The organism is Streptomyces sp. NPDC002911 (assembly GCF_053591835.1).
Genome location: NZ_JBSFUO010000004.1, coordinates 54,911 through 281,844, shown reverse-complemented (window position 1 = coordinate 281,844; position 226,934 = coordinate 54,911). Strand labels below are relative to the sequence as shown.

Annotated in this window: 210 protein-coding genes and 6 pseudogenes (2 of these 216 running past the window's edge); 122 read left to right on the top strand and 94 right to left on the bottom strand. The window is 71.3% G+C overall.

Features of this window, described 5'->3' with window-relative positions; genetic code table 11:
• From groL to ACWD04_RS09130, 4 genes are all read left to right on the top strand, one after another.
• Positions 1-1,075, top strand: partial view of a chaperonin GroEL gene (gene groL, locus ACWD04_RS09145; RefSeq protein ID WP_359465595.1) — the 3' portion only. It extends 548 nt beyond the left edge of the window; only the last 1,075 of its 1,623 coding nucleotides appear in the window; its start codon lies off the left edge, out of view; the stop codon is at positions 1,073-1,075.
• Positions 1,076-1,595: 520 nt separating this feature from the next.
• Positions 1,596-4,382, top strand: a complete 2,787-nt coding sequence (locus tag ACWD04_RS09140) for a glycosyl hydrolase (RefSeq protein ID WP_451129704.1) — start codon at positions 1,596-1,598, stop codon at positions 4,380-4,382.
• A 236-nt stretch (positions 4,383-4,618) separates the two neighbouring features.
• The gene (locus ACWD04_RS09135; protein ID WP_451130005.1) at positions 4,619-7,210 is read left to right on the top strand and encodes a glycoside hydrolase family 9 protein; all 2,592 of its coding nucleotides are present in this window, start codon (positions 4,619-4,621) and stop codon (positions 7,208-7,210) included.
• Positions 7,211-7,800: 590 nt separating this feature from the next.
• Positions 7,801-8,376: a hypothetical protein gene (locus tag ACWD04_RS09130; RefSeq protein ID WP_451129702.1), complete on the top strand. Its 576-nt coding sequence runs from the start codon at positions 7,801-7,803 to the stop codon at positions 8,374-8,376.
• Between the two features lie 22 nt (positions 8,377-8,398).
• On the opposite strand, the gene ACWD04_RS09125 is transcribed toward ACWD04_RS09130, so the two are convergent.
• Complete coding sequence (locus ACWD04_RS09125) at positions 8,399-9,046, bottom strand: TetR/AcrR family transcriptional regulator (RefSeq protein WP_451129700.1); 648 nt, start codon at positions 9,044-9,046, stop codon at positions 8,399-8,401.
• 59 nt (positions 9,047-9,105) lie between these two features.
• On the opposite strand from ACWD04_RS09125, the gene ACWD04_RS09120 reads away from it, so the two are divergent.
• Positions 9,106-10,059, top strand: coding sequence for an NAD(P)-dependent alcohol dehydrogenase (locus tag ACWD04_RS09120; protein WP_451129698.1), 954 nt, complete (start codon positions 9,106-9,108; stop codon positions 10,057-10,059).
• 12 nt (positions 10,060-10,071) lie between these two features.
• Here the strand turns inward: ACWD04_RS09120 and ACWD04_RS09115 are convergent, their stop codons facing one another.
• From ACWD04_RS09115 to ACWD04_RS09105, 3 genes and pseudogenes are all read right to left on the bottom strand, one after another.
• Positions 10,072-10,725, bottom strand: a complete 654-nt coding sequence (locus ACWD04_RS09115) for a response regulator transcription factor (protein WP_451129696.1) — start codon at positions 10,723-10,725, stop codon at positions 10,072-10,074.
• A 93-nt stretch (positions 10,726-10,818) separates the two neighbouring features.
• Positions 10,819-12,483, bottom strand: coding sequence for a sensor histidine kinase (locus tag ACWD04_RS09110; protein WP_451130003.1), 1,665 nt, complete (start codon positions 12,481-12,483; stop codon positions 10,819-10,821).
• A gap of 247 nt (positions 12,484-12,730) precedes the next feature.
• A pseudogene (locus ACWD04_RS09105) lies at positions 12,731-12,914 on the bottom strand (helix-turn-helix domain-containing protein); the annotation flags it as partial.
• Positions 12,915-13,017: 103 nt separating this feature from the next.
• Between ACWD04_RS09105 and ACWD04_RS09100 the strand changes: the two are divergent.
• The 3 genes from ACWD04_RS09100 (at position 13,018) to ACWD04_RS09090 (ending at position 14,424) form a co-directional block, all read left to right on the top strand.
• On the top strand, positions 13,018-13,272 hold the full coding sequence (locus tag ACWD04_RS09100) for a hypothetical protein (protein ID WP_451129694.1): 255 nt from the start codon (positions 13,018-13,020) through the stop codon (positions 13,270-13,272).
• Positions 13,262-13,498 (top strand): hypothetical protein, encoded by a 237-nt coding sequence (locus tag ACWD04_RS09095; RefSeq protein ID WP_451129692.1) that lies wholly within the window; start codon positions 13,262-13,264, stop codon positions 13,496-13,498. The genes ACWD04_RS09100 and ACWD04_RS09095 overlap by 11 nt, the downstream gene beginning before the upstream one ends.
• Before the next feature lie 320 nt (positions 13,499-13,818).
• Positions 13,819-14,424 (top strand): Uma2 family endonuclease, encoded by a 606-nt coding sequence (locus tag ACWD04_RS09090; RefSeq protein WP_451129690.1) that lies wholly within the window; start codon positions 13,819-13,821, stop codon positions 14,422-14,424.
• A gap of 144 nt (positions 14,425-14,568) precedes the next feature.
• Here the strand turns inward: ACWD04_RS09090 and ACWD04_RS09085 are convergent, their stop codons facing one another.
• From ACWD04_RS09085 to ACWD04_RS09075, 3 genes are all read right to left on the bottom strand, one after another.
• Positions 14,569-14,919: a PRC-barrel domain-containing protein gene (locus ACWD04_RS09085; RefSeq protein ID WP_451129688.1), complete on the bottom strand. Its 351-nt coding sequence runs from the start codon at positions 14,917-14,919 to the stop codon at positions 14,569-14,571.
• A gap of 189 nt (positions 14,920-15,108) precedes the next feature.
• Positions 15,109-15,279 carry a hypothetical protein gene (locus ACWD04_RS09080; RefSeq protein ID WP_031093367.1) on the bottom strand — a complete coding sequence of 57 codons (171 nt, stop codon included), beginning with the start codon at positions 15,277-15,279 and terminating at the stop codon, positions 15,109-15,111.
• Positions 15,280-15,426: 147 nt separating this feature from the next.
• A complete protein-coding gene (locus ACWD04_RS09075; RefSeq protein ID WP_451129685.1) occupies positions 15,427-16,884 on the bottom strand; it encodes a serine hydrolase domain-containing protein in 1,458 nt (485 codons plus the stop codon).
• 133 nt (positions 16,885-17,017) lie between these two features.
• Between ACWD04_RS09075 and ACWD04_RS09070 the strand changes: the two genes are divergently transcribed.
• Positions 17,018-17,797: a TetR/AcrR family transcriptional regulator gene (locus tag ACWD04_RS09070; RefSeq protein ID WP_451129683.1), complete on the top strand. Its 780-nt coding sequence runs from the start codon at positions 17,018-17,020 to the stop codon at positions 17,795-17,797.
• Positions 17,798-17,880: 83 nt separating this feature from the next.
• On the opposite strand, the gene ACWD04_RS09065 is transcribed toward ACWD04_RS09070, so the two are convergent.
• From ACWD04_RS09065 to ACWD04_RS09055, 3 genes are read right to left on the bottom strand one after another with little or no spacing between them, the layout of a single operon-like run.
• Entirely contained in the window at positions 17,881-19,392 is a 1,512-nt protein-coding gene (locus ACWD04_RS09065; protein WP_451129681.1) for a PTS transporter subunit EIIC, read from the bottom strand.
• A gap of 34 nt (positions 19,393-19,426) precedes the next feature.
• The gene (gene murQ / locus ACWD04_RS09060) at positions 19,427-20,395 is read right to left on the bottom strand and encodes an N-acetylmuramic acid 6-phosphate etherase (RefSeq protein ID WP_451129679.1); all 969 of its coding nucleotides are present in this window, start codon (positions 20,393-20,395) and stop codon (positions 19,427-19,429) included.
• Positions 20,396-20,447: 52 nt separating this feature from the next.
• A complete protein-coding gene (locus tag ACWD04_RS09055) occupies positions 20,448-21,368 on the bottom strand; it encodes a MurR/RpiR family transcriptional regulator (RefSeq protein WP_451129677.1) in 921 nt (306 codons plus the stop codon).
• A 110-nt stretch (positions 21,369-21,478) separates the two neighbouring features.
• Between ACWD04_RS09055 and ACWD04_RS09050 the strand changes: the two genes are divergently transcribed.
• The gene (locus ACWD04_RS09050; RefSeq protein ID WP_451129675.1) at positions 21,479-21,847 is read left to right on the top strand and encodes a hypothetical protein; all 369 of its coding nucleotides are present in this window, start codon (positions 21,479-21,481) and stop codon (positions 21,845-21,847) included.
• The gene (locus ACWD04_RS09045; RefSeq protein WP_451129673.1) at positions 21,844-22,116 is read left to right on the top strand and encodes a DUF4031 domain-containing protein; all 273 of its coding nucleotides are present in this window, start codon (positions 21,844-21,846) and stop codon (positions 22,114-22,116) included. Before ACWD04_RS09050 ends, ACWD04_RS09045 begins: the two co-directional genes overlap by 4 nt.
• Here ACWD04_RS09045 and ACWD04_RS09040 read toward each other — a convergent pair.
• From ACWD04_RS09040 to ACWD04_RS09015, 6 genes are all read right to left on the bottom strand, one after another.
• A complete protein-coding gene (locus tag ACWD04_RS09040) occupies positions 22,067-23,302 on the bottom strand; it encodes a Cmx/CmrA family chloramphenicol efflux MFS transporter (protein WP_451130001.1) in 1,236 nt (411 codons plus the stop codon). The two genes, ACWD04_RS09045 and ACWD04_RS09040, sit on opposite strands and share 50 nt — an antisense overlap.
• A gap of 88 nt (positions 23,303-23,390) precedes the next feature.
• Positions 23,391-24,068 (bottom strand): HD domain-containing protein, encoded by a 678-nt coding sequence (locus ACWD04_RS09035; RefSeq protein WP_451129671.1) that lies wholly within the window; start codon positions 24,066-24,068, stop codon positions 23,391-23,393.
• 86 nt (positions 24,069-24,154) lie between these two features.
• Positions 24,155-25,195: a DUF2891 domain-containing protein gene (locus tag ACWD04_RS09030; protein WP_451129669.1), complete on the bottom strand. Its 1,041-nt coding sequence runs from the start codon at positions 25,193-25,195 to the stop codon at positions 24,155-24,157.
• Positions 25,196-25,287: 92 nt separating this feature from the next.
• Positions 25,288-26,256: a DUF979 domain-containing protein gene (locus tag ACWD04_RS09025; protein WP_451129667.1), complete on the bottom strand. Its 969-nt coding sequence runs from the start codon at positions 26,254-26,256 to the stop codon at positions 25,288-25,290.
• Positions 26,253-26,984 (bottom strand): DUF969 domain-containing protein, encoded by a 732-nt coding sequence (locus ACWD04_RS09020; protein ID WP_451129665.1) that lies wholly within the window; start codon positions 26,982-26,984, stop codon positions 26,253-26,255. Before ACWD04_RS09020 ends, ACWD04_RS09025 begins: the two co-directional genes overlap by 4 nt.
• Before the next feature lie 241 nt (positions 26,985-27,225).
• Positions 27,226-27,951, bottom strand: a complete 726-nt coding sequence (locus ACWD04_RS09015) for a GntR family transcriptional regulator (protein WP_451129663.1) — start codon at positions 27,949-27,951, stop codon at positions 27,226-27,228.
• Positions 27,952-28,191: 240 nt separating this feature from the next.
• Between ACWD04_RS09015 and ACWD04_RS09010 the strand changes: the two genes are divergently transcribed.
• The 5 genes from ACWD04_RS09010 (at position 28,192) to ACWD04_RS08990 (ending at position 32,863) form a co-directional block, all read left to right on the top strand.
• Entirely contained in the window at positions 28,192-28,941 is a 750-nt protein-coding gene (locus ACWD04_RS09010; protein WP_451129999.1) for a LamB/YcsF family protein, read from the top strand.
• Entirely contained in the window at positions 28,938-29,573 is a 636-nt protein-coding gene (locus ACWD04_RS09005; protein WP_451129661.1) for a 5-oxoprolinase subunit B family protein, read from the top strand. The genes ACWD04_RS09010 and ACWD04_RS09005 overlap by 4 nt, the downstream gene beginning before the upstream one ends.
• Entirely contained in the window at positions 29,570-30,430 is an 861-nt protein-coding gene (locus tag ACWD04_RS09000) for a 5-oxoprolinase subunit C family protein (protein WP_451129659.1), read from the top strand. The genes ACWD04_RS09005 and ACWD04_RS09000 overlap by 4 nt, the downstream gene beginning before the upstream one ends.
• Positions 30,431-30,585: 155 nt before the next feature.
• Positions 30,586-31,995: a lipase family protein gene (locus tag ACWD04_RS08995; protein WP_451129657.1), complete on the top strand. Its 1,410-nt coding sequence runs from the start codon at positions 30,586-30,588 to the stop codon at positions 31,993-31,995.
• A 178-nt stretch (positions 31,996-32,173) separates the two neighbouring features.
• Positions 32,174-32,863 (top strand): copper homeostasis protein CutC, encoded by a 690-nt coding sequence (locus ACWD04_RS08990; RefSeq protein ID WP_451129655.1) that lies wholly within the window; start codon positions 32,174-32,176, stop codon positions 32,861-32,863.
• A gap of 216 nt (positions 32,864-33,079) precedes the next feature.
• Here ACWD04_RS08990 and ACWD04_RS08985 read toward each other — a convergent pair whose 3' ends face one another.
• The gene (locus ACWD04_RS08985; RefSeq protein WP_451129653.1) at positions 33,080-33,994 is read right to left on the bottom strand and encodes a lytic polysaccharide monooxygenase auxiliary activity family 9 protein; all 915 of its coding nucleotides are present in this window, start codon (positions 33,992-33,994) and stop codon (positions 33,080-33,082) included.
• A gap of 486 nt (positions 33,995-34,480) precedes the next feature.
• Between ACWD04_RS08985 and ACWD04_RS08980 the strand changes: the two genes are divergently transcribed.
• A complete protein-coding gene (locus ACWD04_RS08980) occupies positions 34,481-35,146 on the top strand; it encodes a GOLPH3/VPS74 family protein (protein ID WP_451129651.1) in 666 nt (221 codons plus the stop codon).
• 41 nt (positions 35,147-35,187) lie between these two features.
• On the opposite strand, the gene ACWD04_RS08975 is transcribed toward ACWD04_RS08980, so the two are convergent.
• Positions 35,188-37,245 (bottom strand): HelD family protein, encoded by a 2,058-nt coding sequence (locus ACWD04_RS08975; RefSeq protein WP_451129649.1) that lies wholly within the window; start codon positions 37,243-37,245, stop codon positions 35,188-35,190.
• Between the two features lie 354 nt (positions 37,246-37,599).
• Here ACWD04_RS08975 and ACWD04_RS08970 point away from each other — a divergent pair, with 354 nt between their 5' ends.
• Positions 37,600-37,791: a hypothetical protein gene (locus tag ACWD04_RS08970; protein WP_451129647.1), complete on the top strand. Its 192-nt coding sequence runs from the start codon at positions 37,600-37,602 to the stop codon at positions 37,789-37,791.
• A 30-nt stretch (positions 37,792-37,821) separates the two neighbouring features.
• Here ACWD04_RS08970 and ACWD04_RS08965 read toward each other — a convergent pair whose 3' ends face one another.
• A complete protein-coding gene (locus ACWD04_RS08965; protein ID WP_451129645.1) occupies positions 37,822-39,465 on the bottom strand; it encodes a DNA repair helicase XPB in 1,644 nt (547 codons plus the stop codon).
• Between the two features lie 200 nt (positions 39,466-39,665).
• Between ACWD04_RS08965 and ACWD04_RS08960 the strand changes: the two genes are divergently transcribed.
• The 6 genes from ACWD04_RS08960 to ACWD04_RS08935 all read left to right on the top strand — a co-directional run bounded on the left by ACWD04_RS08960 (position 39,666) and on the right by ACWD04_RS08935 (position 45,803).
• Positions 39,666-40,022: a hypothetical protein gene (locus ACWD04_RS08960; RefSeq protein WP_451129643.1), complete on the top strand. Its 357-nt coding sequence runs from the start codon at positions 39,666-39,668 to the stop codon at positions 40,020-40,022.
• On the top strand, positions 39,964-41,481 hold the full coding sequence (locus tag ACWD04_RS08955) for a sensor histidine kinase (protein WP_451129641.1): 1,518 nt from the start codon (positions 39,964-39,966) through the stop codon (positions 41,479-41,481). The genes ACWD04_RS08960 and ACWD04_RS08955 overlap by 59 nt, the downstream gene beginning before the upstream one ends.
• Positions 41,478-42,137 (top strand): response regulator transcription factor, encoded by a 660-nt coding sequence (locus ACWD04_RS08950; RefSeq protein WP_451129639.1) that lies wholly within the window; start codon positions 41,478-41,480, stop codon positions 42,135-42,137. The genes ACWD04_RS08955 and ACWD04_RS08950 overlap by 4 nt, the downstream gene beginning before the upstream one ends.
• Positions 42,138-42,259: 122 nt before the next feature.
• Positions 42,260-43,675 carry an SLC13 family permease gene (locus ACWD04_RS08945; protein ID WP_451129637.1) on the top strand — a complete coding sequence of 472 codons (1,416 nt, stop codon included), beginning with the start codon at positions 42,260-42,262 and terminating at the stop codon, positions 43,673-43,675.
• Positions 43,676-43,735: 60 nt separating this feature from the next.
• On the top strand, positions 43,736-44,995 hold the full coding sequence (locus ACWD04_RS08940; RefSeq protein ID WP_451129635.1) for a glycerate kinase family protein: 1,260 nt from the start codon (positions 43,736-43,738) through the stop codon (positions 44,993-44,995).
• A 22-nt stretch (positions 44,996-45,017) separates the two neighbouring features.
• Complete coding sequence (locus tag ACWD04_RS08935) at positions 45,018-45,803, top strand: uracil-DNA glycosylase (RefSeq protein ID WP_451129633.1); 786 nt, start codon at positions 45,018-45,020, stop codon at positions 45,801-45,803.
• A gap of 42 nt (positions 45,804-45,845) precedes the next feature.
• Here ACWD04_RS08935 and ACWD04_RS08930 read toward each other — a convergent pair whose 3' ends face one another.
• The gene (locus ACWD04_RS08930; RefSeq protein ID WP_451129631.1) at positions 45,846-48,311 is read right to left on the bottom strand and encodes a helicase C-terminal domain-containing protein; all 2,466 of its coding nucleotides are present in this window, start codon (positions 48,309-48,311) and stop codon (positions 45,846-45,848) included.
• 64 nt (positions 48,312-48,375) lie between these two features.
• On the opposite strand from ACWD04_RS08930, the gene ACWD04_RS08925 reads away from it, so the two are divergent.
• From ACWD04_RS08925 to ACWD04_RS08915, 3 genes are all read left to right on the top strand, one after another.
• Entirely contained in the window at positions 48,376-49,566 is a 1,191-nt protein-coding gene (locus tag ACWD04_RS08925) for a hypothetical protein (RefSeq protein WP_451129629.1), read from the top strand.
• Between the two features lie 88 nt (positions 49,567-49,654).
• A complete protein-coding gene (locus ACWD04_RS08920; protein WP_451129627.1) occupies positions 49,655-50,236 on the top strand; it encodes a sugar O-acetyltransferase in 582 nt (193 codons plus the stop codon).
• Between the two features lie 12 nt (positions 50,237-50,248).
• Complete coding sequence (locus ACWD04_RS08915; protein ID WP_451129625.1) at positions 50,249-50,794, top strand: TetR/AcrR family transcriptional regulator; 546 nt, start codon at positions 50,249-50,251, stop codon at positions 50,792-50,794.
• 68 nt (positions 50,795-50,862) lie between these two features.
• On the opposite strand, the gene ACWD04_RS08910 is transcribed toward ACWD04_RS08915, so the two are convergent.
• Genes ACWD04_RS08910 through ACWD04_RS08895 form a run of 4 tightly spaced genes read right to left on the bottom strand, consistent with a single transcriptional unit; the run spans position 50,863 to position 54,818 of the window.
• Entirely contained in the window at positions 50,863-51,837 is a 975-nt protein-coding gene (locus ACWD04_RS08910; RefSeq protein WP_451129623.1) for an ABC transporter substrate-binding protein, read from the bottom strand.
• A 1-nt stretch (position 51,838) separates the two neighbouring features.
• Entirely contained in the window at positions 51,839-52,729 is an 891-nt protein-coding gene (locus ACWD04_RS08905; RefSeq protein ID WP_451129621.1) for an ABC transporter ATP-binding protein, read from the bottom strand.
• Positions 52,726-53,811: a FecCD family ABC transporter permease gene (locus ACWD04_RS08900; protein ID WP_451129619.1), complete on the bottom strand. Its 1,086-nt coding sequence runs from the start codon at positions 53,809-53,811 to the stop codon at positions 52,726-52,728. Before ACWD04_RS08900 ends, ACWD04_RS08905 begins: the two co-directional genes overlap by 4 nt.
• A complete protein-coding gene (locus ACWD04_RS08895; protein WP_451129617.1) occupies positions 53,808-54,818 on the bottom strand; it encodes a FecCD family ABC transporter permease in 1,011 nt (336 codons plus the stop codon). Before ACWD04_RS08895 ends, ACWD04_RS08900 begins: the two co-directional genes overlap by 4 nt.
• Positions 54,819-55,004: 186 nt before the next feature.
• On the opposite strand from ACWD04_RS08895, the gene ACWD04_RS08890 reads away from it, so the two are divergent.
• The gene (locus tag ACWD04_RS08890; RefSeq protein ID WP_451129615.1) at positions 55,005-55,622 is read left to right on the top strand and encodes an HAD family hydrolase; all 618 of its coding nucleotides are present in this window, start codon (positions 55,005-55,007) and stop codon (positions 55,620-55,622) included.
• A 6-nt stretch (positions 55,623-55,628) separates the two neighbouring features.
• Here ACWD04_RS08890 and ACWD04_RS08885 read toward each other — a convergent pair whose 3' ends face one another.
• Complete coding sequence (locus ACWD04_RS08885; RefSeq protein WP_451129613.1) at positions 55,629-55,865, bottom strand: hypothetical protein; 237 nt, start codon at positions 55,863-55,865, stop codon at positions 55,629-55,631.
• Positions 55,866-56,029: 164 nt separating this feature from the next.
• Between ACWD04_RS08885 and ACWD04_RS08880 the strand changes: the two genes are divergently transcribed.
• On the top strand, positions 56,030-56,413 hold the full coding sequence (locus tag ACWD04_RS08880) for a cold-shock protein (protein WP_451129611.1): 384 nt from the start codon (positions 56,030-56,032) through the stop codon (positions 56,411-56,413).
• Positions 56,414-56,448: 35 nt separating this feature from the next.
• On the opposite strand, the gene ACWD04_RS08875 is transcribed toward ACWD04_RS08880, so the two are convergent.
• Genes ACWD04_RS08875 through ACWD04_RS08860 form a run of 4 tightly spaced genes read right to left on the bottom strand, consistent with a single transcriptional unit; the run spans position 56,449 to position 60,054 of the window.
• The gene (locus ACWD04_RS08875) at positions 56,449-57,354 is read right to left on the bottom strand and encodes a 1,4-dihydroxy-6-naphthoate synthase (protein WP_451129609.1); all 906 of its coding nucleotides are present in this window, start codon (positions 57,352-57,354) and stop codon (positions 56,449-56,451) included.
• Positions 57,326-58,045 (bottom strand): futalosine hydrolase, encoded by a 720-nt coding sequence (locus ACWD04_RS08870; protein ID WP_451129607.1) that lies wholly within the window; start codon positions 58,043-58,045, stop codon positions 57,326-57,328. Before ACWD04_RS08870 ends, ACWD04_RS08875 begins: the two co-directional genes overlap by 29 nt.
• Before the next feature lie 47 nt (positions 58,046-58,092).
• Positions 58,093-58,575, bottom strand: coding sequence for a DUF2771 domain-containing protein (locus ACWD04_RS08865; protein ID WP_451129605.1), 483 nt, complete (start codon positions 58,573-58,575; stop codon positions 58,093-58,095).
• 27 nt (positions 58,576-58,602) lie between these two features.
• The gene (locus ACWD04_RS08860) at positions 58,603-60,054 is read right to left on the bottom strand and encodes an MFS transporter (RefSeq protein WP_451129603.1); all 1,452 of its coding nucleotides are present in this window, start codon (positions 60,052-60,054) and stop codon (positions 58,603-58,605) included.
• Positions 60,055-60,493: 439 nt separating this feature from the next.
• Here ACWD04_RS08860 and ACWD04_RS08855 point away from each other — a divergent pair, with 439 nt between their 5' ends.
• The 3 genes from ACWD04_RS08855 (at position 60,494) to ACWD04_RS08845 (ending at position 65,754) form a co-directional block, all read left to right on the top strand.
• Positions 60,494-61,429, top strand: coding sequence for a DUF3027 domain-containing protein (locus ACWD04_RS08855; RefSeq protein WP_451129601.1), 936 nt, complete (start codon positions 60,494-60,496; stop codon positions 61,427-61,429).
• A 106-nt stretch (positions 61,430-61,535) separates the two neighbouring features.
• A complete protein-coding gene (locus tag ACWD04_RS08850) occupies positions 61,536-64,712 on the top strand; it encodes a sacsin N-terminal ATP-binding-like domain-containing protein (protein WP_451129599.1) in 3,177 nt (1,058 codons plus the stop codon).
• Positions 64,713-64,893: 181 nt separating this feature from the next.
• A complete protein-coding gene (locus tag ACWD04_RS08845) occupies positions 64,894-65,754 on the top strand; it encodes a DUF5707 domain-containing protein (protein ID WP_451129598.1) in 861 nt (286 codons plus the stop codon).
• Between the two features lie 12 nt (positions 65,755-65,766).
• Here the strand turns inward: ACWD04_RS08845 and ACWD04_RS08840 are convergent, their stop codons facing one another.
• Entirely contained in the window at positions 65,767-68,175 is a 2,409-nt protein-coding gene (locus ACWD04_RS08840; RefSeq protein ID WP_451129596.1) for an HAD-IC family P-type ATPase, read from the bottom strand.
• Positions 68,176-68,267: 92 nt separating this feature from the next.
• Positions 68,268-68,570 (bottom strand): DUF2530 domain-containing protein, encoded by a 303-nt coding sequence (locus ACWD04_RS08835; RefSeq protein ID WP_451129594.1) that lies wholly within the window; start codon positions 68,568-68,570, stop codon positions 68,268-68,270.
• Between the two features lie 173 nt (positions 68,571-68,743).
• Between ACWD04_RS08835 and ACWD04_RS08830 the strand changes: the two genes are divergently transcribed.
• The gene (locus ACWD04_RS08830) at positions 68,744-70,195 is read left to right on the top strand and encodes an NCS2 family permease (protein WP_451129592.1); all 1,452 of its coding nucleotides are present in this window, start codon (positions 68,744-68,746) and stop codon (positions 70,193-70,195) included.
• 45 nt (positions 70,196-70,240) lie between these two features.
• On the opposite strand, the gene ACWD04_RS08825 is transcribed toward ACWD04_RS08830, so the two are convergent.
• Positions 70,241-70,456: a hypothetical protein gene (locus ACWD04_RS08825; RefSeq protein ID WP_451129590.1), complete on the bottom strand. Its 216-nt coding sequence runs from the start codon at positions 70,454-70,456 to the stop codon at positions 70,241-70,243.
• A 134-nt stretch (positions 70,457-70,590) separates the two neighbouring features.
• On the opposite strand from ACWD04_RS08825, the gene ACWD04_RS08820 reads away from it, so the two are divergent.
• Positions 70,591-71,031 carry a MarR family winged helix-turn-helix transcriptional regulator gene (locus tag ACWD04_RS08820; RefSeq protein ID WP_451129588.1) on the top strand — a complete coding sequence of 147 codons (441 nt, stop codon included), beginning with the start codon at positions 70,591-70,593 and terminating at the stop codon, positions 71,029-71,031.
• Between the two features lie 93 nt (positions 71,032-71,124).
• Positions 71,125-72,459, top strand: a complete 1,335-nt coding sequence (locus ACWD04_RS08815) for an MFS transporter (RefSeq protein WP_451129586.1) — start codon at positions 71,125-71,127, stop codon at positions 72,457-72,459.
• Positions 72,460-72,513: 54 nt separating this feature from the next.
• Here ACWD04_RS08815 and ACWD04_RS08810 read toward each other — a convergent pair whose 3' ends face one another.
• Positions 72,514-73,095: a Uma2 family endonuclease gene (locus tag ACWD04_RS08810; protein WP_451129584.1), complete on the bottom strand. Its 582-nt coding sequence runs from the start codon at positions 73,093-73,095 to the stop codon at positions 72,514-72,516.
• Between the two features lie 99 nt (positions 73,096-73,194).
• Between ACWD04_RS08810 and thpR the strand changes: the two genes are divergently transcribed.
• On the top strand, positions 73,195-73,767 hold the full coding sequence (gene thpR, locus ACWD04_RS08805; RefSeq protein ID WP_451129582.1) for an RNA 2',3'-cyclic phosphodiesterase: 573 nt from the start codon (positions 73,195-73,197) through the stop codon (positions 73,765-73,767).
• A gap of 148 nt (positions 73,768-73,915) precedes the next feature.
• Here the strand turns inward: thpR and ACWD04_RS08800 are convergent, their stop codons facing one another.
• From ACWD04_RS08800 to nadE, 3 genes and pseudogenes are all read right to left on the bottom strand, one after another.
• On the bottom strand, positions 73,916-74,911 hold the full coding sequence (locus ACWD04_RS08800; RefSeq protein ID WP_451129580.1) for an aldo/keto reductase: 996 nt from the start codon (positions 74,909-74,911) through the stop codon (positions 73,916-73,918).
• Positions 74,912-75,059: 148 nt separating this feature from the next.
• Positions 75,060-75,178 (bottom strand): annotated as a pseudogene (locus ACWD04_RS08795) (prolyl aminopeptidase); the annotation flags it as partial.
• A 50-nt stretch (positions 75,179-75,228) separates the two neighbouring features.
• Positions 75,229-76,074: an ammonia-dependent NAD(+) synthetase gene (gene nadE / locus ACWD04_RS08790; RefSeq protein ID WP_451129578.1), complete on the bottom strand. Its 846-nt coding sequence runs from the start codon at positions 76,072-76,074 to the stop codon at positions 75,229-75,231.
• Between the two features lie 330 nt (positions 76,075-76,404).
• On the opposite strand from nadE, the gene ACWD04_RS08785 reads away from it, so the two are divergent.
• The 5 genes and pseudogenes from ACWD04_RS08785 to ACWD04_RS08765 form a co-directional block, all read left to right on the top strand.
• Positions 76,405-76,899 carry a hypothetical protein gene (locus tag ACWD04_RS08785; RefSeq protein ID WP_451129576.1) on the top strand — a complete coding sequence of 165 codons (495 nt, stop codon included), beginning with the start codon at positions 76,405-76,407 and terminating at the stop codon, positions 76,897-76,899.
• Positions 76,900-77,183: 284 nt separating this feature from the next.
• Positions 77,184-77,987 (top strand): ABC transporter ATP-binding protein, encoded by an 804-nt coding sequence (locus tag ACWD04_RS08780; RefSeq protein WP_451129997.1) that lies wholly within the window; start codon positions 77,184-77,186, stop codon positions 77,985-77,987.
• Positions 77,988-77,990: 3 nt separating this feature from the next.
• The gene (locus ACWD04_RS08775; protein WP_451129574.1) at positions 77,991-79,331 is read left to right on the top strand and encodes an FtsX-like permease family protein; all 1,341 of its coding nucleotides are present in this window, start codon (positions 77,991-77,993) and stop codon (positions 79,329-79,331) included.
• Positions 79,332-79,522: 191 nt separating this feature from the next.
• A complete protein-coding gene (locus ACWD04_RS08770) occupies positions 79,523-80,140 on the top strand; it encodes a DUF1707 SHOCT-like domain-containing protein (RefSeq protein WP_451129572.1) in 618 nt (205 codons plus the stop codon).
• Positions 80,141-80,155: 15 nt separating this feature from the next.
• Positions 80,156-80,267 (top strand): annotated as a pseudogene (locus ACWD04_RS08765) (AraC family transcriptional regulator); the annotation flags it as partial.
• 239 nt (positions 80,268-80,506) lie between these two features.
• Here ACWD04_RS08765 and ACWD04_RS08760 read toward each other — a convergent pair.
• Positions 80,507-80,878 (bottom strand): cupin domain-containing protein, encoded by a 372-nt coding sequence (locus tag ACWD04_RS08760; protein WP_451129570.1) that lies wholly within the window; start codon positions 80,876-80,878, stop codon positions 80,507-80,509.
• 317 nt (positions 80,879-81,195) lie between these two features.
• Between ACWD04_RS08760 and ACWD04_RS08755 the strand changes: the two genes are divergently transcribed.
• Positions 81,196-81,837, top strand: coding sequence for a TetR/AcrR family transcriptional regulator (locus tag ACWD04_RS08755; protein WP_451129568.1), 642 nt, complete (start codon positions 81,196-81,198; stop codon positions 81,835-81,837).
• A 45-nt stretch (positions 81,838-81,882) separates the two neighbouring features.
• Here ACWD04_RS08755 and ACWD04_RS08750 read toward each other — a convergent pair whose 3' ends face one another.
• On the bottom strand, positions 81,883-82,836 hold the full coding sequence (locus ACWD04_RS08750) for an endonuclease/exonuclease/phosphatase family protein (RefSeq protein WP_451129566.1): 954 nt from the start codon (positions 82,834-82,836) through the stop codon (positions 81,883-81,885).
• Positions 82,837-83,042: 206 nt separating this feature from the next.
• Positions 83,043-83,801 carry a GDSL-type esterase/lipase family protein gene (locus ACWD04_RS08745; protein WP_451129564.1) on the bottom strand — a complete coding sequence of 253 codons (759 nt, stop codon included), beginning with the start codon at positions 83,799-83,801 and terminating at the stop codon, positions 83,043-83,045.
• Between ACWD04_RS08745 and ACWD04_RS08740 the strand changes: the two genes are divergently transcribed.
• The gene (locus ACWD04_RS08740; protein ID WP_451129562.1) at positions 83,800-84,783 is read left to right on the top strand and encodes a WD40 repeat domain-containing protein; all 984 of its coding nucleotides are present in this window, start codon (positions 83,800-83,802) and stop codon (positions 84,781-84,783) included. The genes ACWD04_RS08745 and ACWD04_RS08740 overlap by 2 nt on opposite strands.
• Positions 84,784-84,814: 31 nt before the next feature.
• Here the strand turns inward: ACWD04_RS08740 and ACWD04_RS08735 are convergent, their stop codons facing one another.
• The gene (locus ACWD04_RS08735) at positions 84,815-85,216 is read right to left on the bottom strand and encodes a PPOX class F420-dependent oxidoreductase (RefSeq protein ID WP_451129560.1); all 402 of its coding nucleotides are present in this window, start codon (positions 85,214-85,216) and stop codon (positions 84,815-84,817) included.
• A 43-nt stretch (positions 85,217-85,259) separates the two neighbouring features.
• A complete protein-coding gene (locus ACWD04_RS08730; protein WP_451129558.1) occupies positions 85,260-86,033 on the bottom strand; it encodes a TetR/AcrR family transcriptional regulator in 774 nt (257 codons plus the stop codon).
• Between the two features lie 100 nt (positions 86,034-86,133).
• On the opposite strand from ACWD04_RS08730, the gene ACWD04_RS08725 reads away from it, so the two are divergent.
• The 3 genes from ACWD04_RS08725 to ACWD04_RS08715 are packed head-to-tail and all read left to right on the top strand — an operon-like array spanning position 86,134 to position 88,531.
• A complete protein-coding gene (locus ACWD04_RS08725) occupies positions 86,134-87,129 on the top strand; it encodes an ATP-binding cassette domain-containing protein (protein WP_451129556.1) in 996 nt (331 codons plus the stop codon).
• Positions 87,126-87,956 carry an ABC transporter permease gene (locus ACWD04_RS08720; RefSeq protein WP_451129554.1) on the top strand — a complete coding sequence of 277 codons (831 nt, stop codon included), beginning with the start codon at positions 87,126-87,128 and terminating at the stop codon, positions 87,954-87,956. Before ACWD04_RS08725 ends, ACWD04_RS08720 begins: the two co-directional genes overlap by 4 nt.
• A gap of 20 nt (positions 87,957-87,976) precedes the next feature.
• A complete protein-coding gene (locus ACWD04_RS08715) occupies positions 87,977-88,531 on the top strand; it encodes a GNAT family N-acetyltransferase (protein ID WP_451129552.1) in 555 nt (184 codons plus the stop codon).
• Between the two features lie 131 nt (positions 88,532-88,662).
• Here ACWD04_RS08715 and serC read toward each other — a convergent pair whose 3' ends face one another.
• From serC to ACWD04_RS08680, 7 genes are all read right to left on the bottom strand, one after another.
• The gene (serC, locus tag ACWD04_RS08710; RefSeq protein WP_451129550.1) at positions 88,663-89,781 is read right to left on the bottom strand and encodes a phosphoserine transaminase; all 1,119 of its coding nucleotides are present in this window, start codon (positions 89,779-89,781) and stop codon (positions 88,663-88,665) included.
• A 94-nt stretch (positions 89,782-89,875) separates the two neighbouring features.
• Positions 89,876-91,084: a cytochrome P450 family protein gene (locus ACWD04_RS08705; protein ID WP_451129548.1), complete on the bottom strand. Its 1,209-nt coding sequence runs from the start codon at positions 91,082-91,084 to the stop codon at positions 89,876-89,878.
• Positions 91,081-92,316: a cytochrome P450 gene (locus ACWD04_RS08700; protein WP_451129546.1), complete on the bottom strand. Its 1,236-nt coding sequence runs from the start codon at positions 92,314-92,316 to the stop codon at positions 91,081-91,083. The genes ACWD04_RS08705 and ACWD04_RS08700 overlap by 4 nt, the downstream gene beginning before the upstream one ends.
• Positions 92,313-92,972 (bottom strand): GTP-binding protein, encoded by a 660-nt coding sequence (locus ACWD04_RS08695; protein ID WP_451129544.1) that lies wholly within the window; start codon positions 92,970-92,972, stop codon positions 92,313-92,315. The genes ACWD04_RS08700 and ACWD04_RS08695 overlap by 4 nt, the downstream gene beginning before the upstream one ends.
• The gene (locus ACWD04_RS08690) at positions 92,953-93,324 is read right to left on the bottom strand and encodes a DUF742 domain-containing protein (RefSeq protein ID WP_451129542.1); all 372 of its coding nucleotides are present in this window, start codon (positions 93,322-93,324) and stop codon (positions 92,953-92,955) included. Before ACWD04_RS08690 ends, ACWD04_RS08695 begins: the two co-directional genes overlap by 20 nt.
• Complete coding sequence (locus tag ACWD04_RS08685; protein WP_451129540.1) at positions 93,321-93,770, bottom strand: roadblock/LC7 domain-containing protein; 450 nt, start codon at positions 93,768-93,770, stop codon at positions 93,321-93,323. The genes ACWD04_RS08690 and ACWD04_RS08685 overlap by 4 nt, the downstream gene beginning before the upstream one ends.
• Complete coding sequence (locus tag ACWD04_RS08680) at positions 93,767-95,275, bottom strand: ATP-binding protein (RefSeq protein WP_451129538.1); 1,509 nt, start codon at positions 95,273-95,275, stop codon at positions 93,767-93,769. The genes ACWD04_RS08685 and ACWD04_RS08680 overlap by 4 nt, the downstream gene beginning before the upstream one ends.
• A 449-nt stretch (positions 95,276-95,724) precedes the next feature.
• Here ACWD04_RS08680 and ACWD04_RS08675 point away from each other — a divergent pair, with 449 nt between their 5' ends.
• The 10 genes and pseudogenes from ACWD04_RS08675 to ACWD04_RS08630 all read left to right on the top strand — a co-directional run bounded on the left by ACWD04_RS08675 (position 95,725) and on the right by ACWD04_RS08630 (position 111,128).
• Positions 95,725-97,485: an LCP family protein gene (locus tag ACWD04_RS08675; protein WP_451129536.1), complete on the top strand. Its 1,761-nt coding sequence runs from the start codon at positions 95,725-95,727 to the stop codon at positions 97,483-97,485.
• 60 nt (positions 97,486-97,545) lie between these two features.
• Positions 97,546-100,329: an FAD-binding and (Fe-S)-binding domain-containing protein gene (locus ACWD04_RS08670; RefSeq protein ID WP_451129534.1), complete on the top strand. Its 2,784-nt coding sequence runs from the start codon at positions 97,546-97,548 to the stop codon at positions 100,327-100,329.
• 193 nt (positions 100,330-100,522) lie between these two features.
• Positions 100,523-101,464 (top strand): annotated as a pseudogene (locus ACWD04_RS08665) (EamA family transporter); the annotation flags it as partial.
• A gap of 258 nt (positions 101,465-101,722) precedes the next feature.
• On the top strand, positions 101,723-102,085 hold the full coding sequence (locus tag ACWD04_RS08660) for a signal peptidase I (RefSeq protein WP_451129532.1): 363 nt from the start codon (positions 101,723-101,725) through the stop codon (positions 102,083-102,085).
• 121 nt (positions 102,086-102,206) lie between these two features.
• Entirely contained in the window at positions 102,207-103,013 is an 807-nt protein-coding gene (locus tag ACWD04_RS08655; RefSeq protein WP_451129530.1) for a TIGR03084 family metal-binding protein, read from the top strand.
• Entirely contained in the window at positions 103,010-104,713 is a 1,704-nt protein-coding gene (locus ACWD04_RS08650; RefSeq protein ID WP_451129528.1) for an acyclic terpene utilization AtuA family protein, read from the top strand. The genes ACWD04_RS08655 and ACWD04_RS08650 overlap by 4 nt, the downstream gene beginning before the upstream one ends.
• The gene (locus ACWD04_RS08645) at positions 104,710-106,305 is read left to right on the top strand and encodes an acyl-CoA carboxylase subunit beta (RefSeq protein WP_451129526.1); all 1,596 of its coding nucleotides are present in this window, start codon (positions 104,710-104,712) and stop codon (positions 106,303-106,305) included. The genes ACWD04_RS08650 and ACWD04_RS08645 overlap by 4 nt, the downstream gene beginning before the upstream one ends.
• Positions 106,306-106,313: 8 nt before the next feature.
• On the top strand, positions 106,314-108,308 hold the full coding sequence (locus tag ACWD04_RS08640) for an acetyl/propionyl/methylcrotonyl-CoA carboxylase subunit alpha (RefSeq protein ID WP_451129524.1): 1,995 nt from the start codon (positions 106,314-106,316) through the stop codon (positions 108,306-108,308).
• Positions 108,305-109,471 (top strand): acyl-CoA dehydrogenase family protein, encoded by a 1,167-nt coding sequence (locus ACWD04_RS08635; protein WP_451129522.1) that lies wholly within the window; start codon positions 108,305-108,307, stop codon positions 109,469-109,471. Before ACWD04_RS08640 ends, ACWD04_RS08635 begins: the two co-directional genes overlap by 4 nt.
• Positions 109,472-109,550: 79 nt before the next feature.
• Positions 109,551-111,128 carry a 4-coumarate--CoA ligase family protein gene (locus tag ACWD04_RS08630; protein WP_451129520.1) on the top strand — a complete coding sequence of 526 codons (1,578 nt, stop codon included), beginning with the start codon at positions 109,551-109,553 and terminating at the stop codon, positions 111,126-111,128.
• Between the two features lie 70 nt (positions 111,129-111,198).
• Here the strand turns inward: ACWD04_RS08630 and ACWD04_RS08625 are convergent, their stop codons facing one another.
• Entirely contained in the window at positions 111,199-111,465 is a 267-nt protein-coding gene (locus ACWD04_RS08625; RefSeq protein WP_451129518.1) for a helix-turn-helix domain-containing protein, read from the bottom strand.
• Between the two features lie 94 nt (positions 111,466-111,559).
• Here ACWD04_RS08625 and map point away from each other — a divergent pair, with 94 nt between their 5' ends.
• The 3 genes from map to ACWD04_RS08610 all read left to right on the top strand — a co-directional run bounded on the left by map (position 111,560) and on the right by ACWD04_RS08610 (position 113,966).
• Entirely contained in the window at positions 111,560-112,378 is an 819-nt protein-coding gene (map, locus tag ACWD04_RS08620) for a type I methionyl aminopeptidase (protein ID WP_451129516.1), read from the top strand.
• Positions 112,379-112,662: 284 nt separating this feature from the next.
• The gene (locus tag ACWD04_RS08615; protein ID WP_451129514.1) at positions 112,663-113,400 is read left to right on the top strand and encodes an enoyl-CoA hydratase family protein; all 738 of its coding nucleotides are present in this window, start codon (positions 112,663-112,665) and stop codon (positions 113,398-113,400) included.
• Positions 113,388-113,966, top strand: a complete 579-nt coding sequence (locus ACWD04_RS08610) for a TetR/AcrR family transcriptional regulator (protein WP_451129512.1) — start codon at positions 113,388-113,390, stop codon at positions 113,964-113,966. The genes ACWD04_RS08615 and ACWD04_RS08610 overlap by 13 nt, the downstream gene beginning before the upstream one ends.
• Before the next feature lie 101 nt (positions 113,967-114,067).
• On the opposite strand, the gene ACWD04_RS08605 is transcribed toward ACWD04_RS08610, so the two are convergent.
• The gene (locus tag ACWD04_RS08605; protein ID WP_451129510.1) at positions 114,068-114,436 is read right to left on the bottom strand and encodes a YybH family protein; all 369 of its coding nucleotides are present in this window, start codon (positions 114,434-114,436) and stop codon (positions 114,068-114,070) included.
• A gap of 101 nt (positions 114,437-114,537) precedes the next feature.
• On the opposite strand from ACWD04_RS08605, the gene ACWD04_RS08600 reads away from it, so the two are divergent.
• The 3 genes from ACWD04_RS08600 (at position 114,538) to ACWD04_RS08590 (ending at position 116,865) form a co-directional block, all read left to right on the top strand.
• Positions 114,538-115,455: a LysR family transcriptional regulator gene (locus tag ACWD04_RS08600; RefSeq protein ID WP_451129508.1), complete on the top strand. Its 918-nt coding sequence runs from the start codon at positions 114,538-114,540 to the stop codon at positions 115,453-115,455.
• 71 nt (positions 115,456-115,526) lie between these two features.
• Positions 115,527-116,459 (top strand): STM4015 family protein, encoded by a 933-nt coding sequence (locus ACWD04_RS08595; protein WP_451129995.1) that lies wholly within the window; start codon positions 115,527-115,529, stop codon positions 116,457-116,459.
• A gap of 37 nt (positions 116,460-116,496) precedes the next feature.
• Complete coding sequence (locus ACWD04_RS08590) at positions 116,497-116,865, top strand: wHTH domain-containing protein (RefSeq protein WP_451129506.1); 369 nt, start codon at positions 116,497-116,499, stop codon at positions 116,863-116,865.
• Here the strand turns inward: ACWD04_RS08590 and ACWD04_RS08585 are convergent.
• Positions 116,813-117,466: a DUF6461 domain-containing protein gene (locus ACWD04_RS08585; RefSeq protein ID WP_451129504.1), complete on the bottom strand. Its 654-nt coding sequence runs from the start codon at positions 117,464-117,466 to the stop codon at positions 116,813-116,815. The two genes, ACWD04_RS08590 and ACWD04_RS08585, sit on opposite strands and share 53 nt — an antisense overlap.
• Positions 117,467-118,034: 568 nt before the next feature.
• Positions 118,035-119,063 (bottom strand): MarR family transcriptional regulator, encoded by a 1,029-nt coding sequence (locus ACWD04_RS08580; RefSeq protein ID WP_451129502.1) that lies wholly within the window; start codon positions 119,061-119,063, stop codon positions 118,035-118,037.
• Positions 119,064-119,254: 191 nt separating this feature from the next.
• Here ACWD04_RS08580 and ACWD04_RS08575 point away from each other — a divergent pair, with 191 nt between their 5' ends.
• Positions 119,255-121,012, top strand: a complete 1,758-nt coding sequence (locus ACWD04_RS08575) for an AAA family ATPase (RefSeq protein ID WP_451129500.1) — start codon at positions 119,255-119,257, stop codon at positions 121,010-121,012.
• A gap of 7 nt (positions 121,013-121,019) precedes the next feature.
• On the opposite strand, the gene ACWD04_RS08570 is transcribed toward ACWD04_RS08575, so the two are convergent.
• Positions 121,020-121,244 (bottom strand): DUF397 domain-containing protein, encoded by a 225-nt coding sequence (locus tag ACWD04_RS08570; RefSeq protein WP_451129498.1) that lies wholly within the window; start codon positions 121,242-121,244, stop codon positions 121,020-121,022.
• Positions 121,231-122,055, bottom strand: a complete 825-nt coding sequence (locus ACWD04_RS08565; protein WP_451129496.1) for a helix-turn-helix domain-containing protein — start codon at positions 122,053-122,055, stop codon at positions 121,231-121,233. Before ACWD04_RS08565 ends, ACWD04_RS08570 begins: the two co-directional genes overlap by 14 nt.
• A gap of 155 nt (positions 122,056-122,210) precedes the next feature.
• On the opposite strand from ACWD04_RS08565, the gene ACWD04_RS08560 reads away from it, so the two are divergent.
• From ACWD04_RS08560 to ACWD04_RS08545, 4 genes and pseudogenes are all read left to right on the top strand, one after another.
• Positions 122,211-122,444 (top strand): hypothetical protein, encoded by a 234-nt coding sequence (locus ACWD04_RS08560; protein ID WP_451129494.1) that lies wholly within the window; start codon positions 122,211-122,213, stop codon positions 122,442-122,444.
• Positions 122,441-122,755: a hypothetical protein gene (locus ACWD04_RS08555; RefSeq protein ID WP_451129492.1), complete on the top strand. Its 315-nt coding sequence runs from the start codon at positions 122,441-122,443 to the stop codon at positions 122,753-122,755. Before ACWD04_RS08560 ends, ACWD04_RS08555 begins: the two co-directional genes overlap by 4 nt.
• 319 nt (positions 122,756-123,074) lie before the next feature.
• A pseudogene (locus tag ACWD04_RS08550) lies at positions 123,075-123,434 on the top strand (SMI1/KNR4 family protein); the annotation flags it as partial.
• A gap of 143 nt (positions 123,435-123,577) precedes the next feature.
• Entirely contained in the window at positions 123,578-123,964 is a 387-nt protein-coding gene (locus ACWD04_RS08545; RefSeq protein ID WP_451129490.1) for a hypothetical protein, read from the top strand.
• A 118-nt stretch (positions 123,965-124,082) separates the two neighbouring features.
• Here the strand turns inward: ACWD04_RS08545 and ACWD04_RS08540 are convergent, their stop codons facing one another.
• Positions 124,083-125,192 carry a citrate synthase 2 gene (locus tag ACWD04_RS08540; protein ID WP_451129488.1) on the bottom strand — a complete coding sequence of 370 codons (1,110 nt, stop codon included), beginning with the start codon at positions 125,190-125,192 and terminating at the stop codon, positions 124,083-124,085.
• A 258-nt stretch (positions 125,193-125,450) separates the two neighbouring features.
• Between ACWD04_RS08540 and pdxH the strand changes: the two genes are divergently transcribed.
• Positions 125,451-126,083 carry a pyridoxamine 5'-phosphate oxidase gene (pdxH, locus tag ACWD04_RS08535; protein ID WP_451129486.1) on the top strand — a complete coding sequence of 211 codons (633 nt, stop codon included), beginning with the start codon at positions 125,451-125,453 and terminating at the stop codon, positions 126,081-126,083.
• Positions 126,084-126,087: 4 nt separating this feature from the next.
• On the opposite strand, the gene ACWD04_RS08530 is transcribed toward pdxH, so the two are convergent.
• A complete protein-coding gene (locus ACWD04_RS08530; protein ID WP_451129484.1) occupies positions 126,088-126,696 on the bottom strand; it encodes a TetR/AcrR family transcriptional regulator in 609 nt (202 codons plus the stop codon).
• 103 nt (positions 126,697-126,799) lie between these two features.
• Here ACWD04_RS08530 and ACWD04_RS08525 point away from each other — a divergent pair, with 103 nt between their 5' ends.
• Together ACWD04_RS08525 and ACWD04_RS08520 are read left to right on the top strand one after the other, a co-directional pair.
• Positions 126,800-127,585, top strand: coding sequence for an SDR family oxidoreductase (locus ACWD04_RS08525; protein ID WP_451129482.1), 786 nt, complete (start codon positions 126,800-126,802; stop codon positions 127,583-127,585).
• Between the two features lie 418 nt (positions 127,586-128,003).
• Entirely contained in the window at positions 128,004-129,392 is a 1,389-nt protein-coding gene (locus tag ACWD04_RS08520; protein WP_451129480.1) for a PAS domain-containing protein, read from the top strand.
• Positions 129,393-129,426: 34 nt separating this feature from the next.
• Here ACWD04_RS08520 and ACWD04_RS08515 read toward each other — a convergent pair whose 3' ends face one another.
• Complete coding sequence (locus tag ACWD04_RS08515; protein WP_451129478.1) at positions 129,427-130,182, bottom strand: SIS domain-containing protein; 756 nt, start codon at positions 130,180-130,182, stop codon at positions 129,427-129,429.
• 210 nt (positions 130,183-130,392) lie between these two features.
• Between ACWD04_RS08515 and ACWD04_RS08510 the strand changes: the two genes are divergently transcribed.
• Positions 130,393-131,085, top strand: coding sequence for a metal-dependent transcriptional regulator (locus tag ACWD04_RS08510; RefSeq protein WP_451129476.1), 693 nt, complete (start codon positions 130,393-130,395; stop codon positions 131,083-131,085).
• A gap of 716 nt (positions 131,086-131,801) precedes the next feature.
• The gene (locus tag ACWD04_RS08505) at positions 131,802-132,695 is read left to right on the top strand and encodes an alpha/beta fold hydrolase (protein ID WP_451129993.1); all 894 of its coding nucleotides are present in this window, start codon (positions 131,802-131,804) and stop codon (positions 132,693-132,695) included.
• Between the two features lie 105 nt (positions 132,696-132,800).
• Here ACWD04_RS08505 and ACWD04_RS08500 read toward each other — a convergent pair whose 3' ends face one another.
• From ACWD04_RS08500 to ACWD04_RS08490, 3 genes are read right to left on the bottom strand one after another with little or no spacing between them, the layout of a single operon-like run.
• Positions 132,801-134,444, bottom strand: a complete 1,644-nt coding sequence (locus tag ACWD04_RS08500) for a transporter (protein ID WP_451129474.1) — start codon at positions 134,442-134,444, stop codon at positions 132,801-132,803.
• Entirely contained in the window at positions 134,441-135,265 is an 825-nt protein-coding gene (locus ACWD04_RS08495; RefSeq protein WP_451129472.1) for an ABC transporter ATP-binding protein, read from the bottom strand. Before ACWD04_RS08495 ends, ACWD04_RS08500 begins: the two co-directional genes overlap by 4 nt.
• Positions 135,266-135,303: 38 nt before the next feature.
• Complete coding sequence (locus ACWD04_RS08490; RefSeq protein ID WP_451129470.1) at positions 135,304-135,981, bottom strand: bifunctional DNA primase/polymerase; 678 nt, start codon at positions 135,979-135,981, stop codon at positions 135,304-135,306.
• Positions 135,982-136,237: 256 nt separating this feature from the next.
• Here ACWD04_RS08490 and ACWD04_RS08485 point away from each other — a divergent pair, with 256 nt between their 5' ends.
• The gene (locus ACWD04_RS08485; protein WP_451129468.1) at positions 136,238-137,620 is read left to right on the top strand and encodes a transcriptional regulator; all 1,383 of its coding nucleotides are present in this window, start codon (positions 136,238-136,240) and stop codon (positions 137,618-137,620) included.
• 188 nt (positions 137,621-137,808) lie between these two features.
• Positions 137,809-139,293 (top strand): hypothetical protein, encoded by a 1,485-nt coding sequence (locus tag ACWD04_RS08480; protein ID WP_451129466.1) that lies wholly within the window; start codon positions 137,809-137,811, stop codon positions 139,291-139,293.
• A 57-nt stretch (positions 139,294-139,350) separates the two neighbouring features.
• Here the strand turns inward: ACWD04_RS08480 and ACWD04_RS08475 are convergent, their stop codons facing one another.
• Entirely contained in the window at positions 139,351-140,619 is a 1,269-nt protein-coding gene (locus ACWD04_RS08475) for an ABC transporter substrate-binding protein (RefSeq protein WP_451129464.1), read from the bottom strand.
• A gap of 174 nt (positions 140,620-140,793) precedes the next feature.
• On the opposite strand from ACWD04_RS08475, the gene ACWD04_RS08470 reads away from it, so the two are divergent.
• Together ACWD04_RS08470 and purU are read left to right on the top strand one after the other, a co-directional pair.
• Positions 140,794-141,240, top strand: coding sequence for an SCO4402 family protein (locus ACWD04_RS08470; protein ID WP_451129991.1), 447 nt, complete (start codon positions 140,794-140,796; stop codon positions 141,238-141,240).
• A gap of 28 nt (positions 141,241-141,268) precedes the next feature.
• The gene (gene purU, locus ACWD04_RS08465) at positions 141,269-142,168 is read left to right on the top strand and encodes a formyltetrahydrofolate deformylase (RefSeq protein ID WP_451129462.1); all 900 of its coding nucleotides are present in this window, start codon (positions 141,269-141,271) and stop codon (positions 142,166-142,168) included.
• 9 nt (positions 142,169-142,177) lie between these two features.
• On the opposite strand, the gene ACWD04_RS08460 is transcribed toward purU, so the two are convergent.
• Positions 142,178-143,422 (bottom strand): zf-HC2 domain-containing protein, encoded by a 1,245-nt coding sequence (locus ACWD04_RS08460; protein WP_451129460.1) that lies wholly within the window; start codon positions 143,420-143,422, stop codon positions 142,178-142,180.
• Complete coding sequence (locus ACWD04_RS08455) at positions 143,419-144,000, bottom strand: RNA polymerase sigma factor (RefSeq protein ID WP_451129458.1); 582 nt, start codon at positions 143,998-144,000, stop codon at positions 143,419-143,421. Before ACWD04_RS08455 ends, ACWD04_RS08460 begins: the two co-directional genes overlap by 4 nt.
• Positions 144,001-144,288: 288 nt before the next feature.
• Here ACWD04_RS08455 and ACWD04_RS08450 point away from each other — a divergent pair, with 288 nt between their 5' ends.
• The 3 genes from ACWD04_RS08450 to ACWD04_RS08440 all read left to right on the top strand — a co-directional run bounded on the left by ACWD04_RS08450 (position 144,289) and on the right by ACWD04_RS08440 (position 146,349).
• Positions 144,289-144,663, top strand: a complete 375-nt coding sequence (locus ACWD04_RS08450) for an STAS domain-containing protein (protein WP_451129456.1) — start codon at positions 144,289-144,291, stop codon at positions 144,661-144,663.
• An 82-nt stretch (positions 144,664-144,745) separates the two neighbouring features.
• Positions 144,746-145,282 carry an EF-hand domain-containing protein gene (locus tag ACWD04_RS08445; RefSeq protein WP_451129454.1) on the top strand — a complete coding sequence of 179 codons (537 nt, stop codon included), beginning with the start codon at positions 144,746-144,748 and terminating at the stop codon, positions 145,280-145,282.
• A gap of 557 nt (positions 145,283-145,839) precedes the next feature.
• On the top strand, positions 145,840-146,349 hold the full coding sequence (locus ACWD04_RS08440) for an ATP-binding protein (protein ID WP_451129452.1): 510 nt from the start codon (positions 145,840-145,842) through the stop codon (positions 146,347-146,349).
• Here ACWD04_RS08440 and ACWD04_RS08435 read toward each other — a convergent pair.
• A pseudogene (locus ACWD04_RS08435) lies at positions 146,310-146,520 on the bottom strand (helix-turn-helix domain-containing protein); the annotation flags it as partial. The gene ACWD04_RS08440 and the pseudogene ACWD04_RS08435 overlap by 40 nt on opposite strands.
• 64 nt (positions 146,521-146,584) lie before the next feature.
• Between ACWD04_RS08435 and ACWD04_RS08430 the strand changes: the two are divergent.
• Positions 146,585-147,031 (top strand): ribosomal maturation YjgA family protein, encoded by a 447-nt coding sequence (locus tag ACWD04_RS08430; RefSeq protein ID WP_451129989.1) that lies wholly within the window; start codon positions 146,585-146,587, stop codon positions 147,029-147,031.
• Positions 147,032-147,212: 181 nt separating this feature from the next.
• On the opposite strand, the gene ACWD04_RS08425 is transcribed toward ACWD04_RS08430, so the two are convergent.
• The 5 genes from ACWD04_RS08425 to ACWD04_RS08405 form a co-directional block, all read right to left on the bottom strand.
• Positions 147,213-148,403, bottom strand: coding sequence for a flavin-containing monooxygenase (locus tag ACWD04_RS08425; protein ID WP_451129450.1), 1,191 nt, complete (start codon positions 148,401-148,403; stop codon positions 147,213-147,215).
• Positions 148,404-148,493: 90 nt separating this feature from the next.
• Entirely contained in the window at positions 148,494-149,084 is a 591-nt protein-coding gene (gene pspAB / locus ACWD04_RS08420) for a PspA-associated protein PspAB (RefSeq protein ID WP_451129448.1), read from the bottom strand.
• A 9-nt stretch (positions 149,085-149,093) separates the two neighbouring features.
• Complete coding sequence (gene htpX, locus ACWD04_RS08415) at positions 149,094-150,005, bottom strand: zinc metalloprotease HtpX (RefSeq protein WP_451129446.1); 912 nt, start codon at positions 150,003-150,005, stop codon at positions 149,094-149,096.
• A gap of 69 nt (positions 150,006-150,074) precedes the next feature.
• Complete coding sequence (locus tag ACWD04_RS08410; RefSeq protein ID WP_451129444.1) at positions 150,075-150,740, bottom strand: pyridoxine/pyridoxamine 5'-phosphate oxidase; 666 nt, start codon at positions 150,738-150,740, stop codon at positions 150,075-150,077.
• A 143-nt stretch (positions 150,741-150,883) separates the two neighbouring features.
• Positions 150,884-151,531: a TetR family transcriptional regulator gene (locus ACWD04_RS08405; protein ID WP_451129442.1), complete on the bottom strand. Its 648-nt coding sequence runs from the start codon at positions 151,529-151,531 to the stop codon at positions 150,884-150,886.
• Positions 151,532-151,957: 426 nt separating this feature from the next.
• Between ACWD04_RS08405 and ACWD04_RS08400 the strand changes: the two genes are divergently transcribed.
• Together ACWD04_RS08400 and ACWD04_RS08395 are read left to right on the top strand one after the other, a co-directional pair.
• On the top strand, positions 151,958-152,770 hold the full coding sequence (locus tag ACWD04_RS08400; RefSeq protein ID WP_451129440.1) for a VOC family protein: 813 nt from the start codon (positions 151,958-151,960) through the stop codon (positions 152,768-152,770).
• Between the two features lie 195 nt (positions 152,771-152,965).
• On the top strand, positions 152,966-155,356 hold the full coding sequence (locus ACWD04_RS08395) for an outer membrane protein assembly factor BamB family protein (RefSeq protein WP_451129438.1): 2,391 nt from the start codon (positions 152,966-152,968) through the stop codon (positions 155,354-155,356).
• A gap of 8 nt (positions 155,357-155,364) precedes the next feature.
• Here the strand turns inward: ACWD04_RS08395 and ACWD04_RS08390 are convergent, their stop codons facing one another.
• Positions 155,365-156,042 (bottom strand): hypothetical protein, encoded by a 678-nt coding sequence (locus ACWD04_RS08390; protein WP_451129436.1) that lies wholly within the window; start codon positions 156,040-156,042, stop codon positions 155,365-155,367.
• 224 nt (positions 156,043-156,266) lie between these two features.
• Between ACWD04_RS08390 and ACWD04_RS08385 the strand changes: the two genes are divergently transcribed.
• Both ACWD04_RS08385 and ACWD04_RS08380 read left to right on the top strand, forming a co-directional pair.
• A complete protein-coding gene (locus tag ACWD04_RS08385) occupies positions 156,267-156,797 on the top strand; it encodes a hypothetical protein (protein WP_451129434.1) in 531 nt (176 codons plus the stop codon).
• Positions 156,797-156,925, top strand: coding sequence for a hypothetical protein (locus tag ACWD04_RS08380; RefSeq protein ID WP_451129432.1), 129 nt, complete (start codon positions 156,797-156,799; stop codon positions 156,923-156,925). The genes ACWD04_RS08385 and ACWD04_RS08380 overlap by 1 nt, the downstream gene beginning before the upstream one ends.
• 180 nt (positions 156,926-157,105) lie before the next feature.
• Here ACWD04_RS08380 and ACWD04_RS08375 read toward each other — a convergent pair whose 3' ends face one another.
• From ACWD04_RS08375 to ACWD04_RS08365, 3 genes are all read right to left on the bottom strand, one after another.
• Positions 157,106-157,252: a hypothetical protein gene (locus ACWD04_RS08375; protein WP_451129430.1), complete on the bottom strand. Its 147-nt coding sequence runs from the start codon at positions 157,250-157,252 to the stop codon at positions 157,106-157,108.
• Positions 157,253-157,454: 202 nt separating this feature from the next.
• A complete protein-coding gene (locus tag ACWD04_RS08370) occupies positions 157,455-160,412 on the bottom strand; it encodes an AfsR/SARP family transcriptional regulator (protein WP_451129428.1) in 2,958 nt (985 codons plus the stop codon).
• A 481-nt stretch (positions 160,413-160,893) separates the two neighbouring features.
• Positions 160,894-161,097 carry a cold-shock protein gene (locus tag ACWD04_RS08365; RefSeq protein WP_003967102.1) on the bottom strand — a complete coding sequence of 68 codons (204 nt, stop codon included), beginning with the start codon at positions 161,095-161,097 and terminating at the stop codon, positions 160,894-160,896.
• Between the two features lie 284 nt (positions 161,098-161,381).
• Between ACWD04_RS08365 and ACWD04_RS08360 the strand changes: the two genes are divergently transcribed.
• The 4 genes from ACWD04_RS08360 to ACWD04_RS08345 all read left to right on the top strand — a co-directional run bounded on the left by ACWD04_RS08360 (position 161,382) and on the right by ACWD04_RS08345 (position 166,235).
• Complete coding sequence (locus ACWD04_RS08360) at positions 161,382-162,260, top strand: menaquinone biosynthetic enzyme MqnA/MqnD family protein (RefSeq protein ID WP_451129426.1); 879 nt, start codon at positions 161,382-161,384, stop codon at positions 162,258-162,260.
• A 383-nt stretch (positions 162,261-162,643) separates the two neighbouring features.
• Complete coding sequence (locus tag ACWD04_RS08355; RefSeq protein WP_451129424.1) at positions 162,644-164,311, top strand: serine/threonine-protein kinase; 1,668 nt, start codon at positions 162,644-162,646, stop codon at positions 164,309-164,311.
• A 72-nt stretch (positions 164,312-164,383) separates the two neighbouring features.
• The gene (gene mqnC, locus ACWD04_RS08350; RefSeq protein ID WP_451129422.1) at positions 164,384-165,583 is read left to right on the top strand and encodes a cyclic dehypoxanthinyl futalosine synthase; all 1,200 of its coding nucleotides are present in this window, start codon (positions 164,384-164,386) and stop codon (positions 165,581-165,583) included.
• 7 nt (positions 165,584-165,590) lie between these two features.
• Positions 165,591-166,235: an imidazolonepropionase-like domain-containing protein gene (locus tag ACWD04_RS08345; protein ID WP_451129420.1), complete on the top strand. Its 645-nt coding sequence runs from the start codon at positions 165,591-165,593 to the stop codon at positions 166,233-166,235.
• 38 nt (positions 166,236-166,273) lie between these two features.
• Here ACWD04_RS08345 and ACWD04_RS08340 read toward each other — a convergent pair whose 3' ends face one another.
• Both ACWD04_RS08340 and ACWD04_RS08335 read right to left on the bottom strand, forming a co-directional pair.
• A complete protein-coding gene (locus ACWD04_RS08340) occupies positions 166,274-167,191 on the bottom strand; it encodes a DUF3152 domain-containing protein (protein WP_451129418.1) in 918 nt (305 codons plus the stop codon).
• 48 nt (positions 167,192-167,239) lie between these two features.
• Positions 167,240-167,527: a hypothetical protein gene (locus tag ACWD04_RS08335; protein WP_451129416.1), complete on the bottom strand. Its 288-nt coding sequence runs from the start codon at positions 167,525-167,527 to the stop codon at positions 167,240-167,242.
• 42 nt (positions 167,528-167,569) lie between these two features.
• Between ACWD04_RS08335 and ACWD04_RS08330 the strand changes: the two genes are divergently transcribed.
• On the top strand, positions 167,570-168,262 hold the full coding sequence (locus ACWD04_RS08330) for a demethylmenaquinone methyltransferase (RefSeq protein ID WP_451129414.1): 693 nt from the start codon (positions 167,570-167,572) through the stop codon (positions 168,260-168,262).
• A 15-nt stretch (positions 168,263-168,277) separates the two neighbouring features.
• Here ACWD04_RS08330 and ACWD04_RS08325 read toward each other — a convergent pair whose 3' ends face one another.
• Positions 168,278-168,796: a GNAT family N-acetyltransferase gene (locus tag ACWD04_RS08325; protein WP_451129412.1), complete on the bottom strand. Its 519-nt coding sequence runs from the start codon at positions 168,794-168,796 to the stop codon at positions 168,278-168,280.
• Between the two features lie 96 nt (positions 168,797-168,892).
• On the opposite strand from ACWD04_RS08325, the gene ACWD04_RS08320 reads away from it, so the two are divergent.
• Complete coding sequence (locus ACWD04_RS08320; RefSeq protein WP_451129410.1) at positions 168,893-170,176, top strand: geranylgeranyl reductase family protein; 1,284 nt, start codon at positions 168,893-168,895, stop codon at positions 170,174-170,176.
• A 30-nt stretch (positions 170,177-170,206) separates the two neighbouring features.
• Positions 170,207-171,718, top strand: a complete 1,512-nt coding sequence (mptB, locus tag ACWD04_RS08315; protein WP_451129408.1) for a polyprenol phosphomannose-dependent alpha 1,6 mannosyltransferase MptB — start codon at positions 170,207-170,209, stop codon at positions 171,716-171,718.
• A 67-nt stretch (positions 171,719-171,785) separates the two neighbouring features.
• Here the strand turns inward: mptB and ACWD04_RS08310 are convergent, their stop codons facing one another.
• A complete protein-coding gene (locus tag ACWD04_RS08310; protein WP_451129406.1) occupies positions 171,786-172,622 on the bottom strand; it encodes a C40 family peptidase in 837 nt (278 codons plus the stop codon).
• A gap of 890 nt (positions 172,623-173,512) precedes the next feature.
• On the opposite strand from ACWD04_RS08310, the gene ACWD04_RS08305 reads away from it, so the two are divergent.
• The 15 genes from ACWD04_RS08305 to recQ all read left to right on the top strand — a co-directional run bounded on the left by ACWD04_RS08305 (position 173,513) and on the right by recQ (position 191,636).
• The gene (locus ACWD04_RS08305; RefSeq protein WP_003992243.1) at positions 173,513-173,872 is read left to right on the top strand and encodes an NADH-quinone oxidoreductase subunit A; all 360 of its coding nucleotides are present in this window, start codon (positions 173,513-173,515) and stop codon (positions 173,870-173,872) included.
• 18 nt (positions 173,873-173,890) lie between these two features.
• Positions 173,891-174,445: a NuoB/complex I 20 kDa subunit family protein gene (locus tag ACWD04_RS08300; protein ID WP_014154689.1), complete on the top strand. Its 555-nt coding sequence runs from the start codon at positions 173,891-173,893 to the stop codon at positions 174,443-174,445.
• A complete protein-coding gene (locus ACWD04_RS08295) occupies positions 174,442-175,152 on the top strand; it encodes an NADH-quinone oxidoreductase subunit C (RefSeq protein ID WP_451129403.1) in 711 nt (236 codons plus the stop codon). The genes ACWD04_RS08300 and ACWD04_RS08295 overlap by 4 nt, the downstream gene beginning before the upstream one ends.
• Entirely contained in the window at positions 175,152-176,528 is a 1,377-nt protein-coding gene (locus tag ACWD04_RS08290) for an NADH-quinone oxidoreductase subunit D (protein ID WP_451129401.1), read from the top strand. Before ACWD04_RS08295 ends, ACWD04_RS08290 begins: the two co-directional genes overlap by 1 nt.
• 29 nt (positions 176,529-176,557) lie before the next feature.
• Positions 176,558-177,376 (top strand): NADH-quinone oxidoreductase subunit NuoE, encoded by an 819-nt coding sequence (gene nuoE, locus ACWD04_RS08285; protein ID WP_451129987.1) that lies wholly within the window; start codon positions 176,558-176,560, stop codon positions 177,374-177,376.
• Positions 177,376-178,749, top strand: a complete 1,374-nt coding sequence (gene nuoF / locus ACWD04_RS08280; RefSeq protein ID WP_451129399.1) for an NADH-quinone oxidoreductase subunit NuoF — start codon at positions 177,376-177,378, stop codon at positions 178,747-178,749. The genes nuoE and nuoF overlap by 1 nt, the downstream gene beginning before the upstream one ends.
• Entirely contained in the window at positions 178,746-181,253 is a 2,508-nt protein-coding gene (locus tag ACWD04_RS08275) for an NADH-quinone oxidoreductase subunit G (protein ID WP_451129397.1), read from the top strand. The genes nuoF and ACWD04_RS08275 overlap by 4 nt, the downstream gene beginning before the upstream one ends.
• Complete coding sequence (gene nuoH / locus ACWD04_RS08270; RefSeq protein WP_451129395.1) at positions 181,250-182,668, top strand: NADH-quinone oxidoreductase subunit NuoH; 1,419 nt, start codon at positions 181,250-181,252, stop codon at positions 182,666-182,668. Before ACWD04_RS08275 ends, nuoH begins: the two co-directional genes overlap by 4 nt.
• Entirely contained in the window at positions 182,661-183,257 is a 597-nt protein-coding gene (gene nuoI / locus ACWD04_RS08265) for an NADH-quinone oxidoreductase subunit NuoI (RefSeq protein ID WP_451129393.1), read from the top strand. The genes nuoH and nuoI overlap by 8 nt, the downstream gene beginning before the upstream one ends.
• The gene (locus ACWD04_RS08260) at positions 183,254-184,108 is read left to right on the top strand and encodes an NADH-quinone oxidoreductase subunit J (RefSeq protein WP_451129391.1); all 855 of its coding nucleotides are present in this window, start codon (positions 183,254-183,256) and stop codon (positions 184,106-184,108) included. The genes nuoI and ACWD04_RS08260 overlap by 4 nt, the downstream gene beginning before the upstream one ends.
• The gene (gene nuoK, locus ACWD04_RS08255) at positions 184,105-184,404 is read left to right on the top strand and encodes an NADH-quinone oxidoreductase subunit NuoK (RefSeq protein ID WP_033297526.1); all 300 of its coding nucleotides are present in this window, start codon (positions 184,105-184,107) and stop codon (positions 184,402-184,404) included. The genes ACWD04_RS08260 and nuoK (ACWD04_RS08255) overlap by 4 nt, the downstream gene beginning before the upstream one ends.
• Positions 184,405-184,416: 12 nt before the next feature.
• Entirely contained in the window at positions 184,417-186,312 is a 1,896-nt protein-coding gene (gene nuoL, locus ACWD04_RS08250) for an NADH-quinone oxidoreductase subunit L (RefSeq protein ID WP_451129389.1), read from the top strand.
• A 4-nt stretch (positions 186,313-186,316) separates the two neighbouring features.
• On the top strand, positions 186,317-187,888 hold the full coding sequence (locus ACWD04_RS08245; RefSeq protein ID WP_451129387.1) for an NADH-quinone oxidoreductase subunit M: 1,572 nt from the start codon (positions 186,317-186,319) through the stop codon (positions 187,886-187,888).
• Positions 187,885-189,549 (top strand): NADH-quinone oxidoreductase subunit NuoN, encoded by a 1,665-nt coding sequence (nuoN, locus tag ACWD04_RS08240; RefSeq protein WP_451129385.1) that lies wholly within the window; start codon positions 187,885-187,887, stop codon positions 189,547-189,549. Before ACWD04_RS08245 ends, nuoN begins: the two co-directional genes overlap by 4 nt.
• Positions 189,550-189,665: 116 nt before the next feature.
• Positions 189,666-191,636 carry a DNA helicase RecQ gene (gene recQ, locus ACWD04_RS08235; RefSeq protein WP_451129383.1) on the top strand — a complete coding sequence of 657 codons (1,971 nt, stop codon included), beginning with the start codon at positions 189,666-189,668 and terminating at the stop codon, positions 191,634-191,636.
• 18 nt (positions 191,637-191,654) lie between these two features.
• Here the strand turns inward: recQ and ACWD04_RS08230 are convergent, their stop codons facing one another.
• From ACWD04_RS08230 to ACWD04_RS08210, 5 genes are all read right to left on the bottom strand, one after another.
• Positions 191,655-192,263: a Uma2 family endonuclease gene (locus ACWD04_RS08230; RefSeq protein ID WP_451129985.1), complete on the bottom strand. Its 609-nt coding sequence runs from the start codon at positions 192,261-192,263 to the stop codon at positions 191,655-191,657.
• 366 nt (positions 192,264-192,629) lie between these two features.
• Positions 192,630-193,304: a GOLPH3/VPS74 family protein gene (locus tag ACWD04_RS08225; protein ID WP_451129381.1), complete on the bottom strand. Its 675-nt coding sequence runs from the start codon at positions 193,302-193,304 to the stop codon at positions 192,630-192,632.
• Positions 193,301-194,530, bottom strand: a complete 1,230-nt coding sequence (fahA, locus tag ACWD04_RS08220; protein WP_451129379.1) for a fumarylacetoacetase — start codon at positions 194,528-194,530, stop codon at positions 193,301-193,303. Before fahA ends, ACWD04_RS08225 begins: the two co-directional genes overlap by 4 nt.
• A gap of 107 nt (positions 194,531-194,637) precedes the next feature.
• Positions 194,638-196,632 (bottom strand): CocE/NonD family hydrolase, encoded by a 1,995-nt coding sequence (locus ACWD04_RS08215; RefSeq protein ID WP_451129377.1) that lies wholly within the window; start codon positions 196,630-196,632, stop codon positions 194,638-194,640.
• A 9-nt stretch (positions 196,633-196,641) separates the two neighbouring features.
• Positions 196,642-198,141, bottom strand: a complete 1,500-nt coding sequence (locus ACWD04_RS08210) for a peptide MFS transporter (protein ID WP_451129375.1) — start codon at positions 198,139-198,141, stop codon at positions 196,642-196,644.
• 156 nt (positions 198,142-198,297) lie between these two features.
• Between ACWD04_RS08210 and ACWD04_RS08205 the strand changes: the two genes are divergently transcribed.
• The 5 genes from ACWD04_RS08205 to ACWD04_RS08185 all read left to right on the top strand — a co-directional run bounded on the left by ACWD04_RS08205 (position 198,298) and on the right by ACWD04_RS08185 (position 203,482).
• Positions 198,298-199,308, top strand: a complete 1,011-nt coding sequence (locus ACWD04_RS08205) for a polyprenyl synthetase family protein (protein ID WP_451129373.1) — start codon at positions 198,298-198,300, stop codon at positions 199,306-199,308.
• A gap of 202 nt (positions 199,309-199,510) precedes the next feature.
• Positions 199,511-200,749: a LolA family protein gene (locus ACWD04_RS08200; RefSeq protein WP_451129371.1), complete on the top strand. Its 1,239-nt coding sequence runs from the start codon at positions 199,511-199,513 to the stop codon at positions 200,747-200,749.
• A gap of 85 nt (positions 200,750-200,834) precedes the next feature.
• The gene (locus ACWD04_RS08195) at positions 200,835-201,821 is read left to right on the top strand and encodes an ABC transporter ATP-binding protein (protein WP_451129369.1); all 987 of its coding nucleotides are present in this window, start codon (positions 200,835-200,837) and stop codon (positions 201,819-201,821) included.
• A complete protein-coding gene (locus ACWD04_RS08190; protein WP_451129367.1) occupies positions 201,808-202,692 on the top strand; it encodes an ABC transporter permease in 885 nt (294 codons plus the stop codon). Before ACWD04_RS08195 ends, ACWD04_RS08190 begins: the two co-directional genes overlap by 14 nt.
• Positions 202,693-202,888: 196 nt before the next feature.
• Positions 202,889-203,482 carry a TetR/AcrR family transcriptional regulator gene (locus ACWD04_RS08185; RefSeq protein WP_451129365.1) on the top strand — a complete coding sequence of 198 codons (594 nt, stop codon included), beginning with the start codon at positions 202,889-202,891 and terminating at the stop codon, positions 203,480-203,482.
• Here ACWD04_RS08185 and ACWD04_RS08180 read toward each other — a convergent pair.
• The 7 genes from ACWD04_RS08180 to ACWD04_RS08150 form a co-directional block, all read right to left on the bottom strand.
• Entirely contained in the window at positions 203,475-204,020 is a 546-nt protein-coding gene (locus ACWD04_RS08180) for a flavodoxin family protein (RefSeq protein ID WP_451129363.1), read from the bottom strand. The genes ACWD04_RS08185 and ACWD04_RS08180 overlap by 8 nt on opposite strands.
• A gap of 111 nt (positions 204,021-204,131) precedes the next feature.
• Positions 204,132-204,941 carry an HAD-IIB family hydrolase gene (locus tag ACWD04_RS08175; protein ID WP_451129361.1) on the bottom strand — a complete coding sequence of 270 codons (810 nt, stop codon included), beginning with the start codon at positions 204,939-204,941 and terminating at the stop codon, positions 204,132-204,134.
• A gap of 65 nt (positions 204,942-205,006) precedes the next feature.
• Positions 205,007-205,456, bottom strand: a complete 450-nt coding sequence (locus tag ACWD04_RS08170; protein ID WP_451129983.1) for a VOC family protein — start codon at positions 205,454-205,456, stop codon at positions 205,007-205,009.
• Positions 205,457-205,700: 244 nt separating this feature from the next.
• On the bottom strand, positions 205,701-206,150 hold the full coding sequence (locus ACWD04_RS08165; protein WP_451129359.1) for a hypothetical protein: 450 nt from the start codon (positions 206,148-206,150) through the stop codon (positions 205,701-205,703).
• 12 nt (positions 206,151-206,162) lie between these two features.
• Positions 206,163-207,779 carry an FAD-dependent monooxygenase gene (locus ACWD04_RS08160; RefSeq protein WP_451129357.1) on the bottom strand — a complete coding sequence of 539 codons (1,617 nt, stop codon included), beginning with the start codon at positions 207,777-207,779 and terminating at the stop codon, positions 206,163-206,165.
• 70 nt (positions 207,780-207,849) lie between these two features.
• The gene (rarD, locus tag ACWD04_RS08155; protein ID WP_451129355.1) at positions 207,850-208,839 is read right to left on the bottom strand and encodes an EamA family transporter RarD; all 990 of its coding nucleotides are present in this window, start codon (positions 208,837-208,839) and stop codon (positions 207,850-207,852) included.
• A 127-nt stretch (positions 208,840-208,966) separates the two neighbouring features.
• Positions 208,967-209,827 carry an SDR family oxidoreductase gene (locus ACWD04_RS08150; RefSeq protein ID WP_451129353.1) on the bottom strand — a complete coding sequence of 287 codons (861 nt, stop codon included), beginning with the start codon at positions 209,825-209,827 and terminating at the stop codon, positions 208,967-208,969.
• A 105-nt stretch (positions 209,828-209,932) separates the two neighbouring features.
• Between ACWD04_RS08150 and ACWD04_RS08145 the strand changes: the two genes are divergently transcribed.
• Entirely contained in the window at positions 209,933-210,340 is a 408-nt protein-coding gene (locus tag ACWD04_RS08145; RefSeq protein WP_451129351.1) for a winged helix-turn-helix transcriptional regulator, read from the top strand.
• 7 nt (positions 210,341-210,347) lie between these two features.
• Here the strand turns inward: ACWD04_RS08145 and ACWD04_RS08140 are convergent, their stop codons facing one another.
• The 5 genes from ACWD04_RS08140 to ACWD04_RS08120 form a co-directional block, all read right to left on the bottom strand.
• A complete protein-coding gene (locus tag ACWD04_RS08140) occupies positions 210,348-211,349 on the bottom strand; it encodes a 2-oxoacid:ferredoxin oxidoreductase subunit beta (protein WP_451129981.1) in 1,002 nt (333 codons plus the stop codon).
• A 55-nt stretch (positions 211,350-211,404) separates the two neighbouring features.
• Positions 211,405-213,360: a 2-oxoacid:acceptor oxidoreductase subunit alpha gene (locus ACWD04_RS08135; protein WP_451129349.1), complete on the bottom strand. Its 1,956-nt coding sequence runs from the start codon at positions 213,358-213,360 to the stop codon at positions 211,405-211,407.
• Positions 213,361-213,631: 271 nt separating this feature from the next.
• Positions 213,632-214,291, bottom strand: coding sequence for a LuxR C-terminal-related transcriptional regulator (locus ACWD04_RS08130; protein WP_451129979.1), 660 nt, complete (start codon positions 214,289-214,291; stop codon positions 213,632-213,634).
• Between the two features lie 213 nt (positions 214,292-214,504).
• Positions 214,505-215,857, bottom strand: a complete 1,353-nt coding sequence (locus ACWD04_RS08125) for a sensor histidine kinase (RefSeq protein ID WP_451129347.1) — start codon at positions 215,855-215,857, stop codon at positions 214,505-214,507.
• A 225-nt stretch (positions 215,858-216,082) separates the two neighbouring features.
• Positions 216,083-217,282, bottom strand: a complete 1,200-nt coding sequence (locus ACWD04_RS08120) for a sensor histidine kinase (protein ID WP_451129345.1) — start codon at positions 217,280-217,282, stop codon at positions 216,083-216,085.
• A 203-nt stretch (positions 217,283-217,485) separates the two neighbouring features.
• Between ACWD04_RS08120 and ACWD04_RS08115 the strand changes: the two genes are divergently transcribed.
• The 10 genes in view from ACWD04_RS08115 to ACWD04_RS08070 are tightly spaced (at most 27 nt apart) and all read left to right on the top strand, a layout consistent with a single transcriptional unit that may run on beyond the window.
• Positions 217,486-217,887, top strand: coding sequence for an NADH-quinone oxidoreductase subunit A (locus tag ACWD04_RS08115; RefSeq protein ID WP_451129343.1), 402 nt, complete (start codon positions 217,486-217,488; stop codon positions 217,885-217,887).
• Positions 217,878-218,513: an NADH-quinone oxidoreductase subunit B gene (locus tag ACWD04_RS08110; protein WP_451129341.1), complete on the top strand. Its 636-nt coding sequence runs from the start codon at positions 217,878-217,880 to the stop codon at positions 218,511-218,513. Before ACWD04_RS08115 ends, ACWD04_RS08110 begins: the two co-directional genes overlap by 10 nt.
• On the top strand, positions 218,510-219,754 hold the full coding sequence (locus tag ACWD04_RS08105; protein ID WP_451129339.1) for an NADH-quinone oxidoreductase subunit C: 1,245 nt from the start codon (positions 218,510-218,512) through the stop codon (positions 219,752-219,754). Before ACWD04_RS08110 ends, ACWD04_RS08105 begins: the two co-directional genes overlap by 4 nt.
• Positions 219,751-220,719: a complex I subunit 1/NuoH family protein gene (locus tag ACWD04_RS08100; RefSeq protein ID WP_451129337.1), complete on the top strand. Its 969-nt coding sequence runs from the start codon at positions 219,751-219,753 to the stop codon at positions 220,717-220,719. The genes ACWD04_RS08105 and ACWD04_RS08100 overlap by 4 nt, the downstream gene beginning before the upstream one ends.
• Positions 220,719-221,303 carry a NuoI/complex I 23 kDa subunit family protein gene (locus tag ACWD04_RS08095; protein ID WP_451129335.1) on the top strand — a complete coding sequence of 195 codons (585 nt, stop codon included), beginning with the start codon at positions 220,719-220,721 and terminating at the stop codon, positions 221,301-221,303. The genes ACWD04_RS08100 and ACWD04_RS08095 overlap by 1 nt, the downstream gene beginning before the upstream one ends.
• Positions 221,300-221,923, top strand: coding sequence for an NADH-quinone oxidoreductase subunit J family protein (locus ACWD04_RS08090; RefSeq protein WP_451129333.1), 624 nt, complete (start codon positions 221,300-221,302; stop codon positions 221,921-221,923). The genes ACWD04_RS08095 and ACWD04_RS08090 overlap by 4 nt, the downstream gene beginning before the upstream one ends.
• Positions 221,923-222,336, top strand: coding sequence for an NADH-quinone oxidoreductase subunit NuoK (gene nuoK / locus ACWD04_RS08085; RefSeq protein WP_451129331.1), 414 nt, complete (start codon positions 221,923-221,925; stop codon positions 222,334-222,336). The genes ACWD04_RS08090 and nuoK (ACWD04_RS08085) overlap by 1 nt, the downstream gene beginning before the upstream one ends.
• Positions 222,333-224,333 carry an NADH-quinone oxidoreductase subunit 5 family protein gene (locus ACWD04_RS08080; protein ID WP_451129329.1) on the top strand — a complete coding sequence of 667 codons (2,001 nt, stop codon included), beginning with the start codon at positions 222,333-222,335 and terminating at the stop codon, positions 224,331-224,333. The genes nuoK (ACWD04_RS08085) and ACWD04_RS08080 overlap by 4 nt, the downstream gene beginning before the upstream one ends.
• A 27-nt stretch (positions 224,334-224,360) precedes the next feature.
• Positions 224,361-225,911, top strand: a complete 1,551-nt coding sequence (locus ACWD04_RS08075; RefSeq protein WP_451129977.1) for a complex I subunit 4 family protein — start codon at positions 224,361-224,363, stop codon at positions 225,909-225,911.
• A protein-coding gene (locus ACWD04_RS08070; protein ID WP_451129327.1) for an NADH-quinone oxidoreductase subunit N crosses the window boundary here: on the top strand, positions 225,908-226,934 show its 5' portion. The gene runs 509 nt beyond the window's last position; the window shows 1,027 of its 1,536 coding nt (coding positions 1-1,027); the start codon lies at positions 225,908-225,910; the stop codon falls past the right edge of the window. Before ACWD04_RS08075 ends, ACWD04_RS08070 begins: the two co-directional genes overlap by 4 nt.

The window sequence follows — 226,934 nt, the reverse complement described above, 5'->3', positions numbered from 1 at the left end:
GGAGCTCGAGCTCACCGAGGGTATGCGCTTCGACAAGGGCTACATCTCGGCGTACTTCGCCACCGACATGGAGCGTATGGAGTCGTCGTTCGACGACCCGTACATCCTGATCGTCAACTCCAAGATCAGCAACGTGAAGGACCTCCTTCCGCTGCTCGAGAAGGTCATGCAGTCGGGTAAGCCGCTGCTGATCATCGCGGAGGACGTCGAGGGCGAGGCCCTGTCGACGCTGGTCGTCAACAAGATCCGTGGCACCTTCAAGTCCGTCGCCGTCAAGGCTCCGGGCTTCGGTGACCGCCGCAAGGCCATGCTCGGCGACATCGCCATCCTCACCGGTGGCACCGTCATCTCCGAGGAGGTCGGTCTCAAGCTGGAGAACGCCGGCCTGGACCTGCTCGGCACCGCCCGCAAGGTCGTCATCACCAAGGACGAGACGACGATCGTCGACGGTGGCGGTGACAGCGACCAGGTCCAGGGCCGCGTCAAGCAGATCCGTGCCGAGATCGAGAACTCCGACTCGGACTACGACCGCGAGAAGCTCCAGGAGCGCCTCGCGAAGCTGGCCGGCGGCGTGGCCGTCATCAAGGCCGGCGCCGCCACCGAGGTGGAGCTCAAGGAGCGCAAGCACCGCATCGAGGACGCGGTGCGCAACGCCAAGGCCGCCGTCGAGGAGGGCATCGTCGCCGGTGGTGGCGTGGCTCTGCTCCAGGCCTCGGCCGTCTTCGAGAAGCTCGACCTGACCGGTGACGAGGCCACGGGCGCCAACGCCGTGAAGCTCGCGCTGGAGGCCCCGCTCAAGCAGATCGCCGTCAACGGTGGTCTCGAGGGCGGCGTCATCGTCGAGAAGGTGCGCAACCTGCCGATCGGTCACGGCCTCAACGCCGCGACCGGCGAGTACGTCGACATGATCGCCGAGGGCATCATCGACCCGGCGAAGGTCACGCGCTCCGCTCTGCAGAACGCCGCGTCCATCGCCGCGCTCTTCCTCACCACCGAGGCCGTCATCGCCGACAAGCCGGAGAAGGCCTCTGCGGCTGCTCCGGGCGGCATGCCGGGCGGTGACATGGACTTCTGATCCTCGGATCAGCAGCTCCACGCAGCATCAGCTGCACCCGTAGTACCTGTACGACGCCGGCCCCCGGGATTCTTCCCGGGGGCCGGCGTCGTTCCGTGCGGCCGGTTCAGGACCGGTCTCCGCCCGACGGGCCGAACCAGGCCCGGGGAAGTCCCGCAATCCCTGGTGGAGCAGCGCATGTGCATCGCAAGGCGGGAGGGACGTGCGCATACGGGATGGATCCGGGCGTATGAGCAAGACGGCGAGGTGCCGTAGCTGTCGCTGTGCGCCCGCCATGGGCTACGGGACAGCCCCTGCCCGCGCCCAGGCCGTCCGTCCCGCACCCGCCCTCTCACAACCTGAGCCCGGAGCACCTCACCCGGAGCCTTTCCCGTCAAGACCTGAACGCATGCGCCCTTGCACTACGCCCAACTGCCTTCTGTGTCAGCTCTCTTGACACTTACGTTTCAAAAGTTTTACTTTCCTTGGCACCTGAGAGCGCTCTCAAGAGCTCTCCGCCCCCCATGACGAGGTGCTGCCCATGCAAGCCTCCTTCTCCAGACCAGCAGCGGCGACGGTTCTGGCCATCGCCCTGGCCGCCGTGGGCCTGGGCCCTGCCGCCTCCCCGGCGGCAGCCGCCACCATCCCCGCAGGGTCCGGCAGCTACACCGACAGTCGCCCCGCCGGTACTTCCGGCCCCACCACCGACACCGGCGCCCCCGTCACGCCCAAGCTCACGGCTGCGGCGAAGGACAAGCCGGTCCCCACCAACGACTGGTGGTCCTCGCTCGCCTACCAGCGCTACGGTGGCAACCCGTACTCCACCCCGATGTACGGGCACCCGCTGACCTATCAGGCGACCTCCGGCGGACTGGAGGTCGGCTATCCGACGACGCCCGCGGTCGTCGGCGACGGCCGCCAGTACGAGTACGCCCACAAGGCCGACCTCACCGTCGGCCTCAACGGCTTGAACAGCCCGGACACCAAGGCCGACGCCTGGTCCGACTGGACGGTCACCCCCTACTGGTCGGACGGCACCCGCACCCTGCGCACGACCATCGGGCACGGTATGCCCTTCGTGTACGCCAAGGGCTCCGGTGGTGACGCCCGCATCACCACGGCCGGCACACCCACCGTCTTCGCGGACAACGGCAACGTCCTCGGCATCACGGTCGCCGGCCACCACTACGCGCTCTTCGCCCCGACCGGCAGCGACTGGAACGTCTCCGGCACGGCGATCACCGCGGGCCTCGGCGGCAAGGACTACTTCTCGCTCGCCGTGCTGCCGTCCACGGACGCGCTCGCGACCTACCGGAAGTACGCCTTCAGCTTCGTCACCGGATCCAAGGTGGCCTGGGAGTCCACCGGCGGCACGGTCAAGGCGACCTACAGCCTGACCACGGAGGCCGAGGAGGGCACCGAACGCGGCACGCTCCAGGCCCTGTACCGCCACCAGTGGCTGCACACCACGGACGCGCTCACGCCGTACACCTACGTCTCCCCGCGCGGCACGATGAAGGTCCGGGAGTCCGCGTCCTTCACCACCAGCCAGAAGAACCAGGGCGTGCTGCCCGCCCTGCCCGCGTCGAGCGGGGTCGACAAGGCGCGGCTGACCGGCTATCTGAACGAGGTGGCGAACGCCTCCGACCCGTTCTCCGGGGCCAGTGACACGTACTGGACCGGCAAGGCGCTCGGCCGCCTCGCCCAGCTCGTGCCCGTCGCCGACCAGATCGGCCAGACCGGCATCAGGGACAAGCTGCTCGGCCTGATGAAGGGCCGCCTGCAGGAGTGGTTCACGGCGGGCGGCGCGGCTGAGTTCAGCTATGACAAGGACTGGAAGACGCTGACCGGCTACCCGGCCTCGTACGGCAGCGACACCGAGCTCAACGACCACCACTTCCACTACAGCTACTACGTCTACGCGGCGGCGATCGTCGCCCAGTACGACCAGGCGTGGGCCGCCGACTCCGCCTGGGGCACCATGGTCAAGACCCTGGTGCGGGACACCGCCAACCCCAGTCGCACGGACACCGCGTACCCGTTCCTGCGCGGCTTCGACGTGTACGCGGGCCACAGCTGGGCCTCCGGCCACCAGGGCTTCGCGGCGGGCAACAACCAGGAGTCCTCGTCGGAGTCCATCAACCTCAGCGCGGGACTCGTCCTGTGGGGCGCCGCGACGGGTGACACCACGCTGCGCGACCTCGGCAGCTACCTGCTGACCACCGAGTCGGAAGCGATCACGCAGTACTGGTTCGACGCCGACCAGCAGGTCTTCCCGGGCTCGTTCGGGCACGACACGGTCGGCATGGTGTGGGGCAGCGGCGGCGCGTACTCCACCTGGTGGACCGCGAACCCCGAGGAGATCCACGGCATCAACGTCCTTCCCGTCACCGGCGGGTCCCTGCACCTGGCCCGCGAGAAGGCCGCCATCAAGCGGAACATCGCCGAGATGGAGCGGGAGAACGGCGGACCGGCCGTCGAATGGCGCGACCTCCTGTGGGAGTTCGAGTCGCTGGCCGATCCGGCGGCGGCCAAGGCCAAGTGGGACGCGGGCAACGCGGGCTACACCCCGGAGCAGGGTGAGTCCAAGGCGCACACGTATCACTGGGTCAGCACGCTCGACAGCCTGGGCGCGCCCGACCTGACCATCAGCGGGAACATCCCGACGTCGGCGGTCTTCACCAAGAACGGCGTCCGGACGTACAGCGCCCACAACCACGGCTCCACCGCCCGCACCGTCACCTTCTCCGACGGCGCGACCCTCTCGGTGCCGGCCCGTTCCACGGCCACCGGCACGGGTACCGGCGGCGGAGACCCCGACCCGGACCCCGAGGAGCCGGGTCCGTCCACCGGCAACACCTTCCGGCTGAAGTCCGGCGGCACCCTCACCACCGCCACGGACGGCGCGGCGGGAGCCGACACGCTGGCCTCGGCCGACGGCGTCAACCGGGACGGTACGCCGTACAAGGCGACGGTCTACGAGATCAAGAAGGTCGACGGGACGCTCGCGGCGGGCGCGTCCACCGCCTTCCGCCTGCGGGTCGACGCGGGTACGAAGGTGGGTCTCGCCCCGCAGGTCAGGGTCAGCTACGACCTCACCGGCGACGGCACCTTCGACCGGACCGAGACCTTCCGTTACTTCGCGACCGACCCGGTCACGGGGTGGGAGGAGTACACCCAGGCCGTGGGCACGACTGCGGTGACCGGAAGCCTGGGCCATCTCAAGGGCGGCACGGTCCGTCTGGAGGTCTGGAACGCGCTGGGCAACGGCACCTCCCAGGTGCAGACCGGCACGGACGCTGCGGTCGTGAAGATCCCGTACGTCTAGACGTCTCCGTCGTGGCGGGCTCCGGGCCTCACGGTCCGGGGCCCGCCATATCTGTCATGACCCTGGCGGAATGCGGAAGCAACCTCCACCATGTGAGTGGGAGCGCTCCCATGCGCCGTGGTGTCCGCTCCCCGTGCTTACCGCATCTGTCGACGAAAGGTCTACCGGTGAATGCCTCACCACTCTCCGCACGGCCCGTGCGCGCCCGCCCCCGGCACGGTAGACGCGTGTCCGGGATGACAACCGCAGCCTTACTGTTCGCGGCGGCGCTGGCGGTGCCCGGCACGGCCGGTGCCCAGGAAGCCGAACCCGGCCCCGAGCAGATCTCCAACGGCGACTTCGCCGCCGGTACCGCCCCCTGGTGGTGGACGGCGAACGCGCCGGCGGCCGTGTCGGACGGCCGGCTGTGCGCCGAGGTGCCCGCCGGTACAGCCAACGCCTGGGACGTCATCGTCGGCCAGAACGACGTCCCGATCGCCGCGGGCGAGAGCTACGAGCTGTCCTACACGGCGAGTTCGTCTGTGCCCCTGACCGTCCAGACCCGGGTCCAGGAGGCGGTCGAGCCGTACACGACGGTGCTCGCCACCGCGGACCCGGTGGGTACGGAGGTCACACAGGTGACGCGTACGTTCACCGCCTCGGTGGACCTGCCGGCCGCGTCGGTGCAGTTGCAGATCGGCGGCGGTGAGCGGGCGACGACCTTCTGTCTGGACGACGTGTCGCTGCGAGGCGGGGCCGAACCGCCCGTGTACGTACCGGACACCGGGTCGCCCGTCCGCGTCAATCAGGTCGGCTACCTGCCCCGCGGCCCCAAGAACGGCACCGTGGTCACCGACGCCGACGCGCCGCTGACATGGACGGTGAAGGCCGAGGACGGCTCGACGGCCGCCACCGGCAGGACCGTGCCTCAGGGCGAGGACCCCAGCTCGCTCCAGCGGGTCCACACCTTCGACTTCGGCGGCCTCACCACGGCGGGCGACGGCTACACCGTCGAGGTCGACGGCGAGGTGAGCGAGCCGTTCTCGATACGCGGCGACCTGTACGACGGGCTGCGCTCCGACGCGCTGGCGTACTTCTACCACAACCGCAGCGGCACCCCGATCGACGCGGACCTCGTCGGTGAGGAGTACGCGCGCCCGGCCGGCCACATCGGTGTCGCGCCCAACAAGGGCGACAAGGACGTCCCCTGCCAGCCCGGGGTCTGCGACTACCGGCTGGACGTGTCGGGCGGCTGGTACGACGCGGGTGACCACGGCAAGTACGTGGTCAACGGCGGTATCTCCGTGGCCCAGCTGATGTCCACGTACGAGCGCACCCTGACCGCCCCGAACGCCGAGTCGGCAGAGCTCGGCGACGGTGAGCTGCGGGTGCCCGAACGCGACAACGGGGTGCCGGACATCCTGGACGAGGCGCGCTGGGAGATGGACTTCCTGATCAGGATGCAGGTCCCGGCCGGCGAGCCGCTGGCGGGGATGGCGCATCACAAGATGCACGACGCCGAGTGGACCGGGCTGCCGATGAAGCCGCATCTCGACCCGCAGCAGCGCGAGTTGCATCCCCCGTCGACGGCCGCCACGCTGAACCTCGCCGCCTCGGCCGCCCAGTGCGCCCGGCTCTACGCCCCCTTCGACGAGGCCTTCGCGGACCGCTGCCTGCGGGCCGCCGAGACGGCGTGGGGCGCGGCGAAGCAGCACCCGGACGTGCTCGCCGACCCGAACGACGGCACCGGCGGCGGCGCGTACAGCGACAACGACGTCTCGGACGAGTTCTACTGGGCCGCCGCCGAGCTGTTCACCACGACGGGCAAGGACGCCTACCGGCAGGCGGTGCTCTCCTCGCGCCTGCACGGTGACGCGGACGCGGTCTTCCCGGCGGGCGGAGGCATCTCCTGGGGTTCGACCGCCGGACTCGGGGTGCTCACCCTGGCCACCGTGCCCAGCGCCCTGACCGCCGACCAGCTGACCGGAGTGCGCGCCGTGGTGACCACGGGCGCCGACCGCTACGCCGCGCAGTCCCGCGAGCAGGCGTACGGGCTGCCGTACGCGCCGAACGGCGAGGACTACGTCTGGGGTTCGAACAGCCAGGTGCTCAACAACATGGTGGTCCTGGCCACGGCCCACGACCTGACCGGTGAGGCCGCCTACCAGGACGCCGTGCTGCGGGGCGCCGACTACCTGCTCGGCCGCAACCCCCTGAACCAGTCGTACGTCACCGGCTACGGCGAGCGGGACTCCCGCAACCAGCACCACCGCTTCTGGGCGCACCAGAACGATTCCGCCCTGCCGAACCCGGCCCCCGGTTCGATCGCGGGCGGACCCAACCTCACCGCGATCGCCTCCGGCGACCCGGTGGCGGTGGAGAAGCTGACCGGTTGCGCCCCGGCCATGTGCTACATCGACGACATCGGCTCCTGGGCGACCAACGAGATCACCGTCAACTGGAACGCGCCGCTGGTCTTCATCACCTCCTACCTGGACGACGCGGGCGAGGGCGGGCAGGCCGCACCGGCCCGCACGTGCGAGGTCGCGTACTCCTCGCACCCGTGGAACAGCGGCTCGACGGTGACGGTCCGCGTCGAGAACACCGGCTCGGAACCGGTCTCGCCGTGGTCGCTGACCTGGCTGATGCCCGGTGAGCAGCGGCTGAGTCACACATGGAGTGCGGAGTTCGCCCAGTACGGGCGCACGGTCAGTGCCGGGCCGCTGTCGTGGAACCGGACCCTCGCGCCGGGTGCGGCGGTCGACTTCGGCTTCAACAGCTCGGCCACGGGCCCGTCGGCAAAACCGGGTGCGTTCAAGCTGAACGGCCGGGCCTGCGCCTCGGGCTGACCCGGCGTACGCGTCCTACGGGCCCGGGCGCGGTCGTCCTTCGCGGGATGCCGCACCCGGGCCCGTGCCGTGCGCGCGGCACCGGTGTGCGCCTCAGCGCCGACGCCGTACGCCCCGGGCGTGTTCGGTCCGCTCCGACCGGGGGACGAGCCCGGCCCGGACCGCTGCCACTCGCTGCCGTACGTCCTCGGTGGGTACGGCGCCGGGAGGGCCCGCAGCGGCGTACTCGGCCTCGCCCCGGCAGTGTGCGCAGGTGTTCCCGCACCGACGGGGATTGTCCGGTGTGCGGCACGCTGGAGCGTCACCGCGTTCCGTGGTGAGTCGGCCACAAGCGGTCGATCAGGCAGGTGGGAGAGGGGGTGGGTGGGATGAGACCCGCCATACCATTCCCTGGAAGGAGCGCCCGGAGCCCGCGGCTCGAGCCCCGGGGTCAACTCGTGGGGGGCGTGTCCCCGATCGGATGGTGTCCGCCGTGCGGTCGGGCGTGGCGCGGCACGACATCGCCACGATGGCCGGTGACGGCGCCCTGACCAGCACGTCCAGAGGCAGGGGCACTCGCATGCCGTCGACCGATCCGAGCGGGAGCGACCATGGCGAACGAGCTGAAGTACGGCGACAAGATCCACCTGCAGAACGGCTACAACAGCTGGGCGGGCGGCTACCTGGACACCAACGGCCACAGCAGTGACTCCGGCGGCAAGTACGCCGTCTCGACCGCCGAGTCCCCCACCCGCGGGGAGGGGACCGGCACCTGGGAGATCCTCTCGCCGACCGGCAAGGCCACCGGTGCCCCGATCGTCAGCGGTGACGTCATCCAGCTGCGCAACCTCTACGGCGGTGACGGCGGGTACCTCGACACCAACGGCCACGCCTCCGCGGACCAGCGCAACGCGGGCGCCAAGTACAACGTCTCCACGTCCAAGGACCGGGACCGCTCGCCCGGCTCCGGCACAGGCCGCTGGCGCATCACCGCACGCCGGTCCACGCCCGCCGACGGGAGCATCCGCCCCGGCGACGTCATCCACCTGTGGAACCTCTACGCCGACAACGGCGGCTTCCTGGAGACCAACGGCCAAGGCCCCGGCGGCGGCAAGTACGACGTCTGCACCAACGCCTACTCCAACCGCGCGCAGGACGTGGCCGACTGGAAGGCCCAGCGTCCGTAACCCGTGCGGCAGCTCGCCCGGCTCATTCTCCGGCCTCGTGGATTCGCCGGAGGTCCAGCCGGGCGGGCGGCGGCAGCGCGGCAGCCGGCTCGGCTCGGAAGGCCTGGAGCAGATAGGCGGCCAGGCGCCGGGACGCGGCAGCCGCCTCCCCGCCCGAGCCGACCATCACGCCGCAGTTGGCGAGCAGCAGCAGGGTGATGTCGCTCATGTCGAAGTCCTGGCGCAACCCGCCCGCGTCCTTGGCCCGTCGGACCAGCAGCGCAAGGCGTTCCTCGGCACGGGTGCGTTCCAGCGCGAAGTCCGTCTGGTCGGGGAACGCCGTGAGGAACGCCTGCGTGAATCCTCGGTCCACCGCCTGCATCTGGCAGACCTTCTCGATCACGGTGCAGAAGCCGCGCCAGGGGTCCGGGTCGGTCAGCCCTTCGTCCAGCACGGAGACGCAGTGGCTGAGCTCCTCCGCGAACGCCTCCGTCACGAGTGAGGCACGGGTGGGGAACCGCCGGTAGAGCGTGGCGACCCCGACCTTCGCCCGGCGGGCGATCGCCGCGATGGGCACGTCGATTCCGTGGAGGGCGTACGCCTCGCGGGCCGCGGTGAGGATGCGCTCGCGATTCTCCCGGGCGTCGGCGCGGAGGGCCTGGGGGGGTTTCCGATAGGACTGAGCAGGCATGTTTCTCACTTCGTTCCAAATGGAGGGTGCCGTCCACTTACCCGGTTAGCGTGGGACGTATGGACGATATGCGCGCAGCGCTCTACGACCGTTACGGCCCTCCCGAGGTGCTGTACGAGGGCAGGGTTCCCGTGCCGGAGCTCCAGCGGGGCGAGGTGCTTGTCCGCGTTCACGCGGCGAGTGTCAACGGCGGTGAGCTGTACGGACGAGCCGGACGCGTCCGGCTCGTGACGGGCCGCCGCTTCCCCCTGCGTACAGGGATGGACTTCGCGGGCGAGATCGCCCGGGTCGACGGTTCGGTGAAGGGGCTGCACGAGGGTGACCGGGTGTGGGGGCTCCTGGGGCGGAGGTTCGGCAGTGCCGCCGAGTACGTCGCGGTCCGGCCGCGCCAGCTCTCGTACGCCCCCGAGAACATCGGGCTCGTCGAGGCCGCGTCCCTGCCGGCCGGGACGACCGCCATCACCGCGCTGGAGACCACGGCGCGGCTGAAGGCGGGGGAGCGGCTGCTGGTGCGGGGCGGTGCGGGCGGGATCGGCAGCATCGCCGTACAGCTCGGCAAGGCGCTGGGCGCGCAGGTGACCGCGCTGGCCGGCGGGAAGAACCTCGACTTCGTCCGGGAGCTGGGGGCGGACGAGGCCTACAGCTATACGACGACGGGCCCGGGCGACCTGGGTTCCTTCGACGTCGTCCTGGACACGGTCGGCACCGAACACCGGTCCTTCCGGCGGCTGCTGGCCCCCGGAGGACGTATGGTCTCCATCGCCTTCGACATCGACCACCCGGCCGCGAGCCTCTCCTATCTGCTCGCTTCCACGGTCCACGGCTCCCGCCGGGTCCGCTTCTTCAGCGGCAACCCCAAGCATGACCTTCTCGCCCAGCTGGCCCGCTATGTGGAGAGCGGCGCGATACGCCCCGTGGTGGACACCGTCCACCCGCTCTCCGGCATCGCCGTGGCGCACCGGGCGCTGGAGGCGGGAGGCGTACGCGGGAAGCACGTGATCCAGGTGGTCTGAGACGCCCCCGCGTCACACACCCAGGCCGGCGTCCCGTGCCAGCAGGGCGGCCTGCACCCTGTTATCGCACTCCAGCTTGGCGAGGATGCGGCTCACGTACGTCTTGACCGTGGCCTCGCTCATGTGGATCCGCTGACCGGCGTCCGCGTTGGACAGGCCCTCGCCCAGGAGCGCCAGGACGTCCCGTTCGCGGGCGGTCAGCTTCTCCAGCCGACGACGGGCGTCCTCCGCGCGCCGCGTGGTCCCGCCGGAGGCCAGCGAGTCCACGACATGCCGGGTCGCACCCGGCGACAGGTACGCCTCTCCGGCCGCCGCCGCCCGCACGGCACGCATGAGCTCCGCGGGCGCCGAGTCCTTCAGCAGGAAGCCGGCGCTGCCCTCGGCCAGGGCGCGCAGCACGTTGTGCCGTTCCCCGAACGTCGTCAGTATCAGCACCCGCACCTGGGGAGCGGTCCGGCGCAGCTCCGCCAGGGCCGTCAGCCCGTCCATGACCGGCATCTGGATGTCGAGCAGGGCGACGTCGATCCGCTGGGCGCGGGCGAGTTCGACCGCCTCACGGCCGTCCGCCGCCTCGGCGACGACGTCGATGTCGTCGGCCGAGGACAGGATCATCCTGATGCCCGCCCGGATGAGCGGCTCGTCATCCGTCACAAGAACCCTGATCACGACTCTCCTGAGCGGTGCTGAGCGGTCATCTCTGCGGGCATCCGGCCATCATGCCCGATCGCCCGGACTGCCGTGCCGCGGAGGCGCGTTGGCTCAGAGCGCCGTCTCGAAGGACTTCTTCTCGATCAGCTTGCCGTCCTTGAAGCAGAACCGGAAGACCGGCTCCGCATCCCAACTGCTGCCGAGGTCGGAGGAGAGGAGGGTGAGGCACTTCGCGCCGTCGGGTACCGGCGGGGCGCCGTCCCCCGGGCCGGTGTTCAGGAACGAGTCGCCCTGCGGCAACAGCTCGCGGACGGACTTCTCGGACTGCCCGATCGTCACCGCGTCGTACTGCGCGGGGTCGATCATCGTCTTGTCCGCCTCCCGTACGAGGAAGACCCCTGCGATGACCACCACGATCACGAGCACGACGGCGACCAGAGCCACCACTCCGCACCCGATGGCTATGCCGTTGCCCCTCTTGGTCCTGTTCACTGCCTTGGCCAACTCCTTAGGGAGACCGTTCCAGTCGATGACCGGATCACTCTCACCTGCGGAGTCCGCCGAATTCTGCGCCCGAAAGTCGTCCGGCGGAGCGACGAACGTCGTCCTCGCGTCACCGGGCGACGTGTACGGCAGGACGCCGGCCAGCCGGAACCCACCGTCCGGCGTGGGACCCGCGTGCACCATGCCGCCGACGAGCCGGGCCCGCTCCTCGAGGCCGGTCAGCCCCTGGCCTCCGCTCGCCACACCGCTGTTCACCGGTGCCGCGACCGGGCCGTTGGCGACCTCCACGACGAGCGAGTCCGGCTCGTACCGCAGGCCGATGGTGATCGATGCACTCGGAGCGTGTTTGTGGGCGTTGGTCAGGCCCTCCTGGACGACGCGGTACGCCGCATGGTCGGCGGTCGGCGCGAGCGGGCGCACCTCGCCCGAGCGCCGGATCTCCACGGGCGTGCCTGCTTTCCGGGACGTCTCCGCGAGGCTGTCCATGCCGGCGACCCCACGTGCCGGAGCCCCGGGGTCCTCGCCGCTCGCCCCCTGGGACGTCCCCCCGGCGCGGGCGGCGTCCGCGCCCTCCCTCAGCACGCCGACCACGTCGCGCAGTTCGTGCATCGCGGCCACCGACGCCTCCCGCAGCACACCGACGGCCTCGCGCTGCTGCCCGGTCAGCTCACGGTCCACCTCCAGCGCGCCGGTGTGCACCGCGATCAGCGCGAGCTGATGGCCGAGGCTGTCGTGCATGTCCTGCGCGATGCGCTGACGCTCCAGCATCCTCGCTTGTCCGACGATCATCAACCGCTCGCGCAGGAGCTGGGCGTTGTACTCGTGGAGGGTGTCGGTCAGCGTCCGGCGCTGCGACCAGTAACGTCCCGCGAGACCCGGTACGAGGATCGGGACCAGAAGCAACACCCCGGCGAATGCCAGGAGCGACAACGACGTGTGCGGCTCCGACAGGAGGCTCAGGCCCAGGGTGAGAGCGTAGGTGAGTCCGAAGACCGCGCACGCCCTGCCGAGGCCGTCGATCCGTCGCCCGGCGGACCAGGCGACGACGAGGAGCAGCGGCGCGAAACCGATGAACGGCGCGGAGCCGGCCCCGGTGGCCAGCAGCACGGAGGCGGGCAGCCCACGCCGCAGGAGCGACAGCAGCCCGGCTGCCAGGCCGATACCGACGGCCTGCACGACGCTCTTGTCGTCCGTGAGCCCGGCGCCCGTCGCCAGCAGCGCGAGGGCCAGGCTCAGGAGCGATTCGCCCACGATGCGCCCGGTCGGCCACATCCCGGGCGCGAAGAGAGCGCGCCCCGGTACGGCCGACCAGGACGCCGGACGCGCCCTCACCGCCGAGGGCTGCGGGGCGGGAGTTGCGGGGGCCATGGAATCCACACGAGTCACGCGCCCACGGTAGAGAACCCCGGCAGGACACCGCTGTCACCGTTCGTCGCGACGGCGGACGACGAAAGTCGTTGCCTGCGCGGGGGTTACGCGTGCTTGAGGTCGTCGAGGAAGGCCGCCCAGGCGCCGGTCCGGCTCGGTCCGCCTGCATGCGTCGCGTACCGGCCTCCAACTGTCCGATGAAGGAGCCGCTGACGAACAGAAGGGGTCCCGAGGTCCTCCTGCGAGAGGCCTGCCGCCTCCTGCCGGTGGCGTAGTTCGGCGCCCAGGAGGGCCCGGGGCGAGGCGGAGGGGTCGAGCTTCTTGGGTCCGGGCAAGGCGACTCCCCGTGGAACACGTGCGGGTGTTGGAACTGCGTGTCTTCCACGGTAGCGACGAATTGGCCACGCTGTGTAGGCATACCCACTACTCAGCGTGGAAATGGGGAAGATCATGATGACGGCTACGGAACGGCGCAAAGAGGCAGCGGGCAGAGTGCGGGCTGCGGAGGACGCGGTGGCGCGGCTGCGGGCCGGGCTCGCGGGGGTCGGCGTGAAGCTGCCGTCGCTGCGGATCGACCCGGTGTCGTCTGCGGGCGACGAGCCGTCGCCCCTCGTCGACCTCGGCCGGTGCTCGATCGAGACGGCGCTGCGGCTGAGCGCACAGCTCGAAGCGAAGGCCGCTCATGACAGTTGAAGGACTGGAGCCGTGCAAGCCGGAGCCCGGCACGTTCGCGGTGGACGGCCGGGACGGCCGGGTGGGCCGGGTGATGGGCCGGGTCGGGCCGTACGTACAGCTGCGCCCGCCGGGCGGCGGCGCGGAATGGGACTGCCCGCCGGAAGCCGTCCGGCCGGCCCCGCCGGGGCTGGTGCTGCGTGCGCGGGTGAAAGAGATCAACTGGGAGGGGCGGCTGCCGTCATGAGCGGGAGGCACCTGCCCTGAGGTCGCTCCGCGGTCACGTCCGGGTGACCGCCGTGCCGGCCGCCGGTGGAGTACCGCGAGGACGGTGTGCGCCGGCGGCAGGGCCAGGGCGCCGGCGAGCAGCAGGAAGACAAGCGTCCGGGGAGTGGGATGTGGGAGGGACGGCGGTCTCCCTCTGCCTGCTCCACGACGCGCTCGGGGACACCTGCGGAGAGGTCACTGCGAGCGTCACACGATCGTGGGACGCTGGTGGGAGCGGCGGTGTGCCGCGAGGAAGTCGATCTACGCTCCCACGTACGGCCACAGGAGGAGGGACCTGCGATGACCGCCGCGATGGTCGAAAGCGATCAGGGCTCTGAAGGCCGCCCGTGGGACTACCTGCTGCGCACCTGGCAGGAACTGGACGTGCCCGAGGGGTGGCGCGCCGAGATCGACGAAGGGCAGATCGTCTTGGTACCGCCGCCTCATGCGCACCACAACAGCATCGCCGAAACGGTGCAGCGTCTGCTGTACCGGGGCCTCCCCGATGAACTGGGGATCTATCAGACGCTCGGTGTGCACGTTGCGCCTCTCGACAAGCTCTACGTTCCGGACCTCGTCGTGCTGCCGAGAGAGCTCGTCACCGCCGCCGATCCGGAGATCAGTGATCCTATGGACGCGTCGGAAGCACTGCTGATCGTCGAGATCACCTCCAAGGGGAACGCCCGGGAGGACAGGACGAAGAAGTACCGCGCCTACGCGCGGGCAGGGGTCGCGATGTATCTGCTGATCGACCGGTTCGGCACACGCGGGGCGATGGCCACGTTGTTCACGGAGCCGAACGAGGACGGAACGTACAAGCGCTCCGACCCCGTGCCCTTCGGGAAGCCGCTTCGGCTGCCCGAACCTTTCGACGTCACCCTGCCCACAGCCGACTTTCCCGTCTGAGGGGAGCGCAGCCTTCCCCCGGATGTGTCAGAGAATCGGCCGAAGACGGCCATGCCGGGCACGGACCGCGGCCTGGGCGTACCTGACAGCGGGGCCGGCTCCAACAGGAAGCCGGCCCCGCCTCTGCGCATGGTGCGTCAGGTTCTATATGCGGTAGCTGTCGTAGTAGGTGCCGACCTGGGCGTGATAACCCGGGTCACCCGCATGCTTGTGCTTGTCGAACTCCGGGGAGTCCTTGATCTGGTCCTTGGTCAGGTCGACGAAGACCGTCTTGTGCTCCGTGTCGATCCCCTTGACCGTCCCTGCCGGAAGCAGGACGCTCTTGCCGAAGATCCAGACGCCGGTGTCGACGACGATGTAGGCCGAGCCCACCTCGTCGGAGTGCTTGTCGACCTTGCCGATGCTTCCGTCCGTCGCCTCGACCGAGAATCCGGTCAGGTCGGCGCCCGCGGTGTGGCCGCTCGTAGGCTGGTAGCCCCACAGGTTGTTGCTCATATTTGGCTCCTTCCTCGACGGTTCATTCGGCGCGGCGAATCCCTTGTGAGGGGAGAAGTGCCGCTCACTTGTCGGCTTCCCGCGCTTTTCCGGTCCACACATGGTGAATTCGGTGAACACAGCGATAAACGCGGGTGGCTCAGGACCCGAAAGTCCTGAGCCACCCGCGTTCTTACTGGTCGGAGCCGTCTACCAGCGGTACCATCGGCCGCGCTTGCCGCCGCCGGCCGCCGGACGCACGAAGAATCCGATGAGCCAGACCACAAGTACGATCACCGCGATCCACCACAGTGCCTTGAGTGCGAAACCGGCACCGAAAAGGATCAGGGCGAGCAGAAGAACGAGAAGCAGGGGAACCATTTTTATCAACCTCCGAGGCATCTGGTGCCCGGCAATCCTTTTCCTACACACACGTGTTCCCGGGGAAAATCTCGCGACCTTCTCGTGACCACTCACGGCCGGGCCGGCGCCCCGTTCGCGCTCCCTTGTTCGCGTGGCCCCGCCGGGTCACGCGACCTTGGGCCCGCACCGCATGCCGATGTAGACGCAGCCCGTGCCGTCCTCCAGCGTGGAGAAGACCACGGGCATGTAGTCCTCGCTGAACGCCGCGCCCACCCCCGTGCCGGCGAAGACCGTCCCGGTCACCGGTGTCAGATCGATCTCCAGGGGTTCGGAGAAGTCCTTCATGCCGTCGACGAACTCGTACACCACGTGCCCCGCACCGTCCCGCTCGGTGACGGTGATGACCACACCTTCGCGCCGGTACGTGCCGATGAGCGGCGCGAGGTCGACCGAGGGCGGCTCGGCCGGAGGGGCGAAAGGGTCAGGCATCGTCACCCCGGCCAGCTCGGCGAGCAGTTCCCGGTAGAGCGCCGCGTACAGCTCGCGCGCGCCGCCGCCGTTGGTGAGCAGGGCGACCGCGACACCCGCCGAGGGCACCGCGCGCAGGTAGCCGTACTGCCCGATGGACGCGCCGTCGTGGCCGTAGCCCTGGACGCCGTCCCAGTCGTACAGGGTCCAGCCCAGCCCCCAGCCGTCCGCGCTGACCGTCCACTTGTCGGGTGAGTCGGCCACGCGCTGCTGCATCAGGGCGACGGTCTCCTCGGACAGCACGCGCGTGCCGTCCGGCGCTAGGCCGCCGCTGAGGTGCATCCCCGCGAGCCGCACGACGTCCCCGGCCGTGGCGATGACCCTGCCGTACGGTCCTGCCGAGCGTGGCATCAGGTCCCAGGAGGGTGCCGGGTCAGGATCCTGACCCGCCTCGCCCAGATGTCCCATCGCCGCGCGGAACCGCAGCGCCTCCTCGGGCAGCGTCATGGTGTGCGTGACGCCGAGCGGTGTGAGGAGCAGGTCCTTCAGGGCCTCGTCCCAGACCTTGCCGGTCACGACCTCGATGATCCGGCCGAGGACGTTGTAGCCGACGCTGCTGTAGGAGAGCGCCGTGCCGGGCGGGCAGTCGAGCGTCACGTTCCGCGCGGCCTCGACGTACTTGGCGAGGCAGTCGTCGCCACGCCCGCTGTCGTGAGTGAAGTCGCAGGTGAGGCCGCTGGTGTGACTGAGCAGCCGACGCGTGGTGATCGTCCTCGTCGCGTGGGGGTCGGCGACGGAGAACTCCGGCAGTACGTCCACTACCGGTGCGTCCAGGTCGAGTTGCCCTGACTCGGCGAGTCGCATGATCAGAGTGGCTGTGTAGATCTTGGCGATCGAGCCCATCTGGAAGACCGAGTCGGTCGTGGCCTCCACGCCCGTGCCGCGGTGCAGGACGCCAGAGGCCAGCTCGTGGACGGTTCCGTCGACGAGGATCGCCAGTGACGCGGCGGGGACGTGGTGCTCGGCGCGCAAGGTGTCGAGGCGGGCCTGCCAGTAGGCGAGGTCCAGCTTGCGGCCCGCAGAGTTCCGTGCCCCCCAGGCGCCCTCGGCGTCCCAGCTGCCCTGCTCGTCCCACGTCACGACGTTCTTCGGCATGTCGGCCCCCACTCGATGCGTACAACGTTACTTGATGCGAACACCGTACGCAGAAAATAACACTGTACGCAAGATGCGTACAGTGTCCGCTAGGGTGGGGTGAGGAAGCGGGACGAGCAGGGACGAGGGGCCTATGCCAGCTGACAAGAAGCCGAACGCATCGGTGTGGACCCGTCCGCGCCCCCGGCAGCGGGAGCAGCTGACCCGTGAACAGATCGTGGCGGCAGCCATCGAGCTGCTGGACGCGGAGGGCATCGAGGCGCTCAGCATGCGCAAGCTCGGCACCCGTCTGAACGCCGCGGCCACATCTCTCTACCGGCACGTGGCCAACAAGGACGAGCTGATCGAACTGGTCGTGGACGATGTCTACGGCGAGCTGGAGGTGCCGCCCGCCTCCGACCGCACCCGGTGGCGCGCCGGCGTCACCGGCACCGCCACCGAACTGCGGGACATGACCCTGCGCCACCCCTGGATCGCCTCCGAGATCGGCCAGGTCGGTCTCGTCCACGTCGGCCCCAACGCCATGCGGTTGGCGGCGGGGCTGCTCGCGCAGTTCGAGGCGGCGGGTTTCCCCGCGCACGAGAAGGACCAGGCGATGGGGACGCTCACGGCCTACGTCATCGGGATCGCGACCTCCGAGGCCGCTTACCTCTCGCTGATCGCCCGCCACGGCAAGACCGAGCAGGAGTGGGTGGAGAGCCTGCGTCCCACCTTCGACGAGGCCTTCGACGAGGCGTCGAGGGAACACCGGGAACACCTGCGGCTGCGGGAGGGGAACGCGAGCCGGCGGGACGTGCACCCGCAGCAGATCCGCGATGCCGACTTCGCGTACGGACTCGACCGCGTCCTCGACGGCCTGGAGGCGCGACTCCAAGGCCCGAGCGACTCCAGGCCTGAGCGACTTCAGGCCTGAGCGACTCCCCGCCTGAGCGGAAACGCCGACGACGATACCCCCGCATGATGCGTGCCTGGATACCGTCGCCGGAGGGTTTCCGGTCAGACGCCCGCGGGCTCCTTCGCCGGGCTGCCGCCCGACGCGGCGGCGGGGCCGGTGGCCGCGACCGTGGAGTGGGCCGGTTCCTGGGAGACGTTGAACTCCGTCATCAGCGCCTTGCTGAAGCCGAAGAAGTACGTGGCGACGAAGCCCGCCACGTAGCCGACGACGAGACCGCCCGCGTAGATCGCGATCGTCGAGCCGAGGCCGTGGTTGCCGTCCAGGAGGGGGAACAGGGCCCAGCCGGAAGGGCCGATGGCGGTCGAGCCGACCGAGTCGCCGAGCTGGTTGAACAGGCCCACGAAGCCGCCGCCGAAGGCGCCGCCCACACAGGCCGTGATGAACGGGCGGCCCAGAGGGAGCGAGACGCCGTAGATCAGGGGTTCGCCGACGCCCAGCAGGCCGGCGGGCATGGCGGACCTGATGGTCCTGCGGATCGACTCGTTCCGGGGAAGGCGGAGGTAGACCGCGGCGGCCGCGCCGACCTGGCCGGCTCCGGCCATCGCGAGGATCGGGAGCAGGACCGTGAAGCCCTGCTGCTCGATCAGCGTCGTGTGGATCGGGATCAGTGCCTGGTGCAGGCCGAGCATCACCAGGGGCAGGAAGAAGCCGCCGAGCAGGAAGCCGGCGCCCGCGCCGCCCGTGGAGAGCAGCCAGTCGGCGAACGTGCCGACGGCGGAGGAGACCTCACCGGCCACGTACATCAGGCCGAAGATCGTGACGAGGCCGGAGATCAGGACCGTGAGCGTCGGGGTGACCAGGACGTCCAGCGCCTCGGGCACCCAGCGACGGCACCACTTCTCGACGTACACCGCGAGGACCGCCGCACCGAGGGCGCCGAGGACGCCGCCCTGGCCGGGGGAGAGGGGCTGGCCGAAGGCGTCGATGTTCGCGACGCCGGGGAAGACGATGATCGCCGCGACGGCGCCGCCGAGGATCGGCGTACCGCCGAACTCCTTCGCCGTGTTGTAGCCGACGAAGACCGCGATCAGAGCCATGAAGCCGGAGGCCATCGCCGCCAGGGCGGGGGTGACCGAGGTCAGCCAGCCGAGGTTCACCAGCAGGCCGTTGAGGCCTGCGATGACGCCGCAGCCGATCAGGGCGGGGATCAGCGGGACGAAGATGTTCGCGATCCTGCGCAGGAACAGCTTGATGGGGGTGGAGTTCCTCGTCTTCTGCTGTGCCTTGATGGCCGCGCCCTTGTCGGCCAGCTTCTCGGCCGTGGGGACGGGTCCGGGGGTCTCGGACGCCCGGCCCTCCTCGACCAGCTGCTCGAACTCGGGGGTGACCCGGGCGACGGTGCCGGGGCCGAGGACGATCTGGTAGGTGTCGTCCTCGACCACGCCCATCACGGCGGGGACCGCCTTGAGGGCCTCGTCGTCGACGAGGGTGCGGTCGTGCAGGCCCAGCCGGAGCCGGGTCATGCAATGGGCGATCGAGCTGACGTTCGCGGCGCCACCGACAAGCGGCAGGATCGCGGCGGCAGTGGCGCGGTTCTTGTCTTCAGTAGCCATGTGCGTGCTGCCTTGCTGTGCGGGGAGTGGTGCGTCAGGTGGTGCGGACAGCCGTGAGGGCGGTGCGGAGGTGGCCTCGGGAATCGGCCAGGAGCGTGGCGGCGGTGGGGCCGTCGACCCCGCCGAGGATGGTGAGGACGGCGTTCTTCACCTCGCCGTCGGTAGCGGTGAGCGCCGCCTCGATCTCCTGGTCGGAGGCGCCGGTGGCGAGGGAGACGATCCGGCGGGAGCGGGCGCGGAGCTTCTCGTTCGACGCGCGTACGTCGACCATGAGGTTCCCGTACGTCTTGCCGAGCCGGATCATCGTGATCGTCGAGAGCATGTTCAGGACGAGCTTCTGCGCCGTGCCCGCCTTGAGACGGGTGGAGCCGGTGAGCAGCTCGGGGCCGACGACGATTTCCAGGCCGTGCTCGGCCGCAGCGGCGAGCGCGGAGTCGGCGTTGCAGGAGAGGCCGATGGTGAGCGCGCCCTTGGTACGGGCGTGTTCGACGGCCCCGATGGCGTACGGGGTGCGGCCGGAGGCCGAGATCCCGACCACCGTGTCGTCGGCGGTGAGGCTCAGGCCGTCGAGGTCGGCGGCGGCCAGCTCCTTGCTGTCCTCGGCCCCTTCGACGGCCTTGACCATGGCGGAGGGGCCGCCCGCGATCAGTCCGATGACCTCGGACGGGTCGGTGTTGAAGGTGGGCGGGCACTCGCTGGCGTCCAGCACACCGAGACGGCCGGCGGTGCCGGCGCCCGCGTAGATCAGCCGTCCGCCGCGTGCCATGCGCTCGGCGGTGGCATCGATCGCGGCCGCGATCCGAGGCAGCTTCTCGGCCACGGCGGCGGGGACGGTGGCGTCATCGCCGTTCATGATGCGGGCTATCTCCTGCGTCGGCAGCCGGTCGATCTCGGCGAGCTCCGGCCGGAACGCCTCCGTGGTGAGGGTGGCGAGCTGGGCGCGCAGGTCGCCGTATCCGCCCTGGGCGTTTGCGTCGGCGTTTGCGTCGGTGGTGGGGGTCACGGGGCTCTGCTTTCTCGTTCTCGTACGGTGCTCGGTGCGGGTGCGGCCGGGGTCAGCGGCGGTTGCGCGGGGTGTGACGGTGGGCGAGCGCCTCGTACGAGGCGGACAGCGCGGGTGCGGCCGTCTCGTACGTCCGCTGGGCGACCCCTATGAAGAGGCAGTCGACGACGAGGAGCTGGCTCGTGCGGCTCGACATGGCGGCGGGCCGCAGCTCGCTCTCCCGGGCGGTCGACGTCGTCAGCACGTGGTCGGCGTACTGCGAGACCGGTCCGTCCGGGCGGCCGGTGATCGCGATCGTCGTCGCTCCGCGGTCGAAGGCGACCCGGAGCGGCTCGATGACGTCACCCGTGGAGCCTGAGTGGGTGATCGCGATGGCCACGTCGCCGGAGCGGAGCTGCACCGCGTTGGTCACGGCGAGGTGCGGGTCCATGTGGGCGTGGGCTATCAGGCCGATGCGCAGCAGCTTCTGTGCCAGGTCCTGGCCGACCAGGGAGGACGCGCCGACGCCGTAGACATCGATGCGGCGCGCGGTCGCGGCGGCGGCCACGGCGGCCCCGAGCTGCACGGTGTCGAGACCGGCGGCCGTGTCGGCGAGGGTCTGCTGCTCGTCGTGGGCGAGCTTTGCGACCACGTCCGCGATGGGGTCGTCGACCGCGATGTCGGCGGTGACGGCGGGCGCCCGGCCGGACTGCTGATGAGCGGCGAGGCCGGCGAGCGCGAGGCGCAGGTCCCGGTAGCCCGGGTAGCCCAGGAGGCGGGCGGTGCGGACGACGGTCGCCTCGCTGGTACCGGTGAGCTCGGCGAGACCGGTGACGGTGAGGGCGGCGCACCCGGCGGGGTCCCCCGCGACCGCTTCGGCGACCCGCTGCATGGAACGGGTCATGGACGGAGCGAGGGTCCGCACCTTGGCTGCGAGGGCTGCGGGGGCGGGCGGCGAGTCCGGGTTGAAACTTTCCTTCACGTCATTGGTCACGTCTGAAAGATATTTTCACGGGTTGATCCCGTCAACCCCCCCTTTGATCCCGTGGTCCCTGCCTCTGGAGGGCGAGCTCGGGCGTGTCGGCAGCAGGGGACAATGGGCCCATGGAGTTGAACAGCCTGGAACAGGAGCTGCACACCGCGCGTGCGCTGGTGATGGCCGACCTCGTGGCGGGCGACGTCGCAGAGGCCGGAATCGTCTCGATGGTCGAGGACGCGGTCGCCCACCGGCGATGGTGGGTCGAGCAGTGGCCCGAGGGCGTGGCCTTCGTCCTGGGGCTCGTGGCCCAGGACGTCCAGGACGCTCTCCTGGAGCGGCACGGACGCTGGCCGCTGTGCCCGGTGTGCACGGAGGAAGGGCCGCACGCCCTGGAGGTCGAGCCGGAGCTCGGCCTCGATCCGCACTGGGTCTGCACGAAGGCGACGGTGTCCGTCGCACGGGTGGGTTCGCTCGCCGAGGTGCTCGGCCGGTGACCGTCTACATCGACCCGCCGACCTGGCCGGGGCACGGCCGCATGTGGTCGCACCTGGTCAGCGACGAGTCGTTCGCCGAGCTGCACGCCTTCGCCGCCACGATCGGCTGCCCGCCCCGCGCCTTCGAACGCGACCACTACGACATCCCCGAGGCGCGTTACGCGGATGCGGTGCGTGCCGGGGCGCGGGAGGTCGGGTCGAAGGAGATCGTGCGCCGGCTCACCGACGCGGGATTGCGGCGCCCGAAGGGGCGGCCCGCTCCTCGCTGACGGGCGCCGGTGTGCTCGCCGCGATCCGGCGGGACGGCGTACCGTCGCCGCGCAGCCGCATCGAGACCGTCACGGCCACCAGACCGAGTACCAGCATCGCGGCGCCCGCCCAGGCCGTGGCCCGGAAGCCGAAGCCCGCGTCGATCACCGCGCCGCCCAGCCACGGGCCGCTGGTGTTGCCCAGGTTGAAAGCGGCCGTGGTCGTCGCCCCCGCCAGTGTCGGGGCCACCCCCGCGACGTTGAACATACGGGCGTTGAGCGCCGGTGCCGTGTAGAACGCGGACAGCCCCAGCAGGAACGCCAGGACGACCACCGCTGCCTGGTTCGACGCGAACAGGGCCAGGGCCACCAGGAAGACCGTCGAGGCGCTGATGCCGCTCAGCAGCACACCGAAGAGGTGCGCGTCCGCGACCCGGCCGCCGATCGTCGTACCGATCACCGCGCCGACGCCGAACAGCCCGAGCACCCACGGCACCCAGCCCTGATCCAGTCCGGCCACATCCGTCAGCAGCGGCGCGAGATAGCTGAACGCGCAGAACACGCCGCCCGCCGCGAGCGCCGTGATCACGATCGACAGCCACACCTGACGGTCCCGGTAGATCGCGACCTCCCGCTTGAGCTGCGGCTTCTCATCCGGCAGCGGAATGCGCGGGATGCGTGTGACGACGCCGACCAGTGCCACGGCGGACGCCGCGCCCACCGCCCAGAACGCCGAACGCCATCCGAAGCTCTCGCCGAGGAAGGCGCCCAGCGGCACGCCCAGGACGTTGGCGATCGACAGGCCGCCGATCATCACGGCCATCGCCCTGGCCCGCGCGTTCACCGGCACCATCGCGATGGCGACCGCGGCGCCGACCGCCCAGAAGCCGGCGCACGCCAGCGCACTCACCACCCGGGAGGCGAACAGCACCTCGTACGTCGGTGCCAGCGCGCCCGCGACCTGGCCCAGCCCGAAGACGGTGATGAGCGCGACGAGGGTCGTACGGCGAGGCAGCCGCAGGGTGGCGACGGCCAGCAGGGGGGCGCCGACCACCATGCCGATCGCGAAAGCGGATATGAGGAGGCCTGCCTGCGGGAGCGACACGTCCATGTCGTCAGCTATGGGCGGCAGCAGCCCCGACAGCATGAACTCACTGGTACCGAGGGCGAAGACCGCGAGGCCGAGAATGTAGACGGCCATCGGCATACGGGGACGGCTGGAAGCGGAATCGGGCATGACAGTTGCCAACAGTGCTGTCGTCCCTGTCATTCCCCCGTCTCGAGGGGTGAGCGGCTCAGCGGGTGAGCAGCTCCAGCTCGGTGGTGAGGTTCTGCCGCGCCCTCGGCTCCCACTCCGCCGCGCCATGGGGCGTACGGAACAGCCTGGGCAGCTCCAGCAGCTGCCGCAGGACGGCGGCCCGCCCCTCGCGGAACGCGTCGTCCGGGACGAAGCCGTACTCCTCCCGTACCTGAGCCGCGTACGCGGCGTACTCCTTGGGGGCCGCCGCCAGGATCGCGAGGTCCGCGTCGCACAGCACCTCACCGTTGGTGTCGCCGTCCGCAGGGTCGTGCGTGACGGTGAGCCGGACCAGCCGGGCGACCTCGGCCGCCGCCGCGTCGGGGACACCGGCCTCGGGCAGGGCACGTTCGGCGAGCGCCGCGCTGCGTTCCTCGTTCTCGGAGCGGTCGGGGCGGTAGACCGCGTCGTGGAACCAGACGGCGAGGCGCACCAGGTCCGGGTCGGAGGCGTGGCCGGCCAGGGTGTCGACGCGGTCCAGGGCCTGGGCCAGGTGGGCGGTGGTGTGGTACCGCCGCTGAGGTTCGGCCCAGCGCGCGAGGAGGGCATCGGCGTACGGGTCAGGATCGGGCCCGTGGCCCGTCCCGCCGCGTGCGGCGAGCAGGGTCTCGCGCCAGCGGCCACGGAGTGCGCCGCCGGTGGCGTTTGGGCTTGCGGAGGTGCCGCTGTCGCTCATACCCCGAGGGTAGGACGTACGCCCCGCCCGCACGGCCGTCACCCGGTCCCGCCCCCGGTCGGCGGGCCGGGTGAGGGACCCGCCGCTCAGTGACCGGGCGCCGTGTCCAGGGCCAGTGCCGCGTACGTCGCCAGCCAGTGGTCCGAGGAGAAGTCCCCGGAGGACACCGTCGGCAGACCGAAGGCGAGATGGGCCTCGGCCGACGCCAGGAGCGCGGTACGGGCCGGGCCGTCCGGGAGTGCGCCGGCGATCGAACGGAGGGCGGCCGCCCGGCTCAGGGTGAGACCGAGGAGGTGGCCGATCTGGGGATCGGCGTGATCGGAGACCACCGGCGGGTCGAGCAGCGTGGAGTCGGGCGTGGCGGAGACCAGAGCCGGCAGGAACGCGGCGATCCAGGTACGGAACTCCTCCACCGGCAGCACACGCCGCATCGCGTCCGCCTCGGCCAGGGCGGGGGAGAGGAAGTCCTGGCCGGAGGGTTCCCAGTGGGCGGGGGCGTCGTGGTCGTCGGTGAACCAGACCCGCAGCCGGTCCGTCGCCGCGTCGAGGACCGGTGCGGGCAGCCCGGCTGTCCCGCCCGCGTCGAGGATCAGGCCCAGGCCGAACGCGCTGTTGTTGTGGACGCCGTGCCGGACCGGGTACGTGGCCTTGGGCAGCCAGGCGCCGAGCAGGTCACCGACCGCTGCCACGCCGGGGGCCAGGGAGTCGGCCCAGCGGTCGCCGTCGGCCGTGGCGAGGGCCCGGCACTCCGCGGCGAGCGCGATCAGCCAGGCCCAGCCGTAGGGACGCTCGAAGTGCGGCCGGCCGCGCAGGTAGGACGCCTCGACGGCGATGTTCTCGGGGGTCAGGTGGGTGTCGAGCACCTCGCGGATACGGGTGATGAGGGTGGCCGGAAGATCACCGGTGGTGGAGAAGCGGCGCGTGAGGCGGACGAGCAGCCAGTGCATGTGCACCGTGGAGTGCCAGTCGTAGCCCCCGTAGAACGCGGGGTGCAGCGTACGGGGCGCGACGAGTTCCTCGGGCCCGGTGTAGAGGTGGGCGGGCGCGTTGGGGTATTCGCGTACGACGTTGGCGAGGGCCAGTTCCGCGAAGGGGACGGCGTACGCGGCAGGGAGCGCGGGGGACATCCGGGGACTCCAGAGGGGTCGGCGAGCGGCTCGGGTCAGGGGGCGGCTCGGGCCAGGGGTGATTTCGGGCAGGGGGTGAGGGGAGGTTCGGGTCAGAAGGCGAAGAGGGCCATGAGGGCGACGTTGCAGACCAGCAGGGCCGCTGCCGTGGGGAGCTGGGCCTTGATCGGGCCGTACTGGTCCTTGAGTTCGAGGAGCGCCGCCGGGACGAGGTTGAAGTTGGCGGCCATCGGCGTGACGAGCGTGCCGCAGAAACCGCACAGCATGCCGATCGCGAGGACCGCGGGCGCGTTGCCGTTCATCTGCTCGATGAGGACGGGCCAGCCGATCGCGGCGGTCATGACCGGGAACGCGGCGAAGGCATTGCCCATGACGATGGTGAACAGCGCCATGCCGCAGCAGTAGACGGCCACGGCCACGAACTTCTGACCGTCCGGCAGCACCGCCTCGCTGATCCTCCTGACCTGCTCCCCGACGCCGGCGGTCTGGAAGATCGAGCCGAGGACGGAGAGCAGCTGAGGCAGGATCAGCGCCCAGCCCATCGATTCGAGCATGTTGCGGCCGGAGTGCAGCGGTACGGAGACCTTCCGCTCGCGCAGGAGCACCATGCCCACGGCCAACGCGGCGACAGCGCCGACGCCCAGGCCGAGAATGGTCTCGTACCCCGGCTCCAGGACCGGTTCGCCACCGATCTCCCAGTTCTTCACCAGCGTCGCGCAGACCATCGCGACGACGGGGATGGTGAGGGCCGGGAGGAACAGCTTGTTGCCGAGACGGGCGGCCGAGGCCGCGCGCTTCTCGCGGGACGGAGTGTGTGACTCGCCCTTGCCGGTGAGACCGCAGCCGCCCAGGACGATCAGGATCAGGACGGCGACGCCCAGGGGTTCGGCGGGGAGGGACTCGTCGACGACTCCGGTGGAGTAGAAGAACGCGGCGCCCAGCAGACCCCAGAAGCCGGCGGAGCCGAAGCGCTTGGGGTTGGTGCGGTCCATGGCCATCTGCACGGCCATGACGAGGAACACCGCGCCGACCAGCCAGAAGAAGTGCTCGGACTTGATCACTTGGCGTCCTCCGTCCGGAGCCCGGCGTGTGCCGTCAGGTCGTTCTCGGCTGCGGCGACGGCGAGTTCGCGCTCCAGCTGCCGGTCCAGGTTGAGCAGGCGGGCCCCGTGGATCAGGAAGGCGCAGATCGCTGAGGGGATCGCCCACAGGGCCAGGTGCAGGGGCTCGAGGTGCTGGCCGTACGTGGAGTTCACGAAGCCGGTGATCAGCAGGATCGACCCGATGGCGATGAAGCAGTCCTCGCCGAAGAACACTCCGATGGTGTCGGCGCCGGACGCGTGCGAGCGGACCTTCTCGCGCAGCTTCTGCGGCAGCGGACGGCCGGCCTTGGCCTCGGCGGCCGCCTCGGCCATCGGGGCGATCAGGGGCCGCACACTCTGCGCGGGGCCACCGATGCTGGTGAGGCCGACCGAGGCGGTGAGCTGCCGTATCAGCAGGTAGAGCGTAAGGAAACGGCCGGTGGTCAGCTTGCCCAGCTTGCCGATGAGGGTACGGGCCTGCTCCTGCAGGCCGTAGCGCTCCAGGAGCCCGATGACGGGCAGAGTGATGACGAAGACGGTCACCGAGCGGGAAGAGGCGAAGCTGCTGCCGAACGTGGCCAGCACCTCCTGCGGCGAGAGCTTGCCGAGCAGCCCCGTGACGATGCCGGCGGCACCCACCACGAGCAGAGGATTGCGGCGGGTGGCGAATCCGAGGATCACCACGAGCACGCCGAGGAGAACGATCACGCGTCGGCCTTCTTCCGCGCAGGGACGTGGCGGTGCACGAGCCTGCTCAGACGGGGGTATTAACGCGAGACCTTAAGGTCTTGTTCAACAATCCCACAAGGGTGCGAGTTACATCGATCGGAATCGGCGGTGCGGGAGGCCAGGGTGGCGGGTGGCTTGTCTGAATACGCCCGTGTCCGGGACGGAATGGGGGCACTCCGGGAGTGCAGCAGCGGAGTGTGGATCAGGGGACGATCCGGGGCTATCGCTCCATGAGTCGTTGCGCGTACGCCTCCGCCAGCTGGCGCCGGGAATCCTCCAGGTAGAAGGCGAGCATCCGCTCGGCGCCGGCCGCGTCGCCCTTGGCCAGTCTGTCCGTGATCTCACGGTTGCGGGTGAGGTAGGGCTCGTGGAAGCGACGGGGGTCGGCCATCACGTGGAAGGCGAGCCGCAGTTCGGCGAGGACGTTGCACATCAGTTCGTCGGTGCGGGGGCTGTTCGCCAGGCCGGCCAGCGCCTGGTGGAAGCGGATGTTGGCGGTGGAGCAGGCCGGCCAGTCGTCATGGAGTGCGGCCTGCTCGCCCGTCGACACCGCGGCCTCCACCGCCGTCAGGTCGAACGGGGGCTCGCCCAGGGTCCGTAGGGCCGCGCACTCGACCAGGAGCCGCACCCGGTAGATGTCGACCAGGTCGTCCACGGCCAGGACGCGGACGAAGACGCCCCGGTTGAGGCGGTGCTCCAGAAGGCGTTCGTGCGACAGCAGGCGGAACGCCTCGCGCAGCGTGTTGCGGGACACGGCCAGGGCGCCGCTGATGCTCTCCTCGGACAGGCGGCTGCCCGGCGGGAAGTAGCCCTCGGTGATCCGGTCCCGCAGGATGGCGGCGACCCGCTCGGCCGTACCGGACCGCTCCAGGGAGGCGCTGTGCGTCGCCAGTTCCGGGAGGTCCGGTGTGCCGCCGGCCCTTCCGCGGTTCGTCGTCCCCGCCATGCCCCGTCCCCTGCCTGTCTCGCCTGTCGTGCCTGTCGTGCCTGTCGTGCGGTCGTGCCTGCCGCGTCTCCCGTGCCTGCTCCTCGCGAACAGGGCCTGCCTGGTGTTCCGTCAGCTGCGCGGTGTTCAGTGAACCGTACGAGTGTCTCAGGCGGCGGGCGGACTCTTGTCAGATTGTTGAACAATCGCTAGCGTGCGCCCGTGACGGATCTGACGAGTGTGACGCGCCCCGCGCGGCCGATGGACCTCAACGCGGACCTGGGTGAAGGGTTCGGACGCTGGACCCTCACCGAGGACGAGGCCCTGCTGACCTGTGTCACCAGCGCCAATGTGGCCTGCGGCTTCCACGCGGGCGACGCCTCCGTGATGCGTCGGGTCTGCGACACGGCGGCGGAGCGGGGCGTACGCATCGGGGCGCAGGTCTCCTACCGGGACCTCGCCGGGTTCGGGCGGCGCGCCATGGACGTGCCGGCCGCCGAGCTGACCGCCGAGATCGCGTACCAGATCGGCGCCCTGCGGGTCTTCGCGGAGGCGGCCGGCTCCACGGTCTCGTACGTGAAACCGCACGGCGCCCTCTACAACCGCGTCGTCCGGGACGAGGCGCAGGCCGCTGCCGTCGTCGCGGGCGTGCTGCTCGCCGGTGGCCGCCCGGCCGTCCTCGGGCTGCCCGGTTCCCGGCTGCTCGCGCACGCGGAGGCGGCGGGTCTGACCGCCGTCGAGGAGGCCTTCGCCGATCGCGCGTACACCCCGCAGGGCACGCTCGTGCCACGGGGCGAGGCGGGCGCCGTGGTGCACGACGCCGACGCGGTCGTACGCCGCAGTGTCGGCATGGCCGTCGACGGCGCCGTGACCGGGGTGGACGGCAGCCGGATAGCGGTCGCGGCCCGGTCGCTGTGCGTCCACGGGGACACCCCTGGGGCCGCGGCCCTCGCCCTGCGGGTCCGGACGGCGCTTGAGGAAGCGGGCGTCAGCGTGCGGGCGTTCGCGTGAGCGGCATCCGGGTGCTGGAGGCCGGACCGCGCGCCCTCCTCGTGGAACTGGCCTCCGGCGACGAGGCGGAGGCCTTCCACGCGGAGCTGCTCCGCCGCCGGGCCGCCGGGGAGCTCCCCGCCGTACGCGAGATCGTCCCCGGCGCGCGGACGGTCCTGCTGGACGGGGTGGAGGACCGCACGCTCGCGGGGCGGCTGCGGTCGTGGAGCGTGCCGCCGCTGCGCAGGGGTGCGGGGGAGGCCGTCGAGATACCCGTCGTCTACGACGGCCCCGACCTCGCCGATGTGGCCGAGGCCTGGGGCGTCGCCGTCGACGAGGTGCCCCGCATCCACGCCGATACGGAATTCCGGGTGGCTTTCTGCGGCTTCGCGCCTGGCTTCGGATACCTCACGGGCCTGCCCGGACACCTGCGCGTGCCACGCCGGGCCACGCCCCGGACCCGGGTGCCTGCCGGGGCGCTGGCCCTGGCCGGCCCGTACACCGGGGTCTACCCGCGCCCGTCGCCCGGCGGCTGGCAGCTCATCGGCCGGACGCCGGAGCCCGGCGCCCTCTGGGACCCGGCACGCGAACCCGCCGCGCTGCTCGGTCCCGGGGCCCGCGTGCGTTTCGTGCCGGCGGGGGTGCGCGCATGAGCCCGGGGCTCGAAGTCGTCCGGGCGGGCGCCCTGACCACGGTGCAGGACGAGGGGCGTGTGGGCTGGGCCCATCTCGGCGTGCCCCGCGCCGGGGCGCTGGACGGGCCCGCCCGGCGGCTGGCCAACCGGCTCGTCGGCAACGCGCCGGACGCGGCGGTGCTGGAGACCACGCTCACCGGGTGCGCGGTCCGGGTGACCGGCACCCGGCCGGTGCTCGCCGTCGTCGGCGGGGCGGGGTGCCCGGTCACGGTGGACGGCCGCCCTGTCGCGTGGGGCGCGCCCGTTCGTGTACCCGGGGGCTCGGTGCTGGAGGCCGGGCCCGCCGTGCACGGGCTGCGCGGCTATCTGGCGTTCGCGGGCGGCCTGGTGCCCGAGCCGGTACTCGGCAGCAGATCCGCCGACCTGCTCTCGGGGCTCGGCCCGCCGGTCCTGCGCGACGGCGACCTCCTGCCGCTGGGGCAGCCGGGCGGCGCCCCGCGCGCCGACACCGTGCCCTGGCCGGGTGCCCCCGCCGAGCTGGTGCTGCCCCTGCACCCGGGGCCGCGCGAGGACTGGTTCACGGAGGCGGCTCTGCGCACGCTCACCACCGCGGCGTACCGGGTCTCCGAGCGGAGCAACCGCATCGGGCTGCGCATGGAGGGCCCCTCCCTGACACGCGCCAGGGATGGCGAACTGCCCAGCGAGGGCATGGTGCTGGGAGCGGTCCAGGTGCCGCCGGACGGGCTTCCCGTGGTGTTCCTCAACGACCATCCGACGACGGGGGGTTACCCGGTCGTGGGTGTGGTCGCGGAGACCGCGCTGGCGGGGGCGGCGCAGGCGGCCCCGGGAACGCCGGTGCGGTTCGTACGGGCGTGACAGGGGCCCTGGTGCGGGGGGTGAGGGTGATCGAGCCCCCTGTCCGCGCCCTCCCCTTGACGTTACCGAAGCGTAACTTACCGACGAGTTACTTCAGGTAACGCCTGGGTGCTAGCTTGCGCTCACCTTCATCTGAGCAGAGCGAGGAGTGAGCCGTGAGTCCGCGCAAGACCACCCGTTCGAGCTCGACCGTGAACACCCCCCACATCCTGGGCCCCCGTCGGCAGGGACGCCGCACGGGACGCCTGCTGGCCGCTTCGGTGGCCGCCGCCGCCTGCCTCGGCGCAGCGGCCGTGCCGGCCTCCGCCAACGGTTCGGCCGGGTCGGAGCCGGTGGTCTCCCGGGGTGTGACCATCCCCGCCTTCTACGACCCGCCGGCGCAACTGCCCGCCGACGACGGGTCCCTCGTCCGTACGGAGCCGCTGCCGCTGGGCCTCAGCCTTCCCGGCCTGGACGGCCGCCGGCTGCCCGGCACCGCGACGCGGCTGATGTACAAGTCCACCGACGCGGGCGGCGGGCCCGTCGCCGTCACCGGCGCCTACATCGAGCCGTCCGCCGCGTGGAGGGGTGCCGGCCCCCGCCCCCTGGTGGCGCTGGCCTCCGGGACCATGGGCCAGGGCGACCAGTGCGCCCCCTCGCTGTCGCTCCAGCACCCGCTGGTCATCGGCGAGGGCACGGTGTCCATCGGTTACGACAATCTCGCGGTCTACCGCTTCCTCGCCGCCGGTGCGGCCGTCGTCGTCACCGACTACGTGGGCCTCGGTGCCACCGACCGGCTCCACACCTACGTCAACCGGGTCGACGAGGGCCACGCCCTCCTGGACGCGGCCCGCGCGGCGCGATCCGTCGCCGGCACGTCGCTCACCCCCGAGTCGCGGGTCGGCCTCTACGGCTACAGCCAGGGCGGCGGAGCCAGCGCCTCGGCGGCCGAACTGCAGCCCTCGTACGCCCCCGACGTCAACCTGGCGGGCACCTACGCCGGAGCCCCGCCCGCCGACCTCACCGAGGTCATGAAGGGCATCGACAAAAGCGCCCTGGCCGGCGCGCTGGGCTGGTCGATCAACGGCTTCGTCCAGACCGACCCGTCCCTGAAGGCGGTGGTCGACGCGAACACGAACGACCTCGGCAAGGCCGCGCTGAAGGACACCTCGACCATGTGTGTGGGCGACGCGATCCTCGGTCACGCCTTCACCGACAGCAGGAAGTGGACCGCCAACGGCAAGCCCCTCGCCGACATCATCGCGGCCGAGCCGAAGTTGCAGGCGGTCCTCGCCCAGCAGCGCATCGGCAACCTGAAGCCGGCCGCCCCGGTGCGGCTGGCGACCGGGGTGCACGACGACATCGTCGGACACGCGCAGGCCAGGCAGCTCGCGGTGGACTGGTGCCGCAAGGGTGCCGACGTGACGTACGAGGCCGTCCTGCTGCCCAACCTCGGCGACAAGATCCTCACCAACCACCTCGCGCCCTACCTCACCGACCAGGGCAGCGCCATCTCCTGGATGACCGACCGCCTCTCCGGCAGGAAGGCCGCCTCCAACTGCTGGTCGATGCCGGTCCAGCCCTGACGTCCCTCCACCTCCGTGACCCTCGGGGCCGCGGCGTGTCCGCCCGGCGGACGGCGCCGCGGCCCCGCGTATCTGCACGCATGCGCGCGCATGGGGAGCTGCGCCCCGGGTGGCTGACCCGTAGTCTGGTTATTGGACTAGACCTGTAGTCACAGCCGCTCCGAAGGAATGGAACACCATGAGCAACCGTGCAGTCCTGGAGGTGATCGCTCTCGACGCCGAGGACGCGGTCGCGGCGCAGGCGGGCGGTGCGGACCGCCTCGAACTGGTCACCGACATGGCGGCCGACGGTCTGACCCCGTCCCCGGAGACCTTCACGGAGATCAAGGCCGCCGTCAGCATCCCGCTGCGGGTCATGCTGCGGGTCGCCGACGGGTTCGCCGCCGGTGACATCGGCGTCCTCGTGGAGAAGGCCCGCGCGATGCGCGCCGCGGGGGCGGAGGAATTCGTCCTGGGCTTCCTCGACCAGTACGGCCACGTCGACCTGGTGGCCGTCGAGCGGCTCGTCGCCGAGCTGAACGGGTGCCCGTGGACCTTCCACCGCGCGATCGACCGCGCGGCCGACCGCGACGTGCTGCGCAAGCACCTCGCCGACCTGCCGGGGCTGGACACCTACCTCACCGCGGGCTCGCCGAACGGCGTCGACGCGGGCATGGACACGCTGCTGGCCGAAGCGGGGCACTGGGACCTGCCCGGCTACGAGCCGCAGATCATGGTCGGCGGCGGCCTGCGCCTGGACCACCTGCCGAGGCTGCGCGCCGCGGGCATCGAGGCCTTCCACATCGGAGGGGCGGCGCGGCCGGGCGGCTGGAGCGGCCCGGTGGACGCGACAGCGGTACGGGAGTGGCGCGAGGTGCTCGACAGCTGAGGGGAACCGGGGCCGGGACGGGCGCTGCGGTGTCACCCGCCCCCCGCTCCGGTGTGCCACGGCGGCGGAACCGGCTTTGCGCGCCGAGTGTCCCGGGTGTCCGGTCCGGTTCCCGAGTACATGTCGCATCCGCGGCCCGCTCCCTGCCCCGGGGGGCCGGAGCACGGCCCCGGGCCGGTGATCACCGGCCCGGAGCCATGGACGGGCTCCCCGCGGTCAGTGGTTCTGCTCGGCCTCGCGACGGCGGCGTCGGCCCTGGGCCACCGCACCCGCGGCGAACATCAGGGCGGCTCCCGTCAGGGAGACCGCGGTCGCGGCGGGCAGATAACCGGCCGAGGAGTCGGCGGTGGCTGACACGAGGCCGGCTTCGGCCGCGTGCCCGGAGTGCTCCGCATGGACGGGTACAGCCGGTGTCCCGGCCTTCTCCGCGGCCTCCGCCAGCTCGTCCGCCGACATCCGGCTGCCCTTCATGCCGGTGACCTCGCCGCTGCCACCGTCGAAGACGACGTCGGAGCAGGAGTAGAAGTTCTCCTGGCTGTCGGAGCGGATCCAGTGGATGAACAGCATGTGCTTGCCGGTCTTGCCCTGAGGGAGCTGGAGGTTCCAGTAGTAGTTCCCTCCGTCCGAGCCCGCTCCACCTGCCTGCGGCGGATTGTTCACGCTCTGGGTGAGCGTCAGGTCGTCCCATTTCAGAGCCTGGTTCGGCGTCCAGCCGTTCTTTGTGATGTAGACGTCGAACCTGCCCGGGTGGGCGGCCCAGTTGCTGTACTTCACCTTGGTGGTGGTGCCTGCGGTGAGGTGAGTCGTGGGCCAGTCGTTGCGGGCGGCGTTGTACGCCGAGAAGTTGTACGGGCCGTTGTGACCACCGCTGCACAGCTCGCCGTCGGGGATGTACCCCTTGGTCCGCCCGCCACCGTTGGAGTCCAGGACGCCGAACCAGTTGTACAGCGGAGTGGTGCCGGTCGCCGCGACCGCGGCGGCACAGGCCGGGTTGGACGGGGTCTGGTTCCCGCTCGCGATCATGTCCTTGTAACACAGGTAGCTGCGTGAGCCCGGGTCCATGGCGACGCCGTGGGCGGACGCGGGAGTGGGCAGACCGGCCAGGGCGAGGGCCAGGAGGCCGGCCCCCATGAGGCTCAGCGTGCGGGGAGCGCGCCGCCGGGCGTTTGTCCGAGTGGTGTGTCGCATGGCCATGAGGTTGATCTCCTTCGGGATTCTCTGGGTGGGGCAGATGACCCTGGTGACCCGGTCGTGCGCATGGAAGTTCCGTCCTGGACCGTCCCGGGTCCAGTCGCCGACCTGTAGGCATTGCTGTGCGGGTGGGGGGAGGGGACTCGTGGGAGCGCTCCCAAAAACGTAGCGCGCACCGGATGGTCTGTAAACGCCTCGCGCATCGACTGCCGCAACAACTTCCCTCCGAGTGACGGGACTTGCGGCCTGTGAGTTCGGCGGCCGGGGGAGGGGGCCTGGTTGCGGATGCGGCGGGGCGCCGGCCCCGCATCCACCCGACCCGGAGAGGGGCTGGGGGTGGAGGCCGAGGGGATGGCGAGGTGACCGGGAACCGATCGCCGGCTTCGTTCGTCACTGAGGGTAAGCGAACGAGCGAGGAGTGGAATCATGCCGGTCACGCTGGGTGAAGAGATCATGCTGCTTTCTCTGGACGACGAGTCCGGAGCTGCCAAGGAGCAGCAGACCGCCGGATGGGCGGTCGCGGGCGGCATCCTGCTCGAACTCGTCCTGGCGGGGCGGCTCTCGGTGGACGGCGGTCGGCTTTCGGTGGCCGACAGGACGCCCACCGGTGTAGCTCTTCTCGACGAGCGGCTCGCGCTGATGGACACCTGGGCGGCGAAGAAGAGCAAGCCGCCCAAGGTGACGGACTGGCTGGCGAGGGACCACGGCAAGGCGGTGGGCGCCACGATCGAGAGCCTGCGTTCGCGCGGCCTCGTGATAGAGGAGCGGCGCAAGGTGCTGGGCCTCTTCCCGGTGCGCCGTTACCCAGAGGCCGGCGGGGCGACCGAGGTGGAGCTGCGCGAACGCCTGGCCGCGGTGGTGCTGCGGGGCGCGGATCCGGACGACCGGTCGGCCGGCCTCGTGGCTCTGATCCACGCCGCAGGCCTGCACCGTCTGGCTTTCCCAGAGGTGCCGCCGCGCGAGGTGAAGCCTCGTATGGCGGAGATCGCGCAGGGTCAGTGGGCGGGCGACGACGTCCGCACGGCGATACGCACCATGCAGGCGGCGATGGTTGTGGTCAACACCGCCGTCGTGGTCACCGCGGTGACGTGATCGCCTGATCCGCCCGGCCTGACCCCGCGCGTGACGGCCCGCTAGCCGAGTTGCTCCGGCAGTGGCGCCGCGTGCAGGACCACGAGGCCCGAGACCGCGCGGGTCAGGGCCACGTACAGGCGGCGCAGGCCCGTGCGTTCGTCGGGTTCGCCGTCGACCAGGGCCGCCGGTTCGTCCAGGACGACGTAGTCGTACTCCAGGCCCTTGGCCAGTGAGGCCGGGACCAGGGTCAGCCGGGAGTCCGCCGTGGTCTCCTCGCCGGGGGAGAGGCAGCTGTGGCCCGCCGCTGCGAGGGCCGCCGACAGAGACGGGATGCGGGCGTCGGCGGCGATCAGGCCGATCGAGCCCTCGTGGCGCAGCGACTCCTCGCATGCCGCGACCACCGCGGCGTCCAGTTCCTCCACCGCCACCTCACGTACCGCGAGGGAGCCGGGCGCCTCACGCACCGACTCGACCGGGGCGAGGCCCGGCGCGATCGAGGGGAGCAGCCGGGAGGAGTACGCGATCACCTCGCGCGGCACACGGAAGCCCGCGGTCAGCTCCTCCACCACCGCGTCCGTCTTGCCCAGATGGAACAGCGCCTGCTCCCAGCTCCGCGTCGACCACGGCGTCGTCCCCTGCGCCAGGTCGCCGAGCACCGTCGCCGAGCCGGTCGAGCAGCGGCGGCCCACCGCGCGGTACTGCATCGGCGACAGGTCCTGGGCCTCGTCGATCACTACGTGCCCCAGTGAGTGCGTCCGGGCCACGAGGTCGGCCGCCTCGTCGATCAGGACCGCGTCCGCCGTCGTCCACTTCGCCGACTTCACGCTGCGGGCGGGCCGGGTCATCAGGATCTGCTTCTGCTCGTCGCCGGTGAGGATGCCCTCCGCGTGTGCGGCCAGGAACTCCGCGTCCGTCAGGATCCGCAGCACGAGCTTCGCCGGGTCCACCGCGGGCCAGACCGCCTTCACGGCCGCCTTCACCGCCGGATTGCGCGCCACCGCGTTCTGCACACGGTCGTCCGGGGCCTCGCCGGCCTCCTCCATGCGTACGAGGACGGCGTGCGCGATGCGCTGCGGAAGGGCCTCGTGGGCGGCGCCGTACCGCATGTCCCGGGCCAGCAACTCGCCGACCATCTCCTCGACCTCGTAGGCGGGAACCCGCCAGCGGCGTGAGCCGCGCACCACCACGACCGGCTCCGCCGGGGGCGTCACATGCGAGCGGATCGCCCGCCGCAGGACCTCCGCCATCCGTGCGTCGCCCTTGATCACCGCTGCGGCGGACTCGTCCGTGCCGCGCACCTCGACGCGCGCCGCCACCAGATCCTCGACGGTGGCCTGCTGCACCTCCAGCTCGCCGAGCGCCGGCAGCACCTGCTCGATGTAGTGCAGGAACGACCGGTTCGGGCCGACGACGAGGGTGCCGGTGCGGGCGAGGCGCTCGCGGTGCGCGTACAGGAGGTAGGCGACACGGTGCAGGCCGACCGCCGTCTTCCCGGTGCCGGGGCCTCCCTGGACGCAGACCGTTCCGCCGAGGTCGCTGCGGACGATCTCGTCCTGCTCCGGCTGGATCGTCGCCACGATGTCGCGCATCGGGCCCACACGGGGCCGCTCGATCTCCGCCTGGAGGAGCTTGCTGGTCTGCCCGGTCTCCGCCGGGTCGGTGAGGTGCTCGTCCTCGTACGCGGTCAGCTCGCCGCCGGTGTAGCCGAAGCGGCGGCGGCGGTCGACGTCCAGCGGCTTGTTCCTGGAGGCCTGGTAGAACGGCTGCGAGACAGGGGCGCGCCAGTCGATGACCATGGGGTCGCCGTGGGCGTCGTGGACGTGACGGCGCCCGATGTAGAACCGCTCTCCCTCCGTGCCTTCCGCCTTGTCGGCGCCGACCACGTGCAGGTAGTCGAGACGGCCGAAGAACAGCGGGGTGTGGGAGAGGTCGGCGAGCGCCTTGATGCGGTCGTCGATCTGCGACTGCAGGACCGCGGCGTTGACCCAGTTCGCGGTGACGTCGCGGATGTCGAGTGCCTGCACGTCCTCGCGCATGGCGCGCAGCGCGGCGCGGGACGCGGCGAGATGCGCCCGCTCCCTGACCAGTGGATTGCTTGACTCTTCGTGCGCGGGCACGGTGTTGCCTCCGGCTTTTCGACGCAGGACGGCGGACAGGGCACACCGCCCGGCCCGCTCGGGGACGTTCACACAGAGATGTGCACGCGCTGGGCGCGTGCGGCTGTTGTCGGCCGGTTTCCGTCCGGTCGGCGGCGCTCCCCCGGCTGCCGGCCGCTCAGGGAGGCGGGCCGGTACCACGGTGCGGGAGGCGGGCAGACCGGCGATTGTATCGACCGCGGCCCCCGGGGGCGAACGAATAGGGGAGTCCGTCCCGTAGGGGAGAGTGTGCGACCTCCGGCCTACCCGGGCCTGTACGCGCTTCCGCCCGCAGGCCGATGCCGGGGCGCGGGCGGGCGGAGCACCATGGAATGCATGAGCACTGTTCATCTGAACCCACGCAGGACCGGGCCCGCACACGGCGCGACCGCGGTCACCGGTCAGCCCCGCAGCCACCGCATGGGGAACGCGGTGCGCGCCGTGTCCGTCTTCGCACGCACCGCGTTCGGTGTGGCCGTCCTCGGGGAGTACGCGGAGGAGGCGGGCGTCGTCCGCCGCCACCGCTGAGCCGCGACGGGACCGGCGGCCCGGCCCCTGTCAGCTGTCCGTCAGCAGCTCGTCCGCGTCGACGATCCGGTAGGCGTAGCCCTGCTCGGCCAGGAAACGCTGGCGGTGCGCCGCGAAGTCCTGGTCGATCGTGTCGCGGGCGACCACCGAGTAGAACCGGGCCTCGTGCCCGTCCGCTTTCGGCCGCAGCACCCGGCCGAGCCGCTGTGCTTCCTCCTGGCGTGAGCCGAACGTCCCGGACACCTGGATGGCGACCGTCGCCTCCGGCAGGTCGATCGAGAAGTTGGCGACCTTCGACACGACCAGCACGCTGATCTCGCCCTGACGAAACGCCTCGAACAGCTTTTCGCGCTGCGCGTTGCTCGTCTCGCCCTTGATCACCGGGGCGTCCAGGTGCTCACCGAGCTCGTCGAGCTGGTCGATGTACTGCCCGATGACGAGGGTCTGCTCGCCCCGGTGCTTGCGTACGAGCGCCTCGGTGACCTTCCGCTTCGTCGCGGTCGTCGCGCAGAACCGGTACTTCTCCTCGGCCTCGGCCGTCGCGTACGCGAGGCGCTCCGAGTCCGTGAGGTTCACGCGGACCTCGACGCAGTCGGCGGGCGCGATGTAGCCCTGCGCCTCGATCTCCTTCCACGGCGCGTCGAACCGTTTGGGCCCGATGAGCGAGAAGACGTCCGACTCACGTCCGTCCTCGCGTACCAGCGTCGCGGTGAGCCCGAGGCGGCGGCGGGCCTGAAGGTCGGCGGTGAACTTGAAGACGGGCGCGGGCAGCAGGTGCACCTCGTCGTAGATCACGAGCCCCCAGTCGCGGGAGTCGAACAGCTCCAGGTGCGGGTAGATCCCCTTACGGCGGGTGGTCAGCACCTGGTACGTGGCGATGGTGACCGGCCGGATCTCCTTGCGCGTACCGCTGTACTCGCCGATCTCGTCCTCGGTCAGCGAGGTCCGCTTCACCAGCTCGTGCTTCCACTGCCGGGCGGAGACGGTGTTGGTGACCAGGATCAGCGTGGTCGCCTTGGCCTCGGCCATGGCACCGGCGCCGACCAGCGTCTTGCCCGCCCCGCAGGGGAGGACGACGACGCCTGAGCCGCCGTGCCAGAAGCCCTCGACGGCCTGCTTCTGGTACGGGCGCAGTGCCCAGCCGTCCTGGTCGAGTTCGATCGGGTGCGCCTCGCCGTCGACGTACCCGGCGAGGTCCTCGGCGGGCCAGCCCAGCTTCAGCAGCGTCTGCTTGATCTGCCCGCGCTCGGAGGGGTGCACGGCCACGGTGTCCGGGTCGAGGCGTGCCCCGACCAGCGGCTGGACCTTCTTCGAGCGGAGGATCTCCTCCAGCACCGGCCGGTCGTTGGACGTCAGCACCAGCCCGTGGACCGGGTGCTTGGACAGGGTGAGACGGCCGTACCGCGCCATCGTCTCGGCGATGTCGACGAGGAGCGCGTGCGGCACGGGGTAGCGCGAGTACTCCACGAGCGCGTCGACGACCTGCTCGGCGTCGTGCCCCGCTGCCCGGGCGTTCCACAGGCCGAGCGGGGTCACGCGGTAGGTGTGGATGTGCTCGGGGGCACGCTCCAGCTCGGCGAAGGGCGCGATGACACGACGGCAGGCCTCGGCCTGTTCGTGGTCGACTTCGAGGAGCAGCGTCTTGTCGCTCTGGACGATGAGGGGTCCGGTCACGCGCGTCGGCCCTTTCCTGCGGGGGGTGGCCGCCCGGGTGCGAACGGCCAAACGTCCAGTGTGCCGCATCGGGGCGGCGACCGGGCGGCTACGTTGAGGGCATGAGCCAGAAGCACCGGCCGGGACGGCGGAACCCGAGATGAAGGTTTCCTCATCTTGGCTTCATGCCGGCCGTCGGTCGGAGGCGGCAGGCTCTGCGTATGGCCTTCTCGCACCGTATCGCCACCCTGGCAGCCGTCGTCGCGATCCCGCTGGGCATAGCCGCGACCAGCTATGCGCTGGCCGACAGTCCCGCCCGGCCGGAAGTGCCCGCCCGGGTCGAGCTGGACCGCGGCTCGCCGTCGGGCAGCCCGGATCCCGGCACCACCGTCAGCCCGGGGCCGGACAGCAGCGCCGACCCGAACCCGGGCAGCGCGGACCCGACGGCGCCGCCGAGCGACGTCGTCGTCCCGCAGCCGCCCGCCACCGACACCAACGACGATGATGCCGACGACGCCGATGACGACAGCACCTCCGGGACCCCCGACGGCAACGACGACGGCAACGACGACGGCTGAGCCGCTCCCGGCCCGGCACCGGATATCGGCCCGGGTCCGCATCCTGCTCTGGCTGCTGGTGGTGATGACCGTGGCACTCGCCGCGGTCGCCACCACCACGCGCTCCATCCTGCTGGGCGACCTGGACCACCGGATCAGCATGCTGCTCGCCCAGGAGACCCAGGAGTTCGCGAACTTCGTCGAGCACGGCAAGGACCCCGACACCGGAACCCCCTTCGCCGGGCCCAGGCGGCTGCTGGAGGTACATCTCCAGCGGCAGTACGCCGACACCGGTGAGGAACTGCTCGCCGTCGTCACCGAGGGGGCCGGCCCCTCGACGCTCCGGCAGAACCGTGAGATAGCCACCCCGCTGCCCCTCCACAAGGACCGCGGGTCACTGAGGACGATCACCGGTTCGTCGGAGAGCACGGGGACCCTGCAGCGGCCCGAGGGAGAGATCCGCTGGGCGAAGGTCGATGTCGGCACCGGCGACGGCACTCCGCAGGGGACCTTCGTGGTCGCCTTCCACGCGGACGGCGAACAGGCGGTGGTGAACGGCGTCTTCCGCGTCCTGCTCGCCATCTCGGGCGTCGCCCTGCTGATGACCACCGGCATCGCCTGGGTCGTCGCGGGGCGGATACTGGCGCCGGTCCGGCTCGTGCGCACCACCGCCGCGCAGCTCACCGAGCAGGACCTCACCCGCCGTATACCCGTTCACGGCCGGGACGACATCTCGGCGCTCGCCGAGACATTCAACGCGATGCTGGACCGGCTGGAGCGCGCCTTCGGAACCCAGCGGCAGTTCATCGACGACGCCGGGCACGAGCTGCGCACTCCGATCACCATCGTGCGTGGCCATCTGGAGCTGATGGGCGACGACCCGGCCGAGCGCGAGGAGACCGTACGGCTGGTCACCGACGAGCTCGACCGGATGAGCCGGATCGTCGAGGACCTGCTGCTGCTCGCCAAGGCCGAACGCTCCGACTTCACCCACCCCGAACCGGTCCAGCTCGCCGAGCTGACCGCGGACGTCTATGTGAAGGTACGGGCGCTGGGGCGCCGGGACTGGCAGCTGGACGGCGGCGCCGACGGCTGGGCGACGCTCGACCCGCAGCGCATCACCCAGGCGATGGTGCAGCTCGCGCAGAACGCGGTCCAGCACACGGCTCCCGGTGCGGTGGTCCGCATCGGTTCGCGGCTGACGGACACCGGTGAGGTGGAGCTGTACGTCGCGGACAGCGGTTCCGGCGTACGGCCGCAGGACGCCGAAGTGATCTTCCAGCGGTTCCGCCGCGGCGCCGCCCGGCGTGGCTCCCGTGGCAGCGGCGCGGGGCTGGGGCTGTCGATCGTCAAGGCCATCGCGGAAGGCCACCGGGGGCGCGTCGAGCTGCGTGCCACCCCTGGCGGCGGGGCGACCTTCGTCCTGCTGCTGCCCTGCTCGCCCGTTGCGGAACCTGATGTGGAGGCTGTCGGACTGTGAGCAGGATTCTCATCGTCGAGGACGAGGAGCGGATCGCCGCCTTCGTGGAGAAGGGCCTGCGGGCCAACGGCTTCACCACGACGGTCGCCGGCGACGGGCGTACGGCGGTGGACTACGCCTGCACGGGCAACTTCGACCTGATCGTCCTGGACATCGGCCTGCCGGACCGCGACGGTTTCTCGGTTCTGCGGGAGGTACGGGAGGCCCAGGTCACGTCCCCGGTGATCGTGCTGACCGCGCGGGACTCGGTGCGGGACACGGTCGCCGGTCTGGAGGGCGGCGCGGACGACTGGATGACCAAGCCGTTCCGCTTCGAGGAACTGCTGGCACGCGTACGGCTCCGGCTGCGTACCGCGGCCCGTGTGCCGGAGGTGACCGTACTGCGCAGTGGCGATCTCACGCTGGACCTGCGCACCCGGCGGGCCCGGGCCGCTGAACGCACCGTGGACCTGACGGCGCGGGAGTTCGTCCTGCTCGAACTCTTCCTGCGCCACCCGGACCAGGTGCTGTCGCGCGAGCAGATCCTGTCGCACGTGTGGGGCTACGACTTCGACCCCGGCTCCAACATCGTGGACGTCTACGTGCGGGCGCTGCGCAAGAAGCTCGGCGCCGAACGGCTGGAGACCGTACGGGGCATGGGTTACCGGATGCGGTGAGAGGGCAGGCGCGCGCATGAACTTTTCCTCATGGACGGCTCATGAGGGGCTCACCGCGGCTTCGGAGACTGGGTGACACGGGCCGGGACCGGCCCGGACGCACCCCGCTGAGGAGCCCCAAGGTGAACCTGACCATCCGGCAGGCAGTGACGGCGTGCGCCGCGTTGAGCGTGTGCGCGGTCCTGCTCGTGCCCGGCGTCGTCGAGGGCCTCGGCGTCGACGGCCGGATCACGCTGCTCGTGTTCGCCGTCGCCACCTGCGCGTGGATCGGGACCGCGGTGGACGACACGTACATCGCGCTGGGCGCCGGACTCGTGCTCGCCGCGGCGGGTGTGATCAGCAGCGACACCCTGTTCGCGACCCTCGGCGACTCGACCGTCTGGCTGCTCATCTGCGCCTTCGTGATCGCCGCCGCGGTGTCGCGCAGCGGACTCGCGGGCCGGGCGGCGGCCTTCCTGGTCGGCGGGGCCCGCACCGTACGGCAGCTGGTGCATCTGACGACCACGGCCCTGGTGCTGACCGCGTTCGCGGTTCCGGCGACCTCGGGCCGGGCGGCGCTCGCGCTGCCCGTCTTCCTGGCCCTGGCCAGGGCGCTGGCCGGCCGTAAGCGGCTGGTGGTCATGCTGGCGCTGCTCTTCCCCACGGTCATCCTCCTGTCAGCGGTGGCCACGCTCATCGGGGCGGGCGCGCACCTCATCACGGTGTCCGTGCTGTGGGAGGCCACCGGACAGCGCATCGGCTTCACCCAGTGGCTTCTGCTGGGTCTGCCGCTTGCCGTGGTCTCCTCCCATCTCGCGGCGGAGCTGGTGCTGCTCACCACGACGCGGCGGGCGGACCGGCGCGGTCCCGTCCGCATCAGCGTGGAGGAGATCCAGGAGCACAGCGAGAAGCCGGTGACCGGCCCGCTGGAGCCGGGTGAGGCGCGGTGCGCGATGCTGCTCGGCACGGTGGTCGTGCTGTGGTGCAGCGAGCCGCTGCACGGCGTGCCGCCCGCCCTGGTCGCGCTGATCGGCGCGGTGGTCGCCGCGTCGCCGGCGCTGGGCACGGTCCGGCTGAAGGACGCCCTGTCGACGGTGCCGTGGTCGCTGCTGCTGTTCATGGCGGCGACGATGGCGATGGGCGCCGCGCTCTCGCAGTCGGGGGCCGCGGAGTGGCTCGTCTCGGGACTGCCCACCGGCACCGGCGTGCCCACCTGGGCCTTCCTGGCGGTGGTCGTCGTCCTCAGCACCGCGGCGCATCTGGTCCTGCAGTCGCGATCCGCCCGCTCCAGCGTGCTCGTGCCGCTGGTCGTGGCGGCGGCGGCGGGGCTCGGGATCAACCCGGTGGCCGCCGCACTGGCCTCCACCGCCGCCGCCGGGTTCTGCCACACCCTGCCCGCCTCGGCCAAGCCCGTGGCCCTCTTCGCCGACGTCCCGGGCGTCCCGACGTACACCCCGCGCGATCTGCTGCGCCTGTCGGCCGTGCTGGCACCGCTGAGCGCGGTGGTCGTCCTGCTCTTCGCGCTCGGGGTCTGGCCGCTGCTCGGCGTCGAGCCCTGACCGCTTCCCCTCCTCGCGAGCCGTTCACCTCTCACTTCGCCTGCCATCTCAGGAGCAGCCATGTCCGCTACATACCGGTTCGCCGTCGCACCCAGCGGTTTCAAGGAGTCCCTGTCCGCGCAGGACGCCGCGCAGGCCATCGCGGAGGGGCTGCTGCGTGTGGTCCCCGACGCCGAGATCGACCTCATCCCGCTCGTCGACGGAGGCGAGGGCACCGCGGAGGCGCTGGCCGCCGCCACGGGAGGCCGGCTGGTGCGCCGTACGGCGACGGGGCCGGTCGGCGAGCCGGTCGCCACCCACTTCGCCCTGCTCGGCGGCTCCGCCGACGAGCCGCGCACCGCAGTGGTGGAGATGGCCGCGGTGGCGGGTCTCGGCCTGGTACCGCCGGACCGCCGCGACCCGGTGTCCACGACGACGTACGGAGTCGGCGAGCTCATCCGCGCCGCGCTGGACGCAGGAGCGCACCGCATCCTCGTCGGCTGCGGGGACTCGGGGACGTCCGACGGCGGCGCGGGAGCGCTCCAGGCGCTGGGAGCGCGGCTGCTCGACGCCGACGGAGGTGAACTTCCGCCGGGCGGAGGGGCCTTGCGTCGCCTCTCGCGCATCGACACCTCGGGACTTGACCCCCGGCTGTCCGAGGCGGAGATGCTCGTCGCCTGCAATCCGTACAACGTGCTGTGCGGGCCGCAGGGGGTGGCCCGGGTCTTCGGCCCGCAGAAGGGGGCGACCGCGCAGCAGGTCGAGGAGCTGTCCGAGGCTCTCGACCACTGGGCGGACGTGCTCGCCCGCGACGTACGCCCGCGCCTGTGCGGCGCGCCGGACACGGCCCCGCCGGACGCTCTGCGCCACGGGCCCGGCACCGGTGCCTCGGGCGGACTCGGCGCGGGGCTCGCCGCGCTCGGTGCGCGCCTGCTCCCGCGCTTCGAGGTGCTGCTCGACCACCTCGACCTGGACGCGCGGCTGGCCCGCGCCGACCTCGTGATCACCGCCGAGGGCGCCCTGGACCGGCAGACCCCGCGCGGCAAGGTACCCGCCGAGGTGGCACGCCGGGCCAAGCTGTTCGGCCGTCCGGTGCTCGTCCTGGCCGGGACGATCGGCGAGGGCGCCCACCAAATACGGGAGTCGGGTGTCGACGCGTACAGCGGCATACTGCCCGCACCGGTGGGCCTGGCGGAGGCGCTCGACCGTGGCGGGGAGTTCCTCGCCGACGCTTCGGAGCGTGCGCTGCGCATGGTGCTGATCGGCATCGGCCTGACGTCCACCGGCACACCGGACCACCCCACGGCGGCTCCCGGCGAGGCGCTGGCCCAGGCCGGGTGAGCCCGGGTCGTAGCGTGGAGGAATGGATGCGACGGAGGCGGCAGGTCCGGCGCCGGGAGCCGATGACCCGGGCTTCCCGGCGCACCACGCGCCGCGGTGTGCCGGGCTGGGGGAGCTGGACGCGCTCGTCACCGGGTGCCGGGCCTGTCCCCGGCTGGTGGCCTGGCGGGAGGAGGTCGCCGAGGTCAAGCGGGCGGCCTTCCAGGGCTGGGAGTACTGGGGGCGGCCGGTGCCCGGCTTCGGGCCGGCGGACGCGGCGGTGGCGGTGGTCGGGCTCGCTCCGGCCGCGCACGGCGGGAACCGGACCGGCCGGATGTTCACGGGCGACGCGGCGGGCGACTTCCTCTTCGCCGCCCTGCACACCGTGGGCCTGGCCTCGCAGCCCACTTCGGCGCACACCGGGGACGGGCTCGAACTACGCGGTGTACGGCTCACCTCGCCCGTGCACTGCGCGCCCCCGGCCAACAAGCCCACCCCGGCGGAACGGGACACCTGCCGACCCTGGCTGGCCGCCGAACTGGATCTGCTGAGCCCCGGGTTGCGGGCGGTGGTGGTCCTCGGCGGCTTCGGCTGGCAGGCGCTGCTGCCGGTGCTCGCCGATGCGGGCTGGCGACTGCCGCACCCGCGCCCCGCCTTCGGCCACGGCGCGCACGTCGTGCTGCCCGCCACGGAGCGGCGGCAGGAGCTGCGCCTGCTGGGCAGTTACCACCCGAGCCAGCGCAACACCTTCACCGGGAGGCTCACCATGCCCATGCTCGTCGACGTACTCCGCGAGGCCGCGACCGTCGGCGGGCTCCCGGTTCGCTGACCGCCTTCCCTTCGGCCGGCCGGCGGTGAGGAAAGCCCACGGTCAGGTCGACTGCTCGTCGGCGAGCTCCGCGACGCCCGTGATCCGGTGCAGCGGATACGTCCGGACCTCGTCGGCCGTGTGGTCGTACGCCGTCACGAAGCCGCCCTCGACCTTGACCGGGGCGATCACCCGCTGGCTGGCGGCGCCGTCCGCGTTGACGTAGCCGATCCAGACCGCGGAGCCGGTCATCGCGGCGGCCTGCACCGTGGCCAGGGTCTCGGCGGGGGTGGTGCGGGGAAGAGAGCCCGCGGTCGCCGTGTCCGGAGCGTCGTGAGGGACGGCTCGGGCGGCCGTGTCGCCGGCCCGGATGGCCCGGACCGCCGCGGTCAGCAGGGTGGCGTCCGGGACCGGCGGCCCCTCGGGGACGGGGGCGGGCGGTGTACGGGGCGGGGTTCGGCGGGCGCCGGCGCGGGTGATCAGGACGTCGCCCTCGGCGGATTCGGCGGCCGGGGCGTACCCCATCTCGCGCAGCCCTTCGAGGAGCGATCCGGGGTCGGCCTGCGCGGCCAGGACGGTCGGAGCGAGCCGGCGCAGCCGCAGGGTGGCCGAACGCTTGTCGGCCAGGATCTCGTTGAGCACGGCTTCGTCGTCGCAGCGTACGTACGCCGATGCCGCGCCGATCCGGAGATGGCCGTGGCGGCGCGCCACGTCGTCGATGAGGTAGCTCAGCGGCTGCGGCACCGGCGTACGGCTGTGCGTGGACAGGAAGGCGTGCAGGTCGGTCGCGGCCTGCCCGGCGTCGAGCGCGCGGCGTACGGAGCCGGGGGTGAAGCGGTAGACCGTCGCGCCACCCTTGGACTCGACGTCGGCGAGCACCGACAGCACCTCGGCGAGGGGGCGTTCCAGCGGGCCGGGGGCGACCGCCGTGAGGTCGGCCTGGAGCAGCACGTGGTCCAGGGGCTCGGGAATCAGCGGGGCGAGGCGGGCGGCGGCCTCCTCGGGGCCCTCGTCGAGCAGCGCGCGGGCCTGGGAGGAGAGGGCGCCGCGTCCGGTGATGCCGAGCATCTCCGCCTCGTTGACCGTCCACAGGGCGATCCGGGAGCGGAGGTCTGAGGCGTCGCCCGGGGCCGCCGGTCCGCCCGGTCCCGAGGTGCGCAGCGGCCGTTCCCAGCGGAGCCGGGCGAGCAGGGTCTGCGGGTCGGGGGCGGTGCCCGGCGGGAGCGAGGCGAACAGGGCCAGGACCCGGTGGCGTACCTCGGGCGCGGCCGATCGGTCCAGGTCGGGGCCGAGCGTGGACAGGGCCCGGCCCTTGGAGTCCTGACCGCCGATCAGGCCCGCGGTGCGGGTGGCGGCGAGCCAGGCGGTGGCGAGGTGCGTCCAGCGGTCCTGGGCGGGGAGGTCCAGCCACTCGTCGGACGCGGGCGTCGGAGCGTACCGCTCGTCGGTCTCGCCGTCGGGGGCCAGCAGGCCGGCCGCGTAGGCGAGTTCGATCCAGAAGGCGACGACGGGCTCCGGGACGTCCAGCGCGCCGGCGGTGCGCTTCAGCTCGCGCACGCTCAGGCCGCCCGCACGGAGGATGGGCGGGCCGCCGTTGTTCCAGAGTTTCACCAGCTCCTCGACGGTGGACAGCGCCATGAAGCCCTGGCCCGCCGCCGCCCTGTCCACAGCCTGGGGATCCCGCTCGGCCACGGCCACGAGCGCCGGCGGCACGGGCTCGGGCACGCGGTGGGCACGGCCGGCCCGCAGATGCAGCGCCGCCTCGCGCGGCAGGACGACGGTGCGCGTCGAAACGGGCAGCAACAGCCCGCGGTCGCGCAGCCATTGCACGGGCGGGGCGGGATTCGGGGTGACCTCCCCGTACGGCGGCCCCCAGACCAGCCGGTCGAGGACGGACAGCGCCTCGGCCGGGGCGGTGTCCAGCAGCTCCGCCATCCTGGTCCGGTCCGTGAAGAGCGCGGCCAGCGCGGCGACGGCGGACACCGGGTCATGGGTGGCCGGCAGCCCGGCGGCCGCCAGGATCTCCTGCAGCCGGCCGGGCGACATCCCGGCGGTGGCTTCGGCGACGGTCGGGCCGAGGCCCGTGGGGGAGGGGCGCTGCGGGGACGGGGCGAGCAGCTCGCGCGCGGTGCGCACGAGGTGCAGCCCGGCGTCCTCGCCCCAGACCAGGGCCTGTTCGCGCAGGGTCGTGAGGGCGGCGGGCAGCGCGGCGGTGATCGCCGCGCCCGCGTCGTCCCGCCCGTCGCCGTCGTCCTGGCCGTCACCCGTGAGGAGCGCGAGCAGCGTGGCGTACGGAGCCGGGTCCGGCGCCACGGCCAGCGCCTCCGCGGTCTGCAGGGCGAAGCGGTCGAGGTGCTCCAGCGCACGGACGACGGAGGCCCGTGTGCCGGCCCGCGTCGCCAGCTGGGTGATGTCGTTCGGCACGGGGCTGAGCAGGTCGGGGCGGGCGCGCAGCAGCCCTGCCAGCGATTCGTCGCCCCGGGCGCGCAGAGCTTCGGCGAGCGTACGCGGTGGTGTGGTCGTCCCCATCCGTCCCACGGTAGCCCCTGGAACGCTACGGTCGAGGCAGGGCGGGTGGAGGGAGAACGATCGCGTGGGCATCGAGAGCGACCAGCTGGTCTACGACTATCTCAGCCGGGTCGGTGACCTGGCGCAGCAGCAACAGCTGTCCTCGGGCGCCCGGATGAGACTCGTCGCGACGCTGCGGGGCGAGATCGACCGGCAGCGCGGCACGGACGGCTCGGACTCTGCGGCGGTGGTCCGGCGCATCATCGGCAGGCTCGGCGCACCCGGCGAACTCGTGGCCGCTGCCGCCGAGTCGGGCGATGGTGCGGTGCCGCTGCCGTCGCCCCGGCCGGATACGTCCACGGGCGAAGCAGGCTCGCGCGGGGCGCCCCGGGCGCGGCGGGGAGTGCTGCGGAAAGACGTGTCGCGCAAGGGCGCGTCGCCGGAGGCCAAGGAGGCCAAGGAGGCCAAAAAAGCCAGGAAGACCCGCCGCGCGGAGACCCGGAGCCCGGAGGTCGCAAGCGCCGAGCCCGGCCCCGGAGAACCGGTGCCCCTGGAACCGGCCCCCGACTGGCCGTCGGCGTCCGCGCCGCACATGGCGGGCCTGGACCAGGCCCCGTCCGGAGACGAGCCCGAGTGGTGGCGGATCGATCCGGGGCCCTTCGGCGAAGGCGGACAGGGCGAGCCGGGCGGGCCGGGAGCCCTGGGCTTCGGCACGGCCGTGCCGGGGTTCACGGGCGGACTGGAGAGCCCGGAGCTGTTCGGGAGGCCGAGCGCCCCGAAGGCCCCGGCGCCGCGCGCCCCGGTGGAGGCGGAGGAGCCCGGGCCGGCGGGGGGCGAGCAGGAGGCCGTACCGCCGCCGGTGCGCCGGCCCCGGCGGAAGCTGCGGCTGCCCCGCCCCAGGCGGGCCGCCGAGGGCGACGGGGCGGCCGTGCGGCCCCGGCTCTCGAACCCGCTGTTGCTGCTGGCCGCCGCGCTGCTGGTGGCCGGCGCCGTGCTCGGGTCGTGGCTGGCGCTCGCGGGAGGCTGGCTGCTGGCGTACAGCTCGCGCAAGTTCTCCCGGGCGGAGGCGAAGTGGGTCGCGCTGGGACTGCCGGGCGTGGTCGTGGCCGGGGCCTTCGTCTGGCTGTGGGGGCGCATGGAGGGCCGCTGGGGCGAACCCCTCGCCGCGGATGCGATGGGCGACGCGATGACGGACGTCTGGCCCGTGGTCGTGCGGGTGGCGGCGGTGGCGTCGGCGCTGTATCTGGTGTGGCGGGCGCGCAGACTGACGGGGTAGGAGGCGGCGGCACGCGGGCCGGCGGGGTGAGGGGCGGCGCCGAACGGGAATGTACGTTCGTACATTCTGAGGGGGTACGATCGTACGCATGCCGACGGACTACTTCGCCAACGATCCGCGCACCAACCTCGAGCGCATGCTCGCGGGCGACCTCTACGTCGCCGACGATCCGGAGATCGCCCGCCGCCAGCAGCGGGCGATGCGCCTCGCGGCCCGCTTCCAGGCCGCCTACACCGAGGATGCCGACGCGGCCCGGGCACTCCTGACCGAGCTGCTGGACTCCGTGGGCGAAGGCGTCGAGCTGAGGCCGCCGCTGTTCGTCGACTACGGCAGCAACATCACCATCGGCGCCCGCACCTTCGTCAACTACCACCTGACCGCGCTGGACGTCGCGCGCATCACCATCGGCGAGGACTGCCAGATCGGCCCCGGCGTCCAGCTCCTCACCCCGACCCACCCCGTGGAGCCGGGCCCCCGCCGGGAGAAGCTGGAAGCCGCGCTCCCCATCACCATCGGTGACAACGTCTGGCTCGGTGGCGGAGTCATCGTGTGCCCCGGGGTGACCATCGGCGACAACTCCGTGATCGGCGCGGGCGCCGTGGTCACGAAGGACATCCCCGCCGACGTCGTCGCCGTGGGCAACCCCGCCCGCGTAGTCCGCAGCGTCTGACCGCCCCGCCCCATGGCCACCGGACGCACGGATCCGCAGCGGCGCGAGCGCATCCTCGCCGCCACGCTCGACCACATCGCGGAGGAGGGTGTCGCCGGTGTCTCCCACCGCAAGATCGCCGGCCGCGCCGATGTCCCGCTGGGCTCGATGACGTATCACTTCGGTGGCATCGACGACCTGCTGCGGGAGGCCTTCACCCGCTTCGCCGACCACATCGTGGCCGTCTTCGAGCTGTACCTGGGCCGGGCCGACACCCCTGAGCAGGCCCGTGAGGCCGTCACCGACCTCATCCATGTGCTCTCGGAGGGGCCCCGCCGGGATCTCGTCCTCACCCAGGAGCTCTACACGCTGGCGGCCCGGCGCGACGAGTACCGCGAGCTCACGCACGCGTGGATGAACCGCAGCCGGCGGCTGCTGGAGCAGCACTTCGACCCGGACACCGCCCGTCAGCTGGACGCGCTGATCGAAGGGCTCGCCCTGCACCGGTCCCTCGACACCGAGCCGCAGGGCCGCGAGCTGACGCGGCTGGCGGTGCTACGGATGACCTCCGGCGCCTAGCCCGGAGGGCCTCCCCCGAACCGCCTGTGGGGTGCGGACCTGACACCGCACCCCACAGGCTTCAGCCCCTACTTCGTGAGGTCCGCCTCGAGCTCGTCCAGGATCTTGTCCGCCGCCGTGTAGCCGATGCCCTGGATCCACAACTCGTCCTCGACCGGGAACACCTTGCCGTTCTTCACCGCGGCCATGTTCTTCCACAGTCCGCTGCCCACGGTCTGCGTCTCCTTGGACTTCTTCGCGTCCCCGTACGTCGAGTGGAAGATGACGTCGGCGTCCGCCTGGTCGATCTCCTCCGGGCTGACGTCGTACGAGAAGCCGTCCTCGGCCTTGTCCACGATCGCGGGCCGGCCGAGGCCGACGTCGGCGAGGATCGTCGCGATGTAGTTCCGGCGGCCGTAGACGCGGATGTCCGCGCCCTCGACGAACCGCACCATGTTGACCTCGGTGGCCGCCGCCTTCTCCTTGCCGCCCAGCGCCTCGGTGACCTCACCGACGTGCGTGTCGTAGTCGGCGATGACCTTCTCGGCCGCCGGGACCTTGCCGAGCGCGTTGGCGTGGACCTGGAAGTTCTCCTTCCAGGGGTAGCCCGTGTTCTCCGTCATGACCGTCGGTGCGATCTTCGCCAGCTCGTCGTACGCGCCGCCGTGCCGGATCTTGCTGGTGAGGATCAGGTCGGGCCGGAGCGCCGCGATGGCCTCCAGATTCGGCGTCATCATCTCGCCGACGTCCTCGATGCCCGCGACCTCGCCCTTCGGCAGGTAGCTCAGGTAACCCGACTCCGTGCCGGTGTGCGTGGCACCGACCGGCTTCACGCCCAGAGTGAGCGCGGAGTCCAGCTCGGAGGTGTCCAGGACGACGACCCGCTTCGGCGCGACGGGGACCTTGATGTCGCCCATGGCCGTGGCGACCGTGTGCGTCCTGGCATCCGAGGAGGAGGCGGAGCCGTCGGTGCCGGAGCCGGACGACGAGCCGCAGGAGGTGACGGCCAGTGCGGCGGTCACGGCCAGCGAACCGGCGACGAGTACACGGGACGAGGAGGGCATGTCAGAGAGCCTTTCCGGAGGAGGACGGGGAGGACGGGGAGGACGGACACGGACTCCAGGGCGCGCCGGGTACGACGAGCGGCGAACCCGTGACCGGGTCCGGGACGACGACGGCGTCCAGGCCGAAGACCTCGCGGACGAGTCCGGCGGTGACGACGTCCCCGGGCCGCCCCTCGGCGACGATCCGGCCCGCCTTCATGGCGACGAGGTGGTCGGCGTACCGGGCGGCCTGGTTGAGGTCGTGCAGGACGGTGACGACGGTCCGCCCGCGGGTGCCGTCCGCCGCCGGAGCGGCGAGCCTGCGCACCAGGTCCAGGACCTCGACCTGGTGCGCGATGTCGAGATACGTCGTCGGCTCGTCCAGCAGCAGCAGATCTGTGTCCTGCGCGAGCGCCATCGCGATCCACACGCGCTGGCGCTGGCCCCCGGACAGTTCGTCCACCGGCCGGTCGCCGAGCGCGATGATGTCCGTACGCTCCATGGCGTCCGTCACCGCGCGCTCGTCCGCGTCCGACCACTGCTGCCACCAGCGCTGGTGCGGCTGGCGGCCCCGGGCGACCAGGTCGGACACGGTGATCGCCTCGGGTGCCACGGGCGTCTGCGGGAGCAGCCCGACGGACTGGGCGATCGTGCGGGTGGGGATGCGGGAGAGCTCCGTGCCGTCCAGGAGCACCGACCCGCCGGCCGGCTTCAGCAGCCGGCCGAGCGCCCGCAGGGTCGTCGACTTGCCGCAGGCGTTGGGGCCGACGATGACCGTCACGCACCCGTCGGGAACGGCCAGGTCCAGCTCGTGCACGACGGTGCGGTCCTCGTAGGCGAGGGTCAGGGCGCGTGCCGAGAGCCTCGTCGCCCTCGGGGTGGTCCTGCTGTCCGTGGAACGGGTCGTCGTCATGCGGTGCCTCCAGTGCGGCCGCCGTGGCCACGGATGATCAGCCAGATCAGATACGGGGCGCCGACCGCCGCCGTGAGCACACCCACCGGAAGCTCGGTGGGGGAGAAGAGCCTGCGGGCCAGCAGATCCGCGAAGACGACGGTCACGGCGCCGAGCAGCGCGGAACACAGCAGCGGGATCTGCGCCGTACGCGTCATCCGTCGGGCGATCTGCGGGGCGAGCAGCGCCACGAAGTCGACCGGCCCGGCCGTCCCCGTCGCCACCGACGCCAAAACCACGCCGAGGGCGACGAGCCCCAGCCGTACGCGCCCGAGGCGTACGCCCAGTGCCGTGGCGGTGTCGTCGTCCATCGAGACGGTGCGCTGCGCCCGGGCCGCCCACAGCACGGCGGGCAGCAGGACCAGGAGGGCCCAGCCGATCGGGGCGGCCTCGTCCCAGCCGCGGCCGTTGAGCGAACCCGTCATCCAGATCTGCGCCTGCTGGGCGACCAGGTGGTCGCCCTTCGTCAGGAACAGCGTCGTCACCGACCGCAGGGCGATCGCGAAGCCGATCCCGATGAGGACGAACCGGGTCGCGTGGAGCCCGCCGCGCCAGGCGAAGAGGTACACGAGCGCCGCGGCGGCGATGCCGCCGACGACGGAGAGGTAGGGCAGGACGGTGTACGAGGTGAGGCCGAAGGTCATCGCGCCGACCGTGAGCGCGCTCGCGCCCTGGCTGATGCCGATGATGTCGGGGCTGGCGAGCGGGTTGCGGGCGACGGACTGGATCAGCGCCCCGGCGACCCCGAACGCGGCGCCGACGAGCAGCCCCACGACCATGCGGGGCAGCCGCAGTGTGCCCACCACCAGTTCGTCCGGGGACGGCTGCCCGAATACGACCCGCAGGACATCCGCGGGCGCCACGAAGCTCTCGCCGACGCAGAGGTACGCGACACAGACCGCCGCCAGCAGGACGACGAGCGCCACCGCGACGAGCCCGGCCCGCCGGTGGAGCAGGAAGCGGCCCCGCTTCCCGACCCGCACGACACGGTAACCGGCGGGCCGGACCGGGGTCCGTGCGGGCACTGCCGTGTCCGCGCTCATGCGGGCACCGCCTTCCGGCGTACGAGGGTGACCAGGAACGGGACGCCGATCAGCGCCGTCATCACGCCCGCAGGGACCTCGCCGGGCGGGAACAGGACCCGGCCGACGACATCGGAGACCAGGAGCATCACGGGCCCGACGAGGGCCGCCATCGGCAGCACCCAGCGGTGGTCGCCGCCCACGATGGCGCGGGCGATGTGCGGGACCGCGAGACCGACGAAGGCGATCGGTCCGGCCGCCGCGACGCCCGCGCCGGTGAGCACGGTGGCGCCGATGCCGCCGACGATGCGGACGGCCGCCACGTTCTGCCCCAGGCCCTTCGCGACGTCCTCGCCCAGCGCCAGGGCGTCGAGCCCGCGCGCCACCGACAGCACGAGGACGGTGCCGATCAGCAGGAACGGCCAGATCTGCTGGGCGACCTGCGCCTCGCGGCCGGCGATCGAGCCCACCTGCCAGAAGCGGAACTCGTCGAGCGCCGACGCCTCGGTGGTGAGCACCGCCATGGTCACCGACACCAGCAGCGCGTTGATCGCGGCGCCGCCCAGCGCGAGTTTCACCGGCGTCGCACCGCCGCGGCCCCGGGAGGCGATGGCGTACACGGCGACGGACGCGACGGCGGCCCCCACGAACGCGAACCCCACATAGCCGGTGAGGGTGTGGACCCCGGCGTACGCGATGGCCAGGACGACGGCCACCGAGGCGCCCTGACTGATCCCGAGGATCCCCGGATCCGCGATGGGGTTACGGGTGATGCCCTGCAGCACCGTGCCCGCGAGGGCGAGCGCCGCACCGACCATCAGCCCGATCACGGTGCGCGGCACCCGCATCTGCCGGATCACCTCGGCGGCGTCGGAGTTCCCGCCGTGCAGCAGGGCGTCCAGGACCACGGTCGGCGCGATGGTCCGCGCACCCACGGCGAGGCTGAGCAGGACGGCGAGCAGCAGCGCGAAGAGGGCGGCGGCCGTCGCGAGCGCGCGTCTGGACAGGCGTGGAGCGGCTGCTGCCATCGGGACCAATCGGGTGAGCGCGGGCCGGGACGTGCACGGTTCAGGACATAAGGAGGTAAGGGTCGGCTAAGTCTACGTGTGCCCTGTGCGGCCGGGCAGGGACCTGCCTTGTCCGTACGCCGGTGGGTCCCCGCGCTGTGGGGCGGACCGGCCACCCGGTCCGGGGAGGTCGGCACAATGGGAACCATGCCTTCACCCACCCTGACGGTCGGTTTCGACCTCGACATGACCCTCATCGACTCCCGGCCCGGAATCAAGGCCGCCTACGAGACACTGGCCGCCGAGACGGGTGTGTACATAGACACCGGCCTGGTCGTCAGCCGGCTCGGCCCGCCGCTCCAGGACGAGATGCGGAACTGGTTCCCGGCCGACGCGGTCGCCGGGGCGTGCGACCGGTACCGCGCGATCTACCCGGACACGGCGATCACACCGACGACCGCGCTCCCCGGCGCCCGGGAGGCCGTCGAGGCCGTCCAGGAGCTCGGCGGGCGGGCGATGGTCGTCACCGCGAAGTACGAGCCGAACGCCAAGCTGCACCTCGCACACCTCGGTATCGCCGCGGACGTGCTGGTCGGCGGGCTCTGGGCCGAGGGCAAGGCGGAGGCGCTCCTGGAGCACGGCGCGCGGGTCTACGTCGGCGACCACACCGGAGACGTCCGGGGAGCGCGCGCGGCGGGCGCCCTGTCGGTCGGTGTCACCACCGGCCCGTGCGACGAGGAGGAGCTGCGGGCGGCCGGAGCCGACGTGATCCTGCCGGACCTCACGGCGTTCCCCGCGTGGCTGCGGACCTTCGCGGCGGCGTGAGCGCCGCTACCTCGCGGCGGCGCGCTTCGGGGAGTTCTGCCACACCGACCGCACCACCCCCGCGGCCGCGATGAGGAAGCCCAGACCCATCAGCATGCACACCGCGTAGGCGATGGACGGGAACGGGTCGGTGCCCAGGAACAGTGGGGCCACGGTGACCAGAGTGGCCAGTGCGCCGATGAAGAAGACGATCGCGCCGACCTGTACGAGCCGGTCGCCTGCGCCGGAAGGAGTAGTACTCACCCGGTCAGGGTAGTTCCCAGCTCGGCGGAACCATTCGGCGACGTCTTGTGTCCGGCCCCTGGGCCATTAGCCTGGGGGATGGCGGGTCGGAGGACCCGCTGTACTGCTATCAGGAGCCGCATCGCGGCTCTCCCGCACCGACGAGTACGAGGACGAGGACAGACGTGCCCACGGGTAAGGTCAAATGGTTCAATTCGGAGAAGGGCTTCGGCTTTCTTTCGCGCGACGACGGCGCCGACGTCTTCGTCCATTCCTCCGTACTCCCGGCCGGCGTCGACGCGCTCAAGCCCGGCCAGCGCGTCGAGTTCGGTGTGGTCGCGGGCCAGCGCGGTGACCAGGCCCTTTCCGTTGTGGTCCTCGACCCCACACCGTCGCTCGCCGCCGCACAGCGGCGCAAGCCGGACGAGCTGGCCTCGATCGTGCAGGACCTGACGACGGTGCTGGAGAACATCACGCCGATGCTGGAGCGGGGCCGCTACCCCGACAAGGCCGCGGGCGCCAAGGTGGCCGGCCTGCTGAGGGCGGTCGCCGACCAGCTCGACGTCTGACGGGCGGCCGGGCCCGCGCGGCCCGGCCCTCGCGGTCAGCGCCCGGCGACGGAGAGGGCGTCCGGGGCCAGCGCCGGTACGAGGCCCTCGGCCGCCGCCCGGGTCAGCAGGCCGCGGATCGCCGCGTAGCCGTTCTCGCCGAGGTCGGCGGTGAATTCGTTCACGTAGAGCCCGATGTGCTGGTCGGCCACGGCCGGGTCCATCTCCTGGGCGTGTTCCAGGACGTACGGACGCGAACGCTCCGGGTCGTCCCAGGCCATCCGCACCGACGTACGGATCGACTCCGACAGCCGGTTCAGCGTCTCCTCGCCCAGCGAGCGCTTGGCGATGATCGCGCCGAGCGGGATCGGCAGGCCGGTGGTCGACTCCCAGTGCTCGCCCATGTCGGCGAGGCTGTGCAGGCCGTAGTTCCGGTACGTGAAACGGGCCTCGTGGATCACCAGCCCGGCGTCCACCCGGCCGTCCCGCACCGCGGGCATGATCTCGTCGAACGGCATGACGGCGATCTCGCCCACGCCGTCCGGGACGACCTCGGCCGCCCACAGCCGGAACAGCAGATAGGCCGTGGAGCGCTCGCTCGGCACGGCGACGGTCTTCCCCGTCAGGTCCGCGCCCGGCTCCCGAGTGAGGACGAGCGGCCCGCAGCCGCGCCCGAGCGCCCCGCCGCACGGCAGCAGGGCGTACTCGTCGAGCACCCATGGCAGGACGGCGTACGACACCTTCAGCACGTCGAGCTCGCCGCGCTCGGCCATGCCGTTGGTGAGGTCGATGTCGGCGAAGGTGACGTCGAGGGCGGGCGCGCCGGGGACCCTTCCGTGCGCCCAGGCGTCGAAGACGAAGGTGTCGTTCGGGCACGGCGAGAAGGCGATCCGCAGCGCGGGAAGCGGTGCGCCGGCGGAGCCGGGCGCGGTGTCAGTCACGGTGTCGGTCGAGTCGGTCATGCCGGTTCCAACTTTCCACTACGGGTGCGGTCTTCCCGAACGCCTCGGTGAGTGCTGCCAGGGCCTCGCCGATGCGCCAGGCCTCGCGGTCGCGCGGCCCCACGGTGTTCGAGACGGCCCGGAGCTCCAGCGCCGGCACGCCGAACCTGTCGGCGGCCTCCGCGACGCCGAAGCCCTCCATGGCCTCGGCGACGGCTCCGGGATGCGCGGCCAGCAGAGCGGCGGTGCGGGCCGCGCTGCCGGTCACGGTGGAGACGGTGAGGACGGGGCCCGGCACGGCGCCGGTGGCCCGGACCACGTCCCGTACGAGGGTTTCGGGCGGCAGGAAGGTGTCCCTGCCGAATCCGAGACCGGTGACGGGCACGAAGCCGTCCGGGGTCTCCGCGCCCAGGTCCGCGGCGACGATGCCGGTCGCCACGACGAGGGAGCCGACGCCGGCGGCGGGTGCGAACCCGCCGCCGATGCCGGCCGAGACGACGGCCGTGTACGGCGACGAGGCGGGCGCGGCGGCGAGGGCGAAGGCCGTGGCGGCCGCCGCGGCGGCCGGACCCGCGCCGCCCGCGAGGACGTCGAACGGGCCGGCCCGGTGCAGCTCGGCGCCCCGCACCTCGTGGACCTCCGGATCACCTCCGAAAGCACGCGTGACCGCGTCCCTTTCGGCAGGGACAGCGGTCACGACAAGCACCCGCACAGCGGTGGTCCTCGGGGTCAGAGGGTCAGTCAGGGGTCAGACGCAGGTCACGACGTCTTGGTGAGCTGGAAGTGCCAGATGCCCGTGAGCTTCTGCCCCTCGGTCTCGACGATGCTGACCTGCGTCTTGTCCGCCGTGCTCTCGCCCGTCTGGCTGGCGAAGAAGGCGCTGCCGGGAATCGACCGGTAGGTCCCCTTGTAGGGTTCCTGCTCGGCCTGCTGGCCGTTGATGAACAGGGTCCAGCCCTTTTCGGCGACCTCGGGGTCGACGCCGAAGCGGACCTTGTCGTCCATCGCGACCTTGACGGACTTCTCCGCCTTCTTGTTCAGGCAGCCCTGGATCTCGGACTCCTTGAGGGCCTTGCCGTCGTTGTAGCAGGACGCCTCGGTGTTCACCGAGTCCCCGCCGACCGTCACGGTGGCGAGCGGCGTCGGCTTGTCGCAGGCGGACAGGACAAGGAGTCCCGCGGACACGGCACCAAGAGCGACGCCGATTCGACGGCCCTTACCGGAGAAGAACGCAACGGTCATGCGCCGAAGGTTATCGGTCGCCGCCGCTCACGCCGCGCGGGGGTGGGGCGAGCCGCGCCGCGCGGCCCCCAGGAGACCCCGTACGGAGGCAGCGGCGCCGAGGGCGAGGAGCCCGGCGGCGACGGACATACCGAGTGCTCCGCTGAGGGGGAGCGCGATGCCGATCGCACCGCCGACGACCCAGGACATCTGGAGCAGCGTCTCCGAGCGGGCGAAGGCCGACGTACGCACCTCCTCCGGCACATCGCGCTGGATCATCGCGTCCAGCGACAGCTTCGACAGGGCCTGCGTGAAACCGGCGACCGCGGCGAGAGCGGCGACCATGACGGTGCTGAAGAACGCCGCCGCGAGCACGGCGGCCCCCAGGGCGAGCCCCAGCACCGTCGCGACGATCACCTCGGGGCCGCGTGCCCTGAGCCAGGAGCCCACCGCCGTACCGCAGGCGTTTCCGGTACCGGCCGCGACGCCGACGATGCCGAGGGAGACGGCGGCGCTCTGCCCGGCCAGGGGGTGCTCGCGCAGCAGGAACGCCAGGAAGAAGATGAGGAAGCCGGAGAGCGCGCGGTGCGCTGCGTTCGCCTGGAGGCCGTGCAGGACGGAGGGCCCCACGGACCGCAGCCCCGGTGGCTTCTCCCGCCCGTTCCGCCTGCCGGTTCTCGTGCTGCCGCTCCGGCCGTCCCTGGCCTTGCCGCCGGGGGCGGCCGGGTGGGCCGGGTGGGCCGGGTGGGCCGCCTGCTCGTGCGGGACGACGAGACGGGCCTTGCGCTCGCCCTTCGCGGAGTCGACCTTGTGGGGCAGCGTGAAGGCGAGGAAGGTCCCGCCGAGGAAGATCGCGCAGGCGCCGTAGAGCGGCCAGGGGGACCCGATGCTCTGGAGCCCCGCCCCGATCGGCGCCGCGACACCGGTGGCCAGCAGCCCGGCCAGGGTCACCCGCGAATTCGCCTTCACCAGGGAGAAGCGGGGTGGCAGGAGGCGGGGCACGACGGCACTGCGCACCACCCCGTACGCCTTCGAGCTGACCAGGACACCCAGGGCCGCCGGATAGAGCTCGAGGCCGCCCGTGGCCACCGCGCCCGACATCGTGATCGCGAGCACCGCCCGGGCGAACATCGCGCCGGCCATCGCGGCGCGGCGGCCGTGCGGCAGACGGTCCAGGAGGGGGCCGATCACCGGGGCGAGCAGGGTGAAGGGGGCCATCGTCACAGCGAGGTAGAGAGCGACGCGCCCGCGTGCCTCGTCCGTCGGCACGGAGAAGAACACCGTGGAGGCGAGCGCCACGGTGATCATGACGTCACCGGCGCCGTTGACCGCGTGCAGCTCGATCAGCTTGCCGAGACCGGACTCGCCCGCCCCATGGGCGTGGGTCGCTTTCCGGATTCCCCGCGCGGTGCCCGTGAACGGGGCCCGCAGGGCACGGCCCATCGCCCGGCCCACCCTGCGGAGCGGACCGGATCCGTCGGACGACCTGGCGGCAACCACGTGGTCATAGTGCCCCACCCCCTGCCCGTACGAACCCATGATCGGGCCGGGGCGCGGCGGCGACCGCTCCGTCGGGTGAGTCGTCACGGCCGGGAAACGGCCGGCACACACCACCGATCCCGGGCGAATCGGCCCTCTCCGGCGGCGGGTCCACCATCTGTCCGGAGGCGGTTCCCGCCTGTTTGGGACGGGCAGGTGGGCGTGGGGCGGCGAAGAGGGTAGCGTGCACTCACGCGCCACCGGCGGTTGTTCTTGGCCGCGCGCCTCTCCGCGATCCCGCAGAATGGGTGGCAGAAGGCGCGCCCGAGGCAGGCACAACGGGTGTGGACGTCGACGCGGCCCCCAGGTCCGCTCCGCTCACAACTGTCATGGCCGAAATCGGACATCGATGGAGCTGCTGGCGCGCTCGTGAGACGGCGTATGGAGAGAAGCGAGACCTGTGAGTGCTGCGACGACGACGCGAAGCCGTACGGCCCGTACCCCCGCCCCTGACCGTCTGTGCGCCGAGGCGGTAGACCTCGCACGCGCGGCGGCGGAGGAAGCCGCCGCGCCAGGAGTGGTGGGTGAACATGTGGCCCTGGTCTCCGAAGGGGACCGGGTCGTCACCCACTACTTCGAGTCCAAGGAGCCCGGCTACCGGGGCTGGCGCTGGGCGGTGACGGTCGCCAGGGCCTCCCGCGCCAAGAACGTCACCCTTGACGAAACGGTGCTGCTGCCCGGATCCGACGCGCTCCTCGCCCCCGAGTGGGTGCCCTGGAGCGAGCGGCTGCGCCCCGGAGACATGGGCCCCGGCGACCTCCTGCCCACCGAGGCGGAGGACCCGCGCCTGGAGCCCGGCTGGACGGGCGAGGACGAGCCCCTGCCGAACAGTGCCGTCTCCGAGGTGTCACAGGAGCTGGCCGCCCTCGCCGACGTGGAGGACGCGGAGCTCACGGCACCGCCCGCGACGAGCCGCGGCTCGATCGCCGCGGTCGCCGACGAGCTCGGCACGCGGCGTGCGCGGGTGCTGTCCCGGTACGGGCTGCGGCTGGCGGCGGACCGGTGGGACGAGGAGTTCGGCGCGAAGACGCCCATGGCGCAGGCGGCGCCGGCGTCCTGCGTCACCTGTGCGTTCCTGGTGCCGATGGCGGGCTCGCTGAAGCAGGCCTTCGGAGTCTGCGCGAACGAGTTCGCCCCGGCGGACGGCCGGGTGGTCTCCCTGTCGTACGGCTGCGGGGGGCACTCCGAGGCGGCGGTCATGCCGAAGCCGCCGAAGCCGACCCCGCATGCGATGGACACGATGCGGGTGGACGACTATTCGCTGCGTCCGGCGGGCGACTCAGGCTCGGTCCCGGCCCAGCCGGACGGCTCGACGGAGGACCTGGGCCACTCCTGACTCCGCAGGCCAGGGCGGGGGGTGATCACCGTCCCCCCGGTCGCGGTACCTTCGGGCGCACACTGGGCGTCACGGGTCACCGGAAGAGCGGAGTACGAGCGTGGGCATGAATGCGACCGAGGGGGCCGATCCGTTCGGGACGGCGCGACTGCGGCGCGGCGTGCTCGACGCCTGGGGCGCCGGCCCCGCCCGCTTCCGGGAGGACGCCAACGCCGAGGAGGACCTCGCCCTGGGCGGCTACCGCGACCGCCTGGTCGTCGAGCTGGCCCAGAACGCCGCGGACGCCGCCGCCCGCGCCGGTGTCCCCGGCCGGCTGCGCCTCACCCTGCACGAGGCGGGTGGCGAAGGCCCCACGGTCCTCGCCGCCGCCAACACCGGCGCGCCCCTCGACGCGACGGGCGTCGAGTCGCTGAGCACGCTGCGGGCCTCCGCCAAACGTGAGGGCCACGAGTCGGCCGTCGGCCGCTTCGGCGTCGGCTTCGCCGCCGTGCTGGCCGTCAGTGACGAACCCGCCGTCGTCGGCCGCCACGGCGGTGTCCGCTGGTCCCTCGCGGAGGCCCGCGACCTCGCGCGGCAGGCGGCCGTCGGCAGCCCCGGCCTCGGTGACGAGCTGCGCCGCCGCGACGGACACGTACCGCTGCTCAGGCTTCCGCTGCCCGCCGAGGGCACCGCTCCCGACGGTTACGACACCGTCGTCGTCCTGCCGCTCCGCGACGGCGTCGCCGAGGACCTCGTGGGCAGGCTCCTCGACGGCGTGGACGACGCGCTGCTCCTGACGCTGTCCGGCCTCGACGAGGTCGTGATCGAGACCTCCGGCGGCGTACGCACGCTGCGCCGCTCGCAGCACGGCCCGTACACGCACATCGACGACTCGGCGCACGGCCTGCACCGCTGGCGCAGCGTCGCGGGCAGCGGCGCCCTGGAGCCCGCTCTGCTGGCCGACCGGCCCGTCGAGGAACGGCTGCGTCCGTACTGGTCGGTGACGTGGGCCGTGCCCGTCGACGAGGACGGGGCGCCCCAGCACCCCCGTACGGCGCCCGTCGTGCACGCGCCGACCCCCACCGACGAACCTCTCGGCGTCCCCGCGCTGCTCATCGCCTCGCTGCCGCTCGACACCACCCGTCGGCACCCCGCGCCGGGACCGCTGACCGACTTCCTCGTGGAGCGCGCGGCCGACGCGTACGCCGAGCTGCTGGCCGGCTGGGAACCCCTCTCCGTGGCCACCATCGCCCTGGTACCGGGTGTGCTCGGCAAGGGGCAGCTCGACGGCGCGCTGCGCGCCGCGATCCTGGAACGGCTGCCCCGGGTCGCCTTCCTGGAGCCCGCCGCTCCCCGGGACCCGGCCGAGGCGGCGGCCCCGTGGGACGACTGGGACGGAGCCGGGGCCCCGCGCCCCGGGACGACCGCGCTGCGGCCGGTCGAGGCCGAAGTGGTCGAGGGCGTGGGTGACGCGACCGTACAGGTCCTCGCCGAGGTTCTGCCCTGTCTGCTGCCCGCCGGTCTGGAGCGCCGCGTCGAGCTGCGCGCGCTGGGCGTCGCCCGTGTCCCGCTGACCGAGGCCATCGACCGGCTGGCCGGGCTGGAGCGCGACCCGGACTGGTGGAGGCGGCTGTACGACAGCCTGGCCGGCGTCGACCCCGACCGGCTCTCCGGGCTGCCCGTGCCCCTCGCGGGCTCCGGGGACACGCCCCGCACCACCATCGGCCCCCGCCAGGTCCTCCTGCCGCTGCCGGACGCGCTGACCTCCCCCGTTCTCGGCCGCCTGGCACGGCTCGGGCTGAAGGTGGCCCACCCGGACGCCGCTCATCCCCTCCTGGAGAAGCTGGGCGCCCTGCCCGCCACCCCCCGCGCCGTCCTGACGACCCCGCAGGTCCGGGCCGCCGTCGCCGGTTCGCTGGAGGCGGGCGAGGTGTGGGACGAGGACGCGCTGGACGCCGACGAGCTCGCCGAGACCGTCCTCACGCTCGTGCGCGACGCCGACCTCGCGCCCGGCGACGAGCCCTGGCTGGGCGCGCTCGCCCTGCCCGACGAGGACGGCGAACCCGCGCCTGCCGGTGAACTCGTGCTGCCGGAAAGCCCGTTCGCCCAGGTGATGCGTGAGGGTGAACTCGCTCTGTGCGACGCGGAGCTGGCCGAGCGCTGGGGCGAACAGCCGCTGACCGCCTGCGGGGTGCTGGCCACCTTCGCTCTCGTACGGGCCACCGACGTGGTCCTGGACCCGGATGAACTGGAGCCCCGCGACACCGACTTCGCCGAGCCGGACGACGCCGGTCTGCTCGACGCCGTCGACGTGTGGTGCGAGGACGTCCTGGACCAGCTCCCGGACACCCCGGTGCCGCCGGTCGCCACCGAGATCGTCGCCGTACGCGACCTCGACCTCGTCGACGACGACGCCTGGCCGCAGGCACTGGCGATGCTCGCCCGCCCACCGCTGCGCGACGCGCTGACCCAGCCGGTACGGGTGCTGCTCCCGGACGGTACGACGCAGTCCGTGCGGCCCTACACCGCATGGTGGCTGCGCGATCACCCCGTGCTCGACGGCCGCCGACCGGCCGGGCTGCGCGCGGCGGGTGGCGACCCACGGCTGGCAGGCCTGTACGACTCCGCCGACGCGACGGGTTTCGACGACGCACAGGTGCTGCGCGCCCTCGGCGTACGGACATCGGTGGCCGCGCTCCTGGACGAGCCGGGCGGGGCGGCCGAGCTGCTGGGCCGGCTCGCCGACGAGGAGCGTCCCGTCGGTCCCGTACAGCTGCATTCGCTGTACACGGCGCTCGCCGAGCTGGATCCGGAACAGGTCACGCTGCCTGATGAGTTGCGGGCCGTCGTGGACGACGAGGTGCGGGTCGCCGACGCGGCGGACGTCGTGATCGCCGACGCCCCCGACCTGCTGCCGCTGGCCGGCGGCCTCCCGCTGCTGCCGGTGGCCCCCGCGCGGGCGGCCGAGCTGGCGGATCTGCTCCAGGTGCGGCGGCTCGGCGAGAGCGTCGAGGCCGTGGTGACGTCGGAGGGCGAGGAGCACCAGGTGCCGGAGTCCGTACGGATCCTGCTCGGTGCCGGGACCCCCGACACCTACGTCGAGCACGGCGAACTGCGCGCCGGTGGGGTGGAGCTGGACTGGCGCCGCACCCCGGACGGGGTGGTCCACGCGTCCACGGTGGAGGGCGTGGCAGCCGGCCTCGCCTGGGCGGCCGGCCAGTGGCCGCGCCGCTTCGAAGTGGCGGCCCTGCTGGAGGACCCGTCCCGTACGGAGGAGCTGGCCAGGGACCGCTGGTTCGACTGAACGGCCCGCCGCCCGGGCTCACAGCTTTCATGTAGGTGATCTTCACGAAAAAGTCACCCAGCGAGCACAACCTTTCACACCTGTTCGCTGTCTGTTCGTGCGAGTCACCAGACTCATCGACCAGATGGGACCTGCCGGGAGAGCACCACCCCGGCGGGTCCCCTGCTCCACAGGGGACCACATGCGTATTCGTGCCACCGTCGCCGCTGTTTCCGGCGCCCTGGCTCTGTCCGCTCTCGCCGTTCCGGCGGCGCAGGCGAGTGACCAGGCGGTTCCGAGCCTGGACAAGCCGACCGCCGCCGAGGTCTTCGGCTCCGGCGCCAAGGCCCCTCGCGCGGCGGCCCGCGCCGCTGCGACGACCCCGGTGATCTCGAAGGTCGTCATCAACGGCGGCAAGGACATCGTCGTCGGCACCACGGCCGCGAAGAAGATCACCGTCTCCGTCACCGCCTCCCACCCGTCGGGCATAGCCGACGGCCACATCGACCTGTGGCACGGGACGTCTTCCGAACTCGACGGGCTGCTGGTCCCGAACGAGGACGCTGCCACCTGCACGAACTCCAGTGCCACGACCGCCACCTGCAAGCTGACGATCACGATCCTCCCCGGCTACGACCTGTACAAGAACGCGCTGGCCGGTACCTGGAACGTGACCGCGGGCGCCCTCGCGGGTGATCAGAGCGACTTCGCGTGGAACGACTACCAGACCAAGGCCCGTGTCCAGCGCCTCTCGAAGCTGACCGTCAACGCCGCGCCGGAGCCGGTCAAGAAGGGCAAGACCATCACGGTCACCGGCAAGCTCTCGCGCGCCAACTGGGAGACCGGCACCTACAAGGGCTACACCGTGCAGCCCGTCAAGCTGCAGTTCCGCAAGAAGACCAGCAGCACCTACACCACCCTCAAGACCGTCAAGTCGAACAGCACCGGTGCGCTGAAGACCACGGCCAAGGCCTCGGTGGACGGCTACTGGCGCTACAGCTTCGCCGGCACGTCGACCACCCCGGCCGTCACGACCGCGGGTGACTTCGTCGACGTGAAGTAGACAGCTGACCGGTTAGGAGCGGAAGCGGCGGCCGACCACACGCCAGGCCAGTTCCAGGAAGGCCGCCGCTGCCGCCGCGATCCCCACCGCGGCCCAGGGCATCGTCGTGCCCACCAGCTTGAGCGCGAAGAAGTCCTGGAGCCGGGGCACCGCGAGCACGATGAGGAAGCACAGGCCCATCGTCGCCACCAGAGCGACCCGCCACCACGTGTACGGGCGGGCGATGATCGCCAGGACCCACATGGAGACCAGGAACAGCGTGAGGGTCGCCGCGCTCGTCTCCGCGTCCAGCGCACCCGTGCCGGCGTAGTGGTGGCGGGCGAGCAGATACGTGGTGAAGGTGGCCGCCGCCGCGATGATCCCGGACGGGATCGCGTACCGCATGACACGGCGTACGAAGTGCGGCTGGGCCCGCTCCTTGTTGGGGGCGAGCGCCAGGAAGAACGCCGGGACGCCGATCGTCAGCGTGGACAACAGCGTCAGATGCCGCGGCAGGAACGGGTAGTCCACCTGGGAGCAGACCACCAGGATCGCCAGCAGCACCGAGTAGACCGTCTTGGTCAGGAACAGGGTGGCGACCCGGGTGATGTTGCCGATGACCCGGCGGCCCTCCGCCACGACCGACGGCAGTGTCGCGAAGCTGTTGTTCAGCAGCACGATCTGGGCCACCGCGCGGGTCGCCTCGGAGCCCGAGCCCATCGAGACCCCGATGTCGGCGTCCTTCAGCGCGAGCACGTCGTTGACCCCGTCTCCGGTCATCGCGACCGTGTGCCCGCGTGACCGGAGGGCTTTGACCATGTCCCGCTTCTGCTGCGGGGTGACCCGGCCGAAGACGGTGTTGCGCTCGATCTCCGTCGCCATGGCGTCACGGCCCTCGGGAAGCCGGCGGGCGTCCACGGCGTGCTCGGCACCCGGCATGCCCAGCTTCTGTGCCACCGCGCCGACCGAGACGGCGTTGTCGCCGGAGATGACCTTCGCGGCGACGTTCTGGTCGTCGAAGTAGGCAAGGGTCTCCCCGGCGTCGGGCCGCAGCCGCTGCTCCAGGACGACGAGCGCGGTGGGTACGGCGCCGGAGGCGGCGTCCGGGGCGTCCAGCTCGCCCGGCACCCGGGCGAGCAGCAGGACCCGCAGCCCCTGTTCGTTGAGGTGGCCGGTCTCGGCGAGGGCCGGGTCGTCGGTGGACAGCAGTACGTCGGGGGCGCCGAGCAGCCAGGCGGACGCGGCGCCGTCGCCCTCGGTGAAGGCGGCGCCGCTGTACTTGCGGGCCGAGGAGAAGGGCACGGCCTGGGTGACGCCCCAGCGCTCGCCGTCCGGGCAGGCGTCGACGATGGCCTGGAGACTGGCGTTGGGCCGTGGGTCGGAGGCACCGAGGGCGCCCAGGACGCGGCGGACGTAGTTCTCGTCGGAGCCGTTCAGCGGGCGGACCTCGGTGACGTCCATGCCGCCCTCGGTGAGGGTGCCGGTCTTGTCCAGGCAGACGATGTCGACCCGGGCCAGGCCCTCGATGGCGGGCAGCTCCTGCACGAGGCACTGCTTGCGGCCGAGCCGGATGACCCCGATCGCGAAGGCGACCGAGGTGAGCAGGACGAGGCCCTCGGGGATCATCGGGACGATACCGCCGACCGTGCGGGCGACCGAGTCCTTGACGTTGTCGTCCTTGACGACCAGCTGGCTGATGATGAGCCCGATCGCCGTCGGCACCATCATCCACGTCACGTACTTGAGGATCGTGCTGATGCCGCTGCGGAGCTCGGACTGGACGAGGGTGAAGCGGGACGCCTCCTCGGCGAGCTGCGCGGCGTACGCCTCGCGGCCGACCTTGGTGGCGGTGAACGCTCCGCCGCCCGCGACGACGAAACTGCCGGACATCACCGGGTCGCCGGGCCGCTTGATCACGGGGTCGGCCTCGCCGGTCAGCAGCGACTCGTCGATCTCCAGGCTGTCGGCCTCGGCGACCGTGCCGTCCACGACGGCCTTGTCCCCCGGGCCGAGCTCGACCAGGTCGCCGAGGACGATCTCGGATACGGAGACCTCGGCGGAGGTCCCGTCGCGCCGCACGGTCGGTTTCGCCTCGCCGATGACCGCGAGGCTGTCCAGAGTCTTCTTCGCACGCCATTCCTGGACGATGCCGATCCCGGTGTTCGCGACGATCACGAAGCCGAAGAGGCTGTCCTGGATCGGCGCGACGGACAGCATGATCGCCCAGAGCACACCGATGAGCAGGTTGAACCGGGTGAGGACGTTCGCGCGGACGATCTCGGAGACCGAGCGGGACGAGCGGACCGGTACGTCGTTGACCTCGCCCCGCGCGACCCGTTCCGCGACCTCGGCGGTGGTCAGCCCCCCCGGCGGCGCGGTCGCGGAACGGGTCTGTGTGGGTTCCGGCTGCTCACCGAAGGAGTCGAGTGCCCGCTGCGTCATGATTCCGACCGTACGGGCGCAGGGCGTGATTCACCCGCCGGGCGCCGGAAGTTCCGACCAGGGGAGGACCGGAGCGGTCCCACGGTCGTACGTCAGGAACGCGCGGTGCCGGACGTCGTGGGCCCGGCGTCGGTGACAGCCGCCTCGGCCCGCGTCGCGGCCCGCTTGAGCGCGGCGTCCCGTCCCCGGACGTACCAGATGCCGATGAGGCCGAGTCCGGCTCCGGCCAGGCAGACCCAGATCCACCAGGCGTGCCCGCGGTCGTCGAACCAGCCGTAGAAGGGCACCTGCACGAGGAAGAGGACGAACCAGAGGACCGTGCCGCCGGTGATGGTGGCGACGACGGGGCCCTCCAGGGGCTCGGGTGCCTCGTGCTTCGGTGTCCACTTCTCCATGCGAACCAGTCTAGCCGGGGTGCGGCAGGCCGGTCGGCCCAAGGATCTACGCGCGGAGATAGCGATCTTCCACTTATGTATTCATACTGAATCTGCTTATGGGTGACTCGATTTATTCGTGTGAACATCCAAGAATGCCCCTCTTCATCCCCTCGCACGACTGAAGGTCACACATGTCCTCCTCGGCCACCGACCCGGTCGATCAGCCTCCGACGCCGCAGCAGCCTCGCGGCGTGCTCGACCGCTACTTCAAGATCTCCGAGCGGGGGTCCACGGTCGCCCGCGAGGTCCGAGGCGGTCTGGCCACGTTCTTCGCGATGGCGTACATCATCGTGCTCAACCCGATCATCCTCGGCAGCGCGAAGGACATGTACGGGCACCAGCTGGACGGGGGCCAGCTCGTCACGGCCACCGTGCTGGCGGCCGCGTTCTCCACGCTCCTGATGGGTGTCATCGGTAATGTGCCGATCGCGCTCGCCGCCGGTCTCGGCGTCAACACCGTCGTCGCCCTCCAGCTCGCCCCCCGGATGAGCTGGCCGGACGCGATGGGCATGGTCGTCCTGGCGGGCATCGTCGTGATGCTGCTGGTCGCGACCGGACTGCGTGAGCGCGTGATGAACGCCGTACCGCGCTCACTCCGCAAGGGCATCGCGATGGGCATCGGCCTCTTCGTGCTGCTGGTCGGGCTGGTCGACTCGGGCTTCGTCTCCCGCGTCCCGGACGCCGCGCACACCACGGTGCCGCTGCAGCTCGGCAGCGACGGCCACCTGAACGGCTGGCCGGTCCTGGTCTTCGTCCTCGGCACACTGCTGACCCTCGCGCTGATCGTCCGCAAGGTGCCGGGCGCCATCCTGCTCTCCATCGTCGCCATGACGGTTGTCGCGCTGGTCATCGAGACGGTCGCCGACCTGCCGGACGGTGCCTGGGGGCTGACCGTCCCGGAGTGGCCGGGGAATCCCGTCTCCTCCCCGGACTTCGGCCTGATCGGTGAGGTCAGCCTGTTCGGCGGCTTCGAGAAGGTCGGCCTCCTGACCGGCATCCTCTTCGTCTTCACCGTGCTGCTGTCCTGCTTCTTCGACGCGATGGGCACCATCCTCGGCGTCGGCGACGAGGCGAAGCTGATGGACAAGGACGGTAACTTCCCGGGGATCAACAAGGTCCTGCTCGTCGACGGTGTCGCCGTCGCCGCGGGGGGTGTGAGCTCCTCCTCCGCGTCGACCTGCTTCGTGGAGTCCACGGCGGGCGTCGGCGAGGGGGCCCGTACCGGGCTCGCGAGCGTGGTGAGCGGGCTGCTCTTCTCGGTGGCGCTGCTCCTGACGCCCCTGGCGACGATGGTCCCCTCGCAGGCGGCCACACCGGCGCTGATCGCGGTCGGATTCATGATCCTCGCGGGCAATGTGCGCGACGTGGACTGGGGCGACTACACGCTCGCCATCCCGGCCTTCCTGGCCATGCTGATGATGCCGCTCACGTACTCGATCACCAACGGTATCGGGATCGGCTGCATCGCCTTCAGCGTGATGCGCCTGGCGGCGGGCCGCGGCCGGGAGGTCCCGGCGGCCATGTACGTGGTGTCGGCGGTCTTCGTCTTCTACTACGCGATGCCGGCGCTCGGCCTCACGTAGGCACGGACGTCTTCACCGCCTCCACTCCTACGGGGCGGATCTCCGTCATGTGACCCGGTCCACCGGGTCCGGGTGACGGGGCTCCGCCCCGTAGAACTTCTCCGTCTCGTCGACGGACGCGTGGAAGCGCTCGTCGAAATCGTCGCGGACGAGCGTCCGGACCACGTAGTCCTGGACGCTCATGCCGCGTCTGGCGGCGTGCCGGCGGAGCCGGTCGAGCAGCTCACCGTCTATGCGCAGGCTGAGCACTGTCGATCCCATGCCAAGCAGGGTCGCGGCACCCACGGCCTTTTCGCGGCTCTTTCCGCCCCATACTCACTCGTTCGGGTGATCAGTTTCTCGCGCGTGTACCAGTGGCTGGTATTTAGCATAGCTAATGAGTTACGCTAAGGAACATGCCTGACCTGATCCACGACGGCGACAGTGCCGCCGCCGTGAGCTCCCTTCGCTCCGCCGTGATGCTGCTGGGCCGGCGCCTGAAACACCAGCGCGTCGACGAGTCGCTGAGCCCCACCGAGATGTCGGTGCTCGGCACACTGGCCCGCTGCGGTTCCGCCACCCCCGGTGAGCTGGCCCGCAGGGAGCACGTGCAGCCGCCCTCGATGACGCGCATCGTCGCGCTGCTGGAGGCCAAGGGTCTGGTCAGACTGGAAGCGCACCCCGATGACCGTCGACAGAAGATGGTCAGCCGGACCGAGCAGGCGGAAGCCATGCTCGCCGAGAGCCGCTCCAAGCGGAACGCCTGGCTGGCCAACCTCGCCGAGGGCCTGGACGAGGACGAGTGGGAGAAGCTGCGGGCCGCCGCGCCCGTGCTGGAGAAGCTCGCCCACCTGTGACCCGGCGGGGCGCGCGGGCGCACAGCCCGTGGCGCCCCGCAGTCACGTCCTCGTCAGCAAGAACGCCGTATACGCCCGAGGAGGCGAATCCTTTTGAGTACGGGATCCGGAGCAGACTCCGCCCCCGCACCGACTTCCACCCACGAGAGCAAGACCGGCGGGACCTTCTCGTCGCTGAAGATCCGTAACTACCGCCTGTTCGCCACAGGCGCCGTGATCTCCAACACCGGTACCTGGATGTCCCGCATCACACAGGACTGGCTCGTCCTGAGCCTCACCGGGTCCGCCGCCGCCGTCGGCATCACCACGGCCCTCCAGTTCCTTCCGATGCTGCTCTTCGGCCTGTACGGCGGCGTCATCGCCGACCGGCTCCCGAAGCGGCGTCTGCTCCTCATCAGCCAGGCCGCGCTCGGCCTGTGCGGCATCGCGCTCGCCGTCCTGACGCTCTCCGGCGTCGTGGAGGTCTGGCACGTCTACCTGGTCGCCTTCTCCCTCGGCATGGTGACCGTCGTCGACAACCCGGCGCGCCAGTCGTTCGTCTCCGAGATGGTCGGCCCCGCGCAGCTGCGCAACGCGGTCAGCCTGAACTCGGCGAACTTCCAGTCCGCCCGGCTCATCGGCCCCGCCGTCGCGGGTGTCCTGATCACGACGGTCGGCAGCGGCTGGGCGTTCATGCTCAACGGGCTGTCCTTCATCGCCCCGCTCATCGGCCTGGCGATGATGCGTACCAGCGAGCTCCACGCGTCCGTGACCGTCAAGCGCGCCAAGGGCCAGCTGCGTGAGGGCCTGCGCTACGTGTCCGGCAGACCGGACCTGATCTGGCCGATCGTCCTGGTCGGTTTCGTCGGTACGTTCGGATTCAACTTCCCGATCTTCCTGACGGCCTTCGCGGACGAGATCTTCCACGGCGACGCCGGGATGTACTCCTTCTTCAACATCCTGATGGCGGCCGGCTCCCTCGCCGGGGCGCTGCTGGCCGCCCGTCGCCGCTCCTCGCGGCTGCGGATGCTGGTGGCCGCGGGCACGCTGTTCGGTCTGCTGGAGATCGTCGCGTCGCTGTCGCCGTCCGTCTGGCTGTTCTCGCTGCTGCTCGTGCCGATCGGCATGATCGGCCTGACGACCAACATCAGCGCGAACACCAGTGTCCAGATGGCGTCGGATCCGGAGATGCGGGGCCGCGTGATGAGCCTCTACATGATGGTCTTCGCCGGGGGCACGCCGGTGGGCGCCCCGATCGTCGGCTGGATCAGTGACGTCTACGGTGCGCGCGTCGGAATGGCGTTCGGCGGCGCGGTCTCGATGGTCGCGGCGCTCGGCGTCGGCTTCATGCTGACGCGTGTCGGCGGCCTGCGCGTGAAGGTCGACCTGCGCCCAGGTCGCCCCCACGTGCGAATAGTTCCGCGCGAGCAGCTGGCCACGGCTGCCTGAGCGCTGCCCGCCTACGCCGCCCCCTCCTCGCCGGAGGGGGCGGCGTTCCCGTTTTCAGTCGCGGGGGAACCTGTCCGTCCGGAGAGCGAGACCGACGGGGGTGTCGGTCAGGTCGACCGGGGTTCCGAAGTCGAGGCTCAGCACGCTGCGGTACTCGGCGTCCTTGGGAATCGTGTGGAGATGCCACGTCCTCTTGTAGGGGTCGATGATCAGATACACGGGTACGCCTGCGGTGGCGTACGTGGCCCTTTTCGGACCGTAGCCGTTCGCGGCGGTGTCCTTGGAGATCACCTCGGCGACGAACTCGGTGTCCTGGTAGCGCCAGTGGCCCTTGGCATCTGCCGAGGCGCCCTCGCACAGAGCCACGACGTCGGACGCGAAGCCGTGGAGGCGGCCGGGAAAGTCGATACGCACGTCGGACAGCAGCTGCTCCTCCTGGTACGTGGCGAACAGCTGCCTGACGATCGAGAGGATGATCTGCCAGTGAGTGCCCCTTGGCGGCGACACGTAGACGTTCCCTTCGACGATCTCGACCTTGAGTCCCTCGGGGGCGGGCTCAAGCCACTCGAACATCATGTCCAAGGTGCGCTCGTCGCTGGTGTCGGCCGTCTCGATCCTGTCGTCGATGACGGTCATCGTGCCGCTCCTCCCCGCTGTCGCACGGCGCGGGCAGCCGCGTAGTGCAACGGCAGGCCCGGCCCCCCGGTCACGTCGGGACGCTGGGACACTCGCCGCATGAGCAGCCAGAGACTCTTCGCCGCCGTCCTGCCGCCGGAGCCCGCCGCCGACGAGTTGGCGAGGGCAGTCGCCCCGCTGCACCGGCTGCCCGGAGCCGTGAACCTCCGCTGGACCGCCCGGGCGGGCCGGCACTACACGCTGGCCTTCCTCGGGAACGTCGACGAGGAGCTGTTGCCCGAGCTGTACACCCGGCTGGAGCGGGCCGCGCGCCGGACCGAGCCCTTTCCGCTGCGGATCCATGGCGGCGGCAGGTTCGACGGGCGGGCGTTCTGGGCGGGGGCCGAGGGGGACATCGACACGCTGCGGCTGCTGGCGCAGCGGGCGCACGCCGCCGCGCGCAAGGCCGGGATCCCGATGGAGGAGCACCGCCACTACACCCCGCACCTCACCCTCGCCCGCAGCCGGGTCCCGGCGGACCTGACCCCGTACACGGCGGCACTGGAAGGCTTCGAGGGCATGCGCTGGGAGGCCGCCGAGCTCACTCTCGTACGCAGCAACCTTCCGGTCGACGGGGTGCCGGGGGAGCAGCCCAGGTACGAGGTGGTGCAGGCCTGGCCGCTGGGCCGGTGAGCGGGGCGGTTACGCTCGTCGGGTGGATCCGAAGACCAGAAACCGCATCATGGCCTCCGTGCTCGTACTGATGTTCATCGTCGTCGCGGCGGCCTCCGCCCTCGGAGGCTGACCCCCGGGGGGCGAAGGCCGCACGCGCGCCGCGTGGCTACCAGGCGAAGTTCTCCGGCGACGGGCCCGGGCCGGGGAAGATCTCGTCCAGCGCCGACAGCACCTCGTCCGACAGCTCCAGCTCCACCGCGCGCAGCGCCGAGTCGAGCTGCTCGCGCGTGCGCGGGCCGGAGATCGGGCCCGTGACGCCGGGCCGGGTGAGCAGCCATGCCAGGCCGGCCTCGCCGGGCTCCAGACCGTGCTTCTCCAGCAGGTCCTCGTACGCCTGGATCTGCGCCCGCACCTTCGGGTCGGCCAGCGCGTCGCCGGAGCGGCCGGAGATGGACCGGGCGCCTCCGCCGTCGCGCTCCTTGCGGATCGCGCCGCCGAGCAGCCCGCCGTGCAGCGGCGACCACGGGATGACGCCGAGGCCGTACTCCTGGGCGGCCGGGATGACCTCCATCTCGGCGCCGCGTTCCATCAGGTTGTAGATGCACTGCTCGCTGACCAGGCCGTAACTGCCCCGCTGCCGGGCCCGCTCGTTGGCCTGCGCGATCTTGTAGCCCGAGAAGTTGGACGAGCCCGCGTAGAGGATCTTGCCCTGCTGGATCAGGACGTCGATGGCCTGCCAGATCTCGTCGATGGGGGTGTCCCGGTCGACGTGGTGGAACTGGTACAGGTCGATGTGGTCCGTCTGCAGCCGCTTGAGACTGGCGTCGACCGCGCGGCGGATGTTGAGGGCGGACAGCTTGTCGTGGTTGGGCCACGCCTCGCCGTCGGCCCCCATGTTGCCGTAGACCTTGGTGGCGAGGACGACCTTGTCACGGCGGTCGCCGCCCTGCGCGAACCAGGTGCCGAGGATCTCCTCGGTGCGGCCCTTGTTCTCGCCCCAGCCGTAGACGTTCGCCGTGTCGAAGAAGTTGACGCCGCCCTCCAGGGCGGCGTCCATGAGTGCGTGGCTGTCGCTCTCGTTGGTCTGGGGGCCGAAGTTCATCGTCCCCAGCACGAGGCGGCTGACCTTGAGTCCGGTGCGTCCGAGCTGCGTGTACTTCATGGTTCCCAAGCCAACTCCTTCGAGCGCGCTCTAAGCAAGGGCGGACTCAGGCGCGCCGCGCGAAGCGGTCCAGCGCGGCCGGCACCGCCCGGGACGTCGCCGGGCCGCCCGTGTGGCCCGCGTCGTCGATGACCGTCACCTCGGCGTGCCGCCGGGCCCCGGGCCCGCACCCCGAGCCCGGTCCGCCGTGCACGACGAGGGCGGGTTTGCCGGCCGGGTTGCCGCAGACCTCCCAGTACGAGAGTTGCCGTCCCCCACATCCAGCATTCGCCGGTCGTAGGGCTCGATCGGCGGGTACTTCTCGTCGGGCTCCCGGTTCACCGCTCCTGCTGGGGAGGGCCGACGGGCAGCCGGCGCTTGTGGTCGGTGAGGCGGTAGCGGCTGACGATCGTGTCGAAGGTCTGCTCGTCCACCGGCTCGCCCTCCAGGAAGTCGTCGATGGCGTCGTAGGTGACTCCGAGCGCCTGCTCGTCCGCCTTGCCCGGGTCCAGCGTTTCCAGGTCGGCCGTCGGCACCTTTCCCACCAGCTCTGCCGGGGCGCCCAGCGCCTCCGCCACGGCACGCACCCGGCGCTTGGTCAGGCCGGTCAGCGGGACCAGGTCGGCGGCGCCGTCCCCGAACTTGGTGAAGAAGCCGGAGACCGCCTCGGCCGCGTGATCCGTGCCGACGACGAGGCCGTTGTGCGCACCGGCCACCGCGTACTGGGCGATCATGCGCTGCCGGGCCTTGACGTTGCCGAGCACGAAGTCCTGGTGACGGGGGTCGCGGAAGGCCACGTCGCCGGTGAGCAGGGACTCCTGCGTGGCGTCCGTCGCGGGCTTGATGTCCACGGTCAGTACGTGGTCGGCCTGGATGAAGGACAGCGCGAGCTGGGCGTCGTGCTCGTCGGCCTGGACCCCGTAGGGGAGGCGCATCGCGTAGAACCGGGCCTCGTGGCCTGCGGCCCGGGCACGCTCGACGGCGAGCTGGCACAGCCGGCCGGCGGTGGTGGAGTCGACACCTCCGCTGATGCCGAGCACCAGGGAGCGCAGACCCGTCGAGGTCAGCCGCTCGGCGAGGAAGGCCGCGCGGCGCTCGATCTCCTGGTGGGCGTCGAAGGTCTCCGCGACTTCCAGTTCCCGGGCTATCTCCCGCTGCAGGGTGATGTTCGCCGGCTCGCTCACGTCTGCTCCTCGGTCCGGTTCCACGATGCCTGTCGCGCCCACCCTACCCAGGGCCGTTGCGTGTGCGGCCGTGGCGGTCAGCCCTGACGGCCACGTGGTACGCGGACTCCCACAGGGTTTCGCCGAGGCCAGGCCCACCACGGCGCGCACACTCCCGTCGGACAGGCGTCATCAGGCCTCGGCTTACGGAGGCCTACCGTCCGGCCGCAGAGCCTGTCCCTGAGCGCCGCAGCGTGCCCGAGGTCGTGGAAGGCCGTGGAAAACTGGGGCGGAGACCCACTTCGACCAGGTCCAAGAGGCCGGCGAGCGAGACGACGAGGAGGCCGAGCTGTGAATGCCGACCCGCAGGTCCTGACGGTGCTGGACGAGCTTCTCGCCTCCGCCGCTCCCGGTGAGCGCGGCGCCCTGTGGCATCTTGCCGAGCAGGGGCGGGAGTTGGACGCCAACCTCGTCCGTCTGCCGCCGGGCGCCGGGGTGGGTGAGCATCAGGAGGACGTCCTGGACGTGCTCCTCGTCGTCCTTGCCGGCGCCGGCAGCCTGCGTACGGGCGCCGGAGACACCCTGGAGCTCACCCCGACGACCGTCATCTGGCTGCCCCGCACCTCGCGCCGCGCACTGGAGGCGGGGCCGGAGGGGCTGACGTACTTCACCGTGCACCGCCGCCGCCCCGGTCTGGCGATCAAGCCGGCCGTGCGCGCTCCCGCGTACGAGGGTGGCGAGGCCCCCTGCATGCTGGACCTGGTGTGCCCGCAGTGCGGGCGGCTGTCCGCGGACCGGGCGCCGAAGTTCTGCAGCGCGTGCGGGGAGCCGTTCCCGGAGCGGTGACGGGGCGTGGCCACCGAGGCCGGTTAAGGAGGGACTTCACCTCGTCGGCCGGCCTGTCGAGTCGTATGGGTGCTCCCGCGTCGGGCGCATACCGCTCGTGGGCGCCGGCTCGACCGTGAGGTGATACCCCGGGGGCGTATCGCCCTTCGGGGGCTTCCCCCCGTACGGGGTGTACTCAGCGACACCCGGCACTCGGGGGCGTACGCCCAATGTGCTCGCCCGCTGCCGTCCGTAGCGTCGTTGACGTGGCGCAGGGTGCGTCCGACGAGCAGAGGGTGATGACCATGTTCGATCGCGAACGGCAGCCCACGAGCCGGGCCGCCGAGGCTCTGCGGCTGGTCTCGGTGACCAAGGTGTACGGAACCGGGGACAGTGCGGTGACCGCCCTCGACGGGGTGACCCTGAGCCTGCCGGCCGGAAGCTTCACCGCGGTCATGGGCCCCTCCGGTTCCGGGAAGTCCACGCTGCTCCAGTGCGCGGCGGGCCTGGACCGCCCCGACCGGGGGCAGATCCTCGTCGACGGCGAGGAGATGAGCGGCGGCAGCGAGGCGGCACGCACGAAATTCCGGCGGCACCGGATCGGCTTCGTCTTCCAGCAGTACAACCTGCTGCCCACCCTGACCGTCGAGGAGAACACCTCCCTGCCGCTCCGGCTGGCCGGCCGGAAGGCCGACCGGGGGAGCATCCGCGCGGTCCTCACACAGGTGGGACTCGGTGAGCGTCTCGGCCATCTTCCCGACGAACTCTCCGGCGGTCAGCGCCAGCGCGTCGCCATCGCGCGCGCCCTGGTCACCCGGCCGGGCGTGATCTTCGCCGACGAACCGACCGGCGCCCTGGACACGCGCAGCGCACGCGATGTGCTGACCCTGCTGAAGGAGACCGTCCGCCTGCACGGCGGCACCGTCGTGCTCGTCACCCACGACCCGGTCGCCGCCTCCTACGCCGACTCGGTGCTCTTCCTCGCGGACGGGCGGCTGGCGGGCCGTCTCCCCGCTCCCACCGCCGAGGCCGTCGCCGAACGCATGACGCACCTCGGGGACCGCGCAGCCGAACGGCGCGCGAACAACGGCCCCTTGATGGAGGTGTGAGCGATGCTGTTCCTGGCCATGCGCTCGGTCCGCAAGCGCCCGGGGCGCTTCCTCGCCACCCTGCTCTCGGCGTTCCTCGGTGCGGTGATCGTCATGACGTTCAGCTCTCTGCACGACACGGCGGCGGCTCCCGGAGTCGACGAGGTCAGCTCGGAGTCCATGACCGTCTCCGCGAGCGTCGTCGGCGGATACGGCTCCCTCCTCGTCTTCTTCGCCATCGCCTCCACCCTCACCGTCAGCGTCCGCCAGCGCGCCGAGGAGATCCATCTGCTGCGCTGCACCGGGGCCACTCCCGCCCAGATCACGCGCATGGTCGTCGGGGAGTCCGCCGTGGTGGCCCTGGCCGGCGCGGTGCTCGCCATCGGGCCCGCCGTGCTCGGCGGGCGGTTGCTGCTCGACCTGTTCCAGGACAGCGGCCAGGTCGCTCCGGACGTCGATCCGGCCTTCGGTGCTACGGCCCTGGGCTCGGGCTTCGGCATCGCGGTCCTCGCCTCCGTCGGCGCCGCGTTCCTCGCCGTACGCCGCGCCACCGAGGCCGCCGCCGGAACCCGCGGCCCGTCCGGCGGCCGGGGCCGCACGCGGGCGGGCTACGCCGCACTGGTGGCCGGGACCGGGGGGATCCTGACCACGTACGCCGTCGACAGCACGGAGGAGATGCTGATGGCGTTCCCCGTCTACGGGGCCGTTCTGCTCTCCGTCGGTTTCGCGGTCCTCGCCCCGTCCCTGCTGGACCGGCTCCTGGCGCTGCTGCAGGGCCCGTTCGCCACGATGGGCGGGGCGGGCGGCTACCTGAGCGCCCGCAATCTGCGGCGACGCGGTGCGGAACTGGCCGGAGTGCTGATGCCGGTGATCATCTTCACCGCCATGGCCACCGCCACCCTCTACATCCAGGCGGTGGAGAGCGACTGGGTCGCGGCGTCCGGCCTGGACAAGACCGTCGAGGACAAGAACGTGGAGACCCTGAACCTGGTCGTCGTCGGCATCATCGTCGTCTTCTCCTGCATCATGCTCGTCAACAGCCTTTACGCCGCCACCTCTTACCGCAGCCGCGAGTTCGGCCAGCAGCGCCTGGCAGGGGCTACCCCCGGCCAGGTCCTGGGCGTGGTCGGCTGGGAGGCGGCGATCCTCACACTGACCGGTCTGGTCCTGGGCACCGTCGCGGGGATCGCGGGGATCATCCCCTTCACGATGGTCCGCACCGACCAGGTCCTGCCCGACCAGGGACCTGCCACCTGGCTGGTCATCATGGCCGTCTCCACCGTGGGCACCCTCGGCACGAGCCTCGGGACGGCGCACAGATCACTCCGCACGCCGGCCATCGACGCCGTCACCGTGGCCGCGTGATCCCGTACGGAAGAGCAAGGGCGCCTCCGCTGCCATCGACGAAGGCGGCGACGTCGAGCGGGGTAGTTGCCGGAGCCGGTACGAACTGGCAGCCCGCCGGGGACCAGTGGTGGCCGTTGCTCGGAGCCCGGCCGATCCGGCACGGGGCGGACACCTGCCCAACAGCCCGTCGTCTGGCTATCCTTGGCTTCATGACTGCCCAGCCTCCGGAGTCCTCCGTGCGCCCTCTGCCCCCAGGCGAACTCCGCGCCTCACATGACGACCGGGACGCGGTGGTGGAGCAGCTGCGCGACGCGGCAGCCGAGGGGCGGATCGATTTCGAGGAGTTGGACACCCGTCTGGAGCAGGCGCTGACCGCCAGAACCCACGCCGAGCTGGCCGTCCTGACCGCCGACCTGCCGAGGCTGATTCCCGCCGAGAGTCAGCCCGCGTTGGTGCTCAAGGGCGGCATGCACGGTGCGTCCCGTGGCCCCGGGCGCTGGGATGTTCCCGGGCAGCTGGTCGCGCACGGTGGCGTGGGTGGCGTGCGGCTCGACTTCACCCGGGCTCAGTGCCGCCTCACCGAGGTCGCACTGGAGGCGTACGGGGAAATGGCCGGTGTCACGATCGTCATCCCTGACGCCTGGGCCGTGGACACCGGTGGCATGGACCCCGGCATCGGTGGCCTGAAGGACAAGACCACCCCCGACCGCCTCCCGGGGACGCCGCTGATCCGGCTCACCGGGGCCGGCGGCATGGCGGGAGTGATCATTCGCCACCCGAACCGTTGGGAACGGCGCAAGCTGCGCAGCAACCCGGCGCACGACTGAGTTGCAGGCGTTCGCGCCTCTCCGCATGCTTTCAGCCGTGCCTTCCGACGTACCCGAGGCCACCCGGGCGAATACCGTCCTCGACTTCGCAGGTGATCGCAGGCAGGCGGACACCGGCAAAACGTGAGCACAAGTACGGCCAGGGTGGGTGGGTAAGGGCGAAGCGCCTCATCATCGCTGAGCAGGCCGTTGATCTCGTCCTCGGGTGAGCTGAACGTCCTGCCCGCCGACGCCGGACGAGCCGTGCTGGAGCGCCTCTGACGGTCGGGCCAGGGGCGGACCGGGCATCGGTCGTCGGTGGTCACGGACAGGCGGAGTGGCGCACATCAGGCGGCTTGCCGTTCAGGGTCTCCGCAGGACCGCCGCTCAGTCGAGGGCCTCGGCCTGCCGGGTCATCGGCCCGCCGGCGTCGCCGGTGTTGACCGTCCCGGCCGGTTCGAGAAGCAGGATGGCGGCCTCCTCCTCGGCCACGGGGCAGTGCTCGACGCCCCGGGGGACGACGAAGAGCTCACCGGGGCCGAGCGTGACGTCACCGTCGCGAAGCTGGATGGTCAGCCGATCGGAGACGACCAGGATCAACTCGTCGGTCGCCTCGTGGGTGTGCCGGACGAACTCGCCTTTCACCGTGGTGAGTTGGACCAGGTAGTCATTGACGCCGGCCACGATCTTCGGCGACCACAGTTCGCTGAACTGCGCGAGCTTGTCGGCGAGGCTGACGGGAACGGGGGGTGTGGGCACGGCGAGTCCTTCCGTGCGGGGATCGGTCCGGGTCGGCTGCCGGGCACTGCCCCCAGCCTGCCGTGCCCGAACTCCCGCTGTTCGGTATGGGTCATGGGCCGTGACGGTGTACGTGGGGCCCGTCATGCCGATGTGGAGGGTGACGCAGTCCGCTGATCAGGTCGATTTTGTACAACCGTGCGAGCGCTCACCGGTACTGGGGGACTGTGCGCTCAGCGGCGCGGCGTGGGGCGCGCACTGCGTCACGGACCAGGACAATGGCGCACGCGCCGTCCAGGGGCGCCCGAGCCCTGTCCGGGGCAGACCAAGGAGGACCCATGGTGGATGTCCCGGTGGACCAACTGACCGGTGCTGTCGACGGCGTGCGTACGCGGGCCCGTGAGCAGCTCTTCGAGGCCGGCCTGGAGCTGTTCGGGGTGTACGGGTACGCGAATGCGTCGGAGCAGGCCCTGTGCGAGACGGCCGGGGTGCCGGAGGAGGTGCTCTGGGAGGAGTTCGGCTCCCGGGAGGGCCTGCTGATGGCCCTGCACAACGAGATCACGACCAGCGGACTGCGGGCGTCGGAAGCGGCCCTGCTCTCCGAGGGGATGGACGACTGTCCGGTGGGGAAGCGCTTCCGGCGGCTCTTCGACGCGTACGTGTCGGCGGTGACCCGGGACCTGCGTGCGGCGCGGGTGACGTTCGTCGAGGTGCTGGGCGTCAGTCCGGCGGTGGACGCGCACTGCAAACGGTGGCGTGACCTGTGGACCGACTTCCTGACCGGTGAGGCCGAGCGCGCGGCGGTGCGCGGGGAGGTGGAGGAACGGGACCACCGGGTCGTGGTGATGGTGATGGTCGGTACGGTCCACGAACTCATGGCCCACCATGCCCGCCGTCCGCGCAGGGCCCGGCCGGACGAGGTGTCGGAGGAGCTGACCCAGCTGGGGCTCGCGATGCTCGGGGTGGAGCCGACGGCCTGAGCGGGGCCGGCCGCTTCCGGAGCGCGGGGCCGGCTCCTGGTGCGTTCAGAGTCTGATGTCCGCCGCTATGGGCAGATGGTCGCTTCCGGTGGCGGGCAGCGAGCGGAGGCGGGTGACCGTCGCCGAACGGGTGAGGACCTGGTCGATCCTGGCCACCGGGAGCTTCGCGGGCCAGCTGAACGCGAAGCCGGGCTCCGGCGGGGTCATCAGCGAACTGACCGGTTCAAGACCGCGGTCGTCCAGCGTGCTGTTGAGGTCCCCGAGGAGGATCACCTGGTCCAGAGGCTCGGCGGCGATCGCCTCGCCCAGAAGGGCGGCGCTCTCGTCCCGCCGTCCGGAGGTGAGCCCGGTCGCGCCGATCCGTACCGAGGGCAGGTGCGCGACGTACACGGCGACTTCGCCGTGTGGTGTACGGGCCGTCGCCCGCAGCCCCCGGTTCCAGCCCTCCCCGACGTCCTTCGGCCTGATGTCCACCAGCCGTACGCCGGTGAGCGGGTACTTCGACCAGAGGCCGACCGTGCCCCGCGTCGCATGGTGGGGGTAGCCGGAGGCCAGCGCCGCTTCGAAGGCGGGCAGGGCCGGGGCCGTCAGTTCCTCCAGGGCGATGAGGCCGGCGTCCGTCCCGGCCAAGGCCCGTGCGGTGGCGGCGGGGTCGGGGTTCACATCGCTGACGTTGTGCTGGACCACGGTGAACGGACCGTCCGGTGCCTGGCTTCCGGCGGGCAGCATGGGCCCGAAGAGGGTGAACCAGGCGGCCACGGGCACCAGCAGCACGGCCGACGCCAGGAACGAGCGGCGCAGGAGTGCCAGGACCAGCAGGACGGGGACGGCGAGGCCGAGCCAGGGGAGGAAGGTCTCCAGCAGACTGCCCATGTGGCCGGGGGTGTTGGGGACCAGGCCGGGGAAGACGAGCAGGGCCGCCACCAGGAGGCAGAACAGGGCGACCACGCGGCCCCGCTTCCAGCTCCAGCCCGGTGCTCGGCCGCCCCGCTTCTTCATCTCTTCCTCACGCGCTCATGCTCCGTGCCGGACGCCTCCCTGCGAGGACCGGCTGGTGACGATGACGCGGGATCCCTCGATCCGGTTCCGCCCCGGGCCGCCGTTCCGAGCGAGGACCGGCGCCGGTTGTCAGCGGTGGTCCTCACCGTGGATGTCATCGGCGTGGCCGGGGCGGACGACCCCGTGACTGCGAGGTCCGCAGAGGATCAGGCCGCTACCAGCGCTCCCGCGTACGGGCCGCCTACGCCCCAGGCCTGGTGCATCGCATCGGCGAAGGCACCGGCCAGTTTGTGCTCACCGGTGGGGCCGGGGTGGGTGCCGTCGTAGGTGTCCGTGTGGATGTCGTAGCCCGTGGGGTGCGAGGCCAGCAGGACCGGGGACGAGGGGGCGTCGAGGTCGGCGACCACCGTCGCGAGCAGCGTGTTGAAGCGGTCGCACTCGGCGGCGAAGGGGGCGTCGGACTCCGCCCGGATGTTCGGTATGACGGGGAGCAGCACCAGCTTGATCCCGGGGTTCGCGGTGCGGGCGGCAGCGATGAACGCCCGTACGTTCGCGGCTGTCCGAGTGCTGTCCGTGTAGAAGCCGAGGTCTATCAGGCCGAGGGAGACCAGCAGGACGTCGGCGCGGGCCGCCGTGACCGTGTCCGCGATGACGGGGGCCATGTGGAGCCAGCCCTCGCCCCAGCCGGCCAGGTGCCGGCGCGCGGGCGCGGGGAAGGTGGCATCGCCGTAGGTGTGGGAGCACGGGGTGTCCGCCTCGGTGTCGTACAGCGCGGTGCGCGGGCCCGTGATCGCGTACCCGCCGTCGCCGAGGGTCGCTTCGAGGTGCTGCCACATGCGATAACGCCAGGTGAAGTCGCCGGAACGCCCGATGGTCATGGAGTCACCGACGAAGAGAAAGCGCATGGCGACATCATGGCCGATCACGGCTCCGGCCTGCGACGTGACGGTGGACACTTGTGCCATGAGATCGCTGCTGACCGTCTCCGCTGCCGCCGCCCTCCTGTTTGTGACGTGGACGGTGCCCGCCGTCGCGGACGACGGGGGCGAGGCGGATCAGACCTTCACGATCGAGGACACCCGCATCACCGAGTCCAGCGGTCTCGCCGCCAGCCGGATCCACCCCGGGGTCTACTGGACGCACAACGACAGCGAGGACGGGCCGTACGTCTACGCCGTCGACTCCCGGACCGGGAAGACCATCGCGACGATCACCATGGAGGGCGTGGGGGAGCCCCGCGACGTGGAGGCGATCTCGCTGGGACCCGACGGGAATCTGTACGTCGGTGACATCGGCGACAACCTCGACGGCTCCTGGGACCACGTCTGGATCTACCGCTTCCCCGAGCCGAAGCGGCTCGCGGACGCCACGGTGCGGGCGACGCAGTTCGACGTGACGTACGCGGACGGGGCGCGCAACGCCGAGGCGATGATGGTGCACCCCAAGACCGGGCGGGTGTACATCGCCTCGAAGAACGAGGACGGCGGCGGTCTCTACGAGGGCCCGGAGAGGCTGACGGCCGGCGGGGCCAATGTCTTCCGGCGTGTGGGCGAGGTCCCGTGGGTGACGGACGGGGCGTTCTCCCCGGACGGCAGGGACCTGGTGCTGCGCTCCTACTTCAGTACCCGGGGCTATGCCTTCGAGGACGGACGGCTCGGTGCCGACCGTGCGGTGAGCGTGCCGCTCCAGGGCCAGGCCGAGTCGGTGACGTACACGGTGGACGGCTCGGCGATGATGTTCGGCTCCGAGGGGGAGCGCAGCGAAGTGGTGCGTGTGGAGGTGGAGGGCGGCGACGAGGCACCCTCGCCGAACGGCGGGGGCGGCGGGACGTCGTCCGGGGCGGACGGCGAGGACGGGGATGCGAGGACGGGCACGGCGACGGGGGGCGCCGTGGCGGTCGTCGTCATCGTGCTGGCCCTGATCGCGGCCAGACGCCGCCGCGGGTAGAGCGGCCGTCCGGTGCGCACGACCGGCTCGCTCAGATGTCGTCGGTGATCGGCCGCAGTTCGTAGTGGAGTGTGCGGTCACGCTTCAGCCGGTGTGTGAGCGGGACGGCCACGCCCTGGAGCGCCGGGTACTTCCGGGAGAGTGTCCGGGCGGCATGGGTGTTCTCCTTCGTGTTCTGCTGCAGGAGCCGTGCCCAGGCCTTCACCGGTGGTCCGGTCGGCGCGCCCCGCACGGTGGACGGGGCGATCTCCACCACCGGGTGGTTGCGCATCCGGTCGACCTTCCAGGCCGAGGAGAACGTACGGATGTAGGCGTGGTCGCCCTCGACGGCGATGCTGACGGGGGTGCGGGCAGCTGATCCGTCCGGCCTGCGGCTGCTGAGCAGGACGGTGTACTGCTTCACGAAAGGCTCCAGTTCGGGGATCGTCTCCATGTATCCATGGTGCATGAAAACGGGGTGATCCGGGCCTTTCGGTTTACTCTTCCGCGCGCTGCCGGACCAGCGTCTCGAAGCCTTCGAGGAGGCGGCCGAGGCCGAACGCGAAGTGGTCGAAGTCGGATCCGAACGCGTCCTCCGACAGGGCGGCCATCTGCGGATAGTCCCCGCTCAGCATGGCCCGCTCCAGGTAGGGGTGCTGCCCGTTCCAGAAATCGGCGTCGCTCAGGCCCGTCTCCCGGGCTGCCTCCACCGCGTGGTTCTCGGTGCGGGCGAGACCCTCGACGAAGCTGTTCACCGTGATGATCACGCTGATCAGCTCGGGACCGGTGAGGCCCATGCCCCGGAGGCCGGTCAGTGCGAGTTCGAGGCTGCGCAGAGCGCTCGGGCCGAGGACCGTGCGCGCCTGGTTGATCTTGAGGAGCCATGGGTGGGCGTGGAGGGTGGCCCGGTAGGTGTGGGCCATGACGTCGACGGCTGTCCGCCAGTCCTCCGGCACCTCCGAGGCGTCCGTGGCGAGCGGTTCGCCCTGGACGCGGTCGAGCATCAGGTCGAGCAGTTCGGCCTTGCCGGGGACGTAGCGGTAGAGCGTCATCGTGCCGGTGCCGAGTTCGGTGGAGAGCCGGCGCATCGACAGCGAGTCGAGGCCCTCCGTGTCTGCGATCCCGACGGCCGTGGCGACGATCCGGTCGAGCGTGAGGCCGGGCTTGGGGCCGCGGCTGGGGCGTTCGCCGGTGCCCCAGAGGAGCTCCAGGCTGCGGGCGATGTCGCCGCTCCCCGTGGTGGTGCCGCCTGCCGGTTCGCTCTTCGTCATGGCCACAGGGTAAGCCTCTGTCGTAAAACTGAGTACGGCGTACTCGAATTCGGGTACGGTGTACCCAGTTGTAGGGGAGACGCGAAGGGGAGTGAACGTCATGTCCGCATCCGGACATGCGGTGCTGGCCGAGAGGGTCGTGAAGCGGTACGGGGCGAGGAAGGGGGCCGCGGAGAGACGCGCGCTCGACGGCTTCGACCTCGCGGTCCGCCCCGGGACCGTGCACGGGCTGCTCGGTCCGAACGGTGCCGGCAAGACCACCGCCGTGCGGGTCCTCGCGACCCTGCTGCGGTTCGACGGGGGCCGGGCCGAGGTCGCCGGGCTGGACGTGGCGCGCGAGCCGCAGCGCGTCAGGAGCCGGATCGGGCTCGCCGGGCAGTACGCGGCCGTGGACGAGGTCCTCACGGGCCGGCAGAACCTGGAGATGTTCGGCCGCCTCTTCCACCTGGGCGGCGGGGCCCGGCGGCGGGCCGGTGAGCTGTTGGAGCAGTTCGACCTGGTGGAGGCCGGGGGCAAGGGTGTCGCGGAGTACAGCGGAGGGATGCGGCGGCGACTCGACCTGGCCGCCTCGATGATCCTCGCACCCACTGTGCTGTTCCTGGACGAGCCGACCACCGGGCTCGACCCCCGGGGCCGGGGCGAGGTCTGGGGCGCCGTACAGGCACTCGTGGCCGGCGGTACGACGGTGCTGCTGACCACGCAGTACCTCGACGAGGCGGACAAGCTCGCCTCGCACATCACCGTCATCGACCGCGGGCGGGCCATCGCCGACGACAGTCCGGACGGGCTCAAGGACCGAATCGGGGGCGACCGGATCGAGGTCGTCGCCGTGGAGCCGGCCGACCTCCCGGCGGTGGCGAAGGCCGTGGACCGGGTGGCGGGCGGCGGGCTGGTGGTGACGGAAGTGGCGGATCGTCGCGTGCACGCCCAGGTCGCCGACCGCGTGGCCGCGCTGACCGAGATCGCACGGGCACTCCAGGACGGAGGGATCGCAGTGGAGGACATCGGACTGCGCAGGCCGAGCCTGGACGACGTGTTCCTGCGGCTGACGGGACACGGGGCGAAGGCCCCCACAGGAACGGAGGACGCGGCATGACCGCGCTCGGACTGCATGCCACCACCGGCCGCGAGCGGGGCCGTGCGTACTGGGCACTCGCCGACTGCTGGAACGTCACCCGCCGCAGCCTCACCCACTACCAGCGGCAGCCTCTCGCGATCATCTGGCAGCTCGGCTTCCCGATCATTTCCGTGCTGCTGTACGGCTATGTGTTCGGCAGTGCGATGAAGGTGCCCGGGGGCGGCGACTACCGGGAGTTCCTGATGCCCGGCATGTTCGCCACGACCATGGCGATGGGCTTCATGAGCACCGCGATGGCCGTGGTCACCGACGCGGGCAAGGGGGTCATCGACCGCTTCCGGTCGATGCCGATGGCCCCGTCCGCCGTCGCCGCCGGCCGCGGGGTCGCGGACCTCGTGGTGGCCTGCGCCGAGCTGGTGATCCTGGCGGCCACGGCGCTGGCGATCGGCTGGCGGGCGGGAGGCGGCCCGGTGGAGGCCGTAGGAGCGTTCGGGCTGCTCCTGCTGCTGCGGTTCAGCCTGATCTGGGTGGGGGTCTGGCTGGGGCTGCTCGTCCCGAACGCGGAATCGGCGGGCGGTCTGTACGCCGTGGCCTTCCCCGTCACGATGATCTCCAGCGCGCTGGTCGCCCCCTCGCTGATGCCGGGCTGGCTGGGCACGGTCGCCGCCTGGAACCCGGTCTCCTCCACCGTCACCGCCGCCCGGCAGCTGTTCGGCAACCCGGTGGCGAGTGGTGGCACCTGGGTCGAGGAACACGCGCTGCTGATGTCGCTGGTGTGGCCGCTGGTGATCACACTGGTGTTCCTGCCGCTCGCGGTGCGCAGATTCCAGCGGCTCAGCCGCTGACGCCGCATAGGCTCCGGCCCATGCAGGTCAACAAGGCTCCCGAGCCCTTCTCCACCGCCCGTCTCGACGCGCTCCCGCTCGACGTCGCGTACGCGGAAGAGATGGCCGCGGTCCTCTTCGACCCCGCCCTCCACGCCTACACGGGAGGCGCCCCGGAGGACGCCGGTGCCCTGCGCGCCCGCTACGAGCGCCAGGGTGCCGGCTCGCCCGACCCCGCAGAGCTCTGGTGGAACTGGGTGCTCCGGGTGCGTGGCGACGGTGGCCTGGCCGGTTATGTCCAGGCCACCGTGCGCGGGGAGCGGGCGGAGGTGGCCTGGGTGGTCGGGACCCGGTGGCAGGGCAGGGGATACGCGAAGGAGGCGGCGGTGGCCCTGGTCCGGCACCTGCTGGACCAGGGCTCCGTCCGGACCGTCGTGGCCCACATCCACCCGGACCACGCGGCCTCCGCCGCCGTGGCCGCCGCCGCGGGACTGCGGCCGACAGCCGAGCGGGAGGACGGCGAGGTGCGATGGCGGCGGGACGGGCCCCGGGAGACCGGGCCGGGGCGGGCGGCAGGCTCCGGGCGCGGTCTCTGACCGTCGCGGATCACGAGGGGGCGGGTGTTACGGGCCTTCGGCGAGCCCGGCCTGCTTCTCCTCGGCCCCCCTCAGGCAGGGAAACGGCCCCGCACACCGAGGTGTACGAGGCCGTCCCGGAGGCGTGAGCGTCAGAGCTTGTCGATCACGTAGTCGATGCAGGCGGTGAGTGCCTGGACGTCCGCCGGGTCGATCGCCGGGAACATCGCGACGCGCAGCTGGTTGCGGCCCAGCTTGCGGTACGGCTCCGTGTCGACGATGCCGTTGGCGCGGAGCACCTTGGCGACGGCCGCCGCGTCGATGCCGTCCTCGAAGTCGATGGTGCCGATGACCTGCGAGCGCTTCGCCGGGTCGGTGACGAACGGGGTGGCGTACTTGGACTCCTCGGCCCAGCCGTACAGGTGCTGCGAGGACGCGGCCGTGCGGCCGGTCGTGAAGTCCAGACCGCCCTGGGTGTTCATCCACTTCAGCTGCTCGTTCAGCAGGAAGAGGGTGGCCAGTGCCGGGGTGTTGTACGTCTGGTTCTTCAGGGAGTTGTCGATCGCCGTGGGCAGCGAGAAGAACTCCGGGACGTGGCGGCCCGAGGCGTGGACGCGCGCGGCGCGGTCCAGGGCGGCGGGGGAGAACACGCCGATCCACAGGCCGCCGTCGGAGGCGAAGGACTTCTGCGGGGCGAAGTAGTAGACGTCCGTCTCGGTGATGTCGACCGGCAGGCCGCCCGCGCCGGAGGTGGCGTCCACCAGGACGAGGGAGCCCTCGTCGGCGCCCGCGACTCGCTTGACCGGGGCTGCGACACCCGTCGAGGTCTCGTTGTGGGTGAAGGCGTAGACGTCGACGCCCGCCTCGGCCCGCGGGTCCGGGTGGGTACCCGGGTCCGCGGCGATGACGGTCGGGTCGGCCAGCCACGGGGCCAGCTTGGCGGCCTTCGCGAACTTCGACGAGAACTCGCCGAAGTTCAGGTGCTGGGACTTGTTCTCGATCAGACCGTGCGTCGCGACGTCCCAGAAGGCGGTGGAGCCGCCGTTGCCCAGGACGACCTCGTATCCCTCGGGGAGGGAGAAGAGGCTGCGCACGCCGTCGCGTACCTCGCCGACCAGGTTCTTGACCGGGGCCTGGCGGTGGGAGGTACCGAGAAGAGAGGTGCCGGTCGCGGCCAGCGCGTCGACCGCCTCCGTCCGCACCTTGGAGGGACCGGCGCCGAAACGTCCGTCGGCGGGCTTGAGGTCTGCGGGAATCTGGATGTCAGCCACGATCCGGAGCGTAGTCCCTCCGGAAGCGGCCGGGGACCGTGTCCGTCGGATGAGACGCGAGCTCCGGATCGTGGATGACCGGTGCGGGCCCGGATCAGCCCAGGTCGACCGGGAGCTCGTACAGGTCGTTCTGAGTCAGAATCGGCTTGTTCCGCAGTGCGGAGGCCGGTACCGCGAGGTCGAGCTCGGGGAAGCGCTCGTACAGCGCGGGCAGTGCGACCCCCGCCTCCAGCCGGGACAGCGCGGCGCCCGGACAGATGTGCGGACCGTGGCCGAAGGCGATGTGACGGTTCGGGGAGCGGGTGATGTCGAACTCACCGGCGGTCGGCCCGTACTGCGCCTCGTCGCGGCCCAGCGCGCCGAAGGAGACGATCAGGGCCTCACCCTTCGGCAGGACCTTGTCGCCGACCTCGATGTCCTCGGTCGCGAAACGGATCATCACGTGCGAGGTCGGGGTGTTCCAGCGCAGGGTCTCCTCGATGACGTTCTCCCACGGCACCTCACCGCTCAGCACGCGCTCGCGCTGCTCGGGGTGGGTCTGGAGCGCCTCGACGACATTGACGACCAGGCTGATCGTGGTCTCGTGACCGGCCGCGATGATCAGCTGCAGCGTGTTGACGATCTCCTCGTTGCTGAGGTGGTCGTCGTCCTCGGCGGCCGCGATCAGGGCGCTGGTCAGGTCGTCGCCCGGGTTCGCCCGCTTGTCGTCGACGAACTTCGTGAAGAGCGTGCCGAGGTCCGCCAGGATCTGCGGGACCTCCTCCGGTGGGGTCTGCGTCGAGAAGAACTTCTCGAACAGCTCCTTGAGCCGGGGGTGGTCGGCCGCGCCCACGCCCATCAGCTCGCTGATGACGTTCATCGGCAGCGGATAGGCGAACTCCGCCTTCAGATCGACCGTCTCGCCCCTGGGCATCGCGGCGAGCCGGTCCAGGGAGGCGTTCGTCAGGGCCTCGATGCCGGTCCGCAGCCGCTCCACCCGCTTCACGGTCAGCGCCTGTGCGACCAGACTGCGCAGTCTGCGGTGCTCGGCGCCGTCCACCGTCAGCATGGAGCGGCCCGGGTTGACGAGACCGATCAGCGGCCAGTCCATCGGGATCTCGCCGCGCTGCCAGGCGTTCCAGACGTTGATGTCCTTGACCACACGGCTGTCGGTGAGCAGCTGGCGGGCCTCGGCGTGATGCGTCACCGCGTAGCAGTGCACCCCGCCGGGGAGCTCCACCTCGGCCAGCGGGCCCGCGGCGCGCAGCGCGGCGCTCTCGGCGTCGAGGTCGGCGACTAAGGGATCGAGGGCGATTCGGGTCATTTCTGGCCTCCGAGTGCGGGTGCGGGCGTGAAGTGCACAGGCAGGTTCCTCAGGCCGCTGCGCCACGGGCTCGGGAACCGGCCGAGCTGGTTCTCGGGGACGGAGAGGTCCACGTCGGGCAGCCGGTCCAGGAGGACCTCGATCCCCGTGCGGGCGATGACTTCGGCGGTCTCCTGTGCCGGGAACGGGCAGCGGTGCTCGCCGTGGCCGAAGGAGAGGAAGGCGTTGTTGCCACCGGTCAGGGCGGAGCCGTCGGTGCGTACCTGCGGGTCGCTGTTCGCGGCGGCGATGCCGAGGATCAGCAGATCGCCGGCGCGGATGTGCTGTCCGCCGAGGCGCGTGTCGCGGGAGGCCCAGCGGCCGGCCGCGTTCTGGGCGGGGGTGTCCTCCCAGAGCACTTCGTTCATCGCCTCGGCGACGCTGTGCCGGCCGCCGGAGAGCGAGGCGGCGAAGCGGTCGTCGGTGAGCATCAGCCGCAGCGAGTTGCCCATCCAGTCGGCTGTCGGCTGGTGGCCCGCTGTGATGATCACCATGAGGTCCTCAGTGACCTCCTCGCTGCTGAAGCCGTCCAGGTTCTGGAGCATCCGGGTCGCGACGTCGTCGCCGGGCTCGGCGTGCTTGTCGGCGACCAGTTGCACCATGGACGAGCCCAGGTGCTGCTGTCCGGCCAGCGCGCGCTCGCCGCCGTCGATCATGTCGTTGATCGATACGACGAGCGCGGCCCCGACCTCGTCGCTGAAGCCGAAGAGCTTCGCGAGGACGCGGGCCGGGAGCAGCATCGCGTACTCGGCGATGATGTCGGCGCGGCCGATGGCGCAGAACCGGTCGATGAGATCGTCGGCGAACTCCTCGGCGTACCCCTTCAGAGCGAACGGGTCGACGGCCTCCAGCGCGTTGCTGATCATGGTCGCGCGGACGCTGTGCCGTTCACCGACCGTGTAGAGGATCGACGGCTGCTTGCGGCCGATCATCGGCAGCAGCGGCCAGCCCTCCGGGATGTTGTCCCACTGGTTCCACAGCTCCGAGTCCCGGCTGAAGAGCACCGGGTCGTTGGTGACCTGGTGCAGTTCGCGGTAGCCGATGATCAGCCAGGCGGGTATGTCGCCGTCGAGCACGACAGGGGCCACGGTGCCGTGGTCGCGGCGCATGGTCCGGTACGTCTGTGCGGGGTCGGTGTGGAACCGTGGCCCGGAGAGGGGTACGGAACCGTGGGGTACGGGGCACTGGGTCACAGCGTTGGCTCCGGGGTCTTTGCGGCCGCCGGGGCAGGGCTTCCTGCCAGGGCCGCGGTGGCGGCCTTCGTACGGGCGACGGAGAGTGCGTGGAGGTGCTCGACCAGCGTGATCAGGACGTACTTGCTGGAGGAACGGTCCCGGGCGTCGCACTCGACGAGCGGGACGTCGGGGGAGAGGTCGAGGGCCTCGCGGATCTGCTGCTCGCTGTGGAGCGGTCCGCCGAAGTCGTTGCACGCGACGATGAACGGCGTGCCGTGGTGCTCCAGCCGGTCGATCGCGTACCAGGAGTCGGCGAGCCGGCGGGTGTCGACGAGGACCACGGCGCCCAGGGTGCCTGAGAAGAGGCGGTCCCACAGGAACCAGAAGCGTTCCTGTCCGGGCGCGCCGAAGAGATACAGGACCGAACGCGCGTCGAGCGTGATGCGGCCGAAGTCGAAGGCGACCGTGGTGGACGTCTTGGAGTGCACACCGTCGAGGTCGTCGACGGCCTCGCCCGCGCGGGTCATGGTCTCTTCCGTGTTGAGCGGACGGATCTCGCTCACGGATCGGACCATGGTGGTCTTGCCGACCCCGAAGCCGCCGACAACGACGATCTTCAGTCCGTTGTCGGCCGTCGCCTGCAGGGCGGCACGGTCAGAGGTTGCGGAGTCCAACGAGCACCTGTTCCAGGGTGGCGGTGTCGGGGAGCCGGTCCTCGACACGGGCGTTACGGGGGTGGCGGGCGCTGATCCGGCCGGTGTCGAGCAGGTCGCACAGCATGATGCGGACGATGCTGACGGGCAGTCGCAGGGTGGCCGAGATCTCGACGACCGCGGTGGGGCTGTGGCACATCCGCAGGATCGCGACGTGTTCCGACTGCATCCCGGGGCTCGGTTCGCACTCGGTGACGATGAGTGTGACGAGGTCGAACGCGGCCGAGTCGGACCGGCTGCGGCCACCCGTGAGGGTGTACAGCCGGTCCGGGTCGTCGTCGCGTCCCGGGCGGGGGCGCGGGAGGGACGTCATACGGCCGCGGTTCCCGCGGCCGGGCCCGCCGCGTCTCCGGGCCCGGCGGGGTCGCGCGGCGGGGCGACGAGGTATTCGCCGAGCTGCTCGACGAGTTCGCTCATGTTGTGGCCGACGAGGCCGACGTCGGAGTCCTCCGCCGCCACGACCGCCAGGTGGGCGCCCGCGCCCGCCTCGACGATGAACAGCACGCCGCCGTAGAACTCGGTCATCGCGGACCGTACGCCGCCGGTGCCGTCGCCGAACTCGATGGACGCGCCGTGCGACAGACTCTGGATGCCGGCGGAGATCGCGGCCAGCTGGTCCGCCTGGTCGACGGAGAGTTCGGGCGTCCGGCACAGTTTCAGGCCGTCCCGGGACAGGACCAGGGCGTGCCGGGCGCCGGGCGTGCGTTCCAGCAGCCCCTCCAGCAGCCAGTTGAGCTTCTCGTCCGTGGTCGCGGTCATCGGGTGTTGCCTTCCGGGTGCGGGGAATTGGCTCGTACCGCCTGGCTGAAGGTGCTGAAGCGGGCAGCCTGCACCTTCGCGTCGGTGGTACGGGGCCGGGGGGACTCGGCTCCGCCGGGGGCGGCATTGCCGGTACGGGCTTCGGCGGCGGCCAGGGTACGGCCTCGGCGGCGCTTGGGGAGGCCGCTGTCACCGAACTGGGGGACGGAACCGGTGGATTCGGACGCGGAGTCCTGGTTCTCCGGGGCGGCGTCCGTGCGTGACACGGGCCCGGGGGAGTCCGCCGCCGCGGTGGCCGGGGCCCGGTTCTCCGTGTCCGGCGTCGCGTGGTCCGGCTCGGGCTCGGGGTGCCGGGTGGGCTCCGGGCGGGGAGCGGGCGTGGACGTACGGGAGATGAGCTCCTGCGGCAGCATCATCAGCGCGCCCGTGCCGCCGCGCGCCGACGGACGGAAGGAGACGGTGAGGCCGTGCTTCCTGGCCAGCCGGCCGACGACGGCGAGGCCGAGCCGGGTGCCGGAGATACCGGTGAGGTCCTGGTTGGCGGCGGACACGGCCCGCTCGGCGCGGCGCAGCTGCACATCGCTCATCACCAGGCCGCTGTCCTCGACGGTGACGACGATGCCCGCCGGGACCTCCTCGACGTACACATGTACCTCGGCGGTGGGCGGCGAGAAGTTGGCGGCGTTGTCGAGGAGCTCGGCCAGGGCGTGCATGACGCCCTCGGCGGCGTGGCCCGCTATCGCCACATCACTGGTCGAATGGAGGCGGACGCGCTGGTAGCCGCCGATGCGGCCCATCGCGCCGCGCAGGATCGACTCCATCACGATCGGCTTGGCCCAGCGGCGCCCGGAGCGCGCACCGGTCAGCACGGCGATGGAGTCGGCGAGACGGCCGGCCTGGGCCGTGCGGTGGTCCAGGTGCAGCAGATCGCCGAGTACGTCCTCGGCGGTGTGCCGGTGCTCCATCTCGCGCAGGTCGGCCAGCATGCTCGTGGCCAGGGCCTGCATCCGGCCCGCGGCGTTGGCGGAGGCGGCGATCGCCGCGGAGCGCTCGTTCTCGGCGCGCCGGGCGCGGGCGGTGAGCCGGGCGGCCTCGGCGGTGAGCCGCTCGGCCTGCTCGGCGGCCTCGACGGTGACCCGGGCGACCCGGTCGTCCGCCTCGGCGGTGACCCGGGCCGCCTCGGCGGAGGCGGCCGCTCTGATCCGGGCGGTATCCGCGGTGAAGCGCTGGGCCTCGGCGGCGGAGGTCGAGACGAGGCGGGAGGTCTCGGCGGTGAAGCGGTCGGAGTCGGCGGCCCGCAGGGCGCGGAGGTTGCGGGCGGTGGCGAGCGTGCGGACCGTGACGGTCACCGCGACACACAGCAGCACGGCGGCGGATCCCGCCCCCCACGCGAGCGGGATCCGTACCGAGGCGGGTGCGGCGGCGACGGCCCACAAGCACAGAGAACCGGTGACGGCTGCCGAGATCAGCAGGGCGAGTGCGGTCGGCCGGAGTGAAGGGCGCAATCGGAGTCCTCGGGGCGGACGGTGCGGAGGGCAGGGCAGGTAGGGCGAGAGGGGTAATCGGGATATTCCGGTGTGATGAGGGTGAAAGAACCACAAGTGGAACTGATCGTCCCTGATCAAGTCATCGCAACTATAAGAGAACTGACGACTTGTTTGGGAGGTCCTTGTGGCTACTTCTGCATGAGATTCGGCTGGAACTGACTCCAGTCGCGTGGTGCGGCGGGTGTTCCCCGGGGTGAGCGGCGGGTTGCGTGGATGGTTGGCGGCGTATGTGGCGCTATGCCCCCTGTGTGCTGCTTGATTTATCACCATCGTCGCCCGTGGGCCGGTGGCCAGCTAGTGTGAGCGCTTCGGTGCAGTCGGCCTGCCAGGTCGACAAGGCCGTACGACACACCGCGCGCCTTGAAGGGGGAGGCGCCGCGTGGCCCCGACGGAGGACGCAGGCAACCGTGGACGCGCAAGGCCGTGGGCGGGACGAGGGTATCGACCCCGCAGACCAGTGGGTACTCAACCCCGACACCGGTGATTACGAACTGCGACTGACCGCCTCCCCAGGGCGATCATCCGCGCCGACCGGTACGTCCGACGTCAGACCGCCCGCACCGCGCCGCAGGTCGAAACCGGAGACGACGCCGCCCGGCCGGGCCACCGTGCCCGGTCAGCGTGGTGGGCGCCGGGGTGCCGGTGGCGGACGGGACCGGGGCGAGTCGCGCAAGCAGGGGAGCCGGGCCGCCGCACCGGCGGCCACCGGGCGCCGCAAGGCGAAGCCCCAGAAGTCCGGCAAGAAGAAGGCCCTGGTGTGGACCGGCGGCGTGCTCGCTTTCCTGATGGTGGGCGTCGGCACCACGGGGTACCTCGTGTATCAGCACTTCAACGGCAACATCACCGCCATCTCCACCGACGGGGCGGGCACCGGTGGCTTCAGCAAGGACCGGGCCATCAACGTCCTCGTCATCGGGACCGACAAGCGGACCGGCGAGGGCAACGAGGGATACGGCGACGCGGGGAGCGTCGGCCACGCCGACACCAACATCCTCTTCCACGTCTCCAAGGACCGTACGAACGCGACCGCGCTGAGCATCCCGCGTGACCTGATAGCGGACATCCCCAAATGCCCGACGGAACTGGAGAACGGGGAGAAGAAGGACATCCCCGCGACCCCCGGAGGGCGCTTCAACACCAGTCTGGGACAGTCCGACCGCACCCCCAGTTGCACCATGCGCACCGTCACCGAGCTCACCGGCATCGAGGTCGACCACTTCATGGTTGCCGACTTCAACGCGGTCAAGTCCCTGACGACCGCCGTCGGAGGCGTGGACGTCTGCCTCGCCAAGGACATCAACGACAAGGACTCCCACCTCAAGCTGTCGCAGGGGGAGCACACCCTCAAGGGCGAGCAGGCCCTGGCCTTCCTGCGTACACGGCACTCCGTCGGATTCGGCAGCGACCTGAGCCGCATCGAGATCCAGCAGCAGTTCCTCGGCTCGCTGATGCGCAAGCTGAAGTCCAGCGAAACCCTGACCAGCCCCACCAAGATGTGGTCACTCGCGGAGGCAGCCACCAAGGCGCTGACCGTCGACGAGAAGATCGACGACATAAACCAGCTCCGCAAGCTGGGCATGGAGCTGGCGTCGGTCGACCCCAAGAACATCACCTTCACCACGGTCCCGGTACTGGACAACCCGAACGACGAGGCCACCGTCATCCTCGACGAGTCCAAGGCCCCGCAGGTCTTCTCGATGATGCGCGAGGACGTCTCGTTCACCGCGGTGGAGAAGCAGGAGAAGGCCGAGGCCAAGGCCAAGGAGCAGGCCAAGCTGAAGGGCGAGATGGCCGAGGCGGCGGACGTGCGGGTCGACGTCTTCAACGGCGGCGCCCCCGCCGGCTCCGCGCAGAACGCCCTGGACTGGCTGCAGAACGACCAGGGCGTCCTGAAGTCCACGAACCAGGCGAACGCGCCGGAGGACGTGAAGAAGACCCAGCTCGTCTACGCCCCCAACCAGGCGGATCAGGCCCGCCGGCTGGCGGACATGATGGGCCTGTCGGCCTCGGCCCTCAAGCCGACGACGACGGACGCGGGCGAGATGGACCCGATGAAGCTGACCCTGGGCCCGGACTACAAGACGGCGGGCAGCCCGCTCTCGGCCCCGGAGAAGGCGCCGGACGACATCCAGCGCGTGGAAGCGGACAAGGCGGTCTGCGCCAAGTAGGACCGACCGGCCCCGCACCATGTGCGGGGCCGCCGCCCCCAGGACCGGCATGCTGGGTCCATGCCCGCCCCGCATCCGCACCCCGACCTCACCCGAGCCCTCGCCCAGGCCGTCCGCGGTGACGTGGACTCCGGCGCGATCGTTCGCGCGCTGACGACCATGGACGCGTCCAACTACCGCCGCGTCCCCGGCGCAGTCGTCGCCCCCCGCGACGCGGCGGACGTCGCGGAGGCCCTCCGCGTCTGCCGGGAGCACGCCGCCCCCGTCGTGCCCCGCGGCGGCGGCACCTCCATCGCCGGGCAGGCCACCGGCACCGGAGTCGTCCTGGACTTCACCCGCCACATGCGGCGGATCACCGAGCTGGACCCCGGCTCCCGTACCGCCGTCGTCCAGCCCGGTGTGGTCCTGGACGACCTGCGGGCCGCCGCTGCCCCGCACGGGCTGACGTTCGGCCCCGACCCGTCCACCCACAGCCGCTGCACGCTCGGCGGGATGATCGGCAACAACTCCTGCGGCTCGCACTCCGTCGCCTGGGGCACCACCGCCGACAACGTCCGGAGCCTGCGCGTCGTCCGGTACGGCGGCGGCGAGAGCCTGCACCTCGGCCGGGGCCTGCCCGACGCCCCGCCCGGCCTCCACGAGTTCGCCGCCGCCCACCTCGCCCTCCTGCGCACCGGCTTCCCCGAACTCCCGCGCCGCATCTCCGGCTACGCCCTCGACGCGCTGCTCCCCGAGCGCGGCCCCGACCCCGCCCGCGCCCTCTGCGGCAGCGAGGGAACCCTGGCCGTCGTCACCGAGGCGACCGTCCGCCTGGTCGAGACACCGGGCGCCCGCGCGCTCGCCGTCCTCGGGTACGCCGACGAGTCGGCCGCCGCCGAAGCCGCCCCCGGGCTCCTCCCGTACGGCCCGCTCACCGTCGAGGGCATGGCCGCCGACCTCGTACGCGAACCGGCCGGACTGCCCCGCGGCGCCGCCTGGCTGTTCGTGGAGACGGGCGGCGCCACCCCCGCCGAGGCCCGCGCCCACGCGGCCCGGATCCTGCGCGCCGCCGACGCCCTGGACGGCATCGTGGTCACGGACCCCGCCGGCATGCGGACCCTGTGGCGCATCCGCGAGGACGCCGCCGGGACCGCGACCCGGATGCCGGACGGCACGGAGGCGTGGCCGGGCTGGGAGGACTGCGCCGTGCCGCCCGCACGCCTCGGCGCGTATCTGCGCGACTTCCGCTCCCTGCTCGCCGAACACGGCCTGCGCGGCACCCCGTACGGGCACTTCGGCGACGGCTGCATCCACGTACGCATCGACTTCGACCTGCTGACCGAGCAGGGCGTGGCCGGCTTCCGCCGCTTCTCCGAGGACCAGGCCCGCCTGGTCGTCGCGCACGGCGGCTCACTGAGCGGTGAACACGGTGACGGGCAGGCGCGGGCCGAGCTGCTGCCCCGGATGTACGGGGACGAGATGGTCGGCCTGTTCACGCGGTTCAAGGACCTCTGGGACCCGGACGGCGGCCTGAACCCGGGCATCCTCGCCCGCCCCGCACGCCTCGACGAGAACCTTCGCTTCGCCGTGCTCCCCGGCCGCCCCGTGGACGTGGCCTTCGGCTACCCGCACGACGGCGGCGACTTCTCCGCCGCCGTACGCCGCTGTGTCGGCGTCGCCAAATGCCGTACGGCGACGCCGGGGCCGGACGTGATGTGCCCCTCCTTCCGGGCGACCGGCGAAGAGGCCCACTCCACCCGGGGCCGCGCCCGGCTGCTCCACGAGATGCTCGCGGGCGAGGTGATCACGGACGGCTGGCGGTCCACCGAGGTACGCGACGCCCTCGACCTGTGCCTGTCCTGCAAGGGCTGCCGCACCGACTGCCCGGTGGGCGTCGACATGGCCACGTACAAGGCGGAGTTCCTCCACCAGCACTACCGGGGCCGGCCGCGTCCGGCCGCGCACTACGCGATGGGCGGGCTCCCTCGGTGGCTGCGGATGGCCGCCCCCTTCGCGGGCGTGCTCAACGCCCTGGCCCGGGTCGGTCCGCTCGCCGCCCTCGCCAAGCGGCTCGGCGGCGTCGACCCGCGACGCGGGCTCCCGGTCCTGGCGCGGCAGACGTTCAGGGCCTGGTTCCGCACCCGGCGGACACAGGCGGACGGGCCGTCCGTCCTGCTCTGGCCGGACACCTTCACCGACCATCTCGCACCCGAGGCCGGCCGGGCGGCGGTACGGGTCCTGGAGTCGGCGGGCCGGACGCCCGTTCTGCCCGGCCGGGGTGTGTGCTGCGGCCTCACCTACGTGTCGACGGGCCGGCTCGACGCGGCCCGCGCCGTCATGCGCCGCACCCTGGACCGGATGGGCGCGGGGCTGGGCGACCCGCTCGTCGTACTGGAGCCGAGCTGCGCCGCCGCCCTGCGCACGGACCTTCCCGAGCTGCTGCCCGACGACCCGCGTGCCGCCCGGCTCGCCGCGTCGGTACGGACCCTGGCCCAGTATCTGGAGGAGTACGCGCCGGACTGGACGCCGCCCCGGCTGGACCGCCGGGTCGCCGGCCAGACCCACTGCCACCAGCACGCGGTGCTCGGCGACGCGGCCGAGCGCAGGCTCCGTGAAAGGGCGGGACTGAGCGGTGAGCTGAGCGGCGGCTGCTGCGGGCTGGCCGGCAACTTCGGCTTCGAGAAGGGGCACTGGGACGTCTCGGCGGCCTGCGCGGAGGACCAGCTCCTGCCCGCTGTGCGGGCGGCGGAGCCCGGTGCGGAGCTGCTGGCCGACGGCTTCTCCTGCCGCACCCAGCTGGACCAGCTGGCCGGGCGGCGGGCCCGGCACCTCGCCGAGGTACTGGCGGAAGGGCTCGACGGCTAGGGGGTCCGAATTCTCCGACGGCTTCGCCCACCACTGCGGAGAGCCGCGCGCTCTCCGGGGCCCGCGCCGCCGTCACGGCGGGGCGCGGCTCTACGGTGAGGACGTGAACAGGTACCGTTCGGTGTCCTATCGTGAACTCCGCGGTGCAATCCAATAGACTGCACATCTGACGTGACTGGATGAAAGGCTCCTGGTGAACGACCCGCGTGCTGTCGCAGAGCCGGCCGCTGCCGTTGCCGTACCCGAGGCGGTGTCCGCCCTCGACGAGCCCGGTCACGGCCGCCGCGGCGGTCGCGGAGTCGCACTCGGGCCGGTCGCGCTGGTGGTGGCGGGCGGGCTCTCCGTCCAGTTCGGCGCGGCGGTCGCCGTCCTGCTGATGCCGAGGGCGGGCGCACTCGGCGTCGTCACCCTGCGTCTCGCCGCGGCCGCGCTCGTCCTGCTGGTCGTCTGCCGGCCGAAGCTGCGGGGGCACTCGCGCGCCGACTGGGGCACCGTGGTGGCGTTCGGCGTCGCGATGGGCTGCATGAACACGCTCTTCTACCAGGCCGTCGACCGCATCCCGCTGGGCGCCGCCGTCACTCTGGAGGTCCTGGGCCCGCTGACCCTCTCCGTCGTCGCCTCCCGCCGCCTGGTCAACCTCGTCTGGGCCCTACTGGCGCTCGGCGGTGTCGTCCTGCTCAGCGGCGGAGGCTTCGACCGCCTGGATCCGGTCGGGGCGGCGTACGCCCTGGGCGCGGGCGCCATGTGGGCGGCGTACATCATCTTCAGCGCCCGCACCGGCCGCCGCTTCCCGCAGGCGGACGGCCTGGCCCTGGCCATGGTGGTGGCGGCGGTCCTCTCGCTGCCGCTGGGCATCATGGAGGCGGGCTCGAAGCTCGTGGTCCCCTCCACGCTGGGCCTGGGCATCGCCGTGGCGCTGCTGAGCTCAGTCCTCCCCTACACCCTGGAACTCATCGCCCTGCGCCGGCTGCCCGCGCCCACCTTCGCGATCCTGATGAGCCTCGAACCGGCCATCGCCGCCACGGCGGGCTTCTTCATCCTCGACCAGGCCCTCTCCTCGACGGACGCCCTGGCCATCGCCCTGGTCATCGGGGCGAGCATGGGCGCGGTGCGCAGCCAGACGGCCCGCGCGGCCACACCGAGCCGGGAGCGGGCGCGGGAGGCACGATGGAAGGGAGCGAAGGAAGGAGGCACGCGCATGCAATCCGCAAAGGAAACCGATGAATATGCCGGGCTGTACTCGCACACCCCCTCGCAGGCCGAGGGCGAACGCGACGAGCCGGCCGTGCGCGGCCGGGAGTCCGAGACGCACCCCGATGTCCCCCGCACCGAACCCTCACAGGCGGAGGGGGAGCGCGGGGAGTAGGGCGGGCGGCTGCCGGGTTCCCGCGTCGTGAACGACGGTGTGTACGTGGGCCACGCGGAGAAGGACGCGGCGCTGGACCGCGGGTGGCTGCTCGGGCACTTCAAGGACCCCTCCGACCCGCGCCACAGTGAGGCCCTGGAGATCAAGTGGGGCGTTCACCCCCAGGGTGACGAACGGGTGCAGTGGGTGCGGGGCGAGGAGCGCACGGCGCTGCTCGTGCTCATCAGCGGACGCTTCCGGATGCGGTTCCCCGGGCGTGACGTCGTGCTGGAACGTCAGGGCGACTACGTCGTGTGGGGCCGTGGTGTCGACCACTCCTGGCACGCGGAGGAGGAGTCCGTGGTGCTGACCGTGCGCTGGCCCTCCGTCCCGGGCTACCGCGCCGACTGAGATCCGCTCTGTAGGGAAGCGTCGCGCGGGTCGCCCAATAAATCATGCAAGCATGCTTGCTTGTTTTATTGGGCGCTGGCATGCTCCGGGGCACACCGCCACGCCCCGAGGGGAGCGCACCGTGCCCGACGCATCGGCCGTGACCGCCGCCGTGCTCGACGACATGCGGGAGGAGAGCGACGAGCTCGACCTGCTGGTAGCGGGGTTGAGCGCGCCCGAGTGGGCCGCGCCGACTCCCGCCGAGGGGTGGACCGTCGCCCACCAGATCGCCCACCTCAACTGGACCGACGAGGTGGCCCTGGTCGCCGCCACCGAGCCCGATGCCTTCGCCGTGGAGGTCGAGAGGGCGCTGGCCGCCCCCGATACCTTCGTCGGCGACGCGGCCCAGGAAGCCGTCACCGCCCTGACCCCCGAAGCCCTGCTCGTGGAGTGGCGGGAAGGACGGACCCGGCTCCAGGAATCCCTCCGCGCGGCGCCCGCGGGGACGAAGCTGCCCTGGTACGGCCCGCCCATGAGCGTCGCCTCGATGGCGACCGCGCGGCTCATGGAGACCTGGGCCCACGGCCAGGACATCGCCGACGCGCTCGGCGTGACCAGGAAGCCGACCGCCCGGCTGCGGCACGTCGCCCGGATCGGCGTACGGGCCAGGGACTACGCCTACTTCGTACGCGGGCTGCGACCGCCCGCCGAGCAGTTCCGGGTCGAACTGCGCGCGGACGACGGTGCGCTGACCGTGTACGGGCCCGAAGACGCCGCCCAGCGCGTCACCGGGCCGCTCCTCGACTTCTGCCTGCTCGTCACCCAGCGCGCCCACCGGGACGACCTCGCCGTCGAGGCGGTCGGCCCGGACGCGGGGCAGTGGCTGGACATCGCGCAGGCCTTCGCAGGACCCGCCGGGCCCGGGCGTCCCCGGAAGGCGGACCGGTGACCCGGCCGCTGCGCATCGGCAACGCGTCCGGCTTCTACGGCGACCGCTTCGAGGCCGTGCGCGACATGCTCACCGACGGCCCGCTGGACGTCCTGACCGGCGACTACCTCGCCGAGCTCACCATGCTGATCCTGGGCCGCAGCCGCCTCAAGGACCCGAAGCGCGGATACGCGTCGACCTTCCTGCGGCAGCTGGAGGAGAATCTCGGGCTCGCCCACGAGCGCGGCGTGAAGATCGTCGCCAACGCCGGCGGGCTGAATGCGGCGGGACTCGCCGACGCCGTGAGGGAGCTGGCGGACCGGACCGGCGTACCCGTCCGCGTAGCCCACGTCGAGGGCGACAGCCGCCCCGTGCCCGACGGCTGCCTCACCGCCAACGCCTACCTGGGCGGCGGAGGCATCGCCGCCTGCCTGCGCGCCGGGGCCGACATCGTCGTCACCGGCCGGGTCACCGACGCCGCCCTCGTCACCGGGCCCGCCGCCGCCCACTTCGGCTGGGGGCCGGACGCCCACGACGCCCTCGCCGGGGCCGTCGTCGCCGGACACGTCCTGGAGTGCGGCACCCAGGCGACCGGGGGCAACTACGCCTTCTTCGGTGAGCACGACGTCCGCCGCCCCGGGTTCCCGCTCGCCGAGATCCACGAGGACGGAAGCAGCGTCATCACCAAGCACGACGGCACGGGCGGTGTCGTCGACATCGGCACCGTCACCGCGCAGCTGCTGTACGAGACGGGTGGCGCCCGCTACGCCGGGCCCGACGTCACGGCCCGGCTCGACACCGTGACACTGACGCGGGACGGTCCCGACCGGGTACGGATCAGCGGCGTACGCGGCGAGGCCCCGCCGCCCACGCTCAAGGTCGGGCTCAACCGGCTCGGCGGGTGGCGCAACGAAGTCGTCTTCGTGCTGACCGGGCTCGACATCGAGGCGAAAGCCCGACTCGTGCGCCGGCAGTTCGCCGACGCCCTGGATCGCGCGGGTTCGAAGCCGGCCGAGGTGCGGTGGGAGCTCGCCCGCACCGACCGGGCCGACGCGGCGAGCGAGGAGACGGCCAGCGCCCTGCTGCGGCTCGTCGTCCGCGACCAGGACGCCGAGGTGGTCGGCCGCGCCGTGTCCGGGGCGGCCGTCGAGCTGGCACTCGGCAGCTACCCGGGCTTCCACGTGACGGCCCCGCCCGGGAAGGGCGCGCCCTACGGGGTGTTCGAGGCCGCGTGCGTACCGGCCGGGGAGGTCGAGCATGTCGCTGTGCTGCCCGACGGGACCCGGGAGACCGTCCCGGCAGCCGGCCCGTACCGGGAACTCGAAGAGGCGGCGGAGCCGGGCCTGCCCGACCCGCTGCCCGCCGGACCCACCCGCAGCGCGCCCCTCGGATACGTGGCGGGCGCCCGCAGCGGCGACAAGGGAGGCGACGCCAACGTCGGGGTGTGGGTACGGAGCGACGACGCCTGGCGGTGGCTGGCCCACGAGCTGACCGTGGCCCGCTTCCAGGAGCTGCTGCCGGAGACCGCCGGGCTCACCGTCGTACGCCATGTCCTGCCCCGGCTGCGCGCCCTCAACTTCGTCGTCCACGGCCTCCTCGGCGAAGGTGTCGCCGCGCAAACGCGATTCGATCCGCAGGCCAAGGCGGTGGGGGAGTGGCTGCGGTCCCGGCACGTGCCCGTCCCCCTGCAGCTGCTGGACCGACCGGAGGTGAACGCATGACCGTCCTGCCCACCGCACTCGACACCACGGGGCCCGAGTACGCAGCCCACCGCGAGGCCATGCTCGCGAAGCTCGCCGAGCTGGACACCGAGCACGCCAAGGCCCTGGCGGGCGGCGGCGAGAAGTACGTGGCGCGTCACCGGAAGCGCGGCAAGCTCCTCGCCCGTGAGCGGATCGAGCTGCTGGTCGACCCGGACACGCCGTTCCTGGAGCTGTCCCCGCTCGCCGCCTGGGGCAGCGATCACGCGGTCGGCGCCTCGCTCGTCACCGGGATCGGGGTCGTGTCCGGGGTGGAGTGCCTGATCACCGCGAACGACCCCACGGTGCGTGGCGGCGCATCCAACCCCTGGACCCTGAAGAAGGCGCTGCGCGCCAACGAGATCGCCTTCGCCAACCGGCTGCCCTGCATCTCCCTGGTGGAGTCCGGTGGCGCCGATCTGCCCTCGCAGAAGGAGATCTTCATCCCCGGCGGAGCGCTGTTCCGCGACCTCACCCGGCTGTCGGCCGCCGGAATCCCCACCGTGGCCGTGGTCTTCGGAAACTCGACGGCCGGCGGGGCGTACGTCCCCGGCATGTCCGACCACACCGTGATGATCAGTGAACAGTCCAAGGTGTTCCTCGGCGGACCGCCCTTGGTGAAGATGGCCACCGGCGAGGAGGCCGACGACGAATCGCTCGGCGGCGCCGAGATGCACGCCCGCACCTCCGGCCTCGCGGACCACTACGCCGTCGACGAGCACGACGCGCTGCGCCAGGCCCGTCGGATCGTCGCCCGGTTCAACTGGCGCAAGGCGCACCCGGACCCGGGACCCGCCGAGCCACCGAAGTACGACGAGGACGAGCTCATCGGGATCGTCCCCGGCGACCTCAAGACCCCCTTCGATCCGCGCGAGGTCATCGCCCGGCTCGTCGACGGCTCCGACTTCGACGCCTTCAAGCCGCTCTACGGGACGAGCCTGGTCACCGGCTGGGCACGCCTCCACGGATACCCCGTCGGCATTCTCGCCAACGCGCAAGGCGTGCTGTTCAGCGAGGAGTCGCAGAAGGCCGCCCAGTTCATCCAGCTCGCCAACCAGCGCGACATCCCGCTCCTCTTCCTGCACAACACGACGGGCTACATGGTCGGCAAGGAGTACGAGCAGGGCGGCATCATCAAGCACGGCGCGATGATGATCAACGCGGTGTCGAACTCCCGGGTCCCGCACCTGTCCGTGCTGATGGGCGCCTCCTACGGAGCCGGGCACTACGGCATGTGCGGCCGGGCCTACGACCCCCGCTTCCTCTTCGCCTGGCCCAGCAGCAAGTCCGCCGTCATGGGCCCCCAGCAGCTCGCGGGCGTGCTCTCCCTCGTCGCGCGCGCCTCCTCCGCCGCGAAGGGGCTGCCCTACGACGACGAGGCCGACGCCGGTCTGCGCGCCATGGTGGAACAGCAGATCGAGTCCGAGTCGCTGCCGGTGTTCCTCTCGGGGCGGTTGTACGACGACGGCGTCATCGACCCACGCGACACCAGGACCGTCCTCGGGATGTGCCTGTCCGCGATCCACACGGCACCGGTCGAAGGCGCGCGCGGCTTCGGCGTCTTCCGGATGTGAGGCAACCGATGATCACCACACTGCTTGTCGCCAACCGGGGCGAGATCGCCTGCCGGATCTTCCGCACCTGCCGTGAGCTGGGCATCGCCACCGTCGCGGTGTACTCCGACGCGGATGCCGGTGCCCTGCACGTACGGGAGGCCGACACCGCCGTACGCCTGCCGGGGGCCGCACCGGCCGACACGTATCTGCGCGGCGACCTCGTCGTCGCCGCCGCGCTCGCCGCAGGCGCCGACGCAGTCCACCCGGGGTACGGCTTCCTCTCGGAGAACGCCGGGTTCGCCCGGGCCGTGCAGGACGCGGGACTCGTCTGGGTGGGGCCGCCGGTCAAGGCCATCGAGCTGATGGCGTCCAAGACCCGGGCCAAGGAGCTGATGGCCGCCGCCGATGTGCCTCTGCTGGCCCCCGTCGATCCCGGGAGCGCCACCACCGCCGATCTGCCGCTGCTGCTGAAGGCGGCGGCGGGCGGCGGCGGACGCGGGATGCGGATCGTACGCGAACTCGCGGCGCTGCCGGATGAGTTGACCGCCGCAGCCGCCGAGGCAGCCTCCGCCTTCGGGGACGGTGAGGTCTTCGCCGAGCCGTACGTCGAGCGGGGCCGGCACGTCGAGGTGCAGGTCATGGCGGACGGGCAGGGCACGGTGTGGGCGCTCGGCACCCGCGACTGCTCGCTCCAGCGCCGCCACCAGAAGGTCATCGAGGAGGCCCCGGCCCCGGGCCTCGACGACGCCCTGCGGCAGAGGCTGCGCGACGCGGCGGTCGCCGCCGCGCAGGCGGTGGGCTACCGGGGGGCGGGGACCGTCGAGTTCCTCGTATCGGCCGAAGGCCGCCCGTACTTCCTGGAGATGAACACCCGGCTCCAGGTCGAACACCCCGTCACGGAAGCGGTGTTCGGCCTCGACCTCGTCGCTCTGCAACTGCGTGTCGCGGAGGGTGAGCCACTGCCGGCAGCAGCGCCCCCACCGCCCGGCGGACACGCCGTCGAGGCCCGGCTGTACGCCGAGGACCCGGCCCGGGACTGGCAGCCGCAGACCGGGGCGCTGTCCACGCTGGAGGTGCCCGACGAAGCCGGCATCCGTCTCGACACCGGGTACACCGGCGGCGACACCATCGGAATCCACTACGACCCGATGCTCGCCAAGGTCATCGCCCACGCCCCCACCCGCACCGAAGCCGTCCGGCTCCTGGCGCGTGCCCTGGAGCGCGCCCGCATCCACGGCCCGGTCACCAACCGTGAGCTCCTCGTACGCTCCCTGCGCCACCCGGACTTCGTCGCGGGGCGCCTCGACACCGGTTTCTACGACCGGCACCTGGCCGCTCTGACGGCGGCCGGCACGCCCGGCGAGGGCTCCGCCCGGCGGCTCGCCGTCACCGCCGCCGCGCTCGCCGCGGCCTCGGGCGCGGCCGTCGGCAGCGGTCCGGGTCCTGTCCGCTTCGGCGCCTGGCGCAACCTCGCCTCACAGCCGCAGACCAGGCGCTACCGCGGCGAGCCCGGCGGCACCGAGCACGAGATCGCGTACCGAACCGGCCGGGACGGCACCCCGGTCCCTGACACCCGCGAGCGGGTCCTCGCCGTCAGCCCCGGCGCGGTCACCCTGGAAACCGGCGGTGTGACCCGGCACTTCACGGTCAGCACCCACGGCGACCGGGTCCACGTCGACACGGCCGCCGGCTCGTACACCTTCACCGCCCTCCCGCGCTTCACCGACCCCGCCGAACGCACCGACCCAGGCTCCCTGCTGGCCCCCATGCCCGGCACCGTCGTCCGCCTCGCCGACGGCCTCGCCCCGGGTACGGCCGTCGAGGCCGGGCAGCCCCTGATCTGGCTGGAGGCGATGAAGATGGAGCACCGCATCCTCGCCCCGGCCTCCGGCACCCTCACCGCGCTCCACGCCGCCCCCGGACTCCAGGTCGAGGTCGGCGCGCTGCTCGCCGTCGTACAGGACGCATCCGCGGACGCTCCCGCAGCAGTCCCCGCGCACCAGGAGGAGACGACCCCATGAGCACCGTCCTCGAAACCCAGGAGCACCAGGCCCTCCGCGCCGCCGTCGCCGCCCTCGGCAAGCGCTTCGGCCGTGACTACAGCACCGGCCTGGCCCGCAGGGGCGAGCACCCCCGCGAACTGTGGGAAGAGGCGGGCAGGCTCGGCTACCTCGGCGTCAATCTCCCCGAGGAGTACGGCGGCGGGGGCGCCGGCATGGCCGAGCTCTCCATCGTCCTGGAGGAGCTGGGCGCCGCCGGCAGCCCCCTCCTCATGCTGGTCGTCTCCCCGGCGATCTGCGGCACCGTCATCGCCCGCTTCGGCACCGAGGCCCAGAAGCGGACCTGGCTCCCCGGCCTCTCCGACGGCTCCCTGACCATGTCGTTCGGCATCACCGAGCCCGACGCCGGCTCCAACTCGCACCGCATCACGACCACCGCCCGCCGCGACGGTGAGGCCGGCTGGATCCTCAGCGGCCGCAAGGTCTTCATCTCCGGCGTCGACATCTCCGACGCCACGCTGATCGTCGGCCGCACCGAGGACGCGAAAACCGGCAGCCTCAAGCCCTGCCTCTTCATCGTCCCCCGCGAGGCCCCCGGCTTCTCCCGCACCCGGATCGACATGGAACTGCAAGCCGCCGAGAAGCAGTTCGAGCTGGTCCTCGACGACGTACGGCTGCCGGCCGACGCGCTCGTCGGCGACGAGGACGCGGGTCTGCTCCAGCTCTTCGCCGGACTGAACCCGGAACGCATCATGGGCGCCGCCTTCTCCATCGGCATGGGCCGCTACGCCCTCGACCGGGCCGTGGACTACGCGAAGACCCGCACCGTCTGGAAGGGCGCACCCATCGGCGCCCACCAGGCCATCGCGCACCCGCTCGCCCAGGCGCACATCGAGCTGGAACTCTCCCGGCTGATGATGCAGAAGGCCGCGAAGCTCTACGACGACGGCGACGACACAGGTGCGGGCGAGGCCGCCAACATGGCGAAGTACGCCGCCGCCGAAGCCTGTGTCAGGGCCGTCGACCAGGCCGTCCACACCCTCGGCGGTAACGGGCTCACCCGCGAATACGGGCTCGCCTCCCTGATCACGGCAGCGCGTGTCTCCCGTATCGCACCCGTCAGCCGGGAAATGATCCTGAACTACGTCTCCCACCAGACCCTGGGCCTGCCGAAGTCGTACTGACGCCGGTCGTGTCACGGGTCTCCCCATCCGCCCCGGCAGGGGCGATTCTGGCTCTCCACCCGCGTCGAAGGGGACCGAAATGGTGTTCCACAGCGAGTACGCAGACGTCCCGCCCCTCGAAACACCCATCCACGAAGCCGTCCTCAAAAACGCGGCGGACTTCGGTGACACCCCCGCCCTGATCGACGGGACCAACGGGATGAGCGTCACGTACCGCCAGCTCGACACCTTCCACCGGCGCATCGCCGCCCACCTCGCCGCGGCGGGCCTGCGCAAGGGCGACGTCCTCGCCCTGCACAGCCCCAACACGATCGCCTACCCGCCCGTCTTCTACGGGGCCACCCGGGCCGGCGCCACCGTCACCACCATCCACCCCCTCGCCACCCCCGAGGAGTTCGCCAAGCAGCTGCGGGACTCCTCCGCCCGCTGGATCGTCACCGTCTCCCCGCTCCTCGACACCGCCCGCCGGGCCGCCGGACTCGCGGGCGGCATCCAGGAGATCTACGTCTGTGACCAGGCCGAGGGCCACACCTCCGTACTGGACATGCTGGGCTCAACGGCCCCCGAACCCGACATCGCCTTCGACCCGGCCCAGGACATCGCCGTACTCCCGTACTCCTCGGGGACCACCGGCACCCCCAAGGGCGTCATGCTCACCCACCGATCCATCGCCACCAACCTGGAGCAGCTGCGGCCCTTCGTCCCCCTCGGCGAACACGACCGCATCCTGGCCGTGCTGCCCTTCTTCCACATCTACGGCCTGACCGCGCTCATGAACGGGCCGCTGCGCTACGGCGCCACGGTCGTCGTCCTGCCCCGTTTCGACCTCGCCCAGTTCCTCGAAACGATTCAGACCCACCGCATCACCGGCCTGTACGTGGCCCCGCCCATCGTGCTGGCCCTCGCGAAGCACCCGCTCGTGGGTGACTACGACCTCTCGTCGCTGAAGTACATCGTCAGCGCCGCCGCCCCTCTCGACGCCGGGCTCGCCGCCGCCTGCTCCACCCGGCTCGGCGTCCCCGCCGTCCGGCAGGCTTACGGCATGACGGAACTCTCGCCCGGCACCCATGTCGTCCCCCTCGCGGCGGAGAACCCGCCACCCGGCACGGTCGGCAAGCTGCTGCCCGGCACGGAGATGCGGATCGTCTCGCTCACCGACCCCGGCATCGACGTCACCACCGGCACCGCCGGCGAGATCCTCATCCGCGGCCCCCAGGTCATGAAGGGCTACCTCGGCCGCCCCGACGCCACCGCCGCCATGATCGACGAGGACGGCTGGCTGCACACCGGGGACGTCGGCAGGGTCGACGACGACGGCTGGCTGTACGTCGTCGACCGGGTCAAGGAGCTCATCAAGTACAAGGGCTACCAGGTCGCCCCCGCCGACCTGGAGGCCCTCCTCCTCACCCACCCCGAGATCGCCGACGCCGCCGTCATCGGGGTCTACGACGCCGACGGCAACGAGGTCCCCAAGGCCTACCTGGTCCGCGGCCCCGGAGCCGGGGACCTCACGGAGGAGGACGTCATCACGTACGTCTCCGAGCGGGTCTCCCCGTACAAGAAGGTCAGACGGGCCGAATTCATCGAGGCCGTACCGCGCGCCGTGTCCGGCAAGATCCTGCGGCGCGAACTGCGCGACCGGGAGAAGCGGGCCTGACACGTCGGCGGGCCGCTCCTCGCGCGCCCGCCGTACGCCGGTCTCACCGTCCGCAGCCCCCCGGCCGTGGCTAGGAGGCCCTGCTCAGGGCAGGATCGGTGCGCCAGACGAAGGCGAGTTCGGACAGGGGTACGCCGAGCACCTCGCTGAGCCGGACGATCGTGCCGAACGCGGGCGTCGGCAGCCGGCCGGTCTCGATCTTGCGGAGGGTCTCCGGTGAGATCCCCGCTTCCAGGGCCACTTCGACGGGGCTGCGTCCTGCCCGGGCGGAGCGCAACGCGGCCCCGAGGCGTCGGCCCGCCTCGATCTGTTCGGGGGCGAGCGGATGACGAACCATGCGCACATGCTAGAGCCGCACATGTTCGGGCGGCAACCACTCCACCCCCTGGTATAAATATACCTGTCAGCGCCCAGGAGGATCGAGGAACGCAGTGATCGAGCACAAAACTCCCCAAGACATCGAGCGTATGCGCGTCACCGGGCAGTTCGTCGGCCAGGTGCTGGCTGAGCTCGGTGACCTCGCCGCAGTAGGGGTCAATCTGCTGGACCTTGAGCATCATGCCCGCCGTCGGATCAAAAAGCGCGGCGCGGAGTCCTGTTACTGGGACTACGAGCCCTCCTTCGGCAAGGGCCCGTTCCGTAACGTGGTGTGCCTCTCGGTCAATGACGCCGTGCTGCACGGATTGCCGCACAGCTACAAGCTGCGCGACGGGGACCTGCTGACCATGGATATGGCGGTGAGCATCGACGGCTGGGCCGCCGACTCCGCTCACTCCGTCATCGTCGGCACCCCGGCCGAGGAGGACCTGCGGCTGATCGAGGCCACCGAGGTCGCCCTGGAAGCCGCGATCGAGGTCGCCCGGCCGGGCAACAGGCTCGGGGACATCTCGGCGGCCATCGGCGCGGTCGCCGCCCGGTACGGCTACCCGGTCAACCTGGAGTTCGGCGGTCACGGTATCGGCCGCACGATGCACGAGGACCTGCACATCCCCAACGACGGCCGTCCTGGGCGCGGTTGGAAGCTGCGCCCCGGCCTGACGATAGCGATCGAGCCCTGGTTCGCCGCCGGCACCAACAAGATCGTCCATGACCCGGACGGCTGGACGATCCGCTCGGCCGACGGCTCGCGCACCGCTCATTCCGAGCACACGGTTGCCATCACCGAGACCGGCCCGCTCGTGCTCACCCGGCGCCCTCAGAGCGACAAGGGGCTGGAAGGCCGACGGGAGTCATCGGTGACCGGACGCTGACGAGGGCCGATCGCCGACCACATGCGCACCGGGCTCGTCGCCCGTGTGGGCGTCCGGCCCGGCTGAGGGGATGGTGTGCGCGGCGGCGCCGGGGCCTCCGACGCCGGTCGCCCGGAGGGGATGCGCCAGGTCGTCAGGGCACCGTCATGTCACCGCCTCGACGGATCGTGGGTCCTGGGTGCCGGACGGCATGCCGTGTCCTCCAAATCATGCAAGCGTGCTTGATTGTTCTGGCGCCTGCTGCCACGCTCGACGCGACGGCTCGGCAGAAGGAGAGCTACCGGATGAGCCAGCTCGCCCCACCCGCCCACGAGCGGGGCATCACCACGCTCGCCCTCGACAACCCGGCCAAGCGCAACGCGCTCTCGGCCCGCCTCGTCGGCGAGCTCTCCGAAGCGCTGGCCGGCTGTGCGGCCGACGACGCCGTACGGGCCGTGGTCCTCACCCACACCGGCACCACGTTCTGCGCGGGCGCCGACCTCACCGCACCGCCCGATCCGCATGACCTCGTCGCCCTCATGCGGCGCATCGTCGCCATGCCCAAGCCCGTCGTCGCCAGGGTCACCGGGCACGTCCGGGCCGGCGGGCTGGGGCTGCTCGGGGCGTGCGACATCTCCGTCGCCGGCCCCGACTCCTCCTTCGCCCTCACCGAGTCCCGCCTGGGTCTCGCCCCCGCCGTGATCTCCCTGCCGCTGCTGCCCCGCCTCGACCCACGCGCCGCAGCCCGCTACTACCTCACCGGGGAACGCTTCGACGCCGCGGAAGCGGCCCGCATCGGCCTCGTGAGCGTCGCCGCCGAGGACGTGGACAAGGCGCTCGTACCGGTACTGGACGGACTGCGCAGAGCGTCACCGCAGGGGCTGGCGGCATCGAAGGAGCTGGTCACGGCTAGTGTGCTGCGGAGTTTCGACAGTCACGCCGAAGACCTCATCGCCCGCTCCGCAGCGCTCTTCGCCTCCGACGACGCACGGGAGGGGATGACGGCCTTCCTGGAACGACGGGATCCCGCATGGGTGCTGTGACGCCCCCGAAGCAGGACAGGAGCCGCGCCACGCGGCAGCGGCTCCTGGCCTCGGCGGTCGCCTGCCTCGCCGAACGCGGCTGGGCGGGCTCCACCGTCTCCGTCGTCGCCGAACACGCGGGGGTCTCGCGGGGCGCCGCCCAGCACCACTTCCCGACCCGGGAGGACCTGTTCACCGGTGCCGTGGAGTACGTAGCCGAGGAGCGCTCCGCCGCCCTGCGCGCCCTCCCCGTCCAGGGCCGCACCGAGGTCGTCGCCGCGCTCGTCGACCTGTACACCGGGCCCCTCTTCCGCGCCGCCCTCCAGCTCTGGGTCGCGGCCTCGAACGAGGCCCAGCTGAGGCCCCGGGTCACCGAGCTCGAAGCGCGCGTGGGCCGCGAGACCCACCGCATCGCCGTCGAGCTCCTCGGCGCGGACGAGACCCGGCCCGGGGTGCGCGAGACGGTGCAGGGGCTCCTCGACATGGCCCGGGGCCTGGGTCTCGCCAACCTGTTGACCGACGACACCGCCCGCCGGGGCAGGGTCGTGGCGCAGTGGGCGGCTCTGCTGGACGAGGCGCTGGGCTGAGGGCGCCGGGACTCGCTGGGCAGTCATTGGGGGGTTTACGGGCAGATAGCGGCCCCATACATCCCATATGGATGTCCGTAACTCCCCAACGACTGGGCGGATCACGGGGCTCCGGGCGGGGTGAACTCCGGCTGGTCGAGCACCCGCAGCCAGCTTCCGTCGGGCTGTCGCCGGACGACCTGGGCGCGGGCTCCGGCCCCGTCCTTCGGCGGGGTCGACGTCAGGGCGATGCCGCCGCTGACCAGGGTCGGCAGCGGCGGCTCCTGCTCGAAGCGCGGGCGGTCGGCCAGTACCTTCTCCCACAGCGCGCGGATCGCCTCCCGCCCCACCGTCACCTCGCCGGGCGGGAAGGCCAGCACAGCCTCCTCCTCGTAGAGCGCGGCGACCCCGGCCGCGTCGCCGGCGTTGGACCGCTCGACGAACAGGCGGGTGATGTCCTCGGGGCGCAGAGCCTTCTCTTGCTCGGGCATGGGTTCCTCCTGGTCCGATTCCGATTCCTGTCCTTCCAGCGTGGTCGGCCACTTTCCAGAAGTCCAACAGATGGTTCTGATGGAAACTAGAATCTGTGGTCATGGACCTGAGGCAGCTGGAGTACTTCGTCGCCGTCGCCGAGGAGCGCAACTTCACCAGGGCGGCCGAGCGGGTGCACATCAGTCAGTCCGGTGTGAGCGCCCAGATCCGCCGGCTGGAACGGGAGCTGGGGGCCGAGCTGTTCGACCGGTCGTCGCGCACCGCCGCCCTCACCGTCGCCGGCAAGGCCGCGCTCGAACACGCCCGCGCCGCGCTGGCCGCAGCCGAGGCGGTGGGGCAGGCGGTGGGAGAGGTGGCCGAGCTGATCCGCGGCCGGCTCACCGTCGGGATGGTCATCGGCTGCACCGTCACCCCGCTGTTCGACGCCCTCGCCGCGTTCCACCGTGCCCATCCCGGGGTCGGGATCGCGCTGCTGGAGGACAACTCCGACCGGCTCGTCGAGGGGGTACGCACCGGCGCCGTCGATCTGGCCCTGATCGGGACCGCTGCTCCCGTCCCCGAAGGGCTGGGATCCCTGACGGTCATCAGCGAGCGGCTCGTCGCCGCCGTCCGGGACGGGGACCCCCTCGCGCGACAACAGCGGGTCACGCTGCGCGACCTGACGGCCCGCCCCCTCATCTGCATGCCACCCGGCACCGGCCTCCGTACGCTCCTCGACCGTGCCTGCGCCGCCCAGGGCCTCCAGCCCGTTATCGCGCTGCAGGCCAGTGCGGCGGACGCCGTCGCGGACCTCGCCGCGCGTGGGCTGGGGGTCGCCGTCCTCAGCGCGTCGATGGCCGCGAGCTACGATGACCGGCTCACCGCCCGCCTCATCGACGACGTCGAGACACCGGCGCTCCTCGCGCTGGTGTGGAGGGGCACGAACAGCCCGGCGCTGCGCGAGCTGCTCGTACACAGCCGACGGGCGTTCGGCGCCTCCCCAGGCGGCGGGGACAGCCGTGGCGATGACGATGTGTGAGCGGGCGTTGTCGTCACCGGCTGGTAGAACAACGGGAGTTGTTGACGCAAGCCCACCGAAGGACGACTGTGATCGATCATGTGGAGCACTTCCACGGCCTGCCCGCCCTCACCTTCCCGCCGTGCACCCACAGCGCGGGCCTGCCCGCCGCCGGGGCCGCGGCCTGGCGTCTCGAGCTTGACGACACGGACGGCGACGAAGCGTCGGACGACTACTGGGAGCGCTTCCTCACGACCATGCCGGCCCAGGACGTACGCGCGCTGATCATCGGCTACCCCTGGTACACCGAGTGGGGCCTGGGCAGCATGACCGAGGAGGTCGCGGAGGCGAACTCCCGGCTCGTCAACCTGGAAGCGGTGTTCCTCGGCGACGTCATATCCGAACAGTCCGAGCTCTCCTGGATGGAGCAGTCCGACGTCACCCCTGTCCTGAAGGCCTACCCCCGGCTCCGGGAGCTCGCGGTGCGGGGCAGCTCCGGCCTGGCGTTCCCGCCCGTGCGCCACGAGGCACTGCGCACCCTGCGCTTCGAGTGCGGCGGACTGCCCGCCGAGGTGGTGCGCGGCGTCCTGGCCTCCGACCTGCCGGCCCTGGAACACCTGGAGCTGTGGCTGGGCGACGAGTACTACGGCTGTGACACGACCCTGGAAGACCTCGCGCCGCTGCTGGAGGGCACACGGTTCCCCGCGCTGCGGCATCTGGGGCTGCAGAACAGCCAGTTCCAGGACGAGATCGCCGCCGCCGTGGCTCACGCACCCGTCGTCGCCCGCCTCGAATCGCTCAGCCTGTCGTTGGGGACGCTCGGTGACGTAGGGGCACAGGCGCTGCTGAACGGGCAGCCGCTCACCCACCTGCGCTCGCTCGACCTGCACCACCACTTCGTGAGCGACGCCATGATGCTGCGGATCCGGGAGACTCTCGAACCCGCAGGCGTACGGGTCGACCTGTCCGAGCGGGAGGACGACGAGGACGACGACGGCGCGCGCTACGTCGCCGCCGCCGAATAACTCCCTCCCCGGACACCGCTCCCGCGAAAGGCCTTCCGTGTCGCACACCTCCGACGGCTTCGACCCCGATGCCCAGCTCCTCACCAGCGCCCACCTGGACCGCCGTGGCCCCTGGCTGGACCCCACCGGACCCGTGCCGCCGTACCACCTCCTGCAAGCGGCGCTCACCACCGGCCGCAGCCCCGCCGAGGCCAGGGACCGGTTCGCTGAGCTGGGCTACCAGGTGCCCACGCCCGAGGAACTGGCCGCGCTCCCGGCCGATGCCGTGAAGCTGGTCAGCTTCAACCTCGACGGCGCTTTCCCCTGGGTCCGGCGCCCCCGGACCCCGGTACCGCGCGTCCTTCCCCGAATCGTCAGCCGAACGGCACGATCAGCAGCGGGATTCGGCGTACGTCGCTCAGGGTGAGCGCGAGGCCCGCCAGGGCGCAGGCGGCACGCATGGTGATCAGCCCGTCGGCCTCGCCGGGCTCGAAGTCCTCCGTCCCGACGGTGCCGGCGGCCTCGAACGCCGTGCGCAGTTCGGCGGGCATGGCGGGGATGTCCTTCTCCGTATCGAGGTCGTCCACGTTGACCCACTCGATCTGCTCGCCGTCGACGGCATAGGTGAGGCTGGCGTCCCCGTTGATGGTGTACACGCTCATGGCCGCTGTCCGCCCATCGGCGGACAGCGCCTTCGTCATCGTGTCGTCGTCGCAGGTGAACCCGGAGTCGTCGTAGACGAAGGTCCACTCACCGACGCGTCCCGCCAGCAGTGCGGCAGAGGTCCCCGGTCGGATACCGAGAGCCGCACAGGGCAGCGAGGTCCACTCGTCCGGCCTGCTGTCGGGCAGCTCGCAGGACCGGATCAACCCGGGCTTGGCGCCCAGCACCTGCAGCGCTTCCGCCGGTTCGACGCCGCGCACGACGTGCAGGATGTGGTTCGGGTCGTCGTTGGCCAGCTCGCTGATCCATATCGGCGTTCCCTCGGAGTCGAGCGTGCTCGGCGGAAAACCAGGGGTGGGCATCATCGGCCTCTTTCGTCATGGGCGCGTGCGGCACCCCCGGCAGCGGTGCCGCGGGTGAGGGGGCGCCGGTGGGAGTGCTGTCACCGGCGAACGCGGGTGACATGTCCGGCGACGTGCGGCGGGACCGCGTTCGGTGACGTGTCGGACGAGGGTGCCGACGCCGGCACGGGCGGATGTGTGGCGGGGGCGTGCCGGGAACACCGGGGTGGACGTACCGTCCTCGGCGTCGCGTGTCAGGGCCCTGTGGCGCAGGCGGTGGAGCGTCCGCCCGCACCGCCTCCGGCGCCGGTTCGATCGCCACGCCGGCCCCGCCCTTCCGTCGCTGCCGCAGGTCGCGATGATCACGATAAGGGCTCCGACGCGCCAACTACGGTGCTCACCATATGCTTGACGGCTCATCAGATGATGAAGGCCGGATCGGCCGGCCACGGAGCGCGATCGCCACCACCTCTGTCCGTCGTACCACCGGCCCTCACGGGTGCTGCGGCCCCGAGCGTGTCGCGGCGCCACGAGTCCGTTCGCCGTGGCCGGTGCGAGTACGGCGCCTTCCGGTTCGGGAGTCGCCGTCGGCTCAGCGCGACCTCAGCAGTTCGCGGACGTGACCCGCACGGGCGCGGACGTCGGACTCGGTGAGCCCCCCGGCCGGGAGGTCCACCGGCTCCGGGGGGCCAGGCCGGTGGCAGGGGCGGCAGAGTCCGTCGGGGAGGGCTTCCGGGCGTCCGGGCACACCGCACTTGGTGCACTCCGGCATCGTGCGGTGGACGGGCCCGCCGGGCGCGGGCGGTGCGACGGCGGGGGCCACGCGCGGCGGGATCTTGTTGTCGAGGCGCCGTCGGACGAACCCCACGGGTGAGCCGACCTGCGGGGGGAGCCCGGAGGCGAGGGCCTGGGTCAGGTACTCGGTGCTCACGCCCCGGGCCAGCCACTCGGCGGCCCGCGCCTCCAGGACCGCGCAGTCGGCGGCGGAGAGCGCCAGGCGGGGGTCGACGCGGCCGAGCTGCGCCAGGGCCAGATAGGCGGGCGAGGGGGCATCCGGCGCCGGGGCCCGTTGCCGCGGTACGGCCGGTGCGGCCGGTGCGGCCGGTGCGGCCGGTACGGGTTCCGGGGCTGCGGGCGAGGTGTCCGCGGGAGCGGGTTCCTCCACGGGGACCCAGGGAGGCGGCGGCGGGGGCGTGGTGTCGTCCGGCGCCGCCTCGCGGCCCTCGGCGACGAGGTGGGAGGCCCACCACTCGTTGTCACGGGCGGTCCGGGACCAGAACGTCCGGAAGACCCAGCGCACTTGGTCACCCTCGCCGACCAGGCACCGTGCGCGCCGCAGATGACCGGCGACGGACAGGGCCCGCAGGGCGGAGCCGACCGCCTGCTGGCCGTGGAGCGGCAGCTGCTTGGCCAGGCTCTTCACGTCCATGGCCGCACCGTCGGGGAGATGGTCGACGAACCCGGCGACGTACCGCTCGCGCTCGGGCAGGAATGCGAAGTCGTGAGCACTCGGCTGGGGTTGGCCCGGCATGGACCGCTTGCCGTAACCGGGATTGGCCATCGGGTACGGGCGGGAGAGCGCGGGCGCGCCGGGGGCGGGACTAGGGTGCTGGGTAACCACGGGATCGCTGCTTTCGATCTTGAGGTGAGACCCCGGCCGGTGCGTCAACACCGCGTCGGGGTCGTTCGTTCTGTCGCACCGTAAGCAGCCGTGACGCTTCGCGGCAAGTCGGTCACGAATAGTCATACTTGCTGGCCGTGACGGGTAAGGGGGGTGGGGGAGGTTTTCCCCAACCTTCTTTTCCCTACCGGTTGAAAGAAGGCGCTCGGGTCTCGGAACTCGCATCCCGACGCCCGGATCCCGAAGCTCAAGCTTCGGGCGCGGCCTTCTCCACGTACACCCGGAAGAGTGAACCGAACCTTCCCGACGCTCGGGTCCCGAGATCCGAGCGCCGAGCTTCGGACGCATCCCGCACCGGCAAGCACTTCACGCTCAGGAAGCGTCCGCTGACCCGCGCGGACCTCGACGAGTTCATCGAGGCGTACGGCCCGGACCGCCCCCGCTCCGAGCGGGTGGCGCCCGAGGACCCCAACGGCCACTTCAAGGTCAACCTCGACATCACCTGGATGAAGGACCCGGCCCTGGACGACACGGACAGTCTCCTGGCACCGGAGGTCATCGCCCTGGAGGTCGTCCAGGACCTCCAGGCGGCACTCAGTGAGTTCGCGGCCATCGCCGAGTCCCGCGGAGGGGAAATCCCGGCCGACCCGAGGTGGAATAGGAGACTTCTCCCAGCACCGCCCGCCACCACCGACCGAACGGACACCGCCCCCATGTACGTCAGCCGGGTTTCCGTCCAGGACATCAAGTCGTTCAACGGCCCGCGTCAGGTCGACCTGCGCCTGACCCGCCCGGACGGTACGCACGCCGGATGGACGGTCCTGGCAGGGCGAAATGGTGCTGGGAAGACGACCCTGTTGCGGGCGATCGTGTTCGCACTCAGCGGTCCGGTGGCCGCCCGTGGCCTGGTCCTCGGGTTCGGCAACTGGGTGGCGCACGGAGCCACCGAGGGGCGCATCGAGCTGGAGATCACCCGGGATACCGAGTACGACCGGTTCACGCACGGCCGTCCGCCTGCCGGCTCGTTCAAGGCCGGGCTCCGGTGGAGTGTCCCCCGTGAGGGTGGACCGGACGGCAGGCCGACCGGACGGCGCGGGGTACAGCCCTCACTCGAAGAGATCACCTACACCGGAGCGCTCAGCAGCAACGCCCGGCGGGGTCCCTGGGCGGACAACCCTGTCGGCTGGTTCTGCGCCGCGTACGGGCCGTTCCGCAGGATGGCGGGCGGGTCGGGCGAGGTCCAGCGGCTGATGCTCGCCTCCGGTCCGGCGGCGCGGCAGGCGAGCCTCTTCCATGAGGACGCCTCGCTCGCCGAGGGAGTCGCCTGGCTCATCGAACAGCACCTCCGGGCGTTGGAGGGCAGAGCCGGAGCAGCCGTCCTGAAGAACACCGCTCTCGCGATCCTTCAGGACGGGCTCCTGCCCGACGGGTACCGCATCATCGACGTCGACTCGGAGGGACTCTGGGTGGAACGGGACGGCATCCGCTTCCCCCTGCGCGAGATGGGCGACGGATTCCGGACGGTGGCCGCGCTCGTCGTCGACATCCTCAAGCAGATCCACGCCACCTTCGGTGACGCACTCGTGGCGGACGCCGACGAGGGGCTGCTCTTCCACCGGGTTCCGGGCATCGTCATCATCGATGAGATCGACGCCCACCTCCACGTCTCCTGGCAACGCCGCATCGGTTCGTGGCTGACCACGCACTTCCCGAACATCCAGTTCATCGTCACGACGCACAGCCCGTATGTCTGCCAGTCCGCAGACCCGAGCGGGCTCATCCGGTTGCCCGGGGTCGGCGAAGAGGAGCGCCCCGAGGTTGTCGGAGGAGACCTGTACGAACGCGTGGCGGAAGTTCACCCGGCCGCCGAGCTGTCGTTCGGTGGTGGGGGCGACGTGTCGGGACCGCTCCGCGATCCGGCCCTGCTGAGTGCTGGGTTTCTCGGCTGAGTTGCTGTCAGGCGTCGAGCGAGCCGTTCCTGACGGCGGTGACGAAGGCCGACCAGCTTCCCGCGGACATCACCACGGCCGGTCCGTGGGCGACCTTGCTGTCCCGTACGGGTACGGCGTCGTAGCCACGAGCCACTTCAAGGCATTCGCCCTGACTGCCGCCGCTGTAGCTGGACTTGTGCCATCCGACGAGAGTGGATGAGTCGGAGACGGTGTGCTCAGTGCTGCCCATGTGCGTGTTCCTCCGCTGCCGCCCGGACGGCGATCAATGATTCTCGGCGCGACATCGCGTCACTCAGCGCAAGAGCGTAAGCGGTTTGACTGGTGCTCACCAGTGAGGGATCGTCCAGAAGGTTTCCCGAGAGGAAGCCTTCGACATACGCCACGGGCGCGGAGTCCTGGAAGCTCATGAGCGTAAGCAATCCCTCCTGGAGTGCGTACGCACCGGCTCCGAACGGCAATACGTGTAGCCGAATGCGGCCGGAGGCGGCCATATCCGCGATCTTTTCGAGTTGCTCCGCCATGACCTGAGGCCCTCCCACCTCACGGCGGAGCACGGCTTCGTCGAGGATCGTCCAGACGACTGGCTTGAACGGTCCGTCAAGGATCTGGGAGCGCTCTGTTCGAATGACGACGTCTCTGTCAAGTTCTGCAGGCTGGTGGTTCGGCCTGTATGCGGAGAACAGCGCACGGGCGTAACCCTCGGTCTGGAGGAGCCCGGGAACGAGAGCGGGGGCGAACTGCCGGATCTCGATCGCCTGCCGTTCCAGTTCGGCCACCGCCGCGAAGTGGTCGACGAACTTCGTGTCCAGATCTTCGAGCCACCGGGCGAAGAACCCGTCCGTGGCCAGGGCCCGGTCGATCCGCTGGGCGTCATCCGGGTTGGGCAGCCGACGGCCGGCTTCGAAGTGGCTGATGAGCGTCGGCGAGCACACGATCTGCTCGCTCAGCGCCTCCTGGGTCAGCCCGGCCGTCGTGCGCCTGAGCCGCAACTCCTCGCCGTACTTCGCTCGTGCCGTGCGCGGCCTGTGGTGCGACGCCATGCGGCCAACTCCCCGGGATGACAGGCGCGCTGTCATGCGCGAACCCCTGGCAGCGTAGCGAAAAGCGACCTCATGCTGTGGATGATTCGTCACGGAGTGCAGTCATTCGCTCCTTCGTGTGGCGTGTCCACGAAACGCGAGGAAGGCAGGAAGACATGAGGGACCGCATCGTCGGGCTTTTCGGGCTGCTGGTGAGAAGGCCGGTGCCGGAAACGGAGCATCGCCCCGGCGGGATCACGGCACGCCGCACCGGTGAGCGTCCGCCGCGCGGCGAGGACAGCCCGCTGGTGCGTCCGTACTACGTGGCCCACGAGAGGGAACGGCTCGCAGAGCTGAGGCTGCGGCGTGTGCTCGTGGTCGCCCGGTGCGGATGGGGGGCGGCGGCGTGAGGGCGGACTCCGGGGAAGCGCGGCTGCTCCCGTGGACGACGGCGGACGGCAAGCCCTGCTATCTCCTCGGGGACGGCGCGGGCACGGTGTCGCGGATCGCGGACCGGGTGGAGAGGGCCCAACTGTCCATGGCCGGGGACCTGCTCGGCCACGCTGCGGACCTTCTGGCCGACCGCCGGTCGACCGGCGTCCAGGTGCACTACCTCGCCTGCCGCCTGGCCGAGTCGCTGGGCGACGTACGGCGTGTGGCCGAGAGCCGGGGTCGAAGGCTGGGCGAGGGCTCGAACGCCGACGGACCGGATGAGAGGTGATCGGCCGTCAATCTCCTTGACCACCTGTTGCGGCATGCACATGCTGATCGAACCGATCACGCCGTACGTCACAGCACGAGGCCCCCGTGGCCATTCGCAGGCTGAACACCCACCAGCTCGAAGCCTCCACTGCCAACCTCGCCTACGCCAGGAAGACGGTGAACGCCGGCAAGTACCTGACCCCCTTCCGCTCACCGGAGATCGATGTCGACGACTTCTACTGTGCTGCCTGGGTGCAGGCGGTCGCCGCCATCGATCACCGGTTCCGCGAGGAGCTGTTTCACCGGGTGGGCCTGTCGGCGGAGAAGGCCTGCGGACCATCGAGGCCGCCGCCCACCCGGCCCTGGAAGTCATGTCCCTCCGCCCCGGGGACGGTTCGCCGTACAGCCTGCGCCCCCTCGCCGGGCTGCCCCGTCTGCGCACCCTCGTCGCCGGCCCGGGCACACTCGCCGACCCGCTGGAGATCGCCCGGCTCACCGGCCTGGAGTTCCTGGAGCTCGGACCACGGGAGTGGAGAGTGCTCCTGGACGCCGGAGCGGTCCCGCGCACCCTCTCGGCGGCCGCCATCGGGGGGCGAAGCGAGCAGGGCGCCCCGAACATCGCTCTCGCCAACGAGCTCCTGGCCCTGTGGGACCGGCCGCTGATCTCCCGAGCCGTTCTCGAAGGAGACCTCGGCCCGTGGTGCAGGGCGAGGATCACCTGGGCCTGCGTGCTCCCAACCTCCGCGCCCGGCACGGCGGATGGGGCCCCTTGCATGAGCCCGGCGGCCGTTGCGGTTAACTGTCTCCCTCCGTTCACGCTCAGACCTCGGAAGGACCTTTTGTGAAGTCATGGATCACGCGCGCCGCGGTGGCCGGCGCCGCGGCGGTGGCCCTGGTGGTGGGCACGTCCGGTACGGCCAGTGCGGCCGACACCACGCTGTTCCTGTCCGACATCGACGGCCGTTCGCTCGGCACGATGACCCACCTGGACCCGGACCCGGACACCTTCCGGGTCTGCGACACCCGCGCCGACGGGCACGGCGTCACCGGGAAGCTGTACATCTACATCGGGGGCTGGCAGCTCAAGGAGACGCAGGCGGACGGCGGCGACGCCGGGTGCGACTACTTCGACTACGACGTCGTCTCGTACACCGCCAAGTACCTGATGAAGATCTGCTGGAACGGCCCCGGTGAGATCTGCGCCAAGAAGGAATTCACCGAGGACTGACGAGTCGCCCCCGCTCCGGTCCGGTGACCACGCCGACGGGTCCCGGGCCGTGCACGGCGGCAGGCGCCCGCAGGCCGGGTGGCCGTGGGGAGCGGTCCCCACGGCCACCCCGCGCCGTTCAGTTCGCCAGGTCCGCCAGCTGTTCGTAGCCCGCGATCGAGCGCGGGTCGCGGGTGCCCGGTCCGACGTACGTCGCCGAGGGGCGCACCAGGCGGCCGGTCCGCTTCTGCTCCAGAATGTGCGCCGACCAGCCCGCCGTGCGGGCGCAGCTGAACATCGACGTGAACATGTGCGCCGGGACCTCCGCGAAGTCCAGCACGATCGCCGCCCAGAACTCGACGTTCGTCGCCAGGACACGGTCCGGCCGGCGGGCGTGGAGCTCCTCCAGGGCCGCCTTCTCCAGGGCCTCCGCCACCTCGAAGCGCGGGGCGGCCAGCTCGCGGGCCGTGCGGCGCAGGACGCGGGCGCGGGGGTCCTCGGCACGGTAGACGCGGTGGCCGAAGCCCATCAGGCGCTCGCCCTTGTCCAGCGCCTGCTGCACATAGGCCCTGGCGTCGCCCGTCCGCTCGATCTCCTCGATCATGCCGAGTACCCGGGACGGTGCCCCGCCGTGCAGGGGGCCGGACATCGCGCCCACCGCCCCGGACAGCGCCGCCGAGACGTCCGCGCCGGTCGACGCGATGACGCGGGCGGTGAACGTCGAGGCGTTCATGCCGTGTTCGGCGGCCGAGGTCCAGTAGGCGTCGACCGCCTTGACGTGCTTCGGGTCGGGTTCGCCGCGCCAGCGGATCATGAACCGCTCCACCACGGACCCGGCCTTGTCGATCTCGCTCTGCGGCACCATCGGCAGCCCCTGGCCACGGGCCGACTGGGCGACGTACGACAGGGCCATCACGGCGGCCCGCGCCAGGTCGTCGCGCGCGGTCTCCTCGTCGATGTCGAGCAGCGGCTTCAGGCCCCACACCGGAGCCAGCATGGCGAGCGCGGACTGCACGTCGACGCGGATGTCGCCGGAGTGAACGGGGATCGGGAACGGTTCGGCGGGCGGCAGGCCGGGGTTGAACGCCCCGTCCACCAGCAGGCCCCAGACGTTGCCGAACGACACATGGCCGACGAGGTCCTCGATGTCCACGCCACGGTAACGGAGCGCGCCGCCTTCCTTGTCGGGTTCGGCGATCTCCGTCTCGAACGCGACGACTCCTTCAAGTCCGGGTACGAAGTCGGACATCGGGCGGCTCCCTCGACTCGGCGGCTGTATGACGGCCACGAAGGCCTGGCCACGATACTGGCGGGTTACCACGACGCGGGGAAGGGTGACGTCCGGCACAGCCTCACGGCTCGCGGACCGGCGGTCGCTCCCCCTCCCCCCGGGGAAACCGGCCCGCTGCGGCAGGATGGCCCCGTGCCCACAGCTGATGCCACTCCGTCTTCCGCTTCCGCCTCCTCTCGCGTCCCGTCATCCGATTGCACCACCGATCCGGCCGCGATGCGCGAGCAGTACCGCTCCGAGGACTTCGTCGAGAAGGATCTCGCCGCAGACCCCATGGACCAGTTCGCCCACTGGTTCCGCCAGGTCGCCGGGGGCGGCGCGCTCCACGAGCCGAACGCGATGGTGGTCTCCACCGCCGACTCCCGAGGCCGTCCGTCCTCCCGGACGGTGCTGCTGAAGCACTACGACGACCGCGGCTTCGTCTTCTTCACCAACTACGGCTCGCGGAAGGGCCGCGAGCTGACGGCCAACCCGTACGTCTCGCTGCTCTTCCCCTGGCACCCGCTCGCCCGCCAGGTCGTCGTCACCGGCACCGCGGCCCGCGTCGGACGGGAGGAGACGGTCGCCTACTTCCGCACCCGCCCCCACGGCTCCCAGCTGGGCGCCTGGGCGAGCGACCAGTCAACGGTGGTCGGCTCCCGCCAGGAGCTGACCGCCCGCTACGAGGAGCTCGCCGCCCGCTACCCGGAGGGCGAGAAGGTCCCCGCCCCGCCGCAGTGGGGCGGCTTCCGCGTCGTGCCGGACGCGATCGAGTTCTGGCAGGGCCGGGAGAACCGGCTGCACGACCGGCTGCGGTACGTCCGGGACAGCCCGGCCGACGGCTGGCGGGTGGAGCGGCTCTGCCCCTGACCTGTCAGGGCGCCTCCCCGCCGGACGGCATGGGAGGCGACGGCAGGAGACGTACGAGGTCCAGGAGGCCGGCCTCGGCCGTCTCCTGGCCGAGGAACACCGTCCGGTAGACGAGGTAACCGACCCAGCTGTCCACGACCGCTTCCAGTGGCATGCCCTGGGGCAGCTGGCCCCGCGCCACGCCGGCCCGCAGGAGCTGCGCGGCCGGTCCGGCGTGGGCCTGGAGGAGGTCCCGCAGCTCGGCCCGCCCGGGCTCCCCGCGCTCGGTCAGCGCACCCGTCACCACACTGGGGTCGCCGAGCAGGGTCAGGGTCCGCACCAGGCCGCGCAGCCAGAGCAGGGCGTCCTCGCGTACGTCACCGGTGTCGGGGGCCGGGCCCGGGGCGAGCCGGTCCGCGACCGCCTCGGTGATCACCGCCGCCTTGTTCGGCCACCAGCGGTAGACCGTCATCCGGGCCACTCCGGCCCGCGAGGCGATGCGCTCCATCGTCACGCCCTTGTATCCGAGCTCGGCCACCAGCTCGCGCGCGGCCGCCAGAACGGCCTCGTGGGCCTCCGGGTCGCGGCGGGGGCCACGACGGGGGCGTGAGGCGGCGGCAGGGCGGTCGTCCATGGGACCTCCGGTCCGGGGCGGTGGGCACAAAGCCGGAATATCTAGACTGTACGTACTGTCTAGTCTAATGCCATCCGGCACATCTCAGCGTGGAGGTTCAGTCATGGAAGACCGGTTCAGCGGCAAGGTCGTCCTCATCACCGGCGGCGGCTCCGGTCTCGGCCGTTCGGCGGCCGTACGGGTCGCGTCCGAAGGCGCCAGGCTGGCGCTCGTCGACGTCAGCGAGCAGGGCCTCGCGGACACCGCGGCAGCGGTGGAGAAGGCCGCGCCCGGCGCGGAGGTCCTGCGGATCACCGCCGACGTCAGCTCCGAGACGGATGTGCGGCGGTACGTCTCCGCCACGGTCGAGGCCTACGGACGTATCGACGGCTTCTTCAACAACGCCGGCATCGAGGGCAAGCAGAACCTCACCGAGGACTACGGCACCGAGGAATTCGACCGTGTCGTGTCGATCAACCTCCGCGGCGTGTTCCTCGGCCTCAAGTACGTGCTCCCGGTCATGAAGGGCCAGGGCGCCGGCTCCGTCGTGAACACGGCCTCCGTCGGCGGCATCCGCGGCGTGGGCAACCAGTCCGGTTACGCGGCCGCCAAGCACGGCGTCGTCGGCCTCACCCGGAACTCCGGTGTGGAGTACGGCCAGTTCGGCGTATCCGTGAAGGCGATAGCACCCGGCGCCATCATGACCCCGATGGTCGAGGCCTCGCTCAAGCAGATCGACGCCGAGAACTGGGAGGAGGCCGGCGAGGCCTTCGTCAGCGTCAACCCGATGAAGCGCTTCGGCAGGCCGGAGGAGGTCGGCAACCTGGTCGCGTTCCTGCTCTCCGGGGAGTCCGGCTTCATCAACGCCACGGTCATCCCGATCGACGGCGGCCAGTCCGAGCAGTACTGACGGCGAGGGGCTCCCGGCCGCGAACGCCCCAGGCCGCCGAGGATCGCCCCGGAACGCAGGAACCCGCAGGCTCTGGTCCCCCTTGCGGAGGAGCCGGCCGGACTTACCGGCGAGCCTGCGGGTCGGTGACTGCTCGGGTTTCGGCAGGCAGCCTGCCGAGGTGCACGGTGTGCGACGACGGGCTGTCAGCCCGCAGCCACCTCACGAATCCGATAAGACTGCACTTTTCGGATCACCTCCTTTCAGCGTGTGCCCACAGCCTAGGAACCGCCCCGCGGCCGCACAAGCGAATTAACGGAGCGCAGGTGGACACCGGATTTCCGGGAAGTGGCTGTGTGGTGGCTCACGTTCGAGTTCAATGGTCTGACGTGCGGCAATGCGGAACGCGAAGCGGAACACGCCCTGCGGGAGGTACGGAGTGAGTGCGTCCAGGAGCACCGGCACCACCGACGCGCTCGGTCCCGACGAGGACCCCGAGCGGGAGCCGTCGGCGGCGGCGATTCCGGGGTCGCGGCTCCTCGCCGCGCTGCTCGACGGGATGGACGCCGCGCTCTGCGCGTTCGACGCGCACGGCACCATCACCCACTGGAACCGTGAGGCCGAACGCATCCTCGGCTGGACCGCCGCGGAGGCCGTCGGGCGACGCGGTTTCGCGGGATGGGCCGTGCGGAGTGCGGACGCGGAGGACGTGCAGGGGCGGCTGCTCGCCGCGATGGACGCACCAGGCAGGCAGGTTCACGAGTTCGCGCTGCTGCGCAAGGACGGCGGGCGGGTCCTCGTACGGACCCAGTCGTCGGGGGTGCGTGGCGAGGACGGGAAGCCCGCCGGGGTGTATTGCGCGTTCAGCGAGGTTCACGCGCAGATCGATCTGGAGCGGTCCATCGCGCTCAGCGAGGCCCTGTTCGAGGACGCGTCCTGGGGCGTGGTCCTCGTCGACGTCGACCTGCGCCCGACCATGGTCAACGCCTACGCGGCCCGGGCGCTCGGCGGCGGGCGCACCGCGCTGCTGGGGCGTCCGCTGGGTGAGCTGATCGTGCTCGGTGTGGAGGATCTCGAGGGCGCGCTGCAGCATGTCCTCGCCGAGGGCGCGCCGCTCGCTCCGGCCGAGTTGTGGGTGACGCTGCGGACCTCCGAGGGTGAACGGCGGCGCTGCTGGCGCAGTGGATTTCTGCGGCTGGCCTCGCCGTTGGCGGAGGAACCTGTTCCGCTCGGGGTCGGCTGGCTGTTCAGGGATGTCACGGCGGCGAAGCTCGCGGAGCAGGACGCGGACCGGGTGCGTTTCCGTGCGAACCAGCTGCACCGGGCGGCCCGCCAGGCGTCGGAGTGCGAGGACCCGATGGAGGCGGCGACCACATCGCTGGACTATGCCCTGGCGGGGTTCGCGGACCATGTGGTCGTCGATCTGCTGGCGGATCTGGCGGCGGGGGAGCGGCTCGTACGGGCCGCGGCCACGCCGTACGACGCGCCGGGCCCCTGCCTGCCGGTCTCCGGTGGCTCGCTCCCGGTGCGGTACGCGCCGGGGCACCCGGCCCTCCAGGCCGTGGAGCGTACGGGTTCCGTCCGGGCCGCCGCGCCGGCGGGCGCGGGCGAGGGGTGGGCCGTTGAACAGCAGTGGCCGGGGGACTCGGTGCACGCCCTGTGCGCGGTGCTGCGGAGCCGGGGGCGGACGCTGGGTGTGGTGACGTTCCTGCGCGTGGCGAACCGTAGTGCGTTCGAACGCCCCGACGTGATGTACGCGGAGAGCGTGGCGGTCCGGGTCGCCTCGGCGGTCGACCTGGCCCGGCTGACGGCCGGGCCGGGAGCCTGAAACCGAAGGGGCCCCAGCGCGGCCGGGGAGATGCTCAGTGCCGGTAGAAGATGCGGTCGCCGTACTCCCGCATCACGCGCCCGTTCCACTCGTGCCCGCCGTCGACGTTGCCCGAGCGCAGCAGCGGCGGTTCGATCCCCCGGGCGACGAGTTCCTCCGCCGCGGTGGCCATCATGGCCTGCATCAGAGCGCTGGTGACGACCGTGGACGCGGGCGCGAACGGTGCCTCGACGCCCTCCGCCGTCAGCTCCGCGTCGCCGATCGAGATCTTGCTGTCGAGCACGATGTCGCAGTGGTCCCGGAGGAAACCGCCCGAGGCGTGCCGGGACTTGGTGCCCGTCGTGTACGCGACCGAGGTGACCCCGACGACCGTCAGCCCGAGCGCCCGCGCGTTCTGCGCCATCTCCACGGGCAGCGCGTTCCGCCCGGACAGGGAGATGATCACGAGGAGGTCGCCGGAACGGGCCGGGCCGGCGTCGAGCACGGCACTCGCGAGACCGTCCACCCGCTCCAGCGCGGAGCCGAGGGTGGCCGGCATGACGTCGACGCCGAGGGTGCCGGGCACGGCGAGCAGGTTCATCAGGGCGAGTCCGCCCGCCCGGTAGACGACGTCCTGCGCGGCGAGCGAGGAGTGCCCGGCGCCGAAGGCGAAGAGCCGGCCGCCCCCGGCGACGGTGTCGGCGATCGCGGCACCCGCGGCGGCGATCGCTCCGGACTCCTCGTCGCGCACCCGCTCCAGCAGGCCGATCGCTGCGTCGAAGTACTGACCGGCGAGCTTGCTGTCGCTCATCGAGGAGGCCTTTCCTGCGGGGTGAGGGCCCGTGCGGTGCCCGTGTCGCGGATCACGTTGCGGTCTGGACCAGTGGGCTGTCAATAGCGTTCGGAGGCCGGCCGTCGGGCACGGACTCGTGACGGCGTGGCACGGTTGCCGGTGCTATGCGTCAGAATTGGTGGAGGGCCATCGCACGACGACTTCAGGTCACTGCATCGAGGGGCACGAATGTCCGGACTGATCGATACGACGGAGATGTATCTCCGCACCATCCTCGAGCTCGAAGAGGAAGGCGTGGTCCCCATGCGCGCCCGGATCGCGGAACGGCTGGACCAGAGCGGTCCGACGGTCAGCCAGACGGTGGCGCGCATGGAGCGGGACGGGCTGGTCCAGGTCGCGGGCGACCGTCATCTGGAGCTGACCGAAGAGGGGCGGCGCCTCGCGACGCGGGTCATGCGCAAGCACCGGCTCGCGGAGTGCTTGCTGGTCGACGTCATCGGCCTGGAGTGGGAGCAGGTCCACGCCGAGGCGTGTCGCTGGGAACACGTGATGAGTGAGGCCGTGGAGCGCCGCGTGCTGGAGCTGCTGCGGCACCCGACGGAGTCGCCGTACGGGAATCCGATCCCGGGCCTGGAGGAGCTGGGCGAGAAGTCCGAGGCCGATCCGTTCCTGAACGAGGGCATGGTGAGCCTGGCCGACCTCGACCCGGGCGCGGAGGGCAAGACCGTGGTGGTGCGCCGGATCGGTGAGCCCATCCAGACCGACGCACAGCTGATGTATTCGCTGCGGCGGGCGGGCGTGCAGCCCGGCTCGGTCGTCAGCGTGACGGAGTCGGCCGGCGGGGTGCTGGTCGGCTCCAGCGGGGAGGCGGCCGAGCTGAACGCCGAGGTCGCCTCGCACGTCTTCGTCGCGAAGCGCTGAACCGCGCTCGATCCGTGCTGGGCAGGGCCTGAGCAATGCCTGCGCGCAGCGCTGAGCGGTACTTGCGTGCGCACCGACACCGTGGTCGCACGTGCAGTCGTTGGTGCGGATGCACATGCAGATCTGAGCGGGTAAGCCCGCTTTCTGTTTTCCGCCCGGAATCGCAGCGCCCGGGCGAAACGCGTGCCAGGCTATGGCCAGGCATGTGACCTGAGGGTGCCGGCGGAATCTGCCGTGCGGTCGGGAGGGAGCAGGAAATGCGCCCGTCGTACTGGCACGCGCACCGTGAGGTGGTTGCCGGGCTCTCCGAGGTCCTCAGGCTGTCCGGGGGCCTCGCGCTCTCCGACGCTTTCGTGGCCGTACGGAGTGTTCGCATCGCCCCGGTGGGCCTTCGTGGCGCGCCGGTGGTCCGCCATGGGTGCGGACCCGTGTGTTCCGGAACAGGGGACGGCCCCGGCGCCCGAAGGTGCCGGGGCCGGTCCTCCCCTGCGCTGACCCGGAGCCCCGAGCTCTCGAGGTCAGTCCCCGCGGACCCCTGTCCCCGAGTGGTCCGCTTCCCGGAGAAGATCTCCCCCGGGAGGCCGTCGTCAATCCTGAACCGTTGTCACTCAAACGTGGGATGTTGCGAGCCAGAAGCAGGTGTTCGAATAAAGGTTCGATAGTCTGGCGTGCGCGAACACACGGTGATCGAGGACCAGAAGGGGGTGCCAGAACCTATGGTGCGGCGCATCGATGTGACCGGATCGGACGGCGTACGCCTCGCGGCCTGGGAGTTCGCCGATCCGCCCAAAGGGCGTGCGGAGGACGCGCAGGCCCCCGGGATCTTAATGCTCCACGGACTGATGGGCCGGGCAGCTCATTGGGCCTCCACCGCCCGCTGGCTCTCCGAGCGCCACCGGCCGATCGGCCTCGACCAGCGCGGTCACGGGCGGAGCGGGAAGCCGGCCGACGGCCCGTACACCCGCGACGCCTACGTCGCGGACGTCGAGTCCGCGATCGAACAGCTCGGCCTCGCCCCCGTCACCCTCATCGGGCACTCGATGGGTGCGCTCACCGCATGGCAGCTCGCCGCGAAGCGCCCCGATCTCGTCAAGGCGCTGATCATCTGCGACATGCGGGCCTCCGCGCCCGGGGCGGCCTCGCAGCGTGAATGGGAGGACTGGTTCAAGGCCTGGCCGCTCCCCTTCGCGACCCTCGCCGAGGTGCGGAAGTGGTTCGGCGAGGACGACCCCTGGGTGGAGAGGCCCAACCCCTCCCGCGGCGAGTTCTTCGCGGAGGTGATGGCCGAGAGCTCCGACGGCTGGCGGCCCGTCTTCTCCCAGGAACAGATGCTGACGTCCCGGGCCACCTGGGTCTACGACGCCCACTGGGAGGAGCTGGCGCAGGTGCGCTGCCCCACCCTGGTCCTGCGCGGGATCGACGGGGAGCTGGGCAGGGCCGAGGCCCAGGAGATGGTCCGCGTTCTGCCGCGCGGGCAGTACGCGGAGGTGGAGGACGCCGGCCATCTCGTCCACTACGACCGGCCGGAGGGCTGGCGCAGAGCGGTGGAGCCCTTCCTGGAGCAGCTCGCCGAGGGCTTCCGGGACGACCGGGAAACCGTCAGCCCCTGAAGCCCGTCAGTCGTGAAGCCCGTCAGCCTCTGAAGTCCGGAGGCCCACGGACCAGGAAGCCCCGCTCCCGGAGGTCCGGACGCCGGAGCCTCGCGGCCCGTCCGCTCAGCCCTTGCTGACCGCGGCGAGGATCTCCGGGAGCCGGTCCGCCGTGCGCGGCGCGGCCAGCCGTACGCCCAGCCACCCGATGAACGCCCCGTACACCGCTCCCACCGGAAGCAGCAGCCACAACTGGCCCTCATGGTCCGCCACGTGCAGCCAGACCGTCAGCCCGATCACGGGCCCGCTGAGCACCGCGGCCGCCACCATGCCGCCGAGGATGGAGATCCAGGCCAGCCCGGCCTGCCCCGGCACGACGTTCTTGAACGCCCCGTCCTGCGGGATCGAGTACGGGAACAGCGCCGAAGCCAGGGCGCCGGTCGCCAGCATGGCGCCGAGCAGGGCGAACGACAGCCCCATGACCCCCGGCAGCGCCGCCCAGTCCCCGAGCACCGCCGCGGTCACCACCGTCACCAGGACCGTGTACGGCAGGGTGATCAGAAGCAGGGCCAGTGCCCGCGCCCGCAGTTCGAGAAAAGCGTCCCGGGTCGTGGAGACCGACAGCGCCACCATCCAGAAGGCCGAGGTGTCCTGCCCGAACTGGTTGTACATCTGCATGCCGAGCACCCCGGCCGCGAAGCACGCGACGTAGACCGACCCCGACCCCTGCACCGCGTTGAGCACCGGCACGATCAGGCCGATCGCCAGCGCCGACACCCAGGCCGCCTTGGTCTTCGGATCCCGTACGACGTACCGAAGACTCCGCTGCATCACCGCCGTCGTATGCCCGTCGGGGAGCAGCGAGAAGAGCCCGGAGCGGTCCGCGCCGGACCGGCCCGCCGACGGTTCGGCGGCGGCGACCGTGGAGCCGTCCGGCGACGTCATCAGCTTCACCAGGCTCCGCTGCCACAGCCACAACAGGCCGACCAGGGCGAGCACCGACATCAGCAGCTGCCCGAGCGCCGCACCGTACGCCCCGTCGGAGGCGGAACCCACGGCCCCGAGAGCCGAGGCCGGCGGCAGCCAGCGCACCACGTCCGCGACCGGTTCCAGGGACGACAGCCCGCCCGCCCGGCCCAGGCGCTGCGCACCGAAGCTGACGAACTGGATGCCGACCGCGATCACCAGCCCGCTGAGCACCGCGAGGTCGCGGCCCTTGCGCGAGGTCAGCAGCCGGATGTTGGCCGTGGCGACGGACCGTGCCAGCGCAGCACAGACGAGCAGCGTCAGCGGCACGGCGATCACCGCGAACACCACGGCGGCGGCGCCGTGCGCCACCGCGATCACCGAGCCGAGGGCCAGAGCGAGCGTGAAGAGCGGGCCGATGCCGATCAGCGAGGCCACGAGCAGTGCCCCGATCAGCGGGCGGGGCCGCAGCGGCAGCATCACCAGCCGGCTCGGGTCCAGGGTCTCGTCACCGCTCGGGAAGAACAGCGGCATGACAGCCCAGCCCAGCGCCACCACCGCGGTCAGCAGCACCACCAGGGTGCCCGCCTGCGCGTGGCCGCGTAGGGCGACCAGGCCGATCACCTGACCCGCCGCGAGCAGCAGGGTGACCACGAGGGACGCGACATAGGCGGCCCGCCGCCCCGACGACTGACGCAGCCCGTTACGCAGCAGCGTCAGCTTGAGCCGTACGAAGACGGGGACGAGGCTCTGACCGCGCACGACCGGAACGGCGGACCCCGCGGGGGCGTCCAGCACCGTCATCGGGCACCGCCCAGCCAGTCCAGGGTCTCCCCGGTGTCCCGGGCGCCCGCGCCGACGAGTTCGAGGAAGGCGTCCTGCAGGGAGGCCGCCTCGCCGCGTACCTCCGTCAGCGTGCCCCGGGCCCGGATCCGTCCGGCCGCCATGACGGCCACCCAGTCGCAGAGGGACTCCACGAGCTCCATGACATGGCTGGAGAAGACCACGGTCGCGCCGGAGCGGGTGTAGCGCTCCAGCACCCCGCGGATGATCTGCGCGGACACCGGGTCAACGCCCTCGAACGGCTCGTCGAGGAACAGGACTTCGGGGTTGTGCAGCAGCGCGGACGCCAGCCCGATCTTCTTGCGCATCCCGGTCGAGTAGTCCACGACCAGTTTGTGCTGGGCCCCCGCGAGATCCAGGACGTCGAGGAGCTGGGTGGCCCGCTTGTCCACCTCGGCGCCCGGCAGCCCGCGCAACCGGCCGGTGTAGCCGAGGAGTTCACGCCCGGAGAGCCGCTCGAAGAGCCGCAGCCCCTCCGGGAGCACCCCGATCCGGGACTTCACCTCGACCGGGTCCCGCCACACGTCGTGGCCGCCGACCTCGATCCGGCCCATGTCGGGCCTGAGCAGCCCGGTCACCATCGACAGCGTGGTGGTCTTCCCCGCGCCGTTGGGGCCCACCAGGCCGATGAACTTGCCTGCGGGCAGCTCCAGATCGATACCGGCGACCGCCACCTGTTCCCCGAACCGCTTCCAGAGCCCCTCCACCCGCACGGCGGGCGGTGGCGTCGGAGCCGCACCCGCCGTGTCCGTCCCGCCCGAACTGTCCGCCTGGTCCGGCATGGCACTGCCTTTCGATATCCCCGCGTGTGGGGACCACCCTACGAAAGACGTGTCCGGGCGTCGGCCGCTTCCCTGGCGCAGGCGTACGCGAGCGGGGTGATCAGCTCGTCCGCTTCGGGCAGCCACAGGTTGGTGCGGGACGGCCGGCGGGCCCACTGCACGGCGCCGCGCCCGCCGACCCGGGTCGGCGGCGCGGCCACGTAATCGCCCTCGCCGCGTCCCACCAAGCCGATCGCTTCGGTGTCCCAGCCCAGTTGGCGTACGAGCCCGGGGGCCTTGGCGGCGGCGCCCGGCAAGGAGAGGAACAGCATGCGGCGGTCCGGAGTGCGGGTCACCGGGCCGAGCGTGAGGCCCATCCGCTCCATCCGGGCCAGGGCCAGGAAGCCGGCGGACTCCGGTACGTCCAGGGCGTCGAACGTCCGGCCGGCGGGCATGAGGACCGATGACCCGGGCTGCCCGGACCACATCCGGCGGGCCGCGGCAGCGCTGCCGGTCGCCTGGCCCGCCCAGTTGGGCCGGGTGGGGTGGGCTCCGGGAGCGGCGCAGCCGGCGTCGCCGCACGAGCAGCGCTCCGTCCCGCCGACGGCCTCGAGCCAGGTGCCCGGGAACACGTCCCAGTGCCGTTCCTGGGCGTACCAGGCCGCGGCCTCGAGCAGCTGTTCACCTCGCTGTTGGGGGACCTGGGGGGCTTTCGTCACTCCGATGGTCTCTTCCACGCCCCACTCAACTGCCGGCGTCACCTGGGGTTACGGGCGCGCAGGCGCCCTTCGCGGCGGATCGATCCTGCATGCGGGGCGCACGGATGCATGGGCGGGGGCGCGTGGGAGGAAGCGCATCGATGTACGGGTAACGACTTGCAGGACTGCATCAACTCACCACCGCCCATACCAGATACAGATGAATATGCGCATTTCTTGTGCCGTGCCGGGCAGTGATGCCTTCTCCGAATCACTGCGGTCCCAGGGGGAAAATATGGCAGCCAGACCTCTCGTCGCCCGCCAGCCGAACGAACGGCTCCAGACGCTCATCCAGGAGGCGGCGTGTTCCAACGCCGGCCTCGCACGACGGGTCAACATGGTCGGGGCGGAGCGGGGGCTCGATCTCCGCTACGACAAGACCTCCGTGGCCCGCTGGCTGCGCGGACAGCAGCCACGCGGCAGGGCACCGGGAATCATCGCCGAGGCCATCGGGCGCAAACTCGGCCGCACGGTCACGATCGACGAGATCGGCATGGCCAACGGCAAGAGCCTGGCCTCCGGCGTCGGTCTGCAGTTCGCACCCACGGTGCTCGGCGCCATCGAGCAGGTCTGCGAGCTGTGGCGCAGCGACGTCGGCCGCCGCGACCTGTTGTCCGGATCGGCGGTGGCCGCCTCCGCCCTGGTCGAACCCAGCCGCGACTGGCTGATCACGGGCGCCGACCCGCAGGTGGCACGGACGGCCGGGAGCCGGGTCGGCATGCCGGACGTGGCGGCGGTGCGGGCGATGACGGCCGCGCTCGTCGACCTGGACCACCGCTTCGGCAGCGGACACGTGCGGCCCGTCCTGGTGCACTACCTCAACAGCGTGGTGTCCGGGCTCCTTTCGGGGTCGTACCGCGAATCAGTCGGCCGCGAGCTGTTCGGTGCGGCCGCCAGACTCACCGAGCTCGCCGGGTACATGGCCGTCGACACCGGTCAGCCGGGGCTCGCCCAGCGGTATTACATCCAGGCGCTGCGTCTGGCCCAGGCTGCGGGAGACCGGGCGTACGGGGGCTATGTGCTGGCCGCGTCGATGAGCCATCTCGCGGCCCAGCTCGGCAATCCGCGCGAGATCGCCCAGCTGGCGCGGGCCGCCCAGGAGGGTGCGCGGGGGCGGGCCACCCCGCGGGCGGAGGCGATGTTCCACGCGGCGGAGGCCCGGGGCCATGCCCTGATGGGCGATGCCCGCACCTGCCAGACCGTGGCGGGCAGGGCGGTGGCAGCGCTGGAGCAGGCCGACCCGGAGAAGGGCGACGACCCCGTCTGGATCGCCCACTTCGACGCGGGTTATCTCGCCGACGAGCTGGCCCACTGCCACCGGGACCTGGGCCAGGCCGAGCCGACCGCACGCCGGGCGAAGGAGGCCCTGGCGGCCCTCCCGGAGTCCCGGACCCGGCGCCGGGGCATCGGCCTGGTGTTGCTGGCCACGGCGCAGGTGCAGCAGCGTGAGGTGGAGCGGGCGTGCCACACGGGGCTGCGGGCGATGGAACTGCTGGGGACGGTGCGCTCCAGCCGGGGTGCCGAATATCTCGACGACCTCCAGCAGCGGTTCGAGCCGTACGCGAACGAGCCGGCGGTCCGGGAGTTCGGTGCCAGGCTGGAGCTCCAGGCCGCCTGACCGGCCCCGGATTCGACGCGGTCCCTGGGCGAGCCGCCCATGTACAGCGCCGTGGGCGCCCCACGTGTTACCACCGTCCTCACCGGCGGTGTGAAGGGGTGGTGCGCGCTTCCGGGCGCTTGGCGCCGGGCTCCGGGCACCCGGTAGCGTGAGCCGACGATTCCATAGGTTCACACGTAGGAGTCCCGGTGACGCAGAGCGGACAGGGTGACGAGCCGCAGCTTCCCGCTGTACGGCCCGCACACGAGGGTGTCGTGCTGCCCGCGGAGGGTGGTGCCCCCTGGAACGCGGGGGAACCGGCGGGCGGGCAGCCGGACCAGGCCGCCCCCGCGGGCGGGCAGCCGTGGGGCCGGCCCTGGGGGCCGCAGGCCACGGGCCAGGACGGCCCGCCGCCGGGACACCTGCCACCGGAGCAGCCCCGGCAGGGGGCTTACCAGCAGCCGCAGCACGGGCAGTACCAGCCCTCGCAGCAGCAGTACGCGCCTCCCCAGGGCGGTTCGTACCAGCAGGACCCGTACCAGCAGCACCAGCAGCCCTATGCCCAGCCCCTGCCGTCCGAGGCCGGTCCCATGGGCCAGGGCCAGGGCCAGGGCACGGGGCAGGGCGGGGACGCCGACGCCACGCAGTACATCGCGCCCGTCCCCGGCGGGCCTCTCCCTGGAGGGCTGCCGCCCGAGCACCCGGCGGAGTCCGCCCGGTACCCGGGGCAGTCCGCCGCCCCGGCGCAGCCGTCCGACGCGGACGCGACCCAGTACATACCTCCGGTGCCCGGCGGTGCTCCGTACGGGATCCGGCCGGGTGCCCCGGGGGACCGGCAGCCGCCCGCGGAGTTCGACAGCCTCTTCCGCAGCGAGGAGCCGGCGGCCGGCACCCAGCAGATGCCGCGCTTCGACGGGCCTCAGCAGCCGCGGCCCCACCAGCCGCGCCAGCCGCGCCAGGCCGCTCAGCCGCCGCCGCAGGGCGCCCAGCCCTACCCGCCGGGCCCGCAGGGCCTCCACGGCGGACAGGAGCCGGACCAGGACCATGCCGCGCCGCCGCGCAGACGGTCCGCGGCTGTCCCGCTGATCGCGGCCGTCGTCGTCGGCTGTGCCGTCATCGGGCTCGGCGCCGGGGCCCTGATGAGCGGGGGCGGCGAGGACGCCTCGGACGACAAGCAGTCGGTGGCCGCGCAGAGTTCACCCGCGGGCGACGCGGCCGGGCAAGAGCCGGACGACCCCGCGAAGCTGCAGGCCGAGGCGCTCGACAAGCTGCTCGCCGACAGCAACGACAGCCGCTCGGCGGTGATCAGCGCGGTGGAGAAGATCAAGAGCTGCCGGGCCCTCGAACAGGCGGCCACCGACCTGACGGGCGCGGCGGAGCAACGCCGAGGGCTGGTGACCCGGCTCGAGGCGCTGAGTGTCGACCAGCTGCCCGGCAACGCCGAGCTGAAAGCCTCCCTGACCAAGGCCTGGCAGGCGTCGGCGGAGGCCGACGACCACTACGCCACGTGGGCCGGCCAGGCCAAGAACGACAAGAAGATCTGCAAGGGCGGCACGGCCCGCTCGACCGGAGCGACCGCTCAGGCCGGTGTGTCGAGTAACGACGCCACCATCCAGAAGCGCAAGGCCTCGGGGCTGTGGAACAACATCGCGCGGAAGTACGAGCTGAGCGAGCGCGCCGCCACGCAGCTCTGACGCAGTGGTTTCCGGCTCCCGGCGTCCGCCCATGGCCCGGGGGCCGTTGCGCGTGTGTCAGCCGCCCGCGCGGGCGTTCACGAGGGTCTCCGTGACATCCACGAAGCCCTTCTTCTCGGCGGTGAGACGCCCGTCGCGGACCACCTGGAACGTCACCCGCCCATTGACGATGCGTCCGTAGGCGGCCGTGCCGACCATGTCCTGGAAGCGCCAGCGCAGGACCGGGGTGAGGCCACCGGTGTCCACCTCGACGCCTCGGTTGAGGCTGACGGAGACCCCGCCCGACGTGATGTCCGGCCGGTCCATCGCCTCGACGACCGCCTTGAGCGCGGTGTACGCGATCCAGGTCGTCTGCACGCCCGTGTCCGACGGATCGATCCGGTCGTCCCCGAAGGCGTACTCCCTGATCACCTCGCGCATCTCGTTCCAGCGGGCGTCGCCGGCCTCCGGGTACCAGCCGGTGACGAGGGCCCCCTCGAAGGGGCTGGCGGGCCCGCCCGTACGGTCGATGAGGTTCTGGCTGACGCTGCCGAGCACCGACGAGATCCGTACCTCGCTGCCCTCGGGTTCGAGGCGGCGGAAGGAGTCGAAGAACGTCTCCGTGCTTTTGCCGAGCACCGCGGTCACACAGCCGTCGCCCGCCCGGGCGAGGGCCTTCGCCGCGTCCGCGTCGTACGAGGTGGCCTTCTCGGCGGTGCTGATGTCGTAGGACGCGGGGCGCTTGCTCCGGCTGAGGCTCGAGTCGAGGAGCCCGGGCATGGAGTCGCCGACCAGGGTGTCGGGGCGCACGAGCGACACCCGCTCGCAGTTGCCCGCCAGCTGCTCGCCGTTGCCCGCGACGAGGGCCGGCTGGCCGCCGTTGACCGGGTAGGAGAGGTAGCTGGTGAATTCGTCGGCGGAGGCACCGTACCCGCCGATGTACGGGATCCCGGCCGCCTCCAGCGGAGCCAGGAACGCCCGGCCGTACCTGCTGTACGAGCCGACGACCGCGGCCACGTCCTCGTCCGCCGCCCGCCGGGCGCACTTCGAGGCCCCGGCCGCGGTGTCCTGCTCGTTGCAGGTGAGCACCCGGAGCTCATGGCCGTCGACCCCGCCCTTCTCGTTGATCCAGCGGGCGTAGGTCCTCGCCATGGCCGGCATGCCCGCCATGTTCACCGCGTCGGCTGCGGTGGTGTCGGGCGCCCAGGTCATCACGGTGACGGGCTCCCTGGAGTCCCCCGAGGCTCCGGGGAGGACCCCGCAGCCCGAGATCAGCAGTGCCCCGGCCGCCACCGCTGTGAGGAGCCTGCAGGGGCGGGGGGAGGTGAGGCGTCGCCATCCGGTCATGGGTAGGAACTCTCGCGGTTCACGGGTAACGCCACAGCGTGCTCCGGTCAACGCGTGGTGGCCTGAGGGTGAATTGCGGGGGGCCGCGCACGGGCGTCCGGAAGGAACGTACGATCGGCAACCGTGCAGCAAGGTTCCGAGAACACTTCCCGTCGCGGCCGTCGCTCCTCCACCATGGGCGGCATGCCGCTCAATGACATGCCGTGGTGGCGCTGGCGCAGCAACGTGCGCTCGGCGCTGCACATGCTCTCCGACCCCGTCTTCCATCACGAGTGCTGGCTGGCCGGCCGGGAAGGGTACGGGGACGTCACCGACGCCGTGTACCGCCTGGTCGAGGACACCTGGCTGGACAACTGGTCCGCCGAGAAATACGTGGGGACGATCTTCCGCGACTCCGCCGAGGCCGCCCTCGTGGACGTCGCCGCCCTGCGGGTGCTGCGCATCATGCACCAGATAGGCGCGGACGCCCCCGTATCCGCCTACCTGGAGCATTCGGGCTGGCAGGAGGCGGTCGTGGCGGCCCGCGAGGCCCATGTGATGCTCGCCACCAATGACGCCGAGGATCCCGACACTCCGCCGCGGTCCCTGGACGTGCTCCGCATCATGACCAGATCGGCGTGAACGGCGGGCGGTGTGGCACCCTACGGGAATGACCGCGCCGCAGCCCGCCGAACCCGCATCCGCTGCCTCGGACACCGTCGCCGAGCAGTACGTCCTCACGCTTTCCTGCCCCGACAAACAGGGCATCGTGCACGCCGTGTCGAGCTATCTCTTCATGACCGGCTGCAACATCGAGGACAGTCAACAGTTCGGTGACCGCGACACCGGTCTCTTCTTCATGCGCGTCCACTTCTCCGCGGACGCCACGGTCACCGTGGACAAGCTGCGGGCGAGCTTCGCCGCGATCGGGGACTCCTTCCGGATGGAGTGGCAGATCCACCGGGCGAGCGACCGGATGCGGATCGTGCTGATGGTCAGCAAGTTCGGGCACTGCCTCAACGACCTGCTGTTCCGCTCCCGCACCGGGGCCCTGCCGGTCGAGATCGTGGCGGTGGTGTCCAACCACACGGACTTCGCCGAGCTCGTCGCCTCGTACGGCGTTCCCTTCCGGCACATCCCCGTGAACAGGGAGAACAAGGCGGAGGCCGAGGCCCAGCTGCTGGAGCTGGTCCGTGGCGAGAACGTCGAGCTCGTCGTCCTGGCGCGTTACATGCAGGTGCTCTCGGACGATCTCTGCAAGCAGCTGAGCGGCCGGATCATCAACATCCACCACTCCTTCCTGCCGAGCTTCAAGGGCGCGAAGCCGTACCACCAGGCCCATGCGCGCGGTGTGAAGCTGATCGGCGCGACGGCGCACTATGTGACCGCCGACCTCGACGAGGGGCCGATCATCGAGCAGGAGGTCGAGCGTGTCGGGCACGGCGTCACGCCGGACCAGCTCGTCGCCATCGGACGCGACGTGGAGTGCAGGGCGCTGGCCCGCGCCGTCAAGTGGCACGCGGAGCAGCGCATCCTGCTCAACGGCCGCCGTACGGTCGTCTTCGCCTGAGGGCCGTGCTCACAGCCGGCTGAGGGAGGCCGCGGCGGACAGGACGTCGCGGATCGCCTCACGGTCGCCCTGCTGGCCGGCTGCGGCTTCGGCCGGCGGCACGTGGCCGGCGACCAGTCTGCAGAACTCCATCCCGTCCAGCGCGACCTGCGCGACCGTGTGGGCGGGGGAGCCGAGGGCGGCCGGCGAGTCCAGCGCGATGTACCAGTCGCCGCCACCGCGCCCCTCGACCTGCAGATGGAGGGAGCGGCCCGGGGACCCCGCGGTGACCAGGTGACGGGCCGGTGCGGCCAGCCCCGTGCGGCGGCGTCCGGCGAGGGCGGCGGGCAGCAGCCGGGCCGCCAGATCGATCATCCGGTGGAGATGGGCGGCGGCGGGCGGCTCGTAGGGGTAGTCCACCGCGTCCGCGATGTCACCGCCGTGCACCCAGCACTCGAAGGACCGCTCCAGGAGCGAGTCCTGCAGAGGAAGGGCGAAGTCCCCGTACCGGACGGAGCGCTCCGCGAGGCCGCGACCGGCGAACGACACCGTACGGATGAGGGAGTGGCTCTGATCACGCCAGGGCTCCCGCACGGCCCGGGTGAGCGGCCGGGCGGCGGCCGACCAGTACGTCGCGGTGCGCTCGGTCGGCGCCACGGGCCGGTCGCCCTCGCCGAGCGGGTCGTCCAGCTCGAGCGCCCTGGACACCAGGCCGTCGACGGCCATCAGATGGCCGATCACCCCGGCGACCGTCGTCCTGCGGTTCACCTGCCGGTCGACCTCGAACCACTTCAGACGTACCGGCGCGTGCCACTCCGCATCGCCGATGTCCCGCAGCAGGGCGTCGAGCCGTGCGGTCTCCGCGTCGTACGGCGCGGCCCAGGACGGGACGGGGATGCGTGCCGGGCGACGGCCCAGACAGCCCTCCAGGACCCGGGACCGGAGCATCGGGTCCAGGTCCAGGGTGCCGTCGGTGTGCAGCAGCCCCACGGCGTCGCGCAGCCGCAGCGCCTCCGCGGCGCAGGGCGCGCACGAGGTGAGGTGCTCCTCGACGGCGGCCGTCTCCTCGGCGGAGCAGGCGGCCAGGGCCCAGGCGCCGAGCAGGGACGTGAGCACCTTGTGGGGGAGCGGAGGGGCGGGCGGATCGGGCGGCTCCGTGCCCCTGGACAGGACCGGAGGCAGCTTCTCCCGGTCGTCCGCGGCCGCCCGGGGCCCGGGTATGCGGCGCTCGACCGGCGGTTCCCCGTCCTGGCCGTCGCCGCCGCCCCCGCTCATGGTGTCGGCCCGAATCCGGGAGGTGCCGGGTCCGCCGACGGCCGGGTGTTCGCGGTGGAGAGCAGTTGCAGGCCGAGCCGCAGCCGGCGCCTGGCCTCGTCCCCGGTGACGCCGAGGCCTGCCGCGGTCTGCCGGTAGTCCCGGCGCTGGACGTACGCGAGCTCCAGGGCGGCGCGCAGCGGTGCGGGCATGGAGGCGACGATGTAGCCGGCGCGTGCCGCGGCGGTTGCCTTGAGCACCCGGTGGTCCAGTTCCTCGGCCCGCGCGCCGGCGTCGGGCCCGTGGGCCTTCCCGTGGATCCTGCGGAGCCGCTGCACGGACCGGCGGTGGGTGAGCCGTGCCACCCAGGAGCGCATGGAGCCGTGCCGGGGGTCGTACGCGTCGGGGTTCTCCCAGACGTAGCCGAAGACCTCGCGCGTCACCTGGTCCGCATCGTCCTCGTCCTCGAGCATGCGGTGGGCCTGGCTGTGCACGAGGGCGGCGAACCGGTCGTAGAGTTCGCCGAGCGCCGCCGCCTCGCCGCGTGCCAGCCGCTGCTGCATCCGGCGGTCCCAGCGCGGTGGTGCGTCCTTCGCCATCCAGCCCCCAGCCCTGTGCCTCTCGTCCCCCCGAATGTAGTCGGCCCCTAAATTCGAGCACGTACCTTTGCGGCAAGTACGTCCCTGGAGTGGCGCCGAATGATAAAGAGTGCTTCACCCCTTGCATTTTCCTGATCGCATAAACGATCCTGACGTGATCGTTTCTGGGGCAATCCTGTGCCAGGCCGATGGGCAGAAGGGTGTTTCACGGGCTGGTGCGCGGGAAGCCGCGAGGAGGAACGGAAACTTCCGGATTTTCCGGAGCCCCGGGACGAGAGGCCGAGTCGCGTGACGCTGAAGGTGTACGAGACCGAGCAGGACGCGTGGACCGTGCTGCGGGTCCATGGCGAGCTCGACCTCGTGAGCTCCCCCGTCGTGCGCCAGTCCGTCCACGGGGCGGTGGCCGCGGGACAGCACGACGTCGTCCTCGACCTCTCCGGCGTTCTTTTCTGTGACTCCAGCGGCGTCGGAGTCCTGATCGCCGCCCGCCGCCTCATGAAGTCCTGCGGCGGCCGGCTGCGGCTGATCCTCCCCGCCCGCGGCGCGGTCGACGGCTCGCACGTCAACAAGGTGCTCGGCGCCCTGGGTGTACGACGTCTGTTCGACGTCTACCCCGACGCGGACGCGGCCACCGATGACGCGTCCCGGCCGCTCACCGCCTGACCCGCCGGATCGACGCGAAGTTGTCACACTGCGGAAGACCCGTAGTGACACGTGAAGCCGCCCGGCGTCGTACGCTCCCCGCATGGACAGCGCAGAGTACGAGCGCAAGATCGCCCACCGCTTCGCCGCCTTCGACCAGGACGGCAACGGCTATATCGATCGCGCCGATTTCAATGCCGCCGCAGCCCGTCTGCTCACCGAGTTCGGTACGACGGCCCGCTGCGACCGGGGCCAGTCGCTCTACACGGGTGCCGAAGCCTTCTGGCAGGGCATGGCGGGCATCGCCGACGTGGACGGGGACCAGCGTGTCACGCGGGAGGAGTTCGTCGGCGGGGCCGTGAAAAGGCTGCGTGACAACCCCGAACGCTTCGCGGAGATCGCGCGCCCCTTCCTGCGCGCGGCGATCGCCGTCGCCGCCGGCACGGGTCCCGAGGGCACCGCACCCGCCTCGGCCCCGGTCGCCGCCGTGGAGCGCGCCCTGCGGGTGCTGGGCGCCCCGGGCGACATCGCGAGCGTCGCCGCCCGGAGTCTGGACACCGACCAGGACGGCCGGATCGCCGAGTCGGAGGCGGTCGCCGCCCTCTCCGCGTACTTCACCGTGATCGAACCCGACGCGTAGTCACCGCCGTCGCGCGTCAACACGCCGGTCGGCATGAGCGGTTCACGCCTTCCCGCGGCCCGGCCCCGGCGGTTCTCGGGCCGGGCCGCGGTGCCGTGTCCTGGGTGGCCGCGGCCGGCTGGGGGGCGTGCGGCCGTACGCCGCGGGTCACGGAACGCATCCGGAGCTCGGGTGCGCCCCTGGAGAGCCCGTCACCGGGCGGAGTCGGCGGCCCCTGCTCGGGTACGCTCCGTTGGATGCGAGCGGTACGGGAACCGGAGGATCCGGGGGCGGCCCCTGTGGCCACCCCAGCCGGTCTGCGGTGCCCCGCTCATAACCCACGGAGCTGCGACGGGCCTGACGGGGCAGCGGTCCCCCAGGCGTCGGCGGGCTTCTGTTCGACTCTCCGCAGCGCGCGTCGCACAGTATGGACCACGCGTACTCCTTCGCGATGGAATATGCCCGAAGCGCTTGTTGCGGTGACTGTACGTCAACCATGCTCTCCCGCAGAGGAGTCACGTTCCGTGATCCCGAGGAGGCGCTAGGCGATGTGTCCGCCGGTTCGGATGGTGTGAGCGGTGCAGGTGCTTCAGGTTCAGATGGAGGTCGGGCCGGATCCCGCGGAGGTGGGAAGGGCCCGCAGATGGGCGCGGTCGCGGCTGGCCGGGTCCGGGCTGGGGGACGACGAGCCGCTCGCCGAGACGCTCATCCTGCTGATCTCGGAGCTCGTCACCAACGCGGTGGTCCACACGGGCTGCCCGGCCGTGCTGCGGATGCTGTTCGGTGCGGCGGACCCGGCCGGTTCGGCGGGGACGGTGCGCGTCGAGGTGGCCGACGCCAGCTGCCGCCAGCCGCAGCCGCGTCACGCGGGAGGCGAGGACACGGGCGGCCGTGGTCTGGAGCTGGTGGACGGCCTGGCGGACCGCTGGGGCTGGCAGCCGGAGGGTGCCGGAAAGCGAATCTGGTGCGAGGTCGACCGCGGCGGACCGGTGATGGTCCCGGTGATCCAGGAGCAGCCGGGCGAGCGGCCCGCCTCTGAGGGTGCCCCTCAGCGCCCCGCGACCTTCGAGCGCAACGTCCGCCGGTAGACCGTGGGCGAGACCCCCGGTGCTGCCTCAACATGCTGTCGATCGACGGGTCGGTGGATTCCAGCAGGTGCCGCGCCCGTTCCACCTCTGCTGGGCGAGCCACTGCCCGGGGCGGATGCCCACCTCCTCGCGGAAGCGGCGGGTGAAGGTGCGCACGCTCATCGACTCCTGGCCCGTGGCGAGCGGATTGGGCGGGACCGGGGGCGGCCTGATAAACGTACCGGCCATGAAGGAAATGCAGACCGTCCGCTCGCCCGATCCGCACGCCGCCGTTCCCGGCGCATCCGCTCCCCGCACCGCCGTCGTCAGGGCGACGGCCGTGGTGGCGGCTCTCGTGACCGTGGCGGCGGGTCTCGGCGTCCGCGCGGCGGCGGGCGGGGACGTGACGAAGTACGCGGGCGACGCCCTCTACACCGTGCTGATCCACACGTTGGTGGTCGTCCTCGTGCCCCGGGTGCGGCCGCTGACGGCCGCGGGTGCCGCACTTGCCTTCAGCTGGGCGGTGGAACTGGCTCAGCTCACGGGCGTACCGGCCGACCTGGCGCGGCAGAGCACGGTGGCGCGGCTGGTGCTCGGTTCGACGTTCAACGCCCCGGACCTGCCCTGGTACGGGGTGGGGGCGGCCCTGGCCTGGGCCGTCCACACCCGCCTGCGGTCCCGGCGCCCCCTCGCGCGCCCCTGACCGTCCTGGGAAGGGTGTCCGTCCAGCCGCTCGTCCGGGATCGGCTGCGGGCCGGATGCTGGGCGGCGTGACCCGGACGACCGACAGCGCGACCACGGGCAGCGCGACCAGCGGGCGCATCCCTCGCCGCTGTGGCCCCGGGCGAGGCGGCGCCGGTGGCCGCCCCCTGAAGGGGCCGGGGTCAGTGCTTCGCCCTGGCCAGGCGGGCGGCTATCTTCCGGGCGTCCAGGGCCATTTCGCGGAGCATGCCGCTGATCGGGTTGGTGAAGCCGGTGAAGTAGAGGCCCGGTGCCCCGTCCGGGGTGCGTGCGCCGTGCACCACCGGGCGGCCCCTCGGATCCAGTACGCCGAGGTGGCCCACCAGGCCCTCCAGGGCACGCTCGTATCCGGTCGCCGCGACCACGGCGTCCGGGGTGAGCCGCGTTCCGTCGGCCAGCAGCACGGCGTTCCCGTCGAACGACTCGACGGCCGCCACGGGTATCACCCGGCCGCTCTTCACCGCGTCGATCAGCCCGACGTCCTGGACGGGGATAGCGCCTTCCCGGACCCGGGAGTACAGGCCAGTGTCCGGGCGCGGGAGGCCCTGTTCCGCCAGGTCGGGGACGGAGATGCGGCACATCAGACGCCCTGCCCGGTCGACGAGCCGGACCGGCAGTCTGCGGACCAGGACGGCGGTCAACTGGGCGGGCCAGCCGGCCGTGGAGCGGCGCACGATGTGCGGAGCCGTGCGGACCGCGATCCGCACCCCGGACGCGCCGCCCTCGACCAGGTCCACGGCGATCTCCGCCCCGGTGTTGCCGATCCCGACGACGAGGACGTCCTTGCCGGCGTACGGGGCGGGGCCGCGGTACTCCGCGGCGTGCACCAGTTCGCCGGTGAAACCCTCACGGCCGGGCCACGGGGGGATCCGCGGGGTGTGGTTGAAGCCGGTGGCCACCACCAACGCCCGCCCGGTGAGCACCCGGCCCCCGGTCGCGCTCAGCTGCCAGCCGGAGCCGTCGGCGGTCCGGTCGATCCGGGACACCTCGACGCCCGTCACCACTTCCAGCTCGTGGTGCTCGGCGTATTTCTCCAGGTAGCGCACCATGTCGTCACGCGACACCCAGCGCCCGAACCGGCGGGGCATCGCCAGCCCCGGCAGCGCGGACCAGCGGCGGATCGTGTGCAGGTGCAGCCGGTCGTAATGGCGGCGCCAGGACGCTCCGACGCGGTCGGACTTCTCCAGCACCACCGCCCGCACGCCTTGTTCCCGCAGTGCCGCCGCTGCGGCGAGACCGCCCGGGCCGCCGCCGATCACATAGACCGGCCGGCCGTCGGTGCGGTCGATGGAGGCGGGAAGGGCGTCGCCGGAGGCGGGGGTGGATTCGGGCATGCTTCGGAGCGTAATAGGACATGGACATGATGGGTCCCGGTCCGGGCGGGAATCGGTTGCGAAATGATCACGGAAGGCATCCGGGCCCGCTCAGAGACCGGGCGCGCCCCACACCGGGAACCAGCGGGCGAGGTCGGCCTCCACCCGGAGGTCGTCGCCGAGCACCGCCCGCACCTGGAGCTCCAGCTGGTTGTCGCGTTTCTCCCCGCCGCCCGGAGCCGGGGCGAACGGATAGAACGTGCCCCGCTTGTAGAGGTAGACCAGGGCCAGCGAGCGCACCTCCGGATTCCGGAAACCGATCAGTGAACACAGCAGATGCGGGCCGAAGCCGCCGTCCTGGAGGAGGGTATTGACCGCGTGCAGGTCATTGACCAGGGCGGCCACGCCATCGGCACCGGTCTCATGGCGGGCGAGCAGCCAGGTGTATCCGTAGGTGTCCCGGCTGAATTCGACCGGGATCCCGCCCCGCCCCGTGTCCGCGTCGAGCAACTCCCGTACGTCCTGCTGGATACGGGCGAACGTGCCGCCCTCCACCCCCGCGAAGCACACCGAACCGAGCCCGGTCGGTGTGAAACCGGTGCCGGCCTGGAGGGTGAGCGCGGCGGACGGCACAGTGAAGAGCTGGTCGAGATCGGGGCGGACCGGCTTGCTGCGCCCCAGGATGCTGTCGAGCAGGCCCACAGGAGCTCCTTACGGGTGGGACAGGCCGGCGGAGATGCGGGCCAGCTGGTCCAGACGCTGTTCCAGGGCCGGGTGGGAGGAGAGCAGCCGGCCCAGACTCTCCTTGGCGGCGAAGGCGGGCACGAAGTAGAAGGCGTTGTACGGCTCCGCCTTCCGCAGGTCCTCCGTCGGGATCCTGGCCATCTGTCCGCTCACCTTGGTGAGGGCGGAGGCGAGCGCCGAGGGGCGGCCGGTGAGCAACGCGGCCGTGCGGTCGGCGGAGAGTTCGCGGTAGCGGGAAAGGAGCCTGGTCAGCAGGAAGCTCAGGGCGTACACGACCGCGCTGATCAGCGGGATGAGCATGATGATGATGCCGGCGGGGTCGTTGCCCCGGCTGCTGCGGGCGAAGCCGCCCCACAGGGCGACGCGGGTGATGATGCCGGCGAGGACCCCGAGGAACGACGCGATCGTCATCACGGCCACATCGCGGTGCGCGACGTGTGACATCTCGTGGGCCAGGACCCCTTCGAGTTCCTCGGGCTCCAGTCTGCGCAGCAGTCCGGTCGTGGCGCAGACCAGCGCGGTCTTCTCGCTGCGGCCGGTGGCGAAGGCGTTCGGCACGTCGCTGTGCGCGATGGCCACCCGGGGCTTGGGCATGTCGGCGAGGGCGCAGATCCGGTCGATCGCGCCGTGCAGCTCCGGCGCCTGTCGGCGAGTGACCTCCCGGGCGCCCATGCCGTACGCCGCGATGCGGTCGCTGAACCAGAACTGGGCGATGAACATGCCGCCCACCACGACCAGGATGACGGGCCAGGCGCCGCGCAGGACAGCCAGCAGTACGCCGACGAGGACCACGTACAGGAGTCCGATGAAGAACATCGTGCTCACCATGCGAGTGGTCAGGCCGCGGTCCGGGGCGTAGCGGGAACGGGTTCGTGCCATGGATGCCTCCAGCAGCTCACCTGACTCCCATAATGCCCCTTTCCTTCAGAAAGGGGGTAAAGCGCGGGTTCAGGGCCAGAGGAGCTCGCGGGCCCAGCCCGCACCGTCCCGGCGGTAGCGCAGCCGCACGTGCCGGCGCCGGTCGTCGCCCTGGAAGAACTCCACTTCTTTTGGCTCGACCACATACCGCGTCCAGGTCCCCACCTCGGCGTCCGGCTCCGCCCCGGCCCGCTCCCAGGCCGCCTCCGAGGCCCGTACGAGGTCCGCGCGGGCCGGCAGCACCTCGCTCTGCGACCCGGTCAGTGCGGCGGCCAGTGCACCGGTGGACCTGGCTCGCAGATCGGCGCGGCTCTCCTCGCGGCTCGCGGGGCCGGCGGTGCCCCGTACGCGCACCTGGCGGCCCTGCGCGGGCCAGTAGAAGCCGAGCGCCGCGTACGGGCGGGCAGCGAGCTGGCGGCCCTTCGCGCTGGTGGCGTGCGTGGCGAAGTGCCAGCCGCGCTCGTCCGCGTCGTGCAGCATCAGCGTGCGCACATCGGGCCTGCCCTCCGCGTCCGCCGTCGCCAGGGTCATGGTGTGCGGTTCGGCCTGCCCGGCCGCCACTGCCTCGGCGAACCAGGTGTGGAAGAGCGGGAGGGGTGCGGCGGGTGCGGCGGACGGGTCGAAGCGGGGGAGGGGTACGTCCCAGACGCGCTGGGCGTGGAGCAGGTCGCGGAAGTTCGTCTGTGCATCGCTCATGGGTCCATTCCACAGCGTCCTGCCCCGGTGCGTGAACGCCGACGGCGGACCACAGGGGTGGTCCGCCGTCGGTGAGACAGGACGTGGAGCGCCGTGGGAGGGCGCGGCACCCGGCGCGTGCGGGGGAGGCGGGGCTGCCCGGGCTACCTGGCCGGCTTCTTGCCAGTGATGCCCAGATGGACCAACAGGGCGAGGGTCGGCCGGAGTTCGGCCTGCTTCACGCCCCAGGTGGTGAAGCCCTTCTGGTGCGAGGCGACCCCTGACAGCATGACCACCAGGGAGCCCGCCACCGCTGCGGGGCTGACATTTTCGTCCACCTTGCCCTTGGTCTGGAGCTCCTTGACCGCGTCCGTCAGGGAGTTGGTGACCGAGTTCAGGACCTTCATGCGGATCTTGTAGAACCGCTTGTCGCCCTCGGCCGCGCCGAGATCCACGACACGGAGGATCGCGTCGTGACGGCGCCAGAAGTCGAGGAATCCCTCGACGAGTTCTTCGGATGCGTGCCAGCCGGCTTTGCCGACCCAGGAGCGGCCGCCGACCAGTTCGGTCAGTCCGGCACCTTCCTTGGCCATTTCCTCGGCGAGTTCGAGAACGGCGCCCTCGACGTCGGGGAAATACTGGTAGAAAGTCGCGGGTGAAGTCCCCGCCTTCCGAGCCACGTCGATGACTTTGACGTCCCGGTACGGCGAGGAGCTGAGCATCTCGCTGAGGCAGTCGAGCAGCTTCTGCCGCGTCGCCTGACCTCGCCGACCAGCCACGCGGCCGTCGACGGTGCGCACTTGTCCTGTCATGCCGTCAGCTTACCGAGGGGTGATCCGAGCGCGATCTGACCGACTGCAAATGGGGAACGTCCCAGCGTGGGCGGGGTGAACAGCGCAATTCCCGGTGATGGGTGCGTGCTTTTCGCGCGGGGCGTGAGTGTAGGGGGAAATTGCTCTTCTGTCCGTGCCGGGTGCGCTCCGGGGTGAAGTTGTTATCAACAGCCTGTGGATAACTTCGGTGGACAACCCGCGTCCACCCGGGTCGCGAGGGATTCACGATTCGGGCAAAGGTTTCATTCGGCCCCTCGGGGCGCGCCGGGAGGCACCCGACGTTACGTTGAGTGTGACGGGCGTCACGGCTGCCCCGGCGCTGGGATCCGCAGTCATCCACAGCGCCACCGCCGCAGGGCTGTCGAAACGCCATCGCGACCTCGCAGCGACGGAAGGACCCGGGCCATGGCCGTATTCGCGCAGTCCGCGCCGTGCTGGGTCGATGTGCGGCTCTCCGATCTGGATGCCGGCAAGCGCTTCTACGGCGGGCTCTTCGGCTGGACCTTCCGCGCGGGTGACGGCATGCCCTTCGCCGACGCGTACAGCGAAGGCGCACTCGTCGCCGCCCTCGCCGCGAAACAGGACGGCCGTATGCCCACGACCTGGGGGGTCTACTTCTCCACCGACGACATCCGCGCCTCCGTCGCCCTGGTCCGCAAGGCGGGCGGCCAGGTGATCACCGATCCGGTGCGGGCCGGCGCCGCCGGGGTCCTCGCCCAGGCCGCCGACCCCGGCGGCGCGGTCTTCGGCCTCTGGCAGGCGGGTGAACGCGCGGGCTTCGAGAAGCAGAACGCGCCGGGAGCCTTCTGCTGGACCGAGGTCCACACCCGGCAGCCGGAGCGGGTGGACGCCTTCTACGAGGAGGTCTTCGGCTTCCAGGGGATGGACGTCGAAGTGCAAGCACTGCCGGGCGCTCCGCGCGACGACGGGACCGCCGTGCCGTTCCGGACCTGGTCCCCCGCCGGGACCGAACCGGGCGAGGACACGGCGGTCGGCGGGAGGGCGGTCATCACGGACGCCTTTCCCGCGATGCTGCCCAGCTACTTCCTCAGCTACTTCGCCGTCGCCGACTGCGACCGCGCCGCCGGGACCGCCGCACGCCTCGGTGGCCGGATCACGGCCCCGCCCCTGGACATCCCGTACGGGCGGATGGCGGTCCTCCAGGACGACCAGGGCGCGGCTTTCGCCGTGCTCCAGCCGGCCGGGCGGCTGCCGTAGCCGTCGTCCCGGGGCGTCCTGAAAGGGATGGAGTGACACACAACACCCCGATCCGCCCCCGGGTTCGCAACCAGGCCCCCGGACAGGAAGAATCAGGGTGCGCACCGCCAAGTGGTGCCCAGTGGTGAGACGCTGCACAGGGCGGGATTTCGCGGGCTTCTGTTCCTGAGGTCCGTACGGGGAGGTGGCAGGCAAGTGGAGCAGCTGACGCAGCATGACCCGAGGCGGATCGGCCCGTTCGAGGTGCTGGGACGGCTCGGGGCCGGCGGCATGGGACTGGTCTATCTGGCGAGATCGGCATCGGGCCGACGGGTGGCGATCAAGACGGTCCGTACGGAACTGGCCGAGGACCAGCTGTTCCGGGTCCGCTTCACGCGTGAGGTGGAGGCCGCCCGCGCGGTCAGTGGTTTCTACACCGCGGCGGTGGTCGACGCCGATCCGAGGGCGGCTGTGCCCTGGCTGGCCACCGCCTATGTTCCCGCCCCCTCGCTCGAGGAGATAGTGAGTGAGTGCGGGCCGATGCCGACGCAGGCCGTGCGCTGGCTGGCCGCGGGGATCGCCGAGGCCCTGCAGTCGATCCACGGGGCCGGCCTCGTCCACCGTGACATGAAGCCGTCCAACGTCCTCGTGGTCGAGGACGGGCCGCGGGTGATCGACTTCGGTATCGCGTCGGGCGTCTCCAACACCCGGCTGACGATGACGAACGTGGCGGTGGGCACGCCCGCGTACATGTCGCCGGAGCAGGCCCGCGACTCGCGCAGCGTCACCGGCGCCAGCGATGTGTTCTCGCTCGGCTCGACCCTCGTCTTCGCGGCGACGGGCCACGCGCCCTTCCACGGGGCGAATCCGGTCGAGACCGTGTTCATGCTGCTGCGGGAGGGCCCCGACACCGAAGGGCTGCCCGACGATCTGCGGCCGCTCATCGAGTCCTGCATGCAGATGGACCCGACCCGGCGTCCCAGCCCGGCGGATCTCCAGTCCCAGCTGGCCCCGCACCTGTTCGCCTCCGGCGGTGACGACAGCGGCACGGCGTCGGCCTGGCTGCCGACGGTGGCGACCGCGATGATCGAGCACCGCCGCGGCGGTGGCCGTACCGTCGCCGTCGCGCCCGCGCCCGTGGTCGTACCGCCGCCCCCGCAGCAGCCCCCGCAGCAGCCCCCGCCCGGGACCGACTGGGCCCGGGCCTGGCGCAGCGGCGGCGATCTGAGGACCGCGCCGGCCCCCGCGCCGGTGTCGGCACCCGCCCCCGACGGCGGCCCCGTGCGGCTGCCCGGCACCCAGGTGCCGATCGGCCCCGGGCCACGCCCCGTGGACGTACGGGGCCCCGCCGCAGCGCACGCCGACCCGGCGACCGGCTGGGTGCGCGCGCCCGGCGGACACACCTCTGCCGTGCCGACCGCTCCGGTGCCGGCCCCCACGCAGGCCCCGGACGCGGCGCCCGCCGCGCCGGACCGCTGGCGGCCGTGGCGGTTCCGTATGTCGAACGACGTGTGGGGCACGCCCGTCGTGGTGGGCGATCTGCTGTACGTGACGTCCTTCGAGGTCCACGCCTTGGACGTGGGTAACGGGCGCCGCCAGTTCAAGACCCGCGACGTGGCCTGGTCGATGGCCGTCGACGGAGGCCGCATCCACGCCTCGGACGGGCCGTCCCTGTACGCGTTGGACGCGGCGACCGGTGCCGAACAGTGGCGGCTCCAGACCGAATCCTGGGTGTACTCCCTCAAGGCCGAACGGGGCACCGTCCTGACCGGGACGCGAGGCGGCGGCGTACAGGCGTGGGAGGCGTCCAGCGGCGAGAAGCTGTGGGAGACCGGCGGTGTCCAGACGGACTTCGAGACGCCCGAGGCCGGCCCCGTCATCCACGACGGGACGGTGTATCTGTGGCAGGACGCCCGGCTGCGTGCCGTCGACGCGCGCACCGGCACGGAACGCTGGTCGTACCCCATCGGCGACGCCGCCTCCTGCGGCGGGGTGCCGGTCCGGGTGACCCCCGCGTCCGACGGCTTCGTGTACGTCGCGGCGGGGACCCGGGTGCTGGCCGTGGACACGGTCTCCGGCCGGGTGCGCTGGCACTTCGAGTCACCGGCCGTCTTCCTCTCCCCGCCCGCCTTCGCGCCGGGACCGGCGGTCACGGGCGGCGGGGTGTACCTCGCGGACTACCTCGGCACCGTGTACGCCCTGGACGCCTCGACGGGCAAGGACCGCTGGAGGATCGCGACGGAGGCCCGGCAGTCCATCGAGCCGGTGCTGGTGGCGGCGGGCAACGTGCACGTCGGCAGCGGCAGCGCGCTGTACACCCTGGACTCGGTGACCGGCACCCCGAAGTGGCGTTTCGCGGCGGGCGGCGAGGTGGTCGGCGCACCGGTGGTCGCGGACGGCCGGGTCCACTTCGGTTCGGCGGACCACGTGCTCTACACCCTGGACGCTGCGGGCGGCCAGCTCCGCTGGAAGCTGGCCACGGGTGGCGAGATCACCGGCTCCCCGGTGGTGCAGGCGGGCGTCGTCTACGCGTGCAGCAAGGACCGCTGCGTGTACGCCCTGGACGCACTGAAGGGCACGGGCACGGGGAACAGGGCCCGGGCCTGACGCCCGCCTCACGGGTGGGGCGGGTGATACCGGTCCCGGTCCTGCTGCTCCTCCCGCGGGGGACGGGCGTCCTGGTCCTGGACGGGGTACTGGGCGGTGTCCTCGTCGCGGGGGGCTGCCCGGTGCCGGCCGGGCCCGGTGTACGGATCCGCCTCGGGTTCCGGCCAGGGGGAGGTCTGCGCGGCAGGACCCGGCTCCTGCGTCGGCGGCCAGGTGTCCGGGCGGTCGTCCGGCGGCACGGGGTACGGCTCGGCGGTACGCCGCGCCCGTGCGCTGCGCCGCCCCGACATCAGCAGCGCGCCCAGGAGGAGCAGGACCCCGCCCCCCAGCGCCTGCGCCACGCCCCACCGGAGCCCGCCCCCGTCACCGTCGACTGTGAGGCTCCCGGCGTCCTGCCCTTGCCGGACCATCCACAACACGGTGAAGCCGAGCACGATCAGACCGGCGACGGCCACCACCCAGCGCGAGCGGACCACGATGCCCACGAGGGTCACCAGCGCGGCGAACATGAACGGCAGCAGGATCGACCCCATCACGGACGACGAGGCACCGCTGATGCCGTTGAACAGGTCCTGGATGCGGTAGTCCCGCCCGAGGCGGTCGTCGAACCAGCTGTGGAAGGGGCTCTGCACGGCCGCCGCCGCTCCTGCGAGTGCGACGACGGAGCCGAGGACATTGCGGATCATCGACAGCCTCCTGGGCCATGGCGCGCCGCTGTGCGCACCGCTCCCCGCGCCCGACGCTACGCCCGGCCGATCTTCCCTGCCATTCGGAGACCATGACCAGACTGTGACAGGGTCATGACGGGCCTACGGGCAAGGGCCCGTCATGCTGTGCGTTACGGTGTCGCGCGGCCGTGCGGGCCGTGCGGGGCCGGCCTGGCCCGATTACGACAAGGGGGGCTGCATCGATGGTGCGGCGACAGATGAGGTTCGCGGCGGTACTGGTCGTGGTGGTGCTCGCGCTCACCGGATTCTCGACGTCCAGCCATGGCGGCAAGAGCGGGAAGAGCCGCAGCAGCAGTGGGTCCGGCGGCGGGGGATGCTCCAACTCCGAGAAGAGCAACGGCGGCTACCGCGACTACGACGACGATGACCACGGCGACACGTCGGACTCGTCCGCCGGCGGCTCCACGTATGCGACGCCGACGCCCACGGCCTCGGACGCCCCCGACATCCGCGTCATCCGGTGCGCCCAGCCCAAGAAAGGCAAGCGCAAGGCGGTGACGTCCTCGACGATCGAGATCCGCTCGACGGCTCCCCTGACGCACACGTACGAGGTGGACGTGACGTTCATGGACGCCCAGGGCCGCGCCGTGGACACGGGCGAGGCCACGGTCGACCTCGAGTACGGCGAGACCAGGACCCTGACGGTGCGGATGGACAGCCCGCGCTCGGTCTCCCGGGTGAAGCGCTGCCTGGTGACGGCGGACATGCGCTGATGACCCCGGCCGGCACGGCCGGCGCCTACGCCACGCACGCCCCGCAGCGTCGGCGTGAGCAGGGCCGGCTGGGCGAGCCCCTGGCGTGGATGCAGGAGAAGGACGGGCCGTCGGCAGAAGCCGGGTGAGCGCCGGCGGAAGCTGCGCCGTCGAACCAGGGGTTCGAGGGCCGCGAGTGCGGGGCTCGCGAAGGCGACGACGGCTGTGTGACGCCTGAACCGTTGCCCAGGACGCGGACATGCAGCGGCCGCGACGGCTCCCCCTCCGCGCCGCCGCGGCCACTCCCCCCGTCCCCGCAGAGTGAAGGTCTACTTGGCCGGCTTCAGCGGCTCGGACGTGGCGTGCTGGTCGCCCGTCGCGTGCTGGTCCTGCGTGGTGATCGGAGTCTCCGGCTCACCAGTGGCGTGCTGGTCGGCCGGCTTGAAGATCGGGTCCTGCTTGCTGGCGTCGGCCACGATGGTCAACTCCCTCTCTGCGTCGCTGCGTGATGGGTCCGCGAGGCCCGTCCGGCTGTTCCCCCGTGGACTGCCGGACGGGCCTCGCGGGGCCGCTCACCCTAGTGGTACGGCCACTGTCGCCCCGCCTGCCCCCCGACGCGACGGATCGACAGGCATGAGCATGCAGGGGGGCGATAAACGAACGATGAACGCCCCGTTCTCAGACGGCTGCCGCAGGTGACAGCAAGGACCGGACCGCTTCCGCTTCCGGGGAGGCGAGTTCCTCGTAGAGAGCGAGTGCCTCCGCCCAGCAGACCTGGGCGCGGCCGGTCTGCCCGATTCCGGAAAGCGCCCGGCCCAGGACGGTCAGCACATTGCCCCGGCGCCAGTCGCCACCGATGCCTCGGAGGACCGTGAGTGCCAGCTCGGCGAACTGGGCGGCCTGGGCAGGACGGCCCGAGCCGAGGTCGACCTCGGCGAGGCGGAACAGCGCCATGCCCTCCCACAGCCGCTGCCTGCTGTCGCGGAAGATCGCGAGGGCCTCGTTCAGCTGATCCGCGGCCGCTTCCGGCTTCCCACTCTGGGTGAGCGCCATGCCGAGGGCGTACCGGCCGTTGGCGCCGCGCAACGCGTGGCCGAGGGAGTCGTAGATCTCTATACCCGCCGTCGCCAGGGTGATGGCGCTGTTCGTCCGCCCCGTCGCGAGGTGGATGCGCGACAGATTGCACAAGGCGCTGGCTTCGCCGGGGCGGTTGTCGTCGCTCCGGAATGCCTCGATCGCCTGGTTCAGGAACATCTCACCGTCCGCGTGACGGTTCTGGTACAGCGCGATGATGCCCCGGGCGTTGGACGCCCAGCACGCGGGGAGCCGGTCATCGACGGTGCCGGCGAGTCGCAAGGCTTCCTGCGCCTCACGATCCGCGTGGTCGAACCGTCCGGCCAGCTGGTGCACGTTGGCCAGTGACATGACGGCACGCCCCTCGGCCCGTGGGTCACCGCATGCCCTGGAGGCCTCTCTGACGGTCACCGCCACTGCCTCGTACTGTTTCGAGTTGGCACCCGACTCGCCCAGGTCGAGGGCGGCGTAGAGAAGGTCGACAGCGCGGGCCAGGGTGGCGGGGCGCACCGACTGACGCACGCAGGCCAGCAAGTTGGTCGCCTCGGCATACAGCCAGTCCAGGGCGGAGTGCCGGTCCTCGAACGACAGGCCAGGGTGCTCCGTCGGTTGGAGGTGGTCCACCAGCCGGTCTCCCGGCCGCTCCAGCGCGTACACCCCCGCCGCCGTCGCCAGGTAGAAGTCCAGCAGCCGCGACAGCGCCAGTTCCCTTTCCGCCGACGGCTGTTCGTCACGTTCGGCGCATGCACGCGCGTAGAGGCGCACCAGGTCGTGGTAGCGGTAACGGCCCGGAGCCGCGGATTCCAGGAGGCTGGTGTCGACCAGGATCTCCAGGAGGTCCTCCGTGGTGTGGTGGTCCAGGTTCAGGAGGGCGGCTGCCGCGGCGAGGGATATGTCCGGTCCGTCCGCCAGGCCCAGGAGGCGGAAGGCGCGGGCCTGGGCCGGTTCCAGCTGGCCGTAGCCGAGCTCGAAGGTGGCCTTCACGGCGAGGTCGCCGGCCTGGAGTTCGTCGAGGCGGCGGCGTTCGTCGGCCAGCTTCGCGGCCAGAACCGAGACCGTCCAGGTGCGGCGGGCGGCCAGCCGGGAAGCGGCGATGCGGATGGCCAGCGGGAGGAAGCCGCACGCGGCCACCACGTCCAGGGCTGCCTCGCGCTCCGCGCGGACGCGTTCGTCGCCGACGATGCGGGTGAAGAGCTGCAGGGCCTCATCGGGGGACATCACGTCCAGGTCCACGAGGTGCGCCCCGGACAGGTCGACCATGCGGACGCGGCTGGTGACCAGCACCGCGCAGCCCGCCGTACCGGGGAGCAGGGGCCGGATCTGGGCCGCGTCATGGGCGTTGTCGAGCAGGATCAGGACGCGGCGGCCGTCGAGGGCGGAGCGGTAGAGCGCGGCCCGCTCGTCCAGGGAGCCCGGGATCGCGGAGTCGGCGGTGCCCAGGGCGCGCAGGAACGCGCCGAGGACGGTCTCGGGTTCGGCGACCCTGGCGCCCGCGCCCTGGAGGTCGACGTACAGCTGACCGTCCGGGAAGTGCGGGCGCGCCTGGTGGGCGACGTGCACGGCGAGGGTCGTCTTGCCGACGCCGCCGATGCCGGCGAGCGCGGAGACCGCCATCACGGAGCCCTCGGCGGACACGAGCCGGTCGCTGAGCTCGCGTACGAACGCGGCGCGGCCCGTGAAGTCCGGGACGGTGGCCGGGAGCTGGGCCGGAAGGACCGTCGCGGAGGCCGGGGCCGACCCGTCGGCCGGGCGGGACAGTTCCTCGTCGGCCCGGAGTATCCGCTGCTGGAGCTGGGCGAGCTCGGGGCGCGGGTCGACGCCCAGTTCCTCCGCGAGCAGGCGACGGGTGTCGGCGTACACCGCGAGGGCCTCGGCCTGGCGGCCGCTGCGGTACAGGGCGACCATCAGCAGCTCGCGCAGCCGTTCGCGCAGGGGGTGCGCCGCGGTGAGGGCGGTGAGTTCGGAGACCGCCTCGGCGTGGCAGCCGAGCTCCAGATCCAGGTCCAGGCGGGTCTCGCTGAGCTGGAGACGCCACTCCTCCAGGCTGGTGCGCCGGTTCTCCGCGTACGGGCCGGGGAGGGAGGCGAGCGCCTCGCCGTCCCACAGGCCGAGCAGCTTGTTGATCAGGGCGCGGGCCTGGTGACGGTTCCCGGTCCAGCGGGCCTTCTCCGCCTCCAAGGCCAGGTCCTGAGCCAGCGTCAGGTCGAGGTTCGCGCGCGGGATCCGGACGGCGTAGCCTCCGGCCTCGCTGACCAGGGTGTCCTGGCCGAGAATCTTGCGGAGCCGGGACGCGTACGTCCGTACTGTCGCCAGTGCCTGGGACGGGGGGTCGTCGCCCCAGAGGGCGTCGATGAGTTCGGCGGCCGTGGCCGTGCGGCCCTCGCGCAGGAGCAGCGCGGCCAGGAGGGCGCGTTGCTGTGGGGACCCTGACGGCAGGGCTTCGCCGCCCCGCCAGGCGCGTACGGGGCCGAGCACGGTGAAGCGCAGTTCGGCGCCGGGCGCCCGTTCCAGTGGAGCGCGTTGCTCCGGAACGCGCACACCGGGCCCGTTGTCGCGGTCCATGATGCCCCCTGTCCTGCTTGCCCCGCTGGTGCTGCTGATCCCGCTCTGCGACGTACCGTTGGTATCGCGGTCAACAGTCTGCCTTGTTATCGGCGGGCTCGTCAGCATCGAGTGAGGCTCTGCACAGGCCTTCGACATGATTCCGGGGCATGGGCCTGTGCGGAGGGTGACGTCAGGTCACCCGTCGAGGGGCAGCTGAAGCCCTGTGACCTATTTGCCGTGATTCTCCGGGCGCTCCGGAGGGACCTCCCGGGCGTGATGGGTGGGTCGTAGCCCGTGGTCGTCGATCCGGCGGGCGAGGATGTGCTCCGTCGCCGGCACATGGTTCACGGAGCCCCGGTGGGCCATGGTCGCCGCCGGCCCGCAGGGCCCCTGTACCGAACCGCTGCCGAAAAGGCAGGAGCCCCGCTCCTCCGCAGAAGCGGGGGAGCGGGGCTCCTTGGGTACTGCTCACTCGGCCGCGATCGGCCGACCCGGGCAACTAGGCCGGGGTGACGTTCTCAGCCTGCGGACCCTTGGGTCCCTGAGTGACGTCGAAGTTCACGACCTGGTTCTCCTCGAGGGAGCGGAACCCGGACGCGTTGATCGCGGAGTAGTGGACGAAGACATCCGGGCCGCCGCCGTCCTGGGCGATGAAGCCGAAGCCCTTTTCAGCGTTGAACCACTTGACGGTTCCGGTAGCCATAAGCCCTCCTTGGGCCAAAGGGTTGCCCTGCTCCAGAACCTGCAAACAAGTCTGAAAACTACAAAAGCCTGCGGGTTACATGCTCCGCAGGCTCTGTACTGCAAGGGAAACCAAACTGCAACTTGCGGCGAGCCTAGCACGCAGTCTGTGGAGAGCGGTAGAGGGAAAGATCACTTCACCCGGATGTTTGATCGGGTCGTCGGAGAGGTGACGGAGAAGGCCCCGCAGAGCAGTCCGGACGCCCCGCTGACGCAGGCCGGCAGGGGCGGGTCTAGCCTCACGATGTGGACAATTCAACCGTCTCTCCCGTAGAAGGCGACGACCGTCGCAGTAGGCCGCGCGTCGGCCACATCCAGTTCCTGAACTGCCTCCCCCTCTACTGGGGTCTGGCACGGACCGGGGCCCTGCTCGACCTGGAGCTCTCGAAGGACACCCCGGAAAGGCTCAGTGAGCAGCTGGTCAGGGGGGATCTGGACATCGGTCCCGTCACCCTGGTCGAGTTCCTGCGCAACGCCGACGAACTGGTCGCCCTCCCCGACATCGCCGTCGGCTGCGACGGCCCCGTCATGTCGTGCGTGATCGTGTCCCAGCTGCCCCTGGAGCAGCTGGACGGTGCCCGGGTGGCCCTCGGCTCGACCTCGCGCACCTCCGTACGGCTGGCCCAGCTGCTGCTCTCCGAGCGGTACGGAGTCGCACCCGACTACTACACCTGTCCGCCGGACCTCGGCCTGATGATGCAGGAGGCCGACGCGGCCGTGCTCATCGGCGACGCCGCGCTGCGCGCGAATCTGCACGACGCCCCCAGGCTCGGACTGCAGGTCCACGACCTGGGCGAGATGTGGAAGGAATGGACGGGGCTGCCGTTCGTCTTCGCGGTCTGGGCGGCACGCAAGGACTATCTGGCCTCGCATCCCGACTACGTGGAGAAGGTGCACGAGGCGTTCCTCGCCTCCCGGGACCTCTCGCTGGAGGAGGTCACCAAGGTCGCCGAGCAGGCGGCGCGTTGGGAGTCCTTCGACGCAGAGGTGCTGGAGCGCTATTTCACCACCCTGGACTTCCGCTTCGGCCCGGACCAGCTGGCCGGCGTGCGCGAGTTCGCCCGGCGGACCGGCCCGACGACCGGCTTCCCGGCGGACGTGAAGGTCGAACTGCTCGGCGGCTGACACCTCGGGCACACGGGAATGGCGCGGGATAGAAGATGAATCCCGTACCTTCCCCGGCCTTCCCGCCCCGGCCCGCCCTTTACGTCTGACGCGTGGCTGCGGCATTCCGTTCCCGTGAATGGACGTGAATGTCCGGAGTTCCGTCGCGGGTCTCTCCTGTGGGGCCGCACGGGCGAATAGCAGATGTCTCCCCGAACGCCTTCCGGTTTCCCTCCGGTGCAGCCCGATCGGCGCGGATGAACGACGTATTCACGCCTTTCCGTGTGGCGAAAACCCTGCTTCGTGCCCATAGGGGCGAAATCGGCGGAAGGGGTTTCCGTGACCGTGTGACCCGGGCGCCCTAGGCTGCCGTGCGAGTCCCGGGGATCACAGGGGGAGACCGTATGCAGCCGCTGGAAGCCGGCGAACCGCACACCATCGGCGCCTACCGGCTGCTCGGCAGGCTCGGTGCCGGCGGGATGGGCCGGGTCTATCTCGGCCGCAGCGCCGGCGGACGGACCGTCGCGGTCAAGGTCGTGCACCCCCACTTCGCGCTCGACGAGCAGTTCCGCGCGAGATTCCGGCGCGAGGTGGAGGCCGGGCGGCGCCTCGGCGCGCAGTGGACGGCCCCGGTCCTGGACGCCGACCCCGACGCGGCCGTGCCCTGGGTGGCGACCGGCTACGTGGCCGGTCCGCCCCTCTCCGACGCGGTCACCCGCCACGGCCCGCTGCCCGAGTACGCCGTACGGACCCTGGGGGCCGGGCTCGGCGAGGCGCTCGACGCCGTACACGCGCACGGCCTCATCCACCGGGACGTGAAGCCGTCCAACGTCCTGCTCGCCCTCGACGGCCCCCGGCTGATCGACTTCGGCATCGCCCGGGCTCTCGGCGCCACGGTGTCCCTCACCTCGACCGGCGTCTCCGTCGGCTCGCCCGGGTACATGGCGCCGGAACAGATCCGCGGCCAGGACATCTCCGGTGCGGCCGACGTCTTCTCGCTCGGCGCCGTCCTCGCCTACGCGGCGACCGGCACCGCGCCCTTCCTCGGCGACTCCTCCGCCGTCCTCCTCTACAAGGTGGTGCACGAGGAACCCGAACTCGGGGACCTGGAGGGCGAACTGCGGGAGCTGGTGGCCCGGTGCCTCGCCAAGGAACCTGCCGACCGGCCCGCCCCCGCCGCGCTCGCCCGGCGGCTCGCGCCCGGTGGGGCCGCGGCGCTGGTGGCGCCGGGCTGGCTGCCGGGCCCGCTGGAGCGTGAGGTCAGCAGGTCGGCGGTGGCCCTGCTGGACCTGGAACCGCAGGACGCGCCCGTGCGGTCCGGGCCCGTGCCGTTCAGCAACGCGTCCCTGGGGAGCGCGGCCCTCGGCACCTTCGGCCCACTGCTGCCGCCCCCGCCGGCCGAGCCGCCGGCCACCGCCGGCACCTCGGGGGAGCGGGGGCCCGGCGCCCGAATCGCCGTCAGCATGGACACCGGCCCGCAGCCCGGCGCGCGCCGGGGGCGGCGGGTCAGCTGCACCGTCGCGCTGGCCGTCGCAGGCGCGCTCGCCGTGGTGACCGTCGGTGCCGCGACGCTGGGGGACCTGTTCACCGGCGTCGGCGAGAGAGACCAGGGCAACGACGCCGCACAGCCCCCGGCGGCCGGCCGGCCGGAGAGCCCCTCGGACTCCGGGCAGCCGTCCCCGACAGGATCAGCACAGGTGAGCGCGCTGCCGGAGACGTTCACCGGAACGTGGAAGGGCCCCACGACGGAACGCAGTGGCGCGCCGCACGGCACGGTCACCGCCGTCTTCGTCGAGGGGAAGAAGAGCGAGGAGGTGGTCCGGCTGTCGTACCGGTTCGACGCGCTCGGAACGACCGTCGTCTGCAAGGGCGTCGGCACGCTCGTCTCCGGCACGGCCACCGAGCTGAAGATCCGGGAACGCGCCGACCCGGGCGCCCGCACCGGCGCGATGTGCACCGGCGGCGAGGCCGACCTGGTCTTCACCCTCGGCTCGGACGGCACCCTGCGCTACGAGTCACGCGAGGAGGCCGCAGGCATGCCGAAGGGCACACTCACCCGGTCCGGCGGCTGAGCCCGGCAGAGGCTGGCGTAGGCTGAATCGGTCCGTAGATCCGTTGAAAAACCGCCGAAAGGTGACAGCCCGGTGACCGAGAAGGCCGACCTCCAGCCCATCCTCGACCGCGCCGCCGAAGGCGGGCGGATCACTCCTGAGGAGGCGCTCGACCTGTACAGGTCGGCTCCGCTGCACGCTCTGGGGACCGCGGCTGACTCCGTGCGCCGCCGCCGCTACGCCGGTACGGAGCACATCGCGACGTACATCATCGAGCGCAACATCAACTACACCAATGTCTGCGTCACGGCCTGTAAGTTCTGTGCCTTCTACGCGCCCCCCAAGGACACGGCCAAGGGCTGGTCCCGCGACCTCGAGGACATCCTGCGCCGCTGCGCGGAGACCGTCGAGCTGGGCGGCACCCAGATCATGTTCCAGGGCGGCCACCACCCGGACTACGGTGTCGAGTACTACGAGGAGCACTTCTCCGCCATCAAGAAGGCGTTCCCGCAGCTGGTCATCCACTCCCTCGGCGCCTCCGAGATCGAGCACATGGCCCGCATCTCGGGTGTCTCCGCCAAGGAGGCCGTCGAGCGGATCCACGCCGCCGGACTCGACTCCTTCGCCGGTGCCGGTGCCGAACTGCTGCCCGCCCGGCCGCGTACGGCGATCGCCCCGCTCAAGGAGTCCGGCGAGCGCTGGCTGGAGATCATGGAGATCGCGCACGGCCTCGGTGTCGAGTCCACCTCCACCATGCTGATGGGCACCGGCGAGACCAACGCCGAGCGCATCGAGCACCTGCGGATGATCCGCGACGTACAGGACCGGACGGGCGGCTTCCGCGCCTTCATCCCGTACACCTACCAGCCGGAGAACAACAAGCTGAAGGGGCAGACGCAGGCCACGCTCTTCGAGTACCTGCGGATGATCGCCATCGCCCGGCTCTTCCTCGACAACGTCGCCCACATCCAGGGCTCCTGGCTGACCACCGGCAAGGAGGTCGGCCAGCTGTCCCTGCACTACGGTGCGGACGACCTCGGCTCGATCATGCTGGAGGAGAACGTCGTGTCCTCGGCCGGCGCCAAGCACCGTTCGAACCGGCTCGAGATCATCGACCTGATCCGCAAGGCCGGCCGCGTCCCGGCCCAGCGCGCCACGACCTATGAGCACCTGGTCGTCCACGACGACCCGGCGAACGACCCGGTCGACGAGCGCGTCGTCTCGCACATCTCCTCGACGGCGATCGCCGGCGGCACGGCGCACCCGGAGCTGAAGCTCCTCGACGCCAACTGAGCCACCCGTGCTGACTGTTCACGCCGCGCCGCTGGTCCTCCCGGTCGGCGCGGCAGGCATCGACGGGGGAGCGGTCGCGGTGGACGGCGACCGGATCGTGGCCCTCGGACCGTACGACGCGGTGACGTCCGCGCACCCGACGGCCCGGGTCCGGCAATGGCCGGGCGTCCTCACCCCCGGCCTTCGCCAGTGGGACGGCGTCGCCCTGCTGACCCGTCTCTACCACCCCGACCCGCGTGAGGCGGACGAGCTCGGCGAACAGCCGCTGACCGGGGCCGATTTCGAGCGGCTGGCCGGATGGATGGACGAGCCCCGCCGGGCCGGCAGCGTACGCCGCGGGCTGCAGCGCATGCTGCGCCACGGGACCACCCATGTCGCGGGCGGGTTCGCCGAGCCCGCCGTACGCACCGCTGTGGGCCGCGCCGGCCTGACGGTGGTCCCGCCGGCCCGGACCGGGGCCGCCGAACCGAGCCTGGACCCCTTCGCCCGGGGGCGCGACCTGGCGGGATCCGCGCATGGCCCGCTGGCCGTCGGAGGCCGCGCGGATCTCGCCGTCTTCGACGTACCGGACGAGGCGGCGCTGGTCGCGGCGGGCGCCGGATCCTGCGTCGCCACAGTGCTCGGCGGGCGGCTGGTCCACCGTCGGCGATGAGGCGGCGGCGCGAGCGGACCCACCGGGGCGGGCACGGTCTACGGCACGGAGGGGCCGCCCAGATAGCGGCCGTTCCCGTCGTACGGCCAGGCGTTGGACACGCAGCCCTTCAGCCCCTTGATCTGCTGCATCATGGCGGGCGCCGGCTCACCGGGGCCGGGGCAGGTCTCGTGACCGTGGCCGAGCCAGTGGCCCACCTCGTGATTGATGATCAGGGCCCGGTACGCGGCCGCCGGACCGTCGAAGGTCGGTGACCCGAGCTGCCACCGGGCCAGATTGACCATGACGTTCTCCCCGCCGCGGCAGTTCACCTCGCCCCCGGTGTCCAGGCCGTACTGCCCGCACAGCCGGTCGGTGGTCTTCGGTGTCCCTATCCGGATCACCAGCCCGGCCGACCCGTCCTCGACCTGACGGAACGTATGGGCCCCGTTCTTGCTCCAGCCCCGGGGGTCGGCGAGGATCTCCGCGATGTCCTCGGCGGCGCTGTCCGGGTCCACGCCGATGCCGTCCTCCACCTCGACGCGGTAGCGGCTGCCACCGCCCTCGGACGAGGCGCCCTCCCGGGCCACGGTGAAGGTGCCGGGCCCCGACTCCGGCACGGAGTCCGGATCGACGGGCTCCTCGGCGCTCGGTGAGCTCACGGGGGACTTCGACGGCTCAGGGCTCACCGACGCCTTCGGCGGGACCGCGGCCTTCGGGGAGGCCGGGGCCGTATCCCGGCCGGCCGCGGGGCCGTCGTCCTGCCACGGAGCATCGACGTAGAGGAACGCCGCGGCGGCCGCCACCGCGATCACCGCGCCGGTGAACCCGGCGCGTCTGCGCCGCATCCGTCTTCGGCGGGCCATGGAGCGCTTCCGGGACTGTGCGCGTGAGGGCCGGGCCCCCGGAGCGGGCCTCACGGCCGTCCGGCGGGTGCCGGCGGCGTTCCGTATTCGCTGTGCGTCGTCACTGTGCATGTTCTGGTGATCATCCGTGGTCTCGGTGTAGCCGCGCAGGGAGATGGTTCATCCGCCCCGCACGCTTATCTGCTTCTCGGGCACCGGGTGCTCGTCCGCGTACCGCACGACGTCCAGCAGTCCGCTCTGCCGTACGCCGTCCAGGAGTTGCTGGGTGGTCACCGGCGCGCGGAAACCCCTCCCCTCGCCGGGTGAGACGTCGATCAGGGCGCTGCTGTTCCCGGAATCGATGGCGATCGAGGCGGACGTCGTGTCCGGGGAGCCGACGGCGGAGCCCCGGCCCCGTACGGGCGCGTGTACGAGCGCTGTCGACCCGAAGGGCAGAAGCCGTTCCACGCCGCCGCGAGCGATCGGGAGCCGGGCTGCTTGAATGGGAGGGTGACCCGAGCATCCCTGGACAAGCAGCCGCACGAAGTCGCCTCGATGTTCGACGACGTGGCGGCGAACTACGACCTCACCAACGACGTGCTGTCGCTCGGACAGGCGCGGCTCTGGCGCAAGGAGGTGGCCCGGGCCGTCGACGCCAGGCCGGCCCAGAAGATCCTCGACCTGGCGGCCGGGACGGCGACCTCCTCGCAGCCGTTCGCCCGGGCCGGCGCCTATGTGGTGCCCTGCGACTTCTCGATCGGGATGCTCCGGGTCGGCAAGGAGCGCCACCCGTGGATGCCGTTCACCGCGGGCGACGGTACGAAGCTCCCCTTCAAGGACGAGACCTTCGACGCGGTCACGATCTCCTTCGGGCTGCGCAACATGCAGGACACCGGCGCCGCGCTGAGCGAGCTGTACCGGGTCACCAAGCGAGGTGGCCGGGTGGTGATCTGCGAGTTCTCCCAGCCGACGTGGACGCCCTTCCGGACCGTCTACACCGAGTACCTGATGCGCGCGCTCCCCCCGGTGGCCCGCGCGGTGTCGTCCAACCCGGACGCCTACGTCTACCTCGCGGAGTCGATCCGCGCCTGGCCCGACCAGGCCGGCCTCGCGAAGCTGCTGCAGCAGGCCGGCTGGTCGAACGTGGCCTGGCGCAATCTCACCGGCGGCGTGGTGGCGCTGCACCGGGGCGTGCGCGACTGAGCCCTTCCCGTGGGCTCAGAGCTCCAGCCTGAAGCAGTACGCCTCCTGCTTCGACACCGGCGACGTGTACGTCTCGGCCCGGCGCATGCCGAGCCGCCCGGCCACCGCGAGCGAGCGCTCGTTGCGTGTGTTGATCATCGCCACGACCTCCCGTACCCCGAGCGCCCGTATCCGCTCCAGCGTGGTCCGTGCGGCCGCGGTCGCATAACCGTGCCCCCAGGCGGCCCGGCCCAGCCGCCAGCCGATCTCGACCTCGCCCACCGGGCCGAACGACTCGTGGGGCCACGGCTGGGCGCCCGTGAAGCCGAGCACCTCACGGTCGTCGTCCAGCACCGTCCACAGGCAGTGGCCGAGCTCCGCGTCGTGTCGGCGCTGGCGGGCGGTCAACTCCTCGTACACGGAGTACTCCGCCGAGCGGCCGCCGTGGAACTCCATGACCTCCGGATCGTCGAACACCCGGTACCAGGCCAGGGCGTCCTCGTCGGTGGGGACACGCAGATGTACGGACGGATTCGGGTCAGGCAGGTGCGGCATCAGGGAGCCCTTCGGATGGTGATCAGCAGGCACCCATAGACTGCACGTGACATGTGCCGCGCGGCACGCGAATTCGAGTCTTCGGGAGATCCGACCGTGACCGAGCCCCTCTCCGAGCACAGCGCGGACGTGATCGTCGTCGGAGCGGGCCCAGCCGGCTCCACGACCGCGTACCACCTCGCCAAGGCCGGACTCGACGTTCTCCTGCTGGAGAAGACGGCCTTCCCGCGGGAGAAGGTCTGCGGTGACGGTCTCACCCCGCGCGCCACCAAGCAGCTCGTCTCCATGGGCATCGACATCTCCGAAGAGGCCGGCTGGCTGCGGAACAAGGGCCTGCGCATCATCGGCGGCGGTGTCCGCCTCCAGCTGGACTGGCCGGACCTCGCCTCGTACCCGGACTACGGTCTGGTCCGCAAGCGGGACGACTTCGACGAGCAGCTGGCCCGCCAGGCCCAGAAGGCGGGCGCCCGGCTGTACGAGCGCTGCAACGTCGGCGAGCCGGTCAAGGACGAGCGCACCGGCCGCATCACCGGCGTCCACGCCAAGCTCGGCGAGGAGAAGACCCCGGTCACCTTCCACGCCCCGCTCGTCGTCGCCGCCGACGGCAACTCCACCCGGCTCTCCCTCCACATGGGCCTGCACCGTCGCGAGGACCGCCCGATGGGCGTCGCGGTCCGTACGTACTTCACCTCGCCCCGCCACGACGACGACTACCTGGAGTCCTGGCTGGAGCTGTGGGACCGCCGCGGCACCGAGGACCGTCTGCTGCCCGGCTACGGCTGGATCTTCGGCATGGGCGACGGCACGTCCAACGTCGGCCTCGGCATCCTCAACTCCTCGTCCGCCTTCAAGGAGCTGGACTGGCGCGAGGTGCTCAAGGCCTGGTGCGCCTCCATGCCGGAGGACTGGGGCTACACGCCCGAGAACATGACGACCCCCATCCGCGGCGCGGCGCTCCCGATGGCCTTCAACCGCCAGCCGCACTACACCAAGGGCCTGCTGCTCGTGGGTGACGCGGGAGGGCTCGTCAACCCGTTCAACGGCGAAGGCATCGCGTACGCCATGGAGTCGGGCCAGATCGCCGCGGACGTCATCGTCCAGGCGCACGCCCGCGCGACCCCGGCGCAGCGGGAACTGGCGCTGCACCGCTACCCGAAGATCCTCAAGGACACGTACGGCGGTTACTACACGCTGGGCCGGGCCTTCGTGAAGATGATCGGGAACCCGAAGGTCATGAAGATCGCGACGCAGCGCGGTCTGACCCACCCCGTCCTGATGAAGTTCACGCTGAAGATGCTCGCGAACCTCACCGACCCGACGGGCGGCGACGCCATGGACCGGATCATCAACGGTCTTTCGAAGGTCGCACCGAAGGCCTGACCGCACGGGGTCCGCGATAGGTTTCGGACCATGGGGGCGACAGGGGCACGGACCACCAGGGGATGGATCACCGGGGCATGGACCACCGGCGGTTACCGACGGCTCGGCGCGGCCGGATCGCTGGCGGTCGCTCTGGGCGGCTGGGCCGTCGGCACGCTGCCGGCCCACGACCCGTGGGGCCTGTGGGTCTCCCACGGGACCGCGGTGACCGCTGTCGGCTACGCACTGGCGTACGGCGGGCTGACGGTCCTCGTCGCCGCCTGGTGGCTGTACGGGCGGGCGGGAGCCCCCGTACGCGACACCCTCGTCACCCTGGGCTGGTGGACGGCCCCGCTGGTCCTGGCACCCCCGCTCTACAGCGCCGACGTCTACAGCTACATCGCGCAGGGCGTGATGGTCCTCGAAGGGCACGACGTCTACAGCGTGGGGCCGTCCGTCCTCGACCCCGACGGGCCGGGCGGCGACGCCGCGGCGAGCGTCGGCGGGCACTGGACCGACACCCCGGCCCCGTACGGGCCGTTCTTCCTCGTTCTGGCGCGTGTCGTGGCCTGGGCGACCGGCGGCACGATCGTGCCCGCCGTGCTGGGGATGCGCCTCATCGCCCTGGGCGCGCTGGTGCTGATCGTCTGGGCCCTGCGGAACCTCGCCCGGGAGCACGGCCGCAGCGAGAGTGCCGCGCTGTGGCTCGGGGCACTGAACCCGCTGCTGCTCATCCATGTCGTCGGCGGCGTCCACAACGACGGGCTGATGACCGGCCTCATGCTGGCCGGTGTGCTGCTGGCCCTGCGCGGGAGGTGGATCACCGGGTCGGTGCTCATCGGGCTCGCCACGATGGTCAAGTCGCCCGCGGCGGTGGCGCTGCTGTTCGTCGGCGTCATGGTGGGCCGGGCCGCGAGCGGTCCGGTCGTACGGCGGGTGGCGAAGGGGCTGCTCGCGCCCGGACTGGTCGCCGGGGCGGTGGCCGTCGGCGCGACGTTCCTCGGCGGCACCGGCTTCGGCTGGCTCGGGACGCAGCGCGTCGCGGGACGCATTCACACCGCGCTGTCCCTCAGCAGCGACCTGGGCCTGGGCCTGGGTGAACTGCTGCGGCTGCTGGCGGGGACCGACCCGGATCCGGTCAAGTCCGCCGTACAGAACCTGGGGCTGCTGGTCGCCCTGGTCCTGATCGCCCGCCTCGCATGGCAGGCGACGACGGGGCGTACGGAACCGGTTCGCGCCCTGGGCCTCGCGCTGCTGGCCCTGGTCGTGCTCTCGCCGATGGTGCAGCCGTGGTACCTGCTGTGGGCGACGGCGGTGATCGCCGCCACCGCGAGCGGCGGCCGGGCCCTGGGCGCGGTGACCGTGCTGTCGGCCGCGCTCGTCTACGAGACACAGCCTTCGGGCTCGACCCCGCCGTACGGCTTCGTGCTGGCAGGTCTCGTGTGCGCGGCGGGCGTGCTGCTCCTGCGCCGGGACCGGGACGCTCTGGAACGGGGACACGTGCCGGGCCGGCGTCTCCCTGCGGAAGACGCCCTGGAAGCGGACGCGCCCACGGCACGATGACGGGCCGTCACTCCCGGTCGGAGGAGTGACGGCCCGCGCTCGTGCTCAGGCGTGCGGAGCTTGTGAATCAGAGAACGCGGACGGCGCCCGACGGCGGGTCGTAGTCCAGGGACTGCTGCACGACGCCGGTGCTGGAGTTCTGCGCACCGACGAACTGGCCGCCGCCCACGTAGATCCCGACGTGGTACGCGCTGCCGGCGCCGCCCCAGTACAGGATGTCGCCGGGCTGGAGGTTGTCGAGCGAGACCTGGGTCCCGGCGGTCGACTGGCTCTGCGAGACGCGCGGCAGGTCGACGCCCACCGTCCCGAAGGCGGCCTGGACCAGGCCCGAGCAGTCCCACGAGTTCGGGCCGGTGCCGCCGGAGACGTACGCGTCACCGACCTGGGACTGCGCGAACGCGATGACGGACGCGACGGACCCGGTGGCGTTCGACGAGGAGAAGGAGGGGGACGAGTCGGAGGAGCCGGAGGACGCGCTGAGTGTGGTGCGCTCGGCGGAGCGGGAGGCGCGCTCGGCGGCCTCGGCCTCCGCTTCCGCCTCGGCCTTGGCCTTGGCGGCGGCTTCGGCCTTCTTCTTGGCCTCTGCCTTGCGGACCGCCTCGGCCTTGGCCTTCTTGGCGTCCTTGGCGGCGGTTTCGGCCGCGGCGTTCTCGTGTGCCTGGATCTCCAGGTCGAGAGCGACCGCCTGGGTTGCCTGCGCGGACGCGGCGACGGAGGTGGAGAGCCCGGCCGTGATGGTGGGCATCTCGATGGTCTGGGTCACCGGCTCGGCCTGAGCCGGTCCGGCGGCACCCGCGACCGCGATGGTGCTGAGGACGCCACCGGCAACTCCTGCCCGCAGCGCCGTCTTCGAGGCACTCTGGCGGGGCTTCCGGTGGCTGGGTATGTGAGCGGTGTGGGACATGTGTACTAGCGCTATCAGGGCTGTAGGGGTCCCATCAAGAAACGTGTGTTGCGACACAGTTACGTTCGGAACCTGTGAATCCGCTTATTACGTGCCCTTATTGACGCCCTAACGGGCAAAACGGGCAGGCCTGTCTACCGCTGTGATCACGGAGTTCTTTCAATTAGCCCGAATTGCCCGTCGCTTACCATCTGTTCACACGATTGGCCAAGCCCGCTTTTCCTGTCGTGTGCATGGAGTGACGCAGGTCACGGCGTGACTCTTCCGCGAGGGGCGACCGCGCGGTCGCGCGCCGCGTGCGGAGCGAGGTCGGCCGCCCTTCCGTGGCGACGTGACCCATTGGCGAGTCGTGTCCGTTTTCGCGGACGCCTGTCGGTCGCCGGGCGGGTGGCTGAGGACCGTTCGGCGGGGTGCTCGCCCCGGTGTCCGGCCGGCCGCCGCCGGGGCTCGTGCCGACTGCCCGGAAGATCGTGAATGCGTGCGCATTGTCCACATCGGTACCGGAGGCCCCCCGTCCGAGTGGCTGTCGCAAGTGATCGATTTCCATATCACCCACTCGATGTCCACCGCCAATTTGCCTGTACGGGCGGTCGATTGATAGGGCCAGGCGCCTTTGACCAGCGATAACGCCGCAAGATGTCACGTCTCGTAACCGCACGGCCGCTTCGCGTATGAAGATCACCGCTCATCCAACTTCATGATCGTTCGTCAGGTGGTGGAGATCACAAAGACGCCGGTGTACCCCGTGTCGCAGATCACAGGGTGGCAGGCATAGGATGCGAAGCAGTCGGGCTTGTGAACTGCCTCACATGTACACGATCTTGATGAGGCGGCGAGCCGGTCGCCCGATGCGGTCCAACGGTCAAGGACGACTGGAAGGAGCGAGGAGCGTGAATGCCTACGCGCCCATCCTCGTGCTCGGCGCCCTCGGGGCAGGGTTTGCGATCTTCTCCGTGGTCATGGCCACGCTTATCGGCCCCAAGCGGTACAACCGAGCAAAGCTCGAAGCGTACGAGTGCGGTATCGAACCCACCCCCACTCCAGCCGGAGGCGGCCGTTTTCCCATCAAGTACTACCTGACGGCGATGCTGTTCATCGTCTTCGACATCGAGATCGTCTTCCTCTATCCCTGGGCGGTCACCTTCGACGCCCTGGGGATCTTCGGGCTCGTGGAGATGCTGCTCTTCGTGCTCACCGTCTTCGTCGCCTACGCGTATGTGTGGCGCCGGGGCGGCCTGGAATGGGACTGAGGGGCTGAGGGGCACACCATGGGACTCGAAGAGAAGCTGCCGAGCGGCTTTGTGCTGACCACTGTCGAGCAGGCCGCCGGCTGGGTACGGAAGTCCTCCGTCTTCCCCGCCACCTTCGGCCTCGCCTGCTGCGCCATCGAGATGATGACGACCGGCGCCGGGCGGTACGACCTGGCCCGTTTCGGGATGGAGGTCTTCCGCGGATCGCCGCGGCAGGCGGATCTGATGATCGTCGCGGGGCGGGTGAGCCAGAAGATGGCGCCCGTCCTGCGGCAGGTCTACGACCAGATGCCGAGCCCCAAGTGGGTCATCTCCATGGGGGTTTGCGCGTCATCCGGTGGAATGTTCAATAATTACGCCATTGTCCAGGGTGTTGATCATATTGTCCCGGTCGATATCTATCTGCCGGGATGCCCGCCCCGTCCCGAGATGCTGATCGACGCCATCCTCAAGCTCCACCAGAAGATCCAGGGCTCCAAGCTCGGGGTCAACGCGGAGGAGGCCGCCCGCGAGGCGGAGGAGGCGGCCCTCAAGGCACTCCCCCTGATCGAGATGAAGGGGCTGCTGCGGTGAGCGACGAGCAGAACGGCAACGGGTTGCCCACCCCGCGGGACGAATCCGGTGACGTCATCGGCGTACGCAAGGGCATGTTCGGCGCCGCCAACGGCGGCGACACCTCCGGCTACGGCGGACTCGTCCGCACGGTGACGCTGCCGGGAGCCGCCTCCCGGCCGTACGGCGGCTGGTTCGACGAGGTCGCCGACGAGCTGGAAGGTGCCCTGGAGGAACAGGGCGTGGCCCCCGGCGACGCCATCGAGAAGACGGTCGTCGACCGGGGCGAGGTCACCTTCTTCATCGCCCGCGAGCATGTGGTCCAGGTCGCCCGCACCCTGCGCGACGACCCGGCCCTGCGCTTCGAACTGTGCACGGGCGTCAGCGGTGTCCACTATCTGGGGGACAAGGGGCGTGAGCTGCACGCGGTCTACCACCTGCGCTCGCTCACGCACGGGCGACTGATCCGCCTCGAGGTGTCCGCCCCCGACAGCGACCCGCACATCCCGTCACTGGTCGAGGTCTATCCCACCAACGACTGGCACGAGCGCGAGACCTACGACTTCTTCGGCCTGATCTTCGACGGGCACCCCGCCCTGACCCGGATCATGATGCCGGACGACTGGCAGGGCTTCCCGCAGCGCAAGGACTACCCGCTCGGCGGCATCGCCGTCGAGTACAAGGGCGCCCAGATCCCGGCTCCGGACCAGCGGAGGTCGTACAGCTGATGACTACTCCCCACTCCCACCCGTCGCCCGGCCACCACTCCTCATCGGGTCCCGCCGGGACGCCTCTGTCCGATGCCCGCGACACGACCGAGGGGACTGTATACACAGTCACCGGCGGCGACTGGGACGAGGTCGTCGAGTCCGCCGCCAAGTCGGACGACGAACGCATCATCGTCAACATGGGTCCTCAGCACCCGTCCACGCACGGCGTGCTGCGGCTGATCCTGGAGATCGACGGCGAGACCGTCACCGAGGCCCGCTGCGGTATCGGCTACCTCCACACCGGCATCGAGAAGAACCTCGAATTCCGGAACTGGACCCAGGGCACCACCTTCGTCACGCGCATGGACTACCTGACCCCGTTCTTCAACGAGGCGGCCTACTGCCTCGGGGTCGAGAAGCTCCTCGGCATCGAGGACCAGATCCCCGACCGGGCCACCGTCCTGCGGGTGCTCCTGATGGAGCTCAACCGGATCTCCTCGCACCTGGTGTGCATCGCCACCGGAGGCATGGAGCTCGGTGCCACGACGATCATGATCTACGGCTTCCGTGATCGTGAACTCGTTCTCGATCTTTTCGAGCTGATCACCGGCCTGCGGATGAACCACGCGTTCATCCGGCCCGGCGGCCTCGCCCAGGACCTGCCGATGGGTGCGATCGACCGGCTCCGCGAGTTCGTGAAGACCATGAAGAAGAACCTGCCGGAGTACGACAAGCTCGCGACCGGCAACCCCATCTTCAAGGCCCGCATGCAGGACGTCGGATATCTCGACCTGACCGGCTGCATGGCGCTCGGCGCCACCGGCCCGGTCCTCAGGTCCGCCGGACTCCCGCACGACCTGCGCAAGACCGACCCGTACTGCGGCTACGAGAGCTACGAGTTCGACGTGCCCACCGCGGACAGCTGCGACGCCTACGGCCGCTTCCTCATCCGGCTGGAGGAGATGCGCCAGTCGCTCAGGATCGTCGAGCAGTGCCTGGAGCGGTTGGAGCCGGGCCCGGTCATGGTGGCCGACAAGAAGATCGCCTGGCCCGCGCAGCTCGCGCTGGGACCCGACGGACTCGGTAACTCGCTCGACCACATCAAGAAGATCATGGGCACCTCCATGGAGGCCCTGATCCACCACTTCAAGCTGGTGACCGAGGGCTTCCGGGTCCCGGCCGGGCAGACGTACACCGCCATAGAGTCCCCCAAGGGTGAACTCGGCGTGCATGTCGTCTCGGACGGCGGCACGCGCCCCTTCCGGGTCCACTTCCGCGACCCGTCCTTCACCAACCTCCAGGCCATGGCGGCGATGTGTGAGGGCGGCCAGGTCGCCGACGTCATCGTCGCCGTCGCGTCCATCGACCCCGTGATGGGAGGCGTCGACCGGTGACCGCATCCAATCAAGAAGTCAGCCTGGGGATGCCACAGCTCCCCGCCCCCGCCTACCCGGCCGAGGTGCTCGCCCGGCTCGAAGCGGACGCGCGGGAGGTGATCGCGCGCTACCCCGGCAGCCGCTCCGCCCTGCTGCCGCTGCTGCACCTGGTGCAGTCCGAGGAGGGGTTCGTCTCCCGCACGGGCATGGCCTTCTGTGCCGACCAGCTCGGCCTCACCACCGCCGAGGTCACCGCGGTGGCCACCTTCTACACGATGTACCGCCGCCGGCCCAGCGGTGACTACCAGGTCGGGGTCTGCACCAACACCCTGTGCGCGGTCATGGGCGGCGACGCCATCTTCGACCGGCTCAAGGAGCACCTGGGCGTCGGCAACGACGAGACGACCGAGGACGGCAAGGTCACCCTCGAACACATCGAGTGCAACGCGGCCTGCGACTTCGCGCCGGTCGTGATGGTCAACTGGGAGTTCTTCGACAACCAGACGCCGGAGAGCGCGACACGGCTCGTCGACGACCTGATCGCCGGCCGCACAGTGGAGCCCACCCGCGGCGCCCCTCTCTGTACGTACAAGGAGACGGCCCGGATCCTCGCCGGCTTCCCCGACCGGCGCCCCGGCGCCGTCGAGGCGAGCGGCGGGGCGGGTGCCGCCTCGCTGGTCGGCCTGAAGCTCGCCAAGGGCGAAGCCGCTCCGCACGCACGCGTGGTCGGACCGAGGGGTGAGACGCCCCGGGACGCGCAGCCGCAACAGGGCTCCGAGCACCTCAGCTCGCACGACGCGCCGCAGCAGACATCGGCTTCCGACCCGGATCACCCGGCCGGGCCCGCCGCCGAGGAGGGGGAGTGATGACCTTGGCAGCCGAAATCGGCAAAAACGGGACCAGCCCGGAGAAGCTCCTGGCGCCCGTCCTCTCCTCCTTCTGGGACGAGCCGGAGTCCTGGACCCTGGACACCTACCGTCGGCACGACGGATACGAGGGCCTGCGCAAGGCCCTGACCATGTCGCCGGACGACCTCATCGCGTACGTCAAGGACTCCGGTCTGCGCGGACGCGGAGGCGCAGGCTTCCCCACCGGGATGAAGTGGCAGTTCATCCCGCAGGGCGACGGCAAGCCGCACTACCTCGTGGTGAACGCCGACGAGTCGGAGCCCGGGACCTGCAAGGACATCCCGCTCCTCTTCGCGAACCCGCACAGCCTCATCGAGGGCATCGTGATCGCCTGTTACGCGATCCGCTCGTCGCACGCCTTCATCTATCTGCGCGGTGAAGTCGTTCCCGTGCTGCGGAGGCTGCACGAAGCGGTACGTGAAGCGTACGAGGCGGGTTATCTGGGGGCGAACGTCCTGGGTTCGGGACTCGACCTGGAACTCACGGTGCACGCGGGTGCCGGTGCGTACATCTGTGGAGAGGAAACCGCGCTGCTCGACTCGCTCGAAGGACGGCGAGGCCAGCCCCGGCTTCGTCCCCCCTTCCCCGCGGTCGCCGGTCTGTACGCCTGTCCCACTGTCGTGAACAACGTCGAGTCCATCGCCTCGGTTCCCGCGATCCTGAACAGGGGCAAGGACTGGTTCAAGTCGATGGGCAGCGAGAAGTCCCCGGGCTTCACGCTGTACTCGCTCAGCGGGCACGTCACCAGCCCCGGCCAGTACGAGGCCCCACTCGGCATCACCCTGCGCCAGCTGCTCGACATGAGCGGCGGCATCCGGACCGGGCACCGCCTGAAGTTCTGGACCCCGGGAGGCTCCTCCACCCCGATGTTCACCGAGGAGCACCTCGACGTCCCCCTGGACTACGAGGGCGTCGGCGCCGCCGGATCCATGCTCGGCACCAAGGCGCTGCAGTGCTTCGACGAGACCACCTGCGTGGTGCGCGCCGTCACCCGCTGGACCGAGTTCTACGCCCATGAGTCCTGCGGCAAGTGCACGCCGTGCCGCGAGGGCACCTACTGGCTCGTCCAGCTGCTCCGCGACATCGAGGCGGGCAAGGGGCAGATGGCCGACCTCGACAAGCTCAACGACATCGCCGACAACATCAACGGCAAGTCCTTCTGCGCCCTCGGTGACGGCGCGGCCTCGCCGATCTTCTCCTCGCTGAAGTACTTCCGCGAGGAGTACGAGCAGCACATCACCGGCAAGGGATGCCCCTTCGACCCCGCCAGGTCGACCCTCTGGGCCGACGACAGAGACGACAAGAACGCTCACCGGGGGGTGAACGCATGACAGTCACCACGAGTGCGCCCTCCGGGGGCGGCGAGGCGGCCGTTCCGCCCGAGGACCTCGTCACGCTCACGATCGACGGCATCGAGATCAGCGTGCCCAAGGGCACCCTGGTCATCCGCGCCGCCGAACTCCTCGGCATCGAGATCCCGCGCTTCTGCGACCACCCGCTCCTCGACCCGGCCGGCGCCTGCCGGCAGTGCATCGTCGAGGTCGAGGGCCAGCGCAAGCCGATGGCGTCCTGCACCATCACGTGCACCGACGGCATGGTCGTGAAGTCGCAGATCACCTCGCCCGTCGCGGAGAAGGCCCAGAAGGGGGTGATGGAGCTCCTGCTCATCAACCACCCGCTGGACTGCCCGGTCTGCGACAAGGGAGGCGAGTGCCCCCTGCAGAACCAGGCGATGTCGCACGGCGGCGCCGACTCCCGCTTCGACGGGAAGAAGCGCACCTTCGAGAAGCCCGTCCCCATCTCCACCCAGGTGCTGCTTGACCGTGAACGGTGCGTGCTCTGCGCACGCTGCACCCGGTTCTCCAACCAGGTGGCCGGCGACCCGATGATCGAGATGATCGACCGCGGCGCGCTCCAGCAGGTCGGTACCGGCGAGGGCGACCCCTTCGAGTCGTACTTCTCCGGCAACACCATCCAGATCTGCCCGGTCGGGGCCCTGACCTCGGCGGCGTACCGCTTCCGCTCCCGGCCCTTCGATCTGGTGTCGACGCCCTCGGTGTGCGAGCACTGCGCCGGCGGCTGTGCGACCCGGACCGACCACCGGCGTGGCAAGGTCATGCGGCGTCTCGCCGCCAACGACCCCGAGGTCAACGAGGAGTGGCTCTGCGACAAGGGCCGCTTCGGCTTCCGCTACGCCCAGCAGCGCGACCGGCTCACCACGCCGCTCGTACGCAACGCGCAGGGGGTGCTGGAGCCGGCGAGCTGGCCCGAGGCGCTGGAAGCCGCGGCCGCCGGGCTCTCGGGGGCGCGCGGCAGGACCGGGGTGCTCACCGGTGGCCGGCTGACCGTCGAGGACGCCTACGCGTACAGCAAGTTCGCGCGGGTCGCCCTCGGCACCAACGACATCGACTTCCGGGCCCGCGTCCACAGCGGTGAGGAAGCCGACTTCCTCGCCGCGCGGGTGGCCGGGCGCGGCCGCGACCTGGACGGCAGCGGGGTCACGTACACCGCGCTGGAGAAGGCCCCGGCCGTCCTGTTGGCCGGCTTCGAGTCCGAGGAGGAGGCGCCCGGCGTCTTCCTGCGGCTCCGCAAGGCCCACCGCAAGCACGGGCAGCGGACGTTCGCGCTCGCCTCGCACGCCAGCCGGGGCCTGGAGAAGGCGGGCGGCACGCTACTCCCCGCCGCCCCCGGCACCGAGACCGAATGGCTGAACGCCCTCGCGGGCGGAGTCGGCCTGGAGGGCGAGGGGGCCGTCGCGGCCGAGGCGCTGCGCGGCGAGGGTGCCGTGATCGTGGTGGGCGAGCGGCTCGCGGCGGTACCCGGCGGACTGACCGCAGCCGTGCGCACCGCCGCGGCGACCGGCGCCGCACTGGTGTGGATCCCGCGCCGGGCCGGTGAACGCGGCGCACTGGAGGCGGGCGCGCTCCCGTCGCTGCTGCCCGGCGGCCGTCCCGCGACGGACCCCCGGGCACGGGAGGAGGTGGCGTCCGTCTGGGGCGTCGCCGAACTCCCCGCCCGCTTCGGCCGCGACACCGGCCAGATCGTGGAGGCCGCGGCCACCGGCGAGCTGGCCGCGCTGCTGGTCGCGGGGGTCGACCCCGAGGACCTGCCCGACCCGGCCCGTGCCGTGGAGGCGCTGGACGAGGTCGGCTTCCTGGTCTCGCTGGAGCTGCGCCCCGGTGCGGTCACCGGGCGCGCCGACGTGGTCCTGCCCGTCGCCGCCGTCCCGGAGAAGTCCGGCACCTTCCTCAACTGGGAAGGCAGGGCGCGGATGTTCGAGGCCGCGCTGAAGCCCGAGCAGCTGCCGAGGACACTCTGCCCGACCGACGCGCGGGTGCTGCACATGCTGGCCGACGCACTCGACGTACACCTCGCACTGCCCGACCTGAGGGCGGCCCGCCGCGAGCTCGACCGGCTCGGCGGCTGGCAGGGCGGCCACGCCGACGACCCGCGGGCGACGTCCCGCCCGGTGCCCCGGCCCGGCGACGGCGAGGCGGTCCTCGCGGGCCACCGGATGCTGCTCGACCGGGGCCGGCTCCAGGAGGGCGACGAGGCGCTGGCCGGTACCCGGCACGCGGCCGTCGCCCGGCTCTCCCCGGCCACCGCTGCCGAGTCCGGGGTGAAGGACGGCGATCTGCTGGCCGTCACCGGGCCCGCAGGCAGCACCGAACTCCCGCTGGCGGTGACCGAGATGCCGGACCGGGTGGTGTGGGTCCCCCTCAACTCCGTCGGCCGGGGAGTCCCCGCCGGCACCGGCGCCCAGCCGGGCGGAGTGGTCCGGATCGGTCCGGCCGCCCCGGGCTCCCACGTCGTGACAACGGAGGTAGGAGAGTGACCGGCCTCGCCCGACTCACCGCGGCACCGCAGGGCACCGTCCTCGCAGCCGAGGACCTCTCGATGTTCGGCACGGACCCCTGGTGGCTCGTCGTCGTCAAGGCGGTGTTCTGCTTCGCGTTCCTGATGGTGACCGTGTTGTTCGCCATCGTGTGGGAGCGCAAGGTCGTCGCCTGGATGCAGCTGCGCATCGGCCCCAACCGGCACGGCCCCTGGGGCATGCTCCAGTCGCTCGCCGACGGCATCAAGCTGATGCTGAAGGAAGACGTCGTCGTCAAGCGGGCCGACAAGGTCGTCTACGTCCTGGCCCCGATCGTCGCCGCCGCACCGGCGTTCATGGCGATCGCGGTGATCCCGTTCGGCCCGGCCGGCAACGAGGTCTCGATCTTCGGCCACCGGACGACGATGCAGCTGACCGACCTGCCGATCGCGATGCTGTACATCCTCGCGGTCGCCTCCGTCGGCATCTACGGCATCGTGCTGGCCGGCTGGTCCTCCGGCTCGACGTATCCGCTGCTCGGCGGCCTGCGTTCGTGCGCCCAGATGATCAGCTACGAGATCGCGATGGGCGCCGCGTTCGCCTCCGTGTTCCTCTACTCGGGCTCGATGTCGACCTCGGAGATCGTGGCGGCGCAGGAGGACCGCTGGTTCATCCTCCTGCTGCCGGTCTCCTTCATCATCTACATCATCACGATGGTCGGCGAGACCAACCGTGCTCCCTTCGACATGCCGGAGTCCGAGGGCGACCTGGTCGGCGGCTTCAACACCGAGTACTCCTCGATCAAGTTCGCGATGTTCATGCTCGCCGAGTACGTCAACATGGTCACCGTCTCCGCGGTCTCCGTGACCCTGTTCCTGGGCGGCTGGCGGGCTCCGTACCCGATCAGCACCTTCTGGGAGGGCGCGAACCACGGCTGGTGGCCGATGCTCTGGTTCGTCATCAAGGTGCAGCTGCTCCTCTTCTTCTTCATCTGGCTGCGCGGCACGCTGCCCCGCGTCCGCTACGACCAGCTGATGAAGCTCGGCTGGAAGGTCCTGATCCCGGTCTCCGTGGTCTGGCTGATGCTGGTCGCCACCGTCAGGGCGCTGAACAACGAGGGATACGACTACTCCAAGATCCTGCTGTACGTCGCCGGAGCCGTGATCGCCGTCCTGCTGATCTCCTTCGTCGCCGACGTCTTCCGCGACCGGAAGACCAAGGCCGCCGAGGAGGCGGCCGGGCCGGAGCCGGCGTTCGACCCGATGGCGGGCGGATACCCCGTGCCGCCGCTGCCCGGCCAGGCGCTGCCGCCGGTGCCGCGCCGCACGCCGCGACGTGAGCGGGAGCTCGTTGTCAGTGGCGGGCCGGATACTCGGAGTGACGATCAGGTGGGTACCGGAAGTTCGAGTGACGGAAGGGAGGCTGACGGTGTCTGAGTCATCAGAACCCTCAGGGGAGAAGTTCCAGAATCCTGTGGCCGGCTTCGGCGTGACCTTCAAGGCCATGTTCAAGAAGCGGCTGACCGAGCAGTACCCGGAGACGAAGAAGGTGACAGCGCCGCGCTTCCATGGCCGGCACCAGCTCAACCGTCACCCGGACGGGCTGGAGAAATGCGTCGGCTGCGAGCTCTGCGCCTGGGCGTGTCCGGCGGACGCGATCTACGTCGAGGGCGCGGACAACACGGACGAGGAGCGCTACTCCCCGGGCGAGCGCTACGGCCGCGTCTACCAGATCAACTACGCGCGCTGCATCCTGTGCGGGCTCTGCATCGAGGCGTGCCCCACCCGGGCCCTGACCATGACCAACCAGTTCGAGCTGGCCAACACCACCCGCGAGAGCCTCATCTACACCAAGGACGAGCTGCTCGCGGGGCTTGAGGAAGGCATGGTGGACAGCCCCCACGCGCTCTTCCCCGGCATGGACGAACAGGACTACTACCGCGGTCTGGTGACCGCTGCCGCGCCCGGTACGGAGCGCCAGGCCGCGGTGTCCAAGGGAGAAGCGGACAAGGACGTGGGCGCATGACCTCCACCCTGGCCGCAGCGGCCACCGCCACCTCGACCGGCGAGGCAGTCCAGTTCTGGATCCTCGGCACGGTCGCCGTCCTCGGCGCACTCTTCACCGTCCTGATGAAGAAGGCCGTGCACAGCGCCCTGTCGCTCGCCGGGACCATGATCGTGCTGGCGGTGTTCTACCTCGCCAACGGCGCCTACTTCCTGGGCATCGTCCAGGTCGTCGTCTACACCGGCGCGATCATGATGCTGTTCCTCTTCGTGGTCATGCTCGTCGGCGTCACGGCGGCGGACTCGCTGCAGGAGACGCTCAAGGGCCAGCGCTGGCTGGCCGCCGCCTGCGGACTCGGCTTCGGCATCCTGCTGATCGCCGGTATCGGACAGGCGTCGCTGAAGACCTTCAACGGCCTGGGCGCGGCGAACGCACGGCACGGCGGAAACGTCGAGGGCCTCGCCAACCTCATCTTCACCAAATACGTGTTCGCGTTCGAGATCACCGGTGCCCTGCTGATCACGGCGACCGTCGGCGCGATGCTGCTCACGCACCGCGAGCGCACCGAAGCCGCCAAGACACAGCGTGAGCTCTCCCAGGAGCGGGTGCGCAGCAGTCACCTGCCGCCGCTGCCGGCCCCCGGCGTCTACGCCCGGCACAACGCCGTGGACATCGCGGGACTGCTCCCGGACGGCACCCCGTCCGAGCTCACCGTCATGCAGACCCTGCGGCAGCGGGGCCAGATCCGCGATGTGTCCAGCGAGTCGCTCGCCGACCTCAAGGCACTGGAACAGCGCTCCGGGGAGCGGCTCGGCCGTGACCGCGGACCGGTCCGTGACACGGCAGAAGAAGAGGAGGAGGTCGCCAAGTGAATCCGGTCAACTACCTCTACCTCGCGGCCCTTTTGTTCACGATCGGCGCCTCCGGTGTGCTGATCAGGCGGAACGCGATCGTGGTGTTCATGTGCATCGAGCTGATGCTCAACGCCTGCAACCTCGCGCTCGTCGCGTTCTCCCGGATGCACGGCAATCTCGACGGCCAGATCATCGCGTTCTTCACGATGGTCGTCGCCGCCGCGGAGGTCGTCATCGGGCTCGCGATCATCGTGTCGCTGTTCCGCTCCCGCCACTCGGCCTCGGTCGACGACGCCAGCCTGATGAAGCTGTAAGGGGTCGGAATCGTGGAAAACCTGATTGCGCTGCTGGTCGCGGCGCCCCTGCTCGGAGCGGCGGTCCTGCTCTGCGGCGGCCGCCGGCTCGACCGGACCGGCCACTGGATCGGCACGGCGCTCGCCGCCGCGTCGTTCGTCATCGGTGTCGTGCTCTTCACCGACATGCTGGGCAAGGGGGCCGAGGACCGCGCCCTGCACCAGATGCTGTTCAGCTGGATCCCCGTCGAGGGGTTCCAGGCCGATGTGGCCTTCCAGCTCGACCAGTTGTCGATGACGTTCGTCCTGCTGATCACAGGTGTGGGCACGCTGATCCACATCTACTCCATCGGCTACATGGAGCACGACGAGCGCCGCCGCCGCTTCTTCGGCTACCTGAACCTGTTCCTCGCGGCGATGCTCCTCCTGGTCATCGCCGACAACTACCTGTTGCTGTACGTCGGGTGGGAGGGCGTCGGTCTGGCGTCGTACCTGCTCATCGGCTTCTGGCAGCACAAGCCCAGCGCGGCCACCGCCGCCAAGAAGGCCTTCCTGGTCAACCGGGTCGGCGACATGGGCCTGTCCATCGCGATCATGCTGATGTTCACCACCTTCGGTACGTTCGCCTTCGGGCCGGTGCTCGAAGCGACGGGAGACACCGGCGAGGGCAAGCTCACCGCGATCGGCCTGATGCTGCTCCTCGCCGCCTGCGGCAAGTCGGCCCAGGTGCCGCTGCAGTCCTGGCTCGGTGACGCGATGGAGGGCCCGACCCCGGTCTCGGCCCTGATCCACGCCGCCACCATGGTGACCGCGGGTGTCTACCTCATCGTCCGCTCCGGCGCGATCTTCAACGCGGCGCCCGACGCACAGCTGGCCGTCGTGGTCGTCGGAGCCGTCACGCTCCTCTTCGGTGCGATCGTCGGTTGTGCGAAGGACGACATCAAGAAGGCCCTCGCCGGGTCGACGATGTCGCAGATCGGCTACATGATCCTGGCCGCGGGCCTCGGCCCCATCGGTTACGTCTTCGCGATCATGCACCTGGTGACCCACGGCTTCTTCAAGGCGGGGCTCTTCCTCGGTGCCGGTTCGGTCATGCACGGCATGAACGACGAGGTGGACATGCGGAAGTACGGCGGCCTGCGGAAGTTCATGCCGGTCACCTTCGTCACCTTCGGCCTGGGCTATCTCGCGATCATCGGCTTCCCCGGCCTGTCCGGCTTCTTCTCCAAGGACATGATCATCGAGGCGGCCTTCGCCAAGGGCGGTACCGAGGGCTGGATCCTCGGTTCCGTCACCCTGCTGGGCGCCGCGATCACCGCGTTCTACATGACGCGCGTGATGCTGCTGACCTTCTTCGGCGAGAAGCGCTGGCAGCCGGACGCGGATGGCCGCGAGCCGCATCCGCACGAGTCACCGAAGTCCATGACGATCCCGATGATCGTGCTGGCCTTCGGGTCGGTCTTCGCCGGAGGTTTCTTCTCCATCGGCGACCGGTTCATGCACTGGCTGGAGCCCGTCACCGGACACGACCACGGACACGCCCCGGTCAGCGCGGCCACCGTCACCGCCGCCACGATGGTGGTGCTCGTCATCGGTGTCGCCATCGCCTGGGCCATGTACGGGCGCAAGCCCGTCCCCGCCGTCGCACCGCGCGGCTCCCTGCTCACCAGGGCGGCCCGCCGCGACCTCCTCCAGGACGACTTCAACCACGTGGTCCTGGTCCGCGGCGGCGAACACCTCACCCGCTCCCTGGTCTACGTCGACCACACCCTGGTCGACGGCGTCGTCAACGGCACGGCCGCCTCGATGGGCGGGCTCTCCGGCCGACTGCGCAAGCTGCAGAACGGCTATGCCCGCTCCTACGCGGTCTCGATGTTCGGCGGTGCGGCGGTACTCATCGCCGCGACCCTGCTGATGAGGGCGGTCTGATCCCATGTCCTTTCCCCTCCTGACAGCGACGGCGGCGCTCCCGGCGATCGGCGCGATCGCCACCGCCGCCGTCCCGGCCGCCCGGCGCACCGCGGCCAAGTGGCTCGCCCTGGTCGTCTCGCTGGCGACCCTGGTTTTGGCCGGTATCGTGTTCGCCCGCTTCGAACCGGGCGGCGACCGCTACCAGCTGACCGAATCGCACGCCTGGATCAAGGACTTCGGCGTCCGGTACGAGCTGGGGGTCGACGGCATCGGGGTGGCGCTCCTGGCGCTCACCGCCTTGCTGATCCCCTTCGTCATCCTCGCGGGCTGGCACGACGCCGATCCCCTGGAGACACGTTCCTCCCGGTGGCGGCCGACCCAGGGCTTCTTCGCCCTGATCCTGATGGTGGAAGCGATGGTGATCCTCTCCTTCGTGGCCACCGACGTCTTCCTCTTCTACATCCTCTTCGAAGCCATGCTCATCCCGATGTACTTCCTCATCGGCGGCTTCGGGGACCGGGCCCACTCGGGCAGCGACGAGAACGCGGCGGCGCAACGCAGCTACGCGGCGGTGAAGTTCCTCCTCTACAACCTGGCCGGCGGGCTCATCATGCTGGCCGCCGTCATCGGGCTCTACGTCGTCGCGGGCAGCTTTTCGCTCTCCGAGATCGCCGAGGCCCGGGCCGACGGCTCGCTGGACATGGCGACCTCCACCGAGCGGTGGCTGTTCCTCGGGTTCTTCTTCGCCTTCGCGGTGAAGGCCCCGCTGTGGCCGCTGCACACCTGGCTGCCCAACGCCATGGGGGAGGCGACCACACCGGTGGCCGTCCTGATCACCGCGGTCGTCGACAAGGTCGGCACCTTCGCGATGCTCCGCTTCTGCCTCCAGCTGTTCCCGGAGGCCAGCAAGTGGGCGACGCCGGTGATCATCGTGCTGGCACTGATCTCCATCATCTACGGCGCCCTGCTCGCCGTCGGCCAGCGCGACATCAAGCGGCTCATCGCCTACGCGTCGATCTCACACTTCGGCTTCATCGTGCTCGGTATCTTCGCGATGACCAGCCAGGGCCAGTCGGGCGCCACGCTCTACATGGTCAACCACGGCCTCTCGACGGCCGCGCTGATGCTGGTCGCCGGATTCCTGATCACCCGGCGCGGCTCGCGGCTCATCGCCGACTACGGCGGGGTGCAGAAGGTGGCGCCCGTCCTGGCGGGAACCTTCCTCATCGGCGGCCTGGCCACCCTGTCGCTGCCCGGCCTCGCGCCGTTCGTCAGCGAATTCCTGGTCCTGGTCGGCGCGTTCAGCGCGTATCCGGTGGCCGGGATCATCGCGACCCTCGGCATCGTGCTCGCCGCGCTCTACGTCCTCGTCCTCTACCAGCGGACGATGACCGGACCGGTCAGGGAGGGGATCGGGGGCATGCCCGACCTCAGGGTCCGCGAGCTGGCGGTGGCCCTTCCGCTGATCGCCCTGCTGATCTTCCTGGGCGTCTTCCCGAAGCCGCTCACCGAGGTCGTGAACCCGGCGGTGCAGCACACCATGCACGACGTACAGAAGAAGGACCCCCAGCCCGAGGTGGAGGCCGCCAAGTGAGCGCAACAGCTGTCCACAGTCTGTGGACGACGGCGGGCGAGGTGACATCGGCCGCCCCGGGCGACAAGTTCACCGCTCCGACCATCGAGTACGCCCAACTGGCACCCGTCCTGATCGTGGTCGGTGCCGCCGTTCTCGGGATCCTGGTGGAGGCGTTCGTCCCGCGACGGGCCCGCTACACGACCCAGGTGTTCCTGACGGTCGTCGCGATCGCCGCCGCGTTCGCCGCGGTGGTGGGGCTCGCTGCCGACGGGTACGCCACGGAGAACGCGCACATCGCCGCGATGGGCGCCGTCGCCGTCGACGGACCCGCCCTGTTCCTCCAGGGCACCATCCTGCTCGTCTCCATGGTCTGCGTCTTCACGTTCGCCGAGCGGCGCCTCGACCCGGCCTCGCACGGCAACCGGGTGGACTCCTTCGCCGCCCAGGCCGGTTCGGTGCCCGGCAGCGACGGGGAGAAGGCGGCGGTCAAGGCCGGATTCACCACGACCGAGGTCTTCCCGCTGGCCCTCTTCTCCGTGGCGGGCATGCTGGTCTTCCCCGCGGCCAACGACCTCCTGACGCTCTTCATCGCGCTCGAGGTCTTCTCCCTCCCGCTCTACCTCCTGTGCGCCGTCGCCCGCCGCAAGCGGCTCCTGTCGCAGGAAGCCGCCGTGAAGTACTTCCTGCTCGGCGCCTTCTCCTCGGCGTTCCTGCTCTTCGGGATCGCCCTGCTCTACGGATACGCGGGCACCGTGTCGTACGCCGGCATCGGACACGTCGTCGACGGCACCGTCCAGCAGATCGACCCGGCGCTCGCCGGGACCATGGGCAACGACGCGCTGCTGCTGATCGGCGGGGCGATGATCCTGATGGGCCTGCTCTTCAAGGTCGGCGCGGTCCCGTTCCACATGTGGACCCCGGACGTCTACCAGGGAGCCCCGACCCCGGTCACCGGCTTCATGGCGGCGGCCACGAAGGTCGCCGCGTTCGGCGCGCTGCTGCGCCTGCTGTACGTGGTGCTGCCCGGCCTCACCTGGGACCTGCGCCCCGTCATGTGGGGTGTCGCCGTCGTCACGATGCTGGGCGGAGCGATCGTCGCGATCACCCAGACCGACATCAAGCGTCTCCTGGCCTACTCCTCGATCGCGCACGCGGGTTTCATCCTCGCGGGGGTCATCGCGGCCAGCCCGGAGGGCATCTCCTCGGTGCTCTTCTACCTCGCGGTGTACTCCTTCGTGACGGTCGGTGCCTTCGCCGTCGTCACCCTGGTGCGGGACGCGGGCGGAGAGGCGACCCATCTGTCGAAGTGGGCCGGTCTGGGCCGGCGCTCGCCGCTGACCGCGGCGGTCTTCGCCGTGTTCCTGCTGTCCTTCGCCGGTATTCCGCTCACCTCGGGCTTCTCCGGCAAGTTCGCCGTCTTCAAGGCGGCGGCGGACGGGGGCGCGGGCGGCCTCGTCGTGGTCGGTGTGATCTCGTCGGCCATCGCCGCGTTCTTCTACATCCGGGTCATCGTCCTGATGTTCTTCAGCGAGCCGAAGGCGGACGGCCCGACGGTCGCCGTCCCGTCCCCACTGACGATGACCACGATCGCGGTGGGAGTCGCCGTGACCCTGGTGCTCGGCCTGGCTCCGCAGTACTTCCTCGACCTGGCGAGCCAGGCGGGTGTGTTCGTGCGGTAACGGCGGGAACGCGCTGCGACGCCGGACGGCCTTGGAAAGTCAAGGCCGTCCGGCGTTGTCGTAGGCGGCGCCTATGGTTGCCGGTGACGGGTGAAGACGGACGGACGGGCGCGACCATGAGTGTGACGACCGAGAGTGCTGCGCAGCAGACGCTGCACCGGGTGTTCGGGTACGAGACGTTCCGCGGCGAGCAGGGCGCGGTGATCGAGCATGTCGTCGAGGGCGGCGACGCGGTCGTGCTCATGCCCACCGGCGGCGGCAAGTCCCTCTGCTACCAGATCCCCGCCCTGGTCAGGCCCGGAACCGGCATTGTGATCTCCCCGCTGATCGCGCTCATGCAGGACCAGGTCGACGCCCTGCGCGCGCTCGGTGTCCGCGCGGGCTTCATGAACTCCACGCAGGACTTCGACGAGCGCCGCTCGATGGAGGCCCAGTTCGTCGCCGGCGAGCTCGACGTGTTGTATCTGGCCCCCGAGCGGCTGCGCCTGGACTCCACCCTCGCACTGCTGGCCCGCGGCCAGATCTCCGTCTTCGCCATCGACGAGGCACACTGCGTCGCCCAGTGGGGCCACGACTTCCGCCCCGACTACCTGGCCCTGTCCGTGCTGGGCGAGCGCTGGCCCGACGTACCCCGTATCGCGCTGACGGCCACGGCGACCGACGCCACGCACCGGGAGATCACCCAGCGCCTGGGTATGCCCGACGCCAGACACTTCGTGGCCAGCTTCGACCGGCCCAACATCCAGTACCGCATCGTGGGGAAGTCCGACCCGAAGAAGCAGCTGCTCACCTTCCTCAAGGAGGAGCACGCGGGGGACGCGGGCATCGTCTACTGCCTCTCGCGCAATTCGACGGAGAAGACCGCCGAGTACCTGTGCCGCAACGGCATCGAGGCCGTGCCCTACCACGCGGGCCTGGACGCCCGGACGCGCGCCGAGCACCAGTCGCGCTTCCTGCGCCAGGAGGGCCTGGTCGTCGTCGCGACCATCGCCTTCGGCATGGGTATCGACAAGCCCGACGTGCGCTTCGTGGCCCACCTCGACCTGCCCAAGTCCGTCGAGGGCTACTACCAGGAGACGGGCCGGGCGGGGCGGGACGGGGCCCCGTCCACGGCCTGGATGGCGTACGGACTCCAGGACGTCGTCCAACAGCGCAAGCTGATCCAGGGCGGCGAGGGCGGCGAGGCGTTCCGGCGCCGGGCGGCCTCGCATCTCGACTCGATGCTGGCGCTCTGCGAGACGGTCGAGTGCCGCCGCGCCCAGCTCCTGACGTACTTCGGCCAGGAGCCCGGCGAGCAGACCTGCGGCAACTGCGACACCTGCCTCACCCCGCCCGAGACCTGGGACGGCACGGTGGTCGCGCAGAAGCTGCTGTCCACCGTGGTCCGGCTCAAGCGAGAGCGGAATCAGAAGTTCGGGGCCGGGCAGATCGTCGACATCCTGCTGGGCCGCAGGACCGCGAAGGTCATCCAGTTCGACCACGACCAGCTCTCGGTCTTCGGCATCGGCGAGGAGCTGGCCGAGGCGGAGTGGCGGGGTGTGGTGCGCCAGCTGCTGGCGCAGGGGCTGCTCGCGGTCGAGGGGGAGTACGGCACGCTGGTGCTGACCGAGGAGAGCGGTTCCGTGCTCGACCGGGAGCGCGAGGTGCTGCTCCGCAAGGAGCCGAAGCGGCCCACGACCCGGTCCGGTGGGTCGGGCGAGCGCAAGGCCAAGTCGGCAGTGGCCGTGGCCGACCTGCCCGCGGAGGCCGTCCCCGTCTTCGAGGCGCTGCGCGCCTGGCGCGGCGCCCAGGCCAAGGAGTTGGGCCTCCCCGCCTATGTGATCTTCCACGACGCGACCCTGCGCGAGATCGCCGCACTGCGCCCGGGCTCCCTTGCCGAGCTGGGTGGCGTCAGCGGTCTCGGAGAGAAGAAGCTGGCGACGTATGGCGAGGGGGTACTGGAGGTGCTGGCCGGGCTGGGGGACGCGGCCCCGTCGGCGGCGCCCGAAGCGGAAGCGGCCCCCGCACCCGTGCCACCCGCCCGGCCCGCCGTCCAGGACGCGGAGCCGGAGTTCGGCTGGGACGAGGAGCCGCCGGAGTTCGAGTGAGCGGGGGCGGGGCGTGCGTCAGCGAGGGTCCGCCGCCCGGCGGCGGGAGACGATCGCGGTCAGATCCAGGTCCACGGGAAAGGGAGTGGAGACCTTCATCCGGTCATGGAAGATCCCCGTGGACGTGTACGCGCCGGTCGCGGGTTCCAGCTCGAAGACGTAGACCACCGCACGGCCGTCCTGGTTCTCCACCCGCCAGTAGTGTGGAATCTTCGCCCGCGCGTACTTCACAGGTTTCGTCTCCCTGTCGCGGGTGACGGACTCGTCGGACACGACCTCGATCGCCAGCAGCACACTGCTCGCGGGGAACCGTGTCTGCCGCAGGCTCTCGACCGCGTCCGCGCGTACGACGACGACATCGGGTTCGGGCCGGTTCTGGAAGTCGACGTCGATGGTGAATTCGCGGAAGACTTCCAGGCCGAGCGGTGCGAGAGACTGTAGTTGCCACTTGAGGTAGTCGATCGCACGCTCATGGAACACGGTCTGCGGACTCACGAAAACCAGACTCCCGTCGATCAGCTCCGTGTGCGGAGGCAGATTCGGGAGTGTGTCCAGGTCATCGGCGGTCCAGCCGCCCACGGGCGGAACCGCCCACCGCGGCTCGGGGGCCTCGGGGTCGATGCTCATCAGTGCTCCCATACGAAGGAGTCTCGCGGTCCGTTCAGCGTATCCGGCGAGAACCGATCATGGCCGCTCAAACGTGTGAGCGAGTCACGCGTCGTTGACCCTCGCCCCCCTGGCCGCGTACGCGCGCACATCCGCGTCCGGGTCCGTGAGCACGCCTGAGAGGGCCTCCCGGACCGCCTCGTGGGAGGTGTGCTGGAGCAGAGCGAGGACCGGGGCACCCCGCCGCGACGGTGTGGATGGTCCTGGACTGGTTGCCACAGTGTTGCGCCACCTGAGGACCAGGAGCGCAACGCTGTGGACAGCTCTCATCGACTTCGCCGGTGAAGATCCGCCACCCGGATGACCACCCTTCGGCCACCCGGGGCATCAGTCCCCGCCACCGCCACCGCCGCCGCCCCCGTCCCCGCCGCCCCCGGCGGCCTTGTCCTGGCGCACATTGCGGTGGACGGCCAGCGCGGGCCACTCCTCGCGGGCCAGGGCCCGCGCCGCCGCGCGTGCGCGGCGGTCGCCCTGCTTCACCACCGACGGCAGTTCCACCGCCGCGGCCAGCGCCGCGAGCAGCCGGCTCCTGCGGTCGGGGAGGCCCGCCGCGCGGGACGTCTCGAAATGCAGGCGCACCTGCTCCCCCGGGGAGGCGGGGCCCGCCACGTGGCGGTGGAACGGGAACAGGCCGAGGAAGCGACGGGTCTCCCTGCACAGGACACCGCGCTCCACCAGGGCGTCCAGGTACAGCCCTTCGGCCCGCCGCGCCGACTGCCGCACCCAGCGCCGAGCCGACACCCCCGAGCCGAATCTGCTCCTGCCCGGCGGCGGAAGGCTGCGCAAGAACACCGCGAGCAGCGGATCCGGCGGGTCCAGCGGATTCACCACCACCACCCGGCCACGCTCGTCGGCGACCCTCCCCTGGAGCTCCAGCTCCGCCAGGACGGCTCCGGCGATGCCGTACTCCAGGAACCGGCCGCGGCAGTACGGCTTGCCTCGTACGGGATCCAGGGCGAGCATCAGCAGTTCCTCGGGGAGCGTGGGGGCGGTCTCGTTCACGGCGAGGCCGTGATCCGTCCCGTGACCTCACCGAGCCCGACGCGCGTGCCGTGCGGCCCGGGGGCCCAGGCGGTCAGGGTGACGGTGTCGCCGTCCTCCAGGAACGTTCGCTTGCCCTCGGCCGGGTCCAGCGGATCGCGGCCGTTCCAGGTGAGTTCGAGCAGAGAGCCGCGCTGCCCCGGCTCCGGACCGCTGACGGTGCCGGAGCCGTACAGGTCGCCCGTGCGCAGCGAGGCGCCGTTCACTGTCATCTGGGCCAACTGCTGAGCAGCCGTCCAGTACATGGAGGCGAACGGCGGCTCGGAGACGGTCTGCCCGTTGATCTCCACCGAGATCCGTATGTCGAAGCCGCCCGGCTCCTCGTCGTCCGCGTCCTCCAGATACGGGAGCAGTTCGAAGTCCCGTGCGGGCGGTGCCGTGCGGGCCGCGTCCAGAGCCTCCAGCGGAGTCACCCACGCCGACACGGAGGTGGCGAAGGACTTGCCGAGGAACGGGCCCAGCGGCACGTACTCCCAGGCCTGGATGTCCCGCGCCGACCAGTCGTTGAGCAGGGAGAGTCCGAAGACGTGCTCGCGGAAGTCGCCGAGCGCCACGAGGGAGCCCTGCTCCGAGGGGACGCCCACGACGAAGCCGACCTCGGCCTCGATGTCCAGCTTCACCGAGGGGCCGAAGACGGGTACGGGGTCGGACGGTGCCTTGCGCTGCCCGGAGGGGCGCACCACGTCCGTGCCGGAGACGACGACCGTGCCGGCCCGCCCGTGGTAACCGATCGGAAGGTGTTTCCAGTTGGGGGTGAGGGCCGCCCCGTCGGGACGGAAGATCCTCCCCACATTGGTGGCGTGGTGCTCGCTGGCGTAGAAGTCGACGTAGTCCGCGACCTCGTACGGCAGGTGCAGGGTCACCGAGTCGAGCGGATGGAGCAGCGGCTCCAGGTCCGGGCGGTGGGACGGGACCGTCACCCACGCCGTCAGTGCCCGCCGTACGTCCCGCCACGCGGTGCGGCCCGCCGCAAGCAGTGGCATCAGGCTCGGCTGCGCCAGCAGTCTGGCGTACGGCGAACCGAGTGCGTGTGCCGCCGCTCCGGCGTCCAGCACATGCCGGCCGATGCGGACTCCGACCCTTCGGTCCTCGGGGTGTCCGGGGGTGGAGAACACACCGTACGGAAGGTTGTGCGGACCGAAGGGGTCGCCCTCGGCCAGGTCGAGCGGGCTGCTCTGCTCGGGCATCTGTCGCTGCCCCTTTCCGTCGCTTGAGGAACACGGTACGTCGGCTTCGCCGTTCGGCGGCAGTGCCCCAAGTAGGCGTGAGCCCGGAAAGTTACGCGTTGACCCGGTCAGCCCGCCGTGCGGGGGATCCGCTTCTCCCAGGTCCGGTGGAAGACGATCTCGTCACCGTCCTTGCACACGACCTCGCTGGACGTGATGAAGTCGTCCGCGTCCGCGCCCGTCTCCGAACGTGTCTCGACCCGCACGTCCCAGGCCATCTCGGGCCGGTGCAGCCGGATCGTCCAGTCCGAACGGGCCCTTGCCGACAGCGGATCGTCCTGCTGGATCGTGTAGGTCTCCAGCGCGTCCTCGGTGAACTCCAGCCCGTCGGGGTAGACCCGCGTACCGCCGTAGCGCGGATCGACCTCCAGTCGCCATTCGCCCTTGGCGACGTCCCTGACCACCAGGCGCTCGGGGCGCTGCTCGTCGAGCGTGACGGGGAGGACGACACCGAGCGGCTCCGACTGCTCCGGTTCGCCGAAGGTGATCCCCGGGTCCTCGGTGTGCCGGCGCACCGGGAGTTCGACGAGGCTCCCGTCCGCTTTGAGCGTGAAGCCCGCGGACCCTGCCTGGGGCCAGATCCACGGCCAGTACGAGGACGAGACGGCGAGTCTGATCCGGTGGCCGGGCGGGAAGGTGTGCCCGATGCCGTTCAGCTCGAAGGTCACGTCCTCGGTCTCCCCGACGGGCCAGTCCTCGGCACGGTCGCGTCCGTGCCGGGTGGCCAGATTGAGGGCGCCGCGGGTCACGAGGGTGGAGGCGCCGTCCGGGGCCACGTCGCAGATCCGAGCGATCGCCTGGCCACGCGGTACGTCCATCCGGACACGGAGTGTCACCCGGGGACGACCGAGAATCTCGATGGGGGCGTCCTCGACGGGGAATTCGAAACACACCGACTTGGCGTCCTCGTCCCGCTGGTCCGGCGGCAGGTCGGCGTCGTTGCCGAACGGGAAGAAGCGGCCCGCGTCCAGCCCGGTCTGCTGCGGCGAGTGGACGGTCTGGGGCCCGCCCGCCAAGGCGTAGGCGACAGGTGTGACGTTCTCGGACGGCCAGCCGGCGTCGCCGACCCAGCGGCCGGGCAGCGTCTCGTAGGCCGTTGCGGGTCGGTGCGAGCCGCTGATCCAGGACCGCAGCAGGGGCTCGTTCATCACCCCGGTGTCCTTGTCCTTCAAATGCTGGTCCCACCAGCGCAGGGTCTCCTGAAGGAAACCGATGGCGGGCCCCGGGGGCAGCCCCCGGTCCGGGTACTGGTGGGACCAGGGGCCGATCAGCCCGCGCACCTGCCCGGGGTCCAGATGCTCGACGAGCCGCAGGACGGTGTCCCGGTACGGGTCGTGCCAGCCGCCCACCGCCAGGACCTTCGCCGTGACGGCGCCGTAGTCCTCGCAGACGCTGCCGTGCTTCCAGTAGTCGTCACGGGTCTGGTGGGCCAGCCACGTATGGATGAACGGCTCCACCTTTTCGAGCCGCCGCAGCCACATGTCCCGCCAGTCGTCGCCGACGTCCGCCGGGTCCGGCGGCCGGGAGACGAAGGCGAGCATGGTGGAGGCCCAGGCGTGCATGTCCACGCCGAGGACGGAGCCGCCCATGTAGTGGACGTCGTTGTCGTAGCGGTCGTCGGCCGAGCACACGGTGACGACCGCCTTCAGGGGCTCCGGGGCGAGCGCGGCGATCTGGAGCGAGTTGAAGCCGCCCCAGGAGATGCCGAACATGCCCACCCGGCCCGAGCACCACTCCTGCTGGGCCAGCCAGTGCACGACGGCGACCCCGTCGGCGAGTTCCGTCGCGTCGTACTCGTCGCCCGGCATGCCCTCGCTGTTGCCGTGCCCGCGCACATCGACGCGTACGGAGGCGTAGCCGTGGCCCGCGTACCAGGGGTGGCGCTGCCAGTCGCGCGGCGCCGTCCAGTCGCTGAGCCGGTAGGGCAGGTACTCCAGCAGCGCGGGCACCACTTCGTCGGTGACCGGCCGCCAGATCCTGGCGTACAGCTGGGTGCCGTCCGCCAACGGGATGTAGAGGTCCTCGTGGGTGGTCTCGTACGGGAAATCGGTGCGGATGTGCATGGTGGTACCTCAGTGGACGGGGTGCATGGTGCGCTTGAGCCAGGGAGCGGCGGCGATGACGGCCACACCGGCCACCACCGCGATAGCGCCATTGACACCGAAGTAGGCGGGGATGGAGACCTCGCCGTAGAGCTTCACGATCTGTGCCTGGATGCCGTTGGCGAGGGCCAGCGACAGGAACCACAGCGCCATCGTCTGGCTGGCGAACGCCTTGGGCGCGAGCTTCGTGGTGGCGGACATGCCGGACGTCTCCAGCAGGATGTCGCCGAGGCCGAGCAGCAGATAGGAGCCGACGATCCACCAGGCGGCCATCTTGTACGTGTCGTCGGCGTGGCCGGAGGTCGGAATGACCATCAGGAGGAAGGACAGTCCGCCGAGGATCACCCCGATCGCAATCTTGTTCGAGGCGTGCGGCTGGCGCGGCCCCATCCGGGCCCAGACCGCGGCCACGACGGGCGCCAGTGCGACCTCGAAGGCGCCCAGGGCGGAGGCGTACCAGCTCGCGGGGAAGTGGAAGCCGAAGATCTCCGTACGAGCGTTCGTCGAGGCGAGCAGCATCATCGTCGAGTACGCCTGGAAGAGGATGAAGTTGAACACGACGGAGGCCAGGAACAGCACGACGTACGGCCGGAGCCTGCCCCGCTCCTCCGGGGTGACCCGGGGGCTCCTGAACATCACGACGAAGTACACGACGGGCGCGATCACGGAGACGAGGGTGAGCACGTCGACGAACCGGTCCATCGTGAGCCAGCCGGCCAGCGTCAGGGCGGTGGCCACCAGGGCCGCCGCCACGACGCCCGCCACGATCGTCAGCACGGCCCGGCGCATCGGGCCGGGCGCCAGGGCGTACTCCGCCGCGTGCTTTCGCCCGGCCAGGTGACGCCGGCCCGCGACGTACTGGATCAGACCGAGCGTCATGCCGACCGCCGCGGCCGAGAAGCCCCAGTGCCAGCCCGCGTGGTCGCCGAGCCATCCCGTGACCAGGGGGCCGGCGAAGGCGCCGATGTTGATGGCCATGTAGTAGAGCGCGAAGCCGGCGTCGCGGCGCTGGTCCTGCGTGCTGTAGAGCTTGCCGACCATCGAGGCGACATTGGGCTTGAGCAGGCCCGTTCCGGCGCTGATCAGGCCGAGGCCCACCCAGGTCATCGTGGCGGTGGGCACGGCCATGGCGTAGTGGCCGCAGGCGATGAGGATGCCGCCGTAGAGAACGGCGCGGTACGAACCGAGGATGCGGTCGGCGAGCCAGCCGCCCGCCACGGACACGAGATAGACGAGGGTGCCGTAGGCGGCGGACACGGAGGCGGCGGTGCCCGGGTCCATGCCCATGCCGTCGTCGGAGACCTTGTCGGCGAAGAAGAGGACCAGGATGGCCTGCATCCCGAGGAACGAGAAACGCTCCCAGACCTCCAGTCCGGACAAGGTCATCAGGCCCCGTGGCTGGCCGAAGAAGGCCTGGTCGTCCCGGGGCGGTGGCTGGACCGGTTCGGTACCGGCCGCGGTGTGGGACAAAGCGACAACTCCTGATCGTATGAGCTGATGTCGAACATACCGGCGGCGGCGGGAAGGCGCCCACGGTGATCCAAAGGGGACCGGATACGCTGACTTGAGTGAGGACAGCGACACATCGACATTCCGTGTGATCGTCAGCAGACAGGAGATCCCCTCGTGACCGTCGTCGGGCCGTTCGGACTGAGCGTGCGGGACCAGGCTCTTGAGGCCGATGTCCAGGCCGGTTTGGCCGCTGTCGAGGCGGGGCTGCTGGCTGCCACCAAAAGTGAGGTCCCGTTCATCACGGAGGCCGCACAGCACCTCGTGAGCGCGGGGGGCAAGCGTTTCCGGCCACTGCTGGTGATGCTCGCGTCCCAGTTCGGTGACCCCGACGCTCCGGGCGTGGTCCCCGCCGCCGTGGTCGTCGAACTGACCCACCTGGCGACGCTGTACCACGACGACGTGATGGACGAGGCGGACGTACGCCGCGGGGTGGACAGCGCCAACACCCGCTGGGGCAACTCCGTCGCCGTCCTGACGGGTGACTTCCTCTTCGCCCGCGCCTCGCACATCCTGTCCGACCTCGGGCCGGAGGCAGTCCGCATCCAGGCGGAGGCGTTCGAGCGCCTGGTCACCGGTCAGATCCTGGAGACCGCGGGCCCGCGCGACGGCCGCGACCCGGTGGACCACTACATGGACGTGCTGGGCGGCAAGACCGGCTCGCTGGTCGCCGTGTCCGGACGGTTCGGCGCCCTGATGGCGGGGGCCGAAGAGCCGGTCGTCGACATCCTCACCCAGTACGGCGAACGCCTCGGCATCGCTTTCCAGCTCGCCGACGACGTCCTGGACATCGCCTCCGACTCCCACGAGTCGGGCAAGACGCCCGGCACCGACCTGCGCGAGGGCATCCCCACCCTGCCGGTCCTCCACCTGCGCGCACGGGCGGCGGCCGAGGGCCGTCCGGAGGACAAGGAGCTCGTGGAGATGCTGGACGGCGGCCTCGGCGACGACGCCAGGCTCGCCGAGGCGCTGCACAGGCTGCGCGCCCACTCGGCACTCGAACAGGCGCGCCGTGACACCGTGCGCTACGCCCAGGAGGCACGGGCCACGCTGGCGCCGCTGCCCGAGTGTTACGCGAAGGCCGCCCTCGAGGAGCTGTGCGACGCCGTGGTGCACCGCGCGGGCTGACCCCTAAGGGCTCGGCCGGACCGCACGCCCTCGGAATCATCCCGGAGAGGTACGCACAGTTGCTCCCGGGGGCTGACGCTTGTCACCGCCGGATTTGGTCAGATGGAGGTCAACCACTCCTGACCACATCGGGTGAGAACGGCGGCGGGGAGTGGATACGTGCAACGGGATGGCAGCCGCCGACCACGGAGGTAGAGCACACATGGCACCGAACGACAGCGCACAGACCAACGGCGAGGCCACGGGCACTGTCGTGGGCCGTCGGAAGGCGGCGCGCTACATCGTCCCGTTCGCGGTGGCGGCAGTGGCGGCGGCGACGATCGGACTCGTCCCCGCGCTCGCGGACTCCGGAGACCCGGAGCTGCCGGGCATCACCGCGCAGGAACTCATCGAGAAGATCGCCGCGTCGGACGAGGAGCAGCTCTCCGGCACGGTGAAGGTCAGCACCGACCTCGGCATCCCGTCGCTCGGCGGGCTCGCGGGCTCCTTCTCGCCGGGCGCCGGACCGGGGTCCGGGCAGTCGAGCGCCTCCCCCGACACCAAGCTGATGGAGCTCGCCTCCGGGACGCACACGCTCCGGGTCGCCGTCGACGGCCCCGACAAGCAGCGCCTCTCGATCCTCGGCGAGGGCTCCGAATACAGCCTCGTCCACAACGGGGACGACATCTGGGGCTACGACAGCGAGAGCAACGAGGTCTACCACGCGCAGTCCGACGGCAACGAGCGCCCGGGCGGTAAGGCCAAGGAGCACAAGGCGCCCGAGGGTGTGCCGGCCACTCCGAAGGAGCTCGCCGAGGAGGCGCTCGCCGCTGCCGGCGACACCACGTCGGTCACCGTCGACGGCACGGCGCAGGTGGCCGGGCGCGACGCATACAAGCTTCTGATCAAGCCCGAGCAGTCCGGTTCTACGATCGGCTCCGTCACGGTCGCGGTCGACGCCGCGACCGGCGTACCGCTGAAGTTCACGCTGGCCCCGAGCAGCGGCGGCAAGGCCGCGGTCGACGCCGGGTTCACCGAGGTCGACTTCGCGAAGCCCGAGGCCTCGTCCTTCTCCTTCACTCCGCCCAAGGGCGCGAAGGTGACCGAGGCCGACGAGCTGAAGGCCGAGGCGGAGAAGAAGGGCTCGGCGGAGAAGACCCGGGCCGACCTGTCCGCGCCGGAGGACTTCAAGGGCCTCGACGTCATCGGCGAGGGCTGGAACGCCGTCGCCGAGATCGAGCTCCCGGGCGGAGCGGGACTGCCCGCCCAGGGCTCCGGCGACGTACCCCCGCAGGCGCGGCAGTTCCTGGACGCGCTCGGCGACAAGGTCACCGGCGACTTCGGCACGGGCACGGTCTTCAAGACGCGCCTCGTCAACGCGCTGATGACCGACGACGGAAAGGTCTACGTCGGCGCGGTCACCGAGGACGCGCTGGTGAAGGCGGCCGACACCGCCAAGTAGGACGCACCGTGGGTCCCGCCCCGCCGTACGCTCCGTACGGCGGGGCGGTTCCGTACACGGCGCAGCGACAGGACCGGGAGTGCGCATGACCGACACAGCGGCCGCGACGGCGGGACGGGACACGGGGCCGGAGCCCGGCGCCGTGATCGAGACACGCGGGCTCACCAAGCGCTACCGCGGCGGGCAGTTGGCGGTCGACGGGCTCGACCTCGCCGTCCCCGCCGGAAGTGTCTTCGGCTTCCTCGGGCCCAACGGCTCCGGCAAGACCACCACGATCCGGATGCTCATGGGGCTCATCGACCCGACCTCCGGCACCGCACAGGTCCTGGGCCGCCCCATGCCGGCCGCCGCCCGCACGGTGCTCCCGCAGGTCGGCGCGCTCATCGAAGGGCCCGCGCTGTACGGGTTCCTGACCGGCCGCGACAATCTCGTACGCTTCGACTCCGCCGACCCGGCGGCCGATCCCCGCACCCGGCGCGCGCGGGTGAGCAGCGCCCTCGACCGGGTCGGGCTCGGCGCCGCGGCCGGCAAGAAGGCCAAGGCGTACTCACTCGGGATGAAGCAGCGCCTCGGGCTGGCCGCCGCTCTCCTCCAGCCGCGCAGGCTGCTCGTGCTGGACGAACCGACCAACGGTCTCGACCCGCAGGGCATGCGTGAGATCCGCTCCCTGGTCCGCGAGCTGGCGGCCGAGGGCACCACCGTCTTCCTCTCCTCCCACCTGCTCGACGAGATCGAACAGGTCTGCACGCATGCGGCGGTGATGGCCCGCGGCAGGCTCCTCGTCCAGGGCCCGGTGACCACGCTCGCCGCGGGCGCCCGGGGCCGGCTCGCAGTGACCACCCGGGACCCCGCTGACGCGGTCCGCGTCCTCGCGGAGCACGGGGTGACGGGCCTCGTGACCGACGGAGACCGGGTGAGCGCCGACGCGCCGCCGGGCGAAGTGGAACTCGCGGACCTCAACGCCGCCCTGGTGCGGGGCGGTGTCCGCGTCCGCGCCTTCGGCGTCGAGCGGGCATCGCTGGAGGACGCCTTCGTCGCACTCACCGGAGAGGGATTCGATGTCGCAGGCTGAACTCACGGCGTTCCCCGCGGCCCGCACACCGCGCCGTGCGCTGTGGACCCTCGGGATCCTCCGCTCCGAACTGGCCACCACCCTGCGCCGGTGGCGCACCCTGGCACTGCTCGGTGTGCTGGCGGCCGTGCCCGTGCTCATCGGGATCGCCGTACGGATCGAGACGGGCGACGGCTCGCGAGGCGGCCCAGGTGGCGGCGGCCCCGCCTTTCTCTCCCAGGTCACCGACAACGGTCTGTTCCTGGTCTTCGCGGCGTTCTCCGCGACGCTTCCCGTCTTCCTCCCGATGGCCGTCGGTGTCATCGCTGGGGACTCGGTGGCGGGCGAAGCGAGCGGCGGCACCCTGCGCTATCTCCTGGTCGCGCCGGCGGGCCGCACCCGGCTGCTGCTCGCGAAGTACGCGTCCGTCCTGGTGTTCTGCCTGATCGCCACCCTGGTCGTGGCGGCTTCGGCGCTCGCGGCCGGGGCGCTGCTCTTCCCCGTCGGGGAGGTCACGACGATCTCCGGGACCCGGATCAGCTTCGGTGAGGGACTTCTGCGGGCGGGACTGATCGCGGTCGCGGTGGCGGTGTCCCTCATCGGCTTCGCGGCGCTGGGTCTCTTCGTCTCGACCCTCACCAACAGCGGGATCGCGGCGATGGCGGCCACGGTCGGGGTGCTGATCACCGTGCAGATCCTGGACACGATGCCCCAGCTTGACGGGATCCATCCGTATCTCTTCCCGCATTACTGGCTGTCCTTCACGGACCTGCTGCGCGAACCGGTCTACTGGGACGAGATGGCCAGGAACCTGGGTCTGCAGGCGCTCTATGCGGCGGTGTTCGGCTCTGCGGCCTGGGCGCGCTTCACGACGAAGGACATCAGCGTCTGAGGTGCTCGGCGCCGGCCGTCCGCACCGCCGGCCGGTCGAGCCGTCCCCCGATCGGCTCGTCGCGGCACGAACGGCACGAACGGTGTACTGCACGGCACGTCACGACACGGTACGTTCCGTTTCCAGCCTGGTCATTGTTCGACTTTTGGTGACAGCCTGTCAATAAGCGGTGGGGGAATCCCCCTATGCTCACCGAATGATCACATCGCCGAGTTCCCCGCACCGCAGCGAGAGGTCACGACGGGCGACGCTGGACGCCGCCCTGGAGTTGTGTACGGAGGAGGGGTACGGACGGGTCACGGTCGAGGCCATCGCGGCGCGCGCCGGCGTGAGCAAGAAGACGATCTACCGCTGGTGGCCGTCGAAGGGCGCGGTGATGCTGGAAGCGTTCGCCGAGGTGTTCGTCGGCGCCACGCCGTTCGTCGACACCGGTGACATAGCGGCCGATCTGCGGACGCACATCAACGGCGCGGTGAAGCTGGTCTCCACGCCGCCCTACGGCCCGGCGTACGCCGGGATCCTGTCGGAGATGCACCACGACGACGGCCTCGCGCGGACAGTGCGTGAACAGCTGGTGGACCCTCGCTTCGAGGCAGCCGTGGGGCGCCTGAGGCGGGCCCAGGAGCAGGGGCAGATTCCTGTCGGCGCCGATCTGCCGCTCGCGGTGGAGCTGCTCTACGGCCCCGTCTACTACCGCCATGTGCTGCGGAAGCCGACCCAGGACGAGGCGACGGTCGCCGCGCTGGTGGCCCATGTCCTGCGGTCCCTGGTCGCCGGGGGCGTCAGCTGAAGAAGACCTTCGCACCGGCCACCGCGCCGGTGTCGGACAGCACGTCACCGGGCTTGCTGCCGTTGCCCAGCAGCACCCCGCCCCAGCGCATCCCCAGGTAACGCGCCGAATTGCGCAGCGTCCCCGCGAGGGGCTCGGCGACCGCCGGGTCGGTGACGGCGTGAGCGGTGATCCCCCAGAGGGTCTTCCCTGCCATCCGCCGCTGGAAGTCGATGCCGGGGGTCTCCAGCCAGCCCGACCAGTGGTCCAGGTAGCGCTTGGTGGAGGAGGAGACCGAGTACCAGTACAGCGGTGAGGCGACGACCACGTCGGTGGCGGCGAGTGTCGCCTCCAGCAAGGTCGCGGCGTGCCCGGCGGGGACGGAGTGGCCGTCCGCGTGCCGAAGGTCCTCGAAGTCGGGCAGCGGAAGATCCCGCAGGTTCAGCCACCGCTGTTCCGTGTCTGCCGGGAGCTGCTCGGCCGCGAGGCGGGTGAGCAGCTCGGTGTTGCCGTCGGCGCGGCTGCTGCCGAGCAGGAAGAGGAAGGCGCGCGTGGTCATGGTGTACCCCCAGTTGAATGCGTGCAACTTTTACCGGCGCACGCATCATATGCATGTGCATGGGGTTTCGGGGAGTGATTTCCGGCCGATGGTCGTGGGCGGGGTGTGCCCTCAGGCGAACAGCCGCTCCAGGACCACCGCGACTCCGTCGTCCTCGTTCGACAGCGTGATCTCGTCGGCCTCGGCGCGCAGCTCCGCGTGGGCGTCGGCCATCGCCACCCGGTGGCCCGCGAGGCGGAACATCGGCAGGTCGTTGGGCATGTCGCCGAACGCCACCGCGCCGGCGGGGTCACGGCCCAGCAGTCCGGCCGCCTCCGCGATGCCGGTCCCCTTGTCCACGCCGTACGGCGCCAGCTCCACCGTGCCGGGGCCCGCCATCGTGACGGACGCCAGATCGCCCACCGCCCCACGGGCGGTCACGGCCAGCTCGTCGTCCGTCAGCTCCGGGTGGCGTATGAGCACCTTGATGACCGGCGCCGCCCACAGCTCCTCGCGCCGTTCGGCCCGCTGCGCGGGGAGGGTGGCATGCGGCATGCGGTAGCCCGGCTCGATCAGGGTCCGGCCCTCGGTACCGTCCTGGTCGACCGCCGCGAACACCTGCCCCACCTCGGCCTCGATCTTGCCGAGCGCGGTCTCGGCCAGATCCCGGTCCAGCGTGACCGAGCGCAGCATGCGGGCTGCCCCGGCGTCGTACACCTGCGCGCCCTGCCCGCAGACTGCGAGGCCGTCGTAGCCCAGGTCCGCGAGCAGCGCGCGTATGCCGGGTACCGCCCGGCCCGTGACGATCAGATGGTGCGCCCCCGCCGACGCCGCGCGGGTGAGGGCGGAGCGGGAGCGGGGGCTCACGGTGTCGTCGGAACGCAGCAGCGTGCCGTCCAGATCCGTGGCGACAAGGGTGTATGCGGCGAGTCGCGTGAACATGAGGTCAGCCTAGAGAGATCGCCTTCCCGTCGGACGTCGCTGACCTGCGCGGACGGGCGGATCCGTCAGTGGACGCAGAATTCGTTGCTTTCCGGGTCCAGGAGCACCTGCCACGACCCGCCGGGTTCCTCGACGACCCGCAGCGCGCTCGCTCCCAGCTCCAGCAGCCGTTCCACCTCGGCCTCGCGCTGCCCGGGGGCCGTGTGGACGTCCAGGTGGAGGCGGTTCTTCACCGTCTTGGGCTCCTGTACGCGCTGGAAGAGCAGCCGGCGCCCCAGCCCGGTCCCGCTCTTCTCCTCGTACGGATCGTCCGGATGCCGCACCGCGGCGAGATCGCGCCACGCGCGGTGCCCGTGCGGTTCGACCGTCGCGGCCTCGGTCACGGCTCCCGCGGCGAGCAGTTCCTCGATCAAAGCGCTGTTGTCCTCGACGAGATAGCCGAGCGCCTCGGCCCAGAAGTCGGCCTGGGCGTGCGGGTCGCCGGCGTCGATGACGACTTTCCAGTGCAGGGTCATGTAACCGTTCATACTGGTCACCTGAATGGGACGGCAACGGCCGCGCCGGAACCAAAACCGGTTCTCCGTACACCGAAGGGCCGCACGTCCGCGGCGGTGCGGGCTCCGCCGGTGGCGTTCACGACTTCCGGCGGCCGCCGGACCTGGGCGCCGGGCGCGACGGGGGCGGCGCGGCACAACTGCACCCTGCACTTCTGCCGGCACCTGACGGGCCGGGTGGCGGCGATCGGCCGAGCCGCGGGCCTCACGACGGCGGGCAGGTCTCGCAGACGTGCCCGCCGAGCGCCGCCAGCAGTTCCCCGGCCGCCGTGCGCACCGCAGGATCGTCGTCCGAGGCCAGCCGCTCGGCCGTCACCCGGCCGGTCAGGACCGCGAGATGCGCGTCCCTGGCCCACTCGGGGTGATGCGCGTGTCCATGGGTGAGGATCGTCCGCAGCAGGCCGAGCACCCCGGCGCGGTCCTTCACGGTCTCCATGCCGGCGAGTTCCCACAGGAACGGCACCGTGGCGGCCGTGGCGTCGAACAAGGCCATGGCGCCGATCCACCGCCCCAGATCGCTCAGCGCGTCCTCGGCCGACTCACTGTCCCCCCACGCGATCCGCGACAGCATCCCGGGGACCTGGGACGCGGAGCCCTGGGCATGGCGCAGCTCATGCCACTGAACGTGCCTCATGTCCTTCAGGATCGTCCCCATCCGGGCACTCAATCAGCCTTTACGGGTGCCGTCCACCATGCCTGCCACACGCATCGGATCCGGCTCCCGCACCTCGTCCAGCGCATCCAGATACCGCCGTACGGCGTCGTGGTCGTCCGCGTCGGCGATCAGCCCCACGTGGTTGTCGGGACGGATCACGACGACGGTGTCCCCTTCGATGCCGTACGCCGCGTGGGCGTGCCCTTCCCGGTCGTGCAGGGCCTCCGGGCCGGCGGCGGCCGTCCCGGGCTCCGGGGCCCCGGAGCCGTACACCCGGAAGGCCCGCACCGCGTCGCCGTGGGCCGCGGTCGCCTCCCGGAGCGCCCGCTCCGTGCCGGAACCGAAGCCCAGCAGCGTGATGTGCGGACCGGCGAGAACGCGGAACAGGCGGGTGGGCGCGCCCGTCGCCGCCTTGACGCAGGGGGCGTCCGGGGCGCGGTCGCCGGACCGTACGCCGCCGTTGCCGCCGGGGCGGGTCAGGGAGCTCCACCGGTAGCCACGGTCGAGGCCCGTCGTCGACGGGGTGATCGCGGTGTCGAGTCCGCCGCCCGGCTTCCTGATCGCTGCCAGCGTGTCCCGCAGCCGCTCCGAGGTGAGGTCCAGCGTCCAGGCGGCGACCGGCAGCCGCTCCTCCTCGTAGGTGTCCAGCAGCCCCGTGGCCGCCCGCCCCCGCAGCACCTGGGCGAGTTTCCAGCCGAGGTTGAAGGCGTCCTGGATGCCGGTGTTCATGCCCAGCCCGCCCGCGATCGCGTGCACATGGGCGGCGTCCCCGGCCAGGAACGCCCGGCCCACCCGGTAGCGGTCCGCCATGCGCACGTTGACGCGGTACGTGGAGAGCAGCGCGGCCTCTATGAGGTGGCCGGCCGGAATCCGGGTATGCCGGGCGAAGAGCCGCCTGAAGCCGTCGAGTGAGGGGGCGAGCGGCCGGCCGTCCCCGTCGCGCTCCGGGCTCGACTGGTACCACCAGCCCGCCCGGGTGCCGGGGACGGGGCAGAGCATGACCGCTCCGTCCTCGTCGAACCACTGGTGCCAGATGCCACGGTCCAGGACGCCCGGGGTGATCTCGACGTCGCCGCAGACCATCACCTGCTCCTCGTCCGTCTTCCCGTCGAACGCGACGCCGAGCAGTTTCCGTACGCGGCTGTGGGCGCCGTCGCAGCCCACCACGTACCGGGCGCCGGTGCCGGAACCGTCGGCGAAGCTGACGGTTACCGAGGCGTCGTCCTCGGTGAGGCCCACGACCTCGATTCCGGTCTCCACGCCCACGCCGTATTCCGTGAGGCGGTCACGCAGGATTTCCTCCAGCCGCCACTGGGCGATCAGCCGGCCCCGGTCGTAGGGCGCGTCCGGGGCCGGCGCGGAATCCGCGTACGGGTCGGCCTCGGCGACCGGCACTCCGTCGCGGTACTTGCGCATCGGGAGCGGCGGCGAACCCGCCGCCAGCACCGCCTCGACGACCCCCAGGTCCTCCAGCACCTCCAGAGAGCGGGGATCGGGGCCCTTGGACCGGGAACTGCGCGGATACTCCGGCGACTTGTCCACGATCCGGACGGCGATGCCACGCCGGGCGAGATCGCAGGCCAGTGTCAGTCCGGTCGGGCCCGCGCCCACGATCAGTACGTCGGTCATGTCTGCTCCTCGGTGCACGCCATCCGGAAGGACAGGGAAACGCAACCGAGTTAAAAATGCAACCTGGTAACTATTTTGCGGCGGGCGTGTCCGCGTCCGGCGCTGAAGCGGAAGGCGTCTCCAGTGAGGGAGCGGCCTCCGCCGCGCGTACGGCCAGGCGCAGTGCCTCCACCCTCGTGCGCCGCGCCGTCCGCAGCGCGTCCCAGGTCAGCAGCATCAGCGCCACCCAGACCAGCGCGAAACCGGCCCACCGCTCGGGCGGCATCGACTCGTGGAAGTACAGGATGCCGAGCGCGAACTGGAACACCGGCGCCAGATACTGCAGCAGACCCAGGACGGACAGCGGCACCCGGATCGCCGCGGCGCCGAAACAGACGAGCGGTATCGCGGTGACGAGCCCCGTCGCGGCGAGAAGTGCTCCGTGCCCCGCGCCCGCGGCCAGGAACGTCGCGTTCCCGCTCGCCCCGAGCCACAGCAGGAAGCCGAGCGCCGGCACGAACAGCACGGCGGTCTCGGCGGCCAGGGACTCCAGGCCGCCCATGCCGACCTTCTTCTTCACCAGGCCGTACGTCGCGAACGAGAACGCCAGCACCAGCGAGATCCACGGCGGTTGCCCGTAGCCGATCGCCAGCACGAGGACCGCGGCGAAGCCGGTCGCCACCGCGGTCCACTGCGCCGGCCTCAGCCGCTCACCGAGCAACAGGACGCCCATCGCGATCGTGACCAGGGGATTGATGAAATAGCCGAGCGACGCCTCGACGACATGGCCGTTGTTGACGGACCAGATGTAGATACCCCAGTTGACCGAGATCACGGTCGCGGCTATCGCGATCAGCCCCAGCCGCCGGGGCTGTCGTGCCAGCTCGCCGATCCAGGCCCAGCGGCGCAGGAGCAGCAGGGCGACACCGACGACACCCAGTGACCACACCATCCGGTGCGCGAGGATCTCCACCGCCCCCGACGGTTCCAGCAGCGGCCAGAAGAGGGGCACGAGGCCCCACATCCCGTACGCGCCGATTCCGTACAGCAGGCCTGCCCGCTGTTCGTTCTTCCCCTTCACGGGCCCTCCCGGCACTACCGCGACTCAGGCGGTCGGCGAGCCGCCGACTGCACGACGGTAGCGCCGGAGGAGCCCTCTGTCATTGCTGTCTCACGGAAACGGTCGTGACAGGTGTCCGGGTGCCCGTTCAGGCGGCCGCGACCGTGCGGGCGACCGTCTCGGCCAGACGGGTGGTCGGCCGGCCGATGAGGCGGGCCAGGTCGCCGCTCGTCCCGGCGAGCAGGCCACGGGCGATGGCCTCGTCCACGTCGACGAGGATCGCGGCGAAGGGCTCGGGCACCCCGGCTCCGACGAGGATCTCCTGGTGCGCGGCGGCCGGCACGTTGTGGTAGACGATTTCCTCGGCGGTCGCGGCGGCCACCACGGCGGCGTACTCGGCCAGCGACCAGGCCACGTCGCCGCTCAGCTCGTACGTGGCGCCGAGGTGCCCCTCGCCGGTCAGCGCGGCGGCGGCGGCGTCCGCGTAGTCGGCCCGGGTGGCGGAGGCGACGCGACCGTCGCCCGCGTTGGCGACGACGGCGCCGTGCTCCAGGACGGGCGCCAGATTCGCCGTGTAGTTCTCGGTGTACCAGCCGTTGCGCAGGAAGGTGTATGGCAACCCGGAGTCCAGGATCAGCTGCTCGGTCACCTTGTGCTCGGCGGCAAGCTGGAAGTCCGCGTCAGGGCCGCCCAGCACTCCGGTGTAGGCGAGCTGCGCGACGCCCGCAGCCTTCGCGGCCTCGATCACGGCGGTGTGCTGCGGGATCCGCCTGCCGACCTCGTCGGCCGATATCAGCAGCACGCGGTCGCCGGCCCGGAACGCGCCGGCGAGGGTCTCGGGCCGGTCGTAGTCGGCGATACGGACTTCCACGCCGCGGGCCGCGAGCGGGGCGGCCTTCTCCTTGTCGCGGACGACCGCCGCGACCGACTCCGCGGGGACCGTGGCGAGCAGCCGCTCGACGACGAGACGGCCGAGCTCGCCGGTGGCTCCGGTGACAACGATGCTCATGGGTTTTCCTCCTGGTGCGCTGATCCTGGGACGGCTCTCTCGGTTACTTACTGTAGGAGATGCACTTTCTCTTCGAAAGTACGCACTTTGAAGTAAGGTACTGGCATGAGCGTAAGTGCCGTCAGGGCCCCGAGCGTCCACCAGCCGATGTGCCCCTCGCGGCTGGTGCTGGAGCACGTCACCAGTCGCTGGGGGGTGCTGGTGCTCGCCGCGCTGCTGGAGCGGTCGTACCGCTTCAGCGAGCTGCGCCGCACGGTGGGCGGTGTCAGCGAGAAGATGCTGGCCCAGACCCTGCAGACGCTGGAACGGGACGGCTTCGTGCACCGGGACGCCAAGCCCGTGATCCCGCCGAGGGTGGACTACTCCCTGACTCCGCTCGGCAAGGAGGCGGCGGAGCAGGTCTGGGGCCTGGCCCGGTGGGCGGAGCGGCGGCTGGACGCGGTGGAGGACGCCCGCGAGGCATACGACGGGGCCCGGAGCCAGTCGGCTCCGGGCCCCGTCGTGCAGGGGTGACGGCGGATCAGCCGACCACGGTCCACGTGTCGGTGCCGGACAGCAGGGTGCTCAGATCGCCCTTGCCGCGCTGCTCGATCGCGGCATCGAGCTGGTCGGACATCAGGGAGTCGTAGACCGGGCGCTCCACGCTGCGCAGCACCCCGATGGGCGTGTGGTGCAGGGTGTCGGCGTCCGCCAGCCGGGACAGCGCGAACGCGGTCGTCGGGCTGGGGTTGTGGGCGTCGTGGACGAGGATCCGTGACTGGTTGTCCTCGGTGACCGCGACGACGCTCAGGTCACCGGTGAGGGGGTCGCGGACGACCCCCTTGGCGTTGTCGGCGCCGAAGCGGATCGGCTTGCCGTGTTCGAGGCGGATGACCGCCTCCTCGGCCCGTTCCTTGTCCTTGAGTACCTCGAAGGCGCCGTCGTTGAAGATGTTGCAGTTCTGGTAGATCTCCACCAGTGCGGTACCGGGGTGGTCGGCGGCCGCGCGCAGCACGCTCGTGAGGTGCTTGCGGTCGGAGTCGACGGTGCGGGCGACGAAGGAGGCTTCGGCGCCCAGGGCGAGGGAGACCGGGTTGAAGGGCGCGTCGAGCGAGCCCATCGGCGTCGACTTGGTGATCTTGCCGACCTCGGAGGTGGGGCTGTACTGCCCCTTCGTCAGCCCGTAGATCCGGTTGTTGAACAGCAGGATCTTGAGGTTGACGTTGCGGCGCAGGGCGTGGATCAGGTGGTTCCCGCCGATGGACAGCGCGTCGCCGTCGCCGGTGACGACCCAGACGGACAGGTCGCGGCGGGAGGTGGCCAGGCCCGTGGCGATGGAGGGGGCGCGGCCGTGGATGGAGTGCATCCCGTACGTGTTCATGTAGTAGGGGAAGCGGGACGAGCAGCCGATGCCGGAGACGAAGGTGATGTTCTCCTTGGCCAGTCCCAGTTCGGGCATGAAGCCCTGCACGGCCGCGAGGACCGCGTAGTCACCGCAGCCCGGGCACCAGCGCACCTCCTGGTCGGACTTGAAGTCCTTCATGGACTGCTTGCCCTCGGCCTTGGGGACCAGCTGGAGGAGTTCGTTGGCGTTGGCGTCAGGCACCGTTGGCCTCCTTGAGGACTGTGGCGAGCTGCTCGGCCTTGAAAGGCATTCCGTTGACCTGGGTGTAACTCTGGGCGTCCACGAGGTATTTGGCCCTCAGCAGCATGGCGAGCTGGCCGAGGTTCATCTCCGGTACCACGACCTTGTCGTAACGCTTCAGCACCTCACCGAGATTCCGCGGAAAGGGGTTCAGATGGCGCAGATGGGCCTGCGCGATCGTCTCGCCGTCCGCGCGGAGCCGGCGCACCGCCGCCGTGATCGGCCCGTACGTCGAACCCCAGCCCAGGACCAGGGTCTTCGCGCCGGCCGGGTCGTCGACCTCCAGGTCGGGGACCTCGATGCCGTCGATCTTCGCCTGGCGGGTGCGGACCATGAATTCGTGGTTGGCCGGGTCGTAGGAGATGTTGCCCGTGCCGTCCTGCTTCTCGATCCCGCCGATCCGGTGCTCCAGCCCCGGGGTGCCCGGCACGGCCCAGGGGCGGGCCAGGGTCTCCGGGTCCCGCTTGTACGGCCAGAACACCTCGGTGCCGTCCGCGAGTTCGTGGTTCGGCCCGGTGGCGAACTGCGTCCGCAGGTCGGGGAGGCCGTCGACCTCGGGGATCCGCCACGGCTCGGAGCCGTTCGCCAGATACCCGTCGGAGAGCAGGAACACCGGCGTCCGGTAGGTCAGCGCGATCCGGGCGGCGTCCAGGGCCGCGTCGAAGCAGTCCGCCGGGGTCCTCGGTGCCACGATCGGGACCGGTGCCTCACCGTTGCGCCCGTACATGGCCTGAAGCAGGTCGGCCTGTTCCGTCTTGGTCGGCAGACCGGTGGACGGGCCCCCGCGCTGGATGTCGATGACCAGCAGCGGCAGCTCCAGCGACACCGCCAGACCGATCGTCTCCGACTTCAGCGCCACGCCCGGGCCCGACGTGGTCGTCACACCCAGTGACCCGCCGAACGACGCGCCGAGAGCCGCCCCGATCCCGGCGATCTCGTCCTCCGCCTGGAAGGTCCTTACGCCGAAATTCTTGTGCTTGCTGAGCTCATGCAGGATGTCGGACGCCGGAGTGATCGGATACGAGCCCAGGTACACCGGCAGGTCCGCCTGCCGGCCCGCCGCGATCAGCCCGTACGACAACGCCAGGTTTCCCGAGATGTTGCGGTACGTGCCCGTCGGGAAAGCCTGCGACGCCGGTGCGACCTCGTACGAGACCGCGAAATCCTCCGTCGTCTCACCGAAATTCCAGCCCGCACGGAATGCCGCCACATTCGCCTCGGCGATGGCCGGCTTCTTGGCGAACTTCGACCGGAGGAATGTCTCCGTCCCCTCGGTCGGACGGTTGTACATCCAGGACAACAGCCCGAGCGCGAACATGTTCTTCGACCGCTCGGCCTCCTTGCGGGAAAGTCCGAACTCCTTCAACGCCTCGATCGTCAGGGTCGTCAACGGAACAGGATGCACGTTGTACGCCTCGAGCGAGCCGTCCTCGAGAGGGGACTCGGCGTATCCGACTTTCGCCATCGGACGCTTGGTGAACTCATCCGTGTTCACAATGATGTCGGCCCCGCGCGGCACATCGGCGATATTCGCCTTCAGCGCCGCCGGATTCATCGCGACCAGTACATTCGGCGCATCGCCCGGTGTGAGGATGTCGTGGTCCGCGAAGTGCAGCTGGAACGAGGACACACCCGGCAGCGTGCCGGCGGGCGCCCGGATCTCGGCGGGGAAGTTGGGCAGCGTCGACAGGTCGTTCCCGAACGACGCCGTCTCCGACGTGAACCGGTCGCCTGTCAATTGCATGCCGTCACCCGAGTCACCCGCGAAGCGGATGATCACTCGGTCCAGACGGCGGATTTCCTTCTCGGCGGCACCCGTACGATCAATGCGCGGAGCACGCTGCTCCCCGACTACAGCCTCGTTGGCCTCATCGGACTTTCCGGCTGGGCTACTGACCTGGCTGGTCACTGAACTGGACCTCCCTCGGGGCGGCGGCTCGGGACCGGCCGGCCCGCCGGCGGTCCAGGCCCCACCCTACTTCTGTAAGGGTCGCCTTCCTTGGACCGGTCATATGGTGGACGCGTTTTCAGGACATGAATGCGTCACGCTTTGCCATATTTTCCGGACCTGTCGATCACTGGACGCCCCCCTTCGTTGCTCATCCTTTCGTCGTAGGACCTGGGGTTTCGCTCGGCGGTGGGTGGATCATCCAGATGATCACGGGTAGATCATCGCGTCGTCACGAGTTCAAATACGTGAGAACGGCGAGAACGCGCCGGTGATCCCCGTCACTGGGGGCCAGGCCGAGTTTCAGGAAGATGTTGCTGATGTGCTTCTCCACGGCTCCGTCGCTGACCACCAGCTGACGGGCGACGGCTGAATTCGTACGTCCCTCCGCCATCAGACCGAGGACCTCCCGCTCGCGCGGCGTGAGCCCCGCCAGCACGTCCTGCTTGCGGCTGCGGCCCAGCAGCTGAGCCACCACCTCGGGGTCCAGCGCGGTCCCGCCCTGCGCCACCCGCACCACGGCGTCCACGAACTCCCTGACCTCGGCCACCCGGTCCTTCAGGAGATAGCCGACGCCGCGGCTGCTTCCGGCCAGCAGTTCGGTGGCGTACTGCTCCTCGACGTACTGCGAGAGCACCAGCACCCCGATGTCCGGGTAGTCCTTGCGTATCCGCACGGCCGCCCGCACCCCCTCGTCGGTGTGGGTCGGCGGCATCCGCACGTCGGCGACCACCACGTCCGGCAGCGCGTCCTGCCCCGCGAGGTCACTCACCGTCTTGATCAGCGCCTCGGCGTCCCCCACCCCGGCGACGACGTCGTGCCCGAGATCGGTCAGCAGCCGGGTGAGTCCTTCCCGCAGCAGCACCGAATCCTCGGCGATGACGACCCGCACTCTTTCCTTCACGACGTTGTGTCCCCCACTGTCGGTGTCCCTCGGGTACGCCGCTGTGCGCGCCGCCCCTGTGCGCCCAGCATTCCAGCATCGGCACCCGGGCGGGTCGTACACCAGCGGTTCCGTCGCCACCGGACGCACCGCAGTGCCCCGGCCGCCGTGGTGGCGGCCGGGGCACTGCGGTGCGTCCGGCTCGTGTACGGAGCCGGTGTCTCAGCCTCGCCAGGGCAGCTCGGCGGTGATGGTCGTCGGGCCGCCGGCGGGCGAGTCGACGACGAGGACGCCGTCGACGGCTCCCAGCCGCTCCGCCAGCCCCGACATGCCCGTACCGCCGTCGAGCCGGGCTCCGCCGCGGCCGTCGTCCGTGACCTGGAGCATCAGCCGGTCCGCCGCTCTCCAGACGTCGACCGAGGCGCGGGTGGCCCGGGCGTGCTTGCTGATGTTCTGGAGGAGTTCGGAGACGGTGAAGTAGGCGATGCCCTCGATGGCCTGGGCGGGCCGTGACTCCAGGTCCACCGCGACTTTCACGGGGACGGTGCAGCGGGAGGCGATGGCGGAGAGTGCGGCGTCGAGTCCGCGGTCGGTGAGGACGGCGGGGTGGATGCCGCGGGCGAGGTCGCGGAGTTCCTGGAGGGCGACCTTGATCTCGCCGTGGGCCTCGTCGACCATGCGGGCGGCGGCTTCGGGGTCGTCGGTGAGCTTCTCCTTCGCCAGCCCCAGGCCCATGGCGAGGGCGACGAGCCGGGCCTGTGCGCCGTCGTGGAGGTCGCGTTCGATGCGGCGCAGGTCCGCGGCCGCGGTGTCCACGACCACACCCCTGTCCGACTCCAGCTCCGAGACCCTGGAGGCCAGCCGGGAAGGGCCGAGCAGACCCAGCACCATCAAACGGTCCACGGACACCAGGCCACGGATGATCCACGGCGTGACCAGGACGAGAGCCAGACCGACCGCGCCGGTGACCGTCAGCTCGAAGGGGGAGTCGAGGTAGACCTGATGCGTCCGGTCGCCGTACAGCTGGATGCCGTCGACACCCGCGTACGCCGGGAAGACCCAGCGCCACAGCGGGTAGGTGAACGCGGCCCAGCCGTAGGCCCAGAACGCCACCGACACGGAGAACGCGAACACCGCCCAGGGCATGTGCAGCACCGCGTAGAGCAGATGCCGCCAGGACGCCCCGCTCCTCAGTACCGCGCCCACCCAGGACACCAGGCCGCCCTTCCCGCGTACCGGCTCGGGATCCGCGACGTCCAGCTTCAGCAGCCCGCGTGCCCGGACCCGCTCCACGGCGCCGAAACCGCGGCACATGACCAGGCCGGCGGCGAGGATCGGGATGCCGACGAAGGTGATCAGCATGCCCAGGCCCAGCGACACCATGGTCACCGCGAAGCTGAACAGCACCACGCTGATCGGCAGGCTCAGGAGCACATAGCCCAGCTCGCGCCAGGTACGCGCCTCGAAGGGCGCGCGCAGCGCCGCGGGGAAGAAGTGCTTCGCCCGGGGGTAGCCCCCCGACCCGGCGCCGGGGCTGTGGTGGTTGCGCGAGGCCGGTCCGTATGCCGTGGTCATCAGGGGCGTCCGTCCGTTTCTTCTGAGCGGGGACTCCCCGCGGGCCGATACAACGGCTGATTAGTCAAGACTGCTGTGCCAGGGGCCACGGCACCATGAGGAGGGTCTCCGTATCGGGCAGGGGGTTTTCCCCACCATGGCGGCCCGCCGTCCTGCCTCCGGGCCACGCCGTCCTGCCTCCGGGCCACGGCGCCCCGCCTCCGCGCATGACGTCCCGCCTCCGTGTCATGCCACACCCGCCCGTTCGGTCTCCGTGTCCGCGCGGTCGCGCCAGGGCAGCTCCGCGGTGACCGTGGTGGGGCCGCCCTCGGGGGAGTCCAGGACGAACAGCCCGTCGACGGCTCCCAGCCGCTCCGCCAGCCCCGACATGCCCGTACCGCCGTCGAGCCGGGCTCCGCCGCGGCCGTCGTCCGTGACCTGGAGCATCAGCCGGTCCGCCGCTCTCCAGACGTCGACCGAGGCGCGGGTGGCCCGGGCGTGCTTGCTGATGTTCTGGAGGAGTTCGGAGACGGTGAAGTAGGCGATGCCCTCGATGGCCTGGGCGGGCCGTGACTCCAGGTCCACCGCGACTTTCACGGGGACGGTGCAGCGGGAGGCGATGGCGGAGAGTGCGGCGTCGAGTCCGCGGTCGGTGAGGACGGCGGGGTGGATGCCGCGGGCGAGGTCGCGGAGTTCCTGGAGGGCGACCTTGATCTCGCCGTGGGCCTCGTCGACCATGCGGGCGGCGGCTTCGGGGTCGTCGGTGAGCTTCTCCTTCGCCAGCCCCAGGCCCATGGCGAGGGCGACGAGCCGGGCCTGTGCGCCGTCGTGGAGGTCGCGTTCGATGCGGCGCAGGTCCGCGGCCGCGGTGTCCACGACCACACCCCTGTCCGACTCCAGTTCGGCGATCCTGCGCTCCAGTTCGTCGGAGGGCGAGAGCAGGGCCCGAGCCATCGCCCGGTCCGCGTTGGTCAACCCGCGCGCGAGGTACGGGAGCACGGGCCACAGGACGAACAGGCTCACCAGCGTCACGGCGAACGTCGCCACACCCCATGGCAGCCGGATGAACGAATACAGCAACGCCCGCCACCCCACCGGGTCCTTCAGCCCCGACCACAGCCAGGTGAGGAAACCCTGGTCCCGGCGGCTCCGGGCCATCGGGCTCGGCTCCTCGATCCGCACCCCGAGCATCCGCCGCGCCCGGCCGCGTTCGGCCCGGCCGAGCCCCCGCGCGCCCTGGAGCCCCAGCGCGAGCAGTGGCAGTCCGATCACGGTGACGGAGAGCCCGGCGCCCACACCGATCAGGATCACGGTGTAGACGAACCCGGCGATCGCCACCGGCAAGTTGGCCAGGAGATACGCGATCTCCTTCCACGTCCACCGGTCGAAGGCGAAGCGCGCGGGCGGCGGCCGGTCGTTGTCCGGCACGGAGGGGCTCATGGTCATACGACCAGCGTGCCGGGCCGGTGGCACCCACGCCATGGGGTTCGTGGGTGGGGCCGAGTAGGGATAACCCCACCTCGCATCGCGCCTCCCGTGGCGCCTCCGGTCCCAGCTGTTGTGCGACGGGGCTGCTTACCGTCCCTTTACAGGGCCTAGACTCCCCTGCGTACAGACCGTCGAACAGGTTGAGGGAGCGAGGGGCGGACGTGGCGGACGTGCCGGGACCGACCGTTCTCGCGTCGGACTACTTCCAGAGCTACTCAGTGATCGGACTGCTCGCCCTGGTGGGTGTGCTGTTCGTCGCCGTCGCCTTCGGGGCCGGCCGACTGCTGAGGCCCGTGGTCCCGACGCCGGAGAAACTGCTCACGTACGAGTGCGGCGTGGACCCGGTGGGCGAAGGCTGGGCCCACACCCAGGTGCGCTATTACGTGTACGCCTTCCTGTACGTGATCTTCGCCGTCGACTCGATCTTCCTGTTCCCGTGGGCGACGGTGTTCGCGGCCCCCGGATACGGGGCGACGACGCTGGTGGAGATGTTCATTTTCCTCGGTTTCCTGGCCGTGGGACTGCTCTACGCATGGAAGAAGGGCGTCCTCGGATGGGCGTGACGAGCCGGCCGAATCCCGAACCCCCCGTGTCGCTGCCCGATCCGGCGTTGCTGCCCGAGCCGAAGAAGCTCGGCGTGCTGTCCCGGCTCGCGCCCGAACCGATGAAGGTGGTCCTCAACTGGGGCCGCCGCTACAGCCTCTGGGTCTTCAACTTCGGACTCGCCTGCTGTGCCATCGAGTTCATCGCCGCCTCCATGGCACGGCACGACTTCATCCGGCTCGGCGTCATCCCGTTCGCGCCCGGCCCTCGGCAGGCCGACCTGATGGTCGTGTCCGGCACGGTGACGGACAAGATGGCCCCGGCCGTGAAGCGGCTCTACGAGCAGATGCCCGAGCCGAAGTACGTCATCTCCTTCGGCGCCTGCTCCAACTGCGGCGGCCCTTACTGGGATTCGTACTCCGTGACGAAGGGCGTCGACCAGATCATCCCCGTCGACGTGTACGTACCCGGCTGCCCGCCCCGGCCCGAGGCGCTCCTCCAGGGCATCCTCAAGCTCCAGGAGAAGATCGCCCGCGAGTCGCTCGCCGAGCGGTACGCCACCGAGGACACAGCCCGTCCCTCGGCCGCCGCCCTGCGCAGCGGTCTCGTCACAGCCCCGAAGACGCCAGGGGAGAAGCGGCAGTGACCACCTCGGACACCTACGACCGGCTGCCCGACGCCGTCACCGACGTCTTCGGCGAGGACGCCACCGCCGCGCACGCCTACGACCTGCTGACCGTCGACGTCCCCGCCGCCTCGTGGACCGCCGCCCTCGAAACGGCCCGCGACGAGCTGGGCTGCACCTATTTCGACTGGCTGAGCGCCGTCGACGAACCGGGCACCGGCTTCCGGGTCTGCGCCCATGTCGCGGCCCTCGGCGGCGGCACGGTCCGGCGCCTGCTGCTCCGCACGACCGTCCCGCACGAGGCGGCCACCCTGCCCACCGCCGTCGGCGTCTACGCGGGCGCGGCCTGGCACGAGCGCGAGACGCACGAGATGTTCGGCATCGCCTTCGAGGACCACCCGCACTTGGTCCCGCTGCTGCTGCCCGAGAGCTTCGAGGGCCACCCGTTGCGCAAGGACTTCGTCCTTGCGGCCCGTGTAGCCAAGGCATGGCCGGGGGCGAAGGAGCCGGGCGAGTCCGAACACGGCGGGCCCAAGCGGCGCACGATGCTGCCGCCGGGAGTGCCCGATCCCAATGAATGGGGCCCGCTCAAGGGGCAGCTCCCGCCTGTCACGGCCCGGCCGGCCCGAGGGGCGCGTGCGGCGGGCGACCGGCCGGTGCGCCGGGCCCGCAGCGTGAGCGAGGGATCGGCGGCGCAGCGGCCGGACGCGGCGGAGGCCCCGCAGGCCGCGCCACCGCGCCGCACCCGCGGCGCCGCCCAGGGCTCGGCGGGCCAGGCCACCGGCCCGGCGTCCGCGCCTCCGGCCGGTCCGACGGACGGCGGAGCCGCGCGGAGCGGCGACGACGCGGCGCGCGGGTCGGGTGCTGCCGGCCGTGCGGACGCACCCTGGCACGACGCGCGGCCGGCCTTCGACGACACCCCGAAGCAAACGATGCCAAAACGGCCGGCGCCGCAGGGGCCCGAGCAGCCGCCGGGGCCTGAGCCGGTACCGGGGCCCGAGCAGCCGCCGGGGCCTGAGCCGGTACCGGGGCCCGAGCAGCCGTCGGGGCCTGAGCCGGTACCGGGGCCCGAGCAGCCGCCGGGGCCTGAGTTGGTACCGGAGTCCGAGCCGTCGGACGCTCCTGCGCAGGGTGACGCCGGCCATGACTCCGACAGCGGCGGCTCGGCCGCGGACCCTGCCCCCGCTCGGGGCCCCGACGCCTCGTCCCGAACCGACCGTTCCGCCGATCCCGACCGTTCCGCCGGAGGCGATGCCGAGTGAGCGACGTACTCGACGTCACCCTCCGCCTCGTCATCGTCTTTGCGGTGTTCATGGTGGTCCCGCTCGTCGTGGGACAGGCCGAACACAAGGTGATGGCCCACATGCAGGGCCGCCTCGGTCCCATGCACGCGGGCGGGTTCCACGGCTGGGCCCAGCTCGTCGCGGACGGGGTGAAGTTCGCGCAGAAGGAAGACGTCGTTCCGGCCGATGCGGACCGCCGCATCTTCCAGCTCGCTCCCGCCGTCGCCCTGCTCCCGTACCTCCTCGTGCTCGTCGCCATCCCGATCGGCCCCGGCGAGGGAGCGGTCGGGCAGGTCGTCGACGCGGGCATCTTCTTCGTGCTGGCCGTCATGGGCGTCGGTGTGCTCGGCTCGCTGATGGCGGGCTGGGCCTCGGCCAACAAGTACTCCCTGCTCGGCGGTCTCCGCACCGCAGCGCAGCTCCTCGCCTACGAACTGCCGATGCTGCTCGCCGCAGCATCCGTCGCCATGGCGGCCGGTACCGTCTCGCTCCCCGGTATCCTCAACGCCTTCGAGTGGTGGTGGCTGCCCTGGCAGATCGTCGGCGCCCTGGTCTTCTTCGTGGCGGGGCTCGCCGAACTCCAGCGCCCGCCCTTCGACATGCCGGTCGCCGACTCGGAGATCATCTTCGGTGCGTACACCGAGTACACGGGTCTCCGCTTCGCCCTGTTCCTGCTCGCCGAGTACGCCGGAATCGTCGTCCTGTGCGGTCTGACCACCGTCCTCTTCCTCGGCGGATGGCACGGTCCCCTCGGCGCCGACGGGCTCGGCTGGGTCTGGACCCTGCTCAAGACCGGCGTTCTCGCGTTCGTCGTCATCTGGCTCCGGGTCACCTACCCCCGCCTGCGCGAGGACCAGCTGCAGAAGCTCGCGTGGACCACGCTCATCCCCCTCGCTCTCGCGCAGATCGCGCTCACCGGCATCGTGAAGGTGGCGATCAACTAGTGCCCCCGATCCCCGGCTCAGGCCTGGCCAAGGGTCTTGCCGTCACCCTGCGGACCATGACGAAGCGCACGGTCACCGCGCAGTACCCGGACGTCCAGCCCGAACTGCCGCCCCGCACCCGGGGTGTCATCGGGCTCTTCGAGGAGAACTGCACGGTCTGCATGCTCTGCGCCCGTGAATGCCCCGACTGGTGCATCTACATCGACTCCCACAAGGAGACGGTGCCCGCAGCTGCCCCCGGTGGCCGCGAGCGCAGCCGCAATGTCCTGGACCGCTTCGCGATCGACTTCGCCCTGTGCATGTACTGCGGTATCTGCATCGAGGTCTGTCCTTTCGACGCGCTGTTCTGGTCGCCCGAATTCGAGTACGCGGAGACGGACATCCACGAACTCACCCACGAGCGCGACAAGCTCCGCGAGTGGATGTGGACCGTCCCCGAACCACCCGCGCTCGACCCGGGAGCCGAGGAACCCAAGGAGATCGCCGCAGCCCGCAAGACGGCCGACAAGCTCCGGGCCCAGGAAGCCCAGGCAGCGCAGGAGGCCCAGTCGGGCCAGGCAGCGGAACAGGAGGGGCAGGAGTGACCCTCGCGACCACCGCCGGTCATCCCGGCTTCCTCTCGCCGACCGGCGTCGAGATCGCCTTCCTCCTGGTCGGACTCGCCACCCTCGGCGCAGCCCTCATCACCGTCACGACCAAGCAACTCGTGCACGCCGCCCTCTGGCTCGTCGTGGCGCTCGGCGGCGTAGCGGTGGAGTACCTCCTGCTCACGGCCGAGTTCATCGCGTGGGTGCAGGTTCTCATCTACGTCGGTTCCGTCGTGGTCCTCCTCCTCTTCGGGCTGATGCTCACCAGAGCCCCCATCGGCCGTTCCCCGGACGCCGACTCGGGTAACCGGTGGATCGCCCTCGGGGCTTCCGTCGCCTCCGCGGCGGCCCTCGTCTGGGTCGTCGTGGACGCCTTCCGTACGACCTGGATCAATCTCGACGGCCCGGCCCAGGGCTCCACCAAGGCCTCCGGAGAATTCCTCTTCCGGCACTGGGTCCTCCCCTTCGAGGCCCTTTCCGTCCTGCTGCTGGCCGCCCTCGTGGGCGCGATCGTCCTGTCCCGCAAGGACCGGCCGGACCGCAAGGACCAGCAGGGCGGCCGAGCGGACCGCCCCGTCGCCAACCGCCCCGTCGTGAACCGGGAGGACAAGAGCTGATGCACCTCGCCTATCCCGCCGTCCTCGCCGTCCTCCTCTTCTGCACCGGGCTGTACGGGGTACTCGCCCGCCGCAACGCGATCCTCGTCCTGATGTCCGTCGAGCTCATGCTCAACGCTGTCAACCTCAACCTGGTCGCCTTCGACGTCTGGCTCCGCGACGCACTCCACGCGGGCCAGGCCCTCACCCTCTTCACGATCGCCATCGCCGCGGCCGAAATCGGCATCGGCCTCGCGATCGTCCTGGCCGTCTACCGCAATCGCGGCAGCTCGGACGTCGACCGCCTCCGCGACACCGCGGAGACCGACGACGCCGAAACGCTCCCTGGTGATGCCTACGCCGACCGCGACACCACCGCAGACCAGGCCACTGCTCCGGCAGGGAAGGCAAAGAAGGCAGAGGCCACCGCGTGACCACCACGACCCTCGCCGCCCTCGTCCCTCTCCTCCCCTTCCTGGGCGCCGCCGCAGGACTGCTCCTCGGCCGGACCGCGCCCGGCTTCGTCCGCCCCCTCGCCGTCCTGCCGGCCCTCGGCGCGGCCGTCCTCGCCGTCGTCGTCGCCGTACGCCAGGGCGGCGGCCGGCCCATCGACGCCGCGACCCAGCTGACCCCCACCGGCTCGGTCCCGATCGACCTGGCCCTGCACCTGGACGGCTTCGCCGTCCTCGTCGCCGTCCTCGTCGGCCTCGTCGCCACGTGCGTACAGATCTACTCGACGGCGTATCTCAAGGGCGACGCCCGCTACCCCTCGTACGCCGCCCTCGTCTCCCTCTTCACCTCCGCGATGCTGCTCGTCGTCTACTCGGGCGACCTGATGGTGCTCCTGGTCGGCTGGGAGATCATGGGCATCTGCTCGTACTTCCTCGTCGGTCACTACTGGGAGACCCCCGAGGCGCGCGCCGCCTCCCTCAAGGCCTTCCTCGTCACCAAGCTCGGCGACGTACCCTTCCTCATCGGCCTGTTCGCGCTCGCCGCGGACACCGGTACCTTCCGCATCACCGGCATCCTGGCCGCCGTCAACAACGGCGGACTCGATCACCCCACCCTCATCGCGCTGCTGCTCCTCGCCGGAGTCGCGGGCAAGTCCGCGCAGTTCCCCCTGCACACCTGGCTGCCCGACGCGATGGCCGGCCCCACCCCCGTCTCCGCGCTCATCCACGCCGCGACGATGGTCGCCGCCGGTATCTACTTCGTGGCCAGGCTCCTCCCCGTCTTCGCCGCGTCCGGTGCCGCCCTCGTCGTCCTCGCCGTGATGGCGGCCGTCACGATGATCGGCTCCGGGCTCGCCGCACTCGCGCAGGACGACATCAAGCGGGTCCTCGCCTACTCGACGATCGGCCAGCTCGGCTACATGTCCGGCGCCCTGGCCGTCGGTGACCGCGGGGCAGCCGTCTTCCACCTCCTGTCGCACGGTGCGTTCAAAGCCGTCCTCTTCCTCGCGGCGGGCGTCGTCATCCACGCGGCGGGAACCAACTCACTGGCCGCCATGTCCCGCATGGGCGGGCTGACCAAGCGCATCCCCGACGCCTACTGGACGATGACCGTCGCCCTCCTCGCGCTCGCCGCCATTCCCCCGTTCGCCGGCTTCTTCTCCAAGGAAGCCGTCCTCGTCGCCGCCGAGCACACCGCCTTCGGGGACCGCGACGTCGCCCCGGCCGCGGCCGGCTGGACGATCCTCGTCGCCGGCCTCGCCGCCGCGGTCCTCACCGCCGCCTACGCCACCCGGCTGTGGCTCCTCGCCTTCCGCGGGCGTGGCCCTGAGATCCCCGATTACGGCCGGCAGCCCGTCGCGATGACCTCCGTCCTCTGGGTCCTCGCCGTGCCCACGATCGCCTTCGGCCTCACCGCCGGCGCCCTCACCGACTGGTTCGACGGCCACAGCCTCACCCCCTCCCTCACGACCGCCGTCCTCTCCACCGGCGTCGGACTCGTCGGCGGACTGGTCACCTACGGCGCATGGCGCCACACCACGGAGCTCGCCGGCCGCCCCCCGGTCGGCGCGGTCGCCGCCCACCCCGGCGCCGAACCCGCTCTGGTGGAGGCCGAGGCCATTGCCTCGCACACCGCTGCGTACGGCACCATCGCGGGTGCCCCGGACCCCTCGGACCCCGGCCGGCTCCTGCTGGGGCCGCTGCACCGTCACGCCGTTACCGGCTTCCACCTCGACGCCCTGTACACGGCGCTGTTCGTCCGCCCCGTGGGGGCCGCCGCACGGCTCGTCCGCTTCCTGGACCGTGAGGTCGTCGACACCTACGTACGCGGCTCGGGCAGCATCGCCCGCGGACTCGGCACCGCGGTCCGCCGCGCCCAGACCGGCAACGTGCAGACCTACCTCGGCGCGCTCCTCGCCGGAACCCTTGTCCTGGCGATCGCCGCCGTCGTCTTTGCCAACGTCTACGCCGGGGCGTGATCCGTGTTCGATATCAGCGCGTCCGTGATGCAGTTCCTTCTGGCGTTCATCGTCGTCGCCCCGCTCCTCGGCGCGGCCGCCGCGCTCCTGCCGGCCCCGCCCGGGCTCAAGGGCAGGAACCCCGACCAGGCCGTGCTCCGCCACGGGGTGACCGTCACCGGCGCCGTACTCCTCGCCGCGCTCGTCCTGGCCGCGGGCTTCGACCACGACCAACCGTCGAAGATGCAGGCCATCACGGACATCAGCTGGATTCCGGCACTCGACGTCCGCATCCACCTCGGCACCGACGGCATTTCGCTCCCCCTCCTCGTGCTGACCGCGCTACTGACCTTCCTCTGCGCGTTCTACAGCTACTTCAAGCTCCCCGCAGGCCCCTCCCCGAAGGCCTTCGTCGCTCTGGTCCTCGTCCTCGAGTCCGGCACCCTGGCGACCTTCGCCGTCCTCGACCTGCTGCTGTTCTTCCTGGCCTTCGAGATGGTCCTCATCCCGATGTACTTCCTCATCGCCCGCTGGGGCGGCGACAGGAAGCAGCCCGCCGCCTGGAAATTCATCCTCTACACGCTGCTCGGCTCCGTGATCATGCTGCTGGGGCTGCTCCTCATCGGACTGAAGAGCGGCACTTTCGACATGGTGGCACTCGCCACTGACAACGGCCGCGGCCTCACCACATCCGTGCAGGTCATCGCCGTACTGGCCGTCGGGATCGGCCTGGCCGTGAAGACCCCGATGTGGCCCCTGCACAGCTGGCTGCCCGACGCCCACACCGCGGCCCCGACCGTCGGCTCCGTGCTCCTCGCCGGCGTGCTGCTGAAGATGGGTACGTACGGGTTCGTCCGCATCCTGCTCCCCGTCACCCCGGAAGGGATGCAGACCTTCGCGCCCTATCTCGCGGCCTTCGCCGTCGTCGGGATCATCTACGGCTCACTCGCCTGCCTCGCCCTCGCCCGCCCCGGCGCCAAGGGCGACCTCAAGCGTCTGATCGCCTACTCCTCCGTGGGCCACATGGGCTTCGTCCTGCTCGGCATCGCGACCATGACCCCCACCGGTGTGAACGGCGCGCTCTTCGCCAACATCGCCCACGGGCTCATCACTGGCCTGCTGTTCTTCCTGGTCGGAGCCATCAAGGACCGCTACGGCACGGCCGACCTCGACACCCTCGCAGGCGCCACCGGAGCCGCCCTCTACGGCCGTGCGCCCCGGCTCGGCGGACTCCTCGCCTTCGCTGCCGTCGCCTCGCTCGGACTGCCCGGCCTCGCCGGATTCTGGGGCGAGATGCTCACCCTGTTCGGTGCCTTCGACCCCGCCGAGGGGCTCAGCCGCCCCGCCTTCCTCACCTACATGTCCATCGGCGCCCTCGGCACCCTGCTCACCGCCGCGTACATGCTGATCGTCGTACGGCGCGTATGCATGGGCGAGCACCGTGACCAGCCGCACCCGGTCGCCGACATCCAGCGCTACGAATTCGCCGCCTGGACCCCGCTCGCCGCCCTGACCGTCCTCGCCGGACTCTGGCCCGCCGTCCTCCTCGGCCTCACCGACCCGGCCGTGCAGAAGCTCCTCGCAGGAGGCAAGTCGTGACCGTGGCAGCCGACACCGCAACCGGGGCGGCAAGCCTCGTCCAGTCCGTCGACTGGCTCGCGATCGCACCGCCCGTCATCGCGGCGTCCGTGGCCCTGCTCGTCCTCGTCGCCGACCTCTTCGTCGGCGAACGGCACAAGCCGCTCCTCGGCTACGGAGCCGTCGCGGGGCTCGTCGCCGCGCTCGCCACGCTCGTCCCGCTGCGCGCCGGGGACCGCTCCACCTTCTGCCTCACCGGCGGGTCCCAGGCCTGCAGCTACACCGCCGACCACTTCGCGCTCGTCATCCAGGCCCTCGTGCTCGGCGGCGCCCTGCTCACCGCGCTCCTCTCGATCGTCGACACCCGCAAGCTCCCCGCGGGCGAGTTCTGGTTCCTGCTGCTGTCCTCCGCCGCGGGTGCCGCACTGCTGCCCGCGGCCAGGGACCTCGCCACGCTCGTCGTCGCCCTCGAAGTCGCCTCGCTTCCCGCGTTCGCCCTCGTCGGCATCAAGCGCGGAGACCGTCGCTCCTCCGAAGCGGCCCTCAAGTTCTTCCTCTCCTCCGTCGTCGCCACCGCCGTCATGCTCCTGGGCGTCAGCTTCGTCTACGCGACCACCGGCACCCTGCACCTCACGGAGGTCGCCGCCCGCCTCGACGACGTCCCGGACAGGTTCTCCACCCTCGCCGAGGCCGGCGTGGTCCTCACCCTCGTCGGCTTCGCCTTCAAGACGGCTGCCGCGCCGTTCCACTTCTGGGTCCCCGACACCTACGTGGGAGCTCCGCTCCCCATCGCCGCCTACCTCTCGGTCGTCGGCAAGGCGGTCGGCTTCTCCGGCCTCATCCTCGTCACGGTGATCGGCTTCCCGTCGTACGCCGACGTCTGGGGGCCCGCCCTGGCCGTCCTCGCCGCGCTCACCATGACCATCGGCAACCTCGCCGCGCTCCGGCAGACCGCCACCCGCGCCCGGAGCGCAGTACGCCTCCTCGCCTGGTCGTCCGTCGGCCAGGCCGGCTACCTCCTCGTCCCGATCGCCGCCGCCGCGT

Bases quoted from the DNA above. Each gene is read 5' to 3' on its own strand.
- ACWD04_RS09140 (WP_451129704.1), top strand. From the start codon at position 1,596: ATGCAAGCCTCCTTCTCCAGACCAGCAGCGGCGACGGTTCTGGCCATC.
- ACWD04_RS09135 (WP_451130005.1), top strand. From the start codon at position 4,619: ATGACAACCGCAGCCTTACTGTTCGCGGCGGCGCTGGCGGTGCCCGGC.
- ACWD04_RS09130 (WP_451129702.1), top strand. From the start codon at position 7,801: ATGGCGAACGAGCTGAAGTACGGCGACAAGATCCACCTGCAGAACGGC.
- ACWD04_RS09125 (WP_451129700.1), bottom strand. From the start codon at position 9,046: ATGCCTGCTCAGTCCTATCGGAAACCCCCCCAGGCCCTCCGCGCCGAC.
- ACWD04_RS09120 (WP_451129698.1), top strand. From the start codon at position 9,106: ATGGACGATATGCGCGCAGCGCTCTACGACCGTTACGGCCCTCCCGAG.
- ACWD04_RS09110 (WP_451130003.1), bottom strand. From the start codon at position 12,483: ATGTGGCCGACCGGGCGCATCGTGGGCGAATCGCTCCTGAGCCTGGCC.
- ACWD04_RS09100 (WP_451129694.1), top strand. From the start codon at position 13,018: ATGGGGAAGATCATGATGACGGCTACGGAACGGCGCAAAGAGGCAGCG.
- ACWD04_RS09095 (WP_451129692.1), top strand. From the start codon at position 13,262: ATGACAGTTGAAGGACTGGAGCCGTGCAAGCCGGAGCCCGGCACGTTC.
- ACWD04_RS09090 (WP_451129690.1), top strand. From the start codon at position 13,819: ATGACCGCCGCGATGGTCGAAAGCGATCAGGGCTCTGAAGGCCGCCCG.
- ACWD04_RS09085 (WP_451129688.1), bottom strand. From the start codon at position 14,919: ATGAGCAACAACCTGTGGGGCTACCAGCCTACGAGCGGCCACACCGCG.
- ACWD04_RS09080 (WP_031093367.1), bottom strand. From the start codon at position 15,279: ATGGTTCCCCTGCTTCTCGTTCTTCTGCTCGCCCTGATCCTTTTCGGT.
- ACWD04_RS09075 (WP_451129685.1), bottom strand. From the start codon at position 16,884: ATGCCGAAGAACGTCGTGACGTGGGACGAGCAGGGCAGCTGGGACGCC.
- ACWD04_RS09070 (WP_451129683.1), top strand. From the start codon at position 17,018: ATGCCAGCTGACAAGAAGCCGAACGCATCGGTGTGGACCCGTCCGCGC.
- ACWD04_RS09065 (WP_451129681.1), bottom strand. From the start codon at position 19,392: ATGGCTACTGAAGACAAGAACCGCGCCACTGCCGCCGCGATCCTGCCG.
- ACWD04_RS09050 (WP_451129675.1), top strand. From the start codon at position 21,479: ATGGAGTTGAACAGCCTGGAACAGGAGCTGCACACCGCGCGTGCGCTG.
- ACWD04_RS09040 (WP_451130001.1), bottom strand. From the start codon at position 23,302: ATGCCGATGGCCGTCTACATTCTCGGCCTCGCGGTCTTCGCCCTCGGT.
- ACWD04_RS09035 (WP_451129671.1), bottom strand. From the start codon at position 24,068: ATGAGCGACAGCGGCACCTCCGCAAGCCCAAACGCCACCGGCGGCGCA.
- ACWD04_RS09030 (WP_451129669.1), bottom strand. From the start codon at position 25,195: ATGTCCCCCGCGCTCCCTGCCGCGTACGCCGTCCCCTTCGCGGAACTG.
- ACWD04_RS09015 (WP_451129663.1), bottom strand. From the start codon at position 27,951: ATGGCGGGGACGACGAACCGCGGAAGGGCCGGCGGCACACCGGACCTC.
- ACWD04_RS09010 (WP_451129999.1), top strand. From the start codon at position 28,192: ATGGACCTCAACGCGGACCTGGGTGAAGGGTTCGGACGCTGGACCCTC.
- ACWD04_RS09000 (WP_451129659.1), top strand. From the start codon at position 29,570: ATGAGCCCGGGGCTCGAAGTCGTCCGGGCGGGCGCCCTGACCACGGTG.
- ACWD04_RS08990 (WP_451129655.1), top strand. From the start codon at position 32,174: ATGAGCAACCGTGCAGTCCTGGAGGTGATCGCTCTCGACGCCGAGGAC.
- ACWD04_RS08985 (WP_451129653.1), bottom strand. From the start codon at position 33,994: ATGGGGGCCGGCCTCCTGGCCCTCGCCCTGGCCGGTCTGCCCACTCCC.
- ACWD04_RS08980 (WP_451129651.1), top strand. From the start codon at position 34,481: ATGCCGGTCACGCTGGGTGAAGAGATCATGCTGCTTTCTCTGGACGAC.
- ACWD04_RS08970 (WP_451129647.1), top strand. From the start codon at position 37,600: ATGAGCACTGTTCATCTGAACCCACGCAGGACCGGGCCCGCACACGGC.
- ACWD04_RS08960 (WP_451129643.1), top strand. From the start codon at position 39,666: ATGGCCTTCTCGCACCGTATCGCCACCCTGGCAGCCGTCGTCGCGATC.
- ACWD04_RS08955 (WP_451129641.1), top strand. From the start codon at position 39,964: ATGACGACAGCACCTCCGGGACCCCCGACGGCAACGACGACGGCAACG.
- ACWD04_RS08940 (WP_451129635.1), top strand. From the start codon at position 43,736: ATGTCCGCTACATACCGGTTCGCCGTCGCACCCAGCGGTTTCAAGGAG.
- ACWD04_RS08935 (WP_451129633.1), top strand. From the start codon at position 45,018: ATGGATGCGACGGAGGCGGCAGGTCCGGCGCCGGGAGCCGATGACCCG.
- ACWD04_RS08930 (WP_451129631.1), bottom strand. From the start codon at position 48,311: ATGGGGACGACCACACCACCGCGTACGCTCGCCGAAGCTCTGCGCGCC.
- ACWD04_RS08920 (WP_451129627.1), top strand. From the start codon at position 49,655: ATGCCGACGGACTACTTCGCCAACGATCCGCGCACCAACCTCGAGCGC.
- ACWD04_RS08915 (WP_451129625.1), top strand. From the start codon at position 50,249: ATGGCCACCGGACGCACGGATCCGCAGCGGCGCGAGCGCATCCTCGCC.
- ACWD04_RS08910 (WP_451129623.1), bottom strand. From the start codon at position 51,837: ATGCCCTCCTCGTCCCGTGTACTCGTCGCCGGTTCGCTGGCCGTGACC.
- ACWD04_RS08905 (WP_451129621.1), bottom strand. From the start codon at position 52,729: ATGACGACGACCCGTTCCACGGACAGCAGGACCACCCCGAGGGCGACG.
- ACWD04_RS08900 (WP_451129619.1), bottom strand. From the start codon at position 53,811: ATGAGCGCGGACACGGCAGTGCCCGCACGGACCCCGGTCCGGCCCGCC.
- ACWD04_RS08895 (WP_451129617.1), bottom strand. From the start codon at position 54,818: ATGGCAGCAGCCGCTCCACGCCTGTCCAGACGCGCGCTCGCGACGGCC.
- ACWD04_RS08890 (WP_451129615.1), top strand. From the start codon at position 55,005: ATGCCTTCACCCACCCTGACGGTCGGTTTCGACCTCGACATGACCCTC.
- ACWD04_RS08875 (WP_451129609.1), bottom strand. From the start codon at position 57,354: ATGACCGACTCGACCGACACCGTGACTGACACCGCGCCCGGCTCCGCC.
- ACWD04_RS08865 (WP_451129605.1), bottom strand. From the start codon at position 58,575: ATGACCGTTGCGTTCTTCTCCGGTAAGGGCCGTCGAATCGGCGTCGCT.
- ACWD04_RS08850 (WP_451129599.1), top strand. From the start codon at position 61,536: ATGAATGCGACCGAGGGGGCCGATCCGTTCGGGACGGCGCGACTGCGG.
- ACWD04_RS08845 (WP_451129598.1), top strand. From the start codon at position 64,894: ATGCGTATTCGTGCCACCGTCGCCGCTGTTTCCGGCGCCCTGGCTCTG.
- ACWD04_RS08840 (WP_451129596.1), bottom strand. From the start codon at position 68,175: ATGACGCAGCGGGCACTCGACTCCTTCGGTGAGCAGCCGGAACCCACA.
- ACWD04_RS08835 (WP_451129594.1), bottom strand. From the start codon at position 68,570: ATGGAGAAGTGGACACCGAAGCACGAGGCACCCGAGCCCCTGGAGGGC.
- ACWD04_RS08830 (WP_451129592.1), top strand. From the start codon at position 68,744: ATGTCCTCCTCGGCCACCGACCCGGTCGATCAGCCTCCGACGCCGCAG.
- ACWD04_RS08825 (WP_451129590.1), bottom strand. From the start codon at position 70,456: ATGGGATCGACAGTGCTCAGCCTGCGCATAGACGGTGAGCTGCTCGAC.
- ACWD04_RS08820 (WP_451129588.1), top strand. From the start codon at position 70,591: ATGCCTGACCTGATCCACGACGGCGACAGTGCCGCCGCCGTGAGCTCC.
- ACWD04_RS08810 (WP_451129584.1), bottom strand. From the start codon at position 73,095: ATGACCGTCATCGACGACAGGATCGAGACGGCCGACACCAGCGACGAG.
- thpR (WP_451129582.1), top strand. From the start codon at position 73,195: ATGAGCAGCCAGAGACTCTTCGCCGCCGTCCTGCCGCCGGAGCCCGCC.
- ACWD04_RS08800 (WP_451129580.1), bottom strand. From the start codon at position 74,911: ATGAAGTACACGCAGCTCGGACGCACCGGACTCAAGGTCAGCCGCCTC.
- ACWD04_RS08780 (WP_451129997.1), top strand. From the start codon at position 77,184: ATGTTCGATCGCGAACGGCAGCCCACGAGCCGGGCCGCCGAGGCTCTG.
- ACWD04_RS08775 (WP_451129574.1), top strand. From the start codon at position 77,991: ATGCTGTTCCTGGCCATGCGCTCGGTCCGCAAGCGCCCGGGGCGCTTC.
- ACWD04_RS08770 (WP_451129572.1), top strand. From the start codon at position 79,523: ATGACTGCCCAGCCTCCGGAGTCCTCCGTGCGCCCTCTGCCCCCAGGC.
- ACWD04_RS08755 (WP_451129568.1), top strand. From the start codon at position 81,196: ATGGTGGATGTCCCGGTGGACCAACTGACCGGTGCTGTCGACGGCGTG.
- ACWD04_RS08750 (WP_451129566.1), bottom strand. From the start codon at position 82,836: ATGAAGAAGCGGGGCGGCCGAGCACCGGGCTGGAGCTGGAAGCGGGGC.
- ACWD04_RS08740 (WP_451129562.1), top strand. From the start codon at position 83,800: ATGAGATCGCTGCTGACCGTCTCCGCTGCCGCCGCCCTCCTGTTTGTG.
- ACWD04_RS08745 (WP_451129564.1), bottom strand. From the start codon at position 83,801: ATGGCACAAGTGTCCACCGTCACGTCGCAGGCCGGAGCCGTGATCGGC.
- ACWD04_RS08735 (WP_451129560.1), bottom strand. From the start codon at position 85,216: ATGGAGACGATCCCCGAACTGGAGCCTTTCGTGAAGCAGTACACCGTC.
- ACWD04_RS08730 (WP_451129558.1), bottom strand. From the start codon at position 86,033: ATGACGAAGAGCGAACCGGCAGGCGGCACCACCACGGGGAGCGGCGAC.
- ACWD04_RS08725 (WP_451129556.1), top strand. From the start codon at position 86,134: ATGTCCGCATCCGGACATGCGGTGCTGGCCGAGAGGGTCGTGAAGCGG.
- ACWD04_RS08720 (WP_451129554.1), top strand. From the start codon at position 87,126: ATGACCGCGCTCGGACTGCATGCCACCACCGGCCGCGAGCGGGGCCGT.
- ACWD04_RS08715 (WP_451129552.1), top strand. From the start codon at position 87,977: ATGCAGGTCAACAAGGCTCCCGAGCCCTTCTCCACCGCCCGTCTCGAC.
- ACWD04_RS08705 (WP_451129548.1), bottom strand. From the start codon at position 91,084: ATGACCCGAATCGCCCTCGATCCCTTAGTCGCCGACCTCGACGCCGAG.
- ACWD04_RS08690 (WP_451129542.1), bottom strand. From the start codon at position 93,324: ATGACGTCCCTCCCGCGCCCCCGCCCGGGACGCGACGACGACCCGGAC.
- ACWD04_RS08685 (WP_451129540.1), bottom strand. From the start codon at position 93,770: ATGACCGCGACCACGGACGAGAAGCTCAACTGGCTGCTGGAGGGGCTG.
- ACWD04_RS08670 (WP_451129534.1), top strand. From the start codon at position 97,546: ATGCCCGCCCCGCATCCGCACCCCGACCTCACCCGAGCCCTCGCCCAG.
- ACWD04_RS08645 (WP_451129526.1), top strand. From the start codon at position 104,710: ATGACCGTCCTGCCCACCGCACTCGACACCACGGGGCCCGAGTACGCA.
- ACWD04_RS08640 (WP_451129524.1), top strand. From the start codon at position 106,314: ATGATCACCACACTGCTTGTCGCCAACCGGGGCGAGATCGCCTGCCGG.
- ACWD04_RS08635 (WP_451129522.1), top strand. From the start codon at position 108,305: ATGAGCACCGTCCTCGAAACCCAGGAGCACCAGGCCCTCCGCGCCGCC.
- ACWD04_RS08630 (WP_451129520.1), top strand. From the start codon at position 109,551: ATGGTGTTCCACAGCGAGTACGCAGACGTCCCGCCCCTCGAAACACCC.
- ACWD04_RS08625 (WP_451129518.1), bottom strand. From the start codon at position 111,465: ATGGTTCGTCATCCGCTCGCCCCCGAACAGATCGAGGCGGGCCGACGC.
- ACWD04_RS08615 (WP_451129514.1), top strand. From the start codon at position 112,663: ATGAGCCAGCTCGCCCCACCCGCCCACGAGCGGGGCATCACCACGCTC.
- ACWD04_RS08610 (WP_451129512.1), top strand. From the start codon at position 113,388: ATGGGTGCTGTGACGCCCCCGAAGCAGGACAGGAGCCGCGCCACGCGG.
- ACWD04_RS08605 (WP_451129510.1), bottom strand. From the start codon at position 114,436: ATGCCCGAGCAAGAGAAGGCTCTGCGCCCCGAGGACATCACCCGCCTG.
- ACWD04_RS08600 (WP_451129508.1), top strand. From the start codon at position 114,538: ATGGACCTGAGGCAGCTGGAGTACTTCGTCGCCGTCGCCGAGGAGCGC.
- ACWD04_RS08585 (WP_451129504.1), bottom strand. From the start codon at position 117,466: ATGATGCCCACCCCTGGTTTTCCGCCGAGCACGCTCGACTCCGAGGGA.
- ACWD04_RS08570 (WP_451129498.1), bottom strand. From the start codon at position 121,244: ATGGGCAGCACTGAGCACACCGTCTCCGACTCATCCACTCTCGTCGGA.
- ACWD04_RS08565 (WP_451129496.1), bottom strand. From the start codon at position 122,055: ATGGCGTCGCACCACAGGCCGCGCACGGCACGAGCGAAGTACGGCGAG.
- ACWD04_RS08560 (WP_451129494.1), top strand. From the start codon at position 122,211: ATGAGGGACCGCATCGTCGGGCTTTTCGGGCTGCTGGTGAGAAGGCCG.
- ACWD04_RS08540 (WP_451129488.1), bottom strand. From the start codon at position 125,192: ATGTCCGACTTCGTACCCGGACTTGAAGGAGTCGTCGCGTTCGAGACG.
- pdxH (WP_451129486.1), top strand. From the start codon at position 125,451: ATGCGCGAGCAGTACCGCTCCGAGGACTTCGTCGAGAAGGATCTCGCC.
- ACWD04_RS08530 (WP_451129484.1), bottom strand. From the start codon at position 126,696: ATGGACGACCGCCCTGCCGCCGCCTCACGCCCCCGTCGTGGCCCCCGC.
- ACWD04_RS08525 (WP_451129482.1), top strand. From the start codon at position 126,800: ATGGAAGACCGGTTCAGCGGCAAGGTCGTCCTCATCACCGGCGGCGGC.
- ACWD04_RS08515 (WP_451129478.1), bottom strand. From the start codon at position 130,182: ATGAGCGACAGCAAGCTCGCCGGTCAGTACTTCGACGCAGCGATCGGC.
- ACWD04_RS08510 (WP_451129476.1), top strand. From the start codon at position 130,393: ATGTCCGGACTGATCGATACGACGGAGATGTATCTCCGCACCATCCTC.
- ACWD04_RS08505 (WP_451129993.1), top strand. From the start codon at position 131,802: ATGGTGCGGCGCATCGATGTGACCGGATCGGACGGCGTACGCCTCGCG.
- ACWD04_RS08500 (WP_451129474.1), bottom strand. From the start codon at position 134,444: ATGACGGTGCTGGACGCCCCCGCGGGGTCCGCCGTTCCGGTCGTGCGC.
- ACWD04_RS08495 (WP_451129472.1), bottom strand. From the start codon at position 135,265: ATGCCGGACCAGGCGGACAGTTCGGGCGGGACGGACACGGCGGGTGCG.
- ACWD04_RS08485 (WP_451129468.1), top strand. From the start codon at position 136,238: ATGGCAGCCAGACCTCTCGTCGCCCGCCAGCCGAACGAACGGCTCCAG.
- ACWD04_RS08475 (WP_451129464.1), bottom strand. From the start codon at position 140,619: ATGACCGGATGGCGACGCCTCACCTCCCCCCGCCCCTGCAGGCTCCTC.
- ACWD04_RS08470 (WP_451129991.1), top strand. From the start codon at position 140,794: ATGGGCGGCATGCCGCTCAATGACATGCCGTGGTGGCGCTGGCGCAGC.
- purU (WP_451129462.1), top strand. From the start codon at position 141,269: ATGACCGCGCCGCAGCCCGCCGAACCCGCATCCGCTGCCTCGGACACC.
- ACWD04_RS08460 (WP_451129460.1), bottom strand. From the start codon at position 143,422: ATGAGCGGGGGCGGCGGCGACGGCCAGGACGGGGAACCGCCGGTCGAG.
- ACWD04_RS08455 (WP_451129458.1), bottom strand. From the start codon at position 144,000: ATGGCGAAGGACGCACCACCGCGCTGGGACCGCCGGATGCAGCAGCGG.
- ACWD04_RS08445 (WP_451129454.1), top strand. From the start codon at position 144,746: ATGGACAGCGCAGAGTACGAGCGCAAGATCGCCCACCGCTTCGCCGCC.
- ACWD04_RS08430 (WP_451129989.1), top strand. From the start codon at position 146,585: ATGCAGACCGTCCGCTCGCCCGATCCGCACGCCGCCGTTCCCGGCGCA.
- ACWD04_RS08425 (WP_451129450.1), bottom strand. From the start codon at position 148,403: ATGCCCGAATCCACCCCCGCCTCCGGCGACGCCCTTCCCGCCTCCATC.
- htpX (WP_451129446.1), bottom strand. From the start codon at position 150,005: ATGGCACGAACCCGTTCCCGCTACGCCCCGGACCGCGGCCTGACCACT.
- ACWD04_RS08410 (WP_451129444.1), bottom strand. From the start codon at position 150,740: ATGAGCGATGCACAGACGAACTTCCGCGACCTGCTCCACGCCCAGCGC.
- ACWD04_RS08405 (WP_451129442.1), bottom strand. From the start codon at position 151,531: ATGACAGGACAAGTGCGCACCGTCGACGGCCGCGTGGCTGGTCGGCGA.
- ACWD04_RS08400 (WP_451129440.1), top strand. From the start codon at position 151,958: ATGGCCGTATTCGCGCAGTCCGCGCCGTGCTGGGTCGATGTGCGGCTC.
- ACWD04_RS08390 (WP_451129436.1), bottom strand. From the start codon at position 156,042: ATGATCCGCAATGTCCTCGGCTCCGTCGTCGCACTCGCAGGAGCGGCG.
- ACWD04_RS08385 (WP_451129434.1), top strand. From the start codon at position 156,267: ATGGTGCGGCGACAGATGAGGTTCGCGGCGGTACTGGTCGTGGTGGTG.
- ACWD04_RS08380 (WP_451129432.1), top strand. From the start codon at position 156,797: ATGACCCCGGCCGGCACGGCCGGCGCCTACGCCACGCACGCCCCGCAG.
- ACWD04_RS08370 (WP_451129428.1), bottom strand. From the start codon at position 160,412: ATGGACCGCGACAACGGGCCCGGTGTGCGCGTTCCGGAGCAACGCGCT.
- ACWD04_RS08365 (WP_003967102.1), bottom strand. From the start codon at position 161,097: ATGGCTACCGGAACCGTCAAGTGGTTCAACGCTGAAAAGGGCTTCGGC.
- ACWD04_RS08355 (WP_451129424.1), top strand. From the start codon at position 162,644: ATGCAGCCGCTGGAAGCCGGCGAACCGCACACCATCGGCGCCTACCGG.
- ACWD04_RS08340 (WP_451129418.1), bottom strand. From the start codon at position 167,191: ATGCACAGTGACGACGCACAGCGAATACGGAACGCCGCCGGCACCCGC.
- ACWD04_RS08325 (WP_451129412.1), bottom strand. From the start codon at position 168,796: ATGCCGCACCTGCCTGACCCGAATCCGTCCGTACATCTGCGTGTCCCC.
- mptB (WP_451129408.1), top strand. From the start codon at position 170,207: ATGGGGGCGACAGGGGCACGGACCACCAGGGGATGGATCACCGGGGCA.
- ACWD04_RS08310 (WP_451129406.1), bottom strand. From the start codon at position 172,622: ATGTCCCACACCGCTCACATACCCAGCCACCGGAAGCCCCGCCAGAGT.
- ACWD04_RS08300 (WP_014154689.1), top strand. From the start codon at position 173,891: ATGGGACTCGAAGAGAAGCTGCCGAGCGGCTTTGTGCTGACCACTGTC.
- ACWD04_RS08290 (WP_451129401.1), top strand. From the start codon at position 175,152: ATGACTACTCCCCACTCCCACCCGTCGCCCGGCCACCACTCCTCATCG.
- nuoE (WP_451129987.1), top strand. From the start codon at position 176,558: ATGCCACAGCTCCCCGCCCCCGCCTACCCGGCCGAGGTGCTCGCCCGG.
- nuoF (WP_451129399.1), top strand. From the start codon at position 177,376: ATGACCTTGGCAGCCGAAATCGGCAAAAACGGGACCAGCCCGGAGAAG.
- ACWD04_RS08275 (WP_451129397.1), top strand. From the start codon at position 178,746: ATGACAGTCACCACGAGTGCGCCCTCCGGGGGCGGCGAGGCGGCCGTT.
- ACWD04_RS08260 (WP_451129391.1), top strand. From the start codon at position 183,254: ATGACCTCCACCCTGGCCGCAGCGGCCACCGCCACCTCGACCGGCGAG.
- ACWD04_RS08245 (WP_451129387.1), top strand. From the start codon at position 186,317: ATGTCCTTTCCCCTCCTGACAGCGACGGCGGCGCTCCCGGCGATCGGC.
- recQ (WP_451129383.1), top strand. From the start codon at position 189,666: ATGAGTGTGACGACCGAGAGTGCTGCGCAGCAGACGCTGCACCGGGTG.
- ACWD04_RS08230 (WP_451129985.1), bottom strand. From the start codon at position 192,263: ATGAGCATCGACCCCGAGGCCCCCGAGCCGCGGTGGGCGGTTCCGCCC.
- fahA (WP_451129379.1), bottom strand. From the start codon at position 194,530: ATGCCCGAGCAGAGCAGCCCGCTCGACCTGGCCGAGGGCGACCCCTTC.
- ACWD04_RS08215 (WP_451129377.1), bottom strand. From the start codon at position 196,632: ATGCACATCCGCACCGATTTCCCGTACGAGACCACCCACGAGGACCTC.
- ACWD04_RS08200 (WP_451129371.1), top strand. From the start codon at position 199,511: ATGGCACCGAACGACAGCGCACAGACCAACGGCGAGGCCACGGGCACT.
- ACWD04_RS08195 (WP_451129369.1), top strand. From the start codon at position 200,835: ATGACCGACACAGCGGCCGCGACGGCGGGACGGGACACGGGGCCGGAG.
- ACWD04_RS08190 (WP_451129367.1), top strand. From the start codon at position 201,808: ATGTCGCAGGCTGAACTCACGGCGTTCCCCGCGGCCCGCACACCGCGC.
- ACWD04_RS08185 (WP_451129365.1), top strand. From the start codon at position 202,889: ATGATCACATCGCCGAGTTCCCCGCACCGCAGCGAGAGGTCACGACGG.
- ACWD04_RS08180 (WP_451129363.1), bottom strand. From the start codon at position 204,020: ATGACCACGCGCGCCTTCCTCTTCCTGCTCGGCAGCAGCCGCGCCGAC.
- ACWD04_RS08175 (WP_451129361.1), bottom strand. From the start codon at position 204,941: ATGTTCACGCGACTCGCCGCATACACCCTTGTCGCCACGGATCTGGAC.
- ACWD04_RS08170 (WP_451129983.1), bottom strand. From the start codon at position 205,456: ATGACCCTGCACTGGAAAGTCGTCATCGACGCCGGCGACCCGCACGCC.
- ACWD04_RS08165 (WP_451129359.1), bottom strand. From the start codon at position 206,150: ATGGGGACGATCCTGAAGGACATGAGGCACGTTCAGTGGCATGAGCTG.
- ACWD04_RS08160 (WP_451129357.1), bottom strand. From the start codon at position 207,779: ATGACCGACGTACTGATCGTGGGCGCGGGCCCGACCGGACTGACACTG.
- ACWD04_RS08150 (WP_451129353.1), bottom strand. From the start codon at position 209,827: ATGAGCATCGTTGTCACCGGAGCCACCGGCGAGCTCGGCCGTCTCGTC.
- ACWD04_RS08145 (WP_451129351.1), top strand. From the start codon at position 209,933: ATGAGCGTAAGTGCCGTCAGGGCCCCGAGCGTCCACCAGCCGATGTGC.
- ACWD04_RS08140 (WP_451129981.1), bottom strand. From the start codon at position 211,349: ATGAAGGACTTCAAGTCCGACCAGGAGGTGCGCTGGTGCCCGGGCTGC.
- ACWD04_RS08125 (WP_451129347.1), bottom strand. From the start codon at position 215,857: ATGACCACGGCATACGGACCGGCCTCGCGCAACCACCACAGCCCCGGC.
- ACWD04_RS08120 (WP_451129345.1), bottom strand. From the start codon at position 217,282: ATGACCATGAGCCCCTCCGTGCCGGACAACGACCGGCCGCCGCCCGCG.
- ACWD04_RS08110 (WP_451129341.1), top strand. From the start codon at position 217,878: ATGGGCGTGACGAGCCGGCCGAATCCCGAACCCCCCGTGTCGCTGCCC.
- nuoK (WP_451129331.1), top strand. From the start codon at position 221,923: ATGCACCTCGCCTATCCCGCCGTCCTCGCCGTCCTCCTCTTCTGCACC.
- ACWD04_RS08075 (WP_451129977.1), top strand. From the start codon at position 224,361: ATGCAGTTCCTTCTGGCGTTCATCGTCGTCGCCCCGCTCCTCGGCGCG.